At 62.6% G+C, this 166043-nt stretch carries 144 protein-coding genes, 9 tRNA genes and 4 pseudogenes (1 of these 157 only partly in view); 95 read left to right on the top strand and 62 right to left on the bottom strand.

Annotation, left to right across the window (positions count from 1 at the left end):
• The 8 genes from ccoS to RN01_RS14145 form a co-directional block, all read left to right on the top strand.
• Window positions 1–10: the 3' end of a cbb3-type cytochrome oxidase assembly protein CcoS gene (gene ccoS / locus RN01_RS14110; RefSeq protein WP_008647465.1), read on the top strand. Its footprint begins 137 nt before the window's first position; 10 of the gene's 147 nt are visible here — the last part of the coding sequence; the start codon falls outside the window, past its left edge; it ends in the stop codon at window positions 8–10.
• Between the two features lie 171 nt (window positions 11–181).
• Window positions 182–1630 (top strand): cytochrome-c oxidase, cbb3-type subunit I, encoded by a 1449-nt coding sequence (gene ccoN, locus RN01_RS14115; protein WP_008647464.1) that lies wholly within the window; start codon window positions 182–184, stop codon window positions 1628–1630.
• 17 nt (window positions 1631–1647) lie between these two features.
• A complete protein-coding gene (gene ccoO, locus RN01_RS14120; protein WP_024570146.1) occupies window positions 1648–2313 on the top strand; it encodes a cytochrome-c oxidase, cbb3-type subunit II in 666 nt (221 codons plus the stop codon).
• Between the two features lie 4 nt (window positions 2314–2317).
• Window positions 2318–2485, top strand: coding sequence for a cbb3-type cytochrome oxidase subunit III (locus RN01_RS14125; RefSeq protein WP_008647460.1), 168 nt, complete (start codon window positions 2318–2320; stop codon window positions 2483–2485).
• Window positions 2482–3396, top strand: coding sequence for a cytochrome-c oxidase, cbb3-type subunit III (gene ccoP / locus RN01_RS14130; protein WP_011516754.1), 915 nt, complete (start codon window positions 2482–2484; stop codon window positions 3394–3396). The genes RN01_RS14125 and ccoP overlap by 4 nt, the downstream gene beginning before the upstream one ends.
• Before the next feature lie 55 nt (window positions 3397–3451).
• A complete protein-coding gene (gene ccoG / locus RN01_RS14135) occupies window positions 3452–4981 on the top strand; it encodes a cytochrome c oxidase accessory protein CcoG (RefSeq protein ID WP_024570147.1) in 1530 nt (509 codons plus the stop codon).
• A gap of 13 nt (window positions 4982–4994) precedes the next feature.
• Window positions 4995–5231: a membrane protein gene (locus RN01_RS14140; protein WP_024570148.1), complete on the top strand. Its 237-nt coding sequence runs from the start codon at window positions 4995–4997 to the stop codon at window positions 5229–5231.
• Window positions 5228–5473, top strand: coding sequence for a hypothetical protein (locus RN01_RS14145; protein WP_008647451.1), 246 nt, complete (start codon window positions 5228–5230; stop codon window positions 5471–5473). The genes RN01_RS14140 and RN01_RS14145 overlap by 4 nt, the downstream gene beginning before the upstream one ends.
• Window positions 5474–5556: 83 nt before the next feature.
• Here RN01_RS14145 and fnr read toward each other — a convergent pair whose 3' ends face one another.
• Window positions 5557–6282 carry a fumarate/nitrate reduction transcriptional regulator Fnr gene (gene fnr, locus RN01_RS14150; RefSeq protein WP_024570149.1) on the bottom strand — a complete coding sequence of 242 codons (726 nt, stop codon included), beginning with the start codon at window positions 6280–6282 and terminating at the stop codon, window positions 5557–5559.
• A gap of 85 nt (window positions 6283–6367) precedes the next feature.
• On the opposite strand from fnr, the gene RN01_RS14155 reads away from it, so the two are divergent.
• The 8 genes from RN01_RS14155 to truB all read left to right on the top strand — a co-directional run bounded on the left by RN01_RS14155 (window position 6368) and on the right by truB (window position 17277).
• Complete coding sequence (locus tag RN01_RS14155) at window positions 6368–7135, top strand: sulfite exporter TauE/SafE family protein (RefSeq protein ID WP_024570150.1); 768 nt, start codon at window positions 6368–6370, stop codon at window positions 7133–7135.
• Window positions 7136–7685: 550 nt separating this feature from the next.
• On the top strand, window positions 7686–8594 hold the full coding sequence (gene scpB / locus RN01_RS14160; protein ID WP_024570151.1) for an SMC-Scp complex subunit ScpB: 909 nt from the start codon (window positions 7686–7688) through the stop codon (window positions 8592–8594).
• A 28-nt stretch (window positions 8595–8622) separates the two neighbouring features.
• Window positions 8623–10527 (top strand): 23S rRNA pseudouridine(2605) synthase RluB, encoded by a 1905-nt coding sequence (gene rluB / locus RN01_RS14165; protein WP_024570152.1) that lies wholly within the window; start codon window positions 8623–8625, stop codon window positions 10525–10527.
• Window positions 10528–10855: 328 nt separating this feature from the next.
• The gene (gene rimP, locus RN01_RS14170; RefSeq protein ID WP_008650612.1) at window positions 10856–11344 is read left to right on the top strand and encodes a ribosome maturation factor RimP; all 489 of its coding nucleotides are present in this window, start codon (window positions 10856–10858) and stop codon (window positions 11342–11344) included.
• A complete protein-coding gene (gene nusA / locus RN01_RS14175; protein WP_017514435.1) occupies window positions 11341–12816 on the top strand; it encodes a transcription termination factor NusA in 1476 nt (491 codons plus the stop codon). The genes rimP and nusA overlap by 4 nt, the downstream gene beginning before the upstream one ends.
• Window positions 12817–12899: 83 nt before the next feature.
• Window positions 12900–15839: a translation initiation factor IF-2 gene (gene infB, locus RN01_RS14180; RefSeq protein WP_024570153.1), complete on the top strand. Its 2940-nt coding sequence runs from the start codon at window positions 12900–12902 to the stop codon at window positions 15837–15839.
• 64 nt (window positions 15840–15903) lie between these two features.
• Window positions 15904–16275 carry a 30S ribosome-binding factor RbfA gene (rbfA, locus tag RN01_RS14185; RefSeq protein WP_017515879.1) on the top strand — a complete coding sequence of 124 codons (372 nt, stop codon included), beginning with the start codon at window positions 15904–15906 and terminating at the stop codon, window positions 16273–16275.
• A 60-nt stretch (window positions 16276–16335) separates the two neighbouring features.
• Complete coding sequence (truB, locus tag RN01_RS14190) at window positions 16336–17277, top strand: tRNA pseudouridine(55) synthase TruB (RefSeq protein ID WP_024570154.1); 942 nt, start codon at window positions 16336–16338, stop codon at window positions 17275–17277.
• Between the two features lie 74 nt (window positions 17278–17351).
• Here the strand turns inward: truB and RN01_RS14195 are convergent, their stop codons facing one another.
• The 4 genes from RN01_RS14195 to RN01_RS14210 form a co-directional block, all read right to left on the bottom strand.
• A complete protein-coding gene (locus tag RN01_RS14195) occupies window positions 17352–18965 on the bottom strand; it encodes a DHA2 family efflux MFS transporter permease subunit (RefSeq protein ID WP_017513998.1) in 1614 nt (537 codons plus the stop codon).
• Window positions 18966–18984: 19 nt separating this feature from the next.
• Entirely contained in the window at window positions 18985–20226 is a 1242-nt protein-coding gene (locus tag RN01_RS14200; protein ID WP_017513999.1) for an HlyD family efflux transporter periplasmic adaptor subunit, read from the bottom strand.
• A gap of 46 nt (window positions 20227–20272) precedes the next feature.
• Window positions 20273–21787, bottom strand: coding sequence for an AdeC/AdeK/OprM family multidrug efflux complex outer membrane factor (locus RN01_RS14205; protein ID WP_017514000.1), 1515 nt, complete (start codon window positions 21785–21787; stop codon window positions 20273–20275).
• Between the two features lie 70 nt (window positions 21788–21857).
• Window positions 21858–22364 carry a MarR family winged helix-turn-helix transcriptional regulator gene (locus RN01_RS14210; RefSeq protein ID WP_017514001.1) on the bottom strand — a complete coding sequence of 169 codons (507 nt, stop codon included), beginning with the start codon at window positions 22362–22364 and terminating at the stop codon, window positions 21858–21860.
• A 195-nt stretch (window positions 22365–22559) separates the two neighbouring features.
• Between RN01_RS14210 and typA the strand changes: the two genes are divergently transcribed.
• Window positions 22560–24383 (top strand): translational GTPase TypA, encoded by a 1824-nt coding sequence (gene typA / locus RN01_RS14215; protein WP_024570155.1) that lies wholly within the window; start codon window positions 22560–22562, stop codon window positions 24381–24383.
• 86 nt (window positions 24384–24469) lie between these two features.
• On the opposite strand, the gene RN01_RS14220 is transcribed toward typA, so the two are convergent.
• On the bottom strand, window positions 24470–25381 hold the full coding sequence (locus RN01_RS14220) for a sterol desaturase family protein (protein WP_017515156.1): 912 nt from the start codon (window positions 25379–25381) through the stop codon (window positions 24470–24472).
• Between the two features lie 146 nt (window positions 25382–25527).
• On the opposite strand from RN01_RS14220, the gene RN01_RS14225 reads away from it, so the two are divergent.
• The 3 genes from RN01_RS14225 to RN01_RS14235 all read left to right on the top strand — a co-directional run bounded on the left by RN01_RS14225 (window position 25528) and on the right by RN01_RS14235 (window position 27607).
• The gene (locus RN01_RS14225) at window positions 25528–26610 is read left to right on the top strand and encodes an enoyl-CoA hydratase/isomerase family protein (RefSeq protein ID WP_024570449.1); all 1083 of its coding nucleotides are present in this window, start codon (window positions 25528–25530) and stop codon (window positions 26608–26610) included.
• A 93-nt stretch (window positions 26611–26703) separates the two neighbouring features.
• A complete protein-coding gene (locus RN01_RS14230; protein WP_008650636.1) occupies window positions 26704–27264 on the top strand; it encodes an NADPH-dependent FMN reductase in 561 nt (186 codons plus the stop codon).
• A gap of 267 nt (window positions 27265–27531) precedes the next feature.
• Window positions 27532–27607 (top strand) — tRNA-Met (locus RN01_RS14235).
• Window positions 27608–28024: 417 nt separating this feature from the next.
• Here the strand turns inward: RN01_RS14235 and RN01_RS14240 are convergent.
• The 3 genes from RN01_RS14240 to RN01_RS14250 all read right to left on the bottom strand — a co-directional run bounded on the left by RN01_RS14240 (window position 28025) and on the right by RN01_RS14250 (window position 29945).
• Window positions 28025–28471, bottom strand: coding sequence for a phosphate-starvation-inducible PsiE family protein (locus RN01_RS14240; protein WP_011516719.1), 447 nt, complete (start codon window positions 28469–28471; stop codon window positions 28025–28027).
• Window positions 28472–28988: 517 nt separating this feature from the next.
• Window positions 28989–29498 carry a hypothetical protein gene (locus tag RN01_RS34620; RefSeq protein WP_017515724.1) on the bottom strand — a complete coding sequence of 170 codons (510 nt, stop codon included), beginning with the start codon at window positions 29496–29498 and terminating at the stop codon, window positions 28989–28991.
• A gap of 27 nt (window positions 29499–29525) precedes the next feature.
• On the bottom strand, window positions 29526–29945 hold the full coding sequence (locus RN01_RS14250; protein ID WP_024570450.1) for a hypothetical protein: 420 nt from the start codon (window positions 29943–29945) through the stop codon (window positions 29526–29528).
• Between the two features lie 548 nt (window positions 29946–30493).
• Between RN01_RS14250 and dusA the strand changes: the two genes are divergently transcribed.
• The 4 genes from dusA (at window position 30494) to RN01_RS33025 (ending at window position 33309) form a co-directional block, all read left to right on the top strand.
• Window positions 30494–31549, top strand: a complete 1056-nt coding sequence (gene dusA / locus RN01_RS14255) for a tRNA dihydrouridine(20/20a) synthase DusA (protein ID WP_029700432.1) — start codon at window positions 30494–30496, stop codon at window positions 31547–31549.
• A gap of 925 nt (window positions 31550–32474) precedes the next feature.
• Window positions 32475–32735, top strand: coding sequence for a hypothetical protein (locus tag RN01_RS14260; protein ID WP_017514717.1), 261 nt, complete (start codon window positions 32475–32477; stop codon window positions 32733–32735).
• A 115-nt stretch (window positions 32736–32850) separates the two neighbouring features.
• A tRNA-His gene (locus RN01_RS14265) sits at window positions 32851–32926 on the top strand.
• Window positions 32927–33099: 173 nt separating this feature from the next.
• Window positions 33100–33309, top strand: a complete 210-nt coding sequence (locus RN01_RS33025; protein ID WP_008650658.1) for a DUF3079 domain-containing protein — start codon at window positions 33100–33102, stop codon at window positions 33307–33309.
• Window positions 33310–33386: 77 nt separating this feature from the next.
• On the opposite strand, the gene aspT is transcribed toward RN01_RS33025, so the two are convergent.
• Together aspT and RN01_RS14275 are read right to left on the bottom strand one after the other, a co-directional pair.
• On the bottom strand, window positions 33387–35072 hold the full coding sequence (gene aspT, locus RN01_RS14270; RefSeq protein ID WP_017514715.1) for an aspartate-alanine antiporter: 1686 nt from the start codon (window positions 35070–35072) through the stop codon (window positions 33387–33389).
• A 55-nt stretch (window positions 35073–35127) separates the two neighbouring features.
• Window positions 35128–36744, bottom strand: coding sequence for a bifunctional aspartate transaminase/aspartate 4-decarboxylase (locus tag RN01_RS14275; RefSeq protein ID WP_039016680.1), 1617 nt, complete (start codon window positions 36742–36744; stop codon window positions 35128–35130).
• A gap of 269 nt (window positions 36745–37013) precedes the next feature.
• On the opposite strand from RN01_RS14275, the gene RN01_RS14280 reads away from it, so the two are divergent.
• Window positions 37014–37286, top strand: coding sequence for a hypothetical protein (locus tag RN01_RS14280; RefSeq protein ID WP_024570454.1), 273 nt, complete (start codon window positions 37014–37016; stop codon window positions 37284–37286).
• 113 nt (window positions 37287–37399) lie between these two features.
• Here the strand turns inward: RN01_RS14280 and RN01_RS34295 are convergent, their stop codons facing one another.
• Together RN01_RS34295 and lexA are read right to left on the bottom strand one after the other, a co-directional pair.
• Window positions 37400–37573, bottom strand: coding sequence for a hypothetical protein (locus RN01_RS34295; RefSeq protein WP_008650669.1), 174 nt, complete (start codon window positions 37571–37573; stop codon window positions 37400–37402).
• Window positions 37574–37696: 123 nt separating this feature from the next.
• The gene (gene lexA / locus RN01_RS14285; protein ID WP_008650670.1) at window positions 37697–38353 is read right to left on the bottom strand and encodes a transcriptional repressor LexA; all 657 of its coding nucleotides are present in this window, start codon (window positions 38351–38353) and stop codon (window positions 37697–37699) included.
• A 205-nt stretch (window positions 38354–38558) separates the two neighbouring features.
• Here lexA and RN01_RS14290 point away from each other — a divergent pair, with 205 nt between their 5' ends.
• From RN01_RS14290 to RN01_RS14325, 8 genes are all read left to right on the top strand, one after another.
• Window positions 38559–39560 carry an asparaginase gene (locus RN01_RS14290; protein ID WP_024570455.1) on the top strand — a complete coding sequence of 334 codons (1002 nt, stop codon included), beginning with the start codon at window positions 38559–38561 and terminating at the stop codon, window positions 39558–39560.
• 117 nt (window positions 39561–39677) lie between these two features.
• Window positions 39678–40052 carry a 30S ribosomal protein S6 gene (gene rpsF / locus RN01_RS14295; RefSeq protein WP_008650672.1) on the top strand — a complete coding sequence of 125 codons (375 nt, stop codon included), beginning with the start codon at window positions 39678–39680 and terminating at the stop codon, window positions 40050–40052.
• 20 nt (window positions 40053–40072) lie between these two features.
• Window positions 40073–40372 (top strand): primosomal replication protein N, encoded by a 300-nt coding sequence (priB, locus tag RN01_RS14300; protein WP_017514453.1) that lies wholly within the window; start codon window positions 40073–40075, stop codon window positions 40370–40372.
• A 3-nt stretch (window positions 40373–40375) separates the two neighbouring features.
• Window positions 40376–40654 (top strand): 30S ribosomal protein S18, encoded by a 279-nt coding sequence (rpsR, locus tag RN01_RS14305; protein ID WP_006163606.1) that lies wholly within the window; start codon window positions 40376–40378, stop codon window positions 40652–40654.
• A gap of 30 nt (window positions 40655–40684) precedes the next feature.
• Window positions 40685–41137 carry a 50S ribosomal protein L9 gene (rplI, locus tag RN01_RS14310; RefSeq protein WP_008650674.1) on the top strand — a complete coding sequence of 151 codons (453 nt, stop codon included), beginning with the start codon at window positions 40685–40687 and terminating at the stop codon, window positions 41135–41137.
• Window positions 41138–41257: 120 nt separating this feature from the next.
• Window positions 41258–42649: a replicative DNA helicase gene (locus RN01_RS14315; RefSeq protein WP_008650675.1), complete on the top strand. Its 1392-nt coding sequence runs from the start codon at window positions 41258–41260 to the stop codon at window positions 42647–42649.
• Window positions 42650–42799: 150 nt separating this feature from the next.
• The gene (locus tag RN01_RS14320) at window positions 42800–43426 is read left to right on the top strand and encodes a DUF47 domain-containing protein (protein ID WP_008650676.1); all 627 of its coding nucleotides are present in this window, start codon (window positions 42800–42802) and stop codon (window positions 43424–43426) included.
• A 13-nt stretch (window positions 43427–43439) separates the two neighbouring features.
• Window positions 43440–44450, top strand: coding sequence for an inorganic phosphate transporter (locus RN01_RS14325; RefSeq protein WP_008650677.1), 1011 nt, complete (start codon window positions 43440–43442; stop codon window positions 44448–44450).
• A 60-nt stretch (window positions 44451–44510) separates the two neighbouring features.
• Here RN01_RS14325 and RN01_RS14330 read toward each other — a convergent pair whose 3' ends face one another.
• The 5 genes from RN01_RS14330 to RN01_RS14350 form a co-directional block, all read right to left on the bottom strand.
• A complete protein-coding gene (locus tag RN01_RS14330; RefSeq protein ID WP_017514378.1) occupies window positions 44511–45167 on the bottom strand; it encodes a C40 family peptidase in 657 nt (218 codons plus the stop codon).
• A 48-nt stretch (window positions 45168–45215) separates the two neighbouring features.
• Window positions 45216–45692, bottom strand: coding sequence for a hypothetical protein (locus tag RN01_RS14335; RefSeq protein WP_017514379.1), 477 nt, complete (start codon window positions 45690–45692; stop codon window positions 45216–45218).
• A 161-nt stretch (window positions 45693–45853) separates the two neighbouring features.
• A complete protein-coding gene (locus RN01_RS14340) occupies window positions 45854–47548 on the bottom strand; it encodes a PhoH family protein (protein WP_017514380.1) in 1695 nt (564 codons plus the stop codon).
• Between the two features lie 346 nt (window positions 47549–47894).
• Window positions 47895–48356: a peroxiredoxin gene (locus tag RN01_RS14345; RefSeq protein WP_008650681.1), complete on the bottom strand. Its 462-nt coding sequence runs from the start codon at window positions 48354–48356 to the stop codon at window positions 47895–47897.
• Between the two features lie 213 nt (window positions 48357–48569).
• On the bottom strand, window positions 48570–48950 hold the full coding sequence (locus RN01_RS14350) for an Mth938-like domain-containing protein (protein ID WP_017514771.1): 381 nt from the start codon (window positions 48948–48950) through the stop codon (window positions 48570–48572).
• Window positions 48951–49256: 306 nt separating this feature from the next.
• Here RN01_RS14350 and RN01_RS14355 point away from each other — a divergent pair, with 306 nt between their 5' ends.
• From RN01_RS14355 to RN01_RS14405, 11 genes are all read left to right on the top strand, one after another.
• Window positions 49257–50486, top strand: coding sequence for a pyridoxal phosphate-dependent aminotransferase (locus tag RN01_RS14355; RefSeq protein WP_008650683.1), 1230 nt, complete (start codon window positions 49257–49259; stop codon window positions 50484–50486).
• A gap of 50 nt (window positions 50487–50536) precedes the next feature.
• Window positions 50537–51847, top strand: a complete 1311-nt coding sequence (locus RN01_RS14360; RefSeq protein WP_017514770.1) for a homoserine dehydrogenase — start codon at window positions 50537–50539, stop codon at window positions 51845–51847.
• A 28-nt stretch (window positions 51848–51875) separates the two neighbouring features.
• Complete coding sequence (thrC, locus tag RN01_RS14365; protein WP_024570456.1) at window positions 51876–53321, top strand: threonine synthase; 1446 nt, start codon at window positions 51876–51878, stop codon at window positions 53319–53321.
• A gap of 153 nt (window positions 53322–53474) precedes the next feature.
• The gene (gene glp, locus RN01_RS14370; RefSeq protein WP_029700435.1) at window positions 53475–54710 is read left to right on the top strand and encodes a gephyrin-like molybdotransferase Glp; all 1236 of its coding nucleotides are present in this window, start codon (window positions 53475–53477) and stop codon (window positions 54708–54710) included.
• A 2-nt stretch (window positions 54711–54712) separates the two neighbouring features.
• Complete coding sequence (gene moaD, locus RN01_RS14375; RefSeq protein WP_011516687.1) at window positions 54713–54970, top strand: molybdopterin converting factor subunit 1; 258 nt, start codon at window positions 54713–54715, stop codon at window positions 54968–54970.
• Window position 54971: 1 nt separating this feature from the next.
• Window positions 54972–55463, top strand: coding sequence for a molybdopterin synthase catalytic subunit MoaE (moaE, locus tag RN01_RS14380; RefSeq protein WP_017514548.1), 492 nt, complete (start codon window positions 54972–54974; stop codon window positions 55461–55463).
• Window positions 55463–55843 (top strand): fluoride efflux transporter CrcB, encoded by a 381-nt coding sequence (gene crcB / locus RN01_RS14385; RefSeq protein ID WP_008645434.1) that lies wholly within the window; start codon window positions 55463–55465, stop codon window positions 55841–55843. Before moaE ends, crcB begins: the two co-directional genes overlap by 1 nt.
• A 277-nt stretch (window positions 55844–56120) precedes the next feature.
• Window positions 56121–58289: a D-(-)-3-hydroxybutyrate oligomer hydrolase gene (locus RN01_RS14390; protein ID WP_024570458.1), complete on the top strand. Its 2169-nt coding sequence runs from the start codon at window positions 56121–56123 to the stop codon at window positions 58287–58289.
• A 214-nt stretch (window positions 58290–58503) separates the two neighbouring features.
• Window positions 58504–61092: an ATP-dependent chaperone ClpB gene (gene clpB / locus RN01_RS14395; protein WP_024570459.1), complete on the top strand. Its 2589-nt coding sequence runs from the start codon at window positions 58504–58506 to the stop codon at window positions 61090–61092.
• 135 nt (window positions 61093–61227) lie between these two features.
• A complete protein-coding gene (locus RN01_RS14400) occupies window positions 61228–61698 on the top strand; it encodes an OsmC family protein (protein ID WP_017515360.1) in 471 nt (156 codons plus the stop codon).
• Window positions 61699–61799: 101 nt separating this feature from the next.
• Entirely contained in the window at window positions 61800–63650 is a 1851-nt protein-coding gene (locus RN01_RS14405) for a gamma-glutamyltransferase family protein (protein ID WP_024570460.1), read from the top strand.
• A gap of 287 nt (window positions 63651–63937) precedes the next feature.
• Here the strand turns inward: RN01_RS14405 and argE are convergent, their stop codons facing one another.
• Both argE and mfd read right to left on the bottom strand, forming a co-directional pair.
• Window positions 63938–65149 carry an acetylornithine deacetylase gene (gene argE / locus RN01_RS14410; protein WP_024570461.1) on the bottom strand — a complete coding sequence of 404 codons (1212 nt, stop codon included), beginning with the start codon at window positions 65147–65149 and terminating at the stop codon, window positions 63938–63940.
• A 54-nt stretch (window positions 65150–65203) separates the two neighbouring features.
• Window positions 65204–68656 (bottom strand): transcription-repair coupling factor, encoded by a 3453-nt coding sequence (gene mfd / locus RN01_RS14415; RefSeq protein WP_039016681.1) that lies wholly within the window; start codon window positions 68654–68656, stop codon window positions 65204–65206.
• A gap of 134 nt (window positions 68657–68790) precedes the next feature.
• On the opposite strand from mfd, the gene ispD reads away from it, so the two are divergent.
• Both ispD and ispF read left to right on the top strand, forming a co-directional pair.
• On the top strand, window positions 68791–69615 hold the full coding sequence (ispD, locus tag RN01_RS14420; protein WP_024570462.1) for a 2-C-methyl-D-erythritol 4-phosphate cytidylyltransferase: 825 nt from the start codon (window positions 68791–68793) through the stop codon (window positions 69613–69615).
• A 32-nt stretch (window positions 69616–69647) separates the two neighbouring features.
• On the top strand, window positions 69648–70154 hold the full coding sequence (gene ispF / locus RN01_RS14425; RefSeq protein ID WP_008651554.1) for a 2-C-methyl-D-erythritol 2,4-cyclodiphosphate synthase: 507 nt from the start codon (window positions 69648–69650) through the stop codon (window positions 70152–70154).
• Window positions 70155–70191: 37 nt separating this feature from the next.
• Here the strand turns inward: ispF and RN01_RS14430 are convergent, their stop codons facing one another.
• The 6 genes from RN01_RS14430 to ompR form a co-directional block, all read right to left on the bottom strand.
• Window positions 70192–70770: a GNAT family N-acetyltransferase gene (locus tag RN01_RS14430; protein ID WP_017514532.1), complete on the bottom strand. Its 579-nt coding sequence runs from the start codon at window positions 70768–70770 to the stop codon at window positions 70192–70194.
• Window positions 70771–70975: 205 nt separating this feature from the next.
• Window positions 70976–71497: a carboxymuconolactone decarboxylase family protein gene (locus RN01_RS14435; RefSeq protein WP_011516678.1), complete on the bottom strand. Its 522-nt coding sequence runs from the start codon at window positions 71495–71497 to the stop codon at window positions 70976–70978.
• A 121-nt stretch (window positions 71498–71618) separates the two neighbouring features.
• The gene (locus RN01_RS14440) at window positions 71619–72167 is read right to left on the bottom strand and encodes a peroxiredoxin (protein WP_008651557.1); all 549 of its coding nucleotides are present in this window, start codon (window positions 72165–72167) and stop codon (window positions 71619–71621) included.
• A gap of 346 nt (window positions 72168–72513) precedes the next feature.
• The gene (locus RN01_RS14445) at window positions 72514–73803 is read right to left on the bottom strand and encodes an MFS transporter (RefSeq protein WP_017514531.1); all 1290 of its coding nucleotides are present in this window, start codon (window positions 73801–73803) and stop codon (window positions 72514–72516) included.
• 254 nt (window positions 73804–74057) lie between these two features.
• Entirely contained in the window at window positions 74058–75407 is a 1350-nt protein-coding gene (locus RN01_RS14450; protein ID WP_024570463.1) for an ATP-binding protein, read from the bottom strand.
• Window positions 75408–75433: 26 nt separating this feature from the next.
• Complete coding sequence (ompR, locus tag RN01_RS14455) at window positions 75434–76156, bottom strand: two-component system response regulator OmpR (protein WP_006576352.1); 723 nt, start codon at window positions 76154–76156, stop codon at window positions 75434–75436.
• A gap of 261 nt (window positions 76157–76417) precedes the next feature.
• On the opposite strand from ompR, the gene RN01_RS14460 reads away from it, so the two are divergent.
• Complete coding sequence (locus RN01_RS14460; protein WP_017513458.1) at window positions 76418–76795, top strand: hypothetical protein; 378 nt, start codon at window positions 76418–76420, stop codon at window positions 76793–76795.
• Window positions 76796–76877: 82 nt separating this feature from the next.
• Here RN01_RS14460 and RN01_RS14465 read toward each other — a convergent pair whose 3' ends face one another.
• Window positions 76878–78140, bottom strand: coding sequence for a Zn-dependent hydrolase (locus tag RN01_RS14465; RefSeq protein ID WP_017513457.1), 1263 nt, complete (start codon window positions 78138–78140; stop codon window positions 76878–76880).
• Window positions 78141–78199: 59 nt separating this feature from the next.
• Window positions 78200–79030 (bottom strand): presqualene diphosphate synthase HpnD, encoded by an 831-nt coding sequence (hpnD, locus tag RN01_RS14470; RefSeq protein WP_017513456.1) that lies wholly within the window; start codon window positions 79028–79030, stop codon window positions 78200–78202.
• Window positions 79031–79356: 326 nt separating this feature from the next.
• On the opposite strand from hpnD, the gene RN01_RS14475 reads away from it, so the two are divergent.
• Complete coding sequence (locus RN01_RS14475) at window positions 79357–80616, top strand: efflux RND transporter periplasmic adaptor subunit (RefSeq protein WP_017513455.1); 1260 nt, start codon at window positions 79357–79359, stop codon at window positions 80614–80616.
• A gap of 9 nt (window positions 80617–80625) precedes the next feature.
• Window positions 80626–83736, top strand: a complete 3111-nt coding sequence (locus RN01_RS14480; RefSeq protein ID WP_024570464.1) for an efflux RND transporter permease subunit — start codon at window positions 80626–80628, stop codon at window positions 83734–83736.
• 24 nt (window positions 83737–83760) lie between these two features.
• Here RN01_RS14480 and RN01_RS14485 read toward each other — a convergent pair whose 3' ends face one another.
• A complete protein-coding gene (locus RN01_RS14485; protein WP_008651565.1) occupies window positions 83761–83997 on the bottom strand; it encodes a hypothetical protein in 237 nt (78 codons plus the stop codon).
• 106 nt (window positions 83998–84103) lie between these two features.
• Window positions 84104–84958 (bottom strand): sulfite exporter TauE/SafE family protein, encoded by an 855-nt coding sequence (locus RN01_RS14490; RefSeq protein ID WP_082019911.1) that lies wholly within the window; start codon window positions 84956–84958, stop codon window positions 84104–84106.
• 40 nt (window positions 84959–84998) lie between these two features.
• Here RN01_RS14490 and RN01_RS14495 point away from each other — a divergent pair, with 40 nt between their 5' ends.
• Entirely contained in the window at window positions 84999–85895 is an 897-nt protein-coding gene (locus RN01_RS14495) for a LysR family transcriptional regulator (RefSeq protein ID WP_024570465.1), read from the top strand.
• 5 nt (window positions 85896–85900) lie between these two features.
• Here RN01_RS14495 and RN01_RS14500 read toward each other — a convergent pair whose 3' ends face one another.
• The 7 genes from RN01_RS14500 to RN01_RS14530 form a co-directional block, all read right to left on the bottom strand.
• A complete protein-coding gene (locus RN01_RS14500; RefSeq protein ID WP_024570466.1) occupies window positions 85901–86311 on the bottom strand; it encodes a DUF3830 family protein in 411 nt (136 codons plus the stop codon).
• Window positions 86312–86392: 81 nt separating this feature from the next.
• Window positions 86393–87583: an amidase gene (locus RN01_RS14505; RefSeq protein WP_024570467.1), complete on the bottom strand. Its 1191-nt coding sequence runs from the start codon at window positions 87581–87583 to the stop codon at window positions 86393–86395.
• Between the two features lie 33 nt (window positions 87584–87616).
• Window positions 87617–88630 (bottom strand): ABC transporter ATP-binding protein, encoded by a 1014-nt coding sequence (locus tag RN01_RS14510; protein ID WP_017515160.1) that lies wholly within the window; start codon window positions 88628–88630, stop codon window positions 87617–87619.
• A 16-nt stretch (window positions 88631–88646) separates the two neighbouring features.
• Complete coding sequence (locus RN01_RS14515) at window positions 88647–89726, bottom strand: ABC transporter ATP-binding protein (protein WP_024570468.1); 1080 nt, start codon at window positions 89724–89726, stop codon at window positions 88647–88649.
• A 2-nt stretch (window positions 89727–89728) separates the two neighbouring features.
• Window positions 89729–90616: an ABC transporter permease gene (locus tag RN01_RS14520; RefSeq protein WP_008651572.1), complete on the bottom strand. Its 888-nt coding sequence runs from the start codon at window positions 90614–90616 to the stop codon at window positions 89729–89731.
• A gap of 10 nt (window positions 90617–90626) precedes the next feature.
• Window positions 90627–91577, bottom strand: coding sequence for an ABC transporter permease (locus RN01_RS14525; RefSeq protein WP_017514411.1), 951 nt, complete (start codon window positions 91575–91577; stop codon window positions 90627–90629).
• Window positions 91578–91663: 86 nt separating this feature from the next.
• Window positions 91664–93241: an ABC transporter substrate-binding protein gene (locus RN01_RS14530; protein WP_223277352.1), complete on the bottom strand. Its 1578-nt coding sequence runs from the start codon at window positions 93239–93241 to the stop codon at window positions 91664–91666.
• A 279-nt stretch (window positions 93242–93520) separates the two neighbouring features.
• Here RN01_RS14530 and RN01_RS14535 point away from each other — a divergent pair, with 279 nt between their 5' ends.
• Complete coding sequence (locus RN01_RS14535) at window positions 93521–94768, top strand: Zn-dependent hydrolase (RefSeq protein WP_024570469.1); 1248 nt, start codon at window positions 93521–93523, stop codon at window positions 94766–94768.
• Window positions 94769–94780: 12 nt separating this feature from the next.
• On the opposite strand, the gene RN01_RS14540 is transcribed toward RN01_RS14535, so the two are convergent.
• Window positions 94781–95566, bottom strand: coding sequence for an IclR family transcriptional regulator (locus tag RN01_RS14540; RefSeq protein ID WP_024570470.1), 786 nt, complete (start codon window positions 95564–95566; stop codon window positions 94781–94783).
• Between the two features lie 229 nt (window positions 95567–95795).
• Between RN01_RS14540 and RN01_RS14545 the strand changes: the two genes are divergently transcribed.
• The 8 genes from RN01_RS14545 (at window position 95796) to RN01_RS14575 (ending at window position 101552) form a co-directional block, all read left to right on the top strand.
• Window positions 95796–96494, top strand: a complete 699-nt coding sequence (locus RN01_RS14545) for a GntR family transcriptional regulator (RefSeq protein ID WP_017514871.1) — start codon at window positions 95796–95798, stop codon at window positions 96492–96494.
• Between the two features lie 35 nt (window positions 96495–96529).
• Window positions 96530–97207, top strand: a complete 678-nt coding sequence (locus RN01_RS14550) for a DUF2848 domain-containing protein (protein ID WP_017514870.1) — start codon at window positions 96530–96532, stop codon at window positions 97205–97207.
• A complete protein-coding gene (locus RN01_RS14555) occupies window positions 97204–98526 on the top strand; it encodes an amidase (protein WP_017514869.1) in 1323 nt (440 codons plus the stop codon). Before RN01_RS14550 ends, RN01_RS14555 begins: the two co-directional genes overlap by 4 nt.
• Before the next feature lie 109 nt (window positions 98527–98635).
• On the top strand, window positions 98636–99961 hold the full coding sequence (locus RN01_RS14560) for an MFS transporter (RefSeq protein WP_008651583.1): 1326 nt from the start codon (window positions 98636–98638) through the stop codon (window positions 99959–99961).
• Window positions 99962–100160: 199 nt separating this feature from the next.
• Window positions 100161–100247, top strand: a tRNA-Leu gene (locus tag RN01_RS14565).
• Between the two features lie 25 nt (window positions 100248–100272).
• Window positions 100273–100752 (top strand): hypothetical protein, encoded by a 480-nt coding sequence (locus tag RN01_RS33905; RefSeq protein WP_156149779.1) that lies wholly within the window; start codon window positions 100273–100275, stop codon window positions 100750–100752.
• A 217-nt stretch (window positions 100753–100969) separates the two neighbouring features.
• Complete coding sequence (locus tag RN01_RS34300; protein ID WP_017514657.1) at window positions 100970–101224, top strand: hypothetical protein; 255 nt, start codon at window positions 100970–100972, stop codon at window positions 101222–101224.
• Between the two features lie 43 nt (window positions 101225–101267).
• Window positions 101268–101552, top strand: a complete 285-nt coding sequence (locus RN01_RS14575; protein ID WP_017514658.1) for a hypothetical protein — start codon at window positions 101268–101270, stop codon at window positions 101550–101552.
• A gap of 317 nt (window positions 101553–101869) precedes the next feature.
• On the opposite strand, the gene RN01_RS33030 is transcribed toward RN01_RS14575, so the two are convergent.
• Both RN01_RS33030 and RN01_RS33035 read right to left on the bottom strand, forming a co-directional pair.
• Window positions 101870–102934 carry a fimbrial protein gene (locus tag RN01_RS33030; RefSeq protein WP_197067577.1) on the bottom strand — a complete coding sequence of 355 codons (1065 nt, stop codon included), beginning with the start codon at window positions 102932–102934 and terminating at the stop codon, window positions 101870–101872.
• A gap of 37 nt (window positions 102935–102971) precedes the next feature.
• Complete coding sequence (locus RN01_RS33035; protein WP_080672880.1) at window positions 102972–103343, bottom strand: hypothetical protein; 372 nt, start codon at window positions 103341–103343, stop codon at window positions 102972–102974.
• A gap of 867 nt (window positions 103344–104210) precedes the next feature.
• Between RN01_RS33035 and RN01_RS14590 the strand changes: the two genes are divergently transcribed.
• The 6 genes from RN01_RS14590 (at window position 104211) to RN01_RS14610 (ending at window position 108906) form a co-directional block, all read left to right on the top strand.
• Window positions 104211–104594 carry an OsmC family protein gene (locus RN01_RS14590; RefSeq protein WP_024570474.1) on the top strand — a complete coding sequence of 128 codons (384 nt, stop codon included), beginning with the start codon at window positions 104211–104213 and terminating at the stop codon, window positions 104592–104594.
• Between the two features lie 93 nt (window positions 104595–104687).
• Window positions 104688–106340 carry an FAD-dependent oxidoreductase gene (locus tag RN01_RS35020; RefSeq protein WP_024570475.1) on the top strand — a complete coding sequence of 551 codons (1653 nt, stop codon included), beginning with the start codon at window positions 104688–104690 and terminating at the stop codon, window positions 106338–106340.
• A complete protein-coding gene (locus RN01_RS33040) occupies window positions 106337–106639 on the top strand; it encodes a UBP-type zinc finger domain-containing protein (protein WP_080672881.1) in 303 nt (100 codons plus the stop codon). The genes RN01_RS35020 and RN01_RS33040 overlap by 4 nt, the downstream gene beginning before the upstream one ends.
• A 271-nt stretch (window positions 106640–106910) precedes the next feature.
• Window positions 106911–107537 (top strand): hydrolase, encoded by a 627-nt coding sequence (locus RN01_RS14600; protein ID WP_024570476.1) that lies wholly within the window; start codon window positions 106911–106913, stop codon window positions 107535–107537.
• Window positions 107538–107584: 47 nt separating this feature from the next.
• Complete coding sequence (locus tag RN01_RS14605; RefSeq protein WP_008651591.1) at window positions 107585–108298, top strand: YoaK family protein; 714 nt, start codon at window positions 107585–107587, stop codon at window positions 108296–108298.
• Window positions 108299–108306: 8 nt separating this feature from the next.
• Complete coding sequence (locus RN01_RS14610; RefSeq protein ID WP_017514694.1) at window positions 108307–108906, top strand: TMEM175 family protein; 600 nt, start codon at window positions 108307–108309, stop codon at window positions 108904–108906.
• A 54-nt stretch (window positions 108907–108960) separates the two neighbouring features.
• Here the strand turns inward: RN01_RS14610 and RN01_RS14615 are convergent, their stop codons facing one another.
• Complete coding sequence (locus RN01_RS14615) at window positions 108961–109614, bottom strand: DsbA family oxidoreductase (protein WP_024570214.1); 654 nt, start codon at window positions 109612–109614, stop codon at window positions 108961–108963.
• 145 nt (window positions 109615–109759) lie between these two features.
• Window positions 109760–110383 (bottom strand): annotated as a pseudogene (locus RN01_RS14620) (hydrolase); the annotation flags it as partial.
• Between RN01_RS14620 and RN01_RS14625 the strand changes: the two are divergent.
• Window positions 110375–110833 (top strand): annotated as a pseudogene (locus RN01_RS14625) (response regulator transcription factor); the annotation flags it as partial. The pseudogenes RN01_RS14620 and RN01_RS14625 sit on opposite strands and share 9 nt — an antisense overlap.
• Window positions 110834–111039: 206 nt before the next feature.
• Here the strand turns inward: RN01_RS14625 and RN01_RS14635 are convergent.
• Window positions 111040–111738 carry a hydrolase gene (locus tag RN01_RS14635; RefSeq protein ID WP_008651604.1) on the bottom strand — a complete coding sequence of 233 codons (699 nt, stop codon included), beginning with the start codon at window positions 111736–111738 and terminating at the stop codon, window positions 111040–111042.
• A 280-nt stretch (window positions 111739–112018) separates the two neighbouring features.
• Between RN01_RS14635 and RN01_RS14640 the strand changes: the two genes are divergently transcribed.
• From RN01_RS14640 to RN01_RS14680, 9 genes are all read left to right on the top strand, one after another.
• Entirely contained in the window at window positions 112019–112585 is a 567-nt protein-coding gene (locus RN01_RS14640) for an antibiotic biosynthesis monooxygenase (RefSeq protein WP_017511880.1), read from the top strand.
• A 198-nt stretch (window positions 112586–112783) separates the two neighbouring features.
• Window positions 112784–113722 (top strand): intradiol ring-cleavage dioxygenase, encoded by a 939-nt coding sequence (locus tag RN01_RS14645; RefSeq protein ID WP_017511881.1) that lies wholly within the window; start codon window positions 112784–112786, stop codon window positions 113720–113722.
• A gap of 67 nt (window positions 113723–113789) precedes the next feature.
• Window positions 113790–114539 (top strand): SDR family NAD(P)-dependent oxidoreductase, encoded by a 750-nt coding sequence (locus RN01_RS14650; RefSeq protein WP_024570218.1) that lies wholly within the window; start codon window positions 113790–113792, stop codon window positions 114537–114539.
• A gap of 28 nt (window positions 114540–114567) precedes the next feature.
• Window positions 114568–115452 (top strand): 3-keto-5-aminohexanoate cleavage protein, encoded by an 885-nt coding sequence (locus RN01_RS14655; protein WP_024570219.1) that lies wholly within the window; start codon window positions 114568–114570, stop codon window positions 115450–115452.
• Window positions 115453–115479: 27 nt separating this feature from the next.
• On the top strand, window positions 115480–116457 hold the full coding sequence (locus RN01_RS14660) for a zinc-binding alcohol dehydrogenase family protein (protein ID WP_017511884.1): 978 nt from the start codon (window positions 115480–115482) through the stop codon (window positions 116455–116457).
• Entirely contained in the window at window positions 116454–116804 is a 351-nt protein-coding gene (locus RN01_RS14665) for a cupin domain-containing protein (RefSeq protein ID WP_017511885.1), read from the top strand. The genes RN01_RS14660 and RN01_RS14665 overlap by 4 nt, the downstream gene beginning before the upstream one ends.
• A 112-nt stretch (window positions 116805–116916) precedes the next feature.
• On the top strand, window positions 116917–118032 hold the full coding sequence (locus tag RN01_RS14670; RefSeq protein ID WP_011516641.1) for a porin: 1116 nt from the start codon (window positions 116917–116919) through the stop codon (window positions 118030–118032).
• Window positions 118033–118083: 51 nt separating this feature from the next.
• Window positions 118084–119061, top strand: coding sequence for a tripartite tricarboxylate transporter substrate binding protein (locus RN01_RS14675; protein WP_017511886.1), 978 nt, complete (start codon window positions 118084–118086; stop codon window positions 119059–119061).
• A 56-nt stretch (window positions 119062–119117) separates the two neighbouring features.
• Entirely contained in the window at window positions 119118–120185 is a 1068-nt protein-coding gene (locus RN01_RS14680; RefSeq protein ID WP_017511887.1) for a LacI family DNA-binding transcriptional regulator, read from the top strand.
• Window positions 120186–120470: 285 nt separating this feature from the next.
• Here the strand turns inward: RN01_RS14680 and RN01_RS14685 are convergent, their stop codons facing one another.
• The 3 genes from RN01_RS14685 to RN01_RS14695 are packed head-to-tail and all read right to left on the bottom strand — an operon-like array spanning window position 120471 to window position 122283.
• Window positions 120471–121397 (bottom strand): NADP-dependent oxidoreductase, encoded by a 927-nt coding sequence (locus tag RN01_RS14685; RefSeq protein ID WP_024570221.1) that lies wholly within the window; start codon window positions 121395–121397, stop codon window positions 120471–120473.
• Entirely contained in the window at window positions 121394–121825 is a 432-nt protein-coding gene (locus tag RN01_RS14690; protein WP_017511889.1) for a nuclear transport factor 2 family protein, read from the bottom strand. Before RN01_RS14690 ends, RN01_RS14685 begins: the two co-directional genes overlap by 4 nt.
• Before the next feature lie 26 nt (window positions 121826–121851).
• Window positions 121852–122283, bottom strand: a complete 432-nt coding sequence (locus RN01_RS14695) for a DoxX family membrane protein (protein ID WP_017511890.1) — start codon at window positions 122281–122283, stop codon at window positions 121852–121854.
• Window positions 122284–122424: 141 nt separating this feature from the next.
• Between RN01_RS14695 and RN01_RS14700 the strand changes: the two genes are divergently transcribed.
• Window positions 122425–123339, top strand: a complete 915-nt coding sequence (locus RN01_RS14700) for a LysR family transcriptional regulator (RefSeq protein WP_017511891.1) — start codon at window positions 122425–122427, stop codon at window positions 123337–123339.
• 342 nt (window positions 123340–123681) lie between these two features.
• On the opposite strand, the gene RN01_RS14705 is transcribed toward RN01_RS14700, so the two are convergent.
• On the bottom strand, window positions 123682–124572 hold the full coding sequence (locus RN01_RS14705) for a LysR family transcriptional regulator (protein WP_024570223.1): 891 nt from the start codon (window positions 124570–124572) through the stop codon (window positions 123682–123684).
• 148 nt (window positions 124573–124720) lie between these two features.
• On the opposite strand from RN01_RS14705, the gene RN01_RS14710 reads away from it, so the two are divergent.
• Entirely contained in the window at window positions 124721–125113 is a 393-nt protein-coding gene (locus RN01_RS14710; protein ID WP_017512580.1) for a carboxymuconolactone decarboxylase family protein, read from the top strand.
• A gap of 178 nt (window positions 125114–125291) precedes the next feature.
• Window positions 125292–126158, top strand: a complete 867-nt coding sequence (locus RN01_RS14715; RefSeq protein ID WP_017512579.1) for a hypothetical protein — start codon at window positions 125292–125294, stop codon at window positions 126156–126158.
• A gap of 321 nt (window positions 126159–126479) precedes the next feature.
• Here RN01_RS14715 and RN01_RS14720 read toward each other — a convergent pair whose 3' ends face one another.
• Both RN01_RS14720 and RN01_RS14725 read right to left on the bottom strand, forming a co-directional pair.
• Window positions 126480–127376: a hypothetical protein gene (locus RN01_RS14720; protein WP_017512578.1), complete on the bottom strand. Its 897-nt coding sequence runs from the start codon at window positions 127374–127376 to the stop codon at window positions 126480–126482.
• A 600-nt stretch (window positions 127377–127976) separates the two neighbouring features.
• Window positions 127977–128879, bottom strand: coding sequence for a LysR family transcriptional regulator (locus RN01_RS14725; RefSeq protein WP_017512577.1), 903 nt, complete (start codon window positions 128877–128879; stop codon window positions 127977–127979).
• Window positions 128880–129586: 707 nt separating this feature from the next.
• On the opposite strand from RN01_RS14725, the gene RN01_RS14730 reads away from it, so the two are divergent.
• On the top strand, window positions 129587–131299 hold the full coding sequence (locus RN01_RS14730) for a thiamine pyrophosphate-dependent enzyme (RefSeq protein WP_017512576.1): 1713 nt from the start codon (window positions 129587–129589) through the stop codon (window positions 131297–131299).
• Window positions 131300–131383: 84 nt separating this feature from the next.
• Here the strand turns inward: RN01_RS14730 and RN01_RS14735 are convergent.
• From RN01_RS14735 to RN01_RS14745, 3 genes and pseudogenes are all read right to left on the bottom strand, one after another.
• A pseudogene (locus tag RN01_RS14735) lies at window positions 131384–131548 on the bottom strand (aldehyde dehydrogenase family protein); the annotation flags it as partial.
• A 28-nt stretch (window positions 131549–131576) separates the two neighbouring features.
• Window positions 131577–131966 carry a tautomerase family protein gene (locus RN01_RS14740; protein WP_223277272.1) on the bottom strand — a complete coding sequence of 130 codons (390 nt, stop codon included), beginning with the start codon at window positions 131964–131966 and terminating at the stop codon, window positions 131577–131579.
• Between the two features lie 161 nt (window positions 131967–132127).
• Complete coding sequence (locus RN01_RS14745) at window positions 132128–133678, bottom strand: acetolactate synthase large subunit (RefSeq protein ID WP_017512573.1); 1551 nt, start codon at window positions 133676–133678, stop codon at window positions 132128–132130.
• 149 nt (window positions 133679–133827) lie between these two features.
• Between RN01_RS14745 and RN01_RS14750 the strand changes: the two genes are divergently transcribed.
• The 3 genes and pseudogenes from RN01_RS14750 to RN01_RS14765 all read left to right on the top strand — a co-directional run.
• A complete protein-coding gene (locus RN01_RS14750; protein WP_017512572.1) occupies window positions 133828–134802 on the top strand; it encodes a LysR family transcriptional regulator in 975 nt (324 codons plus the stop codon).
• Between the two features lie 481 nt (window positions 134803–135283).
• Window positions 135284–136470 (top strand): IS3-like element ISRme13 family transposase gene (locus tag RN01_RS14760; RefSeq protein ID WP_085960481.1). Its coding sequence is split into 2 segments (ribosomal slippage): window positions 135284–135539 and window positions 135539–136470, totalling 1188 coding nucleotides; the frame shifts between segments, so codons are not numbered across the junction.
• 37 nt (window positions 136471–136507) lie between these two features.
• Window positions 136508–137248 (top strand): annotated as a pseudogene (locus tag RN01_RS14765) (FAD-dependent oxidoreductase); the annotation flags it as partial.
• Between the two features lie 71 nt (window positions 137249–137319).
• Here RN01_RS14765 and RN01_RS14770 read toward each other — a convergent pair.
• The 7 genes from RN01_RS14770 to RN01_RS14800 all read right to left on the bottom strand — a co-directional run bounded on the left by RN01_RS14770 (window position 137320) and on the right by RN01_RS14800 (window position 151743).
• Window positions 137320–139506, bottom strand: a complete 2187-nt coding sequence (locus tag RN01_RS14770) for a c-type cytochrome (RefSeq protein WP_024570423.1) — start codon at window positions 139504–139506, stop codon at window positions 137320–137322.
• A gap of 294 nt (window positions 139507–139800) precedes the next feature.
• Window positions 139801–142251, bottom strand: a complete 2451-nt coding sequence (locus RN01_RS14775; RefSeq protein ID WP_024570424.1) for an ATP-binding protein — start codon at window positions 142249–142251, stop codon at window positions 139801–139803.
• 15 nt (window positions 142252–142266) lie between these two features.
• A complete protein-coding gene (locus RN01_RS14780; protein ID WP_024570425.1) occupies window positions 142267–142908 on the bottom strand; it encodes a response regulator transcription factor in 642 nt (213 codons plus the stop codon).
• Window positions 142909–142974: 66 nt separating this feature from the next.
• Window positions 142975–145197: a penicillin-binding protein 1A gene (locus RN01_RS14785; RefSeq protein WP_024570426.1), complete on the bottom strand. Its 2223-nt coding sequence runs from the start codon at window positions 145195–145197 to the stop codon at window positions 142975–142977.
• 226 nt (window positions 145198–145423) lie between these two features.
• Complete coding sequence (locus RN01_RS14790; RefSeq protein ID WP_223277279.1) at window positions 145424–147121, bottom strand: penicillin-binding protein 2; 1698 nt, start codon at window positions 147119–147121, stop codon at window positions 145424–145426.
• Between the two features lie 619 nt (window positions 147122–147740).
• Window positions 147741–149630, bottom strand: coding sequence for a flagellin (locus tag RN01_RS14795; protein WP_017513956.1), 1890 nt, complete (start codon window positions 149628–149630; stop codon window positions 147741–147743).
• Between the two features lie 139 nt (window positions 149631–149769).
• Window positions 149770–151743, bottom strand: a complete 1974-nt coding sequence (locus RN01_RS14800; protein WP_017513955.1) for an alkyl/aryl-sulfatase — start codon at window positions 151741–151743, stop codon at window positions 149770–149772.
• Between the two features lie 104 nt (window positions 151744–151847).
• On the opposite strand from RN01_RS14800, the gene RN01_RS14805 reads away from it, so the two are divergent.
• Entirely contained in the window at window positions 151848–152738 is an 891-nt protein-coding gene (locus RN01_RS14805) for a LysR family transcriptional regulator (RefSeq protein ID WP_017513954.1), read from the top strand.
• Between the two features lie 62 nt (window positions 152739–152800).
• Here the strand turns inward: RN01_RS14805 and fabI are convergent, their stop codons facing one another.
• Complete coding sequence (fabI, locus tag RN01_RS14810; protein ID WP_008641690.1) at window positions 152801–153583, bottom strand: enoyl-ACP reductase FabI; 783 nt, start codon at window positions 153581–153583, stop codon at window positions 152801–152803.
• A 209-nt stretch (window positions 153584–153792) separates the two neighbouring features.
• Here fabI and RN01_RS14815 point away from each other — a divergent pair, with 209 nt between their 5' ends.
• From RN01_RS14815 to RN01_RS14835, 5 genes are all read left to right on the top strand, one after another.
• Window positions 153793–155679 carry an extracellular solute-binding protein gene (locus RN01_RS14815; RefSeq protein ID WP_017514672.1) on the top strand — a complete coding sequence of 629 codons (1887 nt, stop codon included), beginning with the start codon at window positions 153793–153795 and terminating at the stop codon, window positions 155677–155679.
• An 18-nt stretch (window positions 155680–155697) separates the two neighbouring features.
• Window positions 155698–156747, top strand: a complete 1050-nt coding sequence (locus RN01_RS14820) for a microcin C ABC transporter permease YejB (protein WP_011516852.1) — start codon at window positions 155698–155700, stop codon at window positions 156745–156747.
• Window positions 156744–157874, top strand: coding sequence for an ABC transporter permease (locus RN01_RS14825; RefSeq protein WP_011516851.1), 1131 nt, complete (start codon window positions 156744–156746; stop codon window positions 157872–157874). Before RN01_RS14820 ends, RN01_RS14825 begins: the two co-directional genes overlap by 4 nt.
• An 8-nt stretch (window positions 157875–157882) precedes the next feature.
• The gene (locus tag RN01_RS14830; RefSeq protein WP_024570428.1) at window positions 157883–159520 is read left to right on the top strand and encodes an ABC transporter ATP-binding protein; all 1638 of its coding nucleotides are present in this window, start codon (window positions 157883–157885) and stop codon (window positions 159518–159520) included.
• A gap of 357 nt (window positions 159521–159877) precedes the next feature.
• Window positions 159878–160558, top strand: coding sequence for a C40 family peptidase (locus RN01_RS14835; RefSeq protein WP_008641698.1), 681 nt, complete (start codon window positions 159878–159880; stop codon window positions 160556–160558).
• A gap of 133 nt (window positions 160559–160691) precedes the next feature.
• Here the strand turns inward: RN01_RS14835 and RN01_RS14840 are convergent, their stop codons facing one another.
• Window positions 160692–161642, bottom strand: coding sequence for a patatin-like phospholipase family protein (locus RN01_RS14840; protein WP_024570429.1), 951 nt, complete (start codon window positions 161640–161642; stop codon window positions 160692–160694).
• A gap of 196 nt (window positions 161643–161838) precedes the next feature.
• On the opposite strand from RN01_RS14840, the gene gltX reads away from it, so the two are divergent.
• From gltX to RN01_RS14875, 7 genes are all read left to right on the top strand, one after another.
• Complete coding sequence (gltX, locus tag RN01_RS14845; protein WP_024570430.1) at window positions 161839–163236, top strand: glutamate--tRNA ligase; 1398 nt, start codon at window positions 161839–161841, stop codon at window positions 163234–163236.
• 208 nt (window positions 163237–163444) lie between these two features.
• Window positions 163445–163520: transfer RNA gene (locus RN01_RS14850), tRNA-Ala, on the top strand.
• A gap of 7 nt (window positions 163521–163527) precedes the next feature.
• A tRNA-Glu gene (locus tag RN01_RS14855) sits at window positions 163528–163603 on the top strand.
• Between the two features lie 66 nt (window positions 163604–163669).
• A tRNA-Asp gene (locus RN01_RS14860) sits at window positions 163670–163746 on the top strand.
• Window positions 163747–163896: 150 nt separating this feature from the next.
• Window positions 163897–163972: transfer RNA gene (locus tag RN01_RS14865), tRNA-Ala, on the top strand.
• Between the two features lie 110 nt (window positions 163973–164082).
• A tRNA-Glu gene (locus tag RN01_RS14870) sits at window positions 164083–164158 on the top strand.
• A 66-nt stretch (window positions 164159–164224) separates the two neighbouring features.
• Window positions 164225–164301: transfer RNA gene (locus RN01_RS14875), tRNA-Asp, on the top strand.
• A 207-nt stretch (window positions 164302–164508) separates the two neighbouring features.
• Here RN01_RS14875 and RN01_RS14880 read toward each other — a convergent pair.
• Window positions 164509–165858 carry an MATE family efflux transporter gene (locus RN01_RS14880; RefSeq protein ID WP_017515365.1) on the bottom strand — a complete coding sequence of 450 codons (1350 nt, stop codon included), beginning with the start codon at window positions 165856–165858 and terminating at the stop codon, window positions 164509–164511.
• Window positions 165859–166043 lie beyond the last annotated feature (185 nt).

Here is a 166043-nt window from a genome sequence, read left to right on the forward strand (position 1 = left end):
CAAGCCTTGAATGTCAAGGCATATAGGTGACCGTTGCGGCGAACGCGCATTGACAGGAATTAATGCAAGCAGTTCGCAAGGGATGCTGGTGGCTTGATGAAAGTCAACGCGACTTGTAAGCCGATTTTCTAAAGTCACACCGTCAGTAGGTTTATTTTTACTTTTTGCATTGGGGGTCTGAATGGCTGTCACCACCGCGTCCTCACGCGCCGACACCTTCAACTATGGAGTCGTGCGGCAGTTTGCCGTCATGACCGTGGTTTGGGGGATCGTTGGCATGGCCGTAGGCGTTCTGCTTGCGGCGCAATTGATCTGGCCGGATCTGAATTTCAATACACCGTGGTTATCGTTCGGTCGCTTGCGACCGCTTCACACCAATGCGGTGATCTTTGCATTTGGCGGTAGCGCGCTGTTCGCCACGTCGTACTACGTCGTGCAACGCACCTGCCAGGCCCGGCTGTTCTGCGGCCCGCTGGCGTCGTTCACATTCTGGGGCTGGCAAGCCATCATCATCGCGGCGGTGATCACGCTGCCGATGGGCATTACTTCTTCCAAGGAGTATGCCGAGCTCGAATGGCCGATCGATATCCTGATCACGCTGGTCTGGGTTGCCTACGCGGTGGTGTTCTTCGGCACGATCATCAAGCGCAAGACCCGTCATATCTACGTGGCGAACTGGTTCTTCGGCGCTTACATCCTGACGATCGCCATCCTACATATCGTCAACAACATCGAAATGCCGGTGTCGATGTGGAAGTCGTACTCGGCCTATGCAGGCGTGCAGGACGCGATGATCCAGTGGTGGTACGGCCACAACGCGGTGGGCTTCTTCCTGACCACGAGCTTCCTGGGGATGATGTACTACTTCATCCCGAAGCAGGCAGAGCGTCCGATCTACTCGTATCGCCTGTCGATCGTCCACTTCTGGGCGCTCAACTTCACGTACATGTGGGCGGGTCCGCACCACCTGCAGTACACCTCGCTGCCTGACTGGGCGCAGTCGCTGGGCATGGTGTTCTCACTGATCCTGCTGGCTCCGTCGTGGGGCGGCATGATCAACGGGATCATGACGCTGTCCGGTGCCTGGCACAAGCTGCGTACCGATCCGATTCTCAAGTTCCTGGTGGTGGCGCTGTCGTTCTACGGCATGGCCACGTTCGAGGGCTCGATGATGTCGATCAAGACGGTGAACGCGCTGTCGCACTACACGGACTGGACGATCGGCCACGTGCACTCGGGTGCCCTGGGCTGGGTCGCGATGATCTCGATTGGCTCGCTTTACTACCTGATTCCGCGCCTGTTCGGTGAGAAGGAGATGTACAGCACGCGCCTGATCGAGTGGCACTTCTGGATTGCGACGATCGGCGTGGTGCTCTACATCGCGTCGATGTGGATCGCCGGTGTGATGGAAGGTCTGATGTGGCGCGCCACGCAGCCTGACGGCACGCTGACCTATGCGTTCGTCGAAGCGGTCAAGGCAAAGTATCCGTTCTATCTGATCCGTCTGCTGGGTGGCCTGTGCTTCCTGAGCGGCATGATCCTCATGGCTTACAACGTGGCACGTACCATCATTGGCAAGCCTGCGGTTGACGCTCCGATTCCGGCCAACCTGCCGGCTTCCGCCCACTGATCGCCGAGGACCGAACGATGTCTCAAAAACAAGGATTCTTTTCCCACGAAACGCTGGAGAAGAACGTCGGCTGGTTGATCATCGCAACCATCATCGTGGTCAGCATCGCTGGCCTGGTGCAGATCGTGCCGCTGTTCTTCCAGCACTCGACGACCGAGCCCGATCCGGGCATCACGCCGTACTCGCCGCTGCGTCTGATGGGGCGCGACATCTACATCCGCGAGGGTTGCGTTGGTTGCCACTCGCAGCAGGTGCGTACCCTGCAGGCGGAGACTGAGCGTTATGGCCATTTTTCCACGGCGGGCGAGTCGGTGTATGACCACCCGTTCCTCTGGGGCTCGAAGCGTACCGGTCCGGATCTCGCGCGCGTTGGCGGCCGTTATTCGGACGACTGGCAGCGGATCCACCTGCGCAATCCGCGTGATGTGGTTCCCGAGTCGGTGATGCCTTCGTACCCGTGGCTGGAAAAGACGCAGTTGCCCACCAACGACATCCAGGCACGCATGCACGCGCTGAAGCGCCTGGGTGTGCCGTACAAGGACGAAGAGATTGCTCGTGCGTCTGAAGAGCTGGCGGGCAAGACGGAAGAAGATGCGCTGGTGGCGTATCTGCAGGGACTTGGCCTGAATCGCCGCAATGTGCGCGTTGACTCGGCGGCGGCTCCGGCGCCGGCGAAGGAGTGATGCCATGGCGATCGTGACCGCAATTGCAACCGTCGTGTCGATGCTGACGTTCATTGGCATCTGCTGGTGGGCATGGTCGGGCGGCCGCCAGGCCGCCAATCAGGAATCGGCGATGTTGCCGTTTGCCCTGCCTGACGAAACCACAACTACAAGCCGGAACCCACAGCCATGAGCGATTTCATTTCCGATTTCTGGAGTTATTACATCGCGGCCATCGCGCTCATCGGGATCGTCTGGTGTGTCTGGCTGCTGTTCTCCCAACGCAAGATGCCGAAAGGTGTCAGCACCACGGATGACACTGGTCATGTCTGGGATGGTGACCTGCGCGAACTGAACAACCCGCTGCCACGTTGGTGGATGTGGATGTTCCTGCTGGCCTGCATCTTCGGTCTTGGTTACCTGGCGTTGTATCCGGGTCTGGGATCGTACGCTGGTATGCTCAAGTTCTCGACGCAGGGCGAACTCGCAGCTCACCGCGAAGCGGCCGAGAAAACGCAGCACCAGATCTACGCCAAGTATCTGAACATGGATATCAAGCAGGTGGCGGCGGATCCTGATGCACGCGAGATCGGCCAACGGTTGTTCCTGAACTACTGCGCGCAGTGCCACGGTTCGGATGCGCGTGGCAGCCGAGGCTTCCCCAACCTGACCGACAACGATTGGCTCTACGGTGGCGAGCCGGAGACGATCCAGCAGACGATCACCAAGGGCCGCAATGGCGTAATGCCGTCGTTTGCCAGCACGATCGATGCGAAGCAGGCCGGCGATACCGCGCAGTACGTGCGTTCGCTGTCTGGTCTGTCGTCGGATCCGATTCGTGCATCGCGTGGCGAAAGCACCTTCAAGTCGACCTGCGCGGCCTGCCACGGCGCCAACGGCAAGGGCAACCAGGCACTCGGCGCGCCGAACCTGACCGACAACACGTGGTTGTACGGCAGCTCGGAAGCGACGATCGTCGATGCAATTCTTAAGGGACATAACGGTCATATGCCGGCGCATGAGGAGATTCTGACGCCTGAGCGCATCCGCATGCTGACCGCATATGTATGGGGACTCTCGAATACGGGAGGCGCTGCAAAATGACTAACTGCCCCGGGGCCGGGCGGCGTGCCGCCCACCGGGGCGTGAGGGCAACACGATGAGCGCGCCCCTTAACGCCCCCGATCACTCGGACGATCACGCCTCGAACGATCCGTCTGCAAGCCAGTCGTCGAGCGATCGTAACGGCAACACTTGGCGTCCCGCGCCGCCCCCCAAAGGGGCAGAGACCACCGAGGAAGCGCTGTATGAGGTCCGCCGCAAGATCTATCCGCGCTCGACCTCTGGCGCGTTTTCGAGCTGGCGCGTGTGGCTGGTCATCCTGACGCAGTTGATTTACTACGGAACACCCTGGCTGCAGTGGAATGATCGCCAGGCCGTGCTGTTCGATCTCGGTGCGCGCAAGTTCTACATCTTCGGTCTCGTGCTGTGGCCGCAGGATGTGATCTATCTTGCCGTGCTGCTGGTCATTTCTGCGCTATCGCTATTCCTGTTCACAGCCATCGCCGGACGCCTGTTCTGCGGCTACGCCTGTCCCCAGACGGTCTACACAGAAATATTCATGTGGATCGAGCGACATGTCGAAGGGGATCGCATCGCGCGGATCCGACTTGACGGCGATCCCTGGAGCCTGCGCAAGCTGCGAATCAAGGCGACCAAGCATGTGCTCTGGGTGCTGATCGCACTGTGGACGGGCTTCACGTTTATTGGATATTTCGCGCCGATTCGGGAGCTTGGTAGCGAGGTCCTGCATTTCACGCTCGGACCCTGGCAGAGTTTCTGGATGCTGTTCTACGCGTTTGCGACCTGGGGCAACGCCGGATTCATGCGCGAGCAGGTGTGCAAGTACATGTGCCCCTATGCGCGTTTCCAGAGCGTGATGGTCGACCGCGATACCTATGTCGTGACCTATGACGTGGGTCGTGGAGAGCCGCGTGGTAGCCGTTCCCGCAAGACCGATCGCCATGCTGCTGGCATTGGCGATTGCGTGAATTGCAGTATCTGCGTGCAGGTGTGTCCGACCGGTATCGATATTCGTGATGGCCTCCAGTACGAGTGCATCGGTTGCGGCGCCTGTATCGACGCGTGCAATTTGGTCATGGACAAGATGGAGTACCCGCGCGGACTGATCCGATACACGTCGGAAAATGCGATGCGCAAGTCCCTGTCGACATCCGACGCGCGCAAGCGGCTGCTGCGACCACGCACGATCATCTATACGCTGATCTGGTTGGTTCTGGCGGCGGGCTTCGTCGCGTCGCTGGCAGTGCGCTCGCCGATCAAGGTCGACATCATTCGGGATCGCGGCGCGCTGGGCCGGGAAGTGGAGGGTCGCTGGATCGAGAACGTCTATCGGCTCCAGGTGATCAACACCACGGAAGCGCCGATGCGGATTCGCGTGGAGGCTGAAGGCGATGACCTGACTGGACTGACGGTCGAGTATGATAAGTCCGCCGAGGCCATGCAGCCAACGTCCAACCGGTTGTTGCCGATTCGCATTCGCGTGCCGATCGACGATGCCAAGGAAGGCACGCATAAGATCAACGTAACGGTGACGGCGGAGGGCGAGGACGGCCGAGACGCGCATATCAGGCAATCCACGAGTTTCATTGTTCCCCGCAATCTGTGATGCTGAGGGTGAAATGGCAGCAAACAAGGAGAGCGCAATGACATCCCAACAGTCCAAGCCCTGGTACAGGGAACCGTGGCCGTGGCTTTTGATGAGCGGTCCGTTGCTTGCAATTATTGGCTGCGGCGTGACCATCTGGCTCGCCAACACGCATCCGGATTTGCCGGTTTCCGGCGTGGAGCGTCATGGCCTGGTCGTAGAGAAAACGGGGGCGGAGCATGTGGCGTCGCCGGCTGCGAGGCGCCCATGAGACTCCGCTGGCTGATGTGGGTACTTTGGCCGGCGTTTCTGATGGGCGGAGCGGCCACCGCCACCGTATTTTCGGTCGTTGATCCGGGCGATCTCACGTTCTTCGGGCACCAGGTGGAAGCGTCTCGTGAGGCGGTCTACACGATTGGCTTCCTGGTGGCGTGGTTGTTTTGCGCGTTGTCCAGCGGGCTGACGCTATACACCATGCCAACCAAGCTCGAGGAGACCGACGAACTCGAGTAATGGATCGAGTGCAGGTAGAAAGCAAAACGGCCGCACCGGGCGCTGAGTTCCCGGTGCGGCCGTTTTCCAGGCTAGGAGGTTCGTTAGCAGTTTCGGCTATAGACCTGCCTGATGCCTTCCATGTCCACGAGTTTCACGTGTCGTTGGCGAATCTGAATCAGGCCGGCTTCGGCGAATCGAGAGAAGAGCCGACTCACGGTTTCGAGCTTGAGGCCAAGGTAGCTGCCGATTTCTTCGCGGCTCATCCGCAGCACGAACTCGCTCGACGAGTAGCCGCGCATCGACAGGCGCTCCGACATGTTGACGAGAAATGCTGCCAGGCGCTCTTCGGCACGCATCGAGCCAAGAGTGATCAGCATGATCTGGTCCTGCGAGATTTCCTTGCTCATCAGTCGCAGGAACTGCTGCTGGAGAGAAGGCAAGGTGCCGGACAGCGATTGCAGGTCATCAAATCGTACGACGCAGACCTCGGTGTCCTCGAGCGCGGTGGCATCGGACGCATGCTGCATCTCGCCGAGGCCGTCGAGCCCGACGACTTCACCGGGCAAATGGAAGCCGGTGATTTGCGTGCGTCCGTCCTCCATGGTCACGTGGGTCTTCAATGTGCCAAAGCGGATCGCATAGACTGCGGTAAGCGGTTCGCCCATGCGATAGAGCGTTTCGCCCTTGTGAACACGAACGCGTTCCTGTACGAGCGTGTCCATCTTTGCGAGGTCCTGTTGCGACATGCCCACGGGAAGGCAAAGCTGGCCCATGGCGCAAGTGGAGCAACGCGGAGACATCTCGGTGACGGGAATGGAGGTAAGCAATTGATGGTGCTCGCATGAATGCGCTTGCGATGGAGGCGCGATGCAGGCATTTTACAGCTTGATGTGACGCAGAAGCGAGGAACAGTTGCCATTTGGTGTGCTTTTCAGTGTCTTTACACTTGCATTGCTTGGCGGCGTGCATTGCGCAGCCATGTGTGGAGGAATTGCCATTGCTGTCGAGCAACGGCAGTCCGGGGGCGCTGTCGCGGTCGTTAACGTCGTGCATCGCTCGCGGTTTCACTGGTGGCTGGAACTGCTGGTCATGCACGCCGGGCGTCTCACGACCTATGTGCTGCTTGGGGCGCTGATGGGGGCGGTGGGCGCGACAGTCTGGAAGCAGGACTACCTGCCAGTGCAGCGCTGGCTCTACGGTGCAGGCAGCCTGTTGCTCGTTCTGACCGGGGTGTGGTTGTTGCGCGGCCGCGTCATGCGGGCAACATGGCTCGAGCGGTTGGCGGCGCGGGCGGCCTCATATGTCGTTCAGGGCGTCGCGTCGCTGGGTATGCAGATGCCGCTACGCTTGCGTCGGCACGCGCCCATCATGCGGCGCTATGGGATGGGGCTGGCCTGGGGGCTGGTGCCTTGCGGTATGGTGTATGGCGCACTCGCGCTCGCCCTGTTGGCTGGTAATGCGCCGTCTGGGGCACTTGTCATGACGGCCTTTGGCATCGGGACGCTGCCGAACCTGCTGGTGATCTCGGGTTTGTCGGGCTACCTGCGGCAACTGTCGCGCCGCCCCAGCGTGCGAGTGGGCGCCGCGCTTATTGTGATCAGTTTTGGGGCGCTGGGTGTCGCACGCGCCGTCTGGCTGCCCGATACGTTGGCCAATCACGGCTTCTGCGTCGTGTTCTAGACTTTTTTGCTGGTTGCAGGGCGGGGCTGGAATGCCATACAATCGCGAAACCACGGTATCGCGCTCCGATGCGCTCGTGGCGTCGCCGGGGCTGCATTCCCGATCTGGGGTGTGTGCCCAGGGGGTCTGGGCAGGTCTGGCTTGCCAGGATCGTCCCCACAGTTCATCCGGTTCAGAAGATCTGGTTCCAAAGTCCGATGGGGCTGTGTGGAGAGGTGGCGCCGGTGCCAGGCGAAGTTGCCTGGGCCGATATCGATTGTTTCTTGCCGCCTTGGCGATCTGATTGTCCAGGTGAATGTCCACCCCAAAAGGGAGAGGGTGCGACGCAAGAGGTCCGTTGACTGGCGCAGTCTGTCAGCCCCGGACGATCTCCTGCCGGAACGACCCGGCAATTCGATGCAAAGAAAATGAGGTGCACGGCTGCGCTGCGAAAAGCTGCGAGTTAGCTGCGCGATGAGATGGCGGTGGCTCAGGCCTCGCTGTATCTGCAATCTCCAGTGCTTCAGGATTCGTCCAGAAGCAGGTGCAAAGACAGGCTGCACACAATCACATGAATACCCAAGAGGCGAAGATCGTCCTCGAGACCGCGCTGATCTGTGCGCAGGAGCCGTTGCGCGTTGGTGATCTGCGACGGTTGTTCGCCGACGACGTCGGTGCCGACACCATCCGGGTTCTGCTCGAAGAGCTGCGCAACGACTGGCAGCAGCGCGGGGTAGAGCTCGTGGCCCTGGCCAGCGGCTGGCGGTTCCAGAGCCGTCCCGAGATGCGCGAGTTTCTTGACCGGCTCAATCCGGAGAAGCCGCCGAAGTACTCGCGTGCCGTGATGGAAACGCTAGCGATCATCGCGTATCGGCAGCCGGTGACGCGCGGTGACATCGAAGAGATCCGGGGCGTGACGGTCAGCACGGAAGTGGTCAAGAAGCTTGAGGACCGGGACTGGATCGAAGTCATCGGTCACAGGGACGTGCCTGGCCGCCCCGCGTTGTACGCAACGACCAAGGCATTTCTGGATGACCTCGGTCTGCGCTCGCTGGATGAGTTACCGCCGCTCGAGGATGCCCAGGCCCAGGCCCAGGCGGCTCTGCTGGATCAGCAGGCCATCGATTTCGAGGCGGTCGCGACGGCGAATCCGCCTGCTGGTGACGAGGAGGCCTTTTCGGAGGCTGCCGTTGAGGTGGCTGAGGCGGGCGAGCCGGCAGTTGAGTCGTTGTCGGTCGAGCCGCAATCCGAAGATCTGTCCGGTGGCGCGAGCGATGCCGCCGGCAATGAAAACGAACAGAACGACAGCGTCGCGCAGTTGCCCGAGGGTGATGGGCATGACGATGACGCGCCGGTGGCCCAGGCCAACGGATTCCATGTGGACACAGAGTCTTCCTCGCAGGAAGACGCCGCAGTTCCGGCTCGCGACGGTGATATGCCGCTGACGACCGAGGACGACGACGAGCGTGTGTCCAACTGAACAACATGCAACATCGATAGTGAATACTTTGTCTGATTCCGCTGACCAAGACGTCCGCCAGCCGGACGTGCCGGGCGACACCGGCGCTGCCCCCGAGGGTAACGGCGCCGAAGGCGCGCCCCGCCGCAAGGGGCTGCGCCGCGGCCTGCGCAATCTAGTGGCTTCCCGTCGCCAGGCGGGGCAGGACCGCGATGGCCGGGAAACGGGGCGCGACGATGTCGAGCCCTCGTCGACTGGCGAAAGCGGCGATGCTTCGACGCCCGCCGCCCCCGCGCGTGGCCGCGGGCGTCGCAAGCCGGCGCCGGCCGCCGATACGCAGGCAGTTGCTGGTGCCGAGGAGGCGGGTGGCGACGCGCAAGCTGGCCAGCCGCGATCGGATCAGCCCGCGCAGGGGGCTCGCAAGCGCCGTCAGCAGCCGCAACGCAAGGCGGCGCTGGTTGATGGCGACAACAAGCCAGCCTCGCAACAGCCGGGTCGCCGCAACAAGGGTGGTCAGCGCAAGGGCCAACAGCCTGGTGGCAAGCCGGGCGCTGACAGGGGTGACCAGCGTGTCGAGCAGCGCCAGGGCGACAAGCCCGGGCGACAAGCCGGCAAGGGCGGCGCGAAGACCGCTGCCGGTGGCGAGGATCTGTTCCGTTTCGTGATTTCCGAGCAGTTCGATCAGGAAGACACGATCGTGCCGCGCACCAAGGCCAAGCCGGTGCGCGAACTGTCCGCAGACGACGACGCACCCAAGCTGCACAAGGTGCTGGCGGAGGGTGGACTTGGTTCACGCCGCGAGATGGAAGAACTGATCCTGCAGGGGCGTGTGTCGGTCAATGGCCTGCCTGCCCATATCGGCCAGCGTATTCTGCCGACCGACCAGGTCCGCGTGAACGGCAAGCTGATTCACCGCAGGGTGACAACCAAGCCTCCACGGGTGCTGCTCTATCACAAGCCTTCCGGCGAGATCGTCAGCCAGTCGGATCCAGAAGGCCGTCCGACCGTTTTCGACAGTCTCCCGCGCATCAAGAACGGCAAGTGGGTCGCGGTCGGTCGCCTCGACTTCAATACCGAAGGGCTGCTGATTTTCACCACGTCGGGTGATATCGCGAACCGTTTCATGCACCCGCGCTATGGCGTGGAGCGCGAGTACGCAGTGCGCACGCTGGGCGAACTGGCCGAAGCCGATCGTCAGCGGCTGCTGCATGGCATTCAGCTCGATGATGGCGAGGCAAACTTCCTGCGGATCGCCGATGGCGGTGGCGAGGGCGTGAACCAGTGGTATCACGTGGCGCTGACCGAAGGCCGTAACCGCGAAGTGCGTCGCATGTTCGAGGCCGTCGGTCTGACCGTGTCGCGCCTGATCCGCACGCGTTATGGTCAGTTCCTGCTGCCGCGCGGCTTGAAGCGCGGTCGCTGGCAGGAATTGGACCCGACGGATGTGCGCGGCCTGATGGCCAACATTGGACTGAAGGCGCCGTCCAAGGAAGCCCAGAGCGGCGGCAAGGGTGTGACGAAGGTCGGCGGCCGCAAGCAGCGCGAAGAAGCAGCGCTGGCGGGCATGCCGATGCACACCGGCATGGATGGTCTGCCGCGCTACGAGAAGAGCGGTGGCCGGGGTGGTAATGCCGGGGGCGCGGGCCGTGGTCAGCCTGATCCGATGCAGACCTCGATGGGATACATTCCGTCCGGCCCTGCGCCGCTGACGTCGCATACGACCAAGTTTGGCGGCGGGATCGGCGGCGGCCTGCGGGGCCCTGGCGCCGGTGGTGGTCGCGGCGGCGTGCGGGGCGGCAAGGCCGGAAACGCTGGCAATGCGGGCAATGCGGGCAACGCAGGTGGCAATCGCCAGCGTCGCGGCGGTGGCGAGGTCAATGGAAATGTAATGCCAAAGGCAGCCAAGGGTGCGGGAGGCGGTAGTCGCCGTCCGCGCGGCCGAGGTCAGCGTTGATTGACGGATCGGGCGGTGCCGGTAATGGTCGGCAATCGCCCCGATCCGGAGCGGAACCTCGGAGGCTTTTGCCTTTTGGACATAATCCGCGTATAATCAAAGTCTATTCAAAAGTATCATCCTCGGCGAGGATGGGCGAATGATGGGCATTGCGCCCATTTTTTTTTGGTTCGCCCGTTTGCACTTGCGGCTGGTTTTCGTCACATGGCGGGCCGGCAGGATGATTGGGCAGGCAGGACGGTTTGCAGGTCGCGTCGAGCATCAATTCCGAGCGTATTGCGTTGTCCGGTGTCTGCCACAGTATTGAAGGCCACTACTCGGGATTACAGTGCATCTGGCAGATTTGATCGAAACCACCCTTATCGGCATGGGCTACGAGTTGGTTGAGCTTGAGCGTGCCCCGGCCGGACTTCTGCGTGTCTACATCGATCAGCCTGAAACTGGCATCGTCATTGAGGATTGCGAGAAAGTCAGTCGCCAGCTCACTCACGTGCTCACTGTGGAGAACGTTGATTACGAGCGCCTCGAAGTGTCGTCGCCAGGCCTGGACCGGCCGCTGAAGAAGTTGGCCGATTACGTTCGCTTTGCCGGTGCTGAGGTCAGGGTTACGCTGCGCCTGCCGGTCAATGGCCAGAAGAATTTCGTGGGCATCCTGTGTGAACCCGCAGGAGACGCTGGGGCCGAGAAGATCGGCCTGGAGTTCGAAGGCAAGGACGGTCCGGCACTGCTGGAATTCGCCATATCCGATGTCGATCGCGCACGTTTGGTGCCGGTGATCGACTTCAAGGGAAATCAAAGAAAAGGGAACAAGCAATGAGCCGCGAAGTTCTGTTGCTCGTCGATGCGCTAGCTCGCGAAAAGAACGTCGACAAGGATGTGGTTTTCGGTGCGCTGGAGGCGGCTCTCGCCTCTGCCACCAAGAAACGTTTCGAGGAGGACGTGGATATTCGCGTCCATATCGACCGCGAATCCGGTGAGCACGAGACGTTCCGCCGCTGGCTCGTCGTTCCTGATGAACAAGGTCTGCAGGAGCCGGACAAGCAGATCCTGCTGTTCGAGGCACGTGAGCAGAGTGCCGATATCCAGCTCGACGACTACATCGAAGAGCAGATCGAGTCGGTCGAGTTCGGCCGTATCGGCGCGCAGGCGGCCAAGCAGGTCATCCTGCAGCGTATTCGTGACGCCGAGCGCGAGCAGATCCTGAATGATTATCTGGATCGTGGCGAAAAGATCATGACCGGCACGGTCAAGCGCGCCGACAAGAAGGGCCTGATCGTCGAGTCGGGCCGCGTGGAAGCGCTGCTGGCACGTGACCAGATCATCCCGAAGGAAAACCTGCGCACCGGCGACCGTGTGCGCGCGTATATCCTCAATGTGGACCGCGCCGCGCGTGGCCCGCAGATCGAACTGTCGCGTACCGCGCCTGAATTCCTGATCAAGCTCTTCGAGAACGAAGTGCCTGAAATGGAACAGGGCTTGCTGGAGATCAAGGCTGCCGCCCGCGATCCGGGTGTGCGCGCGAAGATCGCCGTCGTGGCGCATGACAAGCGTATCGATCCGATCGGTACCTGCGTGGGCGTGCGTGGCACGCGCGTGACGGCCGTGCGTAACGAGATCGGCGGCGAGGCCGTGGACATCGTGCTGTGGTCGGAAGATCCGGCGCAGTTCGTCATCGGCGCGCTGGCACCGGCACAGGTGCAGTCGATCGTGGTCGACGAAGAGAAGCACAGCATGGACGTGGTGGTCGACGAGGAAAACCTCGCCGTCTCCATCGGCCGCAGTGGTCAGAACGTACGCCTGGCGTCGGAGCTGACCGGCTGGCAGATCAACATCATGACGCAGGAAGAATCGGCGCAGAAGCAGGCCGAGGAAAGCGAAGTGGTGCGCAAGCTGTTCATGGCCAAGCTGGACGTGGACGAGGAAGTGGCAGACATCCTGATCGAGGAAGGCTTCTCCTCGCTGGAAGAAGTGGCCTACGTGCCCATCAGTGAAATGATGGAAATCGAGGCATTCGACGAGGACACCGTCAACGAGCTGCGTAATCGCGCCCGCGATGCGCTGCTGACGATGGAACTGGCCCGGGAAGAAAAGGTGGAAGAGGTGTCGCAGGATCTGCGCTCGCTCGACGGCCTGACGCCCGAGCTGATCGGCAAACTGGCCGAAGGCAACATCCACACACGCGACGACCTGGCCGAGTTGGCCGTGGACGAACTGGTCGAACTGGCCGGCGTGGGCGAGGAAGAAGCCAAGGCGCTGATCATGAAAGCACGGGAACATTGGTTTAACTGAGGGACACGTCCGGGGTGAAGCCTGGACGCGCTTTCCGCACACGAATTGTCCCGACGTAGAAACCGAGCATTGAAAGGGTTTGAATGGCAAGCACAACAGTTGCCCAACTGGCCGCAGAACTGAGCCGCAGCCCTGCTGCACTGCTGGAACAATTGCAGGCAGCTGGGGTGGGCAAAGCAACGCCAGACGACGTCATCACCGAATCGGACAAGACCAGGCTGCTGGATTACCTGAAGCGGTCGCATGGCCAGTCCGACGACAGCGCGCGCAAGAAGATCACGCTGACCAAGCGTGAGACTTCCGAGATCCGCCAATCCGACTCCACCGGCAAGACCCGCACGGTGCAGGTGGAGGTGCGCAAGAAGCGCGTCCTGATCAAGCGTGACGACGTGGAATCTCACGGCGACGGCGCCGACTCCCAGGAATCGGCCGAGGCCGCTGCCGAGGAAGCGCGTCGCGATGAGGAACAGCGCCGCGAGCAGGCCGAGGCCCTGGCACGTCAGGAAGCCGAGGCTCAGGCAGCCCGCGAGGCCGCCGAGCGCGAGGAAGCCGAACGCCGCGCCAAGCAGGAAGCCCTGGAGGCCGAACAGCGCCGCCAGGCCGAACTGCTGGCCCAGAAGGCTGCTGAAGAAGCTGCCGCCGCACAGGCCGCAGCCGACGCCGCCGAGGAAACTGCGCGCGAGAAGGCAGAAGAAGACAAGGCACGTCTGGCCACGGAACGCGCGCAAGCGCAGAAGAATGCCGACGACGCCAAGGCTGCCGTCGACAAGGCGCGCGCCGAGCAGGACAGCGCGAAGGCTGCAGCCGACAAGGCGCGTGCGGAGCAGGATGCTGCCGCCCGTCGCCGCCGCGAAGCCGCCGAAGCGGAAGCGCGTGCGATTCAGCAGATGCTGAACGCGCCGCCACGTGTGCTGAAGGCGCCGTCGGAGCGCAAGGCCGAGGAAAAGAAGGCCGAGCAGACCGGCACGCTGCACAAGCCGGTGAAGCCGGCTGGCGCTACGACCGAAGCGAAGAAGGACGACAAGAAGCCCGCACCGGCGGCCACGACGACCACGGCTGCCGCTGGCGACAAGAAGGGCGCCAAGGGTGGCAAGACCGGTACGTGGCAGGATGAAGGCAGCCGCGGCAAGAAGGGCGGTGGCCTGAAGACACGCGGCGATTCGTCCGGCGGTGTCGGTGGTTGGCGCAGCGGCCCGCGTGGCCGTGGTGGCAAGCACAATGCCGACGACGCACGCAGCAACTTCCAGGCGCCGACCGAACCGGTGGTGCGTGAAGTGCACGTGCCGGAAACCGTCTCGGTGGCCGATCTGGCGCACAAGATGGCCGTGAAGGCATCCGAGGTCATCAAGCAGATGATGAAGCTCGGCCAGATGGTGACGATCAACCAGGTGCTGGACCAGGAAACCGCCATGATCGTGGTGGAAGAAATGGGCCACAAGGCGTTCGCCGCCAAGCTGGACGATCCTGAAGCGTTGCTGGTGGTGGATGGCGAGGATCACGGCGATGCCGAGATGCTGCCGCGTCCGCCGGTGGTGACGGTGATGGGTCACGTCGACCACGGCAAGACCTCGCTGCTCGACTACATCCGCCGCACGAAGGTTGCAGCGGGCGAAGCGGGCGGCATTACGCAGCACATCGGTGCCTACCACGTGGAAACCGATCGCGGCGTGATCACGTTCCTGGATACTCCGGGTCACGAGGCCTTCACGGCCATGCGTGCCCGCGGTGCCAAGGCTACCGACATCGTGATTCTGGTAGTGGCCGCCGATGACGGCGTGATGCCGCAGACCAAGGAAGCGATTGCGCATGCCAAGGCTGCCGGTGTGCCGATCGTGGTGGCGATCACCAAGGTCGACAAGCCCGAAGCCAACCCGGACCGCGTCAAGCAGGAACTGGTGGCCGAGCAGGTCGTGCCCGAAGAGTACGGTGGCGAATCGCCGTTCGTGCCTGTTTCGGCCAAGACCGGCCAGGGCATCGACGATCTGCTCGAAAACGTGCTGCTGCAGGCCGAAGTGCTGGAACTGCGCGCACCGGTGGACGCCCCGGCCAAGGGCTTGGTGGTGGAAGCCCAGCTCGACAAGGGCAAGGGCCCGATCGCGACGATCCTGGTCAGCAGCGGCACGCTCAAGCGTGGCGATGTGGTGCTGGCTGGTAGCGCCTACGGCCGTGTGCGTGCGATGCTGGACGAAAACGGCAAGCCCTCCAAGGAAGCTGGCCCGTCGATCCCGGTGGAAATCCAGGGTCTGTCGGAAGTGCCCGCCGCCGGTGAGGAAGTGCTGGTGCTGCCGGACGAACGCAAGGCGCGCGAAATCGCGCTGTTCCGTCAGGGCAAGTTCCGCGACGTGAAGCTTGCGAAGCAGCAGGCCGCCAAGCTGGAAACGATGCTCGAGCAGATGGCCGAAGGCGAAGTGCAGACGCTGCCGTTGATCGTGAAGGCCGACGTGCAGGGTTCGCAGGAAGCGCTGGTGCAGTCGCTGCAGAAGCTGTCGACGAGCGAAGTGCGCGTGCAGATCGTGCACGGTGGCGTGGGTGGCATCTCGGAGTCGGACGTCAACCTGGCGACGGCATCGAAGGCGGTCATCATCGGCTTCAACGTGCGTGCCGACTCAGGCGCGCGCAAGCTGGCCGAGCACAACGGTATCGACATCCGCTACTACAACATCATTTACGATGCGGTAGACGAGATCAAGGCGGCCATGTCGGGCATGTTGGCACCGGAGAAGCGCGAGACCACGATCGGTCAGGTGGAAGTCCGTCAGGTCTTCCGCGTGCCGAAGGTGGGTGCGGTGGCTGGCTGTATGGTCACCGACGGTCTCATCAAGCGGAACTCGATGGTGCGCGTGCTGCGCAACAACGTGGTTATCCACGATGGCGAACTCGACTCGCTCAAGCGTTTCAAGGACGACGTCAAGGAAGTCAAGCAAGGCTTCGAGTGCGGTCTGTCGATCAAGAACTTCAACGACGTTCAGGAAGGCGACCAGCTCGAGGTGTACGAAATCACAGAGGTGGCGCGTACGCTGTAAGGCGATACGCAAAGACGGCAGGCTCCGGCCTGCCGTTTTCACTTCTGCTCACGCTCAGTTTTGAATGGCCAAGAAAGGCAATATCACCTCCCGTAACCTGCGCCTCTCCGATCAGATCCAGAAGGAACTGGCGGAGATGATCCAGCGCGAGATCCGCGATCCGCGCCTGGGCCTGGTAACGCTGCAGTCGGTGTCGCTGACGCCCGACTACGCGCATGCCAAGGTCTACTTCACGGTGCTCGGCGCCGAACCAGAGACGGCTGCCGCCATCCTCAAGGAAAGGGCCGGCTACCTCCATTCGTTGCTGTTCAAGCGACTGCATATCCATACCGTGCCGACGCTGCATTTCCATCACGATACCTCGGTGGAGCACGCGATCGAGATGTCGAAGCTGATCAACGAAGCGAACGCTACGCGCGCCAAGGACGACGAGTAAGTCCACGGTTGCCCAAGTGGTGCCGGTGGATGCCGGCACCACCTTTTTTCCTCCCCTGCAATGACCGATACCTCCGCGACCCGACCGCCCCGGCTGCCACGCCGCGACGTGCACGGTGTACTGCTGCTCGACAAGCCTCTGGGTCTGTCGTCCAACGATGCGCTGGTACGCGCCAAGCGACTGCTGCGCGCGAACAAGGCCGGCCACACGGGCACGCTGGATCCGCTGGCGACTGGGCTGCTGCCGCTTTGTTTTGGCGAGGCCACCAAGTTCTCCCAGGATCTGCTCGACGCGGACAAGACCTACGAGGCGAAGGTCCGGCTCGGTGCGACGACGACCACAGGCGATGCCGAGGGCGAAATCGTCGTCGAGCGGCCGGTGACATGCGATCGCGCCGCGCTTGATGCGGCAGTTGCGCGCTTTACCGGAGAGATCGAACAGGTGCCGCCGATGTACTCGGCACTCAAGAAAGACGGCAAGCCGCTTTACGAGTATGCCCGAGCCGGGCAGACCGTCGAGCGCGCGGCGCGGCAGGTAACGATTCACGCCATCACGCTGCTGGACGTTGACTTGCCTGCGGCGATGTTCACGATGCGTGTCACATGCAGCAAGGGCACGTACATTCGCACGCTGGCCGAAGATATCGGTGAGGCGCTGGGTTGCGGCGCGCACCTGATCGGGCTGCGCCGAACCGCCGTCGGTGACCTGACGCTGGAAGGCGCGGTCACGCTCGAGCAGATTGACGCACAGGCTGACGAAGCACGGCCGGGAATGCTCGCGCCTGTCGACGCGTTGCTGCAACGGTGCCCGCCGGTACATCTCGACGCCGCCGCGACGGGGCGCTTTCTGCAAGGCCAGCGTATCGCACGTCGCGATCTGCCGGAAGGGCAGGTGCCGGATGAGGGCACGCTGGCACGTGTCTATGGCGACGACGGACGTCTGCTAGGTGTCGCGCGGATGAAGGAAGGGGCCTTGCGGCCCGAGCGGCTAGTCAAACTCTAGGACGCGGCACAAGCAACGCCCAAACAAAAAAGGCATCGGATGAACCCGATGCCTTTTTTGTTCGATGTTCGACGTCAGTGCGCCCCGGCTGCTTCCGCGCCGCCGCCGCCCTTGGCGCGCTTGGTCAGCCAGACGAAGCCGATCAGCACGAAGAACAGCACGCCGGAAATCCAGAAGATGTCGTTGGCGCCGAGCATAGATGCCTGCTGCGAGATATTTCGCTCCATCAGGCCGATCGCCTGCATCCGGCTCATCCCCATCGACATCAGGTGGTCGAGCTGTGCCTGGTACGTCGGGTTATACGGATTGATCTGTTCGACCAACTGGGCATGGTGCAGCGCCGAGCGGTTCTCCCAGATCGTCGTCGAGATCGAAGCGCCGATCGCGCCGAACGTGATCCGTACAAAGTTCGACAAACCGGAAGCCGCCGGGATCTTCTCGGCCGGCTGGCCGGACAGGATGATCGACGTCAGCGGGATGAAGAACATTGCCATTGCGGCGCCCTGTATCAGCGTAGGGATGATCAGCGCGCGCGTATCAACGGTTGTGGTAAAGCCAGCACGCATGAAACTGACCACGCCAAACGTAATAAACGCAGCGGTTGCCACCCAGCGAGAGTCGACCTTCGGCAGGATGCGACCGATGATTGGCGACAGGATGATCGCGAAGATCCCCACTGGCGCCATAACCAGACCGGCGTCCGTCGCGGTGTAGCCGATGATGGTCTGCAGCCACAGCGGCAGAATCACCAGGTTGCCGAAGAACAGCCCGTACGCCACGGAGATTGCCACCACGCCTGCGGCGAAGTTGCGTCCCTTGAACAGGTGAATGTCGACGATCGGGTGCTTCTCATAGTTCTCCCAGATCAGGAAGAACAGGAATCCGACTACCGCCACCACCGTCAGCGTCACGATGATCGAGGAATGGAACCAGTCGAGTTCCTTGCCCTTGTCGAGCATGAGCTGCATCGACCCCACCCAGATCACGAGGAGAGCCAGGCCGATGCGGTCGATTGGCAGGATCTTCGTCGGTGTTTCGCGATCGCGATAGATTGCCCATGTGGCATACGCGGTCATGATGCCGATCGGCACGTTGATATAGAAGATCCACGGCCATGTCATGTTGTCGGAGATCCAGCCGCCAAGCAGGGGGCCCATGATCGGCGCTACGAGTGTGGTCATGCCCCATAGCGCCAACGCCATCGAACTCTTGGCAACCGGATAGCTGGCTAGCAGTAGCGACTGCGACAGTGGGATCATCGGCCCGGCAACGGCGCCTTGCAGCACGCGCGCGGCCAGCAGCGTCTCCAGGTTCGGCGCCACGCCGCACAGCCAGGACGAGAGCACGAACAGCAAGATCGACAGCACGAACAATCGCACGGCACCGAAACGCGTGGTCAGCCAGCCCGTCAGCGGCACCGAAATAGCGTTGGCGACGGCGAACGACGTGATGACCCAGGTGCCCTGGTTCGGCGACACGCCGAGGTCGCCCGAGATGGCCGGGATCGACACGTTGGCGATCGACGAGTCGAGCACGTTCATGAACGTGGCCAGCGACAGGGCGATGGTGCCAATGACGAGCTTGCCGCCTGTCAGCGGAGGGGGCGCGGCATGCCGGGCTGGCGCTGGCTTCGGCTTTGGGGCCGGAGCCGCGCCGGAATCCGGCACTGTGGTGATGGAATCTGCCATGGACTACTCAGGCCGCGAATCAGGTGTTGGCCGGCTTGGCCGCTGCACGCGCCGCGCTGGCGCCGCCCGGCGCAGCCGGTACCGGCGTGCGGCCGCCGTTGTTGACGGAGATGATGCGGGCGATCAGTTCGTCGGCATCCTGCGCCACCTTGTCATAGACGTCCGTCTGCAGCGGCCGGGCGTTGGCTGCGGTGACCATCGCGGCGCCTTCTTCCTTGCGCACGTCAACGGTGACGTTCATCGACAGGCCGACACGCAGCGGATGCTCCTTGAGTTGTTGGGCGTCCAGCGCGATACGCACCGGCAGACGCTGCACCACCTTGATCCAGTTGCCGGTGGCGTTCTGTGCGGGCAGGAGCGAGAACGCCGCCCCGGTACCGGCCGAGAAGCCCTCGACATGGCCCTGGTACTTCACCTTCGAGCCATAGACGTCAGCTTCCAGTTCCACCGGCTGGCCGATGCGCATATGGGTGATCTGCACTTCCTTGAAGTTGGCGTCGACCCAGACTTGATCGAGTGGAACCACGGCCATCAGCGGTGTGCCGGCGGCCACGCGCTGACCAACCTGCACCGAGCGCTTGGCCACATAGCCGGTGACCGGCGCCGGCAGCGTGGAGCGGGCGAACGACAGGTAGGCCGAACGCAGATTGGCGGCGGCGCGCTGCACGTTCGGGTGCTTTTCCACGGTGGTCTGGTCGGTCAATACCTGATTCGACGCGAGTTGCTCCTTCGAGGCAAGCAGCGCCGACTCGGCCGCTTTCAGCGCGGTCTGGGCGTGCGAGATTTCCTCGCTCGAGACCGCGCCGGAGCCGGCAATCGCCTGGCGGCGGCGCAGGTCATCGCGTGCCTTGGCTACATCGGCATCGCGCAATGCCACGTTCGCAGCCAGCGAGGCGTTGTTCACATAGAGCGTGCGTACTTCACGCACGGCTTGCGCGAGTTGGGCTTCGGCCTGTTCCATGGCCACCTGCGTGTCGGCGCGGTCGAGCTGGATCAGCGGCTGGCCAGCAGTGACGAGTTGCGTGTCGTCGGCGGCGATTGACACCACCGTGCCGCCCACCAGCGGGGTCACCTGAACTACGTTGCCGGCCACATAGGCATCATCGGTGCTTTCGAAGTGGCGGGCGTAGAGGCCCCAGTACAGGCCATAGCCGACGCCGGCCACCACGATCGCGGCAGTGAGCGTCGTGAGCAGGCGCTTGCGCTTGCTGTCACCGGTTGGAGCGGGTTTCTGGCTGGCCGATTGCGGGTTGTTGCTCATATCGATCTCGTACGTATTTTCGTCGTGTCTTGCATTGCCCGGCGTATCAGCCCCGGGTGCCCTTTTCCGTGTTCTGTTCTACGGCGCCGGCCTTATCGTCGGCCTCCTCGTGATAGCCGCCGCCGAGGGCCTTGATCAGGCCCATCTGCAGATCCAGGCGGCGCGCCTGCAGATCCGTCGCCTGACGGCGTTGCTGCAGCACGGTGCTCTCCGCGTTCAGCACGGTCAACTGCGTGCCGAGGCCGGCCTTGTAGCGCGTGGTGGCCAGCGAGTATGCGTGCTCGGCCAGTTCGAGTGCTTCGCGCTGCGTCTTGATCTGCTGATCAACGCTGCGGATGCTGATCACCGTATCGGCGGCCTCGCGCAACGCGTCGACCAGCGTCTGGTTATAGCTGGCCACGGCGATGTCGTACTGCGCGTACTTGCCCTTGAGGTTGGCGCGCAGGCGGCCACCTTCGAAGATCGGCAGGCGCAGCGTCGGGCCGAAGCCGAACGTGCGGCTGACACTCATCAACAGGTTGGCAGGGTCCAGCGACGCCAGGCCGGCGAACGCCGTCAGTGTCACGTCAGGCAGGAATTCCTTCTTGGCGACGCTGATGTCCTTGGACGTGGCCTCCACGCGCCAGCGGGCGGCAACGATGTCGGGGCGGCGGCCGATCAGGCCGATCGTCAGGTCGTCCGGCAATTGTGGCGTCGGGTTAGCCAGCAGCGTCGGGCGCGTGATCTGCAGGCCGCGGTCCGGGCCCTTGCCGAGCAGCGCGGCGATCTGGTTGCGCGCCAGGGCGATTTCCTCGTCGATGGCCTGCAGTTCCGTTTGCGCCGACGCAACCGTGGCGCGGGCCTGCGTGGTTTCCACCTGGGTGTCGAGGCCGGCGGCCAGCCGCTGACGGGACAGATCGGTAAGGTCCCGGCGCTGGGCGATGGCACGTTCGGCAACGTCTCGCTGCGCGAAGAGCGCGGCCAGTCGGTTGTAGCTGCGTGCGATCGACGTGGTGAGCATCAGGCGTGCGGCCTGGCTCTCAGCCTCCATTGAGCGGTCATCCGACAGGGCGGCTTCGAGCGCGTCGCGATTCTTGCCCCAGAAGTCGAGATCCCAAGACAGCCCGAACTGCAGGCGGGACTGGTTCTGCCAGGAGCCGGCGAGCGGCGTGCCGGTGAAGAGGTCGGTGGCCGAGAAGCGCTGGCGAATGATGCTGCCTTCGAAATCGACGCTCGGGTACAGCGCCGCGCGCGTGGCATCGGCCATTGCGCGCGAGGCCTCCAGGCGTGCCAGCGCGACCTGCAGGTTCGGGTTGTCCTTGACGGCTTCGTCGGCCAGTGCGCGCAGTTGCGGATCATGGAACTGGTCGACCCAGTCCTGTGACGGCCATTGGCCGTGATCAGCGGTGAACGTCTGCGGCGAGGCCATCGTGCCGGGTTCGGCCAACGTCTGCGTGCTGTGCGAATTGCCCAGCGCGGCACAGCCGGAAATGACAGCGGCAGCCAGGACCGTCAAGGCCAGGCTGCCGGTGCGGGCCGCAACGCCATTGCGGCCGAGGGTGGAGGAAGGGGAGAGATTCATTGTGTGACTGTGACCAGATCTTGCTTCAACGGGAAGGGCGCTCATCCTCTATTCGAATACTTGTTCAGCGCTATCCCGTGTTCCTGTCGAGCGGACAACTGGCCGCCGACGCAATGCCGCCGTTGTTGGCGATCAGCCTTAGCAACATGTCGCGCAGGGTCTCGATTTCTTCCTGGCTGAACCCCACGAAGTGTCGGCGCATCACATTGCAAAACACCACGGGCAGTTTTTCGACCATGGCTTCGCCTTCGGCTGTCAGCGACAGATCTACCACGCGGCGATCATCGTCGCGCCGCGTGCGTTCGATCAGGCCCCGCTTTTCCATGCGGCTCAGGAGGCGGGTCACCGAGCCGGCATCTGTATTGAGATTGCGGGCCAGGTCGGTCACCGTTGTGGCCTCGCCCTTGGCCAGCATCATCAGGCAACTGGCCTGGGCGTGCGTCATGTCCAGGCTGCTGACTTCCTGCTCAACGCCCTGGGAGAGCGCGCTCTTGGCGCGGGCGAGCAGATAGCCGACACTTTTGCCGATTTCGTAGTGATCCGGATCGAACAGGTCGCCGGGTGTGTTTGACGTCATCTCTTGTCGCTGCAATCTTTGCCTGGGCAAATATAAGCATGTGCTGATGATACGGCAACAATAGAAATTTGCCATTGCAGGAAACGCAATGGTGTCCCTTGATCTATTCTGAGCAAAAGCACGTCGTTCCGCGCTGCAACATGCTAGAATGTTGGGTTAATTTTTTCGATCGCTCCGCCTTCAGGGGACGCCGCAATGACCCGCGCCATCCGTAATATCGCCATCATCGCTCACGTTGATCATGGCAAGACCACCCTGGTCGACCAACTCCTGCGCCAGGCAGGCACCTTCCGCGAGAACCAGCAAATCGCCGAACGGGTGATGGACTCGAACGACCTGGAAAAGGAACGCGGGATCACCATCCTCGCGAAGAACTGTGCCGTCGAGTACAACGGCACGCACATCAATATCGTGGACACCCCGGGCCACGCCGACTTCGGCGGTGAAGTGGAGCGCGTGCTGTCGATGGTCGACGGCGTGCTGCTGCTGGTGGATGCCGTGGAAGGCCCGATGCCGCAGACGCGTTTCGTGACGCGCAAGGCACTGGCCCTGGGCCTGAAGCCGATCGTCGTGATCAACAAGGTTGACCGTCCGGGCGCCCGTCCGGACTGGGTGATCAACCAGACCTTCGACCTGTTCGACAAGCTCGGCGCCAACGACGAGCAGCTGGACTTCACCGTGGTGTACGCCTCGGGCCTGAATGGCTATGCCGGCCTGACCGAAGACGTGCGCGACGGCGACATGAAGCCGCTGTTCGAAACCGTGCTGGACAAGGTGCCGGTGCGTAACGATGACCCGAACGGTCCGCTGCAGATGCAAATCATCTCGCTGGACTACTCGAGCTACGTCGGCAAGATCGGCGTCGGCCGTATCTCGCGCGGCCGCGCCAAGCCGCTGCAGGACGTGGTGGTCAAGTTCGGTCCGGAAGGCAACCCGATCAAGGGTCGTATCAACCAGGTGCTGAAGTTCAGCGGCTTGGAGCGCGAGATCGTGGACGAGGCGGAAGCCGGCGACATCGTGCTGATCAACGGTATCGAGGACCTGGGCATTGGCTGCACCGTGTGCGCCCCCGAGGCCCAGGACGCGCTGCCGATGCTGAAGGTGGACGAGCCGACGCTGACGATGAACTTCTGCGTCAACACGTCGCCGCTGGCTGGCCGCGAAGGCAAGTTCGTGACCAGCCGCCAGCTGCGCGAGCGTCTGGACCGCGAGCTGAAGTCGAACGTGGCGCTGCGTGTGGCTGAGACCGGCGACGATACGATCTTCGAAGTCTCGGGTCGTGGCGAACTGCACCTGACCATCCTGCTGGAAAACATGCGCCGTGAAGGCTACGAGCTGGCCGTGTCGCGCCCGCGCGTGGTGTTCAAGGAAATCGACGGCGTCAAGAACGAGCCGTACGAACTGCTGACCGTGGACGTGGAAGACGGCCACCAGGGTTCGGTGATGGAAGAGCTGGGCCGCCGCAAGGGTGAACTGCTCGATATGGCATCGGACGGCAAGGGCCGCACCCGCCTGGAATACCGCATTCCGGCGCGTGGCCTGATCGGCTTCCAGGGTGAATTCCTGACGCTGACGCGTGGTACCGGCCTGATCAGCCACATCTTCGACGACTACGCGCCGGTGCGCGAAGGCGGCCTGGGTGAACGCCACAACGGCGTGCTGATCTCGCAGGACGATGGCGACGCCGTGGCCTACGCACTGTGGAAGCTGCAGGATCGCGGCCGTATGTTCGTGAAGCCGGGCGATGCGCTGTACGAAGGCATGATCATCGGCATCCACAGCCGTGACAATGACCTCGTTGTGAACCCGATCAAGGGCAAGCAGCTGACCAACGTCCGTGCCTCGGGTACCGACGAAGCCGTACGACTGGTTCCGCCGATCCAGATGTCGCTCGAGTACGCGGTGGAATTCATCGCCGACGACGAACTGGTCGAGATCACGCCGAAGAGCATCCGTCTGCGCAAGCGCCACCTGAAGGAGCACGAGCGCAAGCGCGCCTCGCGCGAATCGGTGGCCTGACAGGCATCCGCTTGAAGAAAAAACCGCGCCCGGTGTGGCGCGGTTTTTTTATGGGCGCTTAGCGTCTCCAAGTGCGCAGGTTCGTATCACATCGCGTCGGAGCGCTGTCCGTGCTCGGCAGCGGGCGTTTGGCCCACGCTGGGCATCAGTGCGGATCGAGGGCTGCGCCACTCGGGCGGCTTCCACAGATATCGTGGGTCACGCTCACGCCAGGCATCCGCGAACATGTCGCGCCATTCGTGGAATGTCAGCGTCAGCGGGTTGTAGGTGCGGATCTGCCGCGTAATGCCGTACTGCGGCGCTTCCTCTTCGGGCACGAAGGTACCGAACATCCGGTCCCAGATCGTCAGAACCCCGGCGTAGTTGCGGTCGATGTACTGAGGATTCTTCGCATGGTGGACGCGATGGACCGATGGCGTGTTGACGAGTCTCTCAACCAGCGGCCAACGTCGCCCCAGTCGCGTGTGCACGAAAAACTGAAACGCCAGGTTCAACCCCACTGCAAGGATCACCCAGTCAGGCGTGAAGCCGACGAGTGCCAGAGGGATCCAGAAAATCCACATGCCGGAGATCGGGTAGGTCAGGCTCTGCCGGAAGGCCGTCGAGAAGTTCATGCCCTCCGACGAGTGGTGCGCCACGTGCGACGCCCACATCCAGCGCACCCGGTGGCTGGCACGATGGAACCAGTAATAGAGGAAGTCCTGCAGGATCAATAGCAGCGCGAACGACCACCAAGTCTCCGGCACCGCGCGAAGTCCGTGCGCGTAGCACCACGTGTAGACCGTGCGAACCATCAGCCAGAGAAACAGTGCATCGGATGCCTGATGCATCAGTGCGAGCGTGGCATTCGAGAGCGTGTCGCGCCAGCTATAGACCGAGCGATCGCGCTTCCACCAGTACCAGGCTTCCCAGCCTATCGTCAGCACGAAGACCGGCGCAAAGGCCAGGAGAATCAGGCCGGGATCGAACGCCTCGGGGGCAGGGGTTTGCGGTGTCATGGGCGACAGTGTGCATATTTTTCTCAGTTTCGCATGGAGGGATTCCTCCATACGCATACGCGCATTGGGGGTTTCCCGTGTTGTGCCGTGGCAGGCGCTTTGGCGGGTCTGTCGTAGAATCGCTGCCTGCAATGATGGAGACAGAAATGACGGAGTTTGTATCGACCCAGGTGCAGGGCGGCGTGGCGTATCTGACACTGACCCGGCCGCAGGCCCTCAACGCGCTGTCGCTCGAGATGATTCGCGCGATCACCGGCGCACTGCAAAGCTGGGAGAACGATCCCGCAGTCCACGCCGTGGTAGTGGCTGGCGCGGGCGGCAAGGCATTCTGCGCCGGCGGCGATATCCGCTGGTTCTACCAGGCACACCAGGCGAACGATCCGCTGCTGGATCAGTTCTTCGTTGAGGAATACGCGCTCAATCATCTGATTCATCGCTATGCCAAGCCTTACATCGCGCTGATGGATGGCGTGGTCATGGGCGGTGGTATGGGGATCTCGCAAGGCGCGCGGCTGCGCATCGTCACCGAGCGGACGAAAATGGCGATGCCGGAGACCAATATCGGTCTGTTCCCCGATGTTGGCGGGGGATGGTTCCTGGCACGCACGCAAGGCCATATCGGCGAGTATCTGGGCCTTACCGGCGCGGTGATCGGTGCGGCCGATGCCATTTACGCGAAGCTGGCCGATGCCTATCTGCCAACGAACGCGATCGCCGAGATGGTTGCAGCGTTGCAGGCGCGGCAGTTCACGAGTGGCGAAGCGGTGCTCGAGCAGATTGCGTCGTTCACGCGCCAGCACTCCGACGCCTGCGTGCCATCCACCAGCCAGCTGGCTTCGAGTGCTGCCTTGATCGATAGCTTGTTCGCAGGCGCCTCCGCGCAGGCGATCCTGGCAGCTGTCAGCGACGCCGATGGCGATTGGGCCGCGCAAACCGCTGCCACGCTGCGCAGCCGCTCACCGCTGATGCTCTGCGTCACGCTCGAACAGATCCGCCGCGCTCGCACGATGTCGCTCGAAGATGAACTGCGGATGGAGCTCGACATGATGCATGACGTGTTCCGTCACGGCGACGGTATCGAGGGAATTCGCGCGCTGGTGATCGACAAGGACCACCAGCCGAAGTGGAATCCGCCACGCCTGGACGAGGTGAGTGCGGCGCGCGTGCGTGCGTTCTTCGATAGTCCATGGCGCAAGGATGATCATCCCTTGGCCACGCTGGTCGCGTAAGTCGAGTAGAGTGTCGGCTGGACTGGCCTGCAGCGTTGTCGCGGGCCAGGCTTCACTTCGTTCGAACTCGTTCAAGCAGTGAAAGGAACCGTTATGAGCAATCCTCGCGATGTTGCCGTATTGGTGGGAAGCCTGCGCAAGGACTCCTTCAACCTGAAACTGGCCAAGGCCCTCGCGGCGCTCGCGCCGCCGCAGCTGAAGCTCGAGATTGTCGAGATCCGGCAGCTGTCGCTGTACAACCAGGACGACGATGCCAATCCGCCGGCGGAATGGGTGGCGTTCCGCGACCGCGTCCGTCGTGCTGACGCCGTGCTGTTCGTGACACCTGAGTACAACCGTTCGGTGCCTGCAGCGCTCAAGAACGCGATCGACGTTGGCTCGCGCCCCTATGGTCAGAGCGCTTGGGATGGCAAGCCGGGCGGCGTGATCAGCGCATCGCCGGGCAATATCGGCGGTTTCGGCGCCAACCACCATCTGCGCCAGTCGCTGGTGTTCCTGAACGTTCCGGTGCTGCAGCAGCCCGAGGCCTATATCAGCGGCGTGGACAAGCTCTTCGACGATCATGGCAATATCGCCAATGAATCCACGCGTGGCTTCCTGAACAAGTACCTGACGACTTTCGCAGCCTGGGTAGAAAGGAACGCACCGCGCTGATTGCACTGAATTGCAGTCCGAGTATCGTGACGGCGCCTTTGGGCGCCGTTTTTATTGGTAGCTGCGCCGATGTGTGGGCTCTCCATCGGGTCGTCAGGGAGAGGCCTGCTCGGGCGTCATGCAGCCTCCGCGGACGTGGCAGATGGTGCCAGCGACCCTAATTTCCCAGATTGCAGAGTCACGCCCAAAGCCCGTACGGTTCACGCCGCGCGGGCTTTTTTGCATTTTCCTGTATCAATGCACTGCAGATCCGCGTATAGTTCGCCCCGCGGGGTGGAGCAGTTGGCAGCTCGTCGGGCTCATAACCCGAAGGTCGCAGGTTCAAGTCCTGCCCCCGCAACCAGATTTGAAAGCCCGCTCGGTTCATGCCGCGCGGGCTTTTTGTTTTTGTGTCGTTGGCGTGATTGTCAAAAATCCAGAATTATTTCGGCACAGCGTGATGGCATCGGCGACTCAATGCACTGGCATCGGCGTCAGCGTTCACACGAATGACGATCGGTGCATGGCGTGGTTGTCTTTCGTGTGGTTCGCTAGAGTGGGCGCAGCCACCAAAAAATGCCCGTATGACATGTGCAAACTTGTGGACTCCATTCGGCACGACTCGCTGGGTGAGGGAATGCTGGCGCGTCGTCGCAAGCTAAGCGATGTTGCCGACGTAGTCCGTCGGATCCGGGCGGCGCGAGTGACGTTGATCTGTCGGCGGCCTTTGGTGTTGGCGCTGAAGGCACACCAGGCCGACCGGTGGACGGGTTTGATGCTCTCAATCTGCAGACGGTGGCGACTTGAATCGAACCAGAAAGTAACCACCCGTTAGCGAGAGCACCACTGCGGCCACGCCCATTAGGGAACCGCCCGACATGTGCTCCACATCCAAATTAATCACATGGCGGCCGACGGCAATGATGGCCACGGCCAAGATGGTTTCCAGCCGAACGCGGTGCGATCTGAAATACACGCGCAGTGTTTCCATAAGTTCGAGCCCGAGAATGATGAGCAGTACGCCGGAAAAGGCTGTCTGTACCGACTTCATAAGCTCCGGAACGGTATCGATGCTGCTAACGCGCTCGAGAATATCGGACGAGAACATGATCCAAAGCTGAATAACCATCGCCAAGATTACCGCCATCAGCAGGATCTGAGCGGCCACAAGAATGGATTGTTCGAACCAGAATGTGATTTTGGCAGTGATCTTCTTTTCCACTTGCATAACCGGCGAGACTCCTCGTTAAGAACTTGTCCGCAAATAGTTGGTGCCACCAAGCGCGTCCTGACCTGGCGTTTCTCGGCAGACCACGGCGACTAGAATGACTGCGTAGACGGCATAGACTGTCGGTCTCATCTCATACCCATCCTTGCTGATGAGTCTGACCCTCTTCGCGAAAAATTCGACCGTCCGGCCGTCCCTGACGTGCCCGCAAAGAGCGGGTTTGGCACCGACTGCAAAGAGGTTGGCACTAAATATCAGACCGAGGAGGGCACATGCGCCGAGGCAGGGAAATGGCTCAAAACCCTGAGTGACTCATGAGACCTAGGCTGCGCGCCCTCTCGCGCGCAAAGAACTTCCCTACTTTCAAATGGGAATTCAAAAGGCCGGAGTCAAAGGGCGCAGCAGAGGAGCTCGTTCGGGGGTGAGTCGCAAGACGAAGGTGGCCAACGCTGAAGAGGCGCACATTTCCATGGGCGTTGCGACGATTAACAGGCCAGACGTCAACCTCGAGGCCGCCCTAGCGGTCGGGGCTGTGGTTCTTGGCGCTAGACTTGATTTCGTTCTTGCGTTCGCGGAGGAGGGCCTCCGAGTTGGCGATGAACGCCCCACCTTCAAGCCGATACTCCAGGATCGCTTCGGCCTTGGATGTGCGCCACCGGTAATGATGTTTCAGATCGGGATGGGGCTGGCTGGGTACACCGTATGCTTCGATTAGCGCCAGCCTTATCGCGTCGCCGTCGCGTTCGCTCGGGAACGTAATGATCAAGGAAGAGAACCGGTTTTTGTAGAAGCAATATCGGATGTCGCTCAAGGTTGCCTTACCCATTGTGAGCGTGTCATCTGGTCGCTCATAACAGTGCTCCCCTATTGCAAGACTCTGAGTTTTCCGGGCATTCGGGATTGACGAGACAGGATCGCCCCAGCGCAAACCGCGGAACCCGTTGATGGGCTCTGCTGCGAAGACGGCGCCGTTGAAGACTGAGACGGCCAAGACGAGCAGGAGCAGCGCTGGGGCAGGGGATTTCATCGGTGAGTCCTATCGCTCGCACTAGAGCTAGCCATTCCGTTGCTCGTCGAGATAAATCGACTGTAGTCCGTCCGCGATCTGCGTGGTCGTCAGGTCCGGGACTTTGCCTCCCCAGGGGTCTGGCGCGGCCAATATCTGGAGGTCTGTGGGAAATAGCTCAAGGACGGCTCCAGGATAAAGACATGCTGGGACTGCATCCAACTCGCCTGTCGGGTTAGCCAGAAACACCTCAAAAAGGCGGGGCCTGCCTTCGCGGTCTTTGCCCGCTACGTAGTAGTAACGTCGTTCGTTCGTTACAAGAGACGATGCAACATAAGGCGGGATGATGTCGGGAATTTGAGAGCTCTTTTCGGCAAATATGCGAGCGAGCTCAATCAGAGTTGGTTCTTCCGCGGCAGGTTCCAGGGGTTCTGTCGTTCTTATGCTGGTGTCCATCTTTGCAATCAAGCGCCCCAAGTCCTCCGGTGCGTACGTGCCGTGGTATATGCACTTCTCGAAACGCTGTCGCCCGGGCCCCGTCGAAGTCGCAGAAAAAAGCGCCCAACGAGGGCGCTATGTAGGTCGCGGGGTGGAACGCGCGAGTGGCATTTTGATTCTGCTTACGTCGCGCAAGGTGGTCCATAGGCCCAGACTGAAAGTGTCGGGAGCACATGCTGCCTCGTGCCGCATGTCACGGAAGTGCAGGTCGTCGATCTCGAGCAATTTGCGGGCGCGGTTAAAGGCGGTGTTCACGGAGGTGCCTTTCACAGGCTGCGCAAGCTCCCGCTTCTTCCAGCCAGAACGTGGTCGCCTGTCTCCGGTCAAACGTCTTGGCCTCGGTGAACATTACAGTGCCGCCTTGCTTCAGGCGAATCTGCGCTGTGTGCCATATACTTCCGTCCTTTCGCACACGTTGCGTGATCGTCCCCATGGTCCCGGTGCTACGCGAGTAGTTGTGTGCTACATCGTGGCACTTTGTACGGAAAATGGGACGAAACAGGCAGAATCAGTAGGCAATGGAACAGACCAGTAGCACCCCACAAACCGAGTCCAGAGGCGGAAACCAAGGAAATATCAGGCGCCGTAGAATTTCTGTGGCGCCAATGATGGACTGGACTGATCGCCATTGTCGGACGTTTCACCGCGCCCTGAGTCAACACACCTGGCTCTATACGGAGATGGTGACGACTGGCGCGCTGCTGCACGGCGATGTCGCGCGGCACCTCGATTTCAGTGCGGCGGAGCAACCCGTGGCGCTGCAGCTTGGCGGCAGCGAGCCGGTGGACCTTGCCCAAGCGGCAAAATTGGGCGAGCAGTGGGGCTACAAAGAGATCAATCTGAACTGCGGCTGTCCGTCCGAGCGCGTGCAACGCGGTGCGTTTGGTGCGTGCCTGATGGCCGAACCGCAGCTTGTGGCCGACTGTGTGAAGGCAATGCGTGATGTCGTGTCGGTACCGGTGACGGTCAAGCACCGCATTGGCATTGATACGATCGAGCACTACGGATTTGTGCGTGATTTTGTCGGCACTATTGCGGAGGCCGGCTGTGGCATATTCATCGTCCACGCGCGTAATGCGATTCTGAAGGGGCTGAGCCCAAAGGAGAATCGCGAAATTCCGCCGCTGCGATATGAAGTCGCCTATGAACTAAAGCGGGAATTTCCACATCTGGAAATCCTGATTAATGGTGGTGTTGTCTCGTACGGTGAAATAAACGAACACCTGAGGCACGTCGACGGCGTAATGATCGGGCGTCAGGCTTATCACGATCCCTATTTCCTCTCGGAAATGGATGCACGTTTCTATGGCGGGACTGCGCCTATCGTGACGCGCGAAATGGCCGAACTGACGATGCAGGCATATATTGGCGATCTCGTGGAGAAGGGTGGCTATATGGGGGCTGCAACGCGCCATATGCTGGGCCTCCATCGCGGAATCTATGGTGGCCGCGGTTGGCGCCGTGTGCTTTCCGATGCCCGTCGAATGAATGCGGCGCGCGCCCGTGCAGATGTGGATGCCCTGTTCGAGGAGGCGCGCTCACACCTTCGTCCAGGCCTCCAGGAAGCGGCGTAATTTGATGTCAGTCAGATTTCTGCATGTCGAGGAAAGGTTCTAAAAACGAACGCTCGTTCCATGCGATCGGGCGCAAATGTATGCTGCTGAGGCGTTTGCGCCCGTCGGGCCGTCCGAAACCCGCGCCGGCAAAGGGATTCCCCTAATTCGCCAGTGGCGCCTCATGTTCTTAAACTGTGCCTGCCCTCGAATACAGGGCTTTCTTCAACTGATTTTCCAGCCCGCCTTGTGCGGGCTGTTTTTTCTTGTTGGGCCTGTTTCGTCACATCTCGACCCTTGGGTTTGCCCGGATAGTGTGCGCTACATACAGCGACTACATTGAAAGCGCCTTCAGGGCATTGAGATCGCAAATTGAGAGTCCGCGCTGCGGGCTCTTTTTTTGTCTCACATACCTGTGAAGATGCTTTTCAGACACAGCGCTTCGACGCACATGTGGTGAAAGAGTTCCGTATCTATCGGGCGGAAATAATATAATTGGCCGGTAACGAATTATTCCAATAATCCTCGCCTGGCAAAAAAACAGGCGACGCTTGTTTGAGGGTCGCCTGACGGGAATGTCGAGGGGGGTCAATGTCCCTCGCGAAAGAGTATCTATCAGCACCGCCTTCAGGTTGTACCCTGCATTGGTGGGGCAGGCAGTTCACATTGCCAGCGCGGATTGCAATCGATCCAAACTCAAGAAATTCAGCCCGCGTGCTTGTCGGTTGTGGGGTGATTCTCGGGTGATAGAACTGATGAGCAGGTGCTGCCACCATGCTAGGATGCCGACCGGTGTCATGAGAGTGACACTCGGGCTGAACCACGAAGATGTCTGGCGTGGTCTCAGTGGAGGAATAGAAGAGTAGGGGTTGGCCGGTCGCTCGCAAGAGGGTTTGGGCATGCAAGTGCCGTGAGTGCGTCCGGAAGCGAATCCTGGAGGTTCAGAATGGGATCAGAAGAGCCGTTCGGTGAAGTTTTCGAGGGCTGCCGGGTGATATGGGTAGTCGAGCAACTACAGGACGGGAAATGGACGGCGCGTTACTGCTGGCACGCAGGGACCTCGGCCGAATCGGGCAGGGCGCTACAGAGTGATGTGCTTAACGGCAAGTCGAAGCGACTACTGGCCTTGTATCCGACCGAGGCAGAGACAATCGCCGCCATCAAGGAAGCTGTGCTGCTGGAGGCAAAGTGGCAGGGAAGTCGATAACGCCATCTGGGAGCGTTGTTGAATTTTTTGTGCGTGATACTAGCCACAGAATCAAAAGCCATGTATAGTCTTGTTCTTCGCTGAGCGGCAACGTCGGCAGCGAAGAATCTCTACGGTGGCTGTAGCTCAGTTGGTAGAGTCCAGGATTGTGATTCCTGTCGTCGTGGGTTCGAGTCCCATCAGCCACCCCAAAGAATTGTCGTCAAAACAGCGCCTCCGGGCGCTGTTTTGCATTTCGGCAAAGCTTCTTGTGGGCGAGGAATAGGCGCGCTTGCGTTGGATCAACCATTCCCGGAATCAGTCGTTCGCCCAGATTCGCCAAGGATACTATCAAGCCATCAGACAACAGCCTCTATCGCTTGTCATGGCTAAGAAGTTTCCCCTGCATCCCGCACACCCGGAGCGCGTGTGCTGGGGGTGCGACAAATTCTGTTCGACCGATGCAATGGGCTGTGGCAATGGCTCAAGCCGCACACAGCACCCCGCCGAATTGCTCGGCGAAGATTGGTATCTACATGGCGATTGGGGCATCGAGCCTCAACTCGATGCCCCAGCCAAGACCGGGCTTGGATAACCAGTCGGTCGATTTGATCGCTTCAATCCCTTGAAGCCGGTTTGCGCCGCCCAAGTGCAGCAGAGCGGCGCAAACGCTCATGAAAGAATCATGATGACGACCATCCCCCAGATTGTCAGCAGGGTGTTGCCCACAGCGTAGGTCACGGTATATCCAAGGCCTGGTACTTGGCTTTTTGCCGCCTCGCAGATCATGCCGAGCGCAGCAGTGGTTGTACGCGCGCCGGCACAGACTCCAAGCACGAGCGCCGGATGAAAGCGGAATACGTACTTGGCCAGGTACATGCCGATGATCAGCGGAACCGATGTGGCGAAAATACCCCAGAGAAACAGGCTGACGCCGAGTTTCTGCAGGCCGGCAATAAAGCCCGGGCCCGCGGAAATACCGACGACGGCGATGAACACATTGAGGCCAACCGAGTTCATGAACCAAAGCGTTGGCTCAGGTATGCGTCCGAAAGTCGGGTGAATGGCCCGGTACCAACCGAAGATAATACCTGCGATCAGCGCGCCGCCTGCCGTGGAAATCGTCAGGGGAATGCCGCTGACGTTGATCACGATAGCGCCGATCAATGCGCCGACGGTAATCGCCAGCGACACGAATGCCACGTCGGTCACCGTTGTCGGGCGGTCGATATACCCGACATGCTTCGCCGTCGCATTGATGTCCTGCGTGCGGCCGACCACCGTGATGACGTCACCGCGGTAAAGCTTGGTTTTTGGCAGTACGGGGATGACCGTTTCCGTCGGTCCGCGCTTGATCCTCTTGAGGAAAATCCCGCGCGCACCGGGCCACCGAGCCATCTCCTGCAGTGTGTGGCCATCAACCTCCTTGTTGGTGATATAGATGTCCACACCCTCCGTCTGCACATTGAGCAGCTCTGAGTCTTCCACTTCCCGGCCGCTTGGTCCCAGTCTGGCAATCAGTTGATCGCGCTTTCCGCCGATTGCGACGATATCGCCAGGCTCCAGAACGGTATCGAGCTGTGCCTCGATAATCTTGCCACCTCGGCGAATGCGTTCGATAAAGGCGCGTACGCCTTCGGCCGTGCTGGCCTCCAGTTCGGCTACGGACTTGCCGATGTATGGGCTGTGGGGGGCCAGCGCGTAGGCTCGCAGTTCAAACTCATGCCATTCAGTGCCTTCTCCGTCTGCTCCGGCTCCAAGTTGCTGCTCATAATCCTTGCAGGCAGCTACAAGGTCGATGCCAAGCAGTTTGGGTCCGATTTGCGCCAGGAGAATTGCCGAGCCGACCGTACCGAAGATATACGTGACCGCATAGGCGATCGGCATGCCGTCCAGAAGCTGTTTGGCTTCTTCCGGAGATCGGCCCAGGCGATTGATGGCATCAGTGGCCAAGCCCATGGACGCCGAGATTGTCTGCGAACCCGCAAACAATCCGGCTGCCGACCCGAGATCGTATCCGGCGACCATCGCCGCAACGATTGGTGCTGCGAGACACAGCACCGAGACTATCGCAGCAAATATGGCTTGAGGGATGCCATCCTTCGCAATGCCGCGAACGAACTGCGGGCCGACGCCATAGCCCACCGCAAACAGAAACATCAGGAAAAAGACGGATTTCACGTTCGCGGAGATCTTCACGCCGAGGATGCCGATGACGATCGCCACCAGCAGTGTCGACGTCACGGCGCCCAGGCTGAACCCCTTGTAGCTCTTCCCGCCTACCCAGTAGCCGATTCCCAGTGCGAGAAAAATCGCGATCTCGGGGTACGCCTTGAGGGTGGAGACAAACCAGGTCATAGCCTACTCCTGTATTTGTAGACTGATTAGTCAGAACTGCCTTGCTGCGACCGGGTTATTTCTTTTTCGGCTTCTGCGTCTTGCCGCCGGACTCCTGGTATCGCGCCAGATATTCGTCGCGCAGCTTGCGCACCGAGCGCCCGATCTTCACGTAGTCCTCTTCATTCAGGTTGGCGAGCGAAACGCGACCAGAGGGGTGGCGGGTGCCGAAGCCACCGCCAGGCAACAGGACCACGCCGGCTTCCTCGGCGAGTCTGAATAGGAGCTCATGCGGCTGAATCGATTCGAGCAACCATTTGACGAAATCGGCGCCGACTTCGCGGCTCATTTGTTCGACGTCGAGCAGCGTGTAGTAGTCGACCACGTTCTCGTCGACGGGTTCCGGCGCAACACCCATGCCGCGATAGAGCGCGGCCTTGCGGCTTCTGATCAGCCGCTTCATGGTCTGCTTGTAGTGGTCGGCGGAATCCATCAGCGAGAACAGGGAGAACAGCACCATCTGCACCTGCTGCGGCGTGGAAAGACCGGCGGTATGGTTCAGTGCCACCGTGCGGCTATCGGCAACCACTCGGTCGATAAAGGGCAGCTTCTCTGGTTCGGTGGTAATGGAGGAATAGCGCTTGTTCAGATCCTTCTGAATATTCTTGGGCAGGTTCGCCAGTTGCTCGTCGAAGAGATTCGACTTGTGGGTGGCAATAACGCCGAGGCGCCAGCCAGTGGCACCGAAGTACTTGGAGTACGAATACACCAGGAGCGTGTTCTTGGGACACATTGCAAACAGCGAGACGAAATTGTCGGCGAAGGTACCGTACACATCGTCTGTCAGGAGAATCAGATCTGGGCGTTCTTCAACGATGCTGGCGATGTATTTCAGGCTTTCATCGCTCATTTTTACGGAAGGCGGATTGCTGGGGTTCACCAGGAAAAACGCCTTAACCTTGGGATCTCGCAGCTTGTCGAGTTCCTTCTTCGGGTACTGCCATCCACCTGCGGGGTCGGCATCGATCGAAACCTCGGTCAGGTGGTATTCGGCCAGTTCCGGAATTTCGATATACGGCGTGAAGATCGGCATTCCCAGTGCGATCGTGTCACCGGGATTGATCAGATGATTGACCTTCAGCGAATTGAAGAGGTACGTCATCGCGGCGGTTCCGCCTTCCACGGCGTACAGGTCGAAATCGCCCAGGAATGGATGCGCACCAATCATTTCCTTGCGGATGTACTGTTTGACGATCTTCTCGCTCAATCGGAGCATCCGGTCGGGAACGGGATAGTTACAGGCCAGGATCCCTTCGCACATTTCGTACAGGAAATCACCGCCATCCAGACCAAGCTGGTCGCGCACATACGATACGGCGCCGGTCAGGAATTTGACGCCAGGAACGTCCTTGTGCACGCGGGCATAAAGGTCGAACCGCTCCTCGATACCTGCGCGTCGCGGGAAACCGCCGACACCTTCTGGCAAATACGAAAATGACCTTTCCGATTCGATCATGGCGAACTGGCCGAGCTGCCAGAAACCATGTCGCGGGATGGTTGCCAGAAAATTCGGATTACCTCGCCCGGCATTTAGCATCAGGCGATTCGATACGCTTCCTGCCAACTTGATGAGTTCGTCCTTGAGTTCGAAAGGCGACAGGCTGGCGAGCCCTGACGTATCGTGCTTGGCCATCGTGCATCTCCTGAAGGTGCTGTGCGGTATAGGGGCGTGGGAGGGACGAAAGGCTTCAACCTCTCGTCATCGTCGGATCGAATGGGGCAAAACCATGCTGGGTTGGCGCTTTCCGCCACGATCGACGTTCTCGGTTGTTACCCTAGCCGGAGAGCGAGAAATTTTCATTGGCCCAAAGAACTACGAATGGCCAGGAAAATGCGCGACGTCGCGAAATCGGGCAAGTAATCTGTAAAGATCAGGAATTGCACATGCTGCGGAGGAGAAGCATGACGCTCAGATTTCACGAACTCTCTCCCGATGTGCGGGAGGCTCTGGAGTCCATTTGCGCCAGGCACGGATTCGTCCCCGAGGATTTCGAATTCGCGGTTGCGAACGCGCTCAATCCGGGGGAGAGTGCTGCGGATATGGTGACTGTCGAACGCGTGGTCGGCGGTCAGTTACAGAAATACAAAGGAGGCGCTGGTGGGGCTGCGACCTGGCTGGCTGCCTTTGAGGCAGACCTCGCGTCCGATTGGTTCGGCGCACCATTGGCCGATTAATGTCGAGTCAGATTGATGATGGTCGGGTCCCGATCAGCGTCGGGTCCCGGGGCCATCATCGTCCGTACATGCAATGCGCTGCAGTGCATGGTGACAGAAGAGGGCGGGCTGCCTCAATCAAGAGTTTTCGAGGATGGTTCCGCAAGCTCGAGCATTCGGCAGATGGCGGCCATATTGCCGACCATGGTGCGGCGATGGGTGCCCTGGTAGACGCGAACGCCCTTGATCTGGCGGAAGGGGACCGGCTTGACCGGGCGGCGGGATGCGACGGTTTCGGATTGCAGCATGGCAACACCTCGTAATTTGCGTTCAGCAGAAGTCCGCACCCGTCGTCCGTAAAGGACGGGGCGGCGTTGGCAAAGCAAAAGCGGGTGACCGGGGCAGGTGGCCAGCTGCCTGGGTCCGGAGAGTCAGAAGCCTGATGATCTGATCAGGCCAACTGCGATACCCTCCAGGGAGAACTCGTCACGTCCTGCATGCAGGACGATGTTCTGGAAGTCAGGGTTCTCGGCGATCAACTCGATCGTGTCGCCGCGTTTCTTCAAGCGTTTGACGGTGACGTCATCGCCCAGGCGGGCGACGACGACCTTACCGTTCGCGGCTTCGCTGGCTTTCTTCACGGCAAGCAGGTCGCCATCCAGAATGCCCGCGTCGCGCATGCTCAGGCCGCGAACGCGAAGTAGATAGTCGGGGCGCTCGTCAAAGACAGAGGCATCGACTTGATACTGCCGGTCGATATGCTCGGCAGCCAGAATCGGGCTGCCAGCTGCGACGCGACCGACTAGTGGCAATGTCAGTTGCAGTACGCCCGCCATCGGTAACGAAAACTGATCGGGTCGTTCAGAGTCGCTACGCGTCACCTTCAGACGAATGCCTCGCGACGCGCCCGGTGTCAGCTCGATCACGCCCTTGCGCGCCAGAGCTCGCAGGTGTTCCTCGGCCGAATTGGGGGAGGAGAAGCCGAATTCGGCGGCGATCTCGGCACGAGTGGGCGGAAAGCCCGTGTTGCGGATCGTGTCGCGGATCAGGTCGAAAATCTGCTGCTGCCGGGGTGTCAGGGTCGCCATGGGTCGCAGGTCTTGTGCCGAAGCACTGTATGTTTAAACAGTATGCTGTGATTTTATACAGTATCGGGTGAAGTGCAAGCACATTTTGCGCAGCCGGCTCAACACGAGTAGTTCTGTGGGGTGAGGCCCACGGGTTTGTCACGGGTTCGGCCAGGCGTTCGCGCAGTTACAATCGGCCCGCCTACAAGCTCCGTCAACCCCGTCCATGTCTGTACTCCTGCCTCGTATCGTTGTGCTCGCGACTGGTGGCACCATCGCCGGTTCGTCCGCAAATCCTGCCAGTAGCGCTCACTATCAGGCCGCTACCGTACCTGTATCGCAACTTGTACAGGCAGTGCCCGCGCTGGCCGATGTCGCGCGAGTCGAAGCGGAGCAGGTGGCGCAGGTGGACAGCAAGGACATGATGTTCGATCTCTGGCGGATGCTTGCCTCGCGAATCGGATATTGGTCCGCGCAGGACGATGTCGCCGGGATCGTGATCACGCATGGCACTGACACGCTGGAAGAGACGGCGATGTTCCTGCATCTGTCGCAGGCTTGCCCGTTGCCTGTCGTGATGACTGCGGCCATGCGCCCATCGACGTCGCTTTCCGCTGACGGGCCGCTGAACCTGCTAGATGCGGTGCGCGTGGCGGCAAGCCCGGCGGCAGTTGGCAAAGGTGCGCTCGTGGTGCTGAATCAACAGATTCATGCCGCGCGTGATGTCGTCAAGGCGCATACGTCGGCTGTCGATGCTTTCCATTCGCCAGTTGCCGGTCCGCTGGGTTTTGTACAGGACACCTATGTCCATTTCTCGCGCACCCCGGGTCCTGATCAGGCGCCGCGCTTGCCAGTGCCCGCTGCATGGCCGTTGGTGGAGATCGTCGCCAGCTACGCGCAGCCGGGGAGGGTGGCCATCGACGCGATGGTGGCCGCCGGCGTGCTGGGGTTCGTCGTGGCCGCGGCCGGCAACGGTTCCGTGCACGAAACGCTGACGGCCGCGCTCGTCGATGCTGCGGCATGTGGCGTAGCGGTGGCGCGAAGCTCGCGTACCGGTGCTGGTCATGTGGCAATCCCCGCACCGCCGCGACCGGCAGGTGGCGTATTTGTCTCGGCGGGCGACCTCAATCCCTACAAGGCGCGCGTGCTGCTGCTGCTGGCGTTGGCCGGCGACCCTTCGCTGGGGCGCGATGCGGCCCGGCTTCAGGCGCTCTTCGGGCAGTACTGACGCAGGCGGGGCGCCGAATCCTTGCGGGAAGGCCCCTTTTCGGGCTATACTCGCGGGCTACTCAACCTTGCCGCACCGGACGTGACGCCCGGGTGGCTCATCCCAAAAGGAGCGTCAATGCGTCATTACGAAATCGTATTTATCGTCCATCCGGACCAGAGTGAACAAGTGCCGGCGATGATCGAGCGTTACAAGCAGCTCGTCACGTCGCAAAACGGCCAGATTCACCGCGTGGAAGACTGGGGCCGTCGTCAAATGGCCTACATGATCCAGAAGCTGGCCAAGGCTCACTACGTTTGCCTGAACATCGAATGCGGCAAAGACACGCTGGCTGAACTCGAACACGCGTTCAAGTTCAACGACGCCGTGCTGCGTCACCTGATCGTTCAGACCAAGAAGGCCGAGACTGCTCCTTCGCCGATGATGAAGGAAGTGCAGCGCGAAGAAGCCCGCAAGGCCGCGCAAACGACCACGGAAGGCCAGCCCGCCTGAGAGCGGACTGCATTGTTGCGGTGAACCAGCTTCGGCTGACCGCCACGCTCGTCGAGCGAGAGGCGTTGCGCTATACGCCGGCCGGAGTGCCCGTCGTCAACTGCATTCTGCAGCATGCCGGCGAGGCGCTGGAGGCGGAAACGCCCCGGCAGGTGGAGTTCGCAATTGTGGCCATGGGCATTGGCGCCATTGGCCAGCAGCTTGAGCGGTTGCCGCTCGATACGCTGCTCGATTGCGAAGGCTTTCTGGCCCGCAAGCACCGCAACAGCAGGACACTGGTCTTTCACATCACTCGATGTAAAGCATTCGAAAAGGATTGAATCATGGCATTCGTCAAACGTGACAACAAGAACAAGAAGCGCTTTCAGCAACAGAACCCGCTGTTCAAGCGCAAGCGCTTCTGCCGCTTCACCGTGGCAGGCGTCGAACAGATCGACTACAAGGATCTGGACACGCTGAAGGACTTCATCGGCGACAACGGCAAGATCACGCCGGCTCGCCTGACCGGTACCAAGGCTCACTATCAGCGTCAGCTGGATACGGCCATCAAGCGCGCCCGCTTCCTGGCGCTGATGCCGTACACCGACCTGCACAAGAACTGATAGTCCCAGGACCGCAAGGAGAAATACACGATGCAAGTCATTCTGCTGGAAAAAGTCATCAACCTGGGTAGCCTGGGTGACATCGTTCGCGTGAAGGACGGTTACGCTCGTAACTTCCTGATCCCGACCAAGCGCGCGCGCCGCGCAACGCAAAGCGCCATCGCCGAATTCGAAGTGAAGCGCGCCGAGCTGGAAAAGGCCGCCGCCGAAAAGCTGGCTGCCGCTCAAGCCGAAGGCGAGAAGCTGAACGGCCTGACCGTCCAGATCACCCAGAAGTCGGGTGTGGACGGCCGTCTGTTCGGTTCGGTGACCAACGCCGACATCGCTGAAGCCCTGGCTGGCCAAGGCTTCAAGCTGGAGAAGGCTCAGGTTCGCATGCCGTCCGGCCCGCTGAAGGTTGTTGGCGACCACCCGGTCAGCGTTGCTCTGCACACCGACGTGGTGGTGGATGTGACCGTGGCCGTTCTGGGCGAGCACGTCTAAGCCGTACCCCGCGAAGCAGTGCGCCAGCTCGGTTTGGCGTACGCGATGCACAGAAAGGCAGGAGCTGCGCTCCTGCCTTTTTTGTTTGCGCGGCCTTCAGCGCCGCTATAATTGCCCCCCATGAACGCGCCCGCCGCAGATCCCCAACTAGACAGTCTCAAGGTTCCACCGCATTCCATCGAGGCCGAGCAATCGGTACTTGGCGGGTTGCTGCTGGATAACGCCGCCTGGGACCGGATTGCCGACTTCATTTCCGAAGCCGATTTCTATCGTTTCGACCATCGGCTGATCTTTCAGAGCATTGCCCGCCTGATCTCGGCGACCAAGCCGGCCGACGTGATCACTGTCTTCGAGATGCTCCAGGGAGCCGGCAAGGCCGAGGAGGTCGGAGGGCTGGCTTACCTGAACTCGCTGGCGCAAAACACGCCGAGTGCGGCCAATATCCGTCGTTACGCGGAAATCGTGCGCGAACGTGCGGTGCTGCGCAAGCTCGTGACCGTCGCCGATGACATCGCGTCGGCGGCCTTCGCGCCCAAGGGGCGTGAGGTGCGTGAACTGCTCGACGAAGCCGAGTCGAAAGTATTCGCCATTGCCGAAGAGGGCGCGCGTGGCCAGAAGGGCTTCCAGGAGATCCAGCCGCTGCTGACGCAGGTGGTCGAGCGGATCGACGAGCTTTACCACCGTGACTCCACCAGCGATGTGACCGGCGTACCCACCGGTTTCATCGACCTCGACCGCATGACCAGTGGTATGCAGGCGGGGGATCTGATCATCGTGGCAGGGCGCCCCTCGATGGGTAAGACGGCATTCTCACTGAATATTGGCGAGCACGTGGCCGTCGAGCAGGGGCTGCCTGTAGCGGTCTTCTCGATGGAAATGGCGGGCGTCCAGTTGGCCATGCGTATGCTGGGCTCGGTGGGGCGCCTCGATCAGCATCGCCTGCGTACCGGTCGACTGCTCGACGAGGACTGGCCGCGCTTGACGCACTCGATTCAGCGCATGAACGACGCGCAGTTGTTCATCGATGAGACGCCGGCGCTGAATCCCATGGAGTTGCGTGCCCGTTCCCGCCGTCTGGCGCGGCAATGCGGGCAGCTTGGCCTGATCATCATCGATTACCTCCAGCTGATGTCGGGTTCGGGTAGCGGCGAGAACCGTGCCACCGAGATCTCGGAGATCTCGCGTTCGCTGAAGGGGTTGGCCAAGGAGCTCAACTGCCCGGTCATTGCCTTGTCGCAGCTGAACCGCAGTCTGGAGCAGCGCCCGAACAAGCGCCCCGTGATGTCCGACTTGCGAGAGTCGGGCGCCATCGAACAGGATGCCGACGTGATTCTGTTCATCTATCGCGACGAAGTTTACAACCCGGATTCGCAAGACAAGGGCACGGCCGAGATCATCATCGGCAAGCAGCGTAACGGTCCAATCGGTACCGTTAGGCTCACGTTCCTGGGTCAATTCACGAAATTTGACAACTTTAGCGGTGGTCCGGCGTTCTTCGACAACGACACCTGATTCGCCGTGATTACCCCGCAGGGCGACGCATACCTGTAAAATATTGCGCTTTGATGACAGCCGCCCTCGCGCGGCTGTCATGCAATTTGCCCTGCATCCCATTTGCAAAACAACCAAGCGCGGCCCTGAGGCGCGCCACAAGGACATTTCATGTTCGGTCGATTCATGCCCACCGAGGGCAAGTTCTTCGAATATTTCAACCAGCACGCCGATTGCGCGGTGACTGCCGCCCATGAGCTGGAGGCGCTGGTCAACGACCTGCCCAACGCCGAAGCCCATGCCCGGCGCGTGCAGGCCACCGAAAAGAAGGCGGACCGCGTCACGCATGACACGATCGACCTGCTGCACAAGACGTTCATCACCCCGCTGGACCGCGACGAGATCCACAAGCTCATCACGACCATGGATGACATCCTGGACCTGATGGAGGATGTGGCCGAGACGATTTCGCTGTACGACGTGACGAGCCTGACCGACGAGGCCCGTCGTCTGGCGGCGATCTGCGTGCAGTGCTGCGATCAGGTGAAGATTGCCGTTGCGCTGCTCGAAGACATGGGCAACGCCAGTGCGATCCTGAAGACCACGCAGCAGATCGACCAGCTCGAATCCGAGGCCGATCGTGTGATGCGCTCGGCGATGTCGAAGCTGTTCCGCGAGGAAACCGACGTCAAGCGTCTGATCAAGCTGAAGGCGATCTACGAACAGCTCGAGTCCATTACCGACAAGTGCGAGGACGTGGCCAACATCATCGAAGGCATCGTCCTGGAAAACGCCTGAGGCGCGTACTCGCATGCATACTGTTCAAATGAGCTTGTGGGTGATCGGCCTGTTGGTCGCGCTTGCGCTGCTGTTCGACTTCATGAACGGCTTCCACGACGCGGCCAACTCGATCGCCACGGTGGTTTCCACGGGCGTGCTCAAGCCGCACCATGCCGTGGCCATGGCGGCCATGTGCAACGTGATCGCCATCTTTATTTTCCACCTCAAGGTGGCAGCCACAGTCGGTACCGGAACCATCGACGTCAATATCGTCGATCACTACGTGATTTTCGGTGCCTTAGTTGGGGCGATTGCCTGGAACGTGATTACCTGGCTGTATGGCATCCCTTCGTCGTCCTCGCACGCGCTGATCGGCGGGCTGGTGGGTGCCGCGGTGGCCAAGGCAGGCACGGGCGCGCTGGTCGGCAACGGCCTGCTCAAGACCGTCGCGTTTATCCTGATCTCGCCGCTGCTCGGCTTCATCCTGGGTTCGATCATGATGGTGATCGTCGGCTGGACGTTCTTCCGCACGCCGCCGTCGCGCGTGGATCGCTGGTTCCGTCGCCTGCAACTGGTGTCCGCGTCGCTCTACAGCCTGGGTCATGGCGGTAATGACGCGCAGAAGACCATCGGCATTATCTGGATGCTGTTGATTGCCAGCGGTCATGTCGCAGTGGGTGGCGCCGCGCCGCCGATGTGGGTGATTGTGAGTTGCTACCTGGCCATCGGCATGGGCACGCTGTTCGGCGGTTGGCGGATTGTGCGCACGATGGGTCAGAAGATCACCAAGCTGAAGCCCGTGGGTGGCTTCTGTGCGGAGACAGGCGGTGCGATCACGCTGTTCATTGCTTCCGCGCTGGGTGTGCCGGTGTCGACCACACATACGATCACCGGTGCGATCGTCGGCGTTGGCTCGGCTCAGAAGATGTCGGCCGTGCGCTGGGGCGTGGCGGGCAACATCGTGTGGGCCTGGGTCCTGACGATTCCGGCCTCGGCATTTATGTCCGCCATTGCCTGGTGGATCGGCAAGCAGATTCTGTAACGCTGGCAAGCGCGAGCGGAATCCCAATGACAAGCCAGGCTTCGTGCCTGGCTTGTTCGTTTACCGGTTCGCGAATGCGGCGATCGGATCGTCGTCGTCCGGGGCGAGTGGGGCGAGTGGGGTGACTGGGGTGACTGGGGCTGAAGGGACTGGGCTGGGAACCGGGGTCATATCGAGGCTGCCGGCGGCCACGACGCGCCGCGCGCCGTTGTAGCGCGACGCCCAGTACGACTTGGTCATGTCTTCCAGCCGGACGGTGCCACCGGTGGCCGGGGCGTGGACAAAGCGATTCTGCCCGACATAGATGCCGACATGGGAGTTGGCGCGTCCCGTGGTGTTGAAGAAGACAAGATCGCCCGATGCGACATCGCGCCGATCGAGTGCCGTGCCACGTTGTCCCATTTGCTCGGTGGTGCGTGGCAGGTTGACGCTGGCGGCGCGCTGGACCACGTAACGGACCAGGCCGCTGCAATCGAATCCGGAATCAGGCGTGTTTCCGCCGTAGCGGTATGGTGTGCCGACGAGGGACATTGCCTGGATCGAGACTTCTTCGAGTCCGGCGCTGGGATCGACGATTGGCTTGCCCGGTGTGCGGGGCAGTGACGCGCCCTGACGTGCGGGCGGCCCGCCGGCGCAGGCGGCGAGCAGTAGTGCCGCTGCGCACAGTGCGGATAGTGAAAGCCGGCGAGAGGGTGAGTGAAACGGGCGCTGCGGCATCCTTCTTCTGATTCGGTTGCCGGGTCATGCGTCCATTCCCACGATTGCCTACCAGCGCATTTGCGCGTTACGCGTGCCGGTGGTGATCTTGATGGACTTTGTCTGACCCTTGTAACTGGCCTCGATATTGTAGCTGCCTTCGGGCGCACGTATGAGGCAGCGAGGGCCGCCGGCCTTGAAATTGGCCACGGGCTGGCCTTCCAATGTCATCTTTACGTCAACGTCGGACAGGTATTCGCCATCAGCCTGGGTGAACAGGATACTCATGTTGAAGTTCTTTTCCTGAGCCGCCAGTTTCGCGCGTTCATCCGCGGCAATGCCGCCACAGACGTAGCTGACGGGGCCCATGGTGCGAATCACCATCTCGTCGGCCGCAAATGCAGGACACAGTGCGGCCCCAATCGTCACGGCCATGCCCACCAGCGTTGCAGCGATGACGCGCCTGCGCCGCGTTACGCGGGCAGTTCGCGAGAACAGCGTTCTGCTGTTCGAGAGATACCGATTGAACGCTTCCTGCTTGTCCATCGACGCCTCCGTATTAACATGCGTACCCGGAAATCATAACCGGGCCATGTGGTCCTGGCTGTCAGCAAGACACCGACGCCGTTTGCGTTGCCACGCCCGGCAGCGTGCCGCCCGCGGTCTGGATGGCCAGAGCCGCGGGCTTGGCGTTGCAAGCTCCGATCCTACAGTACGTCAGCGGCGTGGTCGGCCAGGCGCGAGCGTTCCCCGCGTGCCAGCGTCACATGACCGCTGTGGCTCCAGCCCTTGAAGCGGTCCACCACGTACGTCAGGCCGGACGAACCTTCGGTAAGGTAAGGTGTGTCGATCTGCGCGATGTTGCCCAGGCAGACGATCTTCGTGCCAGGGCCCGCCCGCGTGACCAGTGTTTTCATCTGCTTCGGCGTCAGGTTCTGCGCCTCGTCGATGATCACGAACTTGTTCACGAAGGTGCGGCCGCGCATGAAGTTCATGCTCTTGACCTTGATGCGCGAACGGATCAACTCCTGCGTGGCGGCACGGCCCCACTCGCCTGCGCTGTCGTCGCTCTTCTGCAGTACCTCGAGGTTGTCGTCGAACGCGCCCATCCAGGGCTGCATCTTCTCTTCCTCGGTGCCGGGCAGGAATCCGATATCCTCGCCCACGGGCACGGTGGCGCGCGTGACGATGATCTCGTTGTAGAGTTTCTGGTCCAGCACCTGCTCGAGGCCGGCTGCAAGCGCCAGCAGCGTCTTGCCGGTGCCAGCCTGGCCGAGTAGCGTGACGAAGTCCACGTCCGCGCTCATCAGCAAGTTCAGCGCGAAGTTCTGCTCGCGATTGCGGGCTACCACGCTCCACACATTGTTCTTGTTGTGGGTGTAGTCCTTCAGCGTCTGCAGCAGGGCGGTCTTGCCGTTGATCTCCTTGACCTGCGCGTAGAGCGGCAGGCTGCCGTCCATCGGCTCCAGGTAGACGAACTGGTTGACCAGGAACGACGGCACCAGCGGCCCGGTCAGGCGATAGAACATCGTGCCGGATTTCGGATCCTGCCAGCTTTCCACGCCCTTGCCGTGCTTGGCCCAGAAATCGTTGGGCAACTGAAGCACGCCCGAGTAGAGCAGGTCCTTGTCTTCCAGGACCTGGTCGTTGAAGTAGTCCTCGGCGGGCAGGCCCAGGGCGCGCGCCTTGATGCGCATGTTGATGTCTTTCGACACCAGCACGACCTGGCGGTCCGGGTACTGCTGCTGCAGGGCGCTCACCACTGCAAGGATCTGGTTGTCCGCCTTGCCTTGCGGCAGGCCTTCCGGCAGCTTGATGTCGTTCAGGCGCGTCTGGAAGAACAGCTTGCCCTGGGCATCGCGATTGCCGAGCTTGGCCAGCGGCAGCCCTTCGTCGAGCACGCCGTCGGTACCTCCCACGAGCTGGTCCAACGTCCGGCTGACCGTGCGCGCGTTACGCGCGACTTCGCTCATGCCTTTCTTGTGGTTGTCCAGTTCCTCGAGCGTCATCATCGGCAGATAGATGTCATGCTCTTCGAAGCGGAACAGCGACGACGGATCGTGCATCAGCACGTTGGTGTCGAGGACGAACAGCTTGCTCGGGCCGGTGGCCTTGCGCGCGCGGCGCGTGGGGCTGGCGCCGGGCTGGACCAGGCTGACGGCTGGCGTCGGGGTCGGAGCCTTGGTCGATGCCGGGGCTTCGGTGGTCTTGGCCCGGGTGGTGCTGCCAGCGCGCGCGGTGGCAGGCGCATTGGTGTCGCCGGTCTCGAGCAATGCCACACGCTCGAGGGCCGGCACAGGTTTCTTACCCTGCGCGACTTTGGCCTTGGGCAGTGTGACCGGGGCGAATTCGCTCGGGTCCAGCAGTTGGGCAGGCTTGGCGGGCATGGTAGGCAGCGGCATGCTTGGCTTTCCTTTCAGGGGAACAGACGGGGGCGGAATGGCTGGCGCATCAACGCCAACGAACGGCAGAAAACCGGAAAACCGTAGAGTGAGGTTGAGGGGGTAGGCAAACAAAAAAGCCGCCAGACCTGGTGGACAGGGATGGCGGCTTGCTTGCGGACCCGCGACGCGGCAGGTCCGCTACCAGCCCGGGGACTGAGCCTGCTGGGCTGGACCGATACGGCAGCGTGGCAACTGGGATCTGAACGCATTACGACCCAATCTACCCGAACGATTCCGGTTTGGCAATCAGGCGAAAACGCATCGTTGCGTCACTGTTGCATCGCTGTCGCGAGGATGTCTCCGGTCACATCCCCTTGACGATCTCCAGCACTTCGTCCACGTGATTCGGTACCTTGATGCCGCGCATTTCGTGGCGCAGGACACCCTTGGCATCGAGGATGAACGTGCTGCGCTCGATGCCGCGCACGTCCTTGCCATACATCTTTTTCATCTTGATGACATCGAAGAGCTGGCAGATCGCCTCGTCGGCGTCCGAGATCAGTTCGAACGGCAACTCCAGCTTGGCCTTGAAGTTCTCGTGCGACTTCATGCTGTCGCGAGAGATGCCGTAAACCGCGGCGCCAGCCTTCTCGAAATCTTCGTACTGATCGCGGAAGTTCATCGCCTCCGTGGTGCAACCCGGCGTGTTGTCCTTCGGGTAGAAGTACAGCACCGTGGTCTTGCCGCGCTGGTCGGCAAGACGGAAGTCCCCACCGGTGGCGGGGGCCTGGAAGTCGGGAATGGCCTTGTTGAGACTGACGGTCATGCTGGTGGCTCTCCTGGGATGGCGTGCATCATCGGTGACGGCGGCAGCCCGATGTCGGCCTCGGGCTTTGCGGCCATGGCGAGTGCAGATTGGGGCAGTTCTACGGACTTCAAGCGTGGCGTAAACCGAACCCGGTGGGAATCCCCGGCCCCGGCCCCGGCCCCGGCGGTACGCGCTGGCACATCAGGTTGCCCGATGCCGAGCTCCGGCAAGTCAGGCAGCCGGCTCCACCAGCAGCACCGCCGCAACCTTGCGGCCCTCGGCCATGAGGATATTGTAGGTGCGGCATGCGGCCTGCAAGTCCATTGCATCCACGCCGATATGCAGGCGGGAGAGGGCGGCGGTCAGGCGCGGGTGGGGAAAGCGCAGCTTGCTGCCGGTGCCCAGCAGCACGACTTCGGGCGATTTTTTCAGCAAGGCTTCGAAATGGGCGGGTTCCAGGTCCTCGAAACGGCTGACCGGCCATGGCTCGACGTTGCCTTCGGGCATCACGAGCACCGCCGTTTCGTGCCGGATCGCATTGATTTCTATATAGCCGGGACCGTAGCCGGTCACGGTATTGAGGCTTTGGGGTTGGTCGGCGTGGAGTTTCAAGTGGGGCCTCATGCCGTCGGGATGTGTCCGGCGAGCCACCCGGTGCAGAAGGGTGGCCGTAGCAGGAGACTGGCGACGGGTTGGTGGCAGGATCGTGCGCGCGGGAGGGCAAAACGCTCGCCGCAATGCAAGAATCCGTGCCGAAGTCTGTCATAATCCGATATCTTATAGCTTTTGCCTCCAGGTCTGCCACGCCTCGCGAGCCTCATTGCGGACGCGCCGCCAGACGCGCAGGACAATCCAGAGATTCCCAGATTCCGCTGCCGCCAGAGACCGGCAGCTTGCCCTGACATCGCCAACACCGCCGTGAAACCCATCCAGAAATCGCACAAGCTCCAGAACGTTTGCTATGACATCCGCGGCCCGGTGCTGGAAAAGGCCAAGCAAATGGAGGAAGAGGGGCACAAGATTATCAAGCTGAACATCGGCAACCTGGCGGTGTTCGGCTTCGACGCGCCGGAGGAGATCCAGCAGGACATGATGCGCAACCTGCCCAATTCGGCGGGTTACTCGGATTCCAAGGGCATCTTCGCCGCGCGCAAGGCGATCATGCACTACACCCAGGAAAAGAAGATCCAGGGCGTGGGGCTGGATGACATCTATGTGGGCAACGGCGCGTCCGAGCTGATCGTGATGGCGATGAATGCGCTGCTCAACAGTGGCGACGAAATGCTGGTGCCGGCGCCCGACTACCCGCTGTGGACGGCCGCGGTGAGCTTGTCCGGCGGCACGCCGGTGCACTATGTGTGCGACGAGGCCAACGAGTGGATGCCGGATCTCGATGATATCCGCCGCAAGATCACCCCGAACACGCGCGGCATCGTCATCATCAACCCGAACAACCCCACCGGGGCGCTGTATTCGGACGAACTGCTGAAGGAGATCGTGGCCATCGCGCGCGAGCACGGCCTGATCATCTTCGCCGACGAGATCTACGACAAGGTCCTGTACGACGGCAATACGCATACGTCGATCGGCTCGCTGTCCACGGACGTCCTGACCGTGACCTTCAACGGCCTGTCGAAGAACTACCGTTCGTGCGGCTACCGCGCGGGCTGGATGGTGGTGTCGGGCGACAAGCGCCCCGCGCTCGACTATATCGAAGGGCTGAACATGCTCTCGTCGATGCGCCTGTGCGCCAATGTGCCGGGCCAGTGGGCGATCCAGACGGCGCTGGGCGGGTATCAGAGCATCAATGACCTCGTGACCGAAGGCGGCCGCCTGCGCCGCCAGCGCGATCTGGCCTACGAGCTGATTACCAAGATTCCGGGCGTTACATGCGTCAAGCCCAAGGCGGCGCTGTACCTGTTCCCGAAGCTCGACCTGTCCATGTACCCGATCCAGGACGATCAGGAGTTCATTTACGAACTGCTGCAGGAATCGAAGGTGCTGCTGGTGCAGGGTACTGGCTTCAACTGGGGCGCGCCGGACCATTTCCGGATTGTGTTCCTGCCACACGAGGAAGACCTGCGCGAGGCCATCACCCGCGTCGGCCGCTTCCTTGAAAGCTATCGCAAACGTCACGGTACGGCCTGAGCCGCCGGACGCCCCTATTTCAGAATCAAGCAAACCAGAGTCAGACATTCATGAATCCCATCAAAGTCGGCCTTCTCGGCATCGGTACCGTCGGTAGCGGCACGTTCAACGTGCTCAAGCGCAATCAGGAGGAAATTCGTCGCCGTGCAGGCCGCGGCATCGAGATTGCGGTGGTGGCTGACCTTAACACCGAGCGCGCCCGCGAGCTGACCGGTGGGGCGGTGGACGTCGTCAGCGATGCGAACGAAGTGGTGACGCGTCCGGACATCGACATCGTCATCGAGCTGATTGGCGGCTACGGCATCGCCCGCGAGCTGGTGCTCAAGGCGATCGAGAACGGCAAGCACGTGGTCACCGCCAACAAGGCGCTGCTGGCCGTGCATGGCAACGAGATTTTCGAAGCCGCGCGCAAGAAGGGCGTGATCGTCGCCTTCGAGGCGGCAGTGGCGGGTGGCATCCCCATCATCAAGGCGCTGCGCGAAGGCCTGACCGCGAACCGCATCCAGTGGATCGCCGGCATCATCAACGGCACGACGAACTTCATCCTGTCCGAGATGCGCGACAAGGGTCTGGATTTCGATACCGTGCTCAAGGAAGCGCAGCAACTGGGCTATGCCGAGGCCGATCCGACCTTCGATATCGAAGGCATCGACGCCGCGCACAAGGTCACGCTGATGAGCGCGATCGCATTCGGGATGCCGGTGCAGTTCGACCGCGCTCACGTGGAAGGCATCACCAAGCTGTCGGCCATCGATATCAAATACGCCGAGGAACTGGGTTATCGCATCAAGCTGCTCGGTATCACCCGTCGCCGCGAGGAAGGCGTGGAGCTGCGCGTGCACCCGACGCTGGTGCCGGCCTCGCGCCTGATCGCCAACGTGGAAGGCGCCATGAACGCCGTGCTGGTGCAGGGCGATGCCGTAGGCGCCACGCTGTACTACGGCAAGGGCGCCGGCGCCGAGCCGACCGCCTCGGCCGTGATTGCCGATCTGGTCGACGTGACCCGTCTGCACACCGCCGATCCGAACCACCGCGTACCGCACCTGGCATTCCAGCCGGACGAGCTGTCGAGCGTGCCCGTGCTGCCGATCGACGAAGTCACCAGTTCGTACTACCTGCGCATGCGTGTGTCGGACGAAACCGGCGTGCTGGCAGAGATCACGCGCATCCTGGCGGAAGCCGGCATCAGCATCGATGCGATGCTGCAGAAGGAATCGCGCGAAGGCGAGCCGCAGACCGACATCATCATCCTGACGCACCTGACGCGCGAGAAGCACGTCAATGCCGCGATTCGCAGCATCGAAGCGCTCCAGACCGTGCTGTCGCCGGTCACGCGCCTGCGCATGGAAGAACTGAACTGATAGCTGACAGACGGACCTGACTCGCCTCATGAATTACCAGTCGACGCGCGGCCATGACGTGCCGCAATCGTTCTCCGAGATCCTGCTCGGTGGCCTGGCGCCAGATGGCGGCTTGTACCTGCCCAAGCAGTACCCGCAGATCACGGCCGAGGAACTCGAAGCCTGGCGCAAGCTCCCGTACGCCGACCTGGCGTTCGAGGTGCTGTCGCGCTTCTGTGACGACATCCCCGCCGAGGACCTGCGCGCGCTGACGCGCAAGACCTACACGGCAGACGTGTACTGCAACGCGCGGGCCGGCGACAACACCGCCGACATTACGCCGTTGCGCACACTGGGCGAAGAAGGCGGCACGAAGCTGCAACTGCTGGGCCTGTCCAACGGCCCGACGCTGGCCTTCAAGGACATGGCGATGCAGTTGCTGGGCAACCTGTTCGAGTACGCGCTCAAGCGCGCGGGCCTGAAGCTGAACATCCTTGGCGCAACTTCCGGCGATACCGGCAGCGCAGCCGAGTACGCGATGCGCGGCAAGGAAGGCATTCGCGTGTTCATGCTGAGCCCGCACCGCAAGATGAGCGCGTTCCAGACCGCCCAGATGTTCAGCCTGCAGGACCCGAACATCTTCAATATCGCGATCGAAGGCGTGTTCGACGATGCTCAGGACATCGTCAAGGCCGTCTCGAACGATCATGCGTTCAAGGCGCGCCAGCGCATTGGCACCGTCAACTCGATCAACTGGGCCCGCGTGGTCGCCCAGGTGGTCTACTACTTCAAGGGCTGGCTGTTGGCGACCAGCGGTCCGGGACAGAAGGTGTCGTTCTGCGTGCCGTCGGGCAACTTCGGCAACGTCTGCGCCGGCCACATCGCGCGCATGATGGGCCTGCCGATCGACAAGCTCGTGGTGGCCACCAACGAAAACGACGTGCTGGACGAGTTCTTCCGCACCGGCACGTATCGCGTGCGGACCTCGGCCCAGACGTACCACACGTCGAGCCCGAGCATGGACATCTCGAAGGCATCGAACTTCGAGCGTTTCGTGTTCGATCTGCTGGGCCAGGATGCCGACAAGCTGGTGGCGCTGTTCCGCGACGTCGACACCAAGGGTGGCTTCGATCTGGCGGGCACGCCGGAATTCGCTCGCATCGGCCAGTTTGGCTTTGTTTCCGGCCGCAGCTCGCACCAGGACCGTCTGGCGACGATCCGCGACGTGAACCAGCGCTATGGCGTGACGATCGACACCCATACCGCCGACGGCGTGAAGGTGGCGCGTGAGTACCTGCAGCCGGGCGTGCCGATGGTGGTGCTGGAAACCGCGCTGCCGGCCAAGTTCGCCGACACAATCCACGAGGCTTTGGGCCATGAGCCGGAACGTCCGGCTGCGTTCGACGGTATCGAGAAGCTGCCGCAACGCTTCGAGGTGATGCCGGCCGACGCGGACAGCGTGAAGGCGTATATCGCCCAGCACACCGGTTTGTGATCGAAGGGCGAATAGCCCTTATCACAGCAGGATCGGCCGGTCCGGCGCCAACTCGCTACAATCGGGTTTGCCGGGCTCCGCTGCCACGGCCCCCAGGCTTCCCGGCCCGGGGGCTGTTTCATTTGGAGCCAACCTGAATCCCACACGCATCCCATGACCCAGACTGCTGCGCGCCCTCCGATGCTGACGATGGCCCAGGCGCTCGATGCCCTGATGGCCGGCGTTCGCCCGATCACCGATTCTGAAACTGTCGATACGCTGCAGGCCAACGGCCGGGTGCTGGCGGCCGGGGTCACCAGCGCGTTGCGCGTGCCGCCGGCCGATAACACGTCGATGGACGGCTACGTGATGCGTGCCGCCGATGTGCCGGCGCCGGGCACGCGGTTGCCAGTCTCGCAACGGATACCGGCGGGCCACGTGGGTACCGAACTGGCCCCGGGTACCGCCGCGCGCATCTTCACCGGCGGCCTGATTCCGCCCGGCGCCGATGCGGTGGTGATGCAGGAGCAGTGCCAGGCCGATGGCGACGCGGTGATCGTCAATCATGTACCGGCATCGGGCGAGTGGATTCGTCGTGCCGGCGAGGATATCGAGGCCGGCAGCGAGATCCTGCCCGCCGGTACGCGCCTGTCGCCGCAGGCGCTGGGCCTGGCCGCGTCGGTGGGGCAGGCGAAGCTCGACGTGGTCCGCCGCGTGCGCGTGGCCGTGTTCTTTACCGGCGACGAACTGGCGATGCCCGGCGAGCCGCTCAAGCCCGGTGCGATCTACAACTCGAACCGGTTCACGCTGCGCGGTCTGCTGGAGAACCTCGGCTGCGAAGTGGCTGACTTCGGAATCGTCCCGGACACGCTGGCAGCCACGCGCGATACGTTGCGCCGCGCTGCCGAGGGCAACGACCTGATCATCACGTCGGGCGGCGTATCGGTAGGCGAGGAAGACCATATCCGTCCGGCCGTCACGGCGGAAGGTCGGCTGGACCTCTGGCAGATCGCGATCAAGCCGGGCAAGCCGCTGGCCTTCGGGCAGGTGGCCAACGGCACCGAGCTGCCCGCGTTTTTCCTGGGCCTGCCGGGCAATCCCGTGTCGAGCTTCGTCACATTCCTGCTGTTCGTGCGCCCGTTCATCCTGCGTCTGCAGGGCGTCGCGGACGTGACGCCGCGTCGTCTGCCGCTGCGTGCGGATTTCGATCTGTCACGCGGCGATCGCCGCAACGAATTCCTGCGCGCGCGCATCAACGATGCTGGCGGCCTCGACTTGTTTCCGAACCAGAGTTCGGGCGTGCTGACGTCCACCGTGTGGGGCGATGGCCTGATCGACAATCCGCCGAACCAGACCATCCAGCGCGGCGACGTTGTGCAGTTCATTCCATTTGCCAGTTTGCTGGCCTGATCATGCAACTAGAACTCCGATACTTCGCCAGCGTGCGCGAACAGGTTGGGCAGGGCGCCGAACGCGCCGAGGTGCCCGCCGAGGTTCGCACGGTTGGCGACCTGCGCGCATGGCTGCGCGGACGCGGCGGCGCCTGGACCGAGGCTTTGGCCGATGGCCGCGCGCTGCGCATGGCCGTGGACCACGCCGTGGCACGTGCCGACACCCCGCTGGCCGACGGCTGCGAGGTGGCCTTTTTCCCTCCCGTGACCGGAGGCTGAGATGGCGGTGCGCGTTCAGCACGAGGATTTCGATCTCGGCGCGGAAGTGGCGGCGCTGCGCGCCGGCAATCCGGGCGTTGGGGCGGTGGCCAGCTTCATCGGAACGGTGCGCGATGTCAGCGAAGGCACGCGCGTCAGTACGATGGAGCTCGAGCACTATCCCGGCATGACCGAGAAGGCGCTGGAGACGATCGAGGCGGCGGCGCGCGGACGCTGGCCGCTGCTTGGCGTGACCATCGTGCATCGCGTGGGCCTGCTGCAGCCGCTGGACCAGATCGTGCTGGTTGCCGTGTCCTCGGCCCACCGTGGCGCCGCGTTTGCGGCGTGCGAGTTCATCATGGACTACCTGAAGTCCGAGGCACCTTTCTGGAAGAAGGAAGACACGCCGGAAGGCGCGCGCTGGGTCGACGCGCGGGTCTCGGACGATGCCGCGCTGCGCCGCTGGGGTATCGAATCGTTCAACGCGGATCCCGCCAATAACAAGGAAGAATGATGGGCCCGATGGGTTTCGTGGCGGTCGGCGTCGGTGCCGCCGTCGGCGCCTGGCTGCGCTGGTTTTTCTCGGTCACGTGGAACGCCATCAATCCGGCACTGCCGTATGGCACGCTGGCATCGAACCTGGTCGGGGGCTACCTGATCGGACTGGCCGTCGCGTTCTTCGAAACTCACCCATCTTTGCCGCCTGAGTGGCGCCTGCTGGCCGTCACGGGCTTTCTCGGCGGCCTGACCACGTTCTCGACGTTTTCGAGCGAAGTCATCGCCAATCTGATGGCCGGTGACTATCGCTGGGCCATGCTCCACCTCGCGATGCATCTGGGTGGATCGCTCCTGCTGACCGCGTTCGGCATCTGGTCGTACCGCGCGCTGGCCTGAGGCCGTGTCCCCTGGGCTCTGTACAGGCGCTTCGGGGTAGACCTTAGGTAACACTACGTACCGCAAGGCCGTGCTCCTGCGGCGCAAGACCGTATAACATTGCCGGGCCAGATCGCCGGGTGCGCGCAGCTTCGCATGAAGCCGCGCCTCCCAGCGCCTCACCATGGTCCGCGCCACTCCGCAATTCCCCCTGTTTCGCAGTTTGCAGTTGTCTCACCGAGTCCTGGACGGGATGGCGTTCGCGCCATCCCGCCGATAAAAACAAGGAGACATACCCATGCAGCAGCGCCACCTCTCGCAGTCCGCCCATTCGCACGGCCATGGCACCCGGCGTGCGCACCGCCGAAACACGATCGCCATCGCCGTTGCCACGCTTGCCGTTGCTGCGTGCGGCGGGTTCGGCACAAATGGGAGCGGCGGGAACGCCGGTCCCAACGTCAAGCCGGCATTCATATCCGGCCCCGTCGGGGTCAAATCCTACGACGGCAACACGGATGACCTGCTGACGGCGGGGCTGGGCAAGGACGGACTGGCGGCCGCAGCGCCGGCGTTTGCCAATCCGAACGCGCCGACGGCCGTGGAATTGCGCCGTAACGCGATCTGGGCCAACTACCGCGCGATCGTGGATGTCCAGGCCGCAGGCGGCTATGGTTCGCTCTACGGCCCCAACGTCGACGCCAAGGGGAATGTGACGACCGGCCAGGGCAAGGTCCCGGGTACCGAGTACATCGCATTTGCCGATGACGGCTCGGGCCGGCAAAACGTGACGGTCATGGCCCAGGTTCCGGATGGGTTCGATGTGAAGCATCCCTGCATCATTTCCGCCACTTCGTCCGGCTCGCGTGGTGTCTATGGCGGAATCGCCGTGGGCGAGTGGGGGCTCAAGCACAACTGCGCGGTGGCCTATACGGACAAGGGCACCGGCGCGGCGCCACATGACCTGGGCAGCGACACCGTGCCGCTGATCGACGGCACCCGGCAGACCCGGGCCGGCGCCGGCACGCAGGCCCAGTTCGCGGCACAGCCCGGTGCCTCTCAAACGCTGGCGGGCTTCAATGCCAACACCCCGCACCGGCTTGCGTTCAAGCACGCGCACTCGCAGCAGAATCCGGAGGCGAACTGGGGCGCTAACACCTTGCAGGCGATCCAGTTCACGCTGTGGGCGGTCAACGACAAGTTCGGCAGGACCAATACCGATGGCACGCGGCAGGCGACGTTCACGCCGTCCAATGTGCTGGTGATCGCGTCGGCCATCTCGAATGGCGGCGGGGCGGCCATTGCAGCGGCGGAACAGGACACCGGCGGGTTGATCGACGGCGTGGCCGTCGGGGAGCCGAATGTGAACTTGCCACCAACGGCAGGTGTGGTCGTCAAGCGCGGCGGCGTGCCGGTGGCGGCGTCGGGCAAGCATCTTTATGACTACACGACGATTGCCAACCTGTACCAGCTCTGCGCCAGCCAGGATGCCAAACTGGGCAATGCGCCATTCGCCAAAACGGCCGGACAGGCCGCGCTCAACCGATGCGCGTCACTGGCCGCCAAGAAGAAGATTGCCGGAGGCAGCACGTCCGCCCAGGCAACCTCCGCGCTGGATGCGTTGCACCGTGCCGGCTGGGAGCCAGAGTCGGATGACCTGTTTGCGTCGCTTTCGGCGCTGGAGGTCGGCAGTTCCATTTCGGTGACCTATGCCAATGCCTATGCGCGCGCCAGCGTGACGGACCGGCTCTGCCACTACAGCTTTTCCTCGCCGGGCAGCCCGCCGCAGGCCAATCCCGTCACGGCCCCGGCGGCCGCGCTGGCGGGGCTGTTCTCGACTGGCAACGGCATTCCGCCGACTACGGCGGTGACGCTGATGAACGATGCCAACCCGTCCGGGGCGATGCGTGACTTCGCGTCGATTTCGCCCTCGACCAAGTTGGCGGACGGTAATGTCGACGGCGCGCTCTGCCTGCGTGGCCTGCTGGACACCCGCAACCCGGCGCTGATGACCGGTATCGGCCAGACCTATCGCACGGGCAACCTTGGCGGCCGACCGTCGGTCATCGTGCAGGGCCGCAGCGACGGCCTGCTGCCGGTGAACCACACGTCGCGGCCATATCTCGGGCTGAACAAGCACGTCGAGGGCGCCAGCAGCCGGCTCTCGTACATCGAGGTGACCAACGGCCAGCATTTCGACGGGTTCATCGACGTGATTCCCGGGTATGCCAAGCGCTATATCCCCATGCACGTCTACGTGAACCGGGCGCTCGACGCGGTCTACGCCAACCTGCGCGACGGTACGCCGCTGCCGCCGTCGCAGGTGGTGCGCACCACGCCGCGCGGAGGTGCCGACACCGACACGGTCGGCCCCAGGATCCAGCCGTCGAACGTGCCGCCGATCGCTGCCACACCCGCGGCCGGCGACGCGATCACGGTCATCGGCTCGACCGTGGACGTGCCCAACTGAGACGTGGCCGCCAGGCCCGGCGATACGCGTTACCCGTCATGCACTTGGCCGAAATTTGGTCGATGTATGACGGGTGTGTCGCCGATGTCTTGAAATGTCATTCCCAAGCCCTATCTTTCGGAAGTAACGTGTCCGGCTGGGCATATGTGGCGGCAGCCGAAGCCGCCGCGGGCCTCGCATCAGGACACACTTTCCTAGAGAGAGAGGGCTCCTAATGCGAATTGACAAACTGACCACCCGGTTCCAGGAAGCGCTGGCAGAAGCGCAAAGTCTGGCGCTGGGTAATGACAATCAATACATCGAACCCCAGCATCTGCTGCGTGCATTGCTCGCGCAGGACGATGGGGCGGCTCGCACGCTGCTGTCGCGTGCTGGCGTGAACGTGGGCGGCCTGCAGAGCGCGCTCGATGCGGCGATCCATCGCCTGCCGCAGGTTCAGGGCACGAACGAGGTCCAGGTGGGCCGCGACCTGAACAACCTGCTGAATGCCACCGAAAAGGAAGCGATCAAGCGCAACGACCAGTTCATCGCCAGTGAACTGTTCCTGCTCGCCGTGTCTGACGACAAGGGCGAGACGGGGCGGATCGCCCGCGAGAACGGCTTGTCGCGCAAGTCGCTCGAGGCCGCGATCACGGCCGTGCGCGGCGGTGATACCGTCAATAGCGCCGACGCCGAGTCGCAGCGCGAGGCGCTCAAGAAGTACACGGTCGACCTGACCGAGCGAGCGCGTGCCGGCAAGCTGGACCCCGTGATTGGCCGCGACGACGAAATCCGCCGCGCGATCCAGATCCTGCAGCGCCGCACCAAGAACAACCCCGTGCTGATCGGTGAGCCCGGCGTGGGCAAGACCGCCATTGTCGAAGGGCTGGCACAGCGCATCGTCAACGGCGAAGTGCCGGAGACGCTCAAGAACAAGCGCGTGCTCGTGCTCGACATGGCCGGGCTGCTGGCCGGCGCCAAGTATCGCGGCGAGTTCGAGGAACGCCTGAAGGCCGTGCTCAACGACGTGGCCAAGGACGAAGGCCAGACCATCGTCTTCATCGACGAGATTCACACGATGGTGGGCGCGGGCAAGGCCGAAGGTGCGATCGACGCGGGCAACATGCTCAAGCCGGCGCTGGCGCGCGGCGAACTGCATTGCATCGGCGCGACCACGCTGAACGAATACCGCAAGTACATCGAGAAGGATGCCGCGCTGGAGCGCCGCTTCCAGAAGGTGCTTGTGGATGAGCCCAGCGTCGAGGCAACGATCGCCATTCTGCGTGGCCTGCAGGAGAAGTACGAACTGCACCACAAGGTGGAGATCACCGACCCGGCCATCGTGGCCGCGGCCGAGCTGTCGCACCGCTACATCACCGACCGGTTCCTGCCGGACAAGGCCATCGACCTGATCGACGAGGCTGCCGCGCGGATCAAGATGGAAATCGACTCGAAGCCCGAGGCGATGGACAAGCTTGAGCGTCGCACGATCCAGCTCAAGATCGAGCGTGAGGCGGTCAAGAAGGAAACCGACGAGGCATCGCGCAAGCGTCTGGAACTGATCGAGCAGGAAATCATCCGGCTCGAGAAGGAATACGCTGACCTGGATGAGATCTGGCGCGCCGAGAAGGGCGCCGCCCAGGGTGCGGCCGCGCTGAAGGAGGAGATCGAGAAGATCAAGCTCGATATCACCCGACTGCAGCGCGAAGGCAAGCTCGACAAGGTGGCTGAACTCCAGTATGGCAAGCTGCCGGAACTCGAGGGCAAGCTGCAGGCGGCAACCAAGGCCGAGGCCAGCGAGCAGAAGCAGCAGAACAAGCTGCTGCGCACGCAGGTCGGCGCCGAGGAAATCGCCGAGGTCGTCAGCCGTGCCACGGGTATTCCGGTGGCCAAGATGATGCAGGGCGAGCGCGAGAAACTGCTCAAGATGGAAGATCGCCTGCACCAGCGTGTGGTGGGTCAGGACGAGGCCGTGCGGCTGGTGTCCGATGCGATCCGCCGTTCGCGTGCCGGTCTGTCGGACGAGAACAAGCCGTATGGCTCGTTCCTGTTCCTTGGGCCGACGGGCGTGGGCAAGACCGAGTTGTGCAAGGCGCTGTCCGAGTTCCTGTTCGATTCGGAGGAACACCTGATCCGCATCGACATGAGCGAGTTCATGGAGAAGCACAGCGTGAGCCGGCTGATCGGCGCGCCTCCGGGCTACGTGGGCTATGACGAAGGCGGTTACCTGACCGAGGCGGTGCGTCGCAAGCCGTACGCGGTGATCCTGCTCGACGAAGTCGAGAAGGCGCACCCGGACGTGTTCAACGTGCTGCTGCAGGTGCTGGACGATGGTCGTCTGACCGACGGCCAGGGCCGTACCGTCGACTTCAAGAACACGGTGATCGTGATGACGTCGAACCTGGGCTCGCACATCATCCAGTCGATGGCGGGCGAACCGCAGGAGGCGGTGAAGGGCGCGGTATGGCAGGAGGTGCGCACGCATTTCCGGCCCGAGTTCCTGAACCGGATCGACGAAGTCGTGGTGTTCCATGCGCTCGACCAGAAGAACATCGAGTCGATCGCCAAGATCCAGCTCAAGCGCCTGCAGGTCCGTCTGGCCCGCATGGACATGACGCTGGACGTGAGCGACCGCGCGCTGGAGAAGATCGCCAGCGCGGGCTACGACCCGGTGTTCGGAGCCCGGCCGCTCAAGCGCGCGATCCAGCAGCAGATCGAGAATCCGGTGGCCAAGGCCATCCTGGAAGGCCGGTTTGCCGCGAAGGATGTCGTGCCGGTGGACTACGTGGACGGCGAGTTCACGTTCGGGCGAATGGTGCATTGAGACGCGCCGGCTGCATCGGCCAATCTCCAGCCCGGGTAGTCTGGCCGGGTTGATCAAGGGACCTCTGCGGAGGTCCCTTTTTTTCGCCACAATGGTGGCTCCTTGCAGTTTTCCTCCCACTTCAGGAGCAATCCCATGGCTCGCGGCGAGCACAAGTACCAGACGACGGTCGAATGGACCGGCAACCACGGCACCGGAACGTCGGGATACCGCGCTTACGGACGCGAACACGTGATCTGGTCCGGCAACAAGCCCGAGATTCCGGGTTCCTCCGATCCAGCGTTCCTGGGCGACCCCAGCCGCTGGAATCCTGAGGAACTGCTGCTGGCATCGGTGTCGGCCTGCCACAAGCTCTGGTACCTGCACCTGTGCGCCGACGCCGGCATCGCCGTGCTGGCTTATGTCGATCAGGCCGAAGGCACGATGACGGACAGAACCTCTCTGGCCAAATTCACCGAGATCGTGCTGCGCCCACAGGTCACCATTCGCGCCGGTGATGACGCGGCCAAGGCTGAACACCTGCATCACGTGGCACACGAGAAGTGCTACATCGCCAATTCCGTCAATTTTCCGATCCTGTGCGAACCCGTCATCGTTTCGGGCTGATTCTCGCAGGCGGGCTGCTCGTCGGGGGCTGCTCTAGCGTTGCGCCGCCATCGGCGCCACCTACGCCACCTACGTCGATACGCGCCGAAGGCGCCTGCCAGGTGCTTGCCGATGATGGCGGCACCGTGGTGGTCGGCTCGAACCTGCCGGGCGATCCTGCCGCGCCGGAGCCCGCCAGCGGCTACCGCAAGGGAATGCAGCCGATCCATGCCCGGTCGTATATGGTGTCGACCTCGAACGCGTACGCCAGTGCGGCGGGTTGCGCGGTGCTCAGTCGGGGCGGCACCGCCGCGGACGCCGCTGTGGCGGTGCAGGCGGTGCTGGGGCTCACGGTGCCGGAGGCCACCGGACTGGGTTCAGGCGGCTTCCTGCTCTATTTCGACGCCACCACGCGGACCGTGCAGGCCTACGACGGCCGGGAGACTGCGCCGGCATCGGCTGGCGCGAACTATCTGCTTCACATCGACGATGCCAGGGACCGGCGTTCGCCAAAGCCCGATCTTCGATCCAGCGGCCGCTCCATTGGCACGCCCGGCGTGCCCCGACTGATCGAGCGCGTACAGCGGGAGCATGGCAAGCTGCCCTGGCCGGGGCTGTTCGACGACGCCGTGACACTGGCGACGAACGGCTTCCCAATCGGCGGGCGACTGGCGCAGGCGATTGCCACGAATGCCAATGGCCTCAAGCGCGATGCCGAGGCGCGCGCGTATTTTCTCGATCCCGATGGCAAGCCGAAGGCAATCGGTACGGTTCTCAGGAATCCCGCCTACGCGCGGACGCTGCAGGCCCTGGCGAGCCAGGGTGCCGATGCGTTCTATACGGGGCCGATCGCGGAAGGCATCGTGGCGTCGATCGCGGCCACGACGGGCGCCGATGGCCGGCCCATCACGCCAGGCAAGACGACGTTGGCCGATCTGGCGGCTTACACGGTGAAGCGGCACGAACCGGTCTGCATGGCCTACCGCAGGTTCTGGATCTGCGGTGCGCCGCCACCCGCCGGCGGTATCACTGTGGCATCCGTGATGGGGATTCTGGAGAACTTCGATCTGGCCGAACTCGGACCGACCGCCGTCGACGGGGAGGGCGGCAAGCCATCCGTACAGAGTGTGCACCTCGTCAGCGAGGCCGAGCGGCTGGCCTATGCGGATCGTGACAAGTACGTGGCCGATCCCGATTTCGTGCCGCTGCCGGGTGGTAGCGCGGATGCGCTGCTGGGCAAACGATACCTGCGTGGACGAGCGGCGCTGATCGATCGGCATCGCTCCATGGGCACCGCCGTGGCCGGTAACCTGGGCGGCGCGCTGCTGGGCGTTGTGCCGCAGGCGGAACATGGAACGAACCATTTTTCGATCGTCGACGCGCAGGGGAATGCGGTCAGCGCCACCACATCGGTCGAAGCCAGCATGGGGTCGTTTCATATGACCCACGGATTCCTGCTCAACAACCAGTTGACCGATTTTAGCGCGACGCCGGTGGACGCCAGAGGCCAGCCCGTCGCCAATCGTGTGGAGCCGGGCAAGCGTCCGCGCAGCTCGATGGCGCCGACGCTGGTATTCCGCAAGGGCGCGGATGGCTCGATCGGAGATTTCCTGATGGCGACCGGTTCGCCGGGCGGCGGGGCGATACCGCAGTACGTGGTAAAGACGCTGCTCGGGGTGCTCGACTGGGGGCTCGACGCGCAGCAGTCGGCCGGTCTGGTCGACTTCGGCGCCAGTAACAGCCCAGTCACGACGCTCGGCGGCGAGCATCCACATATCAACACGACCAACGACGGCGCCAGCGACTCGCTGGTCCAGGGACTCAGGGCACTTGGCCATCGCATTTCGCTACGGGCCCAGCCAAGTGGCGTGAACACGATACTGCGTCCCCGGACAGGGGGTGACGACCGGCTGGAAGGCGGTACCGATCCACGGCGCGAGGGTGTGGTGCTGGGCGACACCGTCAGGCCTTGAAGCGGGCGGGAAGGAGGGGGATTGTACGAATCTGTGACACCAGCTTCGCCATTGTCTGGCGCTTGACTTGCGTCAAGCCGAGGGGGCGATTCGGTGGCTACTATTCAAACCGTCATGGAGATGCGGGGGCGCTCTTCATGACTTGTCTACCCGTTTCCGGAATGGAAACTTAACCCGCTGCACCTCCCGGTGCCGCGGGTTTTTTCTTTTTGCGGGCCGGCGTTTGTGACCCCGTTTTTTGGTCTTGGTCTTTGCCCTGTCCGTGGCCCCGCTTTCACGGGGCTGAATCAGGCGACGCGCAGGCTATCCACCACCTTGTGCAGGAAGGTCTCGCACGCGGCAAGCTGATCCAGCGAGACGAACTCGTCGGGCTTGTGCGCCTGCTGGATATCGCCGGGGCCGCACACCACGGCCGGAATGCCCGCGCGCTGGAACAGGCCAGCCTCGGTGCCGTAGGCCACCTTGTTGGTATCGCGGTCGGCGGTCAGCGCGCGGACGAGCTGGGTGATGGCATCGGTCTCGGCGGCATCGAGCGAAGGCGCGGCAGCGATCTTGCTGATGGCCATGCCGGCATCCGGATGCTCGTTGCGCATCTTCGGCAACAGCACATCGTTCGCGTAGGCCTGGATGCGCGCCAGGATCGCTTCCGGATCCACGCCAGGAAGATTCCGGAACTCGAAGACGAATTCGCACTCGGCTGGAATGGTGTTCAGCGCGATGCCGCCCTGGATCGTGCCGGTCGAAGCGGTCGTAAACGGCACGTCGAAGGCCCGGTCGTAGGGGCCATTGGCCTTGAACTCGTCGGCAATATCGCGAATGAAACAGATCAGGCGCGCGGCGTACTCAATCGCATTGACGCCCTTCGGGGTCAGCGACGAGTGCGCCGCCTGGCCCTTTACGCAGCACCGGTAGGCATTGATGCCCTTGTGCGCCACGATCACGCGCATGCTGGTCGGCTCGCCGACGATGCAGCCCGCCGGGCGTATGCCACGGTCGCGCAGTTCGGCCAGCAGGTACGGCGCGCCCATGCAGCCGATCTCTTCGTCGAACGACAGCGCGTAGTGCACCGGCTCGCGCAGCCTGGCATCAAGGATGGTCGGCAGCAGCGCCAGACTCGTGCCGATGAACCCCTTCATGTCACAGGTGCCGCGACCGTAGAGCTTGCCGTCGCGCACCACCGGCTTGAACGGGTCGGTGGTCCAGTTCTGCCCGTCGACGGGCACCACGTCCGTGTGCCCGGACAGCACGATGCCACCATTGGTGGCGCCATCGGCTGCCGGAATCGTCACGAACAGGTTGGCCTTGTCACCCTGCGGGTTGTAGCTCAGATGCGGGCGCAGGCCCTTGGCCAGGAAGTGGTCGCGCACGGACTCGATCAGGCCCAGATTCGAATGGCGGGAAGTGGTATCCATCGATACCAGGCGCTCGGTCCATTCGAGCGCGCTGCCACGCGCGGGGGCATTGGTGGCGGCGGATCGGTTGTCGGGTTGGGCTGGCATGGGGCGTTGGAACGTCTGATTCATTGGGGGTTTGATCGTACACCTGGCCCGGCATCAGGCCAACTGGCGCAGCGTGTGCTTGATGGTTTGCGCGCGGGCAGCCACGTCGGGCATCTTTGCCTCGATACGCAACTTGTCCTGGCCGGCCAGCTTGATATGCCGATTCTTCTGCACGAGGTCAATGATGCGGATGGCATCGATCGGCGGATTCGGCACGAACTGCATGCTGACCGTGGCTTCGCCCGCGTCGATCTTGCGCACGCCCAGCGGCGCCGCGGCGATACGCAGCCGGTGCGTCTCGATCAATGCCTGCGCCTGCGAGGGCAGCCGGCCAAAGCGGTCGATCAGCTCCTCCTGGATGTCGTCGACGCGCTCGCTGGCCTCGCAGTTGGCCAGGCGCTTGTAGATCGACAGGCGTTCGTGGACATCCGCGCAGTAATCGTTCGGCAGCAGGGCAGGCGTGCCGAGGTTGATCTCGGTGGTGGCGGCCAGCGGTGCCATCAGGTCCGGCTCCTTGCCAGCCTTCAGCGATTTCACGGCGGCATTGAGCATGTCCGTGTAAAGCTGGAATCCGATTTCGTGGATTTCGCCTGACTGCTTGTCGCCCAGCACCTCGCCGGCGCCACGGATTTCCAGATCGTGCATGGCCAGATAGAAGCCGGAACCCAGTTCCTCCATCTGCTGGATGGCCTCCAGCCGGCGTTGCGCCTGGCGCGTCAGCCCCTCGACATCATGCACGAGCAGATATGCGTAGGCCTGGTGGTGCGAACGGCCCACACGGCCGCGCAACTGATGAAGCTGCGCCAGACCGAACTTGTCGGAGCGATGGATCAGGATGGTGTTGGCTGTCGGCACGTCGATGCCGGTTTCGATAATCGTCGTGCAGAGCAGGATGTTGTCGCGGCGCGAGACGAAGTCCCGCATCACGCGTTCGAGTTCGCGCTCGTGCATCTGGCCATGGGCCACGGCGATACGGGCCTCTGGCACCAGCTCGGCCAGCTTGGCGCGCTTGTTCTCGATCGTCTCCACTTCATTGTGCAGGAAGTAGACCTGACCACCGCGCTTCAGCTCGCGCAGGATGGCTTCGCGGATCACGCCGTCTTCCTCGCGTCGGACGAAGGTCTTGATGGCCAGTCGCTTCTGCGGCGCGGTGGCGATCACGGAAAAATCGCGCAGACCTTCCAGTGCCATGCCCAGCGTGCGCGGGATCGGCGTGGCGGTCAGCGTCAGCACGTCGACCTCGGCGCGCAGTGTCTTCAGCGCTTCCTTCTGACGCACGCCAAAGCGGTGTTCCTCGTCGATGATCACGAGCCCCAGGCGCTGGAACTTCACCTCGTCGGACAGCAGCTTGTGCGTGCCAATCACGATATCGACGGTGCCTTCGTTGATCTGCTTGATCGCGGCGTCGATTTCCTTCTTCGTCTTGAAACGCGACAACTCGACGATACGCACCGGCCACTCGGCAAAACGGTCGGACAGGGTCTGGAAATGCTGCTCGGCCAGCAGCGTGGTTGGCGCGAGCATGGCGACCTGCTTGCCACCCAGCACCGCCACGAACGCCGCGCGCAGCGCGACCTCGGTCTTGCCGAAGCCGACGTCGCCGCAGACCAGCCGGTCCATCGGCTTGCCCGACGTCATGTCGGCGATCACGGCGGCGATGGCCGCGGCCTGGTCAGGCGTTTCCTCGAAGCCGAAGCTCTCGGCAAACGCCTCGTAGTCCCTGGGCTGCAGCGGGAAGGCAAAGCCCTCGCGCAGGGCGCGGCGCGCGTACAGGTTCAGCAGTTCGGCGGCCGTATCGCGGATCTGCTGCGCGGCGCGGCGCTTGGCCTTGTCCCACTGGCCAGTTCCCAGCGAATGCAGCGGGGCTGTCTCCGGATCGGCGCCCGAATAGCGTGAAATCACATGCAACTGATGCACGGGCACATAGAGCTTGCTGCCTTTGTCGTAGTCCAGGTGCAGGAATTCCTCGTCGCCCTGGCCCATGTCCAGCGTGACCAGACCCTGGTAGCGGCCAATGCCATGCTCGCTATGCACGACGGGGTCGCCGATCTTGAGTTCGGCCAAGTCGCGCACCATCGCATCGACGGTACTCGCCTGTTCCTGCTTGCGCCGGCCCGAGCGGCGTGCCGTGCCGGCGTAGAGTTCGGCCTCGGTCACGAATGCCATCTGCGCCGACGGCAGTGCGAAGCCGGTCTGCAGCGGTGCCACCGCGATCGAGAAATGCGAATCGCCCGCCAGGAAGGCGGCGAAGTCGTCGACGATCATCGGACGCAGGCCACTTTCCGCGAACAACTGCAACAGCGTCTCGCGGCGGCCAGCCGAGTCGGCGCACATCAGCACACGCGTGGCCTTGTTGAGCAGCAGCGATTCCAGGTTGACCAGCGGATCTTCAGCGCGTCGATTGACCGATACATCGGGCAGGTGTCCGGCGAAGGCGGGCGCGTCGGCAGGCGCGGCATCCCGCTGCAGTACCAGTCGCGCCAGCGGCTTTGCGCCGACGAAGAACTGTTCTTCCGACAGGAACAGGTCCGCTGGCGGCAGTAGCGGCCGCTCGCGGTCATGACGCATGAAGTTGTAGCGCTGGGTGGTGTCGGCCCAGAAGCGGCGAATGGCCTCGTCCACATTACCCGAGAAGGCAAGCTGGGTGCCCTCGGGCAGATAGTCGAACAGCGTCGCGCTTTGCTCGAAGAACAACGGCAGGTAGTACTCGATACCGGCCGACGGCACGCCATTGCCGATGTCCTTGTAAATCGGCGATTTGGTCGGGTCGCCCTCGAATAGTTCGCGCCAGCGGCCCCGGAAGGCGGTGCGCGCGGTTTCATCGAGCGGGAACTCGCGGCCGGGCAGCAGGCGGACTTCCTTGACCGGATAAAGGCTGCGTTGCGAGTCGGGATCGAATGCCCGGATGGTTTCGATCTCGTCGCCGAACAGGTCGATCCGGTACGGCAGGGCCGACCCCATCGGATACAGGTCAATCAGGCCGCCGCGCACGCTGTATTCGCCGGGGCGCATCACGGCGCTCACGTGCTCATAGCCGGCCAGCGTGAATTGCGCCTTCAAGGCCGCTTCGTCGAGCTTGGCCCCCTGCTTGAAGAAGAACGTGTAGGCCGCCAGGAACGCGGGTGGCGCCAGCCGATAGAGGGCGGTTGACGCCGGCACGAGCATCACGTCGCACTGACCACCCTGGATGTCGTGCAGGGTCGCCAGACGCTCGGAGACCAGGTCCTGGTGCGGCGAGAAGCTGTCGTACGGCAGGGTTTCCCAGTCGGGCAGCAGACGCACGCGCAGTTCCGGGGCGAACCAGGGGATCTCTTCGGCCAGACGCTGCGCATCGACGGCATGGGCGCAGACGACGGCCACCATCGGCGCGCTGCGGCGATGTTGCCGCGCATAGGCGGCGACCGCGAGCGCGTCGGCGGAACCGGTCAGGCCGTTGACGGCATGACGCAGACCCGGTTTGATCAAGGGGAAGCTGGCGAACGGAAAAGCGGCGTGGTTGTCAGGCATTGGCAGCAGAGGCGCTTGAAACGACAACACCCCGCCGGCGTTTGCGAGGGCCCGTTGTTGCCCTGTGACGGGCTGGGCCCGGGCTGTTCACGGGCGAGGATCATGGTTCATGCCCACTGCATCGGCAGCGCCAGATGGCGGCGGGCGAGGGCCGTATTATAGAATGCACCCCGGCCGGTTTGCCGGCCGGTTTCCGATATTCCATCTCCCGCAAATCCGTGTCAGATCGCCGCTTCGCCCTGATTCCCTGTGCCGGTACCGGCAGTCGTGCCGGAGGCCCCATCCAGAAGCAGTACCAGACCGTGGCCGGACGGCCGATGCTTTGGTATGCGCTGGCCGCCTTTTCCGCTTGCGACGCCATCAGCGCCACCGCGCTGGTGCTGGCCCCAGACGACATACCGCTCGAGTCCCGTTTCGGCGCCGCCGCATTTGCCGGGCTCCGCTTCGATACAGCGTTCGTAGGCGGCGATTCCCGCCATGCCTCGGTACTCGCCGGTCTCCATCATCTTGGGACCATGGGCGCAGTGGATACCGACTGGGTGCTCGTGCACGATGCGGCCCGGCCCGGCCTGACGCCCGCGATGATCGACACACTTGTGCGCGCTGTCGAGTCCGACGATGCCGCCAGCGAGCCGATCGGCGGCATTCTTGCCGTGCCGGTGCCGGACACGCTCAAGCGTGCCGACGCCGCTGCCCGCATCGGCGCCACCGTGCCGCGCGAAGGACTGTGGCAAGCCCAGACACCGCAGATGTTCCGAATCGGCGTGCTGCGCCATGCGCTGGAGGATGCGCTGGCCGCGGGCGCGGTGGTGACCGACGAGGCGAGCGCGATCGAGCGGCTTGGACTGCATCCGCGCCTGGTCAATGGTTCGCTGCGCAACTTCAAGGTGACGTACCCCGAGGATTTCGCGCTGGCGGACGTACTGTTGCGCACTGGCACACCGACTTCCAACACGTGACAAACGTGATCCATCCAGACAAAGGAGCCGCATTGAACCCGTTCGATATCCGCATTGGCCAAGGCTATGACGTGCACGCCCTGGTGCCGGGCCGCAAGCTGATCCTCGGTGGCGTGGACATTCCGCACGACCGCGGACTGCTCGGTCATTCCGATGCCGACGCGCTGCTGCATGCCGTGACAGACGCGTTGTTCGGTGCCGCGGCACTGGGCGATATTGGTCGTCACTTTCCCGATACCGATCCGAATTTCGCTGGCGCCGACAGCCGGGTACTGCTGCGTGAGGCGGCCCGTCGTGTTCGCGAAGCGGGTTACGAGATCGGCAACGTCGACGCCACGGTCATCGCGCAGAAGCCCAAGCTGGCGCCGCATATCGGCGGCATGGTGGCCAATCTCGCGGAAGATCTCGGCCTGCCCGTCACGCGCTGCAACGTGAAGGCGAAGACCAACGAGAAACTGGGCTTCGAAGGAAAGGAGGAGGGGATCGTGGCGCAGGCGGCGGTACTGATCTACCGCCGCAACGGCGACGCCCAGGACTGAGCTTGTCGCCTGAAGTCTGAAATCGCGCCGTTGGCCGTCAGGCCTTCGGCGCTGTAGCTTGCGCCGTTTCGGTGGTGATCGGATAGACGTAGTCGATCAGCCGCGCCATCGCGCCGTGACGCGCACCGGCCTCCGTGCGTTTCTCGAATCCCATCTGCTGGCACAGACGGTTGGCGGAATCCATTTCCGGCATGGTGCGGCAGACCAGCGTCTTCGACCCGATGTCGCGCGCACGCTGGATGCAGATCTGCATCAGGCGGTGCCCAAGTCCAAGTCCCCGCGCCTGCGGGCTGACCGATAGCAGCCGCGCTTCGGGCTGCGTGAGCGTGATCATGCTGCCGTCGAGGGCCGGCACAGTTGCGTCGGGGTGGCAGAAGAGCACCGCGCCGCTGATGCCGTGGTCGGTCTCCGCGACCCACCACTCCATGTCCGGATTGTCCTTGGCGGCCAGCACGGACTGCATGCCGCGCTGGAACGACGCGCGACAATCTTCCATGATTTCGAGCTCATATTGCCCGTAGGCATGTTGCGTGACGGCGGCGATGTCGCCCCAGTCGTAGGTCGCCGCCAGGCGAAACCGGAAGCGAGGTGAATTTTGCGGAGGCAGGGTGCTCATGGCGGTAACGGTGACGTGGCCTTGGGTGGATTGTAGGCCGTCCAGTGCACAAATGCATCGGTACAACGATGTCTGATGTGTGACACTTCCACGATGCGTGCGTGTTCACGTTCGCCGCGCAGCAATGGAAAAGCCGGCGGCACCCGTGAGGGTGCGCGCCGGCTTGCATCCGTCACGCAGGTGATTTACCCGCGTACCTTCCAGATTACTCGGCAGCGATCACATTCGCGGCAGCGCCGATCACCGCGGCGATGCGGCCCACGTCGCGCAGTTGCTGAGCAGTCATGCCTTGCTCGGTCTTCAGCAGTTGGTAGTGCGACTTGATGCAGAAATGGCACTTGCCGATGACCGATGCGGCCAGCGCGTACATCTCGAAGCGCCGCTTGTCCACGCCACCATGGGTGGCGTAGGCGTTCATGCGCAGGCCGGCGGGCTGGCTGGCCAGATCGGGGTCCTCGGCCATCTCGACGTAGGGATACCAGAGGTTGTTCATCCCCATCAGCGCGGCGGCCGTCAGCGCGCCGTTGACTTCTTCCGGCGACAGCACGTTCGCATTGCGGATGGCATCGACCAGGACCTTGCTCTTGGCGGCAAAAGCGGCCGCAAGCGCCACGCCAACCGCGTCGTTGCCTTCCAGCGACGAGCGTGCAATCGTGCCGTCCACATTCAGACGGATGTCCTTTGCATAGTCAGGGATCAAATTCTTGATCGTGCTGAGGAATTCCATTTATTTCTCCTATCGTCGAGGGCTCAAAAAACCCGCGCGGGGCGGGTTTCGACGTGAAAGGGCGCTGGCCCTTCCACGCTTGATGCGCCAGTTTGCTCGAGGCGACTGGCAGGCAGGCCGATTACAGCGTGGCGCCGCCAACTGCACGGTTGCACGGGCAGAGTTCGTCCGTTTGCAGACCGTCCAGGATACGCAGGACTTCTTCCGGGTTACGGCCGACGTTCAGGTTGTTCACCGAAACGTGCTGGATCGTGTTGTCCGGGTCGACGATGAACGTGGCGCGCAGCGCAACACCGGCGGCCTGGTCGCGCACGCCCAGTTGATCCACCAGCGAACCGGTCACGTCGGCGAATTGCCACTGGTTCAGCTTGTTCAGGTCCTTGTGTTCGCGACGCCATGCCAGCTTCACGAACTCGTTGTCGGTCGAGCCACCCAGCACGATCGCGTCACGATCGGCGAAGTCGCCGTTCAGCTTGGCGAAGGCCACGATTTCGGTCGGGCACACGAACGTGAAGTCCTTCGGGTAGAAGTAGATGACCTTCCACTTGCCTTCGAACGACTTTTCGGTGATGTCTTCAAACGCCGACTGGCCGTTCTCTTCGTGGTTGTTGAAACCGGGCTTGACGCCAACGACGTGGAAGGCTTCGAGCTTGTCACCAACGGTCTTCATACACTTCTCCTGATACGGTTGAACAGAATGAGGCGCGCATTCGCATGGCGAGTTCCCTAATGCAATGGAAATGTCACTTGTGCGAGTGCAACAAAAGGGGATTATGCGTCGTCGGAGGCGCTGCGGCCAATTGATATTCTCAAACAGCCCGATAGGCAGCGCCTAGGGGGAGAGACGAAGCACGGGGGAGTATGCCATGCGCGGACGCGCCTGACGGGGACACCGTAGAAATTCAGAGGGATCTGAAACGGGTCACGCCGCCTTCACGCTTGCCTGCTATGCGAGATGGCAGGAATGTGAAGGCGGCGTGTGGCGTCAGGTGACGCGCGACACGTGCCGCGTGATGTTATGCGGCGCTCAGCGCGGACTGCTCGCGACGTGTGCGGAAGATGATGATCGTGGCGACCAGACCGCATGCGGCGGCGAACATCAGCCACAGGCCCGGCGCGGCCTTGTTGCCCGTGGCGTGGATCAGGTAGGTCGAGATCGCCGGCGTGAAACCACCGAACAGTGCCGTGGCCAGGCTGTATGCCAGCGAGAAGCCAGCGGTGCGCACGGCGGGCGGCATGACTTCGGTCAGCGTGACGACCATTGCGCCGTTATAGCTGCCGTACAGGAACGAGAGCCACAGTTCCACCATCAGCAGGCGTTCGAACGACGGGGCGGCCACCAGCCACGATACGGCGGGGTAGGCGGTCACCAGCGTGGCGATCGTGAAGAACACCAGCAGCGGCTTGCGGCCAATGCGGTCGGACACTGCGCCCATCAGCGGCAGCCAGATGAAGTTCGACAGGCCGACGCACATCGTGACGATCAGGTTGTCCACGTCGTCGAGCTTGAGCACGGTCTTGCCGAAGGTCGGCGTGTAGGCCGTGATCATGTAGAACGACACCGTGGTCATCACCACCATCATGCAGCCGGCGATGATGATGCCCCAGTTGTCGAGCATCGAACGATAGATCTCGTTCACGCTCGGGCGATGCTTGCGCGTGCGGAACTCCTCGGTCTCCTCGAGCGAGCGGCGGATGATGAACAGGAACGGCACGATCAGGCAGCCGATCAGGAACGGCACACGCCAGCCCCAGCTATCCATCTGCGCCGGCGCCAGCGTGGCGTGCAGGATCACGCCGAGCAGGCCCGCGAAGATCACGGCTACCTGCTGGCTGGCCGATTGCCATGCCACGTAAAAGCCTTTCTTGCCAGGCTTGGCGATCTCGGACAGATACACCGAAACTCCGCCCAGTTCCACGCCAGCGGAGAAGCCCTGCAGCAAACGTCCGAACAGGACCAGCAGCGGTGCGGCCACGCCGATCGTCGCGTACCCTGGCACCACGGCAATGAGCAGCGTGCCGGCCGCCATCAGGATCAGTGTGAGGATCAGGCCCTTGCGACGGCCGTGGTGATCGATATAGGCGCCCAGGATGATGGCGCCCAAAGGTCGCATCAGGAAGCCCGCGCCGAACGTGGCCAGCGAGAGCATCAGCGATGCGAATTCATTATCTGAAGGAAAGAACGTATGAGCGATGGCTGCGGCGTAAAAGCCATAGACCATGAAGTCGTACATTTCCAGGAAGTTGCCGCTGACAACGCGGAACACGGTGCGGAATCCGTGTTGTGACTGGGTAGTGCTGGACATGGCTGTCTCTCGATCACCGCCGGTTGGCCGGCAGTATGTTTTCGGTGTGGGCAGCCAGGGCGTTTGGGGTTGCGGCAGGCGGTGCCATGGCTAGGGATGCAACGGTATGCATCGGACCTGTCGATGGGCGGAAGTTTGCGCCGAATCGCTGTCAATCGCCTGTCAACAAGCTTACAAAACCCTATCGTTTGCTGTCGAAAACCTGTCAATGCGCCGCATCGAATACATTCGCGGCGATTTTCTCGAGATGGCGCTCAGGCGCGCCGGAAGATTGCGCTGACCACCAGCCCGGACTTGGGGGCCGGGCGGTTGGCAAGGACCAGCCTGCCGCCGTTGCGCTGCAGGATGCGGTTGACGATGGACATGCCCAGGCCGGCCCCCTTGGCCTCGCTGCGGGCGGCGTCGAGCCGGTAGAACGGGCGCGTCAGCAGCGACAGCTCTTCGTCTGGCACGCCCATGCCGTTGTCCGCCACGACCAGCACCGCATCCTTGTCCTCGACGCGCGTGGAGATCTCCACTTCGGCCATGCCGGTCTCTTCGTCCTTGGCGTAGCGCCGCGCGTTCTCCACGAGGTTGTCGAGAATGCGCTGGATTTCCATGCGGTTGGCCATGGCCATCACCGGGCCGTTCGATCGCACGTGGATGCGCACGTCGTCATGCGCGGCATAGACGCCAACGGACTCCTGCACGAGCGTCGACAGATCGACCGGTTCCACGACTTCCTGCCCTGGCCGGGCATAGTTCAGGAACTGGCCGATGATCGCGTCCATCTGTTCGATGTCGGCGATCATCGCGTCGCGGGTGACGTTGTCCACGGGGGACATTTCGGTTTCCAGCCGCAGGCGGGTGAGCGGCGTGCGCAGATCGTGCGAGATACCTGCCAGCATCACCACACGGTCGTCATCGAGCTGACGCAGGTCATGCACCATCTGGTTGAAGCTGCGGTTGGCCTGCGCCACTTCGCTTGCGCCCTGTTCGCGCAGCGGCGGCGGATCGCCACCGGACCCGATCTGGCGGGCGGCGTTGGCCAGTCGTTTGAGCGGATAGTTGACGCGCGCGGTGATGAATGCCGCGCCGATGATCGACAGCATCAGCGCCGCGATACTCCACCAGAGCCACTGGATGCCTGGCACGCGCTCGAATCGTTCTGGGCTGATGGCGACCCAGTAGTCGTCGCCTTCGATTTCGAAGCTGACCCACACGCCGGGGATGTCGTTGACCGTGGTCGCGATGACCGTGTCTTCGCCCAGGCGGCCGCGAATCTCCTGTTGTACGAGTTGTGTCAGGAACGGGTTGGCCGTGGGCGCGGCGAAGTCATCGTCCTTCTCGCGCGGATAGACCTTGATGCCCTCGTTCTGGACGAGGTCGAGCAGAAGGAACCGGCGACGAGCCGGGTCCGAGTAGAGCAGGGCCGCGCGGGTGAGCTTGACCACGCTGACTACCTGCATGGCGATCTGCTGGGCACGCGGCGCGCGTTCGAAGAGCCGGTAGCTCTGGAACCAGATACCCAGCGAGATCGCCAGCAACAGGGCGATCAGCATGAAGGTTCGCCAGAAGAGCGAACCAAAGAACCGCGTTGCGGTACGGCCGAGAGCGGTCGCCACGATGAAGCTGTGAGGTGCGACCGGAATTACTTCACGCCATCGGGGATAAAGACATAACCCAGGCCCCAGACCGTCTGGATGAAGCGCGGGTTACCCGGATCCGGCTCGATCAGCTTGCGCAGGCGAGAAATCTGCACGTCCAGGCTGCGGTCGAAGACTTCGTACTCGCGGCCGCGTGCCATTTCCATGAGCTTTTCGCGCGAGAGCGGCTGGCGCGGGTGGCGCGCGAAAACCTTGAGCACCGAGAACTCGCCCGTGGTGAGCGTGATTTCCTCGTCGTTCTTGGTCAGCGTGCGCGTGGCCAGGTTCAGCACGAAATCGCCGAAAGCGAACGTTTCCGGGGTTTCCGACGGGGCGCCAGGCACTTCGGCGGGACCCTTGCGGCGCAGCACGGCATGAATCCGCGCGATCAGTTCGCGCGGGTTGAAGGGCTTGGGCAGGTAGTCGTCCGCGCCCATTTCCAGGCCGACGATACGGTCCACGTCTTCGCCCTTGGCGGTGAGCATGATGATCGGGGTCTGGTCGTTGGCGCCTCGCAGGCGGCGGCAGATGGAAAGGCCGTCCTCGCCCGGCATCATCAGGTCCAGCACCAGCAGGTCGAAACGCTCGCGCAGCCAGAGCTTATTCATGGCCGTGGCGTTTTCCGCCACGAGGACCGTGAAGCCCTGCTCGCCGAGATAGCGGCGTAGAAGATCGCGCAGGCGCGGGTCGTCGTCCACGACGAGAATCTTGTGGCTGGTATTTTCCATGGCGGTATCTTAGCGACTATCGCTTTCGCTCAAAATGGCTTAACAAAACGTTACATACTTTACCCTGTGGTATGGCGGCGTGCACCTTTTGTGCATTTACACTCCGCAAACCGTATTCCTGATGCCGATTTTCGGTCCAATTTCAGGAACGGCCACCACGGGCATCCCGCGCCCCTTGTCGACGGCAGGGGCCACGCAGCCTCCCCCCAGTTGATGCTGGATGGCAGGCGGTCGGGGTGCCGTCGAAACCGCCATTATCCAATGAAAGTGAAGCGAATCCGGCCTGGGCATACCCTGCGGCGCGCGACGTACGCGCGAGCAGCATGTCTGGCTGGCCTGACCCTGCTGATTACGGCTGCATCCGGCGTGGCGCTGGCCCAGTCGGCGGGTATGGCACATCTGCTTCATACATCGAAAAGCCAGTCCTCATCCAGCGCCCAGGGCGGCAACGGCCAGGCATCGGAGCGGGGTCGCCCGTCCGGCCGGCGGTCCGACAAGGCCGAGTCCGAACGGGACATGGCCGACCGCGCCACGCGGCAGGGTCAGCGCGGTGGCAATCCCCGCCTGTCGCCCGACGAGCGCAAGACGTTACGCAAGAATCTCTACGATCTCAGCCGCGAGATGTACCAAGGCGGCTGAGCAACCGCTTCAGGGTGATCCTGGCGTCGTTGCGCGGCCTTGCCGTACCGCGCCCCCCCGAAGCCCAGTCCGCTCAGTCCGCTCAGTCTTTCACCCGGAAATGCCGCAGGAAGTCCACGAAGACTTCGGCTGCCTGTTGCGCGTCTTCCTCGGTGATCGTCTCGAGCGGGTTGTGGCTGATACCGCCATTGCCGCATCGGACGAACAGCATCGCCACATCGATGATGCGGTGCATCATCATCGCATCGTGGCCTGCGCCTGAAGGCAGTTCGAACACTTCATGGCCACGCTTTTTCAGCACCGCGCCGAATTGATCCATCAGCCATCGCGCGCAGGGTGCATTGTTGACCGGCGTCACGCGCTCCACGCTGGCCTTCAGGCCGCGCTTTGCGGCAATCCGCTCGATCCCGGCGACGATATCGGCGATGGCGGCCTCGCGGATGCCGTCTTCGCCGGCGCGAATGTCCATCGAGAACACGCACGCAGCCGGAATCACGTTGCTTGACCCGTTCGGCACCTGAAGCTGGCCCACCGTGCCCACCAGCGTCGGCACCTGGGCGCAGCGCGACTCTACAAGCAGGATCATCTCGGCGGCACCCGTCGCGGCATCACGGCGCATATCCATCGGCGTGGTGCCTGCATGGCTGGCCAGACCCTCTACACGTACCTGGAAGCGGCTGCTTCCGGCAATCTGGGTCACGATGCCGAGCGGCAATCCGCGATTGAGCAGCACCGGGCCCTGTTCGATATGGACTTCGACAAAGCCAGCCAGTGTCGACGGATCGACCGCCGCAGCGCGCAAGGCGTCGATGTCGCCGGCGCCGGGCAGGCCGGAGTCGGCCAGCGCCTCGCGCATCGTCACGCCATCCACGTCAGCGCGGTCGAGCAGCGCGGGGTCGAAGCGCCCCGCCAGCACGCTACTGGCCAGAAAGCTGGTCTTGAAACGCAGGCCTTCTTCCTCGGCAAATCCAACCACTTCGAAGTGATAGGGCAGGTGGATGCCGGCATCGCGCAGCGCGCCAACGACGGCAATTGGCAGCAGGATGCCGAGCCTGCCGTCATAGCGGCCGCCATTGCGCACCGTGTCGAAGTGCGAGCCCGTCATCAGCACCTTCGGATTGGCCGTGGCCGAATCGGCCGCGTAACGGCCAATCACGTTGCCGATCGCGTCGATCCGTACCGTCATGCCGGCATCCTCCATCCACCGTGCCAACTGCGCTTGTGCCTGGCGGTGGGCGGGCGTCAGATAGGCGCAGGTCAGGCCGTCCTCCATATCCGAGAAGCGGGCAAGGGCTTCGGCGCGTTCGAGGATCGACTGGCCGAGGGAAGGGGTGGCGATGGTCATGGCGTCAACGACAGTAGGGCGGAAAGCAGAAAGGCAGAAAAGCAGAACGAAGCCGGGGGTTAGCCATTCTTCAGCCAGGTTTTCCAGGCAATCCAGAGCTTGCGCATCGGCGTCAGATCGATGTGCTGGTTCAGGACCTGGAAGTCGCTGGCTTCGATTTCGTCCAGAAGAGCGTGCTGAATGGCCGCGAAAGCCAGCTGGGCACGCTGAGACCGACGATCGGCGCGTGGCAGTGCAGCCAGTGCCTCGCTGTACAGCGCGCGGGCTTGCGTGGCCTGTTCCCGCATCAGCGCGACGAAGCGGTCCGAATGGCGCGACTGGAGGATGTCCGCGGCGGGCACTTCGAAGCGTTGCAGCGTATCGACGGGAATATAGATGCGGCCATGGCGCGCATCGCCACCGATATCCTTCACGATGCGCACCCGCTGCAAGGACAGCCCAAGCTGTTCCGCGGCGTCGAGCGTGCGTGGGTCGGAGTGGCCAAGCACGCGAGCCATCAGCTTGCCGAATGTGCCGCCAGAGGCGCGGCAGTATCGAAGCAGGCCGATCTCGTCCAGATAGCGCGATTGCGCCAGATCCATCTCGGTGGCGGCGAGCATCTCCGCCATTTCGGCCTGCGGCAGCGCATCCAGATGCGGCTGCAGCGCCTGGCTGACCGGGTGGGCTGCCCCCCCGTCGTACAGGCGGCGCAATTCCGCGCGCCACCAGTCCAGGCGCTGATGGGCTACGCCGGCGTCATGGTTCTCGTTGACGATGGCATCGAGTTCCTGGCGCCAGGCTTGCAGCGCGGTCAGGGCGTTGCGGCGGTCGGAGGGGAGAAGCAGGCTACTGTAGTAGAAGCTGGAGCCGCTCTGGGCGGCCTTGTCCTGGCAATACTGATCGGGCGTCACGCCAATCTCTTTGAATGTGGGGCGGCGGGGGCGGCGCCAAAGGCGCGGATTGTAGCACCGGGCGAAGCCGCCGGCGCCTTCAGGCGCCCGCTGACGCTCGCCTGCGGACCTTTCGTCGCACGATACGCCTGTTCGTCATCCGCCGTTTGACGCACTCGAGGGTGATCAGTATATTACTGACCGGCCAGTTATTAATTTCTTCCCTTGGCCCCAGGCATCCGCGCAGATACCTGAAAGTTATCCCAAAGACGCATTCCAGAGAGTCGCTCGCCGTCAGGCGAGGGCCACCGGCTGCACCCGTTCCACCGACCAGATATCGCTTGTCCATGCCAGTGCATTACGCCGGGCCGGAAGTTGCGGCCGTAGACGCTGAAGTTCGTTCTCTCGCGCCGCTGCCGGAACGTCGGCGCGGACGCCGTGCCGCCCGGCCTATCGCAGCGGGCCTGGCCGTGCTTGCGCTTTCGACTGCCTTGATGCTGGCTGGCTGCGGCAAGCAGGCGGAATCGGTCGAATACGTGCGGCCGGTGCGGTTGCTGCAACTGAACCCGGCAACGGGCAAGACGGCCTTTGAATTCTCCGGCGAGGTGCGCCCGCGCGTGGAGTCGCGCCTGGGATTCCGCGTGGGCGGAAAGATCGCCGCCCGTCTGGTGGACGTGGGTGCCACTGTGCGCAAGGGTCAGCCGCTGGCCCGGCTTGATCCGACCGACCTGGGGCTGGCGGAAGCCGGCGCGCGTGCCCAGTACGACGCGGCCAAGACTGACCGCGATCTCGCGGCCTCCGATCTCAAGCGCTACAACGAACTCGCGGCCAAGGGATTTATCAGTGCCGCCGAGCAGCACCGCCGCCAGGCCACTTACGATTCGGCTGCTTCGAAGCTGGAGCAGGCCCAGGCCAATCTGCGCAATCAGGCGAACCAGACCGGCTATGCGGTGCTGACCGCCGACGCCGATGGCGTGGTGACCGCGATCGACACCGAGGTGGGGCAGGTCGTGACACCGGGCCAGCCGGTGATCCGTGTGGCGCAGACGGCCGAAAAGGAAGTGGCGATCGGCCTGCCGGAAGATCAGGTCGACATGCTGCGTGGCATTACCGAAGTCACGATTCGCACCTGGTCGGAACCGGATCGCGTGCTGCCGGGACGGGTTCGCGAGATTTCCGCAGCTGCCGATACGGTGACGCGGACGTACCCGACGCGTGTCAGCGTGCCGAATCCGCCGGCTGACCTGCGCATCGGCATGACCGCCGTGGTGACCTTTGTCCGCTCTGGCGACAGTGCCGCGATTCGCATTCCGCTGACGGCCCTGCTGCAGAACAACGGCAGCAATCAGGTCTGGATCTATCAACCGGATTCCGGCGGCAAGGGCACGGGTGGCACGGTCAACCCGGTGCCGGTGATGCTTGGCAACGCCGACGGCAACCTGATTGAAGTGCGAAGTGGTCTGAAGCCGGGTCAGGTCATCGTCACGGCGGGTGTGCACCTGCTCAGGCCGGGGCAGAAGGTCAGGCCGATGCAGAGCATCGCTCCGGCACAGCCGGCCTCGAATCCTGGCGCGCCGCTGGCCGCGCTGGATAGGCGCCTGGGCTGAGGGCGGCGCATGGACCATTCCCGCTTCAACCTGTCGCGCTGGGCGCTTGAGCACCAGCCGCTGACCCGCTACCTGCTCGTCGTGCTGCTGCTGGGCGGCCTGTTGGCCTTCTTCCAGCTCGGGCAGGACGAAGATCCGCCGTTCACGTTCCGCGTGATGGTCGTGCAGGCGCTCTGGCCCGGCGCTACCGCCGAGCAGATCGCCGTGCAGGTGACCGACAAGATCGAACGGCAGCTACAGGAAGTGCCATACGCGGACAAGATCCGCAGCTTCTCGAAGCCGGGCGAGACCACGGTGATCTTCCAGCTGGCCGACAACGCGCCGGCCAAGGACACTGCGCAGATCTGGTACACGGTGCGCAAGAAGATTGGCGACATCCAGCCGACGCTGCCACAGGGCGTGCGTGGGCCGTTCTTCAATGATGAGTTCGGCGATGTGTACGGCTCGATCTATGCGCTCTCGGCCGACGGCTTCACTTACAAGGAACTGCGCGAGTACGCGGATCTCGTGCGGCAGGAGATGCTGCGCATCCCCGCCGTGGCCAAGGTGTCCCTGCTGGGGCTGCAGGACGAGAAGCTCTATGTCGAGTTCAATCAGGCACGCTTCGCGCAGCTTGGGCTGGACATCAACGCGATCGCCAACCAGATCGCCGAACAGAACAATCCCACGGGTAGCGGTGTCCTCGTGACGCCGACCGACAACCTGCAGATCCGCATCACCGGGCAGCTTGGCGGGGTGGCAGACCTGAAGAACCTGGTCCTGCGGGGGCCGAACGGCATCGCCAATATTCGGCTGGGCGACATCGCGCACGTCTATCGCGGGTATGTCGATCCCCCGGTGAGCCGGATGCGTTTCAACGGCAAGGATGTGATCGGCCTGGGTATTTCGATGGAGAAGGGCGGGGACATCATCGCGCTGGGCAAGGAACTGCGCCGCGTGGTCGATGGCCTGCGCAACCAGTTGCCGGTCGGCATCGAGATGGATCAGGTCCAGGATCAGCCGCAGGCCGTGAAGCACTCCGTGGGCGAGTTCGTGCGGGTGCTGATCGAGGCCGTTGTGATCGTGCTGGGTGTGAGCTTCGTCTCGCTCGGGCTCCATACGCGGCCGTTACGGCTCGACGTACGTCCCGGACTCGTGGTGGCGCTGACGATTCCGCTGGTGCTGGCCGTGACGTTCCTGTTCATGAACATATTCGGCATCGGGCTCCACAAGATATCGCTTGGCGCGCTGATCATCGCGCTGGGCCTGCTGGTGGACGACGCGATCATCGCGGTCGAAATGATGGTGCGCAAGCTGGAGGAAGGATTCTCCAAGATGGAGGCCGCCACGTTTGCCTACACGTCCACGGCAATGCCGATGCTGACCGGCACGCTGATTACGGCGGCGGGCTTCCTGCCCGTGGGGCTGGCGCGCTCGACCGTTGGCGAGTACACGTTCGCGATCTTCGCGGTGACGGCGCTGGCGTTAGTGTTGTCCTGGCTGGCGGCGGTCTACTTCACACCGTACCTGGGCTATCTGCTGCTCAAGACGCGTCCGAGCGACGGCGGCCATCACGAGGTGTTCGATACGCCGTTCTACGCGCGCTTCCGTGCGCTGGTGAACTGGTGCGTCACGTGGCGCAAGACCGTGATTGTGGTCACGCTGGCGGCGTTCGCGCTGGGGCTGTTCGCGTTCAAGTTCGTCGAGAAGCAGTTCTTTCCCGATTCGAGCCGCCCCGAGTTGATGGTTGAACTCTGGATGCCGGAAGGCACGAGCTTTGTGCAGACCGAGGCCGAAGCCAAGCGCTTCGAAGTGGCGATGCGGCGCGACAAGGCTGTGGGCAGCCTGACCACGTTCATTGGTACCGGCGCGCCGCGCTTCTACCTGCCGCTGGACCAGATCCTGCCGCAGTCGAACGTCGCGCAGCTGATCGTGATGCCGGCGGACGCGGAGCAACGCGACGTGCTGCGCAAGCGCATCGAGCAGGTGCTGGCCGCGGAGTTCCCACAACTCCGGGGCCGCGTGAAGCTGCTGCCAAACGGGCCGCCCGTTGCCTACCCGGTGCAGTTCCGGGTGATTGGTCCGGATGCCGCCGGGGTGCGCAAGGCGGCGGATCAGGTGCGGGCCATCATGGCAGCCAATCCGAACACGGTCGGCGTCAATGACAACTGGAACGAGAACGTGAAGATGCTGCGTCTCGAGCTTGACCAGGACAAGGCACGTGCGCTCGGTGTGACCACCAACGCGATTGCCCGCGCCACGCAGGCGGTGCTGACCGGCGTGCCGGTTGGCCAGTATCGCGACGCGGACAAGCTGATCGATATCGTTATGCGCACGCCGAAAAGCGAGCGCGACACGATGTCGGACCTGAACAACATCCTTGTGCCGACCAGCACGGGCCGCGCCGTGCCGCTGACGCAGGTGGCGCGCGTGACGCTGAAATCAGAGCCCGGCGTGCTCTGGCGCGAGAATCGCGACTTCGGCGTTACCGTGCAGTCCGACATCGTCGATGGCATCCAGGGCCCGACCGTGACCGCGCAGATCGATCCGAAGCTCGACGCGATCCGCGCCAGCCTGCCGCCCGGCTACCGCATCACGATCGCGGGCGCGCAGGAGGAAAGCGGCAAGGCCGGCGCGTCGATCGCCGCGCAACTGCCGCTGTGCATCTTCCTGATCTTCACGCTGCTGATGCTGCAGTTGCACAGTTTCTCGCGTTCGGTGATGGTGTTCCTGACCGGCCCGCTGGGCCTGATTGGCGCGGCGGCGACGCTGTTGCTCCTGCACGCGCCGATGGGGTTTGTCGCCCAGTTGGGCATTACCGCACTGCTCGGCATGATCATCCGCAATTCGGTGATTCTGGTTGATCAGATCGAGCAGGACATCAAGGCGGGCATTCCGCCGTGGCAGGCCATCGTCGAGTCAGCGGTGCGTCGGGCCCGCCCGATCATGCTGACCGCCGCAGCGGCGGTGCTGGCGATGATTCCCCTGTCGCGCTCGACCTTCTGGGGGCCGATGGCCGCCGCGATCATGGGTGGCCTGATCGTCGCCACGGTGCTGACGCTGTTGTTCCTGCCTGCGCTGTACGCGGCGTGGTTTCGCGTCCGGCCGCCGGAAGGCGGGCAAGGGGTGATGACGAGCTGAGGATTGGGGGGTAGCTGCAGGCCGCTACGGCCTGCGCTTTTTCCATTCGTAGTCGGGCGGCGGGTCAGCCGCGCCCGGCTTGCCGACCGAGTTCGGATTTTCCGAGCAGAGCGTGACGAAGCTGACCGGCTCGCCTGCAAACTGGCGACGGCGCAGCGCCTCCGCGAACTGCAGCGCATCCTTGAGTGCATCGCCGGGGAACGATTGCGCGTGCGGCGCCAGACCGTCGGCGGTGGCCTCGGTCCAGTAGATCATGTACATACGGGGAGCATCTCTAGCTTGGGCGGGCCCGACAGTGGGTCCGCGATGCCGGCATGTTAGCGCGCGAGGAGATAGGGCGCGAGGCGTTAATGCACGAGGAGCCCGATCAGGCCAGCCAGGTGCGAATGACCAGTGCGCTGCCTGAAAGCAATACGATCACATTCACCACGCGAAGGAACTGCTCGCGCGACATACGCAGCGTAATCTGGCGCCCGGCCCACAGCCCAACGATCATCGCCGGCGCCAGTGCCACCGCAAGCTTCAGCAGTTCCGCGCCCGCATAAACGCCCGCCAGCAGGAACAGCACCAACCGCGTCAGTGTGGACAAACCAATCAAGGTCGATTGGGTGACACGCATGGCGTCTTTGTCGAGCCGGCTCGACAGATAGATCGCGTACAGAAAGCCACCGCTACCGAACATTGCGGAGCAGATGCCACCGACCAACCCGAACGGCACGGCGGCGGATGAGGAAAGTCGCGTGGCCGGCCGCTTGCCGAGCAACGACCAGATCGCATACGCCGTGACGAAGACACCCAGCACGGCGGGCAGCACGTCGGCGCGTATCCGCAGCAGCAGTGCCGCGCCGATCAGGCTGCCGATGAGCAGGCACGGCACCAGCCGCCGCAACTCGGTACGATCGGCGGCGTGTCCGTCGCGCGCCAGATTGAGAAGTGCCGCCGAGCAGTCCATTAACGCCAGCAGTGGAACGATCTGCGCGACGGGCATTACATAGGCCAGCACAGGTGCTGCCACCAGCGCCGTGCCGAATCCGGCGATGCCGAAGATGACGTATGCCGCGGCCAACGCGGCGCTCATGGTGGCGTAGCCGGGCAGGGAAACGTCGGGAAGCAGGGCGGACAGGTCCATCGGCGAGGCGGGGATTGGGAGAGGATTCAGCGTAGCGCCGGGCGACGTGCCGATCGATCGCAAATGCCGCGCGCTGCCATCGCAAATCGGCATGGCAGGCAAAGTCCATGAAGCGCGTGGCACACTTATGCTTATGACGCCCTCCCTGAAGCAGCTGCGCTATTTCGTCGAGATTGTGGACGCCGGCAATTTCAGCCTGGCGGCCGAACGGCTGTTTATCGCCCAGTCGGCGTTGAGCCGGCAGATCCGTGACATGGAAGCGACGCTGCAGGTGGAACTGCTGGTGCGCAAGCCTCGGCACGTGGAGCCGACGGCGGCGGGGCAGGCGTTCTACGAATCGGCGCGCCGCATTCTGTCCGACCTCGCCGGCGCAGCCGTGCAGGCCCGCCAAGTGCAGCGTGGCGGGGCCGATGCGATACGCCTGCTCCATTCGAGTTCGGTCGTGCTGACGCCGCAGCGGTGCGGCTGGTTGCATCGCTGGCAGTCCGACCATCCCGCCGCCCGCTTTGAAGTTGCCCAGGCATCGTCGGAGCAGCAATCGGTCGACATCGAGGAGGGCCGTGCCGACCTCGGGCTGGCGCGTGATCCGGTGCTACGTCGTTACCCGAACATCCAGATCGATCCGATGGCCGGAGAGCGGCTGGTCGTGGCTGTCTGCGCCGACCATCCAATGTCGCGACGGGAATCGCTGACGCTGAGTGCCTTGCGAGAGATGCCGTTTGTCTCGCTGCCGCACCCAGAGCGGGGCGGGCTCAGCTACCGCGTGGCGCAGCTTTGCCAGGCGAGCGGCTTCTATCCCACGGCGGCCGGTGCGATTTCCCGCAAGCTTTCGCAGCTATCGCTTGTGGCGGCGGGCTTTGGCGTAGCCGTGGTGCCGGAATCGATGCAGTGGTACGGGCCCGATGGCGTCCGGTTTGTGCCACTGTCCGATGCGGGCGCGATGACACGTGTGGTACTGCTCTCCCGCCGAGATGCGCCCGAGCCGGTGGCGGCGCTCCGTACGCTGGCGCTGTCCACCGGCGCCGCCTGAACCCGTCAGGCCAGTTCGAATACGACGTCCTGGGCGCCTTCCCATAGCACCTTGGTGCCCAGGGCGCGCAGGTTTTCCTTGCCCTCGACGATGGTCAGGAAGTGGTTGCCCGCCAATTGCCCCAGCTTGCTGGCGAAGCAGCAGCTCCCGTAGGCCAGGATGATCTCCGTCTCGCTGTAGCCGCCTGGGTAGAACAGGATGTCCCCCACGGACGGATGGCTCGTGTGGTTCTCGAAGTCGACACCGAGCCTGAATTCGCCCAGCGGAATCCAGCAGCCCTCGCCACTCCAGCGTACGTGGATCAGCTTCTGCCGATAGGGCAGCAGTTTCAGGAACGCGGCAACGGTCTGCGGCGCATCGGGGTTGGTATCGGCGAAAAAGGTGTAGCCGGCGGCGGAGATGCGGAGTCGGGTCATGATGTAATTGCCGTGATGGGAGCGGTTGGCGCCATCCGCTTCACCGACGAGGATCGGGGAGCGGTCTGGCACCAGCTTAGTTCAGGCGATCGCCGTCATCAATGTTTCGGCCACGGCAATCAGGCTGCGGTCGCTCCCCATGGGGCCAATCAGGGATACTCCCAGTGGCGAGCCGTCGCGCCCGGATAGCGGCAGGCTGAGTTGAGGGAATCCGGTCAGCGGGGTCAGGCATAGCGTATGCGCCGCGGTGGTCCGGTAGTCTTCGAGTGCTTCCATCGGTGTCGTACGCAGTGGCGCGATGTCCGGCATGGTCGGTAGCAACAGGATGCCGTCTTGACCCAGCAGACGGCCCAGGTGAGCCGTGAACTCCCGGCGCACGGCGCTCGATTTCTCGAACTGCGCCGCCGTTACCCCCTTGCTGAATGCGAATCGGCCGGCGACATCGGGCCCCAGCTGCAGTCCATAGTTCTCGATCAGCGCGCCATCCGCCCGCCACGCCTCCCAGCCCTGCACGTAACGGAAGGCCCAGTACAGATCCGACAGCGGACGATCGGCCACGTCAATGGGCGAGGCTTTACCGAGCACGGCCTCGATGCGTGCTGCGGCGGGTGCAAGCGCCTTGCGCGCCTCGGGCGTTGGCAGTTCGAAGAGGTCGGCTGCCAGCAACAGCCGGGGCCGGCTGGGCAGCGGATTGGCATCCGCACCTAGCAGGACATCGGCCACGCGCGCGAAGGTGGCGATATCCCGCGCGAAGAAGCCGCACGTATCCAGTGTTTCGCACAGTGGCATGCAGTGAGTCAGTGATATCCGGCCATGCGAGGGACGGATGCCGAACAGGCCGCAGTGGCTGGCTGGTGCGCGGACCGAGCCACCGGTGTCGGTGCCGAGCGCGAAGTCGCACAGCTTGTTCGACACTGCGGACGCCGAGCCCGACGACGAGCCGCCCGTAATGCGATCGGGCGCCGCGCCGTTGTACGGGCCGCCGTAGTGATGGTTCTGCCCGTTCATCGAGAACGCGAGCTCGTCCGTATGGACCTTGCCGACGAACGCCGCGCCTGCATCGAGCAGTTTCTGGACGGTGGGCGCTGTGATTGTCTTGATGCCAGAGCGTGCCAGCACATGCGGATTCCCGCCGCCCGTGGGGTAGCCGGAGACGTCGAAGAGGTCCTTGACGGCGAACGTCAGGCCGCGAAGCGGGCCATCGGTCGCGTTTGGCACGGGGGCATCGGGGTAGGGCAGAAAGGCGCGCGAGGGATGGGTGGCCAGGCTCATGGGTGCGATTTCCTTGGAATCGATCAAACGGTTTCAGGCGACGCATTCGCTGGCAGCGGGCGCGGTAACCCGCACACAGCTGACGCGATGCTCATTGCCGAGCGATACGGCTTTCGGGACCTCCGACAGGCAGGCCGCACTGGCCTGTGGGCAACGTGGTGCGAACGTGCAGCCGGGCGGCAGCGCTGCGAGGTCAGGCGGTGCGCCACCGATCGTCGCGAGGCGTTCGCCACGGCCCATGCCATGCTGTCGGCTTTGCAGCAACGCGATCGTGTAGGGATGGCGCGCGTCACGCATCAGCGTGCGGATGGGGCCCTCCTCGACAATGCGTCCGCCATACATCACGGCGACACGGTCGGCGATTTCCACCGCGGCGCCGATATCGTGGGTGACAAAGATGATCGACAGGCCGAGCTCGCGCTGCAGTTCGCGCAGCAGTATCAATACCTGGATCTGCACCGTGGCATCGAGTGCCGTCGTGGGCTCGTCGGCCAGCAGAATCCTGGGCTGCGCGGACAGCGCCAGCGCGATCATCGCGCGCTGACGCATGCCGCCCGACATCTCATGCGGATAGGCGGCCAGGCGTTGCTCCGGGCTGGGAATGCGCACGGATTCCAGCGCCTTGAGTGCCAGCGCACGCGCTTCCGATGTCGATACCCCACGGTGTGTGCGGATGCATTCGACAATCTGTTGCCCAACCGTGTAGACGGGGTCCAGCGCCAGGAGTGGCTCCTGAAACACCATGGCGACGGTACCGCCGCGCAGGCGGGCCAACGCGCGTTTGTCGAGATCCAGCACGGACTGACCGTCGACTTGAATCTCGCCGGATATCGTCGTGCGCCGTGGCGGGTGCAAGCGCATCAAGGCGCGTAGCGTGACGCTCTTGCCAGAGCCCGACTCGCCGATCAGCGCCACGGCTTCGCCCGGCGCTACTTCCAGCGATACACCGTTGACGGCCTGGATCGTCTTGCCGCCGCTTGCGAAGGACACACGCAGATCTCGCACGGAGACTGCGGGTGGTTGGGAATGGAGGGGGTCGGTGGACATCGGTGTCTCCGCGAGTTCAGGGCGTGGCGGCATGCAGGTTCGTCGTCAGCCGGCGCAGCGGCAGCGAATGGCCGCCGTCTGGCATGGCCATCAGGCATGACACCGGATGGCCGGTGAGCGCGTCGGTGAGCACAGGCTCGCGCCGCTCGCAAATGGGCTCGGCACGCGCGCAGCGCGGATGGAAGCTGCAGCCCGATGGCGGATTGATCGGGTTGGGCGGATCGCCGGCCAACGGCGCGGCCAGCGTGCGCTGGTCGGGGTCCATCGAAGGCATCGATGTCAGCAGCGCCCGCGTATAGGGATGGGCCGGGTTGGCATAGACGGATTCGGTTGCGCCGATCTCCACGACCTTGCCCAGATACATGACCATGACGCGGTCGCAAAGGTAGCGGATCACATTGAGGTCGTGGCTGATGAATACGTAGGTCAGGTTGAATTCGGCCTTGAGGTCCATCAGCAGGTTCAGTACCTGGGCTTCCACGGACTTGTCGAGGGCGGACACGGCTTCGTCAAGAATGACAAGGCGGGGCCGTGGCGCCAGCGCACGCGCAATGTTCACGCGCTGGCGCTGTCCGCCCGACAGTTCGTGCGGATAGCGGCCGGCGAATCGCTTCGGCTCCAGCCCGACGCGCTCCAGCAGGTATCGGGCGCGTTCCGTGGCTTCCCGTGCGGAAACGCCGTGGACACGTGGCGTGAACGCGATCGATTCCTCGATAGTCAGTCGTGGGTTGAGCGACGAGTAGCTGTCCTGGAATACCATCTGCACCTGACTGCGGAACGCCTTCATCGGCAATTGCCGGGAATCAACGCCCTGCGCATCGAAGATCAGTTCGCCGCTGTCCTGCGGCGTGAGTTGCATCAGCAGGCGTGCCGTGGTGGACTTGCCGCAGCCCGATTCCCCGACCACGCCAAGTGTTTCGCCCTTGAGGACGTCGAAGCTCACGCCGTCCACGGCACGCACGACACCGCCCTTGCGCAGCGGGACTGGGGACTTCAACGGAAAGTGCTTGACCAGCTGGCGTGCGATGAGCAGCGGCTGCGCCCGGCCGCCGACATCTGTAGGGGCGGTAGGCAGGGGTGCATGCGTTTCAACCATGCTCACTCCTTGATTTCCATGGCCGAGCGAATGCCATCGGCCAGCAGGTTGAACGAGATCGAGGTCAGGAAGATCATCGCGCCGGGCAACGCGGCCACCCATGGCTGGGTATAGATGGCGGTGCGCAGGGTGTTCAGCATCAGGCCCCACTCGGGCTCCGGTGGCTTGACGCCAAGCCCCAGGAACGACAGCCCGGAAGCCAGGATCATCGAGACCGAGATCAGGCTCGTGGCATAAACGAAGATTGGGCCGAGCACGTTGTTGAGGACGTGCACGCGCACGATGGTCAGCGACGATGCGCCCGAGGCGCGGGCGGCATCGACGAATTCCCGGTTGCGTACCTGCGTGGTCACGCTTTCGGCGACGCGCACGATCTGCGGCACGAACACGATGGTCAACGATAACAATGCGTTGCCAACCCCCGCGCCCAGTGTGCCGGATAGCGCAATGGCCAGCAGTACCGACGGAAACGCATAGAGGATGTCGGTGAGCCGCATGATGACGGTGTTCGTCCAGCCGCCCGCATAACCGGCGACGATGCCAATCGTGCTGCCGATCAGGAAGGCGAGCAGTACCGGCGTGATACCCATGAACAGCGACAGCCGCCCGCCAAGCATCAGGCGCGACAGCATGTCGCGGCCCAGTTCGTCGGTGCCAAGCAGGTGACCGTCGAAGCCGATCGGCTTCAATCGCTTGAGAATCGACGACGCATAGGGGTCGGCAGGCATCAGCGCCGGCGCGAAGATCGCCGTCAGGACAAGTACGATCAGGATCAGCGCGGCCAGCATTGCGAGTTTGTTGCGTAGCAGCCGCCGGCAGACCGTGGTCCAGTATCCGGGCGAGCGCTCCACGGGCAGCGGTGCCACGGCCTTGTTCAGTGTCATTTCCATCGTGGCGTCCTCAGTTGCGTTGGATACGGGGGTCGAACAACGTCTGCAACGCGTCGACCAGCAGGTTCAGCATCACAAAGAACACGGCCAGGACGAGAATCGTGCCCTGCAACAACGGGAAATCGCGCTGGAAAATGGCGGAGTTCAGCAGGAAGCCGGTGCCTGGCCAGGAGAACACCGTTTCGATCAGGATCGAGCCGCCGAGCAGATAGCCCAGTTGCAGGCCCATGACCGAGAGCGCCGTCGGCGTAACGTTCTTGACCACGTGACGGAATACGGCAAGGTCCGACAATCCGCGCGCACGCAGGCCGACAATGAACTCGTTGGACAGGATCTCGGCCACCAGTGCGCGGATGGTGCGCGCCACGATGCCCATCGGAATCACCGACATCGTGACCGCAGGCAACAACATGTACTGGATGTGTTCCCAGTCCCAACGCCAGTCGCCCGATCCGTTGGGGCCGGCGCCGGTGGCCGGCAACCATCCCAGCAGCACGGAGAACGCAATCACCAGCACCATGCCGAGCCAGTAATGCGGAATGCTGACGCCCAGTACCGACAGGAACGACGCCACACGATCGGGTACCGAATCGCGCAGGTAGCCGGCCACGAAGCCGAACAGGCAGCCGAACGTGAAGCCGATCAGCGTGGCGACGGCGGCCAGGCGCACGGAGTTGACGACGGCTACCGACACCTCGCTCATCACGGGCCGGTTCGTGGCGATCGACGTACCGAGGTCCCCATGCAGCGCGCGCAGCAGCCAATGGAGGAATTGCTCGAGAAACGGCTTGTCGAACCCGTACAGCGCGGTCAGTTGTCGCCGCAGATCCTCGGATGCATCGGGTGGCAGCACCGACACAAGGGGATCGCCGGGGGCAATGTGGACCAGCGAGAAGCAGAGCAGGGCGACCCCAAGCAGGATCGGCAGGGCATATGCGATGCGGCGAAGCAGGTAAGTCATGGTCTATGGCCGGCTTGCGGAATAGGCAAATACGTTGGCGCGGGAAAGTGCCCCCTTCCGCGGAGGAGGGCACTGCGGCGAGTCCGTCAGTCGATCGACATCGTCGCGATATCGATGAACCAGCTCTGCGGCTGCACCACCCCCTTGACCTTCCGGGAGATCGCTCGCGGGCCCACATCGTGGGCGATCAGCACGAATGGCGCTTCTTCGACGATGCGCGCGTGGAGTTTTGCCAGCGCGGCATCTCGTTCCTTTTCGCCAAATGAGGTGCGCGCGGTCTCGATCAGCTTGTCAAACTCCGCGTTGCCGAAGTAGCCCCAGTTGTTCGAAACCGGCGGCTGCGTCTTCGTGCTGACGAAGCGGACCATGGCAAAGAAAGGGTCCATCGCCGCAAAGCTCACATTGATCGCGTTGGCGCCATGCGCGCTCGCGTCCTTCGCACCAATGCGCCAGTTCGTGAACAGCGTGTTCCATTCGACGACGTCAAAGTCCACGTCGAAGAAGCACTCCTTGAGGTTTTGCTGTACGTACTCGTTCATCGGCAGCGGCTGCATCTGGCCGGAGCCCGATGCGGATACCTGGACCTTTACCTTCACCGGCTTGGCGGCGGAGTATCCGGCCTCTGTCATCAGCTTGCGCGCGGCCGCGGGGTCGTACTTGATGGTGAATGCCGGATTGCCCCACCACGGGTTTCCGGCTTCGACAATGCCCTTGGCCTCGGCCATGTAGCCGCCGAGCAGTGTCTTCAGGCCGGCGCGATTCACGCAAAGGTTCGCGGCCTGGCGCACGCGCTTGTCGAGCCACGGGGAATTCGGCGCGAATGACAATTGCCATGGCCACATGTGCGGCTGCGCGTTGGCGTACACATCGAAGCCACGGCTCTTGATTTGCGCGATGGCATCGGGTGCCGGGGCCTCGATCCAGTCCACCTGGCCTGACAGCAGTGCCGCGGTGCGTGCATTGGCCTCGGGCATCGGCAGCATCACGACCTTGTCGATCTTCGGCACCCGCTTGTTGTCCCAGTAGGCGGGGTTCTTGGCAAGCTCCAGGCGTTCGCGCGGGACGAAACGGGTCATCTTGAATGGGCCCGTGCCCGATGCGTCTGCCGCAAAGGCCACCCATGCCTGCTTGCTGCGCTCCGCCGGGTCGATCACGGAGGCAGGGACCGCCGCGTACTTCTTCTCCCACTGGGTCGGCGACGCCATGAACAGGTTCGACACGTTGTACGGCAGGAACGAATCCGGCTCTGACGTGACGAGTTGCACGGTCATGTCATCGATCTTCTTCGCGCTACGCAACGTGGGCATGCGCGAAGCGGTGACGCCAACCTGGCTGGGGTCGAACTGCTTCGCGGTCTTGTCGAGCACCTTGTTGACGTTCCAGACCACGGCATCGGCGTTGAACGGCGAGCCGTCGTGAAACTTCACGCCTGGGCGCAGCTTGAACGTCCATTCGGTCTTGTTCTTGTCGTCGACCTTCCATTCGGTTGCCAGGTCGGGAATCAGCAGGCTTGGGCCGTTGCTCTTCGACAGGTCCCATTGGGTGAGTGCGTCATACATCGGGATGCCGGTGAACCGGTTGCCTTCGAAACCCTGGTCGGGCTGGCCGAGCGTACGCGGGATGTCAGCGGCCGTCATGCCGATGCGGAGCACCTTCTCGGCCATCGCGGCGCCGGGCAGGGCCAGCAGCGACAACGTGACGGCGGCGGAGACAGTGCGAATCGCGGCGGAAAGGCCTTTCGAATGGGAGGACGTGGAGTGGGTCACGGACGGGGCTCCTGAAACGGAATGGGCTGTGGATGGACATTGCTCCGTCAAGCAATTGATGTGCCAGTGGCCATGCACCATCGATGGGTGGTCATGGCCGAGACTGTCCGCACCTGTCAGTGGTCTGCTTCTTGCTCGTACCCAGGTCGATGTTCACTCACTGCAGACAACACAGACATGGATTCGCAATTCACTCCTCGTATCAATGGCGCACGCCTGTGGCAATCGCTGATGGATCTGGGCGCGCTCGGCGCCACGCCTAAGGGTGGCGTGTGCCGCATTGCGCTGACCGAAGACGACCGAAAGGGCCGCGACCTCGTGGCGAGCTGGTGCCGCGAGGCTGGGCTCGACGTGCGCGTGGACGAGATCGGCAATGTGTTCGCACGACGTGCCGGCACAGACCCCACCGCACCAGCGGTGGCCACGGGAAGCCATATCGATACCCAACCGTCCGGCGGCAAGTTCGACGGTAATTTCGGCGTGCTGGCGGGTCTGGAAGTGATGCGCACGCTCAACGATCTGGGCATTGCCACACGTGCACCGCTGGAGGTGGCGATCTGGACCAACGAGGAAGGCACGCGCTTTACGCCCGTGATGATGGGCTCGGGCGTATTCGCAGGCGTATTCGATGCCGAGTTCGCCAGGCGGCAGCAAGACCGTGACGGTGTGAGCGTTGGCGATGCGCTCGCAGCTATCGGCTATCGCGGCACGCAGCGTGCGGGTGAAGTGCCCGGTGGCATGTATTCGGCCTACTTCGAGGCGCATATCGAGCAAGGGCCAGTCCTGGAGGCGGCTGGCCTACCGATTGGCGTGGTATCCGGGGCACTTGGGCAGCAATGGTACGACGTGACCGTCACCGGCCAGGATGCGCATGCAGGCCCGACGCCGCTGGCCTTGCGTCACGACGCGCTGCTGGCTTCGGCACGCATGATCGAGGCGGTGAATCGCATCGCGCGCGACGAAGCCCCGCATGGCCGCGGCACGGTGGGCTTTCTGGAGGTCACACCAAACTCGCGCAACGTGATACCGGGGCGCGTGGATTTCTCGGTGGATGTTCGCCATCTCTCGCAAGATGGCCTTGACCGGATGGACGCAGCGATGCGTGGGGCGTTCGCCGGTATTGCCGATGCGGCGGCCGTGGACGTGGAGATTCGGCAGGTGGTCAAGTTCGAACCCTGCCTGTTCGCACCGGCGTGCGTCGATAGCGTTCGCCGCGCGGCGGCTGGGTTGGATCTGCCGCATATGGATGTGGTCAGTGGCGCCGGACATGATGCGGTGTACGTGGCACAGCGCGCACCCACTGGCATGATCTTCGTGCCGTGCAAGGACGGCATCAGCCATAACGAGCTGGAGGATGCGCTGCCCGAGCATATCGAGGCCGGCGCCAACGTCCTGCTGCGAGCCATGCTGGAGCACGCGCGATAAGCGCCTGCCGGCTCAGTGGGCGATCGATCGCGAGATCGCCCACGCGCATTCGACCACCAGCGGGCCAAGCTTCTTCTGCGCGTCGGCCATGGTCCAGCGGCTGGCTGGTGGCGAAACATGGACCGCCCCCACTGCCTCGCCACGGCTGTTCACCACCGGCGCGGCGATTCCCATGTCGCCCAGGAACAGTTCCTCCTCGTTGCACGCGTAACCGACCGTGCGGCACGCCACGACGCGCTCGAAGATGGTTTCGACGTCGGTCAGCGTGACCGGTGTGCGTGGCGTGCGCGCAGACGCTTCGAGCATCGCTCGCACGCGTTCGTCCGGCAGCGTGCTCAGGTAAGCGCGTCCCGAGCTTGTGCAGTACATCGGAATCCGCATGCCCACCGGCGTCAGCACTGGCATGTGCTTGGCGGTCACGAGCTGCGCCATGTAGACCATCTCCAGGCCGACAGGCTCGGTCAGGTTGGCGGTCTCGCCGCTGGCATTGGCCAGTTGCGAGAGGTAGGGGCTGGCGATCGGAATCAGCGCGTCCGCGGCAAGGTAGTTGTAGCCGATCTCCATCACCCTGGGCGTCAGCCGGAAACGCCTTGTCTGGGGATGCTTGTCGACGTACCCGAGCCGCTCCAGCGTGTGGATCGTGCGCTGGGCGGAGCTCTTGGTCATGCCTGTCAGTGCCGCCAGCTCGGCCAACGTCAGCGTGCGATGCACGGCGCTGAATGCACGCAGCACGTCGAGGCCCTTTTCAAGGGACTGGTTGAACAGCGGGTCGGGGCGTTCTTTGTCGTCGCTGGTCATGGTCTTGGACCTGAAGTTGGCACCATCGGCGTGACCCGCTGCACCACGATGTAGATGTATTGCACCAAGATGCGGTTGAATCGATTATCGATTTCAGATCGATTGCCCATGATACGTGAGCCGGCCCATTTGCGAAGCTGCTTGGTGTTTACCCCTACAATTTCTCGGGTTGTGCTCAGTGAAATATCACACTAGTATCACTGCAATATCAAACAGATTCCGACCTGCCGTGGCGAATCCCATCCGACTGGTCGGCGCAGCCGACGCCGAACCCACAATCCCGACCCCCGCCCAGAGCGGGGCGGCCATGCGTGAACACGCATACACCGAGATCAAGCGTCGCATCATCTCGTGCGAGTTCCGGCCCGGCGAGCCGCTGAACGAGGCCCAGGTGGCCGCGTTGCTCGGTCTTGGTCGTACTCCCGTGCATCAGGCGCTGCATCGCCTGGAAGTGGAAGGGCTGGTATCGATCCTGCCGCGCAAGGGCGTGCTGGTGACGCCGCTGTCGCTCAATGAAGTGCTCGATATGATCGAAGTGCGCGCGACCAATGAGGTGCTGTGCGCCACCCTGGCATGCGAGCGTGGGCACGACAGCGATTTCAAGGCGATGCGCGACATCGTCGACCGCTCGCCCGAACTGATCGCCAGGCGCGATATCCCGGCGCTGGCCGCTCTGGACCTGAAGTTCCACACGGCGATGTCGGCCGCCTCGCGCAACCGCGTGCTGGCCGATCTGCTGCGCGGCCTGCATGAGAAGCAGGCACGTTTCTGGTTCCTCTCGCTTTCGGATCCGCAGCACCTGGAGAACGTCTACCAGGAGCATCTGGAGATCGTCAACGCCCTGGAGCGGCGCGACGTGCCGGCGGTGCGCGAGGCCATCCGCGAACATATCGACGAATTCCGGAAGAACATCATCCGGACACTCTGACCGACCCTTTTCCCCTCGTAACAAGGTAGTACGCAATGCCGACACTGCATCTTCAGGTAGCCGGCGGGGGCGCGCTCGCCCTCGACATCGAACGATTGATCATCGCTGGCTGGACCGGCCGCGACATGGACGCCGTCCAGCACCATATCGACGAACTCAAGGCGCTCGGCGTCAAGCCGCCCGCAACCGTGCCGACGTTCTATCCGCTGGCCGCCTCGCTGCTGACCACCGACGACGTGCTCGAAGTGCCGCGCGACGATTCCTCGGGCGAAACCGAGTTCGTGCTGCTGCAGGGCGCAGACGGACTCTATATCGGCATCGGTTCCGATCACACCGATCGCAAGGTCGAGGCCTATGACGTGACGGTGTCAAAGCAGATGTGCGCCAAGCCGATGGGCCACGAAGTCTGGCGTTTTGACGAGGTGGCCGACCACTGGGACGTGCTGGAAATGCGTTGCTGGCGCGTGCGCGATGGTCAGCGCTCGCTGTATCAGGAAGGCAAGGTGACGCGCCTGCTGGACCCGCGCGACCTGATCCAGCGCCTGACCGGCGAGGCGCAATTGCCCGTGGGCACCGCAATGTTCTGCGGCACGCAGGCGGTGATCGGCGATCTGGGCCATGGCGAAGCGTTTGAAGTGGAACTGCACGACCCCGTGAGCAACCGCACGCTGCGCCATGCATATCGCGTGGAATCACTGGCGGTGGCCGAATGAGCGCGCCGACCATTGCCCAACTGGCCGCAGCGCTGGCTGCAGGCCGCACCACGAGCGTGGCGCTGACCGAGGCCGCGCTGGCTAATATCGCCCGGCATCAGCAGGCGGGCGGATCGGCCTTCATGATGGTCGATGCAGAGGGCGCGCTGGCCCAGGCACGTGCGGTCGATCAGGCGCGCAGCGCGGGCCTTGTGGCCTCGCCGCTGGCCGGGCTGCCGATCTCGATCAAGGACCTGTTCGACGTTCGCGGTCAGGTCACGCGTGCCGGATCGAAGGCCCTCGACGGCGGTGCGCCGGCGCAGGCTGACTCGCCCGCCGTGGCGCGACTACGTGCCGCTGGCGCGGTGCTGATCGGCCGTACCAATATGAGCGAGTTCGCGTTCTCGGGCCTGGGGCTGAATCCGCACTACGGCACGCCGCGCACGCCGCTCGACCCCGAGCGTGTTGCCGGTGGATCGACATCGGGTGGCGCGGTGAGCGTGGCCGAGGACATGGCTGTCGCTGCGCTCGGTACCGATACCGGCGGCTCGATCCGCATTCCGTCGGCATTCTGCGGCTTGACTGGTTTCAAGCCGACGGCGCGTCGCGTGCCGCTGGACGGCGCAGTGCCGTTGTCGACGTCGCTCGACTCCGCCGGCCCGCTGGCGCGCTCGGTTGCCTGTTGCGTGGCAATGGATGCGGTGCTGAGCGGCGAGACGCTGGATACCCGCGCGGCGGACCTGCGTGGACTGCGCTTCTACGTGACGCGCGATTTCGTCTGCGATGGTCTCGACCTGGAAGTGGCGCAGGCGTTCGAAGCCGCACTGGCAAGGCTGTCGGCCCAGGGCGCGACGATCGTCCCGTTCGACTTCCCCGAACTGCGCCGCCTGCCGGAGATCAATGGCGGTGGAGGCCTGACCGCGGCCGAGTCGTGGGCCTGGCATCGCACATTGCTGGCGGCCAAGGGTGACCAGTACGACCAGCGAGTGGCACAGCGCATTCGCCGGGGCGAGAAGCAGTCGGCGGCGGATTACATCGACCTGCTGGCAGCGCGATGCGCGATGCAGCAGCGTGCCGCCTTCTTGCTGCGCGACGCCGATGCATGGCTGATGCCAACCGTGGCCGTACGCCCGCCGCGTCTCGATGCCCTCGACCGCGATGAAGACTTCTTCGCGGTCAACGGCCTGGTGCTTCGCAATGCAAGCGTGATCAATTTCCTCGATGGCTGCGCGGCGACGCTGCCAGCCGGCGAAGGCATTGGCCTCGGCGTGTGCGGCCTGCATGGCAGTGACGCGCGCGTGTTACAGGTGGCCGCGGCCATCGAACGCGCCTTCGATTGATGCGCTGATCGTCCTTTCCGCCGGATCCCACGGCTAGCACAACGCAAGACCGAGAGGGCCGCGCCGACGCAGCGCGGCCCCGCCCACCACACCCAAGGAGTAGTCACAGATGTCCATCGTGATGAGCGGCGCCCCTGGCGCCCCGGAGAGCCTGCCTGCCGCGGAACTGGCTCAGCAACGCAACGAGGCGTATCGCAAGATTACCGTGCGCCTGATCCCTTTCCTGGTCTTCCTGTTCATCCTGGCCTGGATCGACCGCGTCAACGTCGGTTTTGCCAAGCTGCAGATGCTGCAGGACTTGCAGTTCAGCGAGGCCGTGTACGGGCTGGGCGCGGGAATTTTCTTCATCGGCTACTTTCTGTTCGAGGTGCCGAGCAACCTGCTGCTCGAGAAGATCGGCGCCCGCAAGACGCTGGCGCGCATCACGATCCTCTGGGGCCTGGCGTCGATGGCGATGATCTTCGTGAAGACGCCGATGCAGTTCTATACGCTGCGCTTCGTGCTCGGTGTCTTCGAGGCGGGCTTCTTCCCGGGCGTGGTGCTGTACCTGACGTACTGGTTCCCGGCCGCGCGTCGCGCACGTATCAATGGCCTGTTCATGACGTCGTTCGCAATAGCCGGCGTGGTGGGCGGCCCGCTGGCCGGCTTCATCATGAGCGCAATGGACGGTGTGGATGGCCTGGCCAACTGGCAATGGCTGTTCGTGATCGAAGGGATTCCTTCGGTGCTGGCCGGTATCGCGGTGCTGATGTACCTGCCGGAGAAACCGGTCAACGCGAAGTGGCTGACGCAGCAGGAGCAGACCATCGTCACGCGCGACGTGGAAGCCGAGGCGCGTGATCCCAACAAGCACTCGTCCCTCAAGGACGCCTTCGCCAATGCACGTGTGTGGATCTGCGCGGCGATTTACTTCTGCGTCGTCAGCGGCAACGCCACCATCGCATTCTGGTCGCCGTCGATCATCAAGGAGCTCGGCGTACAGGGCAACCTGCAAATCGGTCTGGTCTCCGCAATCCCGTTCGTGGCCGGCACCATCGCCATGGTCCTCAACGGTATTCACTCGGACCGCACCGGCGAACGCCGCATGCACTGCGCGATGGCAACGCTGGTGGCAGCCGTGGGCCTGACGCTGACCGGCTTCCTGCTTCACAGCGCAGTGCTGGCCCTGATCGCGCTGACGATCGCCTCCATCGGCATCCTGGCCGCCTTCCCGGTGTTCTGGTCGCTGCCGTCGGCATTCCTTGCCGGCACCGCAGCCGCAGGCGGCATCGCGCTGATCAACTCGATCGGCAACCTGGCCGGCTTCGTGGCGCCGTACATGATTGGCTGGTTCAAGACCAGCACCGGCCAACTGGCCGGCGGCCTGTACTTTGTGGCCGCACTGGAAGCCTGCGCGACGGTACTCGTGATCGCTTTCATCCGCGCCCGCCACTGATCACGGCGCAGGATGCCCGCAAGGCGGCAGGGGACTGGATTCCCCTGCCGCCTTGCGTTACAATCCGCTTCCTTATTGCGTCGCAGGCAGAAGTTACGCCGGCGGCACGGACGGTGTCCCGGCGCCTAGTCGCCGCAAGCAAGAAAAGGCGGGCAGTTCCAGCCGCCTTTTTTGCTTTGTTGACCACCGTCCAAGGACCGCGAGGGTGGCGAAATTGGTAGACGCACCAGGTTTAGGTCCTGACGCCAGCAATGGTGTAGGGGTTCGAGTCCCCTCCCTCGCACCAATATTTCCTTATAAATCAACAACATATGCCGTTGATGCTGGCGAGAATTCAGCCAGCTTTTGCCAGAATTTCGGGCGAACATCTTCACGGCCCGATTCCCCGCCTCGGCGTCAGCCGACGGCATCCAGCCGCACTACACGCGGGCGATCATCGTCCAGTCAGCGTGCCCCATCTGTTTTGCCACCCACGTCGGCTGTCCGGCACCACGCATTTCGCTGAAGCTGTCGCGCGCCAATGCGATGGCGTATTCGTGCCGCTGCCGAAGCTCGAGTTGCAGGGGGGGCGCGATGAGCTGTCTGACAAACAGCAGGAGTTGCTGGGCGAGATTGGCACTTTGTTCAACCGGTTCCGCGAGTTCACCGCAGACGGCGAGATTGATTGCCGGGAAGATTCGGAGCTTCACAAGGTTGCTGACGAAGTGCATCGGTCGCCTGAGGAGTTCTTGGCCGTCTCGACGCGGCTGTACGGCCGGCGGCTAGTTGGCAAGGCCGATCGTGATGAGTGACCGGGGCATCGAGGCACGCGACGTGGTGCCGGCGTACATGCGGGTCACGCTGGCCCTTATCTCCAAGGTTGTCGGGCGCGGTTCACCGCGGCGCCACGGGGCTGCACGGGCTGGGCACAAAGGGGTTTGACAAGTATTGCGGGTTCGAGGAGGTGGAATTGATCAGGGAAACATAGGTGCTGCTACTTGAGCACGTGCCGACGGTGGAGTTGCTGCCGTGATCCACCTGAGCTACTTGTACCGGCTGAAGCCAGAGGAAATAGCCATCCGCTACCAGGAGCGGCAGGCCCGGGCGGACAAAGCGTGCGGCGACTGTGCGAATCGGTCGCTGTTCGTCGGCCTGGACGGCCAGCCGGCAAGAGAATGGAGGTTTCCGCTGCGCGACTACGGTCGGCAGTGCGACAAATACAGGAAGGAAGGGAAGGGCACAGTGTCTGGGCGGATGCAGCGGTCGGGCGATCGGCTCAGCTGAAGGTCGTTACCGAGCGGCGCCCCCGCAAGCCAACGTCGCGCGCATGCTGATCGATGAGGCTGATGCTGAGCAGGTGGAGCGCGCCTGGCGTCGGCTGATGCCATTTGACCGGGGCGTCCTGCGCATGCACTACATCTGGCAAGCGCCCGCGTCTGCAATGTGCCGTCGGCTCCGAATTCGCCATAACCCGCCCAGCGTGCTGGATCTGGCCATCGCACACGCCAGGCGCGAGATTGGCAAGGTTCTGAACTCGATGGCAAAAATGCAAGCTGAGGTCAGCGAACGATTGCGCGCCAACATCCGGCATGTGGACTATTGTGCCTTGTGACAATCAGCGCGGCCACCTTGTATTTGGTTGCTCCGGCATATTTTGAGGCTTTCCGCCGAATTGCGGGCTGCGAGAGCTGAGGTGGCTGGGGCGGCGATAAGTCAGGGGTTGGCCCGACTGCTGAGTTCGGCCAGTTTGGACTGTTGATTGATAGACATGGGATGGCCGCTGGGCTGTCCAACTTTATGGGGCAGTTTAATCATTCTCCGTGCGGGTCATTCCGTGTCGTCGTGGCCCTATTGATCGCTCATCGTGAAAGTGGCGGCTCATCGCCTACTTGAAGCTCCTTCCCCAGAGGGTGTAGGTGTACCCGCAAACTACTGATAATTCATTAGGAAAGTCATCACAGTATTCGCGAGCCCGGGCCCTATCGAGCTGCCGGTTTGGTAGTAGCGGGCCTTGAGGGGAATAGCGTAAGCCCCTCCGGTGCTTGAGTTGTATCCATTGAACGTCTGCGGGCTACCCAGCGGGAACGGGTTGCCAGAATTATCCAGCAGCTGGACACCTATCCCGGTAGCGCCCGATGAGCCATCGAGCGCCACAACCGAGTTTGCACTGCTGAGAATAGTAGTCACCGCGTCGACTTGATACATAATAGTCGTCATCCCCCCCGGGCAGTTGTTCAGGGCAATATTGAATCCCGTGGACGATGTAAAGCTGCCTATTCCCGAGAACTCAGAAGTTCGATGGTTCTGCATTGGAACCGTGACATCGGGAGTCTGACATGACGCCGGCGAAAATGTGATGCTGCCAACAGCGCCCGCCCTGTAGACCACAAGCGAACTATCAAAGTTATACTCAACCGTCGGAAGACTGGCGCCATCTACCGTACCATAAGAGACTGGTCCGGTTTTCACAAATACGTAGTTCAGATTTTGCGCACCCCAATAGAAAGTGATAGAGCTGCCTGAGTAGCTTGCCGAGGTGGGAAAGGGGGTGTTCTGGTTCGTGATTTTGACGCCCACGCCAGGAACATTCGTGGGAAAAATATTATCGGACTCGGGGACTTGTGACAAATTCCAATAACGGGCTCCGTTTCCACTACAAGTGGCGTAGAATTCGCCAGGAGACGGTGACCAGGTAAATCTGGTGAGTTCGGCTCCAACTGGGAGATCCCGAGGCGCAACGACAGTTTTAGTTATCGGAATTGTTATATTCAGCGTACTAAATCCGGACATAAAACTGCAGGTAGCCCAGGCGGGTGCAAAAGAGGAGAAGAAGATGCAAGTCCCAAAGAGAAAAGCAACAATTCCTTTAATGCATCGAGATTTCGGATTGTCGAAATAAGTCCGATGTAATGCAACAATTGTTTTTAGCATATTTTTTCTAGAATCGTCCGCACTGCCACTTGGAATGGAGGCAGCTTGTTTCCGAGCCGCCACCGTCAATTCTCCGCTGGGTGGTGGCACTGGCAGTTAGTCAATAAGCCGGAACGGCTTCACCATCGGTGGCCAAGCCGTAGCCATTGATGGTCTGGTCGTGGACTTTGATATCCGGTGCCAGGCTCAGCTCGCCCTTGAGCGGGAACAGCCTGGTTTCACCGGGACCTACCATGCCGCTTCCCACAAACTTCGCAGTCATACCAGCACTGGTTACTTCGAGTACGGGAATTAAAACGTGGTAGGGGGTCGGATTCGGGCTTCCAGGCTCGCGTCCTTGCGCGTTATAAATCACTGATGTGCCATCAATCGTGACTGAGGCGTGCGCGCTCAGTGACGCAATCAAGCTCGCGGCAAACAAGCTTGCGGTGAATGCCGATTGAATTTGTCGTCTAGCGTTCAGGAACGGCACGTGGAATAGTCAAAAAAGTCTGAAAGAGAGGACGGGCCGGATCCGGTGATTGGCGGATCGTGTTCGCATCTGGATCGGAAGCCGCCGCCTGCCGCTGGACAAGTCTGATTTTAGGCAGCACAACCCAGCGCACGAATAAGGCATCCCCTAGTTTGCGTCAGAATTTGGCCCGGTCGGCGGTGATGTGGGGCGTGCCCGCCGGGGTGAGGGGGCAGCGCTACCAAGTGTCGACGATGGCTGAGATGCCTGAGATGGCTGATGAAGGCGATGTGGAGGGCAACGTATCTGGAGAGGGCCTATTGCCGTCGTCTGGCCAGGTAAGTGTTGCGGCGGGCCCGGCACTCCCGGAAGCCATCAATCGCTATACGATGCGGGTCCGAATCGATTCACATGAATGGCTCTTGGTTGGGCCGCTTGGGGCGATCACGCCGGACGGCGGAGAGGGGGAAGCGGGCGTACAGCGACCTTGGGGGCGGGGCTTTGTCGCCACGCCGAAAGTGAAAGAAGTTGCCTCTTCGTCCCTGCAGTTCGGGTAGTCCAGTGGGCGACCATATTCGAACGGACGCGGCGCGATCTCCGTGCGGTCGTGGGCGGAACGATCCGGTGCGCGCATCAGTAACAGTTCGATCCTGCCAATTCCCTGGATCGGGCTTGCTCGGCCATCTCCAGTTCCCCCGTCATGACGTGCATGGATACTTGCTGCATTGCGGCGCGCTGTCTCCGTCGCCCCAATGATTGAGTCGCGGCAACTGCCGCCGCGCCGGTCTAGCAATACGAAAGGTTGATTGATCTATCGGCCGGTTTGCACGAATACTCAGCCAAAGTTAGTTCATCCCGCATCCCCATGGTGGAGTGGAGACAGGAGCCATGACATTTGGCACCGCACAGATTGGATCGACGTCGCGCTATCGCACGAGCATCATGGTATCGGGCCACGCCATCACGGCCGATGAGCCTCGTGCGCTCGGCGGGCAAGGGGTTGGCCCGGCACCCTATGATCTATTGCTGGCAAGCTTGGGAGCGTGTACTGCCATCACGCTCAGGATGTATGCCGAGCGCAAGGGCTGGCATTTGGAGTCGCTGGAGGTCTCCATGCGGCTTGTCGGGTCGGACGCGCTCCGTATCGAGCGGACGCTTGTCATGAAGGGCTTGGAAGAGAGCCAGAGACTGCGCATGGCGGAAATTGCCGAGCGTACGCCCGTCACGAAGACGCTGCGGTCCGGGTTGCCGATCGACACGCGCCTGGCTTAATGCCGGCGCGTTTCAGGTCGGCCGCTTTCAAGCATTCCCACACTGGCTGGCAACGAACCCGCCGGACGCTGGGCGGAAGAGGAGAGCGCTCATATGATCCAGCAGAATACAGGCGGAGTCGGGTCGCGCAGACATCAGATGTTTCCAGTTCTGACGCCGATTCAGGTTGAGGCGGCTAGCCGATTCGCAAGCGGTCCGCCGCGCGTGTTCGCATCGGGTGAAACTGTCTTTGCCACGGGGGACAGGAACGTACCGGTTTGGCTCGTGCTGGATGGTTCCATTGATGTTCTGCGCCGCAATGGCCTGGACGAGAGCGCGCCCATCACTACCCATCGCGCGGGGCAGTTTACCGGAGAGGTCAGCCAGATCGATGGCCGTGCGTCGCTTGCGCTGGCGCAGGCGGGTCCGGACGGCGCCACGCTGCTGCCATTCGATCCACCGCACTTGCGCGCGCTGATGATCGGATCGGCGGAGGTTGGCGAAATCGTCATGCGCGCATTGATCTTGCGGCGCGTCAGCCTGATCGAGCATGGTGGCTCGGGTACGATTTTGATTGGTGCGTCAGATGATTCGCACCTTCTGCGCCTGCAGGGATTCCTGACCCGTGGCGGCTACCCCAATCACATCATGGACCCTCGGATCGACGGCGATGGGCGTAGCTTCGTCGAGCGGATGGCGCTTCTTCCTACCGATATGCCGCTGGTGGTCTGCCCCGGTGGCGCAGTATTGAAGCGGCCGGACGAGCGTGAACTGGCGGGCTGCCTCGGCATTCTCCCAAAGATCGAGCAGCGGAAAATCTACGACGTTGCCGTTGTGGGTGCGGGTCCGGCCGGGTTGGCGGCTGCGGTCTATGGCGCTTCGGAGGGCCTCTCGGTGATCGTTCTTGACGAGCGCACCATGGGCGGGCAGGCCGGAGCGTCGGCGCGAATCGAAAACTATCTTGGCTTTCCGACCGGCATCTCGGGGCAGGCGCTCGCAGGCCGCGCATTCACCCAGGCCCTGAAGTTCGGGGCCGAGGTGGCCATCCCCGTGAGTGTGGGGCGGCTGGATCGCGATGGGGATCGGCTGATGCTGGGGCTCTCCGATGACTCGACAGTGGCAGCGCGTACTGTCGTGATCGCTTCAGGTGCTGCCTATCGGCAACCAGACATCGCCGGCCTCAGGCATTTCGAAGGCGCTGGGGTCTCCTATTGGGCATCCCCGATCGAAGCGCGCTTGTGTGCAGGCAAGGAAATCGCCCTTGTCGGCGGCGGCAATTCGGCGGGCCAGGCGATCGTGTTTCTTGCTCCGCACGTGAAGCGGCTTCACGTATTCGTGCGGCGAGAGCTGTCGGAGACGATGTCACGCTACCTCATCGATCGCATTTCTGCGTTGCCCAACGTCGACATTCATGTCGGCACGGATCTGATTGGACTCGCGCCCCATGGCGAGACGCTCGCCAGCGCCACAGTTCGCGATCGCGCCAGCGCGGCGTTGACGCAGTACGAAATCTGCCATCTCTTCCTGTTCATTGGCGCGACACCGCATACCTGCTGGCTCAACGGTTCATTAGCGATGGACGACAAGGGCTTCATCTTGACTGGTGGATCGACATCTTCGCTCGAGACCAGCATGCCCGGAGTCTTTGCCATCGGCGACGTCCGAGCGGGCTCGACTAAGCGAGTGGCCGCCGCAGTCGGTGATGGGGCTGCCGCCATTTCACAGATCCACAATTACCTCAGCAAGCAGGCCAAGGAGGCGGCGTGAAAACTTGTGACCATACGGATACGATCCGCGACGTCGTACCAAGCGCCCGGGGTTGCGAAGAATGTCTGAACGTGGGCAGCACGTGGGTGCATCTTCGGTTGTGCCGGGCGTGCGGTCACGTTGGTTGCTGCGACAACTCTCCCCTCAGGCACGCCCGTGCGCATTACGAGAAAACCGGACATCCAATCATCGAGGGATACGACCCTCCTGAGGGATGGGGGTGGTGCTACGTCGATCGGGAGGAAGTCACGCTTCCGGACCAGACGCCGCAGCGAGGGCCGATTCCACGGTTCGTCTGATGGTCGGGTGTGCAGTCGCGCCGCCCTTGGAGCGCGTCGCTGGATGAAATCAGAAATTCAAAAAATTTGATTGATTTGTGCGTTAATCCGGGGATTCAAGTCAGGAGTCCGCCGCTATAGTTCCCCGCATGGCGCAGAAACAAGCCAAAAACGCCGCCAAACAGTGCAACCACGCAACGCCAGTTCAATTGCTGAATTTAGTTGAATAGACTTGCTGCGCATCCCCAGGATTGCAACGAGATTGCAGTCCCAGACACACAGGAGAATCCACATGACCAAACTACCATTGCTTGACCCTGCCGATTGCGCCCTGATCCTCGTTGATGAGCAGGCGGGCCTTGCGTTTGCTGCAGGGTCTCAAGACCCGCAGATTCTGCGCAGCAACGGGCTTGCGGTTGCCAAGACGGCGGTCGCCTTCGACTTGCCGGTTGTGGTTTCGACCTCGGCCTCGAAGGTGTACAGCGGCCCATTGATGCCAGCGTTCCGGGAAGTGCTGAAGGACGTCACCCCGATCGAACGGCGCAACATGAATCTGTGGGAAGACGATGCGGTGCGCAATGCGATCACGGCGACCGGAAAGCGTACGCTGATCATTGCGGGCTTGCTGACGGAGGCCTGCGTGAGCTTCCCGGTTCTTTCCGCGTTATCAGAGGGGTATCAGGTCTACGTCGTGGCCGATGCCTGTGGTGGATTGAGCCCGACAAGCCATGAACTCGCGTTGCGACGGATGGCGGCAGCTGGCGCAGTCATGACCTCCTGGCTTCAGCTCCTGCTCGAATTCCAGCGGGATTGGACCCGCCACGAAACCTATGAGAAGGCTCGCGCGATTGTGGTGGAGCATGGTGGTGGGTACGGCACGGGTCTGGCGTATGCGCGTGACATGATCAAACCGGCGTGAGCGTCCGTGACGCAGGCGCTCAATGCTCTTCGGAGGACGTAACGGATATGACGGCCATCAGCGATTCGCAATCCCACGACAACCCGGCAGCCAGCCTGTGGGCGCAATGCCGCACGGCAGTGCTGCTCACCATCGTGGGTGGCGCCATCGACACCATCGGCTTCATCGCCTTGCTCGGTTTCTTCACCGCCCATGTGACTGGCAACCTGGTGCTGGCAGGCGCGGCCCTTGTGAAAGGGGGCACGGGACTGTGGGTGAAACTGGGCGCCATTCCGCTATTCATCGTCACGGTCATGCTGGCCAAGATGTGGATCGACCGCTGCAGCCAGTCCCACAAGACCCTGGGCTGGCTGTTCGTGGCGGAGGCGGTGTTCCTGTCCGCCTTCATGCTGGTGGGACTGTACTTCGATCCGCTCCTTGATCCTGGCGCGGGTGAACTGGCACTGACGGGTGGCCTTGGCCTGATGGCTCTGGCAATCCGCAACACGGCGAGCAAGACCTTGATCAAGCACATCAGCCCCAGCACGATGATGACGGGGAACACCACGCAGTTTGGCATCGATCTATCCAACTTCGTGCGCACGTTTAGCCGCGAACACGGGGTCGCCGTGCTGAAAAGCGGAAGCATCGTCGTCGGGTTCGTCGCGGGCGCGTTCCTTGGCGCGGTGCTTTACATGCGCATCGGCTTCTGGAGTGTGCTGCCTTTCACGCTGGCGATCTTGTATCTGGCCAGTCTTGCGTTCCGCAAGCAGTTCATTTGAGCACGGCCATGACCATCAACAAGAGTCGGCTGGAATCATTCAGCGATGGGGTGATGTCCGTGAGCTTGACGCTGATGCTCTATCAGATTCAGCTTCCTGCGGAGTTCAACTGGACTGGCGTACGCGCAGAGGCGCCCCATTTCTTTGGATACGTGCTCAGCTTCATCTATGTCGGCATCTACTGGAACAATCACCATCACCTGTTCCAGATGGTGCGTGGTATCAACGGGAAGGTCATGTGGGCGAACCTCAATCTGTTGTTCTGGCTGACGATGATTCCTATCACCACCACCTGGACTGGCAAGTCGGAATTCTCGGAGATTCCAACCGCGCTGTACGCCTTTGTGCTCTTCATGTGCGCCATATCCTATTGGATTCTGCAGCGCGTCATCATGGCATCGGAGGGACAGGGCTCCATGCTCGCAGGTGCCATCGGCAAGGATCGGAAGGGCAGGGTATCGCTCGTCGTGTACGCATTGGCGATCGTGGTGAGTTTCTTCAGCAGCATCGCGGCAACACTCATTCTGATTGCGATGGCTGCATTCTGGTTTCTGCCCGATTCGCGAATCGAGAGCTATCTTCTGGGGCAGGGCGGCAGGGATTCATAGGCGGCCGGGAAGCGCGCCGTCTGTGTCAACCGCAGGCCAGCCTCGCCCCCGGGGCTACATGTTCTCCACTTCGCCGGCAGCAGCCTGCAAGACGCGGGCGAAATGTTGGGGCGGTTGACCGCCGGTGATGCGCTGGTTGCCGACCCGGTATGTGGGCACCGAACGGACGCCATCGAACTGGGCCTGTAGTTCCTGGGCCACGACGCTCGCTTCCCCGGCCGAGCCGTTCAGATACTCGCGCACGCCGGCTGCGTCGAAGCCGATCGAAACCGCGATGTCTACCAGCACGTCCAGAGAACCAATGTCCTGTCCGCGTGTGAAATAGGCTTCCATCACTGCGCTGAACAAGTCATCCGCGCGTGCGGCGTCCTGGTCCTGTACGTAGCGCATAAGGCGGTGTGCCAGGCGTGTATTCGGCGTGACCAGTATCCGGTCGTAGTTGAATGCAAGACCCACGCGCTTCCCAGCCGCCGCAACCTCCGCATCCAGCACCTGGGACCGCTCCCAGCTGCCGAACTTGCGGCTGCGATATGCCTTGCGATCCGAGCTGGGTTTCGGCATGTCCGGGTTGAGCTCGTAAGGCTGGTATTGCGAGCGGAATCGGCCAGCCATGCCAGCCTGCTCGATGCCGGCCTTCAGCGATTGATGCCCGATCCAGCACCAGGGGCAAATGAAGTCGTAAGTGATGACGATGTCTATCGGTGTCATGGAGCGCTCCAGTCCTGTAACGAAATGGCGATGACACAAAGGTAAGGCACGCGTCCGGATTCCTGAATAGGGACGCCGCGCAACCCAGCGTTGCGTTCGATGCAAGGCACGGCCGCCGACAGGGCAGCCGTGTGTCAGTCCACCTTCAGCGTGCCGGTACGGGTGCGAGCGATTCGTGCGGCGTGGCGGTCCGTTGCGCGGCTTTATGGACCATCGTGTAGGCGTAGTCCACACCCATGCCGTAGGCGCCGGAGTGCTCCTTCACGAGCTGCATCACGGCATCGTAGGTGTCGCGATGCGCCCAGTCGCGCTGCCATTCGAGCAGTACCTGCTGCCATGTCACCGGCACCACGCCGGCCTGGATCATGCGTTGCATCGCGTAGTCATGGGCTTCCCGGGTATTGCCACCACAGGCATCCGCAACCACGTAGAACTCATAGCCGGCGTCCTGCATGGCGCACAGGGCGAAGGTGGTAATGCACACCTCGGTCCACAGCCCGGCAGCCACGATCTTCTTGCGGCCGGCCGCCTTCAGCGCATCGCGCACCTTCTGGTCGTCCCAGGAGTTCATCGATGATCGCTCGAGTGTTTTCGCGTTCGGGAACACGTCAAGGAGCTCTGGGAACGTGTAGCCCGAGAACGACTCGCTTTCCACGGTGCTGATGGTGGTCGGGATATTGAAGATCTTGGCGGCCTTGGCAAGGCCGACCACATTGTTCTTCAGCGTCTGACGATCGATGGACTGAATGCCGAACGCCATCTGCGGCTGCGTGGCCAGAGCGGACTGGATCTGCAGGCCAGGCTGGGGCAGATGGGCATTCATATTCCGATCATCTTCATGACTGGGTACGGAGACATCGCCATGAGCGTCGCAGCCATGAAGACCGGTGCCGAAGACTTCATGGCCAAGCCGTTTCGCGACCAGGATTTGCTGGACGCCGTATCCGCCGCGCTGGAGAAAGACCGTTTGCGCCGCCAGGCGGTTGGCAAGGTTGATGAGATTCGGGCGAACTACGCCACACTCACGCCACGCGAATCCGAAGTCATGGGACTGGCCGTGACAGGACTGCTGAACAAGCAGATTGCGGGCGAGATCGGCATCAGCGAGGTTACCGTCAAGATTCACCGCGGGCAGGCGATGCGCAAGATGCGGGCGCGCACGTTTGCTGATCTGGTATTGCTGGCGCAGCAGCTCGGTATCTGCAGGGCCGATCGCTGACCGATTGTCAGGACGTTGCGCGCGGGAGAGGGTTCCCCCGCGCGATTGACATGCTCAGGCGATCAGCGTCCGGGCGACCAGCGTTGCGGCCGCCACGCTTGACGTGCTGACTGCCAGCCAGCATCCCAGCAGGAGGGCGCCGTTGACCACGCTTCGATCTGATTTCATCTTGTGTGCTCCGTGGGATGACTGGCTGCGGGCATGCATCAGCGCTCGATCACCGGTGCGTGCACGGGCGCGATCGATGCGTGCGGGGTCGCCGTGCGTTGCGCGGCCTTGTGCACCATCGTGTAGGCGTAGTCGATGCCCATGCCGTAGGCGCCTGAGTGTTCCTTGGCCACGGCCATCACCGCGTCGTACGTTTCGCGGTTCTTCCAGTCGCGTTGCCATTCCAGCAGAACCTGTTGCCACGTCACCGGTACCACGCCGGCCTGGATCATGCGCTGCATGGCGTAGTCATGCGCTTCCTTGGTGGTGCCGCCCGAGGCGTCGGCCACCATGTAGATTTCGTAGTCGCCTTCAAGCATGGCGGAGAGCGCGAAAGTGGTGTTGCAGACCTCGGTCCACAGGCCGGCCACGATTACCTTCTTGCGGCCATTGGCGGCCAGCGCGTCGCGTACTTTCTGGTCGTCCCAGGAGTTCATCGAGGAGCGTTCCAGGGTTTGCTTGCCGGGGAACACGTCGAGCAGTTCCGGGTAGGTGTAGCCCGAGAACGACTCGCTTTCTACGGTGGTGATGGTGGTCGGCACGTCGAAGACCTTCGCAGCCTTGGCCAGGCCCACAACGTTGTTCTTCATGGTCTGGCGGTCCATCGACTGGACGCCGAAGGCCATTTGCGGCTGGTGGTCAATGATGATCAGCTGGCTGTTGCGCGGGGTCAGGACTTCCAGTTTGGCGTTCGACATGGTGCTCTCCACTAAGTTTTATTCAAGGAATTTGAGTTATTGGTCTGGCAGCGCCGCTTTCGCTTCGTTGCGTTGTTGCGCTGTCCATGTGCAGAACTATAGCGATGGCGAGCGCACAAACATCCGATCTGGATTGTAAGTGTTGTTCAAATTTTTTGATCTCTGGAATTGGGCGGTGAAATCATGGGCGCGAAGTCGGACCGCATGCCATGCGCGGTCCTGAAGCCCTGACGCGCTCTCGCATTTCAAAAGCGACTGCGTTCTATCCATTGGGAGCGAGATGAACACGACAACCCTCAACCCTCAGGACATCGTGACCAGCATCATTGTTCACGAGGTCGAGCCCGGCGCCGCCGGGCAGTATGAGACGTGGCTCGCCGACATCCGTGTCGCCTGCTCCAGGTTTCCCGGCTACCTGAGCACCGACGTGATCCGCCCGGTCGGCAAGAGCCGTGAATACGCGACGATCGTCCGTTTCGCTGACTTCAAAAGCCTGAATGCCTGGATGGAATCCGATGAGCGCCGGCAGCATATTGCGCGGATGCAGTCGTCGTTGCAGCAGGGCGATCGATACGAGATCCGAACAGGTCTCGATTTCTGGTTCACGCCGAAGCACGCACCGGTCAAAGTGCCGACCGCGTGGAAGCAGTGGCTTGTCACGTGGAGCGCGATCTTGCCGCTCAGCATTGTTGTTCCGCTGGGGGTGGTGCCAATGCTCGCCCGTCTCGGCTTCGCCCGCGACTCGTTTGCCGACAAGGCCGTCGTTTCGGCGGCAATCGTGTTCCTGATGGTCTACGTGGTGATGCCACGCTATACCCGGCTTGTGGCGCGCTGGCTGTTCAAGTGAGGGCGCTGACAGTTTAGGCGGCCTCCCATCGGTCAACTACGGGTTTTGCCTGACACGCACCGTATCCGTTGATTTGATTGGATTTTCCGGGTCGCTGTGACGTTCCGGGTTCCTGCGGACGAAAAAATCTGCTTGATCTTCACGATTCGATGTCCATAATGCAAACGTTTGCAAAAACATGAGAAGAAGGAAGAAACCATGGAGACGATGCAATCTCGATCGACGCCGCAATCCATTGAAGACCTGGCCCTGATCGACGACGAATGGTCGGTGACCGACGTTGTCAGGCGTGCAATGGAGGGAACGGAGAATCCGCGCCTGCGCACCGTGATGGCGGCGCTGGTGCGGCATCTGCACGAATTCCTGCGCGAAGTGCGTCCGACCGACGAGGAGTTTGAGTTAGGGCTCGAGTTCATCGCCGCGCTCGGCCACGCCACGCACGCCACCAACAATGAGGTGGTGCTCGCCGCCGACGTGCTGGGCCTGTCGACACTGGTGACCACCATGAACAACAGCACGGCGGGTGGCCGTACCCCGGGCGCGCTGCTGGGGCCGTTCTATCGCGCCAATGCGCCGCGTTACCAGTGCGGCGATTGCGTGGTGCAGGACGACGCACCGGGTCTGCCACTGTTTGTCAGCGGCACCGTGCGTGCGACCGACGGCACGCCATTGCGCGGCGCGACCGTCGAAGTCTGGCAGGCGTCGCCGGTTGGGCTCTATGACAATCAGGACCCAAACCAGCCGGACCGCAATCTGCGCGGACTGTTCCAGACCGATGCCGAAGGCGGCTATCACTTCCGCACCGTGCGTCCGGCCGGCTATCCGGTACCCACCAACGGCCCGGTCGGCGAACTGCTGGCCGCACAGTTCCGCCATCCGTATCGCCCAGCGCATATCCATTTCATCGTCGCCGCGCCGGGCTATCGCACGCTGGTGACGCAGGTGTTTGCCGACGACTCGGACATTCTCGAAACCGATGTCACGTTCGGCGTGCATCGCCAGCTCGTTGGCCGCTTTCAGCAGGTGGAAGCGGGACGCAGCCCGTGGGGCGACATACCCGCGCCGTTCTACACGCTCGCATTTGATTTCACGCTGGAACCGGGCGTTCAGACGTTCCCGCGTCCGCCGATCGATTGATGGACCGACGAACCCGTCGCTCCACCGTCGCAACGTTTATCACGACCTTCCATTCATCCAACCGAACATGCCTATAAATTCCCTATCCGGCAGAGTCGCCGTGATCATCGGTGGCACCGGCGGCATTGGCCTCGCCACAGGCCATGCGCTGGCAGAGATCGGCACCAGCGTGGTGCTGACCGGCCGCGATGCCGATCGCACCGCGAGCGCCGTCGCCACGCTGCCGGCCGGCAATCATCTGGCTGCTCATGCCGAAGTCGGCGACAGCGCCACGCTGCGGCTGCTTGCGGACGACGTCCAGCATCACTACGGACGTGTCGACATCCTCGTCAACACGTCGGGCTTCACACGTGCGATTCCGCATGCCGATCTCGATGCGCTCGACGATGCGTTGATCGACGAAATGTTTGCCGTCAACTGGCGCGGCCAGTTCGCCGCGATTCGCGCGTTCGCACCACTGCTGCGCGCGAACGGTGACGGCCTGATCGTCAACGTCGGCTCGATCGCGGGGCGTACCGGGCAAGGCAGCAACGTTGCGTACTGCGCGGTCAAGGCGGGCCTCGACGTCATGGCAATGTCGCTGGGCCGTGCACTCGCTCCTGCAATCCGCGTGCTCAATGTTTCGCCCGGCGTAGTGGATACCGGCTTCGTACCGGGCCGCGATAGCAGCTTCAATGAACGCGCGGCCAAGACCACACCGCTGCGGCGGATCGGCCAGGCGCAGGACGTGGCTGACGCCATCGTCGCGTGCGCCACATCGCTTCGCTTTGCCACGGGCACCACCATCGTCGTCGATGGCGGGCGCCAGCTCGGCTGATTCCTTTTCCTCTCAGTTCAACGTATCCATGCACGCACGCAAGACCATCATCACCTGCGCGGTGACCGGCAATATCGTCAAGCCAGACCAGCATCCCGGTCTGCCCATCACACCGGAACAGATCGCCAACGCCTCGCTCGAAGCGGCCGAGGCTGGCGCCGCCGTCGCGCACATCCATGTACGCGATCCGGAAACGGGCAAGCCGTCGATGCGTCTCGATTACTACGCCGACGTGATCGACCGCATCCGCGCGCGCAACCGTGCGCTGATCATCAACCTGACCACGGGCCCCGGCGGGCGCTTTGTGCCCGACGAGGACGAGCCGCGCGTGGCTGCGGCGGGTACCACGCTGCTGCATCCGCTCAAGCGCGTCGAGCACATCGCCGCATTGCGTCCCGACGTGTGCTCACTCGACCTCAACACGATGAACTCGGGCACCGACGTGGTGATCAACACGCCGGGCAACGTCCGCAAGATGGCCGAGGTGATTCGCGCCGCAGGCGTGATGCCGGAGCTCGAGATCTTCGATTCAGGCGATCTGAACATGGCGCTCGACTTCATGCGTGATGGCGTGCTTGAAGGCCCGGGGCTGTGGACTTTCGTGCTGGGCGTGAAGTATGGCTTCGCACCCACGCCGGAAACGATCTTCTACGCCCGCAACATGCTGCCACCGGGCGCGCACTGGTCGGCGTTCGGCATCGGCCGCGCGGAGTTCCCGATCGTCGCGCAGGCCTGGCTGGCGGGTGGCCACGTCCGAGTCGGCCTGGAAGACAACATCTATCTCGAAAAAGGCGTGCTGGCGCCGAGCAACGCCGCGTTGGTCGCCAAGGCGCGCGACATCGTGAAGTCGCTCGGTGGCGACATCGCTTCATCCGCCGATGCGCGCCGCACGCTCGGACTGCGCGAAGTCTGATTCCCTCTCTACTGCATCCCAATCATCATGAACACTATCCAGGTCAAACGAAAAGCCGCGAACATCGACGAACTCGATCTCACCCTGTTGGGGGTGCCACGCCCCGAGGCTGCCGATGGCGAATGCGTGATCGAAGTGACCAGCGCCGGGGTGAACCCGAGCGACGTGAAGGCGACGCTCGGCCTGATGCCCCACGCGGTCTGGCCGCGCACACCGGGGCGAGACTACGCAGGCGTCGTTATAGATGGACCGGCTGCGCTCATGGGCCAGCAGGTATGGGGCAGCGGCGGCGAGCTTGGTATCCGCCGCGACGGCACCCATGGCAAGTACCTGCGCGTCAACGCGCAATCGGTGCGCGCCAAGCCGGCTACGCTGTCGCTGCTGGAAGCGGGTGCGGTGGGTGTGCCGTTCATCACCGCGTACGAAGGCTTGCGACGCGCGGGCATGCCAAAGGCAGGCAGCGTGGTGCTGGTCGGCGGTGGAAACGGCAAGGTGGGGCAGGCCACGATCCAGATCGCCACGGCGCTCGGCGCGCGTGTCTTCGCCGTCGAGCGTGGCGCCGAGCCGTATCGCGGCCACGCAAGCGGACCGGTACGCATGATCGATGCCAGCCGCGAGAGCATTGCCGAGGTGGTCCGGGCCGAGACCGGCGGCCATGGCGCGGACATCGTCTACAACACCGTGGGCAGCCCGTACTTCGAACAAGCGAATCTGGCCATGGCGATTGGTGCCACGCAGATCTTCATCTCGACGATCGAGAAGCCCGTGCCGTTCGACATCTTCGCGTTCTATCGCGGCCAACACACGTATGTCGGCGTCGATACGCTCGCACTGGACAGCCAGGCGTGCGCCAACATCCTGGATGCGCTCGCCCCGATGTTCGCCTCCGGTGCGTTGAAGCCATTCCCGGTACTCGACGACTACACGTATGCACTTGCGGATGCCCGGGAGGCGTATCGCGCGGTACTGCAGGGCGCGAGCGAGCGCGTGGTGCTCAAGCCATGAACACCACCCGGTTCGCACAGGCGCCGACCTATTACCCGGCGAATCACGAAGGTATGCACTGCCTGCGCTTACAGGGGCACGAAGCTGGGCCGTCCGAGGCGTTGTGGATGGGCGTGTCCGTGATCCTCCCGGGCGGCCACACGTCCATGGATGCCTCGCCCGTGGAAAAGCACTACGTGGTGCTGGAAGGCGAGGTATGCATCCGGACGCCCGGGGAGAGCGTCACGCTGGGCCAGTTCGATTCGGTGCGGCTGGCGCCGGGAGAAAGCCGTCAGGTGTCCAACCCTGGCAATCGACCAGCGATGTTGCTCCTGGCCATGCCTTATCCGAAAGCCGTCAATCCATAACCCTAAGCAGTTGACCCTTGACGCCCTCGTCCGCCCCGGGATGCAAACGTTTGCTCGTTATGCGGCCCGAGGCGGGCATCAGAAGAACATAAAAAAACCTGGAGACAAAAAGATGCCCCCGATACTGCACCTGCGCCGACGCCACGTCATGCCACTGGTCGTCATGGCGACCGGCTTTGTCGCCGACGCCAGCGCGGAAACCAACGTGACGATCTATGGCCGGCTCAACACGGCCATCGAATATTCGAGCGCCAGTACCTCGACGAATGGCACGTCGCTTGGCAGCGTGGTGCGCCAGACCAACAACCGTTCGGTGTTCGGCTTCCGCGGTGAGGAAGATCTGGGAGGATCGCTGAAGGCGGTGTGGCAGATCGAAAGCAACCTGTCGATCGATACCGGGCAGGGACAGATCGCGGGACGCAATTCGCGCATCGGTCTGCAGGGCGACTATGGCCTGTTTTTCATGGGGCATTGGACCACGCCCTACACCGAGGCAACGATGGGTTACGACCCGTACTACCCGACCACCGCCGGCTACATGGCGCTGATCGGCAACGGATCGACCTCGAGCTCCGACAACGTGCAGGACACCAGTTCGTTCGACCGGCGTCAGAAGAACATCGTGCAGTACCGTTCGCCGTCACTGGCCGGCGTCAGTGTCTCGCTCGGCTGGGGGCTGCCAGAGGAAAAGCTCACCGTGCCGCGCAATCCGGCGCTGTACTCGATGGCTGCCGTCTACGAACGTGGCCCGCTGAACGCCACCGTCGCCTACGAAATTCACCAGCACTATCAGGCAGCGGGCCGCAACGACGATGCGCTGAAATTCGGCATCGCTTACCAGTTGTTCCAGGGGACGCGCCTTGCGGCGATCTACGAGCACCTGCACTACCGCACCGATACGGGTGACCTGCAACGCAACGCCTATTACGCGTCGCTGGTGCAGCAGGTAGGTACCGGCAGTGTGCGCGCTGGCGTTGCATATGCCGCGAACGGGACAGGGTCGTCGACCAGCACGATTGGCTACTTCCGCAGTGGCGCCGAGACGGGAGCTATCCAGTTCACGGTTGGCTACGACTATCCGCTGTCGAAGCGCACTGCGCTGTTCGCGTACTACAGCCGCATCAACAACAAGAAGAACGCGGTCTACGACTTCGCAATCAACCAGCTCGGCATCAAGGCTGGCGCCGACCCGCAAACAGTGGCGCTCGGCATGCGTCACTTCTTCTGACGTTCGAATACCCGCATACGCACCCGCACCCGCATCGCGAGGAGACATATCATGCTTCGACGTTTCAAGGCGCTTGGCGCCATGCTTTCCCTTGTAATGGCATCGACCATGGCGACGGCTGCGCCGTCGCACTATCCCAGCAAGCCGATCCGGCTGGTCGTGCCGTTCTCGGCCGGCAGCGCCACCGACATACTGGCGCGCATCATCAGCACAAAGATGGGCGAAGGCGGCACGTATCAGATCGTCGTCGACAACCGGCCCGGCGCGGGCGGCACGCTTGGCGCCACCACGGTAGCCCGGTCGGCGCCGGATGGGTACACCCTTATTCTGGTCTCGGTGGGCCACGCCATCAATGCGACGCTCTATCCGAAGCTTGGCTATGACACGGTCAAGGATTTCGCGCCGGTCTCGCTGGTGGCATCGGTGCCGAACGTGTTGGTGGTGAACGCGGCGAGTCCGTACAAGTCGGTGCGTGACCTGGTGACGGCGGCGAAGGCCAAGCCGGGCGCGATGAACTTCGACTCGGCGGGATCGGGCAGTTCCACGCACCTGAGCGGCGAGTTGTTCAAGATGCAGGCCGGGATCGACATTGTGCATATTCCGTACAAGGGCACTGGCGAGGCTCTGACCGATGTCATGGCCGGGCGCGGTGACATGATGTTCGCGCCGACGCTTTCCGCCATGCCGTTTGTCAAGCAAGGCAAGCTGCGCGCGCTGGCAGTAACCACGCCCGCGCGCACGAGCGTGCTGCCCGATATCCCGACGGTAGCGGAGGCCGGACTGCCGGGCTACGCCTTCGATTCCTGGTTCGGCGTGCTGGCGCCGGCGGGTACCCCGAAGGAAATCGTCGATGCGCTAAACGCGGAGATCGGCAAGGTGCTGGCTTCGCCAGACGTGCGCGAGCGGATGGCTGCACAGGGTGCCGAGCCCCGCCGCAGCACACCGCAGGCGTTCGCCAGCTATATCCAGGTGGAGATCGGCAAGCTCGCGCCAGTGGTGCGGCAGTCGGGGGTGACGGCGGGGCAGTAGCCGGGGCCGCCATCTGGCAGCAAGCGGGCACGGGCGTGCTGATCGCAGGCGCTAGAATGGCGCATCGCCAACCCGTAATCGCACCGCCCGCTGCCAACATGCCCGAGCGCAAACGCCTGACTCTCAAAGACCTGGCTGCCGAGATTGACGTCCATTACTCCACCGTCTCGCGCGTGATGAATCCGGCCACGCGGCATCTGGTGGCCGACGAGGTGGCCGCACGCATCCTGCAGTTGGCCGAGCAGCGCGGCTTCCGGCCGAACCGGATCGCGGCCGGCCTGCGCACGCAGCGTTCCGGACTGGTCGGCGTGGTGCTGCCGGATATTGCCAACCCGGTGTTCCCGCCGATCCTTGCTGGTATCGAATCGGTGCTGGCGCGTGACGGCTATGTGCCGATCGTCGTCAATGCCGGCGCCGACAAGTCGCGCCAGCGGTTCGTTATCGACCAGTTGATGGGGCGGCAGGTGGAAGGGCTGGTGCTGGCCACGGCCGAGCGCGACGACCCGATCCTCGACTACTGCCTGAAGCTTTCCATCCCGGTGGTGATGGTCAACCGGGGCGAGCCGACGGGGTGCGCATCGTGCGTGGTCAGCGATGGCTTGCTGGCGATGCGGCTGACTGTCGATCACCTGGTGAAGCTTGGTCATCGCCGCATCGGCCATATCGCCGGGCCGGAGACCACGTCCACTGGCCAGCAGCGCCGCGAAGGTTTCCTGCAGGCGGTCAAGCGCCATCGCTTGCGCCGCGACGACTACGCGGTGGTGGAGGCCGCCAGCTATTCCCGCGAGGCCGGACGCGAAGCCTGCGCTGAACTGTTTCAGTCACTACCGGGCCTGACCGCGATTGCGGCCGGTAACGACCTCGTTGCGATGGGCTGCTACGACTATTTGCGCGAGCACGGCATCCGCTGTCCCGATGACGTATCGGTTGTCGGGCACAACGACATGCCGTTCGTGGATGCGCTGACCCCACCGCTGACGACGATCCGCATTGCCGTGCACGAGATGGGCGAGCAGGCCGCTTCGCTGCTGCTCAAGAAGATCGGCAAGCCGGAGGCGCCAGTGGTATCCGTCTCGCTGACGCCCGAACTCGTCGTGCGTGGTTCGACGGCCGCGCCGCGCTAAGCGGCTACGGCCAGCATCGGCGCATCATCTGTCTGAGTTGCCGTTAGAAGGCAATAGCTGGTAGCTACCAGCTTGGAGGTCCCAAGCGCCGTTAGCACTTGGCACATCGCCCAATCCAACTCAGGCTGATGTCGTCGTGCAAGGCGGTCGTCTCTAACCGACTGCGGATTCAACCGGTCAACGCAACAGCTTGATGGAATCGTTCAGCCGGTGTATCGAAGTTTAGTGTTTTGCGCGAGTCGTTCCTGCTCTCGCCGACGGTTCGTTTCAGCACCTAGTCACTCGCTACGCAGCCATATCTAGAACCACCTTCCCCCGTACATGGCCGCTCATGCTCCTTGCCAGGGCGTGCCTTGCCTCTGGAAGGGAGAAGACCGAATCGATGTGGATGCGCAGATCGCCCGATGCATGGAGCGCGCCCAATGCGGCAAGCTGCGGTCCATCTGAGCGGGTCGCAAAGTGTTTGCCGGTTGCCTGCGCTTCATTGCCGCGCTGGGTGTCTGGCTTGCTCACGGTGGAAACCAGAATGCCGCCGCGCTTCAGCACGGACCATGACCGCGCCTGCGTCGTGCCGCCAACGAGGTCGAGCACCAGATCGACATCAGAGACCCGCTTCGCGAAGTCCGTCGCATGGTAGTCGATGACTTCTGCGGCGCCGAGGCTCTGCACGTACTCGCGATTGCCGGCCGAAGCCGTGCCGATGACGTGCGCCCCCGCAAGCTTCGCGAGTTGTACCGCTGCACTGCCTACACCACCGGCTGCCGCGTGAATCAGAACGCTTTGGCCTTTGCGTAGCTCACCATGCTCATGCAGCGCCTGCCACGCGGTCAACGTGGCGGCCGGAGTCGCCGCCGCGTCTGTAAAGCTCAGCCGTGCCGGCTTGCGAGCCAGACGCGCCGGGTCCACGACGATGCGGCTTGCGTAGGCCCCCACGATGCCGATGAAGCCCATCACCTCGTCGCCCGGCGCCAGCGTGCTCACGTTGCGTCCGACCGCTAGCACCGTGCCGGCGGCGTCGACGCCTGGGGTGAATGGCAAGGGAAGAGGAATGAACGCTTTCATTGCGCCACTGACGATCTTCCAGTCGATCGGATTGACCGCTGCGGCGGCGACATCGATCAGGACTTCGTCATCGCCGGGTACGGGGTCGTCCAGCTTTGCCAAGGTCATTGCGTCAAGACCGCCGTAGGCGGCAACTCGTATGGCTTTCATCGGATGCTCCTTGAAGGAATGCCTGCAATGGGGGCGTCGAGCGCCAGTGCGGCCTGAACGGGGTCGAAATACTCGCGCAGATGAGTTATGCGCCCGTCACGAGCGGTCAGGAAGACGACATACTCCTGGCGGTAAGTACGTCCGGTTGACGGAATCAACCCTTCGGCACGCACTCGTGCCACCGCATGGTGCGGGTCCGCGGTGGGAGTGACGACGGCATCGAAAAAGCGGAAGTCCTTGACCGCACCGATGAACCAAGCCGCGTGCTCGATCACCGCTTCGCGCCCCTCGAGCCGCAGCGGATGCCCGAGGCTCGGCGCATAGGGTAGTTCCCACACAACGTCGTCGGCAATTAGCCCTTGCCACTGCTGGTTGTCGTCGACCAGCCACCGGAGGTGAAGCTGCAATAGCTCTGAGGCGATGCTCATGATGGTTTCCCCTGTCTGTGCATTGGTCAGGCGACGGCCTGGCTGGCCGGTGCGCGGCGCGCGTCCAGACCGAACGACCCGCTGCCGAAGGCTGCTACCTGCAGCAGTCCTCCAGCCATGGCGAAGTTCTTCAGGAAGTGGAACATCTGATTCTGGTCGGCCAGCGCGTGGTGGAAGATCAGCGCCGTCACCACCGCATAGGTCGCCAATAACAAGGCGACGATGCGCGTGCGATAACCAGCAACCAGCAGCACTGCGCCTGCCAGTTCAAGGATCAGAGCGCCCAAATAGCCCAGCAGCGGTGCGGGCAATCCCAGGGACGCTATGTAGGACATCGTTGCGCCCGGAGCCATTAGCTTGCCCAGACCGCTGACGAGGAAGAGGGCGGCGATGAGGATTCGGCCGATGGCCGGGATCACCGTTTGCGGAATTGCGAGATTCTTGTTCATGACGAGCATCCTTTAGGAAGGGGATGAAAGACGGTTTGCGTGGATCGGAAGCTTGCGGGGGGTGTGCCCCGTTGCTGAAGAAGGTTAGGCGGGCGAAATCCATATCGGTAGCCTATATTTCTAGATGTTTTCCATCTACGGAGTAGATAGATGCTCGATGCCGTCTCGCTGGACCAGCTCCGTACCTTTATTGCCGCCGTGGACGAAGGCAGCTTCTCCGCGGCGGGCCGCAAACTACGGAGGGCGCAGTCCGTCGTCAGCCACACGCTTGCCAATCTGGAGGGGCAGATCGATGTGCAACTGTTCGATCGCAGCGGACGCTATCCGCGGCTGACGGAGCAGGGCACGGCACTGCTGGCGCAGGCTCGCCTGGTTGTGAGCGGGATGGACGGCTTCAAGTCGACAGCAAGGGCTATCGCAGAAGGGCTGGAGCCTGAACTTTCGGTGGTGGTGGACGTGATGTACCCGATGGCTTCGCTCACGGACGCGGTCGGCGCATTCCGGAAGGCGTTTCCTCACACGCCGCTGCGGCTTTATGTCGAGGCACTTGGCGCCGTCCTGCAACCCGTGCTGGCGCAGCAATGCCGGCTAGGAATCAGCGGCTCGATGCCTTCCGTCCCGGAGGTCATGGATGCGGAAAAGCTGCTCGATGTGCCAATGGTGACAGTGACCAGTCCGTCACATCCGCTGGCCGCCCGCAAGGGAGTTCTACGGTCGCGAGACCTGAAGGCGCATGTGCAACTGGTGCTGACCGACCGGACATCGCTGACCGACGGCATGACCTTCGACGTGTTTTCACCGCAGACCTGGCACCTGGCCGATCTGGGTGCCAAGCATGCCTTTCTACGCGCGGGGTTCGGGTGGGGGCATATGCCGTTAGAGATGGTTCAGCACGACCTGGATACAGGCCACCTGGTCAGATTGCAGATCGAGCAGTTCCAACCGCATACGCCGCCAATTTCCATGTTTGCGGTCTACCGAAAGGACACGCCACCAGGGCCCGCAGGGCAATGGTTCCTGCGCAGGCTCAAGGGAGGCGAGGCGGCGTTGCTCCCATCGCGTTAAAGGCCATGCGTTGATGGAGCGATGGGCCCCTGCTTGCTTGCAACTTCGCCGGTGGTCTGTTTGTGTGTGCGAAGCGAACGCCTTCGCTCAAGCGTGCAATGTCGCAAACCGGTTGAATCCGCGACTGGTAGCTGCCGGCGTCGCGCCCTGGTCTGGACTTCCGAGTGCCAGAGGTAATCCGCAACCCACAACCGCCGTTCAGTATTGCATCAGACAAGCGGCAGCCTGGACCATACAACGGTCAGCCGTGCGCTCACCATTACTAGCAGTTGACGATGTCGATACCGAACATGCGACTTTGCCCTGGTCAAGCAATCCGATCGGTTAATGACACCGCGGCTGCTAGGGGTGCTGATTCACTTCTACCGCTGCGGCCAGTACTTTCCTTACGCCCGGCCTGTCGGCGGGCGAGGCAAGTCCGATGCCAACCGACAGTTCTTCCCCCTCAACCAGAGATCTGTAGACGACGCCTGTCCGCCTCAACGCGGTGAACGATTTCGGCAGCAAGGCAATACCCCGCCCATTCGCGACGTCACCCAGTAGAACGTGATGATCCGATGGCTCCCTCAGTTTTGAGGGGGCGAACCCATGACGCGAGAAAATCGTTTGACAGTGGTCGTAGAACGCGGGCTGTCGCGCTCGCTCAAACCACAGGACTTTCTCACGTGCCAGGTCCGCGAGACCAACTGCTCTGCGCTTCGCCAGATAATGGGTTGAAGGTAATGCGACTACCATCGGCAGTCGGTCGACTTCCCGAACATCCAGCCCATGCGCGTCCGTCGGCAGCGCTATGAAGGCCGCATCCAGTTTGCCAGCACGAAGCAGACGTATGAGTCTCGGCGATGTGTCGGAGAAGGTCGACACGAGCGTCCCGGGATGAGTTGCTTGCACGCGTTGTACCAACCCGCGAAACCAGGCCGGTTCCACGGCGCTGGTCAGGCCAAGCCGAAGGTTGGCCGGCAAGCCTTGGGGCGTGAGCGCTGCCTCGGCCTCGCGAAGCAACTTCGCGACGCTGCGCGCATAAGGGAGCAACTTCTCTCCAGCAGGGGTGAGCGTCACGCCGTTCGTGTTGCGGTCAAACAGCCGCGTTCCCAATCGCTCCTCGAGTTCTCGAATCGCCCGGCTCAATGGCGGTTGAGAAAGATGCAGGGTCTCGGCCGCCTGGCAGAAGCTCAGGGCATCCGCAACGGCAAGGAAGAGCAAGAGGGATCGGGAGTCGAGGCGATAAGGCATATCAAAAAGGTATCACGAACTTGGTCATTCCGCATGTCCGAGACCGGCTCTACAGTTGCCGCACAACACTTCTGGAGAACTTCATGAACTTTGCTCACCATGCTGTCCTGGCCCATATTGCTCGGCGAGTTCCCAAAGGAGCTGGACAATGAGCGTCGAACGTTATGAGCGCGGCTCACGGATGCTGGCTGCCGTGGATGGCGTGGCCGGCCTTCAGGTGGTCGAGGCGCTGGCAAAGACGTTTCCGGACTTTGCGCGTTATGTGGTTGAGTTCCCGTTCGGCGACATCTACGCGCGGGAGGGGCTTGGCTTGCGCGAACGGGAACTGGCAACAGTCGCAGCACTATGCGCGCTGGGAAATGCATTACCCCAGCTTCGTGTGCATGTACATGCCGCATTGCACGTCGGCTGCAAACCAGGGGAGGTGGTGGAAGTTGTGATGCAGATGGCGGTCTATGCTGGATTCCCGGCGGCGCTGAACGGATTGTCCGTCGTACGCGAGGTCTTTGCAGAGGCAGGGATCCAACTGCCACTGGATTGAGGTCGCGAGGTCAGAGGGATAGCCGGCCTCTGTCCTCGGCCATGTGGATGCCAGAGACGACTATCGACCCGTCTCAGCCACTTGCATGCTGATTTCGCAGACGAATGTCGCGCTGTGTTAGCTTTACTGAACTGTGCCGCAGATTTTGCGCTCGTCCTTCATTTCAGGCTGAACTGCCATGAGTCACAACACCCAAACGGTTCGGGAACGTTGTCGCGCCATTTTTGGAAACCCAGCCCCACCTGGAAGTGTATGGGAGGGAGAGTTCGATAACAACGATGCCGCCCTTCAGGAGCTTGGCAGGAGAGACTGGCGGTACATCGAGGCCGGCAGTCTCAACAGCTATTACATTCTTAACCTTGAATATGTTGAGCCGTTGCAACCGGAGTTGTTCCGATACCTATTTCCGATATGTCTGGCGGAGTGGCATCGATTGCTGATGAGCGACAACGAGTTTGTCAATGTCGACAACTGGTACCGTGCGTTGCGGAGGCCTTACGTCTTTGAAACCATGATGACGCCAGAGCAGGGACGTGACGTAAGGGCGTTTCTGGTCGATAGCGTGCTAGATAGGCTCGATCAGGAAAGAGGCTTCAAGGGAACGCCGGCTTCTGTCTCCTGGATAGGAGCGCTAAACGAACTTGGCGGAAGCGTTCTGCTGATGGAGTCGCTATGGAGTCGCTGGTGGTCTATTGATAGTCCGGGAAAGGCTGTTTCAGCCCTGACGTACTTGTCAGGCTTGATCTACATAAAAGGCGAAAATCCGATACTTGAGAAGTGGACGCCTGAACGTGGCGGCGGAGGCCCCTATTTGTCCGAAATGGTCCTCGAAGGCTGGCTTCCTGAAAATCTGGACGTCTTACGCCAATATCTCACCCCAGAGAAAATCCAGTCGATCGTCAAGCTCTCAGCACGAAGATTGTGCGATGAACCGGAGGCTGCGTTGGCAGCACGCATGGCGGTTGATGCGCAAGGGCGACGTGACATCATCACGACTCAAATTGACGATCTGATAAGTGTGCTTACGAGCCGATGTCAGCCCTAGGCGTCCGGGCGATTGACTGCTACTGGCCGGTCTCCGCCCTCCGCCTATCCAGGCAAGGGCCTCATGATGCAGAAGGCGGCTACCGACCCTTATGAGACGGCGGACGTTCTGGATAAGCTGGCCGGAGCCGTTCCGAATTTGGACATTTCGGCTCGCCGGGGCCGATAGCGAGCCACCAACGCGTGTCACAGGCGACTACCGACGCCTAGGCGGTCATTAGACATGGAATCGTTTGAACGGCCATCGCAGGGATAACACCGGACTGCTTGATTGGCAGTTCCCGAGGAGGGGCGTCAAGCCACGCTGATGGCAAACGACTATTTAGAAGCGAAAGGCCACGCTTAACATGGGGCCCTTCAGCGTGAGCCTTTGAACAAGGTCGCCGCTACGGAGTTGATACGTCAAGTAGCGATAGGTCAATTGCACGTCTCCCCAGCTTGCCGCATAGGCCGCGCCACCGGACGCTTGCACGGTATATCTGGAAGAGCCGGTCCCGACGTCGACGTAGTACGGCACATACCATCTATCAAGGTTGCCGAGACGTAGTCGGCCGCGAACACCAATAATTCCATCCCAGATATTCGCTGTCTGCGACAGGCTTCCCTGCGTCGCCAGAGTCGCGCCTTGCTGCGTGAACGTGGCGGATAGCGTCCAGTTCGCGCTGGCGCTGAGGTTCAGGTATCTAAGCCCGCCGAGCGGCTCGACCGTTCCCCATTGCGATCGCAGCGCGGTATAGGCAGCGGCAAGTCCGAACAGCCCACCGCTCAGGCTACTGCTTGTACTCGTCGCCAATTCGCGAGGGATGCCAACCACGGCGCCGCTCCCAGCGCCGACGGTATTGAGGGTGGTTTGTTGGTGGCTGAAGTCGAGGTATGCCCCATCAGCGATGATCGCCCAGTCCCCCTTGCTGGCTTCCGCCTGCACCATCAGAAGAAACTGCAGATTCTGGAGATAGCTGTCCGGCCCGGTTCCCAGGTCGAGCCTACCCCCTCCTGTTGAGGAGTTTCCGGAGAAGCTGAAAGCGCCGCTCACGTTGGGTAACCAGAGATAGGGTGCGATCGCGAATTTCCATCCACCCGCGTCCGGCGATTCAGCATGCCCCGAGCCAGCAGCGATAGCAAAGAGGATAGCGAGGCCGATACGTTTCCCACGGAGCCTCGAAGTGGGCGCCTCGAAATCGCTCCTACCAAGACGACGTCCCCGTTGCACCAGTTCCATTGATCACGCCTTCGATGATCGTATTGTTGTCACACAGCTGCTGCGCGATGCCGTGAATGAATGAGGCAGCCTGGCCACCTCAAGACACGAAATGTCCCGCTTCCCAACCTATCCGGTCTTGATGGGCGACTCAATTGGCCCAAAGGGAAGGCCAGTATTGGCTACCAGTTTCCGGGAGGAGGCCGCCGCCGCTCTGCCGGTATTGCGGCGGCTTACCCGGGAACAGGAGGCGCAACACGTGTTAGACCGAAAGCTGCTGCTCGTTGCCGTCTGCGCGTTAAACCACTGGTCGGCGGAAGAGATCGTCGCTGCTTACCAGATCACCCGTGCGGAGTGTGTGAAGCCGGATTCGCGAGCTTGCGCCAACGGTCTCGGTAGGGGGGCTGTAAGCCATATGGCTCCCGCAGCGAAATCAAGCGGAAGCACTCGGGCTTTCGCCGCAGATTGGGGGCGACGTGGCAGCTATGTGGGCTGAGTCTCCGGTTCTCTGGGTCAACGGTCTGTTGGACGCGCGAACGTTGCATAGCGACCCTTCTGAGACATCCAACAGCTTCAAGGTATGCGGCGATTTTCACGAAACGCGGTCATACGACGCTACCGTCAGTTATCACGCGCATTGGTTACCGTCCAGACGTTCTCCAGAAACTCGCGCAGTAGTGTCGAGGAATTGTTTTTCTTCCAGATCAAATAGAACGGCAACGAAAAGTTCAAGTCGTCGACAGGGCGAAGGGCCACTCCAGCCGGGCACTGCCAACGCGTCGCCTCGCTAACAAAGGCGACACCGAGGCGACACGATACCAAGCTGAGCATCGTCGCATGATCTTTGACCTGCTGGACAATTTGTGGTGCCAGAGCCCCGTTGCGAAGGCACGCGCGCATTAAGCGATCATGGAAGAGTGGATAGACCCATCGATGGAACCAGATGAAGGGAACATCGCGGAGCTCGCGCAATCGCACCCTGTCGAGCGACATGATGGGATGATCCTTCGGTGCGGCCAGCACCAGCTTGTGCCTGGCGACCTTTCGGTGCGCGAACTCCGAAGGCGGCTTTGTCAGGCTGAAGATGAATCCAGCGTCAAGGTTTCCCGCGCTGACCGCATCAGCCTGACGACTGGAAGCCATGGCATGGAGTTCAAGTTCCACAGCCGGGTGTTGTTCACGAAACGCGCGCAGAGAGTCGGGTACGGCACCGTGCCACGCTTGGGTTTCACCGAATCCCACCCGCAGTGTTCCGGTTTGACCGGCGGCGATCCGCTCCACCCGAAGTGTCGCCTCATTCACCTCGCGCAGAATACGACGGGCGTCGTCGAGAAATGAGCGCCCCACAGCATTTAGCCGTACTCCGCGCGGCAAGCGATCGAAGAGCGCGACGCCCAACTCCGCTTCCAGATCCTGGATCTGTCGCGAAAGCGCTGGCTGCGCGATTTTGAGTAGCTTCGCCGCTCTGCCGAAGTGCTCCGCCTCGCCGACGCACGCGAAATAGCGCAGATGCCTCAGTTCCATTTCATGCCTCAAGAGTATCGGACAGATAAATAGTAGGTCTTGGACGCATCGGATGAGGCTACCTAAACTCGAAACGTCCGGCTCGCAGAATGATGGCGCCCGGACCCTAAGCCAAGATTGCTAGCGAGAATGAACGACGACTTGGACCGCGTCTTGCTTGCACGCCCTGATAACGGCTGTTCGACCTGCGGAATGCCAGTTTTCGCTGACCTGAATCAGCACCACACGACCATGCATTTTCCTGGTCAGAGCATCTTGTTCGATCTCACATCTGACCGCGCGAAGGGAGAAACATATTGCCTGGCTCACCACGTAACAGTGGACGGTGAAGGACGGCAAGTAATGATCGCCGCGCTTCGGTAAACCGATTCATTCGACAAGCAAGAAGGCGAGTGGCGCTTCGCCGAACGGTTGTTGTTTGTGGACTGGATCGAAAACCGCGCATTGAGGTGAAGGGGAGGGTGCGACAGGTATGGTTGGAGCAACTGCCCTGTGCGCTGCTCTGGATTGCCCCGATGCTCTCGGCATGCCACTGATCTGACGCAGTAGCGCGCCTGGCTCTCACGAACGACGGACGTTAGGCACAGCAAGGTCGGCTTTCCACTGGCGAACCAAAGAATGTTCGTCGATCTCCGGGGCCATAGGGGTGTCAAGATGGCGAAGAGGACCCTCGCCAGCTTTCCAGTTCCAGCGTAGAGGAGATAAGAATGGGCAAGAAAGTTGCGGAGATCATCGTAGAGGTACTCGAGCAGGCTGGCGTCAAGCGCTGCTATGGCATCGTCGGCGACACCCTCAACCTGATCGCTGAACACCTCGATCGAAGTTCCATCGACTGGGTCGGTGTTCGTCACGAGGAAGCGGGCGCCTTTGCGGCAGGCGCTGAAGCGCTATACACCAACAACCTGACTGCGTGCGCCGGAAGCTGCGGCCCGGGCAGTCTGCACTTCATCAACGGCCTGTACGAGGCCAATCGCAATCGCGCTCCGGTTGTCCTGATCGCCAGTCAGGTAGCGATGAGTGAGATGGGCTTCGAGTTCATTCAAGAGGTGGATTTCAAGTCGGTCTTCAAGGAATGCTCGGTGTTCTGCGACATGATTTTGACGCCCGAACAGGCCCGCAGGAAAACCGCGATGGCCTGTCAGACCGCACTGGCCAGGCGCGGCGTTGCCGTGTTGATCGTGCCGGTGGACATTTCCCATGGCGAAGTGAAGGAGGACTTCCCTTATCGTGTGCACCACAGCCGTCCGACCATCCGGCCGAATGATGCGGAGATCGGAGCCATCGCGCAGGTTCTGAATGCCGGCAAGAAGACTGCCATCTATGCCGGGTCCGGCTGCGAGCAGGCGCTCGCCGAGATCATAGCCGTCGCGGAAAGCCTTAAGGCACCGGTCGCCCATACCTCGCGCGCGAAGAACTGGCTCGAACCGGGCAATCCGTACAACATCGGCATGACGGGCATACTGGGGAACGAAGCCGGCTATAACGCGGTGCTCGAATGCGACACGCTGCTGTTGCTCGGTGCGGACTTCGCGTGGCGCCAGTTCTATCCCGACGGGGCGAAGATCGTGCAGATCGACATCGACCCAACGCATCTGGGCCGACGCCACCCCATCACGCTGGGCGCGGTAGGCGACATCCAAACTACGCTGCAGGCATTGCTGCCGCATCTGGACCAGCGCGAGGACGCGTCATTCCAGGAGAAATACGTCAAGCGTTATGCCGAAGCGATGGCAGCGGCAAGGAAACCTCTCATCCCGGGCCACAACGACAGCATTCCCGGCTCGTACCTCGCGTCGATCATCGACAAGCACGCCGCCGAGGATGCGCTGATCTGCGCTGACGATGGCAGTCCAATCGTGTGGGCGCTGCGTCTGTTCGATGCCAACGGCAAACGCCAGATCTTCGGCAGCCTCCTGCACGGCACCATGGCGAGCGCCTTGCCCAGCGCGCTGGGCCTGCAGAAGGCATGCCCCGATCGCAAGGTCATCGCCATGTGCGGCGACGGCGGCATTACGATGCTGTTCGGCGAACTGCTCACCACGATCCAGGAAGAGGTGCCCATCAAGATCGTGGTGTTCGACAACAGCAAGCTTGGTTTCGTCGAGATCGAGCAGAAAGCCGAGGGCATGCTCGACACCTTTACGAAACTGAAGAACCCAGACTTCGGCAAGGTGGCGGAGGCCATCGGCCTCTGGGGCAAGACGGTTCGCAAGGCCTCTGAGCTGGACGCGTCCGTGCAGGAGTGGCTGTCGCAACCCGGCCCTGCGCTTCTCAACGTCATCGTCAATCCGCTGGAACTGGTCAAGCCACCCTTCCTGGAAGCTGGCCCCGTGATCGGCATGGCGATGTACTCCGTGCGCGCCATCCTCAACGGGCGCGGCGCGGATGTACTGGAAATGGTGCGCGAGAACTTTCGCTGAAAGCCCAAGCGTTAGACCCAAGCATTAGACCCAAGCGTTGCTTCAAGTCAGCAACGTCTTGGGCTCCAGGTACGCGCTCATGCCTCATCGGCCCATCTCTCGCCCAAGCCCCGAATGCTTGAAGCCGCCAAACGGTGCGCGCGGCTCGTGGGCCAAGGTGTTGACAAGCACGCGGCCCGAATCGATCTGGTGTGCCACATGTTCGCGGCTTTCAAGATTCTTGCCCAGCAACAGGGCACTCAGGCCATCGCTTCGTGCCCGCACGGTTGCGCGCTTGTCAGCCTGGTCCATGAGTTGCGTCTGGCTGAAGCTCAGTAGCGATTGGTAGCCCGTTTCCAGGGGACCAGTTTTCGCTGGCGACTTCGATCAGATTGATGAACACGTCGGCCGGCTTGATGCCGGAGCCGGCTTCGAGCCGTGCGACGAGATTGCGATAGAACCGCTGCTTGTCGCCGGTAGACCGGCCCGCCGTCAGTGTGATCTGGATGAGCAGAAGGTTTGGCGAACGCACGAACGGATACGTCATGTTGGCGTGGAAGTTCGCATCCTCGTGTTCGCTGATGGTCATGAAGAACGCTTCCGGATGGACATCGAGAGACTTTTGCAAGGACTCGTGTATGGCTTCCAACACCGCGGCGCGGAACGCCGCAGGCTGGCCTTTGCGCATGGATACGTGGGTCATTGGCATGTTCGATTCTCTTCGGTCGATGAAAGGGTGTGGGTCAGCCGGCAACGAGGCCGTTGATCGCTGCTTCCGATTCCGGCTGATACGGTGCTCGTATCGGCAGGTTCGATTCGCCGCCCAGGAATGGCTTCAGCGCATCGCGCTCAGATCAGCGCCTCGATGAGCATCGGCCCGCGGCGCTGTATCGCGGAGGCGAACGCGGCGTCGAAGTCCGTGGCCGAGACCGCGCGGACCGCTTCCACGCCCATGCCCGCGGCCAGTGCCACCCAGTCGAGCGATGGATCTTGCAGATCGAACATCGACGCGGCGCGTGCACCGTCCTGTGACGCGCCAACACGCTTCAGTTCGTTGTTCAGGATCTTGTAGCCCCGGTTCGCGTAGATGACGTTGACGACGTCGATCTGCTCGCGAGCCTGCGTCCACAGCGACTGCACCGTGTACATCGCGCTGCCGTCGCCAAGCAGGTTGACGATCTTGCGGTCCGGGCAGGCGATGCCGGCACCGATCGACAGCGCCATCATGCTGCCGATGGCCCCGCCAGACAGGGTCAGGAAATCGTGCGGCGCGGCCGATTCGGTTAGACCGTAGTACGCCATCGCCATGCCCGATTCCTCGGTGACGATGGCGTGCTCAGGCAGATGCCGGGCCACGCTGCGCATGATCGATTCGGGGGTCAGGGGGCCACTGGCGGGAGGCTCCATGTACTTGCGTACGCTGTGGCCCGCGATCGAACCTGTTGCGCCGAGCACGTCGGCCAGCGCTTCCAGCGCGCCGGTGCCGTCCTCGTGCGCATGGGAGAGCACCGCCAGCCGGCATCCTTCCGGCGTCAGCCAGCTTGGTTTGTCCGGGTAGGCGAAGAAGCTGACCGGCGGCTGCGCGCCGACCAGCACGATCAATTCGGTGCCAGCCAGGAATTCCACGACTTGCTCGGCAAAGTACGGCAGGCGCTCCACGGGTACACGCCCGGCGCCACGCTGCAGGCGCGGGGCGAACGTATCGGAAAGCAGGCGGGCACCGGTCTTCGCAGCGATCTTGCCTGCGGCGTGCAGGGCCCGTTCCCGCAAAGCGTCACCGCGCAGCAGGAACGCCGTTTTCACGCCACGCTGGACGAGTGCGGCGATGTTCGCAATGGTGGTGCCGCTTACCGGCGCCCGACTCGGCAGCGGCAGCGGCAGCGGCGCCGCAACGGTATCGGCCTGGCTCCAGGCGGTATCCGCAGGCAGGATCAGTGTGGCCACCTGGCCGGGTGCCTCCATCGACGCTTGCACGGCGCGCGCGGCGTCGGCGCCAACCGTCAGCGCGCTTGCGGAAGAGTGAATCCATTGCGAGACCGGCCGCGCAAATCCCTGGATATCGGAAGTCAGCGGTGCCTCGTAGCGCGAATGGGACGCTGCATGGTCGCCGACAATGTTGACAATCGGGCTCGATGCCCGCCGCGCGTTGTGCAGGTTGGCCAGGCCATTGGCCAGACCCGGACCCAGATGCAGCAGCGTGGCGGCGGGCTTTCCTGCCATGCGACCGTAGCCGTCGGCTGCGCCAGTGACCACGCCTTCGAACAGGCCAAGGACGGGGCGCATGCCATCCACCGCATCGAGCGCCGCCACGAAATGCATCTCCGACGTGCCCGGATTGCCAAAACACACCTCCACGCCACTCGCCACCAGCGAGCGCAACAGACTTTCCGCACCGTTCATGCTTGACACTCCGAAATCGAACCACCATCGAACCCTCGTCCGCCGCGGTTTTGTAGCAGGGCAACGAGGTTGTGCAACCGAGCACGGGTCGATAGTAGAAACTTCGATTCGATGTAAAAATACAGTCAACTCAGAAACTCTGTTACGTCATGCGTAAGAATCTCGACTATGGATTGCTCCATGCGATGACAGCGTTTCTGCGGGTCGTCGATGCGGGCAGCTTCACGGCCGCCGCTGCTCAGATGGCGCTCACGACGGCGCAGGTTTCGCGGCTGGTTTCCGAACTGGAGAAGCGCCTGCAGGCCAAGCTTCTGCAACGGACAACCCGCAGGCTGGCGCTGACCAGCGTCGGCGAGCGGTATGCTGACCAGTGCCGGAGCATTCTCGATATGGTGGTCGAGGCGGAAAGCGGGGTGGGTGGCGCTCATGTCGAACCGGCCGGCCGGCTCAGGGTGCGTTGCATGGCGGCGTTTGGCGATCGCTATGTGGTGCCGCTTGTGTCGAAGTACTGCGCGATGTATCCGAAGGTGACAGTGGAGTACGGCACGTCGCAATTTGCGCCAGACCTGATTGCCGAAGGCGTGGACGCCAGCGTCTACCTGGCGCAACGGCTCCCCGATTCGAACCTGGTGGCGCAGGCTCTTGGGGAAACCTACGGCTTGCTGTGCGCGGCGCCAACCTATCTGAAGCGGCGCGGCACGCCGAAGTCCGTCGAGGAACTGGCAGCCCATGCCTGTCTGCGCATCGCCAACCCGTCCACGACGCCCGATTGGACGCTGACGGACGGCACACGCAGCTTCACGCTGGACGCGGGCGGCCCACTGGTGGGTGACAACCCTGGCGTTGTTCTCCATGCCGCGAGCAGCGGGCTGGGCATTGCGCTGCTGCCGATCTTCTCGGCCGTGGACCACATCCGCAACGGCGAACTACGCGTCGTACTTCCCGCGTGGCGCTCTCCGGCTATCGGCGTCTACCTGATGATGCCGTCGCGGAAGTTTCTTGAGGCCAAAACGCGCGCGTGGATCGAATTGCTGAAGACCGAACTGCCGACTGCACTGCAGCGAGATGCCGGTCAGCCTGCAGCGGCGACGAAGGCTAAACCGCGTCGATACTCGTCTCGCTGAAATGCTATGGCCGTTCGGGCCCCTGGTGAGCCGAACACAAAGGCCGAAAGCCGGGGCAATAGTGACAACGTGACACATGGGCGCTGAGCCAGCCACCTCCAGGAAGCGGATCGGCCGCAGGTCGGTTGGATCGAGCGCAGTCTGCACCGGCGACGGCCCGCTATCATCCGGACAGACGCCGGTCGCTGCCCTCGGCGCATCCAGGTCAGGGCTTGTGGCTGTCAGAGGTAACTGCCGATCCCTCTCGGACGAAGGCAGCGTAAGGTAGTTCGTCCGTAGTGATCCAATACTCGGTCATTGACTGTGGGTCCCCATGCCTTTGTGAGGAAGGATGAGATGGGATATCTCATTAGGTGGCGTCGTGACTTAAGAAGCGTGAAGGTAGTCCAAATGCAAATGCAACCTTTCGTAGAAACACCATGAGCTTGCCCCCGCAAAACGAATCCCTTGCTGAGGTTAAACTGAAGCAAGGAGAGATGTGATGACAAGCAAGACAAAGCGGGCGCAGTACACGCTGGAATTCAAGCTGGAAGCGGTACGGCTGGTGAAGAGCGGGCAGAGCATGGCAGTGGTTAGCGCGACCCTGGGCATCAGAGCGCAGACGCTGCATAACTGGGTCAAGGCGGAGCGGGAAGGCAAGCTGACTGGTGCGGGTATGAAGCCGGTCAGCCCGGAGCAGATGGAGCTGGCCCGGCTTCGGGCGGAGGTGGCGCGCTTGAAGATGGAGCGCGATATTTTAAAAAAAGCCGCAGCATACTTTGCGAAGGAGTCGGTGTGAGGTATGCGTTCATCGAGCGAAACCGACGTTACTGGCCGGTCTCGGTCCTGTGTGAGCTGTTAGGGGTCAGCCCCAGCGGCTATCACCAGCGCAAGCAACGCACAGTAAGCACCGACAGGCCAGATAGAGGCCGACTCAGTGACGATGCCTTGTTGGCCCACATCAAGGCGATTCACGCCGGGGTCAAGGGGGAGTACGGCTGGCCGCGCATGTGGAAGGAACTGCTGGCGCGTGGGGTGCGGGTGGGCAAGGAGCGTGTTCGCAAGCTGATGGCGCTGCACGGCATCCGTGCCCGCCACAAGCGCAAGTACATCGCGACAACCAACTCGAACCACGATTTGCCGGTGGCCCCCAATCTGCTGCAACGCGACTTTAGCCCAGCAGCACCCAATCAAGTCTGGACGAGCGACATAACCTATGTGGCGACCGCCGAAGGCTGGCTCTACCTGGTGGTCATCATCGACCTGTTCAGCCGGCAGGTGGTTGGCTGGTCGATGCAACCACACATGAAGGCCGAATTGGTCACGGACGCGCTGCGCATGGCCTGGTTCCGGCGCCGCCCGGAAGCCGGTGTGATTGTGCACACCGACCGGGGAAGCCAGTATTGCAGCCATCTGTTTCAAGACGCCCTGAAGGCGTATGGCATGCGCTCGTCAATGAGCCGCAGGGGCGATTGCTGGGACAACGCGCCGACTGAGAGTCTGTGGGGGTCGTTGAAGGTCGCTCGCCTGCACGGTCGCCAGTTCGCTACCCGCCGCGCCGCAATGGACGAGGTAATTGACTGGCTTGGCTTTTATAATGCCAGCCGACTCCACTCGACGCTGGGCTACGTCAGCCCCATGACGTTCGAGAAAAACTGGTCCGCAGCTCAGCAACACCGGGCTGCCTAATTCCCTCGGTTATGGGATTCGTGGAACAGGGGCAAGGTCAGCCTGGCTGGCCAAGCAGGGCGTACGCTTTCATTTCGGGACGCTGGTACGCCACGTGGAAGGCGGCCGCCTCGATACGACGGCGGGCGTGTGCAATGCGCAGCGCGTGATCGTCTGCAGCGGGCACGACTACCAGACGCTGTGCGCCGAGCCGTTGCGCGCACTGCAACCGCAGGTCTGCCGTCTGCAAATGCTGCGCGTGACGCCCGAAGACGGATTCCGCCTCGAACACGCCGTGCTGACCGGGCTGTCGTGCACCCACTATGGGGCTTTTGCAGACCTGGCGACCGCTCGCAGGCTGGCTACGCAGATCGAGCAGCAGCGTCCGGAGTTGCATCGCCATGGCATTCACCTGCTTGTCAGCCCAACGCCATACGGCGATTGGATCGTCGGCGATTCCCACGACTACAGCCAGGATGCGCGCCCGTTCAACGCGGAGTCGGTCGACACGATCATGCTGGATTTGGCGCGCGATACGCTGGGCAGCCGGTTACGCGTGGTCGAACGCTGGCAGGGTGTGTACGGTGCCAAGTGCCATGTACCCGGCAGCGGTGCCTTCTCGGTGACACAAGTCGACGACCGCACCACGGTTGCGCTGATGCACAGCGGTATTGGCATGAGTGTGGGGCCGGCGTTGGCGCATCGACATGTAGCCGCGCTCGTCGACGGCACGGCCCTGCCGCAGTGGACCCCGCAGGCCACTTTGCCCGCCACTTTGCCCGTCTCGACGCCAGCCTGATGCTGCGATAGGAGCATCAGGCGTCGGCGGCCCCAACGCTTTGACGTCGGGGCCGCGCCAGCCAAGAAGCGTTAGTAACGTGCGTCGGCCGGCTTCTTGTCGTTGGGCCAATCCTTGACCTTGGCCGCGAAGTCTGGCCGGGGCATGTGAGTGAAGTACTCGGCGACATCCACGGCTTCCTGATCGGTCAGCCCGCCCTGGCCCAAGGGGAACCCATTGTGGAAAGCGATGGGCATGTTGCGCTTGACGAAGGCCGCTGCCGTATAGGTTCGCGCCATACCCGCACCGATGTTGAAGGACTCGTCACCCCACAGCGGCGGATAGACCCACTTGCCGTTGGCATTCTTGATGCCTTCGCCGCTGTCACCGTGGCATAGCGCGCACTGGACTGCGTAGATCTTCTTGCCGTTTTCCACGTTCGGTACCAGGCGGCGGTCGATCTTGCCGACACCGCGGCCTTCGACCTTGTCCTCTGGCTTGGTCTCGCGTTTCATCCAGTCGAAGTAAGCGACCATCGCCTTGAGTTCCTCGGAGTCGAGCGGCAGCGGCTTGCCGTTCATCGATCGCAGGAAGCAACCGTTGATACGGTCTGCCAGCGTGATGACCCGGCCAGCGCGTGGCGCGTAGCTCGGGAAGAACGCGGACACACCAACATACGGCGAGCCATCTGCGACGGTCCCGGCATTCAGGTGGCAACTCGCGCAGTTCAGCGCATTGCCCACATTCCTGGGCAGCATCTCGTGCGTGTTGATATTCAGCCGGGCACCAAGAACCAGCTGTGTGGCGTTGGACTCCTTCAGGATGTTGGCGATGCGCGGGGTCTCGAACTTGCTGTCGTCAAGCTTACGGACGTCGAGTTGCTTGCGCATGCTCCGCACCGTGGCTGCCGCGATCGGCTTGGCTGTGGCGTTGCCCCAGTTTCTGCGGGTGAAGTTCAGGATCTCGGCAATTTCCTGGTCGCTCAGGCGGGCGAATGCCGGCATGCTCAGGACGCGGGCATTGTCGGCAGTCTGGGCGGAACGCCAGCCCGTCAGCGTGATATGAACGAGCGTCGAGGGGTCGTCGGACATCAGTACCGGGTTGCCCGCAAGCGCCGGGAACACACCTGACACCCCGGCACCATCCGAGCGATGGCAGTCGGTGCAGAACTGCAGGTATCCCAATCCACCGCGCGAGGTATAGAGGTCGGCGGGCGCTCCAGATGCGGTGGCCGGTACAACGTCCGATGCGGCCTTTGACGCGCGCGGCGCGATGGCGGGCGCGGGCCCCTGTGCTACCTGCATCGGCTTGTCGTGCCCCGCAGCCGGTAGCGACTTGAGATAGACGCCGATGGCCTTCAGATCGACATCCGTCATGTACTGGGTACTGTGCTGCACCACGTCGACCATGTTTCCGGACACCGTGCCATGCTGGTTGCGCCCGGTCTTCAGAATCTCGGCGGTGTCCTCAGGCGTCCACAGGCTGCGCAGGCTCAGTGCGCGCCATCCCTCCACGGTCTCTCCCGCGAGGAAATATTTGCCGGTGCTGCCAGCATCGGACATGGTCTTCTCCTGGAAGCCAATGCCGCGAGGCGTATGGCAAGCGCCGCAGTGTCCGAGCCCTTGCACGATATAGGCGCCGCGGTTCCATTCCGCGTCTTGCTTTGCATTGGGCTGGAAGGGCTTTGCGTCCAGGAACAGCCAATTCCAGACTGCCAATCCCCAGCGCTGGTTGAAGGGGAATGACATCCCCAACGGCTGATTGGCTTGGCGAACTGGCTTCACGCCGTGCATCAGGTATGCGTACAGCGCCTGCATGTCCTCCTGCGTGAGCTTGGCATAGGAGGGATACGGCATGGCCGGATACAGGTTGTGGCCGTCGGCGGCCACGCCCTTGCGCATCGCACGGTCGAACTGCGCGAAGCTGTATCGCCCGATCCCGGTTTCGGGGTCGGGTGTGATGTTGGTCGAATGCAGCGTGCCGAATGGCGTCTCCAGCGCAAGCCCGCCTGCCATCGGTCTGGACTTGTCGGTGCCGGTGTGACAGGCGACACAATCGCCCAGCCGCGCTACGTATCGGCCCCGTTCGACTTGCTGCCGAGTCGCGGCATCCAGGCTGGCAGCGTAGTTCGCTGGCAAGTCGTCGATGACCTGGGGATGGGACGCATTTGGCGAGGGTGCGGGCTCGGTTTGTGCCAGGGCATATGTCGCCCCGATGGCCGTCAGCAAGGCCAATCCGCCTTGCAGGGCCTTTCGAATGGTGATCGCGGGAATTCTCATTATTGTATGCGGTAGGAACGGAACCCCATGAGGTTCCGCGTGTTTTATGCCCTTGATGTCCAAAGGGTTTTGTCAGTGCATGGTCGCGCCAACACCCCGCACATGGAGTTGACGTAGATCAATCATTTAGTGATGTGGAAGTAACTCTCGGTAGCGCTTGCCGATCCCGTCTGCGGGCAATCGCTCGCAGTCGTTGTCTGCGCGATCTGGATAGTTCGGTGTCCGCAAGCGCGTCGCGCTAGCCGGATGTCGCGGTGGAGACCGGAAGAGGGCGATCAGCAGCGCTCGCCAGCATCAGACGTCATCTGCCGACTGCCTGAGAATCTCGGATCGAAGGTGTTGAAGGCTCAGGACGATGCCATCCCAGTCGACGTCCTTGTCGAGGCTGGCCTCGATGGACGGGATGTTCTCAGCCAGGTTTGTGAGCTGCGAGGACTGGAGCAGTGTCCCCTTTAGGCGATGGAGATGATGTCTGGCCATGACAGTGTCTCGCGCCCGCGCGGCGGCATCGAGGGCCGCAAGTTCGAGCAGCGCGTATTCCGCCATGGTCTTGGTACGTTCCAAAAGGCTGGAATGGCTGGCGTCGCGTGCGTTGAGTGCGTCGGGAGCAGTCGCCCCGATGGCGCCAGTCGCGTTGCAATCCGGAATCCACAGGTGCAATGTTTCCTGCAATCCCTGCAGATTGATCGGTTTGGCTAGAACGCAATCGATGCCCGCATCCAGCGAACGCAATGCCTGTTCCGGCCCGGCTTCGGCCGTCACGGCGATGATTGGTGTGGGTTGCGAATGCGTCGAGTCCTCCCGGGCGCGCATTTGCTTTGCGACTGTGAAGCCGTCGACGTCCGGCAAGTGAAGGTCCAGCAGAATGGCGGCAAACGATCGAGTCGAGAACAGGTCGATGGCCTGGGCGCCGGATTCCGCAAGCACCGGGTCATACCCAAGCGCGCGCAACTGCTCCATGAGCACCAACTGGTTGGCCGGCGTGTCTTCAACGACCAGAATCGCCCCGGAGACGCTTGCTGCCACCTGTGGCGAGGGGGGCAAGTCGGTTTCGTCGTGTGTGTCGGCAATCGTCGTTTCCAGCGAGAACTCGACCGTCGTACCCTGCCCGAGGGTGCTCCAGATCGAGATGCTTCCCCCCATGGCTTCCACGAGCTTCTTGCAGATGGAGAGGCCAAGGCCACTGCTACCCGTTTGGCGTTGACGGGCGTTCCCCACCTGGCTGAAGGGCTGAAACAGCCTTGGTTGATCCTCCGGCGCGATGCCGATGCCCGTGTCGCTCACGCGGATCGCCAGCGTGACGCGTTCCGACGATCGCTCTGACCGGGACAGCCGGACGTCGACCGTGACGGTACCCTGCTCGGTGAACTTGATCGCATTTGCCACGAGATTGCCCAGCACCTGGCGTATGCGATTACCGTCCAGGTTGATGGTGTGACCGCCAGACTGGTCGTTCAGCTGGAGCGCAATGCCCTTGCGATCGGCGATGGCTTCGAAGCCATCGAGCACCGAGCGGACGAGGTCGTTCACACGCAGCGCCGAGGGCTTCACGAGGATCTTCCCGGTACTGATGCTCGAATAGTCCAGGACGTTATTGAGTACCGCGAGCAACGAGTCGGCGCTTTCTCGAGCCCGATGAAGAAGTTCTCGTCTTGGCGTGTTGTTGTCTTCCCGATCGAGTAACTCCAGCGCGCCCACGACCGCACTAATGGGCGTCCGTATCTCATGGCTCATGATGGCCAGGAACTCGGATTTCACCTTCTCGCTCTTCAAGGCATTGGCGCGGGCACGCATCGCCTGGTAGACGGAAACGCCCAGTGAAATCAGGACGATCAGGAAAAGCACAATCGTGGCGCCGTAGTAGTGCCAGAGTGCCTTGAGCGATGGCTGAAGATAATCGGCGCCCTCCAGCCAGTTCTGATAGAGCTGGTCGGTTTCCCCGGCGCTGAGCGATGCCAGCGCCTGATTCATCAGGGAGAGCAGCGGCGCGGAATCCTGGCGGACAGCCATGCGCAGCACCAGCGGCAGCTCGGCGATGGTCCCCGCGATATGAAGCGTCTTGTCGTACTGCAGCCGGATGAGCGGATGAAGTACCGCGCTCGGCCCGACAGCGGCGGCAGCCTTGCCGTCACGAACCGCCGCCAATGCCATGCTGTCGCTCGGCTCCGGGAGTATCCGCGTGCAAGGCAACGGGTGACCTTCGAACCATTGGTGATAGGCGCCGCCTTCCTTGACGGCTACGGTAATGCAGCCCAGGCTCGACAGATCGAAGTAGTTCTTGTCCCGCGCCTTTGCCACAACCAGTGTCGTGCCAACGTAGTAAGGACGTGTCAGCGCAATCCGTGTTCCGGCGGACTTGGGCAACTGGAAGTCGGGCACGGCGGGCAGCACGTCCACCTCGCCGTCCAGAAGCTTGCGCACGGCTTCCGACCATGACTTCGTGGGCACCAGTTGCACCGTCAGGCCAAGCCGATCGGCAATGGCATGGATATAGGCGATGCTGAGCCCGTGAGCGGCTCCTTTCTCGACATATTCGAGTGGTTGCCAGTAGGGGTCCACCGCGATACGCAGGACGTGGTGCTCCTTTAGCCATGCTTCCTCCGCGGCTCCCCAGGTATCCAGCGCCATGGCGCGGGCGTACGGAACGAAGCCGGCCAGGACAGCCAGGATCAGGAGCAGTGCCCGTTTCATGATGCGTGGGAATTCGGTGCCGACATCGATATCTTCGTCTTGGGTTGCGGACAAGTCGCTGGGCGTAGGTCAGATAAGGTGGCGCACCTTGAACAGGTCGTTGTCGGAGCGGATCCCCAGCTTGCGGAGCGCCGACTGCTTGTGGCCGCTCACCGTCTTCTTGCTGCGCGAGAATTTCGCGGCGATTTCGTTGACCGTCATCCCGTCCAGAAAGCACCTGAGCACCTCGCGTTCCTTTTCGGTCAGCGCGGCGGTGAGGCCCCCCGAGCCCGGCGCGCCTTCCCCCTGTTCCTTGCCGAACACGGAAAGCGAGGCAACCTGGGCTGGGATGTGGCTTGCCCCCCGGAGTATCTTGGCGATAGCCGCCGTGATGTCGGCAATCGAGCCGTTCTTGATGCAGTACCCATCGGCCCCCGCCTTCATTGCCAGGGCGATGGTGACGGGGCTGTCGTGGGCGGATAGAACGAGGATCTTGATGCCCGGATACTGTCGCCGGATCATCCGGATAACGCCAATGCCGTCCGCATCCGAAGGCTCTAGCGCATAGTCGATGATCACCAGATCGGGCGCCTTGTTCCTGAGCGCCTGCACGAAATCCCTGCTGCGGGTGAATGTCCCGAGAATTGCGAATGCAGAGTTCTGCTGCAGTACCCGGACGATACCCTGATGAACAATTTCGTGGTCATCCAGGACCATGATCGAAATGGGCATTTTGCGGTTTCCAAGACGTATCGCAGGCGCTGAATTATAAGCCTTGCAGCAATCGCGCCCGAGGCGTCACACGTTATCGGCGTCTTGCCGGAACCACTCCAGGATCTGCTCGTGCTCGCGTTGCTGCTCGCGTGTCGGGACAGGCGCGGGCTCGGATGCGCAGCGGTATCCCGTCCGGATGAATGCGTGGGAATCGCTCACGCAGGCGGACGAGCGATACTCGCGGTAGATGTAGTCGCCGTTTTCCTCGACAACATCGTCCGGCAACGCTCTGCTGATTGGGGCGCGGTCAGCCGTGGCGTGGCGCATGAAGTCCGTCCAGATCGGCAGTGCAAGCGTCCCACCCGTGACCGCCCCGAGGCTGCGGAACTGGTCATGGCCTACCCATACGGTGGTCGCCAGCCCCGTCGCGTATCCGGCGAACCATGCGTCCCTGGCATCGTTCGAGGTCCCCGTCTTGCCGGCAGCGTCGGCCTTGTCGATACGGGCCGCCGCGCGCCCGGTGCCTTTCCGAACCACATCGCGAAGCAGCGAGTCCATGATGAACGCGTTGCGTGGGGAGATGATCTGTTTGCGCTCGATGTCTCCGGCCGATGTGTAGCGCTCCTGGTCACCGCGCTGCACGATCCGGGCGATCAGGCGCGGCTGCACGAGATAGCCGCCGTTGGAGAAGACGGCGTACGCCTGCGTCAATTGCATCGGCGTCACGCTGCCGGCGCCCAGCGCCAGTGGGAAACTGCCGGGATTCAGGTCTGGCGCGAAGCCGAATCGCAGCGCGAAATCCCGCACGTAATCGATGCCGGAAGCCTGCGTCAGCCCTACCGTCACCAGGTTCTTGGAGCGGACAAGTCCCTCGCGCGCCGTGATGAAGCCGTCGTAGCGGCCGCCGTAGTTCTTGGGCCGCCAGGGCCGGGCACCGGTGACGGTCGAGTCCAGTACCCGCTGACTGTCGTCCACCATGGTTCCCGGAAAGTAGCCTTTTTCGAGAGAGGCGGAGTAGACAAAGGGTTTGAAGCAGGAGCCCGGCTGGCGCAACGCCTGCACGGCGTGATCAAACTTGCCGCGATGGAAGTCATAGCCACCCACCCACGCCACGACATCGCCGCTGACCGAATCGATGGAAACCAGCGCGCCCTCCATGTCGGGCGCTTGCGCGATCTCCCATTTGCCACCCAGGCTTGCCATGGTGACAACCGTGCCGCGCGTCAGCGGCGTCGCGGCATACGCGGGTGCTTGCGCACGAAGGGTCGTGCCATCGCGCGTCTTGACCGTCAGGCGGCCGCCGCGATCGGCCGTGGCGGTGACGACGGCCGTGGTGAGGCCGTCCCGATCCGGATAGTCGTCAAGCCCCGATGCTGGCGCATTGCCGTCGATGGCCACCCGTCCCAGCGGGATATAGCGTCGTCTTTGCTGGGCGCGAAGCAGGCCGTCATGCAGGGCATCATAAGCGGCCGCCTGCGTGGCGGTTTGAATGGTTAGCGTCACGTCGAGGCCATCCCGATAGGCGCGTTCACCGTACTGGTCCACGACCAGTTGGCGTGCGCGCTCCACCGGAAAGGCAAATGCCGGGTCGATGGCATAGCTACGTGGCTTCAGCCGAAGCGGTTCATCCAATGCGGATGCGTACTGTTCGTCGCCCAGATACCCAAGCTCGTGCATGCGCGCGAGGATGTACCGCTGGCGTACGCGGGCACGCTCCGGGTTGACCGTCGGGTTGAATGCGGACGGTGCTTTGGGGAGGCCCGCGAGCAGGGCGGCTTCCGCTGGGGTCAACTGGTCGAGTGACTTGTCGAAATAGATGCTCGCCGCGGCAGCAAATCCGTATGCGCGCTCGCCCAGATAGATCTGGTTCATATAGACCTCAAGCAGCCGTTGCTTGCTGAACTGCTGCTCCAGCTTGAAGGCCAGAAGAACTTCGCGCAGCTTCCGGTCGTAAGTCTTCTCGCTGGACAGGTACAGGCGGCGCGCTACCTGCATGGTGATGGTGCTGGCCCCCTGCGCATGCCGGCCCGATGCGAAGTTGGCCCATGCAGCGCGGAACAATCCCGAGAAGTCCACGCCACCGTGTTCGTAGAACCGCGCATCTTCGATCGCCAGCAGGCTCTGCTGCACGACGATCGGAATTCTGGAGAGTGGAACGATCTCCCGGCGCTCGTCGCCATACTCGGCCAAGAGGATGCCATCCTGAGAATAGATGCGCAGCGGCCTGTCTGGCTTGAACGCGGCAAGGCTATTGACGTCCGGGAGCGAGAGCCATGTCTGATAGACGCGCCAGGCGCCGAAGGCCATTCCCAGCGCGATAAGGAGACCGGCAAGCGCGCCCAGGCAGGTTGCAATCCGGGCCCGTCCGGGAGTGCTGGTGGTTTCCGGCTTTGACTCTGTTGGCATCGCTGAAGGCTGGGCACGCGTGGATCGCCGCGCGCCGGTATGTCCTGAGGGTGGCTGTGTCCATCAGTCTGTCGGACGGTTTTCGGACTGCATACAAGACTGGTCTGGAATTGGCCCGAACCGAAACTCAACGTGCGATGTTGGCCTCGGCCGGTGGGGCATCTGGAACCACATGCCGCAATTGCATGGCACGCGAGACGATTTGCGCGAAGATTGGCGCTGCGACTTTGCCGCCGAAGTGGCTGCCTTCGCTGGGATCCTCGACGCTGACCACGACGGCGATCTCGGGCGCGGACAGGGGTGCCACGCCGGCAAACGACGCGCGGTAGCGCTTCTTGTCGTATCCACGCCCCGGGACGTGCAGGTAGGCCGTGCCGGTCTTGCCGCCGACGCGGTACTCGTTCACGCGGGCTTGTCGGCCTGACCCTCCGGCGCCGGTCACGCGTTCGAGCATGGCCAGCACGGCCTCCGCGGTTGCTGGCGTCAGGACCTGCGTGCCGCGCGTCTCGCTTCCTGCTGGCCGCCGTTCGAGGGTAAGGGGGATAAGCTGGCCGCGATTGCCGATCGCCGCATATGCCTGCGCGATCTGCAGCGCGGAGGCGGTCAGCCCGTATCCATATGCCATGGTCGCCTGGGTAATCGGCGTCATCCCCCGCGCGCTATGCATGCGACCACTACCCAGGCCGGGAAATGGGAAGGAGTCAGCCTTTCGGCCGAAGCCGAGCGCGTGCATGTGCGTCCACAGTTCGTCCGGCGAGAGGCGGGAGACGATCTTCACCATGCCGATGTTGCTCGATTTCTCGATAACACCCGCGACCGATAGCTGGCCGAAGTTCCGAACGTCTGTGATCTTCGCGCCGGCAAAATCGAATCTGCCGTTCGTCTCGATCAACGTGTCTGGTGCAACGCGCTTCAGTTCCAGCGCACCCGCGACGATCAACGGCTTGATGATGCTGCCTGGCTCGAAGGCGTCGATCAGCGCCGCCGCGCGACGTTTGCTGCTATCGGCGTGCCAGCTTGCGGCGGCGAGGATCTCGCCGGTCTTGACGTCAGTGACCACGGCCAGGCTGGATCGAGCCTTCACCGTTTCCGATGCCTGCTGCAGTGCCTGGTATGTGGCGGTTTGCAGCCGCTCATCGATCGACAGATGGATATCGCCGCCGTCCTCGGCCTCGGCAATCACCAGCTGGGAGAGGATATTGCCAAGGCGGTCCTTCTCGACGACGCTCCGCCCGCGCGCGCCTTTCAGCCGGTCATTGAGCGCGAGTTCCAGTCCCTCGATGCCGATGCCGTCAAGATTGACCAGCCCGAGAAGGGCGTCGAAGGGCGGGCCCGATGGATAGACACGCTTGAACTCGCGTACCGTTCCCACGCCCGGCAGCGCAAGCGTCTTGACCTGTTCCAGCGTTGCCGCGTCGGTCTGACGCCTGAGGTACACAAAGCCCCGGTCCGATGCCGATGCCGCCTCGATCTCTGTCAGGGGCATACCGAGTGCCTCCGCAAGCCCCGTGTATTTGTCACTGGAGACCATCTGACGGGGGCTCAAGTAGATGGCGCCGGCCGGGAGGCTCTGTGCGAGCGTATGGCCGTTGCGATCAAGAATCCGCCCGCGCGTCGGCGGAACATCGAGCTGCCGCCTGACGCGTAAATCGCCTTGCTGCTGGTAGAACGCGTTGCCAGGTCCGGCGATCCAGATGGCGCGGATAGCGAGCCCGAGGAAGCAGAGCGTGATCAGGAACACCAGAAAACGGGAGCGACCGGGGTGGAAACTCCCGATGGTGTTCGCGAAGCTCTGGGAATGGGCAATGTAGCGCTTGCTGGGCATCGTCAGCCTGTTGGCAAAGTTGCGGCGGTTGCAAGCAATCGGGCGCAATGAACGCCGGACACATACGTGCGGCTCTCGCCCGCAAATCAGGATCGAACAGGGTACCGACGCGCGGCCGACGGGCGGGCCGGACTAGTCTGGAATTGATGGCTTTTTCGGCGCACGATGGTCGCGCGATGAAACGTGGTCAGAAACGTGGCCAGAAACGAGACCAGTCCGGGCAACGCGGTGGCGTGGGCGGCTTAGCGTTGCAGCTTCAGGCAAACGCCGAGCCATATGCGGAAGGGATCTGTGAGTAGAAACAACGTCTATGTCGCCATCTACGTCGTAGCGATGGTGGGGCTGTCAGTCTGGGCGGTATGGCGCGACTTCGCGTCTCATCGACACTATTGGGCGCCTGGTGAGCAGTCGCCGGACAAGCCCGGAAGAATCGTACTGAGCGATCGGGAATCAGTGCTGCTGGAAAGGTACTGTGCGATGCATGGGGATTGTGATCGGCCGGGTGAACGGCGGGGGCGCTAGCGCCGGTGGGCTCTCCTTGTTGCCATTGGCCCGGCCCGCGATCGATTCCGCGACGTCAGCGGCGGGGCCTGTGCCATGCCGCTGACGTCGGCCGCAATCAGTTCCGGCCCAGCAGCGAAAGCACCGACTGAGACTGCTGGTTGGCCTGTGCCAGCATGGCCGTGGCGGCCTGGCTGACGATCTGGGAGGCAGTCATCTTCGAGACCTCGGCCGCATAGTCGGCGTCCTCAATCCGTGAACGTGCCGTATCCAGGTTGGTGGCGGTCGTCTGTTGGGCGTTGGTGATTGAATCGAGCCGATTCTGCGCCGCACCCAGCAGGCTGCGCTGGGCGTCGACGGCAGCGAGCGCCCGATCAAGCGTCGCCAGCGGATCGAGCGGCTGCTTAAGACGGATGCCTTCGCCGGCTTCCACCACATTGAGCACCGTCGTGTTGGTGGAGGCGTCGGTCAGCGCCGTGAACGTCAGCGGGTAGAAGATCAGCACGTCTTCGCTGCCGTTGACGGTGCGGATGTACTGCGAACCGTCCTGCGCGGTCACCAGCGTGCCGGTCTTGGCCGACTGCGGGAGGTTGAACACGTAGTTGCCGCTGGCGTCGAGCCCGAGCACGTTGCCATAGGTCACCCCGTTTCGATCGGTGTAGTTGACCGAGACCTTTGCCGGGTCGATGGTCACCGTCGAATCGCCGCTGACCGACGGCAAGTCCGTGAACGACTGGTAGGTGGTGCTCACCGCCCTGGCTGTCATGGTCCGCGTGGTGCCGTCGTCGCTCATCGTGAGCGCTGCATCGTGATAGCGGAAATTGCCGCCGCCCGTATCCACCTCGATCACATAGGTGCCGTTGTTGCGTTGAAGCAGGCGCGAGGCGGATGCGCTGAGGCTGACGCCGCTGGCGTCTTGGAACGCGACAGGGTCGGTGGCAGGGTCCACGGGCGGCGTTTGCGTGACAGTTGCCGGCAGCGTGGAGAAATCCGCCGCGGTCAGCGGCGACGTCATGTCGGCGGCCTTTGCGGTGACCGTTCCCGAGGTGCCGAAGCCGAGGCTGGCCTGATAGTAGTTGCCGGCCTTCAGGATGAAATAGCGGCCATCGTCGGCCTGGACCAGTGAAGCGCCGGCGATCGGCGCATTCGTGTTGTCAAGCAGGCTCGGCACGCCGATGGCGCGCGATGCCACCGCCGCCGGGCTTTGGAACACTGGCGGGCCTGACGGAGAGAGCGCGACGTCGCTGAGTCCCGTTACCGTATCGGTCGTCGGCCGGTACCCCACTTGCTGATAGGTTGGCTTGCCGGCGCCGTCCACGTCCTGCACATAGATGGTGCCGCTGACGTCCCGCACGAGGTTGGGGCTCGTGCTGCCCGCCGGCCAGTGGACGGTGGTGGTCGGGCTGTCGATCATGACGTTGGTACTGCGGCCCTGGAGCACGCTAAGGCTGCTGACGGTGCCGGGCAGCCCGGCGATCGTGAAGTCCTTCAGGCCCAGGGCGTTGACGCCAAAGCCGGAACCACCGAGGTTCACGGACAACTTGTCCGAATCGTTCGCGCCGACCTGCAGGTTGACCATGCCAGCGCTGCCGTCCAGCAGCCGCAAGCCGTTGAACGTGGACTGCTGCGTGAGGCGGTCGATTTCCTTCAGGTTCGCATTGATTTCGGCCTGGACCGCATCTGTATCCGTGAGCGAAAGTGTGCCGTTAAGGCCCTGAACGCTCAGGTCCCGGATGCGCTGCAGGCGTGCGCTCAGGGAGTCAAGGGCACCGCTGGCGGTCTCCAGCATGGATTGCCCGTCGCCCGCATTTCGTCGTGCCTGGTTCAGCCCACTGACTTGCACCCGCATTCGGCTGGCAATGGCCAGGCCCGCTGCGTCGTCCCGCGCGGAGTTGATTCGCAGCCCGGAAGACAGGCGTCGAATGGTGTCGCCCACTGCGTTGCCCGCTTTCCCCGCCTGCAGGGATGCGCTGAGCGCCAGGACATTGCTGGCGATGGTAAGGGCCATGACTCGTGCTGGTTATTGTTATGACATTTAGCACGGTTATCGACACATCTGACGTTTGGCTTGAATGTAGCGTTCCCACACCAAAGCAGGGGATGCGAGCCGCCGGCTCGAGCTGGAGCCGGCGTGGCGAACCGCGTGGTTACTTCTGGTATCCGTGCGGCGTGACGATATTGAAGGCCGGGTCGAACGTGTCGAGCATGGCGAACAGGCCCGCCACGGCCTGCGGGTTGCCATCGATGCGTATCGCGCCCGACTGCATGGCCTGCGGCAGGGTGAGCTGCTTCAGGCTGATCTTGTCGAGCGTGGCCTTGGTCAGCGTGATCGTGGCGGTCGGCTGCGCGTGCTGGGCATCGGCCACGTAGGTCAGCGCGCTGTTGCGCAGCGTCATCGCGTAGCGCTGGTTCAGGTCGGTGAACTGCCAGTTCAGCGTCATGGCCTTGCCGGCGGCCTTGTCCGCGTTCAGGCGCACGGCCAGGTAGTCGAAGAAATTCGGCACCGTCAGCGCGCGCACGAGATCGGCCGAGCCGAGCGAGCTGCCCTGCAGCTTGGGCACGCCATCGCGAAGTTCCTGGGCGCCGGTCAGGTAGATGTTGCGCCACGTGGCGTTCTCGCTCTGGTAGCCAAGCTGTTCCAGCGCATCGGCCTGAAGCGCACGCGCCGCGGCGTTCGATGGATCGGCGAAGACCAGGTCATTGCCGATCTGCGCCACCCAGCGGTAGTCGCCCCGCGCATAGGCCTCGCGGGCCTTGGCCAGCACGGCATCGGCGCCGCCCATCCATTCGATGGTCTTCCTGGCCGTTTGCTCGGGCGGCAGCGGGTTCAGGTGGGCCGGGTTGCCATCGTAGAAGCCCAGGTAGCGCTGGTAGACCGCGCGTACGTTATGGCTGACCGATCCGTAGTAGTCCCGTGCATACCACTTGCTGGCCAGTGGCTCGGGCAGCGTTTTGAGCGTGTCGGCGATCTCGAGCGGGGTCAGGCCCTGGTTCAGCAGCCGCAGGGTCTGGTCGTTCAGGTAGGCGTACATGTCGCGCTGGTCGGACAGCATCTCGACGATGCGTGCGTGGCCCCAGGTGGGCCAGTGATGCTGGCCGATCAGCACATCGGTCCGATCGCCGTAGCGCAATAGCGACTGGCTCAGGAAGTAAGACCATGCCTTGGCGTCGCGCACCTGCGCGCCGCGCAGCGTCAGCAGATTGTGCTGGGTGCGCACCGCGTTTTCGGCGATGCAAAGCGTGCGGAACTGCGGCAGATAGATGTTCATCTCCGCCGGCGCCTCGGTGCCCGGGGTGAGCTGGAATTCGAAGTCGATACCGTCGATCCGGCGGGTCTCGATCGGCTTGGTGATCGACGATGTGGGCGCCAGCAGCGTGATGGTGCCGCGCGCAGTGGCTTTGCCCAGGCCTGTATCGACCTGGCCTGTGGCGTTCTTCGGCAGGTTGGTGCCGTACATGTACTGCGCCCGTCGGCCCATCGCGCCGCCAGCCAGCACATTTTCGCTGACGGCTTCGTCCATGAAACCGTTCGGCGCCAGGATCTCGACCTTGCCGGACTTCACATCGTCCTCGCTGACGATGCCGCGTACCCCGCCGAAATGATCGACATGGCTGTGCGTATAGATCACGGTCAGCACGGGTTTGCGCGGACGGTGCGCGTAATAAAGGTCAAGCGCGGCCCGGGCGGTTTCCGCCGTGAGCAAGGTGTCGATGATGATCAGGCCGGTGTCGCCTTCGACGATGTTCATGTTTGCCAGGTCGGCGCCGCGCACCTGATAGACGCGGTCAGCCACCTTGAACAGGCCAGCTTCGTTGTTCAGTTGCGCCAGTCGCCAGAGGCTCGGGTTGACCGTGGGCGGGGCGTCCGCCGCCGATTCGAAGGCATAGGCGCTGAAGTCCCACGCCGTCTTGCCGTCGGCGCTCTTGATCGTCGGCTCGGGGAAGCGCGCCACGAGCCCGCGCTTGGCATCTTCGAAGTCGGCACGGTCGGCGAACGGCAGCTTGCGCAGCCATGCGGCGTTCGATTGCTCGGTCAGCGGAGTGGCGGGATTCGGGCCGGCGAGCGCGACGGACATCGTCAGCGCGGCGGAAGCAAGGACGGTCAAGCGGGCAATGCGCATGGGTAGGCTCTACAGGGCTGAGTCGGTAAAAGAGTCATTGGATGCGGTGCGGACATATAATTCAAGTGCAAATTTTGTATCGAAGCAATGCAATTTACGCATATATGAATCTCAAACGGCTTGAACATCTGGTCGCGGTGGCGGAGGAGGGCTCCCTGGCAGCCGCGGCGCGGCGGGTCCATCTGAGTCAGCCGGCGTTGACGCGAAGCATCCAGACACTGGAAGAGGAAGCGGGCGCGGTGCTGTTCGATCGCGGCACGCGCGGTGTGACGCTGACCGCTGTGGGGCGCATGGTCACCGAGCGCGCCCGGCGCATCCTGTTCGAGACGCACTGCCTGACCCGCGACCTGACACTGGTGCGGCAGCACGAGATCGGCAGCGTCCAGATCGGACTCGGCGCCTTTCCGGCAGCGATGCTGCTGCCGGAGGTGCTTTGCCTGCTGCACCGGGAATGGCCCGGGCTGCAGATTGCGACCGAGGTCAGCGATCCTCGCGCGCTGCTTGACGCATTGCGCGCCGAGCGGTTGGATTTCGTCGTGATCGAGCAGAGCACAGTGCCGACCCTGGCCGAGCTGGAAGTGCAGCGGTTGCCGGAGGAGTCGGCTGGCCTGTTCGTCCGGCAGGGGCATCCGCTGGCGGGGCGGCCCGTGTTGCTGCCGGCGCTAAGGGAGGCAGCGCTGGTATCGGTGGTGTTCCCGCCCGAAACGCACGAGCGGCTGCGCAAGGTGTTGCGCTGCAAGCCGGGGGAGGCACTGCCGTTTCAGGTCGAAAGCAACGATTTCCGGGCCCTGACCTATCTCGCCAAACATACCGATGCGGTGTTGCTGGCGCCAGCGCGTGCGGTCCGCGATGAGACGGCGGTGGGGAGTCTGGTGCCGCTCGACGTTCCGGGTCTGCCCGCCATGACAATGCAGTTCGCGGTCGTGCGGCTTGCGCAGCGGACGCTCTCGCCGGCCGCCGGGCGGGCCGTGGCGGCGATCGAGGCCGTAGCCTGAAGAAACAAAAAAGGCGCCCCGTGTTGGGGCGCCTGGATCGCTGGGGCGGTGCGAAGCCGGGATCAGTCCTCGACGGCCGTGCCCACGATGTTGTAGCCGCCGTCGACATACGTGATCTCGCCGGTCACGCCGCTGGCCAGATCCGACAGCAGGAAGGCCGCGACGTTGCCGACTTCCTCGATCGTCACGTTGCGACGGATCGGTGCCACGTCTTCGAAATGCTTGAGCAGGCGGCTGAAGTCCTTGATGCCCGAGGCGGCCAGGGTCTTGATCGGACCGGCCGAAATGCCGTTGGCACGCATCCCGCGCGGGCCGACCGCCGACGCCAGGTAGCGCACGCTGGCTTCGAGCGAAGCCTTGGCCAGGCCCATCGTGTTGTAGTTCGGTACCACACGCTCGGCGCCCAGATAGGTCAGCGTCAGCAGCGATGCCTTGTCGTTGAGCAGCGGCATCGCGGCCTTGGCCAGTGCCGGGAAGCTGTAGGCCGAGATGTCGTGCGCGATCCGGAAGCCTTCACGCGACAGCCCGTCCAGGAAGTTGCCGGCGATGGCTTCGCGCGGCGCGAAGCCGATCGAGTGCACCAGACCGTCGAACTTTTCCCAGCGCTGCCCCAGTGCGGCAAACGTGGCGTCGATCTGTTCGTCGCTGCCAACGTCGCACTCATAGATCATGTCGGAGCCGAATTCCTTGGCGAAGTCCGTGATGCGGTCCTTGAATCGTTCGCCGACATAAGTGAACGCCAGTTCCGCGCCTTCACGCTTGCACGCTGCTGCAATGCCGTAGGCGATCGAACGGTTCGAAAGCAAACCGGTAATCAGGATCCGCTTACCTGCCAGAAATCCCATAGATTCTCCAAATATGTGTGGGGCGGGCGTATTTTATGCGATGGCCCATGGCCGATGCACAATAAGCAAACTTTCCCGCTTTTGTTGCACCGCGTAGAGGGAATGTCCGGATGGCTGTTGGCCACCCGAACGCATGTAAAATTGTCGCACAACTTCGCCCGGCCACAAGCCGCCGGGCTGTCCTGGGCATTGTGGAGGTCTGCAACCGGATGCTGATTCGTGCACGTTGGCCGCTTCGGGCGGCAGGGCAGTGCTTCTGTCGACGCGCGGTAGTGCAAGGGTGGGCGGCGCTGTCGATCGTGCTGGCTTCGGGTTTTCCCTTATCTGCTTTCGCAGCCCACGGCTTTGCGCTCCACGGCGACCTCAAGTATCCGCCGGACTTCAAGCATTTCGACTACGTCAATGCCGATGCCCCGCAGGGAGGCACGCTGACCCTGGCCAACCCGGACCGCCGCACCAGTTTCGACAAGTTCAACCCGTTTACCCTGAAGGGCACGTCCGCGCCGGGGCTCAACGCCCTGATGTTCGAGTCGCTGCTGATCAGCAGCGCAGATGAGACTGCCAGCTCCTATGGCCTGCTGGCCGACGATGTCACGGTGGCGCCGGACGAGCTGTCGGTGACGTTCCATATTCGCCGCGAGGCACGCTTTGTCAACGGTGACCCCGTGCTGGCGTCGGACGTCAAGTATTCGTATGACATGCTGATGGGCAAGTTCGCGAGCCCGGGCTATCGCAGCATGTGCACCGACGTGAAAGCCGTGGTGGTGACCGGCGAACGCACGGTGCGGTTTGACTTCAAGCAACGCAATCCCGAACTGCCGCTGATCGTCGGCTCGCTCCCGGTGTTCTCGAAGAAGTGGACCGAGAAGGTATCGTTCGACAAGCTGACCTTCGAGGAGCCGATCACCAGCGGGCCGTACAAGATCGAACGCTACGACGCCGGGCGCGGCATCGTGTTCGCGCGCGACCCGAAGTACTGGGGCAAGGATCTGGCGGTACGCCGCGGCACGTTCAATTTCGGTCGGGTGGTCTACCGGCTCTACAAGGACGAAACGGCCAAGCTCGAGGCATTCAAGGCCGGCGAGTTCGACGCGATCGTCGAATATCGTTCGAAGAACTGGGCCAAGAGCTACGTCGGCAAGCGCTTCGAGGAAGGGGAACTGATCAAGACCGAGTTCCCGCACCGCAATGGCGCCGGGATGCAGGGCTTCGTGATGAACATGCGCAAGCCGATGTTCCAGGATGTGCGGGTGCGCCAGGCGCTGATCCTCGCGCTGGATTTCGAGTGGCTGAACCGGCAACTGTTCTACGGGGCCTACAAGCGGCTCGACAGCTGGTTCTCGAACAGCGAACTGGCTGCCAGCACCACCTTCGATGGCAAGCCGGGGCCGGGCGAACTAGCGTTGCTGGAGCCGCTGCGCGCCGAGTTGCCGGCCGAAGTGTTCGGCGCGGATGTCGTGCAGCCCACGACGAACCCGCCGCGCTCCCTGCGCGACAACCTGCGCGATGCGCGCCGGTTGCTGGCGCAGGCGGGGTGGACCTATTCGGATGGTGCACTGCGCAATGCCAAGGGCGAGGCGATGGTGTTCGAGTTCCTGGATGACGGCGGCGCCATGAGTCGGGTTATCACGGCGTACATCCGAAACCTGGAGAAGCTCGGCATCGAGGTGAACCAGCGCACCACGGACTTCGCGCTGTACCAGAAGCGGCTCGAGGATTTCGATTTCGACATGGTGTCGATCCGTTTCCCGGATTCCCAGAGCCCTGGCAACGAACTGCGCGACCGCTTCACGGCCGAAGCGGCGGGCACGCCTGGTTCCGACAACCTGTTCGGACTGAAATCGCCGGCGGTCGACAAGCTTGTCGACACGTTGCTGCACGCCCGGTCGCGCGATGAACTGATTACCGCCGGCCGCGCGCTCGACCGCGTGCTGATGCATGGCTACTACATCGTGCCAAACTGGTACAGTGCGTTCCATCGTGTGGCATATCGCAAGGAGATGGCGTACCCGACGCGTCTGCCGTACTTCTACACGGCGGAAGGCTGGATCCTCTCCAACTGGTGGCGCAATGACCTGGTGCCAAAGACCCAGTAATCCCGAACCCGGACGGCCATGCTTGCCTATCTGTTGAAGCGCATTCTGCTGATGATTCCGACGTTGATCGGTGTCATTACGCTTACGTTCGTCGTGATCCAGTTCGTGCCCGGCGGCCCAGTCGAGCAGATGATGCTCGAGATGAAAGGGCGGGGCGGTGCTGCCGAGGCCAGCGGCGGCGGTGCCGAGTATCGCGGCCGTCGCGGCGTGGACCCGGACAAGATCAAGGAGATCCAGGCGCTGTACGGCTTCGACAAGCCGCCGATCGAGCGCTATTTCCTGATGCTCAAGCGCTTTGCAAAGTTTGACCTCGGCCAGAGCTACTTCCAGCACCGCAGCGTCTGGGAACTGGTGAAGTCGAAGATGCCGGTGTCGATCAGCCTGGGGCTCTGGACATTCTTCCTGACCTATCTGATATCGGTGCCGCTGGGCATCTCCAAGGCAATCCGGGCCGGCAGCCGCTTCGACGTGATCAGCAGCATGATCGTGCTGGTGGGATATGCGATCCCCGGCTTCGTGCTTGGCGTGCTGCTGCTGGTGCTGTTTGGCGGCGGCACGTTCGTGCAGTGGTTCCCGCTGCGCGGCCTGACCTCCGATGACTGGGACCAGCTGTCGCTCATGGGCAAGGTGATGGATTACCTCTGGCACCTGGTGCTGCCGATCACGGCATCGGTCGTGGGCAGCTTCGCCGTGGTCACCATGCTGACCAAGAATGCGTTCCTGGAGGAAATCCGCAAGCAGTACGTGCTGACCGCGCGGGCCAAGGGCCTGTCCGAGCACCGCGTGCTCTGGAAGCATGTGTTCCGTAACGCGCTGATTCCGCTCGTGACTGGGTTCCCGGCGGCGTTTATCGGCGCGTTCTTCACCGGCTCGCTGCTGATCGAGACACTGTTCTCGCTCGACGGGCTGGGTCTGCTGTCCTATGAGGCGGTGCTGCGTCGTGACTACCCCGTGGTGCTCGGCACGCTATACCTGTTCACGCTGATCGGTCTGGTGACGCGCCTGATTTCGGACATTTGCTACGTGATGGTCGATCCTCGTATTCACTTCGAGGGGATGCATCGATGAATCCCTTCAAACGCGCCCCAATCCAGAACGGGCTGCCGCACTCGCTGTCTCCGCGCCAGCGCGCCTGGCAACGGTTCCGTCGCAACCGGCTTGGCTACTGGAGCCTGATCCTGTTCGTGGCGCTGTTCGTGCTGAGCCTGTGCGCCGAGGTGCTGTCGAGCGACCGGCCGCTGTTGGTCCGCTACAAGGGCGAGTACTACCTGCCGATCGCCAAGGTCTACCCGGAAACCACGTTCGACGGCGATTTCCCGACGCGCACCGACTATCTCGATCCGTTCATCCTTGAACGAATCACGACGCATGGCAATTTCGCGATTTTTCCGCTGAACCGCTATTCGTACGATTCGATCAATTACTTCGCCAAGGAGCCGAATCCGGCGCCGCCCTCGGCGGAAAACTGGCTTGGCACCGATGACCGTGGCCGCGATGTGCTGGCTCGTTTGCTATATGGATTCCGCGTATCCGTGCTGTTCGGGCTGGCGCTGACCGTCATCGGCGTGCTGGTCGGCACGCTGACGGGCGCGCTGATGGGATTCTTCGGCGGCCGGTTCGACCTCATGTCGCAACGCGCGATCGAGATATGGGGCTCGATGCCCGAGCTGTACCTGCTGATCATCTTTGCCTCGATCTTCGAGCCGAGTCTGGCGCTGCTGATCATCCTGCTGTCGCTGTTTGGCTGGATGGGGCTGTCCGACTACGTACGCGCCGAGTTCTACCGCAATCGCTCGCTCGACTACGTCAAGTCGGCCCGCGCGCTGGGGTTGTCGAATGTGCAGATCATGTGGCGGCATATCCTGCCGAACAGCCTGACGCCGGTGATCACGTTCCTGCCGTTCCGGATGAGCGCGGCGATTCTGGCGCTCACGAGTCTGGATTTCCTCGGTCTTGGCGTGCCGCCGACCACGCCTAGCCTGGGCGAGCTGCTGGCGCAGGGCAAGGCAAATCTCGATGCGTGGTGGATTTCCCTGTCGACCTTCGCAGTGCTGGTGCTGACACTGCTGCTGCTGACGTTCATGGGAGACGCGCTGCGCGATGCGTTCGACACGCGCATGGGTCTGGCCCAGATGCGCGGCCGCGTGGCGCCGAAGGTGCCGGCACGTGGCGGGGCAGCGGAGGCCGTCCGATGAGCACGGCCATGACCTTTACCGAACCGGCGGCAGTGCCAGCACCGGGTACCAAGCTAATGTGCGTGGACCGCCTGTCGGTCACCTTCGGAGAGGGCGAGCACGCCACGCGCGCGGTGCGCGAAGTGAGTTTCGACCTTCGGGCCGGCGAGCGCTACGCGCTGGTCGGCGAATCGGGCTCGGGCAAGACCGTGACCGCGCTGGCGATGCTTCGACTGGTCGAGGATGCGCACTATCAGGGCTCGATCCGTTTCGAGGGCGAGGATCTGCTGCAGGTGTCCGATCGCGAGATGCGCCGCATTCGCGGGTCGGAGATCGCCATGATCTTTCAGGAGCCCATGACGGCGCTTAACCCGCTCTACACGATTGGTAACCAGATCGTGGAGACGCTGGCGCTGCACGAAGGGCTGGACCGCCGGGCTGCCCGCGATCGCGCGATTGCGCTGCTCGAGCGCACCGGCATCACCGATGCGCCCAACCGTTTCAATAGCTTCCCGCACCAGTTGTCGGGTGGCCAGCGTCAGCGCGCGATGATCGCCATGGCGCTCGCGTGCCGCCCCAAGCTGCTGCTGGCCGACGAGCCGACCACCGCGCTGGACGTGACCATCCGGGCCCAGATCCTGGATCTGTTGCGCGACCTGCAGGCCGAGTTCGGCATGGCGGTGATGCTGATCACGCACGATCTGAACATGGTCAGGGCGTTCGCCCAGCGCGTGGGCGTGATGGAAAAGGGCGTCCTGGTCGAGACGGGCGAGACCACCGAGGTCTTTTCCAATCCGCACCATCCCTACACACGCAAGTTGATCGACAGTCGGCCCCGGCGCGAGGTGTTGCCGCTGGTGCCGCTGGCCCCGGTGCTGCTGGAGACCGATGCGCTGTGCGTCAACTACATGAAGAAGCGTCCTGGCATGGCGGGCTGGTTCCTCAAGGAAGCATTCCCGGCCGTGAAGGAGGTGAACCTGCAGTTGCGCGAAGGGGAAACGGTCGGGATCGTAGGGGAGTCGGGCTCAGGCAAGACGACGCTGGCTCACGCCGTGCTCGCGCTCCAGCGCAAGAGTAGCGGCACGATCCAGTTCCTGGGCCGGAGCTTCGATACCTGCACGGGCAAGGAGCGCAGCGCATTGCGCTCGCGGATGCAGGTGGTATTCCAGGACCCGTTCGGGTCGCTGTCTCCCCGGATGACGATCGAGCAGATCGTGGAGGAGGGGCTCGCGCTGCACCAGCCGGGCCTGTCGCGCGAGGCAACGCGTGAGCGCGTGATCGAGGCACTGCGCGAAGTGGGGCTCGACCGCACCGCGCTGGGGCGCTACCCGCACGAGTTCTCGGGCGGCCAGCGGCAACGCATCGCCATTGCCCGGGTGCTGATCCTGAAACCGCAGGTGCTGGTGCTGGATGAGCCGACTTCTGCACTTGACGTGTCGATCCAGCAGCAGGTGCTGGCTCTGCTGTCACAGCTCCAGCACAAGTACAACCTCAGCTATCTCTTTATCAGTCACGACTTGGCCGTGATTCGCGCCATGGCGCACCGGGTCGTGGTGATGAAGAACGGCGAGGTCGTGGAGTCGGGCGAGACCGAAACGGTGCTCGGCGCACCGCAGCATTCGTATACACGCAAGCTGATGGCGGCGGCCCAGCTAGGTGTGGCTTGATTTGATGTGCGTCGCATCATGCATTGACACGCCGACGTAACATGCGCTGTTTATGCGAAAACCAAGAAACTGGATGCGTTTTTTGCGCTAGTTCGTTGATTTGCAGGCGATTTGAGGGAAATTTGTAACCATCTTTGACATGTCAAGGGCGGCTACTTTAAGATCGCCCGATAAGTTTTTTGGGGGTGGTTCGTCCGCCGCGTGAGGTCTTGGGGAAGACCAGCAGTGCACGCGGCTGGTGCGAGACGGGAGCTTTTCTACTGGCGTGCTTCTTGCGTCCGATCCGCCCTGATGTTTTCACGCTGTCCGGTGTTGTCTTACTCGCCGGTCAGATTTGTCCGATCATCAGGAGAACCAATGCAGCGAACGGTACTTCATTCCCTGGCGCGCGCCGCCGTTGGAATTGCCATTGTCTGCGGTGCGACTGTGTCGAATGGAGTGCTGGCGGATACGGTGTTCAAGGATACCGACGCCCGGATCGATGCCCGTGCAGATGTCACGGACGCGCATCCGGAAGGCAAGCGTGGCTTGCTGTCGTCGATGATGAACTCCACCAGCAATGTCGCCACGAAAGCTGGCGACCTGGTCATGAACGCGCTGGGTCTGATCGGTGTTCGTTATCGCTTCGGCGGTAACAGCCCCGAGTCGGGTCTGGACTGCAGCGGCTTCGTCCGCTACGTGTTCAACGACACCTTCGGCTTCATGTTGCCCCGTCGCTCCGTCGAAATGAGCCAGGTTGGTGCCACGGTTGCGGCGAACGATCTGCGGCCCGGCGATCTGGTGTTCTTCAACACCATGCGCCACACGTTCTCGCACGTCGGCATCTATATTGGCGACAACAAGTTCGTGCACGCGCCGTCCACCGGCAGCAAGATCCGTGTCGATGACATGCGTGCCGCCTACTGGGTGACGCGCTACAACGGCGCCCGCCGCATCGACGATTCGGCGCGTGGCTCGGTCGAGAACACCAGCAACATGATCGAGACGCTCAAGCGTTACGATCCGAATGCCCAAGGCCGCTCGCTTTACGGTGGCTAAGTACGGCGCCTAAGGTTTGCGGCTGCTGAAGCGGCAAATCCCGAAGGCAAAACAAAAAAGGACTGCTCAGGCAGTCCTTTTTTGTTGCGCGCTGTTTGGGGGAGGGTGATGTTCGGGCGCGGCGGGTCGCCGCTTATTGCGTCGCGATGGTTCCGCCCGTCGTCGGACGATTGCGCGCGGCGGCCAGCTTTTCACGCAACGCCCCTAGTACCGCAGACGTGGCCTGCTCGCCAGCCAGGATCGCCCGATTGCGCGACGTGAAATCGCTGCCGCCCATATCCGGCAGGTCGGGCCGGATCACAACGTCGGCGCGCGCCAGCGCCATCTTGTTGATCGACTGCCCCATGATGGCCGTCGTCTGCAGCAGGACACCACTCTGCCCGCCATTTTTCTGGCTCGCCGGATCGGCGGAGATATTCACCGCGATCACGAAATCGGCGCCCATCTCGCGGGCGGCATCCACTGGTACCGGCTCCACCAGGCCACCATCGACGTAGTCGTGGCCGCCGATCGCCACCGGCTGGAATACGCCCGGGACACTGCTCGATGCGCGTACCGCCTGACCGGTATTGCCACGCCGGAACAAAATCCGCTCGCCGGTCTTGAGATCCGTGGCAACGATGCCGAGCGGCAGCTTCATCGACTCGATCGGACGATTCTTGACCAGGCGGTTGACGTAGTTCTGCAGCGCCTCGCCCTTGAGCCAGCCGCCGAAGCGTGTGCCGAAGGGCAGGGCCCAGTCGGCGATGGTCGCTTCGTCCATCGTCAGCGCGAGCTTGTTCAACGTAAAGCCATCCATGCCCGACGCGTAGAGTGCCGCTACCACTGAGCCCGCGCTGGTGCCCGTGACGATATCCGGGCGAATTCCCTGGGCTTCGAGCGCCTTGATCACGCCAATGTGCGCGAAGCCACGCGCCGCTCCGCCGCCGAGCGCCAGGCCGATGCGGATTGGCCGGGGCGGGTTGGTCGCCACGGGTGGCACGGCGGCAGTGGTGCCGGGGTTTGTCGCGTCCGGCTTGGGGCCGAAGGAGCAGGCTGCCAGCAGCATCGCTGCCGAGGCGCCCAGGAAGTTTCGTCGTTGCATCGAGGGAAGGAGATCTTGCTGGATGTGATGCTGGAGGCCCCGTGGGGGCCCCGCATCGCGTATGGCCGAGTGTCAGACTGGCGGCAGCATAAATGATTCCACGGCGGAGATCGTGTCGGGCAGCGCGTATAATGCAGCATTCCCTGACATCCGGCCTGCGCGCATCCGTGCGCGGGCCTTTTTGTTTCCCCGAACCATGACACAACGCGTCCGCACCCGCTTCGCACCGAGTCCGACCGGCTTCATCCACCTCGGCAATATTCGCTCCGCGTTTTATCCGTGGGCGTTTGCCCGCCGCATGAAGGGCGACTTCATCCTGCGTATCGAGGATACCGACGTCGAGCGTTCGACCGATGTTGCCGTCGACGTCATCCTGGAAAGCATGGCCTGGCTCGATCTGGACATCGACGAAGGTCCGTTCTATCAGATGCAGCGGATGGACCGGTATCGCGAGGTGGTACAGCAGATGCTCGACAACGAGCTGGCTTACCACTGCTATATGAGTACCGAGGAGCTCGACGCCTTGCGCGAAGCGCAGCGTGCTGCCGGCGAAAAGCCGCGGTACAACGGCTTCTGGCGTCCGGAGCCGGGCAAGGTGCTGCCCGAGCCGCCGGCTGGCGTGCAGCCCGTGGTGCGATTCAAGAACCCGATCGGCGGCAGCGTCGTGTGGGACGACGCTGTGAAGGGCCGCATCGAGATCTCGAATGATGAACTCGACGATCTCGTCATCGCCCGCCCCGATGGCACACCGACCTACAACTTCTGCGTGGTGGTGGATGACCTCGACATGAAGATCACCCACGTGATCCGGGGCGATGACCACGTCAACAACACGCCGCGGCAGATCAACATCTGCCGCGCCCTGGGTGGCGAGGTGCCGGTCTACGCCCACCTGCCCACCGTGCTCAACGAGCAGGGCGAGAAGATGAGTAAGCGTCATGGCGCGCTGCCCGTCACGGGATATCGGGATGAGGGCTATCTGCCGGAGGCCGTGCTGAACTATCTGGCGCGACTGGGCTGGGCGCATGGCGATGCCGAGATCTTCTCGCGCGAACAGTTCGTCGAATGGTTCGATCTGGAGCACCTGGGCAAGTCCCCGGCGCAATACAACCCGGAAAAGCTGGCGTGGCTCAACAACCACTACATCAAGGTTGGTGACAACACGCGTCTGGCAGACCTGACGCGTCCGTTCATCGAGGCGCTCGGCGGCAAGGTCGAAGGCGCGAACCTGGTGGACGTGATCGCGCTGGTCAAGGATCGCGCGAACACGCTGAAGGAAGTGGCGCAGACCGCGATGTTGTTCTATCGCGGCGAGCCGCAGGCCGATGCGGCGCTGAAGTTGGAACATCTGACGGACGAGATTCGCCCCGCGCTGCAGGCACTGGCCACGCAACTCGCGGCGCTGCCGGAGTGGAAGCGCGAAGCGATTAGTGCCGTGTTCAAGGCAGTGCTGGCCGAGTTCGGCCTGAAGATGCCGAAGCTGGCGATGCCGGTGCGCCTGCTGGTGGCGGGGCAGTTGCAGACGCCGAGCATCGACGCGGTGCTTGAACTGTTCGGTCGCGACACGGTGCTGCGCCGTCTGGCTGCAGCGTAAAAAACTGCTGAAAAAGTCTCGGCTGGGGCTTGCGCTCTGGTCGAGACTTCAGCATAATCTCGTTCTCCCTGCTGCAAGACGCGAGTCAAGCAGAACGGTTGCAAAACCGAACGGGGCTTGCAAAACGGTGAGAATGCTTTATAATCGCCGCTTCGCCAGAAACGCAGTAAATCTGGTGAGCAAGATTGCAGTAAATGGCAGTAACTATGGGGCTATAGCTCAGCTGGGAGAGCGCTTGCATGGCATGCAAGAGGTCAGCGGTTCGATCCCGCTTAGCTCCACCAAGTTTCTGTCCCCTTCGTCTAGAGGCCTAGGACATCACCCTTTCACGGTGAGTACAGGGGTTCGAATCCCCTAGGGGACGCCAGATGTTGGACGTAATCAAACGTCCAGTTGGCTGTCCGGAGCGAAGCTTCGGGTAGCAACCGACAATGGAGCGGTAGTTCAGTTGGTTAGAATACCGGCCTGTCACGCCGGGGGTCGCGGGTTCGAGTCCCGTCCGCTCCGCCAGACTGAGCCCGCTTGGGTGAAACCAAGCGGGTTTTTATTTGGGTGAGAGGTGATTATCTGATAATCACCTTTCGATTTACCCGAGGCAAATTTTCAGCCTCAAAAAATCAAAGATGATCGTGCTGCAGTAATAGGGTGCGATTATAATTTGGGGCTATAGCTCAGCTGGGAGAGCGCTTGCATGGCATGCAAGAGGTCAGCGGTTCGATCCCGCTTAGCTCCACCAGAATTTCCGAGGCACGGATGCAGTAAAAAAAGTGCCTCAGATCGCGAAATCTCTGCTAAAATGGCGGACTTCGCAGCAGTAGACGGAAACGTTGCTTGCAAATAGTTTCTGTCCCCTTCGTCTAGAGGCCTAGGACATCACCCTTTCACGGTGAGTACAGGGGTTCGAATCCCCTAGGGGACGCCAGATGTTGGACGTAATCAAACGTCCAGTTGGCTGTCCGGAGCGAAGCTTCGGATAGCAACCGAAAAAGGAGCGGTAGTTCAGTTGGTTAGAATACCGGCCTGTCACGCCGGGGGTCGCGGGTTCGAGTCCCGTCCGCTCCGCCAAATTAGAAATGCCCGCGCAAGCGGGCATTTTTTTCGTCTGTACGGAACGGAACGGAGCGAGCCATCTGCGCGGCTCCTGGCCGGACTCGCAGAGATTCGCTTGCAAGCGAATCCGCAGCCTGTGGGATGTAGCCGAGTCCCGTCCGCTCCGCCAAATTAGAAATGCCCGCGCAAGCGGGCATTTTTTCTGTGCGCCATTGATTCGGGTTATCCAACGCGACTCACGCGCATGAAGTATCGAACCAGCAGCGTTCCGGCAATTGCCAGGCTGATGCTGTTGGCCAACCAGAAGCCCGATGCGCCGCGCGTGAAGGCGGGCAACGCATCGATCAGGCCGAAACCCATCACATAGCCGCCACCGAGCCCCACGCCCCAGAGTGAGCCGGCGTAGATCAGCGTCGGAATCAGCGCGATCTTGTACGCGCGCAGGATGAACGCGCTCATGACCTGTACAGCATCAAAGGCTTGATAGAACGCGACAAACAGCATCAGCGGCAATGCTTTGGCAATCACGGCCGGGTCGCTGACATAGGCATGCAGCAGCGGCTCGCGTAGCAGCCAGAGCAGCGTGCCGGTCAGTAGCGCGAGTCCGGCGCCCAAGCGAATGCCGCGCCAGCCGATACGACGTGCGGCAGCCATATCGCGTGCGCCTATGGACTGCGCGACGAGCGTCGAGGTCGCGATGGATAGCGAGAGCGGCATCATGTACGCCACAGCGCTGAGGTTGGCGATGATCTGATGCCCCGCAAGGGTATCGGTGCCCATGCGTGTGATGAAGATCGACATCAGGGTGAATGACGTGATCTCGATCAGGTAGGTGAGTCCCATCGGCAGCCCCAGGCGCAGAAGAGGCTGAATCCGGTCCCAGCGTGGCCACTCCCAACGCGTGAATATCTCCAGGGACCGGTACGCCGTACCGCGCAGCAGGATCGCCAGTCCGGACAGAAACCATATCCAGCTGATCAGCGTGGATGCCAGCGCGCAGCCTGGCCCGCCCATCGGGGCGAGGCCATAACCGCCTTCGATGAACCAGGCATTGAGTGGAATCTTGAGTGCCAGGCCAGCGATCTGCAGCACCGTCACCATGACGGGGCGAGATAGCGCATTGTTCAGCGCCATGTAGATGCGAAAACCCAGCGCTGCGGGCAGGCCGTATGCACCGATATGCAGATAGTGCGATGCTTTTTCGACCAACTCGGGTGGTGCTTTGGCGAATTCCAGCAACGGCGCGGGAAACAGCAGCAACAGCATGCCGGGGATGGCCAGCGCCACACCGAGCCATGCTGCCTGCCGTACCTCGGCGCCGATCTCCGCGGATCGGTTGGCGCCGTACAGCTGTCCCGCGACAGGCGCGAGCGCTTGCAGCACGCCCATCAGGCTGACGTAGACCGTGACATAGATCGATCCGCCCAAGCCAACAGCGGCAAGGTCGGTGGCCGAGGCACGGCCGGACATGATGGTGTCGATGACACCGAAGGCGATGACCGCCAGTTGTCCAACCAGCACGGGGGCGGCCAGATGGGTAATGCGACGAAGATCTTGCAGCGCGCTGCTCATCGTTCTTCTAGGGTAGGGGCCGGCCGCGTGCCAGCGGGTGGCAACGCCGTCCGGACGCTACCGGGCGGCGAATGCTCAGGGCTGACGCGGCAGCCGGCGCTGAATTGTCGGCCGTGGCGGGGGGGGGTGCGACAAATCGACGAGCCGGTACATGCGGAAGCGCTCGTCACGGTCGGCGGGGCGGC

It is taken from the genome of Cupriavidus sp. SHE, assembly GCF_000812445.1.
Taxonomy (GTDB): domain Bacteria; phylum Pseudomonadota; class Gammaproteobacteria; order Burkholderiales; family Burkholderiaceae; genus Cupriavidus; species Cupriavidus metallidurans.

Excerpts from the sequence above, each read along its gene's own strand:
- RN01_RS14720 (WP_017512578.1), bottom strand. The coding sequence starts at position 127,376 with ATGGAACTGGTGCAACGGGGACGTCGTCTTGGTAGGAGCGATTTCGAG.
- RN01_RS35020 (WP_024570475.1), top strand. The coding sequence starts at position 104,688 with ATGATCCAGCAGAATACAGGCGGAGTCGGGTCGCGCAGACATCAGATG.
- RN01_RS14645 (WP_017511881.1), top strand. The coding sequence starts at position 112,784 with ATGGAGACGATGCAATCTCGATCGACGCCGCAATCCATTGAAGACCTG.
- scpB (WP_024570151.1), top strand. The coding sequence starts at position 7,686 with ATGAATACCCAAGAGGCGAAGATCGTCCTCGAGACCGCGCTGATCTGT.
- RN01_RS14550 (WP_017514870.1), top strand. The coding sequence starts at position 96,530 with ATGCCGACACTGCATCTTCAGGTAGCCGGCGGGGGCGCGCTCGCCCTC.
- RN01_RS14555 (WP_017514869.1), top strand. The coding sequence starts at position 97,204 with ATGAGCGCGCCGACCATTGCCCAACTGGCCGCAGCGCTGGCTGCAGGC.
- RN01_RS14740 (WP_223277272.1), bottom strand. The coding sequence starts at position 131,966 with ATGCGCAAAGGCCAGCCTGCGGCGTTCCGCGCCGCGGTGTTGGAAGCC.
- RN01_RS14615 (WP_024570214.1), bottom strand. The coding sequence starts at position 109,614 with ATGACACCGATAGACATCGTCATCACTTACGACTTCATTTGCCCCTGG.
- ompR (WP_006576352.1), bottom strand. The coding sequence starts at position 76,156 with ATGGAAAATACCAGCCACAAGATTCTCGTCGTGGACGACGACCCGCGC.
- ccoG (WP_024570147.1), top strand. The coding sequence starts at position 3,452 with ATGAGCGCGCCCCTTAACGCCCCCGATCACTCGGACGATCACGCCTCG.
- RN01_RS14530 (WP_223277352.1), bottom strand. The coding sequence starts at position 93,241 with ATGGCCGAGAAGGTGCTCCGCATCGGCATGACGGCCGCTGACATCCCG.
- RN01_RS14335 (WP_017514379.1), bottom strand. The coding sequence starts at position 45,692 with ATGGACAAGCAGGAAGCGTTCAATCGGTATCTCTCGAACAGCAGAACG.
- RN01_RS14400 (WP_017515360.1), top strand. The coding sequence starts at position 61,228 with ATGGCTCGCGGCGAGCACAAGTACCAGACGACGGTCGAATGGACCGGC.
- RN01_RS14880 (WP_017515365.1), bottom strand. The coding sequence starts at position 165,858 with ATGAGCAGCGCGCTGCAAGATCTTCGTCGCATTACCCATCTGGCCGCC.
- RN01_RS14540 (WP_024570470.1), bottom strand. The coding sequence starts at position 95,566 with ATGACCAGCGACGACAAAGAACGCCCCGACCCGCTGTTCAACCAGTCC.
- RN01_RS14800 (WP_017513955.1), bottom strand. The coding sequence starts at position 151,743 with ATGCGCATTGCCCGCTTGACCGTCCTTGCTTCCGCCGCGCTGACGATG.
- RN01_RS14835 (WP_008641698.1), top strand. The coding sequence starts at position 159,878 with ATGCAGCGAACGGTACTTCATTCCCTGGCGCGCGCCGCCGTTGGAATT.
- RN01_RS14680 (WP_017511887.1), top strand. The coding sequence starts at position 119,118 with ATGGCGCATCGCCAACCCGTAATCGCACCGCCCGCTGCCAACATGCCC.
- RN01_RS14220 (WP_017515156.1), bottom strand. The coding sequence starts at position 25,381 with ATGACACCGCAAACCCCTGCCCCCGAGGCGTTCGATCCCGGCCTGATT.
- RN01_RS14260 (WP_017514717.1), top strand. The coding sequence starts at position 32,475 with ATGGGATCAGAAGAGCCGTTCGGTGAAGTTTTCGAGGGCTGCCGGGTG.
- clpB (WP_024570459.1), top strand. The coding sequence starts at position 58,504 with ATGCGAATTGACAAACTGACCACCCGGTTCCAGGAAGCGCTGGCAGAA.
- RN01_RS14790 (WP_223277279.1), bottom strand. The coding sequence starts at position 147,121 with ATGCCCAGCAAGCGCTACATTGCCCATTCCCAGAGCTTCGCGAACACC.
- RN01_RS14650 (WP_024570218.1), top strand. The coding sequence starts at position 113,790 with ATGCCTATAAATTCCCTATCCGGCAGAGTCGCCGTGATCATCGGTGGC.
- RN01_RS14795 (WP_017513956.1), bottom strand. The coding sequence starts at position 149,630 with ATGGCCCTTACCATCGCCAGCAATGTCCTGGCGCTCAGCGCATCCCTG.
- RN01_RS14780 (WP_024570425.1), bottom strand. The coding sequence starts at position 142,908 with ATGCCCATTTCGATCATGGTCCTGGATGACCACGAAATTGTTCATCAG.
- mfd (WP_039016681.1), bottom strand. The coding sequence starts at position 68,656 with ATGCCTGACAACCACGCCGCTTTTCCGTTCGCCAGCTTCCCCTTGATC.
- RN01_RS14320 (WP_008650676.1), top strand. The coding sequence starts at position 42,800 with ATGTTCGGTCGATTCATGCCCACCGAGGGCAAGTTCTTCGAATATTTC.
- RN01_RS14225 (WP_024570449.1), top strand. The coding sequence starts at position 25,528 with ATGACGGAGTTTGTATCGACCCAGGTGCAGGGCGGCGTGGCGTATCTG.
- nusA (WP_017514435.1), top strand. The coding sequence starts at position 11,341 with ATGAGCCGCGAAGTTCTGTTGCTCGTCGATGCGCTAGCTCGCGAAAAG.
- argE (WP_024570461.1), bottom strand. The coding sequence starts at position 65,149 with ATGCCAGCCCAACCCGACAACCGATCCGCCGCCACCAATGCCCCCGCG.
- RN01_RS14315 (WP_008650675.1), top strand. The coding sequence starts at position 41,258 with ATGAACGCGCCCGCCGCAGATCCCCAACTAGACAGTCTCAAGGTTCCA.
- RN01_RS14280 (WP_024570454.1), top strand. The coding sequence starts at position 37,014 with ATGACGCTCAGATTTCACGAACTCTCTCCCGATGTGCGGGAGGCTCTG.
- RN01_RS14480 (WP_024570464.1), top strand. The coding sequence starts at position 80,626 with ATGGACCATTCCCGCTTCAACCTGTCGCGCTGGGCGCTTGAGCACCAG.
- RN01_RS14725 (WP_017512577.1), bottom strand. The coding sequence starts at position 128,879 with ATGGAACTGAGGCATCTGCGCTATTTCGCGTGCGTCGGCGAGGCGGAG.
- RN01_RS14675 (WP_017511886.1), top strand. The coding sequence starts at position 118,084 with ATGCTTCGACGTTTCAAGGCGCTTGGCGCCATGCTTTCCCTTGTAATG.
- RN01_RS14205 (WP_017514000.1), bottom strand. The coding sequence starts at position 21,787 with ATGAATCTCTCCCCTTCCTCCACCCTCGGCCGCAATGGCGTTGCGGCC.
- RN01_RS14360 (WP_017514770.1), top strand. The coding sequence starts at position 50,537 with ATGAATCCCATCAAAGTCGGCCTTCTCGGCATCGGTACCGTCGGTAGC.
- RN01_RS14830 (WP_024570428.1), top strand. The coding sequence starts at position 157,883 with ATGACCTTTACCGAACCGGCGGCAGTGCCAGCACCGGGTACCAAGCTA.
- RN01_RS14495 (WP_024570465.1), top strand. The coding sequence starts at position 84,999 with ATGACGCCCTCCCTGAAGCAGCTGCGCTATTTCGTCGAGATTGTGGAC.
- infB (WP_024570153.1), top strand. The coding sequence starts at position 12,900 with ATGGCAAGCACAACAGTTGCCCAACTGGCCGCAGAACTGAGCCGCAGC.
- moaE (WP_017514548.1), top strand. The coding sequence starts at position 54,972 with ATGGCGGTGCGCGTTCAGCACGAGGATTTCGATCTCGGCGCGGAAGTG.
- RN01_RS14805 (WP_017513954.1), top strand. The coding sequence starts at position 151,848 with ATGAATCTCAAACGGCTTGAACATCTGGTCGCGGTGGCGGAGGAGGGC.
- RN01_RS14685 (WP_024570221.1), bottom strand. The coding sequence starts at position 121,397 with ATGAAAGCCATACGAGTTGCCGCCTACGGCGGTCTTGACGCAATGACC.
- RN01_RS14445 (WP_017514531.1), bottom strand. The coding sequence starts at position 73,803 with ATGTCCAGCACTACCCAGTCACAACACGGATTCCGCACCGTGTTCCGC.
- RN01_RS14750 (WP_017512572.1), top strand. The coding sequence starts at position 133,828 with ATGCGTAAGAATCTCGACTATGGATTGCTCCATGCGATGACAGCGTTT.
- RN01_RS14705 (WP_024570223.1), bottom strand. The coding sequence starts at position 124,572 with ATGCCTTATCGCCTCGACTCCCGATCCCTCTTGCTCTTCCTTGCCGTT.
- RN01_RS14140 (WP_024570148.1), top strand. The coding sequence starts at position 4,995 with ATGGCAGCAAACAAGGAGAGCGCAATGACATCCCAACAGTCCAAGCCC.
- RN01_RS14730 (WP_017512576.1), top strand. The coding sequence starts at position 129,587 with ATGGGCAAGAAAGTTGCGGAGATCATCGTAGAGGTACTCGAGCAGGCT.
- RN01_RS14700 (WP_017511891.1), top strand. The coding sequence starts at position 122,425 with ATGCTCGATGCCGTCTCGCTGGACCAGCTCCGTACCTTTATTGCCGCC.
- RN01_RS14210 (WP_017514001.1), bottom strand. The coding sequence starts at position 22,364 with ATGACGTCAAACACACCCGGCGACCTGTTCGATCCGGATCACTACGAA.
- RN01_RS14825 (WP_011516851.1), top strand. The coding sequence starts at position 156,744 with ATGAATCCCTTCAAACGCGCCCCAATCCAGAACGGGCTGCCGCACTCG.
- RN01_RS14475 (WP_017513455.1), top strand. The coding sequence starts at position 79,357 with ATGCCAGTGCATTACGCCGGGCCGGAAGTTGCGGCCGTAGACGCTGAA.
- RN01_RS14500 (WP_024570466.1), bottom strand. The coding sequence starts at position 86,311 with ATGACCCGACTCCGCATCTCCGCCGCCGGCTACACCTTTTTCGCCGAT.
- thrC (WP_024570456.1), top strand. The coding sequence starts at position 51,876 with ATGAATTACCAGTCGACGCGCGGCCATGACGTGCCGCAATCGTTCTCC.
- RN01_RS14520 (WP_008651572.1), bottom strand. The coding sequence starts at position 90,616 with ATGGAAATGACACTGAACAAGGCCGTGGCACCGCTGCCCGTGGAGCGC.
- RN01_RS14465 (WP_017513457.1), bottom strand. The coding sequence starts at position 78,140 with ATGACCATCGCCACCCCTTCCCTCGGCCAGTCGATCCTCGAACGCGCC.
- RN01_RS14715 (WP_017512579.1), top strand. The coding sequence starts at position 125,292 with ATGAGTCACAACACCCAAACGGTTCGGGAACGTTGTCGCGCCATTTTT.
- RN01_RS14230 (WP_008650636.1), top strand. The coding sequence starts at position 26,704 with ATGAGCAATCCTCGCGATGTTGCCGTATTGGTGGGAAGCCTGCGCAAG.
- lexA (WP_008650670.1), bottom strand. The coding sequence starts at position 38,353 with ATGGCGACCCTGACACCCCGGCAGCAGCAGATTTTCGACCTGATCCGC.
- RN01_RS14485 (WP_008651565.1), bottom strand. The coding sequence starts at position 83,997 with ATGTACATGATCTACTGGACCGAGGCCACCGCCGACGGTCTGGCGCCG.
- fabI (WP_008641690.1), bottom strand. The coding sequence starts at position 153,583 with ATGGGATTTCTGGCAGGTAAGCGGATCCTGATTACCGGTTTGCTTTCG.
- RN01_RS14340 (WP_017514380.1), bottom strand. The coding sequence starts at position 47,548 with ATGCCGCTGCCTACCATGCCCGCCAAGCCTGCCCAACTGCTGGACCCG.
- RN01_RS14610 (WP_017514694.1), top strand. The coding sequence starts at position 108,307 with ATGACCATCAACAAGAGTCGGCTGGAATCATTCAGCGATGGGGTGATG.
- dusA (WP_029700432.1), top strand. The coding sequence starts at position 30,494 with ATGGAACAGACCAGTAGCACCCCACAAACCGAGTCCAGAGGCGGAAAC.
- RN01_RS14785 (WP_024570426.1), bottom strand. The coding sequence starts at position 145,197 with ATGGCCTTCGGCGCCTGGCGCGTCTATCAGACATGGCTCTCGCTCCCG.
- RN01_RS14535 (WP_024570469.1), top strand. The coding sequence starts at position 93,521 with ATGGATTCGCAATTCACTCCTCGTATCAATGGCGCACGCCTGTGGCAA.
- RN01_RS14590 (WP_024570474.1), top strand. The coding sequence starts at position 104,211 with ATGACATTTGGCACCGCACAGATTGGATCGACGTCGCGCTATCGCACG.
- rbfA (WP_017515879.1), top strand. The coding sequence starts at position 15,904 with ATGGCCAAGAAAGGCAATATCACCTCCCGTAACCTGCGCCTCTCCGAT.
- rplI (WP_008650674.1), top strand. The coding sequence starts at position 40,685 with ATGCAAGTCATTCTGCTGGAAAAAGTCATCAACCTGGGTAGCCTGGGT.
- RN01_RS14195 (WP_017513998.1), bottom strand. The coding sequence starts at position 18,965 with ATGGCAGATTCCATCACCACAGTGCCGGATTCCGGCGCGGCTCCGGCC.
- RN01_RS14525 (WP_017514411.1), bottom strand. The coding sequence starts at position 91,577 with ATGACTTACCTGCTTCGCCGCATCGCATATGCCCTGCCGATCCTGCTT.
- RN01_RS14240 (WP_011516719.1), bottom strand. The coding sequence starts at position 28,471 with ATGCAAGTGGAAAAGAAGATCACTGCCAAAATCACATTCTGGTTCGAA.
- typA (WP_024570155.1), top strand. The coding sequence starts at position 22,560 with ATGACCCGCGCCATCCGTAATATCGCCATCATCGCTCACGTTGATCAT.
- RN01_RS14660 (WP_017511884.1), top strand. The coding sequence starts at position 115,480 with ATGAACACTATCCAGGTCAAACGAAAAGCCGCGAACATCGACGAACTC.
- RN01_RS14505 (WP_024570467.1), bottom strand. The coding sequence starts at position 87,583 with ATGAGCCTGGCCACCCATCCCTCGCGCGCCTTTCTGCCCTACCCCGAT.
- RN01_RS14605 (WP_008651591.1), top strand. The coding sequence starts at position 107,585 with ATGACGGCCATCAGCGATTCGCAATCCCACGACAACCCGGCAGCCAGC.
- RN01_RS14510 (WP_017515160.1), bottom strand. The coding sequence starts at position 88,630 with ATGTCCACCGACCCCCTCCATTCCCAACCACCCGCAGTCTCCGTGCGA.
- RN01_RS14840 (WP_024570429.1), bottom strand. The coding sequence starts at position 161,642 with ATGCAACGACGAAACTTCCTGGGCGCCTCGGCAGCGATGCTGCTGGCA.
- RN01_RS14600 (WP_024570476.1), top strand. The coding sequence starts at position 106,911 with ATGACCAAACTACCATTGCTTGACCCTGCCGATTGCGCCCTGATCCTC.
- RN01_RS14575 (WP_017514658.1), top strand. The coding sequence starts at position 101,268 with ATGCTGATCGATGAGGCTGATGCTGAGCAGGTGGAGCGCGCCTGGCGT.
- RN01_RS14670 (WP_011516641.1), top strand. The coding sequence starts at position 116,917 with ATGCCCCCGATACTGCACCTGCGCCGACGCCACGTCATGCCACTGGTC.
- RN01_RS14325 (WP_008650677.1), top strand. The coding sequence starts at position 43,440 with ATGCATACTGTTCAAATGAGCTTGTGGGTGATCGGCCTGTTGGTCGCG.
- RN01_RS14695 (WP_017511890.1), bottom strand. The coding sequence starts at position 122,283 with ATGCTCGTCATGAACAAGAATCTCGCAATTCCGCAAACGGTGATCCCG.
- RN01_RS14820 (WP_011516852.1), top strand. The coding sequence starts at position 155,698 with ATGCTTGCCTATCTGTTGAAGCGCATTCTGCTGATGATTCCGACGTTG.
- RN01_RS14290 (WP_024570455.1), top strand. The coding sequence starts at position 38,559 with ATGTCTGTACTCCTGCCTCGTATCGTTGTGCTCGCGACTGGTGGCACC.
- RN01_RS33025 (WP_008650658.1), top strand. The coding sequence starts at position 33,100 with ATGGCTAAGAAGTTTCCCCTGCATCCCGCACACCCGGAGCGCGTGTGC.
- ccoP (WP_011516754.1), top strand. The coding sequence starts at position 2,482 with ATGAGCGATTTCATTTCCGATTTCTGGAGTTATTACATCGCGGCCATC.
- RN01_RS14815 (WP_017514672.1), top strand. The coding sequence starts at position 153,793 with ATGCTGATTCGTGCACGTTGGCCGCTTCGGGCGGCAGGGCAGTGCTTC.
- RN01_RS14710 (WP_017512580.1), top strand. The coding sequence starts at position 124,721 with ATGAGCGTCGAACGTTATGAGCGCGGCTCACGGATGCTGGCTGCCGTG.
- crcB (WP_008645434.1), top strand. The coding sequence starts at position 55,463 with ATGGGCCCGATGGGTTTCGTGGCGGTCGGCGTCGGTGCCGCCGTCGGC.
- RN01_RS14640 (WP_017511880.1), top strand. The coding sequence starts at position 112,019 with ATGAACACGACAACCCTCAACCCTCAGGACATCGTGACCAGCATCATT.
- RN01_RS34620 (WP_017515724.1), bottom strand. The coding sequence starts at position 29,498 with ATGAAATCCCCTGCCCCAGCGCTGCTCCTGCTCGTCTTGGCCGTCTCA.
- gltX (WP_024570430.1), top strand. The coding sequence starts at position 161,839 with ATGACACAACGCGTCCGCACCCGCTTCGCACCGAGTCCGACCGGCTTC.
- RN01_RS14345 (WP_008650681.1), bottom strand. The coding sequence starts at position 48,356 with ATGACCGTCAGTCTCAACAAGGCCATTCCCGACTTCCAGGCCCCCGCC.
- RN01_RS14330 (WP_017514378.1), bottom strand. The coding sequence starts at position 45,167 with ATGCCGCAGCGCCCGTTTCACTCACCCTCTCGCCGGCTTTCACTATCC.
- RN01_RS14275 (WP_039016680.1), bottom strand. The coding sequence starts at position 36,744 with ATGGCCAAGCACGATACGTCAGGGCTCGCCAGCCTGTCGCCTTTCGAA.
- ccoN (WP_008647464.1), top strand. The coding sequence starts at position 182 with ATGGCTGTCACCACCGCGTCCTCACGCGCCGACACCTTCAACTATGGA.
- RN01_RS14430 (WP_017514532.1), bottom strand. The coding sequence starts at position 70,770 with ATGAGCACCCTGCCTCCGCAAAATTCACCTCGCTTCCGGTTTCGCCTG.
- RN01_RS14440 (WP_008651557.1), bottom strand. The coding sequence starts at position 72,167 with ATGAAGACCGTTGGTGACAAGCTCGAAGCCTTCCACGTCGTTGGCGTC.
- truB (WP_024570154.1), top strand. The coding sequence starts at position 16,336 with ATGACCGATACCTCCGCGACCCGACCGCCCCGGCTGCCACGCCGCGAC.
- RN01_RS14770 (WP_024570423.1), bottom strand. The coding sequence starts at position 139,506 with ATGAGAATTCCCGCGATCACCATTCGAAAGGCCCTGCAAGGCGGATTG.
- RN01_RS14200 (WP_017513999.1), bottom strand. The coding sequence starts at position 20,226 with ATGAGCAACAACCCGCAATCGGCCAGCCAGAAACCCGCTCCAACCGGT.
- ccoO (WP_024570146.1), top strand. The coding sequence starts at position 1,648 with ATGTCTCAAAAACAAGGATTCTTTTCCCACGAAACGCTGGAGAAGAAC.
- RN01_RS14745 (WP_017512573.1), bottom strand. The coding sequence starts at position 133,678 with ATGAACGGTGCGGAAAGTCTGTTGCGCTCGCTGGTGGCGAGTGGCGTG.
- RN01_RS14665 (WP_017511885.1), top strand. The coding sequence starts at position 116,454 with ATGAACACCACCCGGTTCGCACAGGCGCCGACCTATTACCCGGCGAAT.
- ispD (WP_024570462.1), top strand. The coding sequence starts at position 68,791 with ATGGCGGCGGGCGAGGGCCGTATTATAGAATGCACCCCGGCCGGTTTG.
- RN01_RS14460 (WP_017513458.1), top strand. The coding sequence starts at position 76,418 with ATGAAAGTGAAGCGAATCCGGCCTGGGCATACCCTGCGGCGCGCGACG.
- RN01_RS14560 (WP_008651583.1), top strand. The coding sequence starts at position 98,636 with ATGTCCATCGTGATGAGCGGCGCCCCTGGCGCCCCGGAGAGCCTGCCT.
- RN01_RS14655 (WP_024570219.1), top strand. The coding sequence starts at position 114,568 with ATGCACGCACGCAAGACCATCATCACCTGCGCGGTGACCGGCAATATC.
- RN01_RS34295 (WP_008650669.1), bottom strand. The coding sequence starts at position 37,573 with ATGCTGCAATCCGAAACCGTCGCATCCCGCCGCCCGGTCAAGCCGGTC.
- rpsF (WP_008650672.1), top strand. The coding sequence starts at position 39,678 with ATGCGTCATTACGAAATCGTATTTATCGTCCATCCGGACCAGAGTGAA.
- RN01_RS14515 (WP_024570468.1), bottom strand. The coding sequence starts at position 89,726 with ATGGTTGAAACGCATGCACCCCTGCCTACCGCCCCTACAGATGTCGGC.
- RN01_RS14125 (WP_008647460.1), top strand. The coding sequence starts at position 2,318 with ATGGCGATCGTGACCGCAATTGCAACCGTCGTGTCGATGCTGACGTTC.
- glp (WP_029700435.1), top strand. The coding sequence starts at position 53,475 with ATGACCCAGACTGCTGCGCGCCCTCCGATGCTGACGATGGCCCAGGCG.
- RN01_RS14490 (WP_082019911.1), bottom strand. The coding sequence starts at position 84,958 with ATGCCGATTTGCGATGGCAGCGCGCGGCATTTGCGATCGATCGGCACG.
- aspT (WP_017514715.1), bottom strand. The coding sequence starts at position 35,072 with ATGACCTGGTTTGTCTCCACCCTCAAGGCGTACCCCGAGATCGCGATT.
- RN01_RS14435 (WP_011516678.1), bottom strand. The coding sequence starts at position 71,497 with ATGGAATTCCTCAGCACGATCAAGAATTTGATCCCTGACTATGCAAAG.
- RN01_RS14390 (WP_024570458.1), top strand. The coding sequence starts at position 56,121 with ATGCAGCAGCGCCACCTCTCGCAGTCCGCCCATTCGCACGGCCATGGC.
- rpsR (WP_006163606.1), top strand. The coding sequence starts at position 40,376 with ATGGCATTCGTCAAACGTGACAACAAGAACAAGAAGCGCTTTCAGCAA.
- RN01_RS33905 (WP_156149779.1), top strand. The coding sequence starts at position 100,273 with ATGCCGTTGATGCTGGCGAGAATTCAGCCAGCTTTTGCCAGAATTTCG.
- RN01_RS14635 (WP_008651604.1), bottom strand. The coding sequence starts at position 111,738 with ATGTCGAACGCCAAACTGGAAGTCCTGACCCCGCGCAACAGCCAGCTG.
- RN01_RS14690 (WP_017511889.1), bottom strand. The coding sequence starts at position 121,825 with ATGAGCATCGCCTCAGAGCTATTGCAGCTTCACCTCCGGTGGCTGGTC.
- RN01_RS14145 (WP_008647451.1), top strand. The coding sequence starts at position 5,228 with ATGAGACTCCGCTGGCTGATGTGGGTACTTTGGCCGGCGTTTCTGATG.
- moaD (WP_011516687.1), top strand. The coding sequence starts at position 54,713 with ATGCAACTAGAACTCCGATACTTCGCCAGCGTGCGCGAACAGGTTGGG.